The sequence below is a fragment of the Yinghuangia aomiensis genome, assembly GCF_039542225.1.
Classification (GTDB): Bacteria; Actinomycetota; Actinomycetes; order Streptomycetales; family Streptomycetaceae; genus Yinghuangia; species Yinghuangia aomiensis.
The window spans coordinates 1-226577 of record NZ_BAABHS010000010.1 but is presented as its reverse complement, the minus strand read 5'-3'; the positions used below and the strand labels follow the sequence as shown (position 1 = coordinate 226577).

Genomic DNA, 226577 nt, shown 5'->3' with positions numbered 1-226577 from the left:
ACGGCGACCCGGCTTTCCCCACGTTCCAGCGCTTCGACGACGACGTGGTCAAGTGGGGCGGCCCCAACGTCGACAACGTGTATCTGCGCGCCCGGGTCGACGGGCGGTACGCGTACGTGCTGACGGGCAACCTCGCCGGAGTCCGCAACGTCATCGTGTCGACCGTCGAAGGCGACATGCAGCTCGAGCAGTACGGGGTCTTCGCGGAGACCGACATCGACGGCCTCGCCGTCGCCCCCGACGGGTCCTTCACCCTGCAGGTCGGCGGCGAACGTCCCGCGGACGGCATGCCCTGGCTGCCGCTCGACCCGCGCGCCCGCTACCTGTCGATCCGCCAGTACGTGTGCGACCTCGACCACGACCGCACCGGCGCCTTCGTCGTCGAACGCGTCGGCTCGCGCGGCCTGGCGCCCGAACCGCTGTCCCCCGCGGTGCTGGCCGGACGGATCGACGAAGCCCGCACCTGGACGCGCGCCACCATGCAGTACTGGGGGCCGTTCATGGCCACGGTGTACGAGGCCGCGGGCGGCCCGAACCGCTTCCGCCCGCCGACCTCGGTGCCGGGCGGCGCGGACGCCATCCGCTACGGCGGCGGCATGTACGAACTCGGCCCCGACGAGGCGCTGCTCGCCGAAACCCCGGTCCCGGACGCGGACTACTGGAGCGTGCAGCTCTACAACTACCCGTGGTTCGAGTCTTTGGACCTGCACAACCGGCAGAACGCGCTCAACGGCCAGGAAGTCCATGTCGACGACGACGGTGTGTGCCGGATCGTCGTCGCGCACCGCGACCCGGGCGTGCCGAACTGGCTGGACACCGAGGGCCGCGCGAAGGGCCACGTGTCGTGGCGGTGGATCTGGGCGCGCAGCACGCCGACGCCGGTCTGCCGGGTGGTCCGGTTCGACGAACTCGACGCGGCGATACCCGCGTCCGCGCGCCGCCTGACCGGCGAAGAACGCGCCGAGGCCCTCGCCCGCCGGCGCGCGCACTTCGCGCGCCGCTTCCGCGGCTGACGCCTGAGCCGCTCCCCCTGCCGACCGCCCCTTCCCCTGTCGAGGACCCGCCATGAGATACGTGCGCCATCCCGTCGTGCTGCAAGCCGCCGCCTTGTCGGCAGCCGTCGTCCTGACCGCGGCCGCGTGCCGGGGCGGCGGCACGAACGCGTCGCCGGGGAGTGCGGGCCCGTCCGGTCCGCCGAAGTCGGGCGGCACGCTGACGATGCTGTCGGTCGGCGACTCGACCTCGCTGGACCCGTTCGGCGCGAACTACGGCGGCGCACCCGCGGACAGCGCGCGCATGGCGGCGCTCTACGACCCGCTGGTGTACCTCGATCCGGTGACGAACACGGTCAAGCCGCACCTCGCCGAGAGCCTGACCACGGCGGACGGCGGCACGACGTGGACGCTCAAGCTGCGGCCGGGCGTGACGTTCTCCGACGGGACGCCGTTCGACGCGGCGGCCGTACGGACGAACTGGGAGATGCACGCCAAGCCGGAAGTCCGGTCGCAGCACCGCGCCGCCACCACCGGGCTGACGGTGCGGGTCGTCGACCCGTCCACCGTCCAGGCGGTGCTTGCCACGCCCAACCCGAACTTCGACCGGTCGGTGGCGACCGACCTGACGTTCGTCGAGGCACCGTCGGTATTGGCGATGGGACCGGACGTGTACCGCACCCGGCCGGTCGGCGCGGGCCCGTTCACCTTGTCGCGGTGGACGCGCGGAGCCGAGCAGGTGTTCGTGAAGAACCCGGCGTACTGGCAGAAGGACAAAGGCCTGCCGTATCTCGACCAGGTCGACGTCAAGGTGATGTCCGACATCGACCAGCAGTACAACACCCTCAAGTCGGGCGGTGCCGACCTGGCCATCGGCGCCGACGCGCTGCTGGCGCGGGCGAAGGGCACGCTCAACACCCGCCCGGTGCAGTCGAATGGCGGGCAGGCGGTGCAGTTCGACGTCACGAAGGCGCCGTTCGACGATGTGCGGGCGCGGCGGGCGATCGCGCTGGCGGTCGACCCGGCGGAGATGGCGAGGACGCTGAACCAGGGCGGGGTGCCCGCGCGCGGCTACTTCGCCGCGGAGTCGCCGTACTTCGACGCGGGCGCGGCGCAGCCGGCCTTCGACAGGGCGGAGGCACAGCGCCTGTTCGACGAGCTGGCGGCCGCGGGGCACCGGCTGGACTTCACGTTCACGGTTCCGAAGGCGACGGTGAGTGTGAAGCTGGCCGAGTACCTGCAGAGCCGGCTGACGCAGTACAAGAACGTGACGATGCGGATCGACACGCTGGACGTGTCGGCGTTCGTGACCCGGGTGGTGGTCCAACGGGACTATCAGGCCACGCTGTTCCAGGACTGGGTGGTCGACCCGGAGCCGCGGGCGTGGAATGCGCTGCAGTCGGCGAGCCCGCAGAACCTGATGGGCTGGCGCAGCCCCGCGGCGGACCGGGCGCTCGCGGCGGGACGCGCGGCCACCGATCCGGCGCAGCGCAAGACCGCCTACGTGGACTTGCAGCGGGCTCTGTCCGCTGAGCTGCCGATGTGGGTGTATGCGCAGTCCGCGCAGGGGCCGGTGTTCACGAACCGGGTGGCGGGAGTGGAGTTGTTCAACGCGGGTTCGGTGCTGATGGACCGGGTCGGGTTGGCGCGCTGAGCGGCGTCCCCGGCTGCGATTCGTCGAGCGGCTTCCCGGCGTGGACTCGTCGACCTGCCTGCGTTCGGGCTGTGGACGATCCGGCCCTCACACGCTCGTATAAGCCTGTTCCCCCGGCCCCGCCCCGGCCCGGGCCCCCGGGCCGGCGACCTCGGCGATCGCGTCCGCCGCGGCTTCGGCCTCGGCGGGCGTCAGGGTGGCGATGGTGACGCGGATGGCCGGGCCGGAGGCGATGCGGTAGCGGGTGCCCGGGGCGACGACCCAGCCGCGGGCCAGCAGGCCGGCGACGGCGCCGATTTCGTCGCGGACCGGGACCCACACGTTGATGCCGGAGCGGCCGTGGGCGGGGATGCCGCGGGCGGCGAGGGCGTCGAGGAGGAGGGCGCGGCGTTCCGCGTAGGTCCGGCGGGCGTGGTCGACCTGGGCGGCCACGGTGTCGGAGGCCCAGGCGGCGGCGACGGCGTGCTGGAGGGCGTGGCTGATCCAGCCGGGGCCGAGGCGTTGGCGGCCGGCGATGCGGCCGACGGTGGTGGCGTCGCCGGAGGCGACGGCGCAGCGCAGGTCGGGGCCGTAGCCCTTGGCGCTGGAGCGTACGTACAGCCAGTGCCGCGTGGTGTCGGCGAGGGTCGCCAACGGCGGTCCGGCGATGGCGTTTCCGTGGTCGTCCTCGACGACGAGGACGTCCGGGTGGGCGGCCAGGACGCGGCGCAGCGCGGCCGCGCGGGGTGCGGAGACCGCAGCCCCGGTGGGGTTCTGCGCGCGGGCGGTGACGACGAACGCGTGGGCGCCGGCGGCGAGTGCGGCGGCGACCGCGTCGGGGTCGGGGCCGTCGTCGTCGACCGGGACGGGGACGGCGGTGAGGTTGAGGGCGGCGAGGAGGTCGAGGAAGTTGGCCCAGCCGGGGTCTTCGACGACGACGCTGTCGCCGGGGCGCAGGTGTGCGGTGAGGGCGCGTTCGATGCCGTCGAGGGCGCCGGATGTGGCGACGAGGTGGTCGGCGGGCACGCCGTCGGCGGCGAACAGGGCGCGGGCGGCGTCCCCGAGGGGTTCGTACAGCGCGGTATGGCCGTACAGGACGCGCCACGTCCGCGGGTCGGGGAAGGCGGGGTCGGGCAGCAGGGCCGGGTCCGGTTCGCCCTTGGCGAGGTTGTGGGCGCCGGGCGGTGCGGCGGGTCCGACGGCGTTGCGGTCGGTGGCGGCGGGGCGGGCGCGGACCCGGGTGCCGGCGCGGCCTTGGGTCTCGACGATGCCGCGGTCGCGGAGCAGGCGGTAGGCGGCGCCGACGGTGTTGGGGTTGACGCCGAGTTCCGCGGCGAGCGCGCGGACCGGGGGCAGGGCGGCGCCGGGTTCCAACGCGCCGTGCTGGAGGTCGCGTTCCACCGAGGCCGCGATCTCGGCGGCGGTACGCCCGGTCAGCGCCACGGGGAGTCCTCCTGAGCTTCGGGGTTGTGCGGTTGCACGGTACGCCACCGCGCGGGCGGGCCCGGTCCGGATATCGCCGTTGACACCCTCCCCCACCGTGGATTTATTGTACTGGCACCAACACAGTTTTGACCTAGTACAAAAATGAGGTCGTCATGAGCGTCGCTTCCGAGACCCCCGCCGTCTATCCGCGCACCGAGGCCACCACCCCGACCCGGCTCCGCGACCGCATGCGCTACGACGCCGACACCGTCCACGCGATCCTGGACGAGGCCTTCCTCGCGCACGTCTCCTTCACCGCCGACGGCGTCCCGCACGTCCTCCCGCTCGCCTTCGGGCGGGACGGCAGCCGCGTCTACGTGCACGTCTCCTCCGGCTCGCACCTCGCCACCGCCGTCCGGCACGCCGGCGACGACGGGCTCCCGGTCGCGTTCGCCGTCACCCACGCGGACGGTCTCGTGCTGTCCCGGTCCGCGTTCCACCACTCGATGAACTTCCGCTGCGTCATCGCCCACGGCCCGCTGCGCCGCGTGACCGACCCGGACGAACTCGCGCACGGCTGGTCGGTTCTCCTCGAGCACCTGGTCCCCGGCCGCAGCACGGACGCCCGGCCGCCGAACCGCAAGGAAGCCGCCCAGACCGGACTCTTCGCGCTCGACCTCGACCGGGTCGCGGCCAAGGTCCGCGACCACGGGCTCGCCGCGGAAGAGGACGGCGACCTCGAACTGCCGTACTGGGCGGGCGTCATCCCGCTCCGCACGGTCGCGGGCCCGGCGCAGCCGGACACCGGTGTCGGCCCGGTGCCGGACTATCTGGCACGGTGGGCGGCGGAACGGGCGTAACCGGCCGGCCGCTGCGACTCGCGGCAATCGGAGATGTGATCCGCACGTCACCCCCTTGCCACGGCATCCCATATCCGGGATAGCATCCCGGATATGGGAAGCCCCGCCGGTTCGCCGGCTCCCCCGGCCGCGTCGCTCGACGACCGGCTCGCGCTGCGCATCGCCGCAATGCGGGTCGAACGCGGCTGGTCGCTGGACGACCTCGCCCGCCGCACGGGGGTGAGCCGCTCCACGCTGTCCCGGCTGGAGCGCGCGGAGATCAGCCCGACGGCGGCCCTGCTGGGCAAGCTGTGCGCCGCCTACGGCACACCGCTGTCCCGCCTGATAGCCGAGGTCGAATCCGACGCCGCGGCGGCCGAGCTGCTGCGCGCCGACGAGCAGCCGGTGTGGCGCGACAAAACCACCGGCTTCGTCCGGCGCTCCGTGTCGCCGCCGCATCCGGGGCTGCGCGCCGACCTCATCGAAGGCGTGCTCCGGCCCGGCGCGGACATCGTCTACGACGGTCCGCCGGTCGCCGGGTTGGAGCACCACGTGTGGGTGCTGGAAGGCTCCGTGGAGATCACCCTCGACGGAAGCTCCTACACCCTGAATGCCGGGGACTGCCTGCGGTTCCGGCTCTGGGGGACGTCCGAATACCGCTGCCCGGGCCCGGATCCGGTGCGCTACCTGATTGCGGGTGTGATGCCGTGACCGGCCTGTCGATCCTCCCGGTGACCGGAGCGGACTTCACCGCCCGCGTTCCGCACCTCGCCGCGCTGCTGGTGGACGCGGTGGACGGCGGTGCCTCCCTCGGCTTCGCCGCCCCGCTCGCCCCGGCGGACGCCGAAGCGTGGTGGCACACCCGCGCCGACGACGTCGCCGCCGGCACGTTCCTGGTCTGGCTCGCCGAGTCCGACGGAGTCCCGGTGGGGACGGTGAGCCTCGTGCTGAGCCCGTGGCCCAACGGCCGGCACCGCGCGGACCTGGTCAAGCTGATGGTCCACAGCAAGGCCCGCGACCGCGGCATCGCCAGCCGCCTGCTGAGCCACGCCGAGGACCAGTCCTTGGCCCACGGCCGCACGCTCCTGATCCTCGACACGGAAACGGGCAGCCCGGCGGATGTCCTGTACCGCTCGGCGGGCTGGACGGCCTTCGGCATCGTGCCGGACTTTGCCCAGGACGCCCACGGGGCGCTGCGGGACTGCACGTTCTTCTACAAGCAGTTGGCGGGGGCCGAGGACTGACGTGGCGGCATTCTCCGCAACACCCGGGTCCGGCGACCGCCCACCGCCGGACCCGCGGCGGCTCCTCGTCCTCTGGGACGTCGACCACACCCTGCTCAGCGCGGGTCCGGTCAGCCGCGGCGCGTACGCCGACGCTTTCGTCCACGTCACCGGTCGTGAGCTGGTGCACTTGGCGGACATGGCGGGCCGTACCGACCTGCACATCACGCAGGAGACGCTGCGTCTGCACGGGATAGAGCCGACGGACGACGCCGTCCGGGGCATCATGGACGGACTGCTCCCGGCGTTCCTCCGACGGCACCACGAACTCCTGCGCGATGCACGCCCGTTGCCGGGTGCCGCGGGTGCGGTCCGGGCACTGGCGACCGCCCGGCACGTCGTGCAAAGCGTGCTGACCGGCAACCTTCATGCCACGACGCACCTCAAATTGGCCGCGGTCGGCTTGGCCGGGCCGGACATCGACTTGGCGGTAGGGGCCTACGGCGACGACCACCGGGACCGGGCCCGGCTCGTCCCGCTCGCCCGCAGTCGTGCCGCGGCCGCGTACCGCACCGACTTCGGCGGGCGCCGCACGGTGGTGATCGGCGACACCGTGCACGACGTGTCGGCCGCGCTGGCCGGTGGCGCGTCGGTGGTCGCCGTGGCAACGGGACGCGCCGACGCCACCGTACTGGCCGCCGCCGGCGCGCACGCCGTCCTGCCGGATCTCGCGGACACCGCTGCCGTACTCGCGGCGATCCGCACGGTCTCCGGCGCCGAGGCCTGACGGCTCCGCACCGGAGACCGCGGTCGACCCTCACTCCACCGGCACCTCCGGACGGTCGATGATCCGCAGCCACGTTCCGTCCCCCTGACGCTGGGCGACCTGCACCCGCCCGCCGGTTCCGTCCGCCGCACGCGTCGAGGTCAGCGCGAGGTCTCCGTGCCGCACCGTCGGCAGCGGTGGTTCGACCGCGAAGGGCAGCGGGGCGAAGGCGATCAGCTTCTCGACGACGGCGCGGATCGCGTCGCGGCCGACGGTCACCGACCCCGCCGGGTAGGCCATCACGGCGTCCGGGGCGTACAGCGCGGCGACGCCGTCCGCGTCGCGGGCGTTCACGCGTTCGACGAACAGGCGCGCGAGGTCTTCGGGGGTGGTCGCGACGGCGAGGTTCTCGGTCATGGCCGGCTCCTGGGGGATGCGATTCGGATGGTGCCGCGGCGCGGTCCCGGCCGCGTTCCGGACGATCGTCCGGGGCGCTTTTCCGGTGCTGCGCTCGCCGTGGTTCCACTCTCGCGTCCCGTCGGCCATAAGTCCAAGAGATGGTAAATCTCACTACTAGAATCAACAGTTATGGAACTCCGCCAGCTCGAGTACTTCGTCGCCGTCGCCGAGGAACGCAACTTCACCCGCGCCGCCGAGCGCGTGCACGTGGCCCAGCCCGGCGTCAGCGCGCAGATCAAACGGCTCGAACGCGAACTCGGCCAGGAACTCCTCGACCGCTCCGGACGGCAGGTGACGCTGACCGGGGTCGGCGCCGCCGTCCTCCCCTACGCGCGCGCGGCCTTGGCCGCCGTGGCCGGGGCCCGCCTCGCCGTGGACGAGCTGACCGGGCTCCTGCGCGGCCACGTCGCCGTCGGCGCGGTCACCTCGCACAAGGTCGATCTCCCGGGCATGCTCGCCGAGTTCCATCAGCGGCACCCCGCCGTGGAGATCACCCTTTCGGAGAACGACACCGACAACCTGCTGGACGCCCTGCGCAACGGCCGGCTCGACGCCGCCGTGGTCAGCATCGGCCGTGAGGTTCCCGACGGCATCGCGCTCGTGGTCGTCGACGAGCAGCCGGTGGTCGCCGCGGTCGCCCACGACCACGAACTCGCCCCGCACACCGCCATCTCCCTCGACACCCTGCGCGGCCGCCCGCTGATCAGCCTCCCGCGCGGCACCGGCATCCGGCGGCTCCTCGACGACGCGTGCGGCGCGGCGGGATTCCGCCCGCACATCGCCTTCGAGGCCGGCGACCCGGGCACGCTCGCCAACCTCGCCGCCAAGGGCCTGGGCGTGGCGATCCTGCCCGAGATCGTGGCCACGCTCCGACCGGACGAGCTGACCGCCGTCCGCATCGAACGCCCTTCCCTCAGCGGCCGCCTGGTGTTCGCGTGGCGCGCGGACGGCCCGAGCGGCCCGGCGGGACGGGCGTTCGTGACGGCCGCACGGGCGCGGCTGGAAGCGGTGCGCTCGGACAGCTAGCCACCCGAACCGCGGCCTCGGCCGGAACACCGCCCCCACGGCACACCCTCCACCCCTCCACCCCTCACCCACACGCCCGACCACCGTGCCCCCTCGCACCCGATATGTCACGCTATCTCCCATGTGTCCATGGCCAGTCCGGCCGACCCCGGGGGCTCCCGATGCGTGAGCGGCTGCGCCGCGTGCTGCTTGCCGATGGCTCCGCGCCCGCCCGCGCGGCCGCGCTCGTGTCCCTCGTCGCGGCGCTGGCGCTCGTCCTCGCCGGTTCGCTCCTGCTGGTCGCCGTGCGGACCGGACTGGCCGATCAAGCGGAGTCGGTCGCCCGCAGCCGGGCCGAAGCCGTCGCCCGCGACGTCGCCGACGGCCGCATGCCGCTCACCGGGCTGATCCCGCTCGGCGACGGCGGCCTCGTCCAGGTGACGACCGCCGACGGCCGCGTCCTCACCGCCAGCGACAACCTCGCCGGCCACGGCCCGGTCGCCGCCTACGCCCCGCCCGCGGACCGCCGCACCGTCACCGTGACCGTCAACGTCCCGTTCAGCGCTCCCGAGCCGCTGACCGGCGACATCACGCACACCGAACCCTTCCGCATCGTCGCGATCCGCACCGACTCCCCCACCGGCCCGATGATCGCCTACGCGGGCGCCTCGATGACGCCGGTGCGCACCGCCTCCCACGCCCTTCTCTGGGTCATGCTGCCCGGCCTCCCGATCCTGGTCGCCGTCATCGCGTACGCCACCCACCGCCAGACGGCCAGAGCGCTGCCGAAGCGGGCGGGCTGAGGCCGGCCCGCAGCACGAAGAACCCCGGCTACACGCCCATTCACCTTGATCCCGCGCGCCCGGTGCCCTATGCCTACGGAATCACGCCCTCACCCGGGAGAGTCTCCGTGGATCCGCGCACACCCCCCGCACCGACCGCAGCCCGACCGAACGCGGCAGGCGCCGCAACACCGCCGCCCACCCGCATCCCCGTCGACACCCTCCTCGACGCCCCGTTGGCGCAAGCCGGCGACCGGGCCCGGGAACTCGCCGACGCGGGCTTCGACGGCGTGTTCACGTTCGAAGGCCCCGGCGACGTCTTCCTCCCCCTCGTACCCGCGGCCGCCGCCGGTCTCGACATCATGACCAACGTCGCGATCGCGTTCCCCCGCAGCCCGGTCCACCTGGCGCACGCCGCGTACGACCTGCACGCCGCCTCCGGCGGGCGGTTCCGCCTCGGCCTCGGCAGCCAGATCAAGGCGCACATCGAACGCCGCTACGGCGCCACCTGGTCGCGCCCCGCCGCCCGCATGGCGGAGACGATCGAGGCGGTCCGCGCCGTCCTGACCTGCTGGCAGACCCGTGAGCCCCTCGACTTCCACGGCGACTTCTTCGACCTCACCCTCATGCCGCCGACCCTGTCGCCGCCGCCGAACCCCTACGGCATCCCGCCGCTCCTCGCCGGCGGCGTCGGCCCCCGCATGCTCGAAGCCGTCGCATGCTCCGCCGACGGCCTGCTCGTCCACCCCCTCAACACCGACGCCTACCTCACCGAACGGCTGCTCCCCGCCGTCACCGCAGGCCTCGACCGAGCGGGGCGCACCCGCGACGAGTTCGCCCTCGTCCTCGACGTCATCGTCGCCGCCGGCCGCACCGAACCCGAACTCGCCGCCGCCACCCAAGCCGCCCGCGCCATGGTCGCGTTCTACGCCTCCACCCCCGCCTACCGCCCCGTCCTGGAAGCCGAGGGCTACGGCGACCTCCAACCCGAAGTCCACGCCCTGATCCGGGCCGGCCGCTGGTCCGACATCCCGGCCGCCGTCGACGACACCCTCCTGCACCGCGTGGTCGCCGTCGGCAGCCCGAAGGAAGTAGCCGCAACCCTCACCCACCGAGCCCGCCTGGCCGGCGCCGACCGCCTCGGTTTCTACCTCCCGGGTGCCACGGACCCGACGTGCGTCATGGAGGTCCTGAACGCGTTCTAGGCCCTTCTTTCTCCGCCGGCCGGGCACCGCACGCGCGGTTCGCGCCGCACGGCGTCCCGCGCCGCGGGCCGCTCACCTTTTCCGCTCTGCTTCCGCACCGAGGCCGAACGTCTGCCGGAGACGTCGGCCGAGGCCGCGCACTGCCGACGTTTCGCTGTGCGTCTTGGACGTGCCGGACCCGGGGGCGGTACGGATGTCCTTCGCCGCGGCGTAGCCGACGGCCGCGGCGGCAGCGGTTTCCGTGGGCACGGCTTGGCCGTCCGTGTGTTGTCGCAGGCCCGGTACCTGCTTCGCGGTCTCGACGAGCCAGTCGATGTCGTCCTGCCGCCGGGCCAAGCGCTCCTCGGCGTCCGCAAGGAGCCTCTTGCCGGCCGCTGTGGCCCCCTCCGGTGCTGCGGCGGCCGCATCCCCGGCGGGAGCCGCGTCGCCGGCGGGGGCCGCGTCGTGTTCCCGGCCTTCTCCCCGGCCATATGCCCGCAGGCGTTCCACCCTGGCGTGGAACTCCGCCCGTTCTTCCGCTGTCCGTCCCTGCGCGACGCCGGAGTCGCCGCGGCCCAGCGCGGCCAGCCGCGCGACCACGTCGGTCCGCAACCGCGCGTTCCGTTGCGCACGCGCAGCCCTGCCGGCCTCGGCAAGCCGCTGCTCGGCCGCTGTCGGCGGCGGCGGGCCCAGGCCGCGTGCGCGGTCCGCCCGCCGCGGCTGCACGGGCGTCTCGGCGGCGGCCGCCTCGCGGGACCGCGCCAACGGCCCCGGGGCCAGCCCCTGCGCCGCCGCGATGTCGGCGGAACGCCTCTGGCGCTCGGTCTCCTCGGGGTCGCGCCGCGGCACTGCGCCGGACGCCACCTCACCGGACGCCACTCCGCCCGTGGGGCCGGTCCGGGGAGGCAAGTTCGCCATGGCACGCGACGGCGGATCGCCGACCCCGAGTTCTCGGGTGGGCCCGGCATCGGCGATCCGCTGGACACCGCCGATGCCCACCGCCGGAATCGGCCGCGACATGCCGTTCCACACCGGCCCAGGGCCGCGGACCTGTTCGGCCGCGGCAGACCCTTCAGCCGCCGACGCCGCCGGCCCGCCGTCACCCGATCCCGGTTCGCGAGAAGGCCGTTCGCCCCCGCCCTCGGCCGCGCTTCCCGCCGCCCCGCCCGCCATCCCGCCCTCCCGCCGGTTCCGCAGCTCGGTTCGAGGGTAGAACGCGCGCGTCCGTGCGTCCGCGGCCCTATCCGAACGGCGCTCCGTTCTCCCCCGCGCCCGGCCGCGTTTGCCGACCCGGCTTCACCGGCGTCCGGTCACCCGATCTGCACCGACCGCTTGGCCAGACCGCCCCAGAACCCGTCGATCGTCGTGCGGGCCGTGCCGAAGTCCGCTTCGCCCGCACCCAGGGTGACGAACAGCGGGGCGAAGTGCTCGGTGCGCGGGTGGGCGACGCGTGCGCCGGGGGCGGCGTGCTGGAAGTCGAGGAACGCGTCGAGGTCGTGGGCGGCCAGGGCCTCGCTCCCCCATGCATCGAACTCGCGGGACCAGCCCGGGGCTTCGTCGGGTCCAGCGCCCCACATGAGGCCGCGCAGGTTGTGGGTGAAGAAGCCGCTGCCGACGATCAGGACGCCTTCGTCGCGCAGCGGCGCCAGGCGGCGGCCGAGGGCGAAGAGTTCCTGGGGGTCGAGCGACGGCATGGACATCTGGAGCACCGGGACATCGGCGTCCGGATACATCTCCTTCAGCGGCACGTACGCCCCGTGGTCCAGCCCCCGCTCCGGAGCGTCGTGGACCGGGCGTCCGGGGGCGGCCAGCAGGCCGCGCACCCGCTCGGCCAGCTCGGGCGCGCCGGGGGCCGGGTAGGTCACCTGGTAGTACTTGGGCGGGAAGCCGCCGAAGTCGTAGACGAGCGGCACGGTGCGGGTCGCGCCGAGCGTGACCGGCGCGTCCTCCCAGTGCGCCGACACCGTCAGGACCGACGTAGGCCGCGGCAGGTCGGCGGACCACCCGGCGAGCTGACCGGGCCACAGGTCGTCGTCGGCGAGCGGCGGCGCACCGTGGCCGAGGTAGACAGCGGGCATCTTCACGGCGGGCACCTCCACGTCGGACACGTTCACGGCACGCACGCTCCCCTCAACTGGCCAATTCGATCGTGTGCCCCGTGTGCTCGACCTTGGCGCGCAGGTAGCGCAGGTTGCTGCCCGACGCGAATACCCCGGTGGCCCGGGTCTCCCGCACGTCGACGCCGTAGCCGCGCAGCTGGGCCGCCTTGTCGGGGTTGTTGCTGAGCAGGTCGACGCCGCCGAGCCCGAGCGCGCCGAGCATCTGCGCCGCCGCGGCATAGTCGCGTGCGTCCTCGGGCAGTCCCAGCGCGGTGTTGGCGGCATAAGTGTCGAGGCCGCCGTCCTGCAGCGCATACGCGTCGAGCTTGTTGTAGAGCCCGATGCCGCGCCCTTCCTGCCGCAGGTACAGCAGGACGCCGCCGGCGTCGGCGATGCGTTCGACGGCTTCGCGCAGCTGCGGCCCGCAGTCGCACCGGGCGGAGCCGAACGCGTCGCCGGTCAGGCATTCCGAGTGCAGGCGGACCAGCGGGGTGTCCCCCGGCGAGGGCGTGCCGAGCACGAGGGCGACGTGTTCGAGCCCGTCGACCAGGCCGTGGAAGGTGACCGCGTCGGCGTCGACGCGGTACCCGTCGGCGAACCGCAGCGGGATGGTGACCCGGGTGCGCACGGTTGCGGGTGCGTGCATGGCCATCTCTCCGTTCCGTGGTTCAAATTTGAACCACCCTGCGGCGACACTACCCCTCGCTCGCGCATCGTTCAAATTTGAATGACTTCGGGACCGGCCTCTACCATGGACGGCATGCGCGAACCGCGGTGGCTGAACGACGAGGAAAAGCACGCCTGGTATGCCTTCCTTACCGCGGGCGCCCTGGTCAACCGGCAGATCGAACAGCAGCTCAAGACCGACGCCGGGCTGTCCCATCCGCAGTACGAGATCCTCGTCCGCCTCGCCGACACCCCCGACGGCTCCCTGCGCATGACCGACCTGGCCAACGCCCTGCTCACCACGAAAAGCGGCCTCACCTACCAGGTCGGCCAACTGGAGAAGCTCGGCCTGGTCGCCCGCCGCGGCTGCCCGACGGACGACCGCAGCGTGTTCGCCGTCCTCACCGACGCGGGCCGCGAACGCCTCGGCGGCGCCGCCCCCGGACACGTCGCCGCCGTTCGCGACGCCCTGGTCGACGTGCTCACCCCCGCCCAGCTCGCCTGCCTGGCCGACGCCCTCGGCACCGTCGCCCGTCGCCTCCAGTCCCCCGGCCAGTCCCCCGGCACCTGACCCGTCGCCCGCCCCACCCGGTCACCCGCCCGCGCGAGCCCGAAATACCGGTCCCGCCGGACATGCGGGCGAGCCCCGGCTCGGACACCCTGGAAGGAACACCTCGGGGGGTTCGCCCACGGGCCGACAGGCCCGGGATCGACCGAGAGGCAGCCATGAAGCTGACGGATCTGACCAGCGCGACCCTTGCCGACCTGCGCAAGGTGCGCCCCTTCCCCGCCGTGTCGCTCCTCATGCCGACCCACCGCACCGAACCGGACAACGCCCAGGACCCGATCCGGCTGCGGAACATGGTGACCGAGGCGAAGCGCCGGCTGGAGTCCGATCCCGACGTACCGCGCGACGCCCGCTTCGACGTGGCCGCGCAACTCGACCAGGCCCTCGGCGAGGTCGACCTGGTGCACTCGCTCGACGGCCTGGTCATCCTGGCCTCCCCCGGCGAGCACGAAGTGTGGTCCCTGCCGCGCGAAGTCCCGGAACGCGTCGTCTTCTCCGACACCTACCTCACCCGCAACCTGGTCGCGGCCCGCGCGCAGAACGAGCCGTACTGGGTGCTGGCGCTGGCGATCGACCACGCGACGCTGTGGGGCGGCACGAACGACCACGTCGAGCAGATCTCCCTCGAAGGCTTCCCGCACAAGATCGACGACCTCGACTGGGACGTCGAACACCAGGAACGCGTCGGCAACTTCCCCAGCGTCTACACCGACGAGCGCACCCACCAGTTCATGCGCGAGATCGACACCAAGCTCAACGCCCTGCTGGGCCGCCACCCGCGCCCGTTCTACCTGGTCGGCCTGCCGCCGGTCCTCGCCGTCCTCGACGAGGTCCGCACGAACCACCACACCGAGGCCGGACGCGTGCCCAAGGGCGGCCTCACCCAGGGCCCGCCGCACGCCCTCGCCGCGGAGGTCGAACCGGCCCGCGAGGCATACCGCGCCAAGCAGATCGGCGACCTGGCGCAGCGGATCGACGCCGCGACCGGCCGCCGGGCGATGACCAGCGGCCTGGACGAGGTGTGGCGCGCGGTCCTCGAAGGCCGGGTCGACACGCTCGTCATCGAGGACGGCTACCGCGAGACCGTGCAGGTGACCGAAAACCACCTGATGCCGGTGCCGGACGGCACCCCGTCGAACGGCTTCCCGGTCGTCGACGACATCGTGGACGACATCGCCGAGCGCGCACTCGACCGCGGCGCCCAGGTGTACTTCGTCCCGGACGGCGAACTCGCGGAACGCGGGCACATCGCCGCCACGCTGCGCTTCTGACCCCGCAAGAACGCCACGCAGACGCCGCACGGACACCGCAAAGCGGTACGGAACCGCGTGAACGGCAGGCCGCCGGATCCGCTCCGGCGGCCTGCCGCGTTCCGGGGTTCGGACAGCCGCGAGGGACCCCCCTCGATTCCGGCCCCCGCGCTATACATCACCCCTCCCACCTGCAAACCTGCTGCCGTCCGCGCGGACAATGGGGTCCGCGGGGCGGGGTGTGCGAGGGGGCGTGGTGGAACGGTTCGGCGTGCGGCGGCAACGGAGCCGCCGTAGGGGTCTGCGGTCGGAGAACGGCCGCGGGGCGGTCCGGTCGGAGGCGGGGCCTACGGCCGCCCGCACGGGCCGGCGGCTGGGCGTCGCGGTGGCGCTCGCCGCGGTGCTGACCGGCTCGGGGTGTGCCGCGTCGACGGACGTCGGGCCGGTCTTGCCCGCCGCGGTGCCGCGGGTGCCGAATCCGGTCGGGTCGGTCGTGCCGTACACCGGTCCCGCGCCCGCACCCGACTGCGACGTGCGGCAGAGCCTCACTCCGAGCACACTGCCGTCGCCGGGCCGGATGCCCGCGGGCGGCACGCTGGCCGCGATCCAGTCCCGCGGGTGGCTGACCGTCGGGGTCGACCAGGCCACCCAGTACTTCGCCGCGCCGAACCCGTCCACGGGGGTGCTCGAAGGTTTCGACATCGCGATGGCGCGCGAGGTCGCGAAGGCCATATTCGGCGATCCCGAGAAGATCCGGTTCCGGGTCGTGACCCCGGCCCAGCGCATGCAGGTGCTCAAGGCCGGCCAGGTCGACCTGGTCGTGGACACGCTGTCCATCACCTGCGACCGGCGCAAGGACGCCGACTTCACCGGCCCGTACTACACGGACAGCCAGATGCTGCTGGTGCCGGTGAACTCGGACGCGAAGCGCCTGGAGGATCTGGGCGGGCAGAAAGTGTGCGCGTCGGTCGGGTCGACGCTGATCCAGCGGATACTCGAAACCGACGTGACGCCGAAGCCGATCGCGTACGGCGTCACCGACCGCGCCGACTGCCTGGTCGCGATGCAGCGCGGCGAGGTCGCGGCGGCCACCACGTACCAGGGCCTGCTGGCCGGGCTTGCCGTACAGGACCCGCAGACGAAGATCGTGGGCACCGCGAACACCGTGGAGTACCAGGGCTTCGGCGTGCCGAAGGGGCACGAGGACTTCGTCCGCTTCCTCAACGCGCACTTGGAGCGCATCAAGGGCAACGGCACGTGGCAGCAGATCTACGACACGTGGATCAAGGACCGCGTCCCCGGACAGGGGCCGCCGGCCGCGTCCTACAAGGGTTAGCGCGCTCGTCCGGGCCACCGCTGTCCGGAAGCGTCGATTCCGATCGTTGGACATACCTGGTACACCGGGTGACTCGTGTCGCCGACCATCGGAGGAAGCATGGTTTCGGGCCAGTTCGGCATGCCGGAAAACGGGGCGGCCGCGCGGCCGGTAGGCCGCCGGCTGTTCGCTGCGGGAATGGCGGGGGCGTTCGCGGCCGCCGTGCTGCCGGGGACGCGCGCCCAGGCGGCCGAGGGCAGTGGCAGCGCCGTCGCCGCGCGGCCCGGCGGGGGCGGCGTCCGGCACATCGCGCTGAGTGGCGCGGTCAACGTCCGGGACCTCGGCGGCTACCGCACCGCACACGGCCGGACGCTGCGCTGGGGCCGGGTGTTCCGCGCCGACGCGCTCAACAAGGTGACCGACGGGGACCTCGGCACGCTCCGCGGCTTGGGCATCCGCACCGTGGTCGACTTCCGCGGCGCTCCGGAGATCGCCAAGGACGGCTCCGACCGCATACCGGCCGGCGCGGCCCTCGTCCTGAACCCGGTGCTGGACGCGGCGGGCGCGACGATGGCCGAGGCCATCGGGCGGGCGCTGGCGACCGGCGACCTGGCGTACCTCGACCAACTGCTGGGCAACGGCAAGGCCGCCGCGCTGATGATGGACGGGCAGCGGTCGATGGTCACCTCGGAACCGGCCCGCGCCGGGTTCGGCGACACGCTGCGCCGCATCGCGTCGAAGGACGAGACGCCGCTGCTGTACCACTGCACGGCGGGCAAGGACCGCACCGGCTGGATGAGCGCCCTGGTGCTGACCGCGCTGGACGTACCGGACGAGACGATCGTCGCGGACTACGTGCTGTCGAACGAGTACCGCAAGGCGTCCAACGAGGCCACGTACGCCTTCCTTGCCTCGCGCGGCATCGACCCGGCGCTCGTCCGCCCGCTGATGGAGCAGAGCCCCGAGTACATCGAGGAATCGCTGGCCACGATGCGCGGCGCTTACGGCTCGGTCGAGAACTACATCCGCAAGGGGCTGGGACTGTCGCCGAGCACGGTGGGGCACTTGCGGGCGCGGTTGTTGGACTGAGTGGCAGGGATCGACCAACCGTCGGCTTACATGGGACCGTCCGTCCCCGGTGGCGTCCGGCTTCCGGCGCGGTGCAGCCGGCGGTAAGCCGACGGTGCGATCCCGTAGTGCTCCACGAACGCCTGGCGCAGCGTCTCGGTGCTGCCGAAGCCGCTGCGCCGGGCGACCGCGGACAGCGGCAAGCCCGTCGAGGTCAGCAAGTGCCCGGCGGTTTCGGTGCGTACGCTCCGCACGTACCGCGCGGGCGTCGTCCCGAGCTGCGCCGCGAACAGCCGGGTGAGATGCCGCGTGCTGACCCCCGCGATCGCCGCCAACGCGGCGGGCGCGAGGTCGGCGGCCGGATTGCCCGCGATGTACGCGGCAAGCCGGCGGACCAGCGGATGCTCGGGCGGCGGCGCGGCCAGGAACAGACTGACCTGGGCCTGGTTGCCCGGGCGTTGGAGGTACGTGACGAGCCCCCGCGCCACACTGCGGGCGAGGTCGGCGCCGTGGTCCTCCTCGACGAACGCGAGCGCGAGGTCGATCGCGCTGGTGACGCCGGCGGCCGTGTAGACGGATCCGTCGCGGATGTAGAGCGGCGCCGGATCGACCCGCACCGCCGGATAGTCGCGGGCGAGGTCGGCGGCCCACGCCCAGTGCGTGGTGACGCGCCGCCCGTCCAGCAGCCCGGCGGCCGCGAGGACGGTCGCGCCCGTGCACACCGACGACACCCGGCGGCACGCCGGCGCAAGGCGTTGCAGCTGCCGGAGCAACGGGCCGGTGGCGGCGGCCTCGTCGTGGCCGTGGCCGCCCGCGACCACCAGCGTGTCGACGCGTCCGGCGACGTCTTCGAGGGCAAGGTGCGCGGCCAGCGTGAACCCGCTCGCGCACCGGACCGGGCGGCCGCCGAGCGACGCCAGTTCGACCCGGTACGGCGGATCCGCGCCGAGCACGTTCGCCGCGTCGAACGCCTCGACCGGACAGGCGATGTCGAGCAGCGCCGCGCCGTCGTAGCCGATCAGGACGACGCGGCGCTCGCGCGGCGCGGGCGCGGGCACGGCGGGCTCGGGTGCGGGCGCGGGTGCGGCGGGGCGGCGGTCGGGCATGGGGGGACGGTAGCGGGGGTGGGCCGCCGGTGGCACGGGGGCCGGGAGACAGGGATCGCAGGATCCCGGACATCGCCGGGGCGTGCCGGAGCGGGGGTGGGCACGGTGGGGGCATGACTTCTTCTGGTTCTGATGCCGGGTCCGGTTCCGGTTCCGCCAATGCCGGTGCCGGTGCCGGTGCCGAAGCCGGCGCGCAGGTGCGGACCATCGCGTTCGTGGCGTATCCCGGGATGACGTTGCTCGACTTGGTGGGGCCGCTGCAGGTGCTGGCGGCGTTGCCGCGGCTGGGGTTGCCGTACGAGGTCGTGGTGGTGGCGGCCGAGGCCGGGCCGATGGGGACGGATGCGGCGCTGCGCGTCCATCCCGACCGGACGTTCGCCGAAGTCCCGTCCCCCGACGTGCTGGTGGTGCCCGGCGGCGAGGAGCCGACGTTGGCGGCACTGACCGACGCCGAGCTGATCGGCTACGTGCGCCGGGCGGCGGCGACGGCATCGCTCACGGCGTCGGTGTGCACGGGTGCGCTGCTGCTCGGCGAGGCCGGGCTGCTGGCGGGGCGCAAGGCCACGACGCACTGGGTGTTCCGTGACCGGCTGCCGGCGTTCGGTGCGACGCCGGTCGCGGAGCGGTGGGTGGCGGACGGTCCGGTGGTGACCGCGGCCGGGGTGTCGGCGGGCATCGACATGGCGCTGCACCTCGTCGAGCGCGAGGCCGGGGCGGCGGTCGCCCGGCAGGTGCAGTTGTTCCTCGAGTACGACCCGCAGCCGCCGCAGGGACCGGTGGACTGGGCCGCGGTGGACGTCGACGCGTACCGTCCGTTCGCCGAGGCGCAGATCCGGGCGGCGTTGGCGGGGGCTCCGGAGGTGATGGGGAAACTGCTGGGCGCCGCCTGACGGCGGTCGCGGTCGATCTCATGTGATCGCCATATTCGAGCAGCCGACGGTCGTATCCCGGCGTCCGCATCCCGGGATACGCCATCGCATGGGCGAGAATGATCGGCATGCAACTTCGCATCTTCACCGAACCCCAGCAAGGCGCGAGCTACGACACCCTCCTGACGGTCGCGAAGGCCGCCGAAGACCTCGGCTACGACGCGTTCTTCCGGTCCGACCACTACCTGCGCATGGGCGACGCGGACGGGCTTCCCGGTCCGACCGACGCGTGGATCACGCTGGCCGGGCTGGCCCGCGAGACCAAGCGGATCCGGCTCGGCACGCTGATGACCGCGGCGACGTTCCGGCTGCCGGGCGTCCTCGCGATCCAGGTCGCGCAGGTGGACGCGATGTCCGGCGGCCGGGTGGAACTGGGGCTCGGGGCGGGCTGGTACGCGGAAGAGCACAACGCGTACGGCATCCCGTTCCCGAAGGAGAAGTTCGCCCGGCTCGAAGAGCAGCTGGAGATCGTCACCGGACTTTGGGACACGCCGGTCGGCAAGACGTTCGACCACGCGGGCACTTACTACACGCTTACCGATTCCCCCGCGCTGCCCAAGCCCGTGCAGCACCCGCATCCGCCGGTGCTCGTGGGCGGCCACGGCCGGACCCGGACGCCCGCCCTCGCGGCCCGGTTCGCCGACGAGTTCAACACACCGTTCTCGACCCTCGACGAAGCCGAACGCGAATTCGGCTGGGTCCGCGAGGCCATGCGTACCGCCGGACGCGCCGAGGACAGCATGGTGTTCTCGAACGCGCTGGTCGCCTGCGTCGGCCGCACCGACGGCGAGGTCGCCCGCCGCGCCGCCGCCATCAAGCGCGAGCCCGACGAACTGCGCAGCAACGGCCTCGCGGGCAGTCCGGCCGAGGTCGTCGACAAGATCGGCCGCTTCGCGGAACTCGGGTCGACGCGGATCTACCTGCAGATCCTCGACTTGTCCGACCTGGACCACCTGGAACTGATCGCGTCGGAGGTCATGCCGCAGGTGGCGTGAGGCGTCTTCGGGTCCCGGGGGCGCACCTGTCGCCCCCGGGACGGGCCTTGCGCCGGCTGCTCGGGGTCGGAAACGGGTCTGGGGGCCGTCGACGCGTCAGGCCGCCCCGGTCAGCGTCTTCTCGAATGCCGGCAGGTGGAACCGCGCCCCGTCCGAGCCGGTCTCCACGACGTCGGGCAGGGCCGTGTAGCCCGTCGCGAGATAGAGCGCTTTCGCTTCCGGTTGGCGGGGGCCGGTGGTCAGCGTGACCTTGGTGTAGCCGCGTTCGCGTGCGGTGCGTTCGAGTTCGTCGAGGACGCGGCGGGCCAGGCCGCGGCGCCGGTGCGCGGAGTGGGTCCAGATGCGCTTGAGTTCGGCGGTGTCTGCGTCGTAGCGGCGGAAAGCGCCGCCGGCGACGGCTTCGCCGTCTTCGAACACCAGGAGGAAGGCCCCGTCCGGAGGATCGAACTCGTGAGCGGGGAAGCGCCGCATTTCCTCGCCGGCGAGCGGTCCGTAGCGCGTGCCGTACTCGTCCGCGAGTTCGCGGAGCAGCGGTTCCGCCGACGGGTGGGTGATCGCCAGGTGGCGCACCTCGAACACCGGTACGGAGGTGGGGTCGAGCGCGTCGGGCGGTATCCGGCTCAGGGTCATGCGGCGGCTCCCGGGGTGGGTGACGGCGTCAGTTGATCATCCGGTGTACCGCAACGTCCACCGGGTTCCGTTCATTTCGCGGGTCAGCCGGTGGAGTGGGAATCGTCCGAATCGCGCAGCCCCACGAAGTCCGCCATGCGTTCGACCGCTTCGGCGAAGAACGCGTCGGCGGGATCCATGCTGCCGACGAGCTGCCCGAACAGTTCGAAACTGATCATGCCGAAGAGCTGCGTCCACGCCACGACGGCCCGGGTCATCGCCGCGGGCGGCACGTCGAGCCCGGTCAGCTCGGCCACCGCCCGTGCCTGCGCGGCGAGTTCGGGAGCGAGATCGAGGTCCGGGACGGCGAGCCTCCGGTTCTCGTGCGCGTCGCGGACCACGGTCAGCAGCGCGATCGGAATACGGCTCGCTGACGCGACGGTGTCGGTCGGGGCCTGGTAGCCCGGGACGGGGGTGCCGTACACGAGCCCGAACTCGTGCGGGTGACTGCGCGCCCAGTCGCGGGCCGCGTTGGCGACGGCGCGCCAGCGACCGCGCTCGTCGGCGGCGGGGATACCGGCCACGGCGGCATCCGCGGCGTCGGCGATGCCCTCGTACGCGTCGATGATCAGCTGGGTGAGCAGGTCGTCGCGGCTCGGGAAGTAGCGGTAGAGCGCCGACGACACCATGCCCAGCTCGCGCGCGACCGCCCGCAGCGAGAGCCGTTGGGCCCCTTCGACGGCGAGCTGACGTCGTGCGGCCTCCTTGATCTCACGGGTCAATTCGGCGCGGGCCCGGTCGCGGGCGGTTCGGGAGGCGTTCATGAGGCCATCCTGACAGTTTCGAGAACGCCGGACAATTACGAGAGCGCTGCTCTTGCTTTGGCGAGGCGAATGCGTGCATGCTGTTCTCAGACGAGAGCAGCGCTCTCGGAAGGCGCGACCGGACCGGCCATAGAGGGCCGGCCGGCGCCGACGAAGAGGAGAAGGACGATGCGCGAGCAGACGGCGACGACCAAGCGGGACGCGATGAGCGAGCGGGGCGAGATGACGACGGGCGGGCGTGACGGCGGGTTGGCGGCCGGAGAGGTTGCGGAAGCCGCGGGGACGGGCGCTGCCGACACGGGTGTTGCGGCCGTGGGCGGCGTGGTTGCGGGCGGCGCGGCTGGGGGCGACACGACCGCCGGCAACGGCGCTGCGTCCACCGCCCCCGCCACCGGCTCCCCCACCCCCCGCTACCTCCGCCCCGGCCGTCCCACCCTCGTGTTCAACACGGTGATGGCGTGGCTGACCCGGCGAGGCGTGAGCGTCCGCGGCAGCCGGGTCCTCGCGGTGCGCGGCCGTACGTCGGGCGAGTGGCGGACCACGCCGGTCAACCCGCTGACGCACGGGGACGAGCTGTACCTCGTCGCACCGCGCGGCGTCACGCAGTGGGTGCGGAACCTGCGCGCGGCCGGCGGCGGCGAGCTGCGCCTGGGCAAGCGCGCGGAGGCGTTCACGTACGTGGAGCTGCCCGACGACGAGAAGCCCGACCTGCTCCGTGCCTACCTGCGCAACTGGAAAATGGAGGTCGGCGCGTTCTTCGACGGCGTCGGCCCGGACGCCTCCGACGAGGAACTGCGGCGGATCGCCCCGGGCTACCCGGTGTTCCGCGTCGTGCTCGCCGACGCGAGCTGAGCCGGAAATCGGCGGGGCACGCCACCCGCCGCCGCAGCACTGCGCCGCAGCGCGCATCCGGGACGGAGGGCGGCCCGCGGAACGTCCCGGCGCTAGAACGGCGGGCGCAGCGCGCCGTTCTCCTTCTTGATCAAGATGTTGCCTGCCGCCCTCACGAGGAGGTCCGCAAGCGAAGGGTGCGTCACGACAGCCCAACGGGGGAGATCCGTCGGATCCACAGGGCCGCCCAGGGTGAACGGGCCGTGGCCGGTCAGGGTGACGACGGTGCCGTCCTCCCGGACGCCCAGGTACAGACCCCCGCGTGAATCTCCGTCCCAGACGTCGAGCGGCCAGCCGTGCCCCACGACCGTCGTGACGGTCTTGCCGCTCCAGCGCTTCTGCCGGTAGCCCCTGATCGGCACCGGAGCCACCCCGTGATTGCGGCAGAAGCCCACGAACTCCAGGCCCTCGGGCGTCGGCGTGGCCGCGCGTGCCTGGCGCGCCTCGGCAGCCGTCGCCGCGGCGGCGTTCTTGTTCCGCTGTTCATCCGCCAACCTGCGGGCAGCGTCTTCGAGGCTCACGGCCGCACGCTACCGCATCAGCCCCAGGCCTCGGCGTGGTCGCGATGTGCGGGATTGCCCTGCGTCAAGGCCGGACGAGACACGGGTTCCATGAGCGGCGGGATGGCGCCCGGGAACCTCGTCGCGTGGCCGCCCAAGCCGGTCGACCGCTCAATCCTCGGGAAACGCCTCGACCCCCGCCGGCGCCTCCTCCGCCTGCCGGGGCGCCAGCTCCGTCTGGTAGATCACCGTGTCCAGCCACCGTCCGAACTTGAAGCCGACCTCCGTCAGCCGTCCCGCCTCCGTGAAGCCGAAGGACTTGTGGAGCCGGACCGAGGAATCGTCGTCCCCGTCGGCGATGACCGCCAGGACCCGCCGAATCCCGGCGTCGGCGCATAGCGGCAGCAGTGTGGACAGCAGCGTGCGCCCGATGCCCTTCCCCTTGTGGTCGGGCGACAGGTAGATGGTGTCCTCGACGGTGTGCCGGTAGGCCGGCTTGGGACGCCACGGTCCGGCGTAGGCGAAGCCGACCACCTGCCAGTCGTCCTCCGCGACCAGGAACGGCAGTCCGCGTGCGCCCAAGTCGTCGGCCTTTGCCGCCCACATGTCCACGCCGGGTGCCACCTCGTCGAAGGTGGCGACGCTATTGGCCACGTAGTGGGCGTAGATCGCGGTGACGGCCTCGAGGTCGTCGTAGTGGACCGGCCGGATGCGGACGGACTCGGCGGACATGACACTCCTTTGGTTCCGGCCCGCCACGTGCGCGGGCCGCGGGGAAAATCCTGCCTTGCCTACCGGGATGACTCACCGGGAGGTCATGGCCTGGTACGCGGACCGCAGCCAATCGGCCGAAATCCGTCCGCGAATGGCGCGCGGCAGCGGGGCAAAACGGGCGCACGCCGGATCGGGCACGCCCGGCGGTTCGTCGGGCGCAAGCGGTACCGGGCCCCCGCCCCAGAAGTCGGCGAGGGACAGGTCGCCCGTCTCCTCGTCACCCGGGAGTCCGCTCATGCCGCCTCCTCGTCGCGCAGCGCCACCAGTTCCCGCAGCGCCTCGGCCGACAAGCCGGTCAGCCACCCGCTCCCCGAGCCGTCCGACCCGCCGTCACCGATCACCGCATCTGCCAGTACCCGCTTGCCCGCGATCAGCGTGTCGACATGTTCCTCCACCGTCCCCGCGCATACGAACTTTCTTACCTGTACGGCCTGTTGCTGGCCGATCCGGTGTGCCCGATCGGTGGCTTGGTCCTCCACCGCCGGGTTCCACCAGCGGTCGATGTGGATGACCTGCGTCGCGGCGGTCAGGTTGAGGCCAGTGCCGCCCGCCTTGAGTGAAAGGACGAACACCCTTGGCCCGTCCGGGTCTTGGAAGCGGTCCACGAGCTGCACCCGCTGTCGGCCGCTCACTCCGCCGTGCAGGAAGAGCACTTCGGTGTCGAGTCGTTCGGCGACGTGTGCGGCGATCAGGCGTCCGAACGCCGCGTACTGGGTGAAGACGAGGGTCTTGTCGCCCTCCGCGATCGCTTCCTCCAGTGTGTCGACGAGCCGTTCGACCTTGCCGGAACGCCCGGCAATGCGCGTCAGGCCGTCCGGCTCCTTGAGGAACTGCGCCGGGTGGTTGCAGATCTGCTTGAGCTTGCCGAGCGTCGCCAGCATCAGGCCCTGGCGCTCGATCGCCGGGGTGTTCGCCATGCGGTGCAGCATGTCGCCCACGACCGCCTGGTACAGCCCGGCCTGTTCCGGCGTGAGCGTGCACCGGACGGTGATCTCCTGCTTGTCCGGCAGGTCCCGCGCGATCGCCGGGTCGGTCTTGCGCCGCCGCAGCAGGAACGGAGCGGTGACGCGGCGCAGCGCGGCGAGGGCGCGTTCGCTGCCGTTGCGTTCGATGGCGATGGCGTAGCGGGCTTTGAAGTCCTCGGCGCTGCCGAACAGCCCGGGGTTGGCGAAGTCGAGGACGGAGTGGAGTTCGGCCAGCCGGTTCTCCATCGGCGTGCCGGTGAGCGCGATCCGGTGCCGGGCGCGCAGCGAACGGATCGCCTGGGACTGGCGGGTGGCGATGTTCTTGATGTGCTGGGCCTCGTCGGCCACGATCCGGTCCCAGGCGACGGTACGCAGGGCGTCGATGTCCCGATGCGCGGTCTCGTACGTGGTGATCACGACGTCGGCCGACCGCAGCGCATGTGTGTCGTCGGCACGCGTGGCGCCGTGGTGCACGTGCACCCGCAGGCCGGGTGTGAACCGCCGGGTCTCGCGGAGCCAGTTGCCGACGAGGGACATGGGGCAGACGACGAGAGTCCGGCGTCCCCCCTCGGAAGCGGCGGCATCGCCGGCTTCGGCGGCTTCGGACGCCACCAAAGCCAACGTCTGGACGGTCTTCCCCAGCCCCATGTCGTCGGCCAGCACCGCCCCGAGCCCGAGCCGGGACAGGAACGCCAGCCACGCCACGCCGTCCCGCTGATACGGGCGCAGCTCCGCGGCGAACCCGGGCGGTTCGGCGGCGGACCCGGACGGTTCCGCCGCAATCCCCGCCGGCCTCCCCCCGCTTTCCGCACCTTGCCCGCAGAACGCCTCCGCCCCCGCCAGCAGCTCGCCCAGCCACGCGTCGGCGTCGATCCCGAAGACCGGCAGCCCGGCCACGCTCGCGCCGGGGTCCACGGCCATGCGCACGACTTCGCCGACGCCCATGGTTCCGGTGCGTTCGCGGTCGAGGAACTTCAGTGCGGCGGTGATGGCTTCCCGGTCGGCTTCCATCCACTGGCCGCGGAAGCGCACGAGCGGCTGTTTGGCGGCCGCGAGTTCGCGCAGTTCCTCGTCGGTGAGCGGCTGGTCGCCGAGGGCCGCACGCCAGCCGAAGTCGACCACCGCGTCGCGGTCGAGGATGCTGCCGCCGGTGACGACGCCGGGTGTGGTCGTCCGCGCGGACAGCATGAGCCCCAGGCGGGGCGGCCGCCGCCACCACGCGGGCAGCAGGACGCCGAACCCGGCGTCGGCCAGGGCGGGCGCGGCTTCGCGCAGGAATTCCAGGGCGCCGGCCCGGTCGAGGGGGACGGACGCGGGGCGGGCGTGCGTGCGGGTTTCGGCGAGCGCGGGCCAGATGCGGGCGGCGCGTTCGAGGTCGGTGCGGAGGGCTTCCTGCGGACGGTGCTGCTTGCGTTCGAAGGCGTCGAGGACCGGTCCGGCGGTCCACACGGTTCGGGCGTCGACGATGAGTGAGGGCTCGTCGGGTGCTTGGACGAGGATGTCCAGGCGCCAGTTGTCGTCGGTGGGGCGGCCGAGGAGGTCGGCCGGGTCGGGGCCGAGCGGTTCGACGAGGCGGAAGCAGGTGCGGAGGGGGCGTACCGTCCCGATTTCGGTGGCGTGCCAGGCCGCGACGGCGTCGGCGAGGGACGCGGCCGCGTCGGGGGCGAGCGCGAACCGTCCGGAGGGGGCGGCGAGCGCGGCCAGCCACTGCTCGCCGGGTACGGCGGCCCGCGGGACGACCCGTCGGGAGTCCGGCGAACCGAACCGGTGAATGGTGCCCTCGCCGTCGAGCACGGCGCGGACTTCCCGGTCCACCAAGGCGTCCAGCAGATCCGCGAGCATCGCCGTCGGCGTAGGCGGCCGACCGGCGTCTTCCGCCCGGCACACGGGCGGGCACGCCGCGGCGAGGTCGCGCATCAGCTCGTGCTCGTCGTCGTTCGGTGCGGGAGACCACCGCGCGTAGGCCGCGACTTCCGACCGGTGGTCGGCAGCGGCCTCCCCCACAGCCCCCCGGGAGGACGCCGCTCCGTCGGCCCGTACCCCCGGCAGCACATGCCCGCGCCCGACCATCCGCCATGCCAGGTCGTGTACGGCCGTAAGCCACCGCAGCGACGCCCCGTACGGGACATCGACGGCGCCGATGCCCTCCAGTTCGGTGCGCAGCGCCGCGTGCCGGGGTTCGAACAACGCGCCGAGGAGTTGCGCCGCCTGATCGGCGTCGAACACCAGTGCGGGAACCGTCCAGGACGCGAACGCCAGGTCGGGTCGCGGCCCGCGCACCGGCGGTCCGGGAAGTTCCGGCGACGGCTGCGGCAGCGTCCCGCCGAACGTCGGCAGCCGCAGTACCGCGGCCCCGGTATCGGCCTGGGCGACAAGCCACGCGAGGCCGGACCCGACACCGGCGAGCAGTCCGGTGAGGACCGGAACGCCGCACACGTACGGGTGCACGGCTGCCGTCCCGGACATGCCGGATGCCCCGGCGGGGTTGGTGACCGGGGCATCGGCTGCGCGGGCGGCCGCCGAGGCGGCCGGATCGAACGGGGGAACCGAGCGGGACAGCGGTGCGGTATCGGGCTCGTCCGTCGGCCGGGCGTCTTCGCCCCAGACCGCGAGTGTCCGGTCCGCGCGCCAGAGCGCGTGCAGAACGAACACGTGGAGCCCTCTCGTCGTACGTCAAACCATGCCGGTACGACAAGCAGCCTACGCATGCCTCCGGACAACGCCGGAAACCACGGGGGCGCCTTCGGACCAGTCGGCGGCCTCGGGCGTCGGCGCGGGAACCGCTGCCCCCGCGGCCTCCGCCGCGGAGGCGGCGTTCTCGTCTCCCGCCGCCGCGGCCGCCTCCCCGCGCCGCCGCGTCAACGCGATCCCGCCCAGCACGATCGCGATGCCGACGGCCATCCGCGCCCCGAACGGTTCGTCGAGCGCCAGGGCGCCGAGGAGCACCGAGACCGGCGGCATCAGGTACGTGACCGTCGACGCGACCGCGGGCCCGTCGTCGACGAGCAGCCGGTAGTTGAGCCACACCGCGACGCCCGTCCCGAGAACCCCGAGGACGGCGACGGCCGCGAAGGCATCGGCACGCGGCGTGACCGCGATGCCGCCGGAGGAGCCGAACACACCGGAGAAGGGCAGGACGACCGCCAGCATCGCCGCCGCGGCGGCGAGCTGCGCCCCGCACATCGCCACCGGGTCGAGGCCGCGGCCGGCGACGAAGCGGTCGATGTACATGTAGCTGACGGCGTAGCTGAACGCCGCCACGACGATCAGCGCCGCGCCCGTGCCGAAGGCTCCGCCGCTCTGCCAGGGCGCGAGGATCAGCAGGACGCCGCCGAAGCCGAGGAACAGGCCGAAGACCTGTGCGGCGCCGAGCCGGGTCCCGGTGCCGACGAGGACGGCGAGCAGCATGGTCCACAACGGCGTCGTCGCATTGACCACGCCGGCGACGCTGCTGTCCACGTGCTGCTCGCCGAACGCGAACAGGGCGTAGGGCAGGGCGTTTTGGAAGAACGCCGCGGCCGTGAGGTGGCCCCAGGTGCCGATTCCGCGGGGTAGCGGCACTCTGCGGGCCCGGGTGAAGGCGAGCAGGACGAGTGCCCCGAGGGTCACGCGCACCAGGGCCACTTCGATCGGTGAGAAGCCCCGCAGGGCGATCTTGATCCACAGGAAGCTGGATCCCCAGATGGCGCCGAGCAGCACGAGCCGCGAGATGCTCCCCCACCGCTTGCCGCCGCCCCGCCCTCCGGTCATCCGTCCGGTGGTCTGCCCGGTGATCTGCCCGCTCATCCGCCCGCCCCTCCGCCGTGTCGTCCCGACCCCGGGGGCGGCGCTGCTGCGCCGCCCGCTCGGGATTCAGGCTCCCGCGCGGAGACTGTTTACGTCCATCGAATGATTCCGACGCATACCCTTAAGCATTCGCTAATCATTCGCCATGCTCGGCGGAAACGTCGCCGACCGCCCGCCGACTACTCGACGACCAGCTCGACCGGGATGTTGCCGCGCGTCGCGTTCGAGTACGGGCAGACCTGGTGCGTCGCCTCGACGAGCGCGGTCCGCTGCTCCGCGGTCAGCGCGTCGGGCAGTTCGACGCGCAGCACGACCTGGAGGCCGAACCCGCCCTCGCCGTTGGCGACCAGGCCGACCTCGGCGGTGACGGACGCGTCCGCGGCGTCGACCTTCTGACGCTTGGCGACGAGCTGCATGGCGCTGGCGAAGCAGGCGGCGTAACCGGCCGCGAAGAGCTGCTCGGGGTTGGTGCCGACGCCGGTTCCGCCGAGCTCCTTCTGCATACCGAGGGTCACGTCCAGCTGGCCGTCGGAGCTGACCGCGCGGGCGTCGCGGCCGGAGGAGGTGGCGATGGCGGTGTAGATCGGAGCCATGAGGCGTCCTTCCGAAAGGTCGAAATGGGCAGGTCACATACGTGGTTCAGGAGAACGGACAGACAGGTCTGTTCGCCTCACGGGACAGCACTCTAGACAGACCTGTCTGCTAATCTCAACCCCATGAGCCCCGCAACCGCCGCCTCCTCCGCCGCGGCGGCCGAAGCCGCCGCCGACCGCCGGGCGGCCAGTCCGGCGCGCCGCCGGGTACTGGAGACCGCGAGCGCGCTGTTCTACGCCGAGGGCGTGCACGCGGTGGGCATCGACCGGATCATCGCGGAGGCCAAGGTCGCGAAGGCGACCTTCTACCACCACTTCCCGGCCAAGGACGCGCTCGTCGACGCGTACGTCGCCGAGCAGTTCCGCTTCCAGCGCGAGATCGCGGAAGCGTTCCTCGCCGAGCCCGGCGACGGCGACCCCCGCGCCGCACTGGTGCGCGTCTTCACCTACATGACGGAAGCCGGCGCGGACCCGGCGTTCCGCGGCTGCCCGTTCGTCAACGTCGCGGCGGAGTACCCGGACCCGGAGCACCCGGTACGCCGCACCATCGCCGAGCACCGCGCCTGGTTCCTCGACCTCATGCGCCGGCTGCTCGCCGCCGCGGACGACCCGGCGCCGGACCGCACCGCGGGCATCCTGCTGCTGCTCCGCGACGGCCTGACGGTGCGCTGCTACCTGGACGACGCGTCGGATCTCCGACCGGTCCTCGAAGACGCCCTGGAGCGGGTGCTGGGCGTCGCGCCGGAGAGCTGATCACGCGAGCGCCCGGCCGGGTCGCGCCGATCGCACGGACTTGGCCCGGTTCGCGAACTCTCGTGTCCCTCACCGCTGTTAGGGTCCATTCGCGACCCTGGTGACCACGGGAAGGCAGCACCCGCATGCGCGCAGATCCGACCCGGTACAACTACGCGCGCGCCGCTCGCGGCGACGACCTCAAACCGCCCGAGTCCACCGTCGAACTGCACTTGCGTTCACTGACCGGCGTATCCGCGGGGCCGATTCCCGACTCCGCGCTGGACGCTCTCGAAGGCTTCTGGCTCCACCTGTCCGGGCCCACCGACTTCGCCGGGTTGTCGCGGGTACGCAACCTCGAGTGGCTGGCGATCGCCTCGGTGGCCGAGTTCGACGTGGCCGGGCTGGCCGCCGCGCTGCGGAACGCGACACGGCTGCGGAGTCTGAACATCGAGGCCCCGATCGAGGACATCCGCGCGCTCGGCGCGCTCACCGGGTTGGACCGGCTGGACCTCAGCCGCACGCGAGTGACCGATGTACGCCCCCTCGCCCGGTTGGGCGCGTTGCGCGACCTCTCGGTCACCGACGGCCCGCTGGCGGACCTGAGCCCCTTGGCGGACCTGCGCCTCGACAGGCTGTTCGTCTACCGCACCCGCGTGGCCGACCTGGACGCGCTGGCCGGCATGCCCACACTGCAGGTGCTGGGCCTCGGCGGATGCCCGGTCCGGGACCTGTCCGTGGTCACCACGCTGCCCGCCCTCCACCACGTGAACCTGCGCGGCACCCCGATCACCGAAGCCCGCAAAGGCCGCGAAGCCCTCGGCGGACTCGCCGACCGCCACCCCTATGTGACGTTCGACGGCATACCCGACGCCGACGCAGAACCCGCACGGGCCACCCCGAGCGGCGACTCCCGCCCCACCGACGAGATCCTCGCCGAGTTCCGCACGACCGACAGCTTCACCCGCAGGCACGAGTTGATGCCGGTGCTGGTCGCCCGCCGCGACGCCGCCGTGATGGAGGAGGTGATCCGGACGCAGACCCATGTCCCCTGGTCGGTCCGCGGCATGCTGCTGGAAGGCGGCGTCGGAGACGTGCCGTTCCCCGCGAATCCGTGGGGCGTGCCGCCCGACGCGGATCTCGACCAGGCGCTGTCCCACATCTGGCACCCGGTCGCGCATCTGGCACCGCGGTACTCCGTGCTGCTCCGCCGGCACACCGTCGGGCTCGTCCTCATGGCCGACGCGGACGGAAACTCCGCACTGACGTATCTGACCGTCGTCACCGAGGACCAGTACGCGTCCTCCGAACCTTCGGCGTGGGACGTCGGCGGCCCGCGGATGCGCCTGGACGCGGTCGCCGAGCCCGCCGGCGGCCTCGTCCTCCAGTTCCCGCGGGGAACAGCACCGCGTGCCGTGGACCCGCACGAGGTGCTCCCCCTGCTCGGCGGGCCCGTACCCGCCCCGCTCCGGGCGCTCTGGGCCGTCCACCACCAGCTGGGATGCATCGGCGGAGACCTGTCCGGCGACGTCCTGGGCTTCGTCGACGACGACTGGGACGAGGGGCTGGAACGCACGGGCGGAACGCCGCCGGACCGCCTCGTCCGATCCGTCGGCGAAGGCGACTTCGTGTCGTACGTCCTCGACCTGGACATCCTGGACGCCGCCGGTCACCCGACGGTCGCGTGCTGGGCCTGGAAGGACTGGGGCCTCGACGGCCACCGGCAGTTCTGGGACTGGCTCGACTCGGTCGGCGTGACGCTGGCGTTGAAGGAGTGGTAGCCCCCGGCAACGGCCGCGCCACGCCGTCCCGGCCGACGCACAGCCGCTCGGCCCGTTCTCAGCCCCGCGGCGCCACCCCGAGCGCCTCGGCGAACGCCCGCAGTTCGCGGGGCTTGTCGGGTCCGACCGGCTGGTAGGCGAGTTCGGTGACGCCGTTCTTCTCCATGTCCGCGACGCGGGCGCGGACCTGGTCGGCGGTGCCGGTCAGGGTGAGCTGCGGGGCGAGGTCGCGGGACTGCTCCCAGATGAGCCGGTCGTGGCGGTTGAGGCCGACGAGGTGGCCGTCGTGGACGGACAGGTGCCGGGCGTCCTCGGGGGCGAGTTCGACGGACTCGCGCCAGATCTGCCCGCCCGGGAAGCCGTCGACGCCGGCCCCGGCGCGCTCGTAGACGGCGTGGTAGATGACCGCGACCGCGGCACCCGCGGCCTCGCGGACCCGCTCGGAGCCCATGTCCTCGCCCTCGTCCAGCACCGTGCCGAACTGCAGCGTCGCGCGCCACGGGAACGCGCCCGCCTTCTGCACGGAACCCACCGAGAAGACGCCGTCCGCGAGTCGTTCCGCGGCGGCGAGGCCCTTGGGGCCTTCGGCGCCGAGCAGGATCGGAACGTCCTCGACCGGCCGCGCCGCGCCGTGGCCGGGCGGCTGGAGCATGCGCAGCGCCTTGCCCTCCCACAGGATTTCCTCGCCGCGGAGCAGCGCCCGGACGGCGGCGACGTACGGTTCGACCTGCGCCCACGGCATCGGCCGCTGCCCCAGCATCATGCGGCCGGTGAAGCCCGCGCCGAGCGTCACCGCGACGCGCCCGGGCGCGAGTTCGGCGAGGTGCGCGATGGCGGCGGCGTTGACCATCGGATGCCGCAGGCTCGGCACCAGGACGGCGGGGCCGAGGCCGATCGTGCCGGTGCGCTCGGCGGCCAGGGCGAGGGTCATCCACACGTCGCCGTAGAGCACCGGGGAGTCGTAGCACCATGCGCGGGCGTAGCCGAGGCGTTCGGCTTCGGCGATGAGGGCGGGGGCTTCGGCCGACGGCGGCAGGGCGCAGGAGATTTCCATGGCGGGGACCCTAGTGATCCGCGCCAGGGAAGAGAACCCGGAAAGAGAACAGGTTCTCGTACGCGGCCGCCGACGCCGCGCCGCCCCTGCCGCCACTTGCAGCCCTCCGCCGCTCCCCTGTCCCTCCCCTGTCCCTCCCCGGCCCCGCGGCCATCCGAGCGAACCTCCGCCATCCCGCACAAGCCCGACATCCCGCCAAACAAAGGACCGTTCGCGGCTTTCCCCGATGTGACGCGGGGCACGTATTCAGGTGACGTGAAGTCACCGTCGGTATGGTCGTCGCGGCTTCTGCGGCTGGCCAACATCAGGGCTGGTCAGCCGATCAGGACACCTCATCTGCGGACGCCCCTTAGCGGAGGGAGCCCTCGTGTCCCAGCCCGTTCAGCCCCCAGTACCACCCGGTGGCACCGCGCCGGTCGAGGCCGACCTGCTGATCGTCGGCGCCGGTCCTACCGGCTTGTATGCGGCGTACTACGCCGGCTTCCGCGGCCTGAAGGTCGCGGTCCTGGATTCGCTTCCGGAGATCGGCGGGCAGATCTCCGCGATGTATCCGGAAAAGATGATCTACGACGTGGCCGGGTTCCCCGCCGTCAAGGGTCAGGACTTGGTCGACGCGCTCGGTGAACAGGCGGCCCAGTTCGATCCGTTGTACCTGCTCGGGCATCGCGCCGAGCGGCTCGACCACGGCGACGACGCGGTCACCGTCACCTGCGACACGGGACTGACCGTGCGCACCAAGGTGGTGCTGATCAGCGGCGGTATCGGGACGTTCAGTCCGCGCCCGCTGCCCGCGGCCGACGTGTTCACCGGCGAGGGCATCCGGTACTTCGTCCCGAAGCTGGCCGAACTCGAAGGCCTCGACGTGCTGATCGTCGGCGGCGGCGACTCGGCGTTCGACTGGGCGATGAGCCTGGAGCCGCTCGCGAAGTCGGTGACGCTCGTGCACCGGCGCGACAAGTTCCGGGCGCACGAGCACAGCGTGCGCAAGGTGATGGAGTCGAGCGTCGAGGTCATCACGTCCGCCGAGGTGGCCGCGCTGCACGGCAACGGGCGGGTCGAGTCGGCGGACATCGTCGCCAAGCTGGACGGCGCGGCCCGCACGATTCCCGCGCAGGCGGTCGTCGCCGCGCTCGGGTTCGTGGCCGACCTCGGGCCGATGAGCACGTGGGGGCTGGAGCAGCGCAAGCGGCACATCCTCGTGGACTCGACGATGCGCACCAACCTGCCGCGCGTGTTCGCGGCGGGCGACATCGCCGACTACGACGGCAAGGTCAAGCTGATCGCCACCGGCTTCGGCGAGGCGGCGACGGCGGTCAACAACGCGATGACGGTGATCGACCCGTCGGCGAAGGTGTTCCCGGGCCACTCGTCGGACTCGGGGTGACACGGGGGCGGGGGCGTCCCGGTGGCCCGGACTCCCCCGCCTTCACTCCCCGCCTTCACTCCCCCGCCGCCCGCCACGCGCTCCTCGCCCGTCGACTGGGCCTTCGGGCTCAGTGCCGGCGCAACGCCGACACGCGATCCACCATCCCGAGCGGGCCGCGCCGGTAGCGGCGGGGCGGCAGTGATGCCTCGGACGTCATCGCCGTTCCGACGTCCATCGCTCCTACGCCGCGCCCCGCGCTGCGGGCTTTGAGCCGCTTCGCCAGCACCCCGATCACCGCCGGAAGCAGCATTTCGGCGAGCGTGATCGACACGCGCACCGGAAGCCCGGTGCGTTTCGCGATCCGGCGGGCGGCCGGCCCGGCCGCCTTGCGGACGACCAGGGCCAGGATTCCGCCCTTGATCCCGGCCAGCGCGGTGCGGGGCTTCTTCCCCGCGGCGGGACCGGCGACCGGCATCGCCTCGTTGATCGCCCCCGCGACCCGGGTGGCTTCCGCACGGTTGCGGTCCACGTCGGAGACGAGTGCGGAGACGACCGGGACCACGGACTCGCGCGCGATCCGGCGCGCGACGGTCTCGTCGACGCCGAGCAGGGCGGCGATCCGGCGGATGCTGTCGTTGCCGAGCCGCTTGACCACGTCGTCAGCGAAGGAACGGGCGTGCATGAGACCTCTCCTTTCGCCGTTTCGCCGGCCTCTCCAGGATGCCAAACTTGGACGAAACGGTAGTTGAGTCGCTGGGCGGCCGCATGCGCGTTGCCGTGCGTCACCGGTGATGACTCGGAGGTGGCTCGGGGGCTCGGGGTGACTCGGGACAGCTTGGTGTGACTCGGGGTGACTCGGGCGGCTCGGAGCAGTTCGGGAGTACGACATGACCGACGGCACCCCCCGCGTCGGGATCTACCTCGGCACGGCCGCGATCCCCGCCGTCGACGCCTTCGCCTCATGGCTGGGCCGGGGACAACTCGACGCCACCGACTACACCGACCCCGCCGACGCCGAATCCGACCAGGCGGACGCGAACGGGGCGGCATGGACGCCGGTCATGAGCGACCGGTGGGGCGGCTGGGCCGCCGCCGCGCCCGACGCCGACAACCGGCGCTTCATCCTCGGCCTCCCCCTGACGCCCAAGCCGGACGGCTCGCTCGCCGAGGTCGCCGCCGGTCTCCACGACGGGCTGTTCGACGCCACCGCCGCCGCCCTCGTCGCGCACGGCCTGACCGACACGGTCGTCCGGCTGGGCTACGAGCCGAACAATCCGGGGATCGGGCCATGGCACGGCACCACCGACCCGGCGGTGTACCGCGCGGCGTTCCGGCGCGCGGTATTTGTGCTGCGGTCCGTCACAGGCGGCCGGTTCACCGTCGAACTCGACCAAGCCGTCGGACCGGCAGGCGCGGCGACGTCGTTCGACGTGCTCTATCCCGGCGACGACGTGGTCGACATCGTCGGCCTCAACATCTACGACGTGTGGTGGGGCACCACCGCCTCCCCCGCCGAACGCTGGACGTACATCCACGACCGCCCCATGGGCATCGCCGACTTCCTCGCGTTCGCAGGCCACCTCGGCAAGCCGCTCGCCTTCCCCGAGTGGGGCCTGTACCGCCCCGGCGACCCCTACCACGGGGGCGGCGACAACCCGGACTTCATCACGCGCATGGCCGACCTGTTCACCTCGTCGAACGCGGTCTTCCAGTCCTACTTCGCCGCGGACTGGGGCGGGGGCACCCTCGACGACTTCCCGACGGGGAAGGCCGCCTATCGCGCGGCGTTCGGCGCCGCGGGGGGTTGACGGCCACCCGTACCGAGTCAACACGTTTTGCCCCATGGGAAGTTGACGCCCTGACAGAATTGTCGCGCCGCCGCCCGCCGCGACGTTTCCCCGTCGCGGCGTGTCGTACGCGGCGGGGGATTGGGGGGCACGACGATGACGGAGCAGACCATCGGTGGCGCGGGCGGGACCCCGCCGGACCGTCCCGCAAGTGACGAGGAACTGAAGCCGGCTCTCGCCGTGGTGCTCAAGGGCCAGGCGAACGCCGCCGTACAGAAGTGGAAGGACGACGCCAACGCCCTGGTCGAGCAGCAGCTCGCGCACATCGCCGACCCGGAGCGCCGGGCGGTGTGGAAGGCCCAGATGGTCGCCCTGATCGACGACCTGGCAGTGAAGATGTTCGACGACCTGAAGGACTTCTTCGCCTCGTCGGTCCAGGAGGCCTACGACGAACTGGTCATCGTCGAGCACAGCGACATCATGTACGTCGACGTCACCCGCGCCAAGATGCCGTCCGCCACCCGGCAGCGGCTGGGCTCGTTCACTTCGTCGACCAAGCTGATGAAGGACCTGGACGCCGCCCGGCCGGGCGCCGCGACCAAGCTGGCGGCACTCGCCCAGCAGTCCACGGACGTCGAGGCGCACCGGACGCACACGCTGGCGAGCTGCGACGCCGCGCTCACCCAACTCACCGCGACGGTCACCGACGCAAATACCGCCGTGGAGTACATCGCGACGCTCCAGCTCACCGAAATCCTGGCGCCGCTCACCGCCCCGCTGCTCAAGCACCGGGCCACCGCCGAGCCGCTGCTCCAGATCAGCATCGTCCAGCTCGGCCGACAGATCGACACCCGGCTCAAGGCGTCCTTCACGTGCACCGCGGCCGAGCAGAAGCAGGCGATCACCGACATCTGCACCGCCGCGTCGACCAACCTGGTCAACGCGCAGCTGAACCTGAGCGGCGGCATCACCCTGGTGCGCCCCGAGGTCGTCGACCGGTTCGCCTGCCTGTCGGGCATGGGCAAGCCGGCCCTGTCCATGTGCAAGTCGATGGTCGCGTTCTACGGCAAGCCGTGGCTGGTGTGCATCGCCGGGCTGGAGCCGGAGGAGATCGGGCAGGTGCTCACGCACTGTCAGAACACCACGATCCTTCCCGCGCTCAAGAAGAAGGTCCCGGCGAATTCGACGGCGCTCCAGCTGTCCAAAGCCGTCGGCATCCTCGCCTGGAGCGGCGAGGACTGGACCACCGTGTGCGCCGCCATCAACAAACTCGGCTACACGGAGATCCAGCTCCCGGCGACGGTCACCGCGGTGACCTGGATCCCGATCAACGAGTCGTGGGTCCCGCGCGCATTCTGCACCGCGAGCATGGAGACCGACCTGGCCTGCCTGAAGCACATGAAGGAAGAGACCGGGACGAAGCCCTCGCCGCCCTCGCCGAACAAGCTCACCCTGTACTTCACCGAACTGTCGAACGCCTGCGTCCTGGCCTGCACGCAGTGGCGGCAGGCCGGGAAGCCGCCGACCATCCAGGTCCAAATCCAGGTGCCCCAGGGCGTGGCCACCTGGAACATCCACGTCCGCAACCTGTACGGGAAGCCCCAGGTCTTCCACGTGGACAGCGGTTACGCCAAGTCACCGTGGGTCAAGCGCCCGAACTGACCCGCCGAGGGCCGGATCCGTTTCCGGATCCGGCCCTCTCGCGCCTTTTTCGATGACGCGTGGGGCGGGGCTTATCAGCGATACCGGTGTGATTTCTGCTCGTTGCACACGGGATCCCGGCCACGTACGTTGCTTCGGACCCGGAACACGCCCGACGAAATTGGACTGGTTCATGCCCAGACGTCTGCGCCTCTCAACCATGGCCGTTGCCGCGTTCGCCGCCGCAGCGGTTTTTACATGCGCACCGCAGGCTCAGGCCGGACACAAGCCGAAGGCGGCGCCGACGCCCGCGGCCACACCCACCGCCACACCCACCGCCACACCCACCGCTACACCCACGCCCACCACCACGGCCACGGCGCAGCCGGTCGCGTTCACACCCGGACACCTCGGCGTCTATTCCGGCACCGGATCCACCGGCGGCGCGGCCGCGGTCGGCACGTTCGCTTCCTGGCTCGGATCGCCGGTGCCGGTCGCAACCGACTACATCGACCCGTTCGGCACCTACTACCCGACGCAGCTCGGCGCGTGGAAGGACACCGGCCGACGCCTCGCCCTCGGCCTGCCGCTCGTTCCCGGCGGCGGGAACTTCGCCGCGGTCGTGTCCGGCACGTACGACTCGGCGTGGAAGGGCGTCGCCGCGAAGCTCGTTGCGAACGGGCTCGCCGACACGGTGGTGCGGGTCGGCTACGAGGGCAACAACTGCGGCATCGGACCGTGGCAGGCGTGCGACGACCCGGCCGGTTACGCGGCCGCGTTCCGGCACGTCGTCGATGTGATGCGGACCGTCCCCGGCCAGCACTTCACGTTCGATTTCGACTCGGCCACCGGATTCCCGACCGGGCGGAAGCTCACCGGCTACGCCGACTACTACCCCGGCGACGCCTGGGTGGACGTCATCGGCCAGAACTTCTACGACGTCTGGTGGGGCCACCAGACGGCGACGCCGCAGGACCGCTGGTCGAACCTGGTCAACCAGCCCGGCGGACTCGCCGCGCACAAGGCCTTCGCCGCGGCGCACGGAAAGCCGGTCGCGTTCGACGAGTGGGGCCTGTACGCGCACAACGGCGACTCCTACGCCGGCGGCGGGGACAACCCGTACTTCATCGACAAGGCCGCCGCCTGGTTCAACGCGTCCGGGCCGCTCTTCCAGTCGTATTTCGACCAGGACTGGGGCGGCGCCACACTCGACGCTTTCCCGAACGGCAAAGCCGAATACCGGGTCAAGTTCGGAAGCCTGTGATTCCGAAGCCCTGAAGCCGCTTCCGGGCGGTGCCGCCGATTTGCTGCGGCACCGCCCTTGGCATTTCTCCGTCACCTATACCCGCACCAGATAGGGTGCGGGCTTTCGGATCACATGTTGATCATGTGCCCCGCCAGCCCGTGGACGGCCTCCTTGACCGCCTCGCCGAGCGTCGGGTGCGCGTGCACGTTCCGGGCGATCTCGTGCACGGTCAGGTCCCACTGCTGCGCCAGGGTCAGTTCCGGCAGGAGTTCGGTGACCTCGGGGCCGATCAGGTGGGCGCCCAGCAGTTCGCCGTACTTCGCGTCGCTGAGGATCTTGACGAAGCCGACGGCGTCGCCGAGCCCGTGGGCCTTCGCGTTGGCGGTGAACGGGAACTTGGCGACCTTGACGTCGTAGCCCTGCTCGCGGGCCTGGGCCTCGGTCAGGCCAAAGCTGGCGATCTGCGGCTGGCAGTACGTCGCGCGCGGGACCATCACGTACTCGACGGGCATGGTCTCCGCGCCGCCGATCGTCTCGGACGCCACCACGCCCATCGCCTCGGCGGTGTGCGCGAGCATGAGCTTCGCCGTCACGTCGCCGATCGCGAAGATGTGCGGCACGTTGGTGCGGCAGTACGCGTCGATGTCGATCGCGCCGCGCTCGGTGAGGGCGACGCCGGTGTTCTCCAGCCCGTAGCCCGACACCCGCGGCTGGAAGCCGATCGCCTGGAGGACCTGCTCGGCTTCGAGGACCTGCGTCCGGCCCTCCTTGTCGGCGACGGTCACCCGCACGCCGGCCCCGGTCTCCTCGATCGACTGCACGCCCGTCGACGTCATCACGGTGATGCCGAGCTTGCGGTAGCGGCGGGCGAGTTCCGCGGAGACGTCCTCGTCCTCGAGCGGCACCATGCGGTCGAGGAACTCGACGACGGTGACCGCCACGCCGAAACTGTTCATCACGTACGCGAACTCGACGCCGATCGCGCCCGCGCCCACGATGACGATGCCGGCCGGCAGCTTGTCCGCGAGGATCTGCTCCTCGTACGTCCGCACCCGGTCCGACAACTGCGTGCCCGGCAGCAGCCGGGTCGTCGCGCCGACCGCGATGATGCAGTTGTCGAACGTGACCGTCGACGACCCGCCGTCCGCCTCGGCGACCCGGAGGGTGTGGTCGTCGAGGAACGTGCCGCGGCCGTTGTACTGCGTGATCGCGTTCTTCTTCATCAGGTAGTGGACGCCCTTGACGCGGCCGTCCGCGACCCGCCGGCTGCGCGTGAACGCCTCGCCGTAGTTGAGGTTGACGGGCCCCTCGATCTCGATGCCGAAGCCCTTGGCCTCGTGCGTGACGATGTGCGCCAGTTCGGCACTGCGCAGCAGCGCCTTGGAGGGGATACAGCCGACGTTGAGGCAGACGCCTCCCCAGTACTTCTCCTCCACGATCGCGGTGCGCAGCCCGAGCTGCGTCGCGCGGATCGCGGCGACGTAGCCGCCCGGGCCCGCTCCCAGGACCACCACGTCGTAATGTCCGTCGGCCATGCCTTTCCCCTCTCGAACGCGACTGCGGTGCAGTCGTACGGTGCGGTCGTACAGCGGTGCTGCGGGCGGGCCGCGGTCGGCGACCGCGTGCTCGCCCTGGTTCGACGGTCCTATCCCAACATCACGCGCGGGTGCGTGCGACGCCGGGTCCGGGCCGGTGTGCGCTCGGCAACCGAAGACGCCCGGAAGCCGACCGGTCAGCGTGGGAGCCGCCGCCACAGCGGTCTGGGCATCATGCGCATGCCCGCGAATACCGGGCGCAGTGCCGCGGGCACCCAGACCTCGCCCTTGCCGCGCAGGAGGGCTTTGACGGTCGCGTCGGCGACCTGGTCGGGCGTGCTGGACAGAGGTGCCGGGGTCATGCCCTCGGTCATGCGGCCGACGACGAAGCCGGGACGCACCAGCAGCAAATGGACGCCGCTGCCGGCGAGGGCGTCGGCGAGTCCGCTCGCGAAGCCGTCGAGCCCGGCCTTGGCGGAGCCGTAGACGTAGTTGGCGCGGCGGACCCGGACGCCGGCGACCGACGAGAAGACCACGAGCCGCCCGTGGCCTTGCTCCCGGAGCAGGGCGGCCAGCCGGGTGAGGATGCCGACGTGCGCGACATAGTCGGTGTGCACGATCGCGAGCGCGTGGTCGGCGTCGGCTTCGGCGAGCGCCTGGTCGCCGAGGATGCCGAAGGCGGTGACGACCACGTCGAGGGGGCCGTACGCGGCGGCGATCCGGTCGAGGAAGACGGCGTGCCCGGCGGTGTCGTCGGCATCGAACTCCTCGCGCGCCACGTCGGTGGCGCCCGCGGCGCGGAGCGCGGCCTCTTCGGCGTCGAGTTCGGCGCTGCGCCGCGCGGCGAGGACGATGCGGCGGGCGCCGCGGCGGGCGAGCCGTTCGGCGACGGCGACGCCGATCTCGCTGCGGCCGCCGAGGACGAGCACCGTCCCCGGGTGCGAGCCGGGCGGAGGGGGCACAGGACGCGAAGAGGGCGAATCATGCACGGACGGTGACGGACTACCGGTGGGAGCGGAGTTCACAGGCGACAGTCTGCCGGATGCCCCCGGCGCCCCGCTGACGGGGCGTCACGCGCCGCCGCGGGGGTCTGACTGTGCGTCATCCGAACGGTCGTCGGATCGCGGCCGTGTGCCGCGCGCCTGATGGCGCGAACGGGCGGCCGAACGCAAGGTAGACGCATGATCGTCGCGCGAGGACTGACCAAGAAGTACGGCGACAAAACGGCCGTCGACCATGTCGACTTCGCCGTCCCGGCGGGTACCGTGACCGGCTTCCTGGGGCCGAACGGGGCGGGCAAGTCGACGACGATGCGGATGATCCTCGGGCTGGACCGGCCGACGTCGGGCACGGTGACCGTCAACGGGCGGCAGTACGCGGGCTTGTCGGCACCGCTGCGCGAGGTCGGTGCGCTGCTCGACGCGAAGGCGATGCACGGCGGCCGGACGGCGTACAACCACCTGCTGTGGATGGCCGCGTCGAACCGGCTGCCGCGCCGCCGGGTGGACGAGGTGATCGACATGGTCGGGCTGCGGGAGGTCGCGCGGAAGCCGGCCCGGGGCTTCTCCCTGGGCATGGGGCAGCGGCTGGGGATCGCGGCGGCGCTGCTGGGCGACCCCGGGGTGCTGATGTTCGACGAGCCGGTCAACGGGCTCGACCCCGAGGGCATCCTGTGGATCCGCACGCTGATGAAGCAGCTCGCCGCGGAAGGCCGGACGGTGTTCGTTTCCAGCCACCTGATGAGCGAGATGGCCGTGACCGCCGACCATCTGGTGGTGATCGGCCGCGGCCGCATCCTCGCGGACACCGACATGCGGTCGTTCATCGACCAGAACTCCACGAACTACGTGCGGGTGCGCTCTCCGCAGCAGGACCGGCTGGAGACCGTCCTGCGCGAGTTCGGCTGGGAGGTCGCGGCGCTGCCGGACGGGGCGCTGCGGGTCGACGGGCCGGACACCGCGCGGGTCGGCGACGCGGCCGGCCAGGCGGGTTTGTGGCTGCACGAGCTGACGCTGGTGCAGTCGTCCCTGGAGGAGGCGTTCATGCGGTTGACGGCGGAGAGCGTCGAGTACCACGCGGGGGTGCCGGGCGTCCACACTCCCGCGCATCCGCCGCACGACGGCGACGGGGAAGAAGCGGCGCCGGCCCCCGGGCAGCCGGCGCAGGTGCCGCAGGAGACGCAGGCGCCGCCGGGGTGGGGTCCGCCGCGGCGGGCGGGCGACGCCGGGCGCGGGCAGGGGGACGTGCGATGACAACCGAGGTACTGCTGCCGGAGGGTGACGCGCAGCCGGAGGGCCGGATCGGGTTCGGGGCGTTCCTGAACGCCGAGTGGATCAAGATCCGTACGGTGCGGTCGACCTTCTGGACGCTGGTCGCGCTGGCCGTGGTGAGCATCGGCCTGACCGTCTTGTTCTGCGCGCTGTCCGCGAATTCGATCGCGAACGGTTCGGAGCGGGACACCCACCCGGACGAGCTGATCTCCGTCGGCGTGGTGTTCGGGCAGGTCGCGGCGCTGGTGCTGGGTGTCTTGGTGATGTCGTCGGAGTATGCGACGGGGATGATCCGGGCGACGCTGACGGCGATGCCGCGGCGGACGACGGTGCTGATCGCCAAGGCGCTGGTGCTCGCGGCGATGCTGTTCGTGATCGGCACGATCGTTGCGTTCCTCGGCTACTTCGCGGGCAACGCGTTCCTGGACGCGAAGGACATCGGGGTCCCGCTGAGCCAGGACGGCGTCGTGCGCGCGCTGATCGGCAACGGCCTGTACCTGGCGGTGCTGGGACTGTTCGGGTTCGCGCTGGCGCTGCTGATGCGGCACACCGCGGGCGCGATCACCGTCGGCCTCGGGATGATCTTCGTGATCGGGTCGCTGGTCGGGCTGCTGCCCGGCAAGTGGGGCGACTGGGTGGCGAAGCTGATGCCGGGCAACGCGGGGTCCCAGGTGACGGTCGCGCACCAGTACCACGGCGACCAGTTGGGGCCGTGGACCGGTTTCGGGGTGTTCTGCGCGGAGATCGCGGTGCTGCTGATCCTGGGCTGGATGCGGTTCACCCGCAAGGACGCGTGAGCGACGCTGAGCCGGACGGGTGAGGGGGTGTCGCTCGTCCGGGTGCCGGCCCGGCGGCGCGCCCTCGGGCGGCGCGGCACCCGGGCAGGGTGGCGGGTGTGACCGACGCGCCAACCGCCCCGACGCCTCCGGACCCGGCCGCTTCCGGCGGCCCGCTGGTCGTGATGCAGGGCGTCAACAAGCACTTTGGGTCGCTGCACGTGCTGCGCGACATCGATCTGACCGTCGACGAGGGCGAGGTGGTGGTCCTCATCGGCCCGTCCGGCTCCGGCAAGTCGACGCTGTGCCGGACCATCAACCGACTGGAGACCATCGAGTCCGGCACCATCACGGTCGCCGGCCGGCCGCTGCCGGAGGAAGGCCGCGGGCTGGCCAAGCTGCGTGCCGAAGTGGGCATGGTGTTCCAGTCGTTCAATCTGTTCGCGCACAAGACGGTGCTCGACAACGTCACCCTCGCCCCGCTGCGGGTGCGGAAGATGCGCCGGGACGAGGCCGAGCGGCGGGCCCGGGCACTGCTGGACCGGGTGGGGCTGGCCGACCAGGCGGGCAAGTTCCCGGCGCAGCTGTCCGGCGGGCAGCAGCAGCGGGTGGCGATCGCGCGGTCGCTGGCGATGGATCCGAAGCTGATGCTGTTCGACGAGCCGACGTCCGCCCTCGACCCCGAGATGATCAACGAGGTCCTCGAGGTCATGCGGTCGCTCGCCGCGGAGGGCATGACGATGATCGTCGTCACCCACGAGATGGGGTTCGCCCGGTCCGCCGCGAACCGGGTCGTGTTCATGGCCGACGGGCAGATCGTCGAGGCGCGCGAGCCCGCCGAGTTCTTCGAGTCGCCGAACACCGCGCGGGCCCGCGACTTCCTGTCGAAGATCCTGCACCACTGAGGGAGACGTTCCGCATGCCCACGACTCCCCCGCGGCTGCGGGCGGTACGGCGCGCCGCCGCGTGCCTGCTGGCCGCGCTCGCCGTGCTGCCCGCCGCCGCGTGCGGCCGCTCCGGGACGCCGCCGCCCAAGGGGCCCAACCAGGGGCACCTGCCGACGTACACCGTCAACGAGGCCGCGAACGTGCCGGACTCGCCGACGTGGCGGGCCGCGAAAGACCGCGGCCACCTGATCGTCGGCACCAAGGCCGACCAGCCGTACGTCGCGCAGCAGGACCCCGCGACCGGCTACTACTCGGGCTTCGACATCGAGATCGCCAAGATGATCGCCGCCGACCTCGGGTTCCCCGCCGACCGCATCGAGTTCAAGACGATCACGTCGGCGAACCGCGAGACCGCCATCCAGAACGGCCAGGTCGACTACTACGCGGGCACGTACACGATCAACGACAACCGCAAGAAGGTCGTCGGGTTCGCCGGGCCGTACTACATGGCCGGACAGGGCCTGCTGGTACGCACCGACGAGAAGGACGTCAACGGTATCCAGGACCTGAAGGGCAAGAAGGTCTGCTCGGTGGCCGGGTCGACGCCGTACCAGCGGCTGCAGAAGGACTATCCGCAGGTCGAGTTGGTCGGCTACGACAGCTACTCGGTGTGCGTCGACAACCTGATCAGCTACCAGGTCGCCGCCGTCAGCACGGACGACACGATCCTCAAGGGCTACGCGGCCAAGGTCCCGGACCAGCTCAAGCTCGCCGGGCCGCTGTTCTCGGAGGAGCCGTACGGCATCGGCGTGCCGCGCGGCGACCGGGCGTTCCGGCTGGCCATCGACGACGCGATCGCGCACAACGAGCAGAACGGGAACTGGAAGGCCGCGTACGACGCCACGCTCGGCCTGTCCGGCGTCCCCGCGCCCGCTCCCCCGCCGATCGACCGCTACTAGCCGGCCGGGCGCCGAGAAACGCCGGGTCCCGCCGAGTCACGCCGAGAAAGCGGAAGCGATGAACGTTCTCACCGAAAACTGGCACACGTACTGGGAAGGCTTCGTCGGCACCGTCGAACTCACCGCGGCGGCGTCCGCGCTCGCGCTGCTGCTGGGGGTGCTCGTGGCGGCGTGCCGGGTGTCGCCGATCGCGCCGATGCGGCTGTTCGGCGCCACGTGGGTCAACATCCTGCGCAACACGCCGCTGACGCTGCTGTTCTTCGCCGTCGTGCTGGGGCTGCCGCGGTTCGGCATCGTGCTGCCGTTCTTCCTGTTCGCGGTCCTCACGCTCGGCTGCTACACGTCCGCGTTCATCTGCGAGGCGGTGCGGTCCGGCATCAACACCGTGCCGACCGGGCAGGGCGAGGCGGCACGCAGCCTGGGCCTGTCGTTCGGGCAGACGCTCGGCGTGATCGTGCTGCCGCAGGCGTTCCGGTCGGTGCTGCCGCCGCTCGGGTCGACGCTCATCGCGCTGGCGAAGAACTCGGCGATCGCCGGGTCGTTCAGCGTCGTCGAACTCCTGGGCACCTACCGCACGCTCAACGAACTGGGCTTCAACATCGTGTGGACGTTCGTCTGGATCGCCGCGGGCTACCTGATCATCACGCTCTCCATCAGCCTCGTGTTCCGGATCATGGAGAAGCACTGGGAGGTGGTCCGGTGAGCAGCGCGCTCTACGACCAGCCGGGACCGGCCGCACTGCGGCGCCACCGCCTGTACGGCGCCCTCGCGTCGCTGGTGCTCGCGGGGATCGTCGCGTGGATCGGCTACAAGCTGGTCGACACCGGGCAGTTCGCCGCCGAGAAGTGGAGCCCGTTCACCTACGTCGGCATCCAGGAGCTGCTGTGGCGGGGCCTCCGGCACACGCTGGAGGCGTTCGCGTGGGCGGCGGTGCTGTCGCTGGTGTTCGGCGCGGTGTTCGCGGCGGGCCGGCTGTCCGACCACCGGGTGATCCGGTGGGCGTCGACGGTGGTCGTCGAGTTCTTCCGGGCGATGCCGGTGCTGGTGATGATCTTCTTCATCTTCATCGCGCTCAAGGTCGAACCGCAGTGGGCACTGATCAGCGGCCTGACGCTGTACAACGGCTCGGTCCTCGCGGAGGTGTTCCGGGCGGGCGTGCACGCGGTGCCGCGCGGCCAGGCCGAGGCGGCATACGCGCTGGGCATGCGCAAGACCCAGGTGATGAGCCACGTGCTCATCCCGCAGGGCGTCCGCACGATGCTGCCGGCGATCATCAGCCAGCTCGTCGTGGCGCTGAAGGACACCTCGCTGGGGTTCCTCATCTCCTACGAGGAGTTCCTCTACGCGGGCAAGCAGATCGCCACGAACCTCGACTACAGCCTGCCGTTCATCCCCGTCGTCATGGTCATCGCGCCGATCTACATCGGCATGTGCATGCTGCTGTCCGGACTCGCGAAGTGGGTGGAGTCCCGCGGCCGTCGGAGCAAGCGGCGCGTTCGGCCGATCGGGCGGCGTCGCACGCCTGCGGTTGCCGTACCTCCCATGCCCGGACAAAGTGGCAGTGACTGATCAAGTGTCATATCAGCGTATTGGCGTTGATATGTGCTTGCTGCTGCCTATGCTTTGCGGCTGGAGTGCCCATGACCATCGCCGGCGGACTCGCCCTGATCATCCTCGGCTCGATCCTCAAATACGCCATCACCTGGGACCCGACCTGGGTGAACCTCGACGTCCTCGGCACCATCCTCATGGCGGGCGGCGCGGTCGGCCTGGTCGCCGGGATCGTGGCGACCGCGCTGCGCCGCCGCTCGCGGTCCGGGGCGGACGTGTACGAGCAGCGGTACTACCGCGATCCGCCCAGCCCCTGACAGCCCCTCAGACCGCGCCCGGCCCGCCTCGGGCAGTGGCGCGGAACACACCCCCGGACGGGATTCCCGTCCGGGGGTTCTTTGTTGTCCTGCTATGCCACACCGATGAGTTCGCGGCCTCGCCGCGGTCTGCAAGAGAGGAAGCCGGGTCACGTGCCGGATCGCCGGCCGGAGCAATTCCGGAAGGCATAGCGGAACGGACCTTTCCTAGATGACTCGTAGAGTCGTCCGGGACGGACGGCATGGCGGGCAGCCCCCCACCGCAAAGGTGGGGCTGGCCCCACGTCGGTTCGGCTGCCGGCCCCATGGGCCCGGCGGCCCTGGGTTTCTAGGTTTGGGGCATGGCGGACGACAGGGTCCGTCCGGGGACGAGGAGCCGTACGTGAAGACCAGCCGCAGCGCGATCCGCACCGCCGCCACCGGCACCGGCCCCGTCGCCTCGTTCGTCCGCTTCGTGGTCTTCGGCGGCGGCACCGGCGTCGCGGCGAGCGGCGTCCTGGTGGTGCTGACTGCCTACTTCTCCATATCGCTGGCGATCGCCAACGCCGCGGTCACGGTCGTGTCGACGATCGCCGCCAACGAACTGCACAGCCGCATGACGTTCCGCAGCGACCGCCGCGGCTGGCGCATGCACCTCCAGTCCAGCGGCACCGCCGCGGTCAGCTACCTGTTCACCACCGCCGCCATGCTCGCCCTGCACGCCACCGCCGGATCGCCCGGCGTGATGACCGAGCAGGCCGTCTACCTGTCGGCCTCGGGCCTGGCCGGCATCGGCCGCTTCGCGGCGCTGCGCGTCTACGTCTTCGCCCGCGGCATCGGCGGCGCGAAGACCGCCGCCACCGCCCGCACGCTGACCCCGGCCATCGACCGCGGCACGGTGACGGTCGCGGCCTGAGGCCGCCTCAGCCGGTGAAGCCCCCGCGGAGCATCTCCGGCGGCATCGTCGGCACCGGCGGGTCGGGCGGGTCGGGTACGTCGCCGAGTTCCGGGAACGCCCGCCGGACTTCGGCCAGGAACGCGCCGCCGTCCGCTCCGAAACTGGACGCCGCCGCGTACACCGCATCCACGGCGGCGTGGAGCGCGTCCGGCTCGGCGGCCGCGGTGAGCGCCGGCAAAGCCACCGCTTGACGGCTGATCTCGCGTGGCGCCAGGGCAGAGATGACGACCGTGCTGCGCGGCACCCCGGGGTCGCCGAGCACCCGGTCGAAGGCACGCCTGAGATCGTCGAACGGCTCGGGCAGGCGATCCCCGGCATCGAGCGCGTCGAGCGCCGGGGCGATCCAGCTGATCTGCGCCAGCCCCGCGGCCTCGAACGCACGGCGGACCGCCCACCGCGCGATGCGGCGCCGGACCGCCGGGTCGGCCGCGTCGAGAGCGTGCGCGAGATGGACGTCCAGGAGGCGCAGGCCGTGGACGTTCCCGCGGACGTTGCGCAGCCGGTCGGACGGCTCGCGGCCGCCCCAGGCGCGGATCTCGTACTGCCGGGCGGCTTCCAACCGCCGCTCCCGTTCTTCCTCCGCGGCACGGCGGGCCGCCTCGGCTCGTTCCTCGGGGGTCGGCGGGGGCGGCTGGGAGCGGGCGTGGCCGTGCCAGTAGGCGGCCTGGCGGCTGGTCTGCTTCAGCACCCGGTCGGGCCGTTCCGGTGCGGGCCAGAACTGGAGCAGGTAGCTGTCGACGTGGGGTTCGCCATCCAGGACGACGTTCATGTCGTTGCCGGCGTCCATGCCGGTGGCGCAGTAGCGGACCCGGTACGTTGTCGCGGCCAAGGCGAACTCACAGGGTGTGCCGCCGCCCCACTGGTTGAGGCACACTGTCGCGGTTTCCGGGGTGAAGGACGCCTCGACGATGTCCTCCCAGTGGTCGTCCAACGCCGGGGCGGTGTCGTGGATTTCGATGGTGAGGCGGATATGGCCGGTGTGCATGCCGGTCATCAGGTGCAGGTGCCCGGGCTCGGCGGCGCCGCAGATTCCGTTCTCCTGGCCGCCGACGGCGTTGCCGAGGGATCGGGCCCAGTCGTCCCGGGCATCGACGTACATCGACATGTAGGCGACGTCGACGTCGCCGTCGAACACGGTTCGCACGGTGTTCCCCCTTCGCGATCACGCGCGTCAGTGCCGCGGCCATGATGACGGAGGGGACCGACACACACGGTTGATCGTTCACTCGTTCGAGAGAAACCGGGCCGGATTGGCTTGGTTGCGGACTGATCGGGCGTAGCGTGCGGACCGTATGGGGGGTCCGTCTGTACGCGCAATCCGCTCGGAGGCTGCCATGCCGGAAACCATCCTCCTCGCCGTGGGCACCCGTAAGGGCCTGTGGCTCGGTCGTTCGACCGACGGCGGCGGGGCGTGGGATTTCACCGGGCCGCATCACCCGATGACGGGGGTGTACTCGGTGCTGATCGACAAGCGGGGGGCGGCGCCGCGGGTGCTGGCGGGGGTGACCAGCGAGCATTTCGGGCCCGCGGTCGCGGCGAGCGACGACTTGGGTGCGTCGTGGGGCGAACCGCGGGTGGCGGTGGTGGCGTTCCCGAAGGACGCGGACGCGTCGGTGGAGCGGGTGTGGCAGTTGCAGCCGGGCGCGGCGCACGAGCCGGACACCGTGTATGCCGGGATCGAGCCGTCCGCGCTGTTCCGCTCGGACGACGGCGGCCGGTCGTTCGCGCTGGTCCGCGGGTTGTGGGACCACCCGCATCGGCCGCACTGGACGCCGGGGTTCGGCGGGATGGCGATCCATACGGTGCTGCCGCATCCGACGGTGCCGGGCGACATGACGGTGGCGATGTCGACGGGCGGGGTGTACCGCACGTACGACGGCGGGGTCACGTGGCAGGCGTCGAACACGGGGATCCGGGCGTACTTCCTGCCGGACGAGTATCCGGAGTTCGGCCAGTGCGTGCACAAGATCGCCCGGCATCCGGCGCGCCCGGACCGGCTGTTCCTGCAGAACCACCACGGTGTGTACCGCAGCGACGACGGCGCGGCGACCTGGCGGTCGATCGCGGACGGCCTGCCGAGCGACTTCGGCTTCCCGATCGCGGTGCATCCGCACGCGCCGGACACGGTGTTCGCGTTCCCGCTGGTCGCGGACGCGATGCGGTTCCCGCCGGAAGGCCGCTGCCGGGTGTACCGCAGCGACGACGCCGGGGCGACGTGGGAGGCGCTGTCCGCCGGGCTTCCGGACGACGGGTTCTGGACGGGCGTGATGCGGGACGCGCTGACGGTCGACGACACCCCGGAGGCCAACGTGTACTTCGGGACGCGCTCGGGTGAGGTGTACGTCGGCAGGGACGGCGGCGCGCACTGGCACCGGGTTGCCGAGCATCTGCCGGACGTGCTGTGCGTGCGGGCGGCGACCGTGGGGTGACCGCAGGCTCCATCCGGTCGGGTCCGCCGCGCGGCGGACCCGACCGGACGCATTCTCAGTCGGCCACCGCCTCCGCGACCAACGCGCCGATCCGGTCGACCGCATCGGAGGGTCCGGGGAAGAACCGGTTCTTGGTCAGCGCGAAGGCGACGCCGGTCTCGGTGTCCGCATATGCCGTGCTGCCACCCATGCCGGGCATGCCGAAGACGCTCAGGGTCTGCTGCGGGTCGGCGCCCGGGCGGCCGAGGTTGTAGCCCAGCGCCCGCGGCGCCGGGAAGCCGACCATCTGGTCGACGTCGGCGGTGGCCAGTGCGGTGGCGGCGCGCAGCCGCGCGTCGGAGATCAGCCGGACGCCGTCGACCTCCCCCAGCAACGCGGCGTACATGCGGGCGACCGCGCGGGCGGACATCGTGCCGCCCGAGGGGATGTCCGCGGTCAGCACGACCGGGTTGTTGCCGTAGTCGGCGCTGGGGGTGAGCGCGGGCGGCGTGGCCTTGACCAGCGGCATGTCGGCGGGCATCGCCGCCATCATCGCGGCGGCCCCGGGGGCGTCCTCGAGCCGGGCGAGCCGGCCCATCTCGGATTCCGGTACGCCGAAGAACAGTTCGCCGCCGATGCCCAGCGGCTTCGCCACCTCTTCGGCGAGCACCTGCGCGATCGGCTTCCCGGTGGCCCGCCGGATGATTTCGCCCATGACGAAGCCCCAGGTCACCGCGTGGTAGCCGGTCTTGGTGCCGGGCTCCCACCACGGCTCGGCGGCGGCGATCAGGGCGCACATCCGGTCCCAGTCGGCCAGGTCCCACACGGTGAGGTCGGCCGGGACCGCGGGGACGCCGAGGGAATGGGTCAGCGCGTGCCGGACGGTCGCCTTGTCCTTGCCGTGCGCGCCGAACTCCGGCCAGAACTCCACGATCGGGGTGTCGTAGTCCAGCGCGCCGCGCTCGGCGAGGACGTGCACCACCGTCGCGGTCACCCCCTTGGCGGTCGAGGCGCTGAAGAACGGGGTGTCCGAGGCGACCGGCCGCCCGCTCGCGGGATCCGCGACGCCGGCCACCGCGTCCACGACCAGCTCTCCGTGCCGGTACACCGCGACCTGGATCCCCAGCTCGGCGCCGGACTCCACAAGCTCGTCCACGACCTGCTGCACCAGTGTCTGCATGCTGTTCCTGCCTTCCCGACCTTCGGCGGCGGCGTTTCGGGGACGCCGTTCACCCGTGAGTCGGAACCGCAGGCGGAATCTTGACACCCCCACGGCGGCGGATCTGCCCGGGCGTCGCGCGGAGGTGACGAACAAGGTCACGGCGCCGAGGAACGCGCCGCGGTCCGCGCGGTCGCGGAGGTCGGCGTGCCACCGCGCGGTCTGCTCGGCACTGGCGAGGCCGGTGGCGACCGCGTGTGCGAGTGCGGGGAGCAGCCACAGCGGCTCGGCCACGGGGAGGCTGGTGAAGGTGAGCGGGACGGCGTCGACGCGGATGTCGCGGAACCCGGCGGCGGCGAGGTCGGCCATGGTGCGGGTGCCGGCGTGTCCGTTGGCGAGGCTGTCGGTGAAGCCGGCGATCAGCGTGCGGGTGAGGGACGGGTCGCCGCCGGTCAGGACGACGGAGTCGAAGTCGGGGTCGGCGAGGACGATGCGCCCGCCGGGGGCCAGGACGCGCCGGGCTTCGGCGACCGCGGCCGCCGCGTCGGCCAGGTGCAAGTAGACGCGTTCGGCCCGGTACCAGGACAACGAGCCGTCGGGGAAAGGCAGTTCGAGGGCGTCGCCGGTGGCGAACGGGAGGTCGGGGTGGCGCAGCCGGGCCGTGTCCACCATCGCGGTGCTCCGGTCGACGCCGGTGCCGGAGATGCCGCGGGCGGCCAACTCGGCGAGGGCGGTGCCGGTTCCGCATCCGATGTCGGCTCCCGGGCCCGCGACTTCGGCGAACAGGTCGTAGGTGCGGTGGCGGGCCTGCGCCATCGCGGGGAGCGCGGCGACCCGCTCCAGGTAGGACACGAAGGCGTCCGGGGCGGCCGCGTCGTCGACGGCGCTGAACTGTTCTCCCAAGATCGTCACGGGTTGTAGTCAATCACATCCATATAGTTAGTATCGGCGCTCATGGAATCCTCTGTACTGTCCCCTGCCCGAGTCCGACGTGCCGGCGCGACGCTGGCGTTGCGTGAACTCACCGTGTCCGATGCCGGTGCGTTGTCCGAGATCCTGGGCGATCCGCATGTCATGCGCCGTACTTCGTCGGGTGCGTTATCGCCCGACGCCGTCGTCGAGTTGGCGCGTCAAGCCGAGGCCGAGCAGGGCGACCCGGCTCGTGTCCGTTTCTGCATGGCCATCGTCCAGCTCGCGGACGGCTACCTCGTCGGCACGGTGACCCTGGAACTCGACCGGTACTCCGCCGTCTACAGCCACACGATCATCCTGCGGCCGGGCCTGGCGAACCTCGCGGCGGGCTACGAAACCACCCAGCTCGTCCTCGGGATGGCTTTCGACGATCTTGGCGCCGAGCGGTTCTGGTGCATGGCGGCCGAGGAGAACGCCATCGCCAACCGGCTGTTCCTGGCCGCGGGCGGCTCGCTCGACGGCAAGATCCGGCATGTCTACTTCCGCGACGGCCGCTGGTGGGACGCCAACATGTACTCCGTCCTCAAGGACGAGTGGCACGCGCGGGCGAACCTGACGCTGCGCGAGGCGCTGGCCACGCTGCGCCGGGACGAGCAAAAGGACCGGATCCCCGCGCCCGCCGCGGGCTGACCGCCCGCGTCGGGCCGACCCGCGGGGGACCGCTTAGCGGGGCTTAATGTGCGTTGCGATCTTCGTCGTTGTTCGTGCGGGGCTCGAGGGCCGAGGGTGGGAGGGCAGGAAGAGCGCCTTTCCAGGGCGCGGTCCTTTCGAGAGGGTGCGATGAGCGCGAGCGCGAGTGCGGAGTCGGACGCGCACGACGATGCGAAGGTGGCGGCTTTCCGGCTGGCGGTGATCATCGGCGGCGTGCCGGCGGATCCGGAAGGGGCCGTGCTGGGTGACTGGTTCATCCGCCGGGTGGAGGCGCATCGCGATGGGGACACGGGTGTCATCGATCTCGCCGAGCTCTGCATATCCCGGGCAGTGGCGGGTGCGGCCGTGGCAAGTCCCCCGTAGGGCAAGGAGCCTTCAGTGTATCGACAGCGCATCGACCTCCCCGCCGCCGCGGCCGGGGGCTATCAGGCGCTCGCGCGCCTCGACAGCCTGATCCGGCGGGACGGTCTGGTCGACGACCGGCTGCGGGTGCTGGTCAAGTTGCGCACGTCGCAGCTCAACGGGAGTGCCCCGCATCTGGCCGAGTACGCCGCCGACGCGCAGCGGCTCGGGGAACCGCCCGAGCGGCTGCACGAGTTGGCGGGCTGGCGCGAGTCGACGCGGTTCACCGCGTCGGAGCGTGCCGCGCTGGGGCTTGCCGACGCGGTGACGCGGCTGGGACCCGACGGTGTCCCGGACGCGGTCTACGACGCGGCGGAAAACCTGTTCGGGCCCCAGCAGTTGGGCAACCTCATCCTGACGATTGCGGTGACGAATGCGTTGAACCGGATTGCGGTGACGGCGCGGCTGCAACGTCCGGAGTGAGGTCGAGGACCCGGGTCGGGGGCACGGTCGCGGCGTCCGTGCCCTCGGCCCGTGGCTCGGGGACGGCGTCGGGTCCGGGTCCGGACTCCGCCGCGGGCGGGGCGCCGGCCCGGACCCGCCGCACGTCGGGCGACAGCAAGGCGCCGACCGTCGCGGCGACGACCAGTCCGGAGAACGCCACCAGCGCGCCGCGCGCCCCGATGACGTCGGCCAGCGGCGCGGCCGCGACCAGCCCCAGCGGACCGAACATGAACGATCCGAGCGCGTCGTAGGCGCTGACCCGGGACAGCGCCTCCCGCGGGATCTCCCGCTGCATCGTGGTCTCCCACAGCACGCCGAACACGTCGAACGCGGCCCCGGTGACGAACGCCCCGGCGACCACGACCGCCAGCGGCGCCCCCAGGCCGAGCAGCAGGTACGGCAGCGGCACGAGCAGCACCGCGAGTGTCGCCACGAACAGCGTCCGCCGGGGCCGGATCCGGATCGCCAGGAACACCCCGGCGAAGGTGCCCAGCGCTTGGCCGATGAGCACCGCCGACCAGGCCGGTGCCCCGCCCAGGTCGGCCTTCGCGACGACGGGCCCGAGCACCCCCATGCACGCTTGCAGTCCGGCGATGACGAAGGTGAACTGCAGCACGATCACCCACAGCCACTGCCGGGACCGGAACTCCTGCCAGCCTTCCCGGAGTTCCCGCAGGGTCGAGTTGGCTTCACCGCGTTCCGCGGGCGGGACTCCCAGGCTCTTGAGCAGCAGTGCCGACGCCACGAAACCCGTGCCGTTGAGCACCAGGGCCCAGCCCGGCCCGATCAGCGCGACCGCGGCACCGGCCAGCGCAAGCCCGAGCATGCGTGCGGCGTTGACGCCGATCCGCAGCACGCCGTTCGCCGTCTGCAGGTGCTCCTCGGGGACGACGTCGGGGACGAGCCCGGTCAGTGCCGGATAGAACAGGGCGAGTGCCATGCCCGTCCCGGCGGCCGCGGCGGCGACCGCGACGACCGGCGCGTGCCCGGTCAGGAACATCGCCGCGATGGCGAAGAAGCAGACCGCGGACAGGGTTTCGGAGAACGCCATCAGCCGGGCCCGGGACATGCGGTCGGCGATGACGCCGCCGAACAGCATCAGGGCGACTTCCGGCACCGCTTGCGCGGCCAGCACGATCGTCAGCGTGGTGGCGTTCGCCCCGGGGAGGTCCAGCACTCCGAACGCCAGCGCCACCGGCCCGAAAGCCGCGCCCAGGACCGAGAAGCCGCGCGCGGTGAACAGGATCGCGAACCGCCGGTCCCGGAACAGCTCGCGGCCGTTCACGAAGCGTCCACGGCCAGCACGACCTTGCCGCGTCCGTGCCCGCGTTCCACGAGCCGGTGCGCGTCCGCGGCCTCCGCGAGCGGGAGGACGGCGCGGAGGTGCACGCGCAGTTCCCCCCGGCTCCACAGGTCGGCGAGGTCGACTAGCCGGCGGGCGTCGCGGCTTGGCGTCCATTCGCGCAGTCCGAGTTCGCGTGCGGTGGCGTCGTCGATCATCGTGACGATCCGATCGCGGTCCCGGGCGAGTTCCACCGAGGCCAAAAGGGCCTCGCGGCCGGCGCCGTCGAGGACGGCGTCCACGCCGTCGGGTGCCACGGCGCGGACCCGGTCGGCCAAGCCGGGGCCGTAGCGGACCGGAACGGCGCCGAGTTCGCGGAGGTAGGCGTGATTGGCTTCGCTTGCCGTACCGATCACCGTGGTTGCGCCCCACGCGCGAGCGAGCTGCAACGCGAGCGTGCCCAGGCCGCCCGCCGCGGCGTGGATCAGGACGGTGTCGCCGGGTCCGACCTTCAGCTCCCGCAGCGCCATGTGCGCGCCTTGGCCGTTGCCCGGGAGGGCGGCGGCGACCGTCCACGGCATGGCGGCGGGTTTGCGGGCGAGGTTGGCGGAAGGGACGAGCACGTATTCGGCGTAGGCACCGAGGGTCGTGAACCCGAACACCTCGTCGCCGACCGCGAATCCGCTCTGCGGCCCGGCTTCGTCGACGACGCCCGCGAACTCGTTGCCCGGCACGACCGGATGCTCCGGCAGGCCGGGGGTGAGACTTCGAGGGAACTCGCCGGCGCGTACGCCGGTATCGAACGGCATCACCCCGGCGGCGCGGACGGCGACCCGCACCGCGGTCGGGTCCGCGGCGGGGTCGACGGCCGGGACCGGCAGGTCGACCGGGCGGAGGACGTCGGGCGGGCCGAAGTCGGCGAAGGCGATGGCGTGCATGAGGGCCCCCTATCGGAGTGGATCACTCCGTTAGGCTAAGACGGAGCGATTCACTCCGCAATGGGTTTTTCCCGCGGGGGTGAAGCGCGAGGGTTATCCACAGGCCAGGCGCACCGCCGCGCCACACCGGACCGCAGACAGGCAGACTCACGACGTCGGGCAACCCACCGAGTGCGGTCGCGGGCAGGACCCGACGGCGGAGGAGGCGGGGGAGGGCCCTTCGACGCGACACCGACACCCGCAAGTGGTGGGGGGAGGGAGGGCCCGATGAGCAGCACCAGAGGAGCCTCCAGAACCCCGCCCCCACCCCGCGCGCGCCCCCTAGCCCCACCCCCCACCCCTCCGCTTTACTTCCACAACCCGCCCATGCCGGAGGTGCTGCCGTGTACTACCCGCTGACCGTTCGGGACTTCCTGGACCGCGCGGAGCGCGTGTTCCCGGACCGGATCGCCGTCGTCGACGAGCCGGACCAGCCCGCGACGCCGCTCGGCTCCCCCACCTACCGCGACGTGGGCACGCTCGCCCGCGCGCAGGCCGCCCGGCTGGACCGGCTCGGGGTGCCGGTCGGCGGCCGGGTCGCGGTGATCTCGCAGAACTCGGCGCGGCTGTTCACGTCGTTCTTCGGCGTGTCCGGCTGGGGCCGCGTCCTCGTTCCGGTGAACTTCCGGCTGACCACGCCGGAGATCGACTACATCGTGCGGCACAGCGGCGCCGAGGTCGTGTACGCGGACCCGTCGTGTGCGGGCGTCCTCGACGGCCTCGACGTCCCGCACAAGTTCGTGCTCGGCGACGACGACGCGCTCTACCTCCACGGCGTCGAGCCGCGCCCGTGGGACGCACCCGACGAGGCCGCGACCGCGACGATCAACTACACCTCGGGCACGACCGCCCGCCCGAAAGGCGTGCAGCTCACGCACCGGAACCTGTGGCTCAACGCCACGGTCTTCGCCCTGCACGCGGGCGTCGGCGACCGGGACGTGTACCTGCACACGCTGCCGATGTTCCATGCCAACGGCTGGGGCATGCCCTACGGCGTCACCGGCCTCGGCGGCCGCCACATCATGCTCCGCCAGGTGGACGGCACGGAGATCCTGCGCCGCGTCGAGGAGCACGGCGTCACCCTCATGTGCGCCGCGCCCGCCGTCGTCAACGCGGTGCTGGACGCCGTGCCGCACTGGGACGGCGAGATCCCCGGCCGCGACCGGGTACGCGTCATCTGCGCGGGCGCCCCGCCGCCGACCCGCACGATCCAGCGGATCCTCGACGATCTCGGCTGGGAGTTCATGCAGATCTACGGCCTCACCGAGACGTCCCCCGTGGTCACCGTCAACCGGATGCGCGCCGAATGGGACGGCCTCGACAGCACCGAGCGGGCCCGGCGGCTCAGCCGCGCGGGTGTCCCGGCGCTCGGCGTACGGGTCGACGTCGACGTCGACGGCGAGGTGCTGACGGCGTCGAACCACAACCTCGACGGCTACTGGGAGCAGCCGGAGGAGACCGCCAAGGCGCAGGCGGGCGGCTGGTTCCACACCGGTGACGGCGGCTACGTCGACGACGAGGGCTATGTCGTGATCTCGGACCGGAAGAAGGACGTCATCATTTCGGGCGGCGAGAACGTGTCGTCCATCGAGGTCGAAGACGCCCTGATGTCGCATCCGGCGATCCGGGAGGTGGCGGTGATCGGCACGCCGGACGAGAAGTGGGGCGAGCTGGTGACCGCCCTGGTCGTCACCGACGGTTCGGCGGTGACGGCGGAGGAGCTGATCGCGCACTGCCGCACCCGGCTCGCGGGCTACAAGTGCCCCAAGCGGGTGGACTTCGCGGAGAGTCTGCCGCGCACGGCGACGGGCAAGCTGCGGAAGTTCAAGCTGCGCGAGCCGTACTGGGCGGGGCACGACCGGCAGGTGCACTGAGCCGGACTGAGCATGCGCGGCGTCGGCGGTCCTTCCGTGGGGCCGCCGACGCGCGGGTTATGCGCCGGTCGACACGGGTATCCGCGGCGGGTTCCCACCCGGCGGAGGTCGCGTGACCGGCGTACCGCGAGCGGCGTGCCCGCTAGGCCGTCCTGTCGGCCAAGTCCGCGGGCTGCCCGGATTCTTCGGCGCGGCCCGCGGGGGTGAGTGCGGCCTCGACGTCGCGCACGACGCGCCACATCGGGGTGCTGCGGCGGGCCACGAACACCACGACGTCGTCGGGTTCGGGGGCCGCGGCGCCGGCCGGGGAGCCGTCCGGGTGCCAGGCGCTGCGGACCAGGTCGAGGGCTTCGTCGACGGCGGCCCACACGTCGCCGTCGCCGTCGGCGCGCAGCCAGGAGCGCAGGGCGTGGTTGTGCGCGGCGACCACGGAGGCGGAGATGACGTCGGCGCGCAGGGTGCTCTGCGGGGAGCCGGCGAAGCGGGCGCGCAGGTACGTGGCGAGGGCCTGCTGGTAGCGGCGGACGACGGAGAGCTCGTAGGCGCGCAGGCCGGGGACCTGGCGGGTCATGCGGTAGCGCTGGACGGAGAACGCGGGTTTGTCGGCGTAGAGGCCGAGGACCATGCGGGCGGCGTCGCAGACCTTGGCGATCGGGTCCTCGTCGTCGCGGGCCGCTTCGAGGAACTCCCGCATCTCGGTGAGCGAGTGCTCGTGGTCGGGGAAGACCACGTCTTCCTTCGTCGGGAAGTAGCGGAAGAACGAGCGCCGCCCGACGCCGGCGCGGGCCACGATGTCGTCGACCGTCGTGCCGTCGTAGCCGCGGTCCGGGAACAGCGCGAACGCCGCCTCGATCAGGGCGTCGCGCATCGGCACTTTGGTCATGGGCCCCAGCCTAGTCGAATGACACTCGATACCCTTAGAGTAGGGAACTCAGTTCCCTACGCGTGTTCCGCACGGCCGTGTTCCGTGCACCACCGCGTGTCCGCTCCCCCACAAGGGGCCGCCGGGCACACCTGGAGTGAGGAAGCTTCATGACGACCTCCCTGCGCCGGATCGGCGTGGTCGGCGGCGGCCAGATGGGCGCCGGAATCGCCGAGGTCTGCGCCCGCGCCGGCCTGGACGTGATGGTGTGCGAGACCAGCCCGGACACCGCCGAGCAGGGCCGCAAGCGCATCGCCAAATCGCTCGACCGCGCCGTGAAGGCGGGCAAGATCGACGAGCCCGAGCGGGCCAAGGCACTCGATGCCATCCGCTTCACCACGTCCCTCGCCGACTTCGCGGACCGCACGCTGGTGATCGAGGCCGCGTCCGAGAACGAGGACGTCAAGCTCGGCATCTTCACCGAACTCGACCGCGTCGTCACCGACCCGGAAGCGGTCCTCGCATCGAACACCTCGTCGATCCCGATCATGAAGCTCGGCACCGCGACCCGGCGCCCCGAGCACGTCGTCGGCATGCACTTCTTCAACCCGGTCCCCGTACAGCGCCTCGTCGAGGTCATCCCCTCGCTCGTCACCTCCGACGAAACCACGCGGCGCGTCGAGGAGTTCGCCACCGCGCTGCTCGGCAAGACGGTGATCCGCTCGCAGGACCGGGCCGGCTTCGTCGTCAACGCGCTGCTCGTCCCCTACCTGCTGTCCGCGGTGCGGATGCTGGAGTCCGGGTTCGCGTCCGCCGAGGACATCGACAACGGCATGGTGCTCGGCTGCGCCCACCCGCTCGGCCCGCTGCGCCTCGCCGACCTCATCGGCCTGGACACGCTCAACGCGATCGCCGAGTCGATGTACGCGGAATTCAAGGAGCCCCTGTACGCGCCGCCGCCGCTGCTCCTCCGCATGGTCGAAGCCGGGCTCATCGGCCGCAAGAGCGGCCGCGGGTTCCACGCCTACTGAGGCACGCCTCCCCCCCTTTTCCATCCTTTTGTGCACGTCGTTGGAAGGCAGAACCTGATCATGGCCGGTCGTAGTGATTTCGATCTGTTCCGGGTCTCGGAGGAGCACGCGATGCTCAGGGACACGGTGCGCGGGTTGGCGGAGGCGAAGATCGCGCCGTTCGCGGCCGACGTGGACGAAGCCGGCCGGTTCCCGCAGGAAGCCCTCGACGCGCTGCGCGCCGCGGACCTGACCGCGGTGCACATCCCCGAGGAGTACGGCGGCGCCGGTGCAGACGCCCTCGCCACGGTGATCGTGATCGAGGAAGTCGCCCGGGTGTGCGCGTCGTCGTCGCTCCTCCCGGCGGTGAACAAGCTCGGCACGATGCCGCTCATCCTGTCCGGCTCGGAGGAGCTGAAGCAGCGCTACCTCACCCCGGTCGCCGCGGGCGAGGCGATGTTCTCGTACTGCCTGTCCGAGCCCGAGGCGGGCTCCGACGCGGCGTCGATGCGCACCCGCGCGGTCCGCGACGGCGACTTCTGGGTGCTCGACGGCGTGAAGCGGTGGATCACCAACGCCGGGGTGTCCGAGTACTACACGGTCATGGCCGTCACCGACCCGGACAAGCGCTCCAAGGGCATCTCCGCGTTCGTGGTGGAGAAGTCCGACGAAGGCGTGTCGTTCGGGGCGCCCGAGAAGAAGCTCGGCATCAAGGGCTCCCCCACCCGCGAGGTCTACCTCGACCGGGTGCGGATCCCGGCCGACCGCATGATCGGCGCCGAGGGCACCGGCTTCGCGACCGCGATGGCGACGCTCGACCACACCCGCGTCACCATCGCCGCCCAGGCGCTGGGCATCGCCCAGGGCGCGCTCGACTACGCCAAGCAGTACGTCCAGGAGCGCAAGCAGTTCGGCAAGGCGATCGCCGAGTTCCAGGGCATCCAGTTCATGCTCGCGGACATGGCCATGAAGCTGGAGGCCGCCCGCGCGCTGACCTACCAAGCCGCGGCCAAGTCCGAGCGCGGCGACGACGACCTCACCTTCTTCGGCGCCGCCGCCAAGTGCTACGCGTCCGACGTCGCCATGGAGATCACCGTCGACGCCATCCAACTCCTCGGCGGCTACGGCTACACGCGGGACTACCCGGTCGAGCGCATGATGCGCGACGCGAAGATCACGCAGATCTACGAGGGCACCAACCAGGTGCAGCGGATCGTGATGGCACGGAACCTGCCCAAGTAGGCCCTGCGGCTTCTTGCCTCGTCGCCCCCCGCACAGCACGTCCGTGCGGGGGCTTCGGCGTCGTGCGGCTTCACGGCCGCGGCGGTTCCGTCGGCCTGCCGCGCAGCGCCGCGTGGTGCTGGAGGCGGGCGATGTCGTCGTGGGTGACCATGCCGACGAGGCGGCCGTCGTCCAAGACCAGGGCAGCGTGGCTGCCCGAGGTGAGGGCGGTGAGGACCTGGTCGGCGGGCTCGTCCGGGGCCAGGAGCCGGTGGACCGGGCGGGCGAGCGCCTCGACACGGGTGTCGGCGCGCAGGCGGGCCGGGACGGTGGCGAGCATGCGGAGGGTGACGACGCCGACCGGCTGCCCGTCGAAGCCGACGACCGGGAAGACCGACTGCCGGGAGCCGGTGACCAGGCGTTCGGCGCAGTCGGCGACGGTGGTCCACGAGCCGACGGTGTCGGGGGCGGACGTCATGACGTCGCGCACCAGCAGCCCTTCGAGCCCGCGGCCGAGCGTGCTGCGGGCTTCCTCACCGGCCGCCGCGCCGACCACGAACCAGCCGATCAGCATGAACCACAGGCCGTCCGCGGTCACCCCGGTCAGCACCAGGAACGCGCCGCCGCCGATGAACACGGCGCCGAGGATCCGTCCGGCGCGGGCGGCCGCGCGCGCGGCGCGGTCGCGTTCGCCGGTGCGCCGCCACATGACGGCGCGCAGCACCCGGCCGCCGTCGAGCGGGGCGCCGGGCAGCAGGTTGAAGACGGCGAGGAGCAGGTTGGTGCCGCCGGTCCAGAGCAGGGCCAGCGCGAGGACGTCGGGCAGGTCGGCGGCCGCGGCGGCATAAGCGAGTCCGACGCCGGCCGCGCCGGCCGCGAAGCTGGTCGCGGGGCCGGCCAGGGCGACGCGCAAGTCGGTACGCCAGTCCGGGGGTTCCTCTTCGAGTTCGGCGACGCCGCCGAGCAGCCACAGGGTCACGGACTTGACGCGCATGCCGTGCCGGCGGGCGACCACGGCGTGGGCGGCTTCGTGGGCGAGCAGCGAGGCCAGGAACAGTGCGCCGGTGGGGATGGCGACGGCCCACGCGACGACGGGCGACGGGTTGCCGGCGGCGGCGGGCAGGATGCGGGTGGCGAGGAGTGCCACGATCAGCCCGAAGATGGCCACCGTGGACCAGTGGGCGCCGACGGGTACGCCTCTGATGCTGCCGAGCCTGACGCTTTGCCTCATCGCCCGCTCCCGGATTTCCCCGCATCTCGCGGCGAGGCCCCGGACCCCGAGGCCCCTTACTCCAAGACTGCGTCGCCGGGACGCGGAACGGGGGCTCCGGCGGGGGCGAATTCCGCGGAACACGGCGATATGCGCGCCGTTGCCGGGTTCCGCGGGGCGCCGAAGTTAGCGTGGACGGGTGATCAACGGCACGCACGTCATCATCTACAGCCGCGATGCCGACGCCGATCGGGCGTTCCTCAAGGACGTCCTCGGTTTCGCGCACGTCGACGCGGGCCGCGGCTGGCTGATCTTCCGGCTGCCGCCCGCGGAGGCGGCGGTGTATCCGGCCGAGGGGTTCGCGCACGAGGTGTTCCTGATGTGCGACGACGTGCGCGCGACCATGGCCGAACTGGCGGCCAAAGGAGCGGAGTTCACCGAACCTGTGACGGACGCCGGGTGGGGGCTCAAGACGTCCCTGCGGCTGCCCGGGGGCGGCGAGCTGGGGCTGTACGAGCCGCGCCACCCGGTCGCGCACGACTAGCCACCCGCCCGTGGCCCGGCGCCGGGTGCGCTCTACGCTCCCGCCATGCCGTCCTTCGAGCTGGTCACCCGCATCGCCGCTCCCCCCGAGCGCGTGTTCGACGCCTCGCTGGACGTGGACGTGCACACGGCGTCGATGGCCGACTCCGGCGAGCGCGTCGTCGGCGGCGTGTCCGCGGGCGGCATGCGGCTGGGCGACACGGTGACGTGGCGGGCCCGGCATTTCGGGGTGTGGTGGCGGATGACCTCGGCGATCACCGCGTACGACCGGCCGGGCTTCTTCGTCGACGAGCAGCGGCGCGGCCCGTTCCGGCGGTGGCGGCATGAGCACCACTTCGCCGCCGACGACGCCACCCGGGACGGGAGCGGGAGCGGGACGGTGATGCGCGACGTCGTCGAGTTCACGTCCCCGCTCGGCGTCCTGGGGCGCGCCGTGGACGCTCTCGTCCTGCGGCGCTACATGCTCAAGCTGATCGCCGAGCGCAACGCGCACATCAAAGCACTCGTGGAAGCCGAAGCCCGGCGCTGACCCGCGGGCCGGTGCCGGCGGCACCGCCCGCTACCGGAACGCCGGGATCACCTCGCGTCCGAACAGCTTCACCATGGCGGCGATCTCGTCGAACGTGCCGAGGGACGCGCGGGCGTGGTTGCCGGGCAGGCCGGCGCCGAAGGCGGCGTGGACGTGGGTGCAGCCGGTCGCGTCGGCGTAGCGGCGCACCTGCCCGATCACGTCGTCGGGGCTGCCCCACAGGAGGCGGTCGGCGGCGATCTCCTCGGCGGAGATCTTCTCGCCGGCGTCGAGGCGGGCGAACAGGGCCTTTTCGGTGTCGTCCTCGGCGGACTCGCGCCAGTGGTCCATGAGGCCGTCGACGTAGTGCGGGAGGACGTCGGCGGCGACCTGGTCGTGGTCGGTGCCGAGCCACGCGTAGCGGCGCAGGATCCAGTCGGGGCGGGTGCCGTGCGCGGCGCAGGAGGCGCGGTAGACGTCGAGGCAGGACTGGGCTTTGCCGAGGGATTGGACCGGGCCGCACAGCCAGGCGTCGCCGAGGCGGGCGGCGCGGTCGACGGCGACGTCGGCGACGCCCGCGACCCACAGCGGCGGGTGCGGGTCCTGGACCGGGCGGGGGTGCACGGTGAGGTCGGGGAAGGACCAGAATTCGCCCTCCCAGCCGGTGTTCTCGGTGGTCCAGACGTGGCGGAGGATCTTCAGGGCTTCTTCCATGCGGGCGCCGCGGCGGCGGAATTCCGAGCCGTGGACCTCGTACTCCAGCGGCCACCAGCCCATGCCGACGCCGAGGGAGATGCGGCCACCGGATATCTGGTCGATGAGGGCGACCTGTTCGGCGACCCGGATCGGGTTGTGCACGGGCAACTGGAAGATGCCGGTGCCGACCCGGAGCGTGTCGGTGCGGGCGGCGACGGCGGCGAGGAAGGTGAGGGGGTCGCCGAGGTTGCCGGGCATGAAGTGGTGGTGGCCGATGGTGACCGTGTGGAAGCCGCTCGCTTCGGCGATCCGGGCGAGTTCGAAGGTCTCGCGGTAGGGGTCGCGGCCTCCGGGCTCGACCAGCAACGGCAGCGACATGGAGAAATCCACGGTCATCTCCTCTCGGCCCGCGCCGCGGCGCGGAGGTGACGGGTCATCAGACCCTGCCCCAGATCCGGTGAGTGATCAACAGCGATCGGGGTCCGCGGCGTTTGGCCAGGGGGCGCCACGAAAATCCACCCGAACGGGTCAGCGGAAACCCCTCTTCCGGGTGGCGCTTGATCCTTAGGAGTGAACTGCCGCAACCAAATTGCGAGTTGCGAGTTTGTTCAGGGTGCGTAGGCAGTGCGTGAGCAACGCCTGGGCAGCAAACGCAACACCCGCTCGATCACCCTCCTCCTGAGAAGGATTACCGATGGCCCACGTGCTCAAGAAGGTCGCCGCCTCCTCCGCCGTTGTCGCGGCAGCGGTCGGCGTCGTGGCGACGGCCGCTCCCGCCGCGATGGCGGGCGGCAACGACGGCCAGCACACCAACTTCGTCGGCAACTCGGCCAAGCAGAACATCGGCAACACCTCGAGCGACGGCTACTTCAGCCCGAACTTCGCTCTGGTGAACGGCGGCGTGCTCGACTGCTTCGACGTCCAGAAGGTCACCGCCCAGGTCCCGGTCGGCGCTCTCATCGGCGCGGGCATCGGCGTCCAGGACATCCTGAACGACCAGACCAACCAGACCTGCACCAACAACTCGGTGCAGCAGAACGGCGACGACCCGCTGTCGCACGTCCTGTCGGACATCCTCTCCGACAACGGCTGACGCACCGGCCGATCACGGATCGGACGGCCGGGTCCCGGAACGCCGGGTCCCGGCCGTCCGGCCGCGCAACACCGCACCACACCCCTCCTGCGTAATCGCGAAAAGGAATACCGATGTCCCAGACCCTCAAGAAGGTCGCCGCGTCCGCCTCCGTCATCGCCGCGGCGGTCGGCGTGGTCGCCGCTGCCGCCCCCGCCGCGATGGCGGGCGGCAACGACGGCCAGCACACCAACTTCATCGGCAACTCGGCCAAGCAGAACATCGGCAACACCAGCACCAACGGTCTGGGCAGCCCGAACTTCGGTGTGGTCAACGGTGGCGCCCTGGACTGCTTCGACATCCAGAAGGTCGACGCCCAGGTGCCGATCGGCGCGCTCGCGGGTCTGGGCGTCGGCGTCCAGGACCTGCTGAACGACTCGCAGAACCAGACCTGCACCAACAACTCGGTGCAGCAGAACGGCGACGATGTGCTCGCGAACGTGCTGTCGGACATCCTCTCCGACAACGGCTGACACTCCGCCGTCGCCCGCCCGCCCCGCAGCGCGGGGCAGGCCGGGTAGGACCGCAGGCCGCCGGGTGGCTTCCGTCCCCGGCGGCTTCGCCGTGTCCGGGGGCGGGCAGCCGGTCGGGGGTCGTCACCCGGTCGGGGGCGGTCGGTCGGATGCGGCGCGGCGGCTCTTGGGTGCCGCCCGGACGTGCATGCGCTCGCCCTGGCGGCCGAAGAGGCTGAGGATCTCCACCGGGCGCGCGTCGGCCGGGCCGAAGCAATGCGGCAGCCGGGTGTCGAACTCGGCGGCCTCGCCCGTGCCGAGGACGAGCGTGCGGTCGCCGACGACCAGGCGCAGGAGGCCGGCCAGGACGTACAGCCACTCGTAGCCTTCGTGGGTGACCGGCGTGCAGTCCGTCGGGCCGCCCGGCATCACCGTCTTCCAGGCCTGCAGCGGCCCCGGCTGGCGGGTCAGCGGAATGACCGTGCGGTCCGGGAGCTTGTGCGGCGTCAGGCGGACCCGCGGGTCGCCGACCGCCGGGGCGCCCACGAGTTCGTCGAGCGGGACCTGGTACGCCTGCGCGATCGGCAGCAGCAGTTCCAGGCTGGGGCGCCGCCCGCCGGACTCCAGGCGGGACAGCGTGCTCTTGGAGATCCCGGTCGTCTCCGCGAGCGCGGTCAGGGTCACGCCGTGGTCGGTACGGAGCCGGCGCAGGCGCGGGCCGACGCCGGACAGGGCTTCGGCGATCGGGTCGGGGCTCGGGCCGGGGCTCGGGCCGGGGCTCGGGCCGGGGCCGGTGCTGGTGCCGGTGCTGGGATCGTCGGTGGGTTCCACGGTTCGATTGCACCCCGGGTGTTCCGGTTCCGGCAAACGCTGTTGCCGAAACCGAAACGGCGCCGAACCCGGAACTGCGCCGAACCGGGACAGGGCCGGGTCGCGCCGGGGTCGGCTACAGCTCGTGCAACCGCCCCGCCTCGGGCCGGTACGTCCAGTGCCAGGCCTCCTGCGCCCACTGCTTCTTGAGCGCGGTGCGGTGTTTCCCGAACGCGGCCAGTCCGGTCTCGACCGCGGTCCCGAGGCCGCCGGCGAGGTCGTCGGCCGGGACGGGGACGCGGGCGAGCAGGTGCTGCTTGTCCTGCGCGAGGACGAGGTCGCCGTCGGGCGAGCAGCCGAGCAGGCTGAAGTTCTTCAGCAGGCTGAACGGCTTGATGCCGGTGGAGACCTTGGCGAGGAGTTCGCCGTCGGCGTCCCAGGCGTAGAGGCCGTAGCGGTTCAGGTGGTAGACGCGGCCGCGCGCCGGGTCGGTGGCGACCTGGTAGCACCCGCCGGTGTACGGGCTGTCCTGGTAGGCGTGCATGCCGCGGAGCTTTCCGAGGACGGCGCCCTTGTCGTCGACGAGCGCGAACGTGAACGCGTTCCCGCGGTTGCCGCTGCGGAAGAGTTCGGCGAACACGGGGATGACGAACCGGTCGTCGGCGAGCGGCCGCGGGGTGCCGAGCCACTTGCGGCGCCGCTGGTAGAGCCCCGCCCATTCCTCCGCGACGAGGTCGCCGAGGGCGGGTTCCGGACGGTGTTCCAGGCCGACGGGGCGGCCCTCGTGCATCACGTAGGAGCTGACGTCGAGTTCCGGCAACTGGTGCTTGGGCCGCGCGTCGAGGGAGGCGAATGCGTGGATGGCCGGGCGCTCGCCGGCGGTCGGCGCGGTGTCGGCGATGCCGATCAGGTTCGCGGAGAAGTTGCCGTATTGGTTGGTGCCGTATTCGGCGGTGACGCACAGCAGGCGTCCGCCGGGTGTCACCGCGATGCGGGAGGCGAACGGCGTGCCGGGCTCGTAGTCCTCGTACGCGCGCCGGTGCGAGTTCTGCGTGTACGCGCCGATCTCGCGGGTCAGCTCCGCATCGAACAGGTAGGTGTTGTCATGCCGCCCGCACAGCGCCACCGTGCCGTCGGGGAGGACGGCAAGGCGGAAGTCCCACGCGTCGCCGAACTTCGACCACCGGGTGCGGCGGCGCACGACCGCCATCGAGGCCGGTTCCCCGCCGCCGTCCGCCGCGTAGCGGGCGAGCAGGCTGAGGGCCACCGTCCGGTCGTGCGGGTTCTCCGCTGCCTCCCCGCCGGGCTTGTAGCGGCCGAGGCCGGAGAGGACGTACAGGTCGCCGCCGGGGCCGTAGGCGGCGTCGAGGTGCTGGTAGCCCCAGCCTGCGGTGTACGGGGCGGCCAAGTCGATGGCGTACGTGTCGACGACTTCGGCGGGCAGGGGCAGCGGCAGGGTGGGAAGCATGGCGCCAGTTTGCCGGGTGGGACCGACAGCGTTCGCGCCGGCGGGGCGGCCTCCGATCGGCCGCCCCGCCCGCCCCCGCCTCAGATCAGCGGCCGCAGTTCCGCCAGGATCCGCTCCGCGAACTCGACCCGGCAGATCACCAGATCGGGGAGCTTCGGGTCCTCGCGGTTGTAGGCGAGGGGTGACCCGTCGATGCGGCTCGTGTGCAGTCCGGCGGCCCGGGCGACGGCGACCGGGGCCGCCGAGTCCCACTCGTACTGTCCGCCCGCGTGCACGTAGGCGTCGCTCTCGCCCAGCACTACGGACATGGCCTTCACGCCCGCCGAGCCCATCGGCACCGTGCGGGCGCCGAGGGCCTCGGTCAGGTCGCCGACGAGGGCGGGCGGGCGGCTGCGGCTGACCGCGAGGCGGATCGGCTCCCCGTCGGGCCGGGCCGGGAGCGGCGGGTGGCCGTCGGCGCCGCTGGTGAGGACGGCGTCCCGCGCGGGCAGCGCGACCGCGCCCGCGGTCAGGGTGCCCCGGGACCAGAGGGCGACGTGCACGGCCCAGTCGGTCCGGCCGGGTTCGCCGTACTCGCGGGTGCCGTCGAGCGGGTCGACGATCCACACCCGGTCCGCGCCGAGCCGCACCGGGTCGTCGGCGCCTTCCTCGGACAGCACGGCGTCGTCCGGGCGCAGCCGGGCCAGTGCGGCGACGAGGAACTCGTGCGCGCCGCGGTCGCCGCGCTTGCCCGCTTCCTTGCCGCCCTCGCCGCGGAGCCCGAGCAGGATTTGCCCGGCCTCGCGGGCGAGCCACCCCGCGCATGCGACGTCGTCCGCGTCCGGCGCGGGCCACACCAAGGCGTCCATGTCCAGCGAAACCCGGTCTTCACCCGCAGTGACCACTGTCTCCTCGGTCATCCCCAACCCTTCCCCGATACCTTCTTGATAAGTAACTTCATTAGAAGATACTTTGCAGGAACTGACAAGCCGTCAGGTTCGCGGCGCGGCAGCCTAACGACTGCGGGTCGTGCGACGAGAATCGGAGCCCCAGTGACCTACCGGCTCACTCACTTGAAGGCCTTGGAGGCCGAGGCCATCCACATCATCCGCGAGGTCGCGGCCGAGTTCGAGAACCCCGTGCTGCTGTTCTCCGGCGGCAAGGACTCGGTGGTCATGCTGCACCTCGCGCTGAAGGCGTTCGCGCCGTGTGCGCTGCCGTTCCCCGTCATGCACGTGGACACCGGGCACAACTTCCCCGAGGTGATCGAGTTCCGCGACCGGCGGGCCGAGGAGACCGGGGTGCAGCTGGTGGTGGCTTCCGTGCAGGAGTCCATCGACAGCGGCCGGGTCGTCGAGGAGAAGGGGCCGCGCGCGTCGCGCAACCGGCTGCAGACCACCACGCTGCTCGACGCGATCGAGAAGTACCGGTTCGACGCGGTGTTCGGCGGCGCCCGGCGCGACGAGGAGAAGGCCCGCGCCAAGGAACGCGTGTTCAGCTTCCGCGACGAATTCGGCCAGTGGGACCCGAAGAACCAGCGCCCCGAGCTGTGGAACCTCTACAACGGGCGGCACCGGCACGGCGAGCACATCCGGGTCTTCCCGCTGTCCAACTGGACCGAGCTGGACATCTGGCAGTACATCGCCGAGGAGGACATCGTCCTGCCGCCGCTGTACTACGCGCACCGCCGCACCGTGTTCGAGCGGGACGGCATGCTGCTGGGCGTCACCGAGTTCCTCACGCTGCTGGACGGCGAGGAGCCGTTCGAGGAGACCGTCCGGTTCCGCACCATCGGCGACGCGACCGGCACCGGCGCGGTCCGCTCGACCGCGGCGGACGCCCGCGAAGTCGCCGCGGAGATCGCCGCGACCCGCATCACCGAGCGCGGCGCGACCCGCGCCGACGACCGGATATCCGAGGCCGGCATGGAAGACCGCAAGCGCGAAGGGTACTTCTAGACATGACCGACACCCTGTCCCCCGCCGCCGCCCCGGACACCGGCGAACGCCCCGTCGACATGCTCCGCATCGCCACCGCGGGCTCCGTCGACGACGGCAAGTCCACGCTCATCGGCCGCCTGCTCTACGACTCCAAGGGCATCTTCGACGACCAGCTCGCCTCCGTCGAGGACACCTCGCGGCGCCGCGGACACGCGCAGACCGACCTGTCGCTGCTCACCGACGGGCTGCGCGCCGAGCGCGAGCAAGGCATCACGATCGACGTCGCGTACCGCTATTTCGCCACCCCGCGGCGGAAGTTCATCATCGCGGACACCCCCGGGCACATCCAGTACACGCGCAACATGGTGACCGGCGCGTCCACCGCCGACCTCGCGATGGTGCTCGTGGACGCGCGCAAGGGCCTGCTGGAGCAGTCCCGGCGGCACGCCTTCCTCGCGTCGCTGCTGCGCATCCCGCATTTGGTGTTGTGCGTCAACAAAATGGATCTCGTCGACTACGACCAGGCCGTGTTCGAGGGCATCCGCGACGACTTCACCGCGTTCGCCGAGCGGCTCGACATCGCCGACATCACGTTCGTCCCGATGTCCGCGCTCAACGGCGACAACGTCGTCACCCGCAGCGAGAACATGCCGTGGTACGAAGGCAGTTCGCTGCTGCACCACCTGGAGACCGTGCACATCGCGTCGGACCGCAACCTCATCGACGCCCGCTTCCCGGTGCAGTACGTGCTCCGCCCCCGCGACAACGACTACCGCGGCTACGCCGGCACCATGACCGGCGGCGTCCTGCGCCCCGGCGACGACGTCGTGGTCCTCCCGTCCGGCCTGACCAGCCGCGTCGCGGGCATCGACGGACCCGACGGGCCGGTCGAGGAGGCGTTCGCGCCGATGGCCGTCGCGATCCGGCTGGAAGACGAACTCGACGTGTCGCGGGGCGACATGATCTGCCGCCCGCTCAACCGGCCGCGCACCGGCCAGGACCTGCACGCGATGGTGTGCTGGCTCAGCGAGCAGGGCGACCTGCGGCCGGGCGCCACCTACGCGCTCAAGCACACCACGCGCACGGTCCGCGCCAAGATCGGCGAACTGCGCTACCGGCTGGACGTCAACACCGGCCACCGCGACCGCGACGCCGCCGCGCTCGACCTCAACGAGATCGGCCGGATCACCCTCCGCGCCACCACGCCGGTCATGTACGACGCCTACCGCCGCAACCGCGCCACCGGCGGCTTCATCCTCATCGACGAAGCCACCGACAACACCGTGGCCGCCGGCATCCTGCTCGACGACGAAGGAGCCTCGTGATGACCGGCCAGGACTGGACGCCGGCCGAACCCGACACGTGGGTGCGCGACGTCAACGCCGGACGCGTGCCCCTCCTCGCGGAGGAGTACGGCCGCCCCCTCGACGTCGCCGACCTGCTCGGCGAAGCCCGCGCGACGACCGGCCTCGACGACTTCGGCGACTTCGACTTCGGTGCCCCCGGCGGCTTCGAGGAACCGCTCCGCATCCTCGTCGACTCGCTGGAGGCCGAAGGCCGCCTCAACGTCCTCGGACGCTACGAGATCCGGCAGCAGATCCTGCGGCTCCTCCAGGTGCGCCTGCACATCGCGCGCTACCTGCGCGACGACCCGGGCGTCCTCGACGAGCCCGTCGACGCGCCGCTGTTCGTCACCGGCGCGCCGCGCACCGGCACGTCGATCCTGCACGCCCTCCTCGCCCAGGACCCGGCCAACCGGGTCCCGGAAAGCTGGGAGTTCCTGCGCCCCGTGCCGCCGCCGCGGCCCGGCGGTGTCGACGAGGACGGCGCCGACGACCCGCGGATCCCGCTGGTCAACCGCGAACTGCGGCTCACCGCGATGATCGCGCCGGGGTTCGACGCGATGCACGAGCGCGGCGCGCGCATGCCCAAGGAGTGCATTTCGGCGCAGGCGATCGCGTTCCTGTCCGAGGACTTCCCGGGCAAGTTCCGGGTGCCGGCGTATGCCGCGTGGCTGGCGTCGTGCGACATGCGCCCGGCGTACCGGGCGCACAAGGTCGTGCTGCAGATCCTGCAGCGCCGCTACCCGGCGGGCCGCCGCTGGGTGCTCAAGGCGCCGCCGCACCTGGGCACGCTCGACGCGCTGCTCGACACGTACCCGGACGCCCGGGTGGCGGTCACGCACCGCGACCCGCTGAAGGTCCTCGGGTCGCTGGCGAGCCTGCTGGCGACCATCCACGCGACGCACAGCGACGCCGTCGACGCGCCGGAACTCGCGCGGACGCAGGTGGACTTCTATGCGGGCGTGCTCAGCCGGTACACCGCGCTGCGGCGTTCGGACCGGGTGCCGGCGGAGACGTTCCACGACTCGCACTACGCGGACTTCCTGACCGACCCGATCGGCACCGTGGGCGCGCTGTACGAGCGGTTCGGGCGGGAGCTGACGGACGAGGCGAAGGACGCGATGAGCGCGTACCTGGCCGGGCGGCCGCGCGGCAAGCACGGCGCGCACACGTACCAGCTGTCCGACTTCCGGCTGGACGCGGCCGAGCTGCGCAAGGAGTTCGCGGACTATAGCGCGTACTTCGCGGTCCCCGAGGAAGGCGGTGCGGCGTGAGCGGCGAACAGTCGAGTGGCGCGAGCGGGGAGCGGACGCCCGGCGCGGACGTGCTGTCCGGTGCCGCGTGGCGGGAGTTCTGTACGCGGATGGCCGACGTCGGCGACCGGATCCTGGGCCCGGAGTTCCCCGGGTCGGACCGGGACCGGGCCGAGGGCTTCCGGCATCTGGCGAACCAGGTGGCGTGCTGGCTGACATACCAGCTGGCGGCGACGGATCCGCGGCATCCGGCGCTGTTCACGCACAACAACCTCGTCTACCGGTGGGGCGGGCCGAACGTCGACCAGAACGCGCGCCGGGCGCCGGTGGCGGGGGACGGCACGTACCGGCTGAGCGTGGCGATGAACGCGTGCGAGAAGTTCATCGTGCAGATCAAGGCCGGGAACATGCACATGGGCGTGAAGGGGATCTCCGCCGAGGTCGACTCGGCCGCGCTCGGCATCGGCCCCGGCGACACCGCCGAGATCCTGGTGTGCGCGGAGCGGCCGGACGGCTACGACGGTCCGTGGATCCCGCTCGCCCCGGAAGCGGCCGTACTGCACGTGCGCGACTTCTACTACGACTGGAAGCCCGCGCAGCCCGCGATGTTCGCCCTCGAACGGCTGGACAACCAGGGCGAACCGCAGCCGCCGCTGACCCCGGAGCGGGTCGCCGAGATGCTCGACGGCGCGGCGGCGATGGTGGAGAACTCGGTCTCGTACTGGAACACGTGGGTCGAGGAGACCGCGACCGCGCAGCCGCCGAACACGTTCTCGTCGCCGGACGTGGTCGAAGGCGGCGTGCAGGACGTCGTGTACGCGTTCGCGGACGTGCGGGTCGGCCCCGGCGAGGCCCTGGTCGTCGAGGTGGTGCCGGACGAGTCCGCGCAGTGGAACGCGCAACTGCAGTCGATCGGCTGGTTCGAGTCGCTGGACTTCCCGCACCGGACGACGTGCGTGAACCACCGGGAGGCCTACCGCGGCCCCGACGGGCACGCGTTCCTGGTGATCGCCGCGTCGGATCCGGGCGTGCCGAACTGGCTGGACACCGAAGGCCGCGACCGGGTGTTCTGCACGCACCGCTGGGTGGGCGCGCGGTCCCGGCCGACGGTGCGCGCTGCGCTGGTGCCTTTGGCGCAGCTCCGGGAGCACCTGCCCGCGGACACGCCGACGGTGTCGGCGGAGGAACGCGCGGCGCAGATCCGGGCCCGGGCCGCGCACGTGGCCTGGCGGTTCCGCGCCTGACGGCGCACCGACTCGGTTCACGGCTCATGCCGACGCCGTGAACCGGACCGGCGCCCGGTCCGTTCCGCTCCGAGCCGCGGAGCGGGCCGGGCGCCCCTTCGTGCCGGGCTCCGCGCTGCCGCCCGGTCCCGCCTCCCCCGGGGACAGGCAGTGCGGAGCCCGTTTCCTTCCTGCGTCCGGGTTTCCTGCTTCCGGGGTCCCTGCTTCCGGGGTCCCTGCCGCTAGGCGAGCCGCGGGGCGAGTTCGGTGCAGAGCACCCGGACGTGTTCGCGGACCAGGTCCTCCGGCATGCCGCCGAGGGTGGCGAAGAACCAGATGGTGTCGACGGGAGCGTCGCCGAGGTAGGCGCGGATATCGGTCGCGGCCTGCTCGGGCGTGGCGTGCAGGAAGTGCGCGGGCTTGGCGCTCGCGCCGCGGGCGCGCCAGCGTTCCGGCTTGATCGGCGGCGGCACGGGCATGTCGGTGCCTTCGACCGAGTAGCGGTGGTACTGGTTCCACTGCCGGGCGAGCGCCTCGGAGACGACGGGCCAGTCGCGTTCCGGGTCGTGGGTGATCCAGCCGTTGAGCAGCCCGGCCATGCGCGCGGTGGCGGGGTCGTGGCCGCCTTCCGCGAGGCCGTTGCGGTAGGCCACGGCCAGCTCCGGGTTCGCGGACAGCAGGCTCTCGCCGAGCAGCCCGGCGCGGCGTGCGCCTTGCGGGCCTTGGTAGCCGAGCCAGATGCGGGGGCGGTCCTGGACGGGCGGCGGGGTGATGGCGCCGGTGTCCCAGAGGCGGCGGATGTCGCGGGCGCGGGCGTCGGTGGCGCCGTAGCGGGCGCGGCCTTCGTCCTGCGCGTCGAAGAGCGCGTACTCGGGGACGCGGTAGCCGGTGCCGAGGCCGAGTTCGAGGCGGCCGCCGGACACCAGGTCGACGATCGCGGCTTCCTCGGCGATGTGCGCGGCGTGGCGCAGCGGGGCGATGGTGACGCCGGTGCCGATCCGGGCGTTCCGGGTCCGGGCGGCGACGGCGGCGGCCATGGTGAGGGGCTGCGGGAGGTAGCCGTCCTCGAACTGGTGGTGCTCGGTGAGCCAGATCGAGTGGACGCCGAGGCGGTCGGCCTCTTCGCACAGCTCCAGCGTGAAGGCGTAGAGACCGGCCCAGTCTTGGCGTATCGGGCCGGGGTTGCGCAGGTCGAAGTAGATGCCGACGTTGACCACGGGTGTTCCTTTTCGGTCGGGCGTGCCGAGGTGCTGCTGTGCTGATGTGCTGATGTCCTGCCGTGCCGATGTCCTGCTGTGTTGATGTCCTGCTGTGCCGACGTCCGGTGCTCAGCCGTTCTTCGGGGTGCGGAGGTCGTTGCCGAAGCGGGACATCGTGGCGGCGAGGGTTTCCAGGTCGCCGTCGGTCCAGGTGTCGAGGGAGCGGGCGAGCCAGTCGGACCAGACGCCGCGCAGGCCTTGGGACAGCGCGACCCCCTCGTCGGTCGCGTGCAGGAGCTGGGCGCGCCCGTCGTCGGGGTCGGCTTCCCGCCGCACCAGCCCGCCCTTGACCAGGGTGTCGACCTGCCGGCTCGCGATCGACCGGTCCTGCCCGGTCAACTCCGCCAGCGCGGAGAGGCGCAGCGGCCCGAACGCGACAATGTGCCCGAGCGCGAACGCCTCGGTGCGCGTGAGGTTGCCGCCGGCCCGGGCGGCCAGCTCGCGGTGCAGGCGGGTGCTGCGGGTGGCGGCGAGCAGGGCTTCGAGCGCACGGTGCACGTTCTCCAACGAGACGTCACGCGGTGCGGGGGGTGGAGCGCTCATAATAGTTGATATACATCACGCAACTATCCGGGGGAAGATCCACTCCGGGGACGGGGCGGGTGAGAACGGACACGTGGGCGCTGCTTCGCCTTCTTGGGCCTGGCACGCCTCGCGCACGGATGCGGCAGGTCACGGCGATGTCCCCACTCGGCAACAACTCCCTCTGCCGCGCATCGTTCCACCCCCGCAGCGCTTCTTACCTTCTATAGGCGCACCGCCACCGCGGCACACTCACACCCAGGGGGACCCATGCCGGCCAAGCCCACCACACCGACCGCACCCCGCCGCCACCACGACGCGGCCGCAGTCCGGGCCCCCGGCACGCAGCCCACCCGCAGCAAACTCCGCCGCCGCCTGTCCCAGATCAGCCCCCTCCTCCAGATCGGCGCCCTGATAGCCCTCGCCCTGCTCGCGGCGAACCATCCCGACACCACCCGCGATTGGGTCGACAAGACGTGGCTGGTCATCGACCGGCTGCAGTAGGGCTTTCGCTCTGCCCCAGCACCCCCACGACCGGGGCAGCCTGCCTGTCAAACCTTCGTCAAGACTGCTTGACGTCAAGGCAGCTTGACGGCACGCTCGTGTCATGACTACTCCTGACGAGCTTGAGCGGGCTTTCACGCTGATGACGGCTGCCGCGCGCTACGACGCTCTGCGGACACGGGACTCTCTCGCGTTCGGGGACGACCAAGACGCGGCGCTGAGCCGAGCGGAAGTCCTGGAGATGCTGGCGTTGAGCGAAGTCGTCGCACGCAAGGCCGGTTACGGGCGCCAGCTGGCGGTCCGGTCGGCGCGGCAGGCGGGGGCCTCGTGGGCACAGATCGGGGCCGCGCTCGGGACGAGCAAGCAGGCGGCCTGGGAAGCCCACAACCGGTGGATCGACGACCAGGCCCAGCAGCACGACAACCCGGGCCACCTGGGCTGGGACGCCGACGACATCGCCGCAGCCCACGCCTTGGCCGACGCCCCGGACGAGGAAAGCGAGGCCGGGGGCGGAAAGCAGGACACGGGCAAGGGCGCGGCTACGGACGGGGCGACGCCGGATCGCGCGTGAGCCGCGATGCCGCGCCGGGGTGAGGGCCGCCGCGCCGCGGGGACGGGCCCGGCCGGCGCCGGGCGACTTGGTCGCACAGTTGTCCGACGGCCGCCGCGCCGCGGGCCGGACTCGGCATCACCGCGACATCAGCCCCTTGCGTGCCGACGGTCGCCGCCTGAGCCGCGCCCGGAGCCGACCCGCCACCGCAGCCGACCCCGCGCGCACGCCTGGCACTGCGCCCCGCCTCACCTCACCACCGCACGCCGCGTCCACGCCGAGGCCTGCCACCGCATGTCCCGGACCCACTCCCCTCCCCGCCACCGCGTGCCCCACCACGCGCGGCCGGCAACGCCACCGTGCGCCCGGCGTCCCCTTCCCCCGCCCACCGCCCGCACGCGGCACCAGCCGTCCCCTCCCGCCCCTGTCGTACCCTGGCCCGCATGCAGAAAGCCGCAGGTGGGCAGTCGGGTGAGGTGTGGTCGGCGATGGTGTCGCCGCCTACCGATCGGGTGATTGCGGTGACCGAGTTTCTTGCCTCGCGGCCCGGGGAGCCGGCGACGGTGGCGGAGCTGGTGCGGCATCTGGGGTTGACGCGGGCTACGTGTCACGCGGTGTTGGCGGCCCTCGTGCGGGCCGGGTGGGTGATTCGGGACCCGGTCGACCGGACGTTCACGCCGGGTCCGGCGTTGATCGCATTGGGGCGCTCGGCCGAGACCGGCGTGCCCGCGGCGCGCGCCGCCGATCGGGAACTGGCGGCACTGGCCGACGAGTTGGGCATGTCGGCGTCGGTGGCATATCCGAGCGGCGAGCACATCGTCGTGGGCGGCTACCGGGCAGCGGCCAACGCGGAGGAACCGGAAGGGGTGCGCGTCGGGCAGCGGATTCCCTTTGCTCCGCCGTTCGGGCCCGGGCTGGTGGCGTGGGGCACCGAGGACGACGTCGCGGAGTGGCTGGCCCGCGCCCCGCAGCCGGATGCCGGGCGCGCCGATTTGTTCGCCCGGGTGCTGGCCTCGGTGCGGGCGCGCGGCTACACGATCGAGAGCCACACGCCCGCATCCGTCCGACTGCGGTCCCTGCTGGTCGAGTTGGACTCGCTGTCGCCGCGGCAGCGGCCCGCCGTCGCCGAACTGCTGTACGAGATCGGCGCGATCGACTACCTCGCCGACGACCTCAAGGAAGGCCGCACCTACCCCACCGGGGTCATGTCCGCCCCCGCCTTCACCGCCGACGGCCGCGCCGCGCTCAACATCAGCGTGTACGTGTGGGCGGACCTCGACCCGGCGGCCATCCGCGCCGTCGGCGACCGTCTGCTGCTCGCCGCGCGCACGGTCACCAGGGAATTGCGCGGAACCCCGCCCGCCGGGTTCCCGGCCGTCAGCCGCTGATCGGGTAGTCCACGTAGCCTTCGGCGCCGCCTATGTAGAACGTCGCGGGGTCGCCGGCCGCCGGTGCGCGGTCCAGCGCGAAGCGCGTCACCAAGTCGGGGTTGGCGATGAAGCCGGCGCCGTAGGCGACCGCGTCCGCGATGCCCTCCTCGACGGCCGCGTTGCCGGACGCCCGGTCGAAGCCGTTGTTGACGAGCACCGGCCCGCGGAACAGCTCCCGGTAGCGCCGGAAGGCCGCGAAGTCCGGCCGCCCGGGCGCCTCCGGGTCCGGGCCGCGCAGGTGCAGGTACGCGACGGGCCGGTCGTTCAGCGCCGCCACCGCCGCGTCGTAGTCGGCCAGCAGCGCCGCGTCCGGGCGGAACCGCTTGGCCGTCCAGTACGGCGACAGCCGCACCCCCACCCGCCGCTCCCCCGGCCACGCCTCCGCGGCCGCGTCGACGATGCGCAGGAGCAGCTGCCGACGGCCCTCCGCGTCGCCGCCGTACGCGTCGGTGCGCCGGTTCAGCTGCGGGTTCAGGAACTGCGGGATCAAGTACGACCCGACCGCGTGGATCTCCACCCCGTCGAACCCGGCCCGGCGGGCGTTCCGCGCCGCCGAGGCGAAGTCCTCGACGGCGGTGTCGATGTCGGCTCCGGTCATGGCACGCGGCGTCCCGGTGGGCTGGAACCCGTCCGCGGTGTAGGCCATTTCCTCGGGGTCGATCGCCGAGGGCCCGGCGGGCCGCGCGCCGCCCAGCAGGTCCGGGTGCGACGCGCCGCCGATGTGGCACAGCTGCGCGACGATCCGGCCGCCCAGTGCGTGCACCACCCCGGTGACCCGGCGCCACCCCTCGACCTGTTCCTCGGTGAACAGCCCGGGCACGTGCACGAAGCCGATCGCCCGCTCGCTCACCGACACCCCTTCGGTGACGATGAGCCCGGCCCCGGCCCGCTGCCCGTAGTAGAGGGCATGCAGGTCGGTCGGCACGAGCCCGTCGTTCTGCGCCCGGGCCCGGGTGAGCGGCGCCATGACGACCCGGTTGGGGAGGGTGAGGGAACCGAGGGTGAGGGGACGGAGGAGGGGCTGGTCGGTCCAAGCGGGGTCGGTCCAAGCGGGGTCGGGGCCGGGGAGGGGGCCTGGGGCGGCCGGGCTGCCCGACGCGGCGGGCCGACCCGCACGGGCCGAAGCCGGTGCGGCCGCGACCGACGCCGCCGCCCCGAACTCGACCGTCGCGTCAACCGCCGCACTTGCGGACGCGTCGGCCGACGTGTCCGCGGTCACGACTGCCCGACCGCCGGTCTCTCCGCCCGTCCACGCCCCGTCCCCACCCCCTCCCGGACGGCTCGCGGGCTCGGCGGACGCGGCTGCGTCGTCGGCGTGTCGGCGGGCGTGGGTGTCGGCAGGCATGGTGATTCCTCCGTGGTGGTCATCGGCGCCGGAGTCGCCTCCGGGCGCCCCGATCCGCTGTCCCGATCACCCTCCGCCCTCGCCCGCCCACGCACGAGAGCCCGCCTGAAGCGGGTACTCGCAGGGCGACCCTCCGGCCACCGCGACCGGTCAGAATGAACCGCATGGACGACGAACTGGGCACCTGCCTCCGCGCCTGGCGCGACCGGCTCGCCCCCGCCGAGGCCGGGGTGACGGTCGGCCCGCGCCGCCGGGCGCCGGGGCTGCGCCGTCAGGAGCTGGCCACGCTCGCGGGGTTGTCCGTCGAATACCTGGCCCGGCTGGAGCAGGGCCGCGCCGGGCGGCCGTCGGCCGAAGTCCTGGCGCCGCTGGCCCGGGCGCTCCGCCTCAGCGGCGACGAACGCGACCACCTGTTCCGGCTCGCCGGGCACGCCCCGCCCGCGGCCGGCGCGCCCGGCACCCACATCACTCCCGGGCTGCACCGCATCATCGACCGGCTCGGCGACGCCGCGGTGATGGTGATGGACCGCGCCTGGACGGTCGTCCTCGCGAACCCGCCCGCCGTCGCCCTCCTGGGCCCGGAAGCCACCGGCGACGACGGCGAACGCAACGTACTGCGGCGGCACTTCCACGGGCTGCCGTCCCGGGTGACCCGGAATCCGGCCGAAGTCGCCGCGTTCCGCGCCTACGCGGTCGCCGACCTGCGCTCCGGCCTCGGCCGCTTCCCCGGCGACCGGGGACTGCGTGCCCTCGTCGAGGAACTGCGCTCCGATTTTCCCGAGTTCGCCGAGCTGTGGGCCGCGGGCGCGGTCAGCCCGAGCGCGTACCAGCCGAAGACGGTCGACCATCCCGAGGTCGGGCGCCTGATCCTGGACTGCGACGTCCTGGAAGCCACCGGCACGTCGCTCCGCCTGGTCGTCTACACGGCCCCGCCGGGATCGGCCGACCACGCGTCGCTCGCGCTGGTGTCGGCACTCGGCACCCAGCACTTCGGCGGACGGGGAGCGCCCGCCTAGGCGGCGCCGAGGCCCGCGACGGCGGCGACCTCCGCGGCGACGTCGGGCCACAGCGCGGCGGGCAGATCGTGGCCGACTCCGGGGAACGTCACCAAGCGCGCACCGCGGATCGCTTTGGCGGTGGCATGCGCCGCGCGGACCTTGAGGATCGGGTCCTGCTCGCCGTGCAGCACCAGGGTCGGGTGGTGCAGTTCCGACAGCTTGGCGCCGTGCCACTGGGCGCCGATCTGGCGGCTCTGCGCCTTCGTGTCGCGGGGCCCGCTGTCGACTTCGGCCTCGACCCACGCCCGGGCGGCCTCCTCGTCGAAGGGGTAGCCCGGGGACGCGATTCCACGCCATACCGCGAGCGAGGCCTCGATGTCGCCCTCGCGGCCTTCGGGGAACTTGGTGCGGGCCAGCTTCGCCAGCAGCCCGAAGCGCAGATAGCGCAGCACGCCGAGCCCGGCCACGTCGCTGGGGAGCGCGGCGGACGACGTGACGCTGAGGACGCGGTCGGGATGCCGCAGCGCCACCCGCTGGGCGATGAGCCCGCCCATCGAGTGCCCGAAGATGTGCGCTTGCTCCCAGCCGAGTTCGTCCATCACGGCGATGGCGTCGTCGACCATGTCCTCCGAGGTGTACGCCTCGCCGCGCTTGCCGAAGAGCGCCTTGAACGGGTTGCCGGTCTTCGTCTCCGGCATCCGGGTGGACTCGCCGGCATCGCGCTGGTCGTAGCGGACGACCTCGAATCCGGCGTCCGCGAACGCGTCGACCAGGCCGTCGGGCCACCAGAAGCGGGCGGTGGCGAGGCCCATCACCAGGAGCAGCGGCGCTCCCGACGAGCCTTCGAGGCGGTCGTACGCGATGGCGACATCGCCGTTGCGGGCAAACCGCGTCGCCGTCCAGGAGCGGGCCGCCGGCCGCTTCGGCACGGCTTCCCCGCCCCCGTCCGCGCGCGCAGGCCTGCCGGTCTCGGCGAATCCTCCGGTCGTGGCGGTCATGGCGCACTCCTCTCCAGGCAATCTCCGACGATCCCCGGTAACTGCGATCCTTGTTCGCAGTTACCGGGCACTACTCTACTGCATACATCGTTCGCAGAAAGAAGGAGGCGCGTGCCGTGGCCGCCGCCGACAGCATCTGGCTCCGCCCGGAACGCGCCTCGCGGGGCCCGGCGCCCGGCTACGACCGCGACGCGCTGGCCGCGGCGGGCGTCGCCCTCGCCGACGCCCAGGGCCTCTCCGCCGTCACCATGCGGGCCGTCGCAGACGCCTTGGGCGCGGGTCCCGCCTCGCTCTACCGGTACATCACCACGCGCGAGGAACTGGTCGAACTCATGATCGACCGCGCCCACGCCGAGATCCGGCACCCGGAGCGCACCGGCGCGTGGCTCGACGACCTGCTCGCCCTGGCCCGGGAATCCCGCCGCGTCACCCTCGCCCACCCCTGGCTGCTCGACGCGACCGCCACCCGCACACCGATGGGCCCGAGCACCGTCGGCTACCTCGAACACGCCCTGGGCACCCTCGCCGACCTGGACGTGCCGACCCGCGACAAACTCGAAGCCATCGCCGTGCTGAGCGCCGTGGTGTCGGCACTGGCCCGCACCGAGGTGGCCCAGTCCCGGAACGGCCGCACGATCCCGGACTGGCAGCAGGCCCAAGCCGCCTACCTCGCCCACATCGCCGCCGAAGGCCGCCACCCCCACCTGGCCGCCGCATTCACCCACCAGACCCAAACCCCCGAGCCCGTGGACGACCTGTTCACCCGCATCGTCACCGGTGTCCTCACGGGCCTGCTGAGGTAGCGGGACCGCCACGAGGAGGCCGCACCGACACCGTCCACACGATGCGGAACAAACCTTTCCTATTTCGCGCCTACCGTCGTTCTCGAAGCCGGAAGACGACTCGTTGGGGAGCGATCATGATCCTGATCACCGGTGCTACCGCGCACTTCGGACGTGAAACGGCCGAAGTGCTGGCCGCCGCGGGCGAGCGGGTGCGGGCGCTGAGCCGTACGCCGGAGAAGGCCGGGCTGCCCGAGGGAGTCGAGGTCGTGCGCGGGGATCTGACGGACGGGGCGAGCCTGCGGCCGGCACTTGCGGGAGTCGAGGCGGTCTTCCTGGTCCTCCCGTACGGTCTCGACCCGTCGGTGCTGCTCAAGGAGGCTGCCGATGCCGGCGTTCGGCGTGTCGTGTTCCTGTCCTCAGGCGCGATCGTCGACGGGGCCACCGAGCAGTCCGACGTCATCGCGGCCTACCACGCGCGCGTCGAACAGGCCGTCGTGGACGCGGGTTTCCGGTGGACGTTCCTGCGGCTGATGTTCCCCGCGATCAACACCCTGTCGTTCGCCATGCAGCTCGGCGGCTCGGTTACCGTGCGCGCCCCCTACGCCCGTGCCGCCGCGTCGCTGGTGCACGAGCGCGACGTCGCCGACGCGGCGGTTGCGGTCCTGACCGGACCCGGCCATGCCGGACGGACGTACCGGCTGGACGGCGCGCAGTTCCTCACCCAGGCCGAGCAGGTGCGGGTGTTGGGCGACGTGCTCGGACGCGATCTGGCGTTCGAGGAACTGGACGACGTCCCGGTGCGCGAGCAGATGTCCGCGTTCATGGAACCCGCTTTCGTCAACGCCCTGTTCGACCTCATGGCCGCCACCGTCGGCAACGATGCCCCGCTCGACGACGCGATCACCCGGCTCACCGGCCACCCCGCCCGCGGCTACGCCGAGTGGGTCGGCGACCACCGGGCCGACTTCGGCTGAGGGAGCCCCGGCTCCCCCGATCCGGCTGCCGCCGATCGGGGGAGCCGGGCCCGCGGGAAGGCTGCGGCACCGGATTCCGGGGAACGCGCGGGCTTGTCCGCGATTCGGCATCCGAGCGCGCCGGCGCGGAAGTCGGCGCTCGGGAAAGGAGCAACCGGTGCACGCAACAGTCGGCGACCGCATCCACATGCACAGCAACACCGTCGGCCAGGCGGACCGCAGCGGCGAGATCGTCGAGGTCCGCGGCACGGACGGCGAACCGCCGTACGTCGTCCGCTTCGAGGACGGCCACACCAGCCTTGTCTTCCCCGGCCCGGACTCGGTCGTCGAACCGGCCTCCGCCACCCCCGCAAGGGGCGCCCGCAGCTCGTGATCGTCGCCCCGTGAACCGGGTCCGACGCGCAGGTCGGCACGGTCATGCGGCGGCGGCGATCTCCCGGGGCGGGGGCGCCGCGGCAACGCTCGCGGGGCCCGCGCCCCGCGCGCGGACACACGCGCCGCAGATCCGCACCGCCGCTGAGCGCACATCGTCTCCGCGCACAGCGGCGCCGTGCGCACCGGCAGAACTCGCCGCCAAGCCCCACCCGACGGCGAAGACCGGCACCTACACCTCGTCGTCCGGCACCGTATGCATGGCCGCTTCCTCCGCCGTAGCCGCTCCCCCGTCGATCCCGACGTCGTGTGCGACGGTACGCATGCCGCGCAGGCCGTCGTCGAAGTCGACGGAGAGGCGGCCGGTGCGGGCGTCGCCCACCTGGTCGTCGCGGGCTTCGCCGTCACCGTCGGCCAGGTCCCCGATGCCGTCGCCGTCCTCTGCCGCGATGTCGGGGCTTTCGCGGGTCAGGCGCCGGTCGAGGGACTCGCCCGCCTGCTGCTCGTTCTGCGTGGTGCCGTAGTCGAGGACGGCGAGCGGGCGCTCGGGCGGCGAGTAGCCCTCGTCGAGGGTGGCGTCGAGGTCCGCCTCGTCCAGCGCGTTCTCCATGTCCAGAGCGTCGTCGGGAGGGTTGTCGACGCCGCTGTTCACCGGCTGGTAGACATCGTCGCCCCGGGCGTCGTCTGCCATGGTCGCTCCTTCCGCGCCCCGTTCCGTTACTCGCCCGGTACCCCGTGATCGGCCGAATGACGCCCCGCGGTGTTTTCCGGCCCCGTCCCATGGCCCCGTCCCACGGCCCCGCCGCATGGCCACACCAGCCCGATCCGGAACGCCGCAGGTGGCGGGCGCCAGTGCCCCCGATCGTGGGTTCGGTCGTAACCCGGCGGCCGGTAACGCGTTGGACACGGCATGATCAAGCGCACTGTTGCGGCCGGCCTGCTGGTCGGCGGCATTTCCGCGGTTCTTCTGCCCGCCTCGGCCGCCCAGGCGGCCGACATGCCGTTCCCGCCCCCGAACGGCGACTGGACGGCGTCGGACATGCTCCAGCAGGGCACCGGCGAGGTGTTCACCGCGATGGGCGAGACCGTGGCCCCCGTCGGCGACACCCTGGCCCCTGCCACGCAGGCGATGCCGGACCTCCACGCCGCCACGCAGGCGGTGCCGGACCTCGAGACCGCCGCGCAGGCGGTCCCGCACGTCGGCGGCCTGAAGCACGCGGTGCCGCTGCAGAACCCGCTGGGCGGCCTCGGCCTGCCGCAGTGAGCCGCGGCCGGAACCGGAGGCCCGACCGGCCCCGGCATCCGGCCGCTTCGGGAAGCCCCGGCCGCGGTACGGAGAACTCCGTACCGCGGCCGGGGCCTCTCCCGTATCCGCAGGCGAACGGACTCAGAGCAGCTCGCCGAGCGGCACGTCCGGGTCGGCCAAACGGTCCGGGTCGACCGGGCGCTTGGCGGTGATGAGGTCCCGGATCGGGTCGGTGACGTCCCAGACGTTGACGTTCATGCCGGCCAGGACGCGGCCTTCCGCGGTCCAGAAGGCGATGAACTCGCCGGAGGCGGGGTCGCCGCGGAAGACGACGCGGTCGTAGCCGCCGGGGTCGACGTAGCCGCTGTACTCCATGCCCAGGTCGTACTGGTCGGTGAAGAAGTACGGCACCCGGTCGTACACGGCGTCCTTGCCGAGCATCGACTGCGCGGCGACGCGTGGCTGGTTGAGGGCGTTCGCCCAGTGCTCGACACGCAGGTGCTTGCCGAGGAGCGGGTGGAACGCGTTGGCGACGTCGCCGGCCGCGAACACGTCCGGGTCGGAAGTCCGCAGGTGGGCGTCGGTTTTGACGCCGTTGTCGACGGTGAGTCCGGCGGCTTCCGCGAGTGCGGTGTTCGGGATGATGCCGATGCCGACGATGACCGCGTCGGCGTCCACGACCGTGCCGTCGGCGAGCCGGACGCCGGTGACTTTCCCGCCGCTGCCGGTGAACTCCTCGATGCGGACGCCGAGCCGCAGGTCGACCCCGTGCGCCCGGTGCAGGTCGGCGAACACCTGCGCGACTTCCGGCCCGAGCGGCCCGAGCAGCGGCAGCTCCGCGGCCTCCAGCACGGTGATCTCCACCCCGGCGGCCCGTCCCGCGGCGGCGCATTCCAGGCCGATCCAGCCGGCGCCGACGACGGCGACCCGGTCGGCGGCCGCGAAGGTCTCCTTGATGCGGTCGCTGTCCGGGAAACGACGCAGGTAGAGGACACCGTCGAGGTCGGCGCCGGGCACCGGGATACGGCGCGGGCCGGAACCGGTGGCGAGGAGGAGTTTCGCGTACGGGACGGTGCCGCCGTCCGCGAGCGCGACCGTGTGCGCCGCGGGGTCGAAGGCAGTGGCGGCGGTGTCCAGGCGCAGGTCGATGTCGTGCTCGTCGTACCACTCCAGCGGGTGGACGTACGCCTTCTCGCGCTCGTCGGTGCCCAGCAGGTAGCCCTTGGACAGCGGCGGTCTTTCGTACGGGCGTTCGCGTTCGTCGGCGAGCAGCACGACGGGGCCGTCGAACCCTTCGTCGCGAAGTGCCTCGGCGGCCTTGGCACCGGCCAGGCCGCCCCCGACGATGACGAATGCCTGCGTTGCGCTCACTGCGTGCTCCCGATGGCGCGGGGATGGAGGAAGACGGCGGGCCGCCCATGCGCGCCCTCATGCTCCCCTCCCCGCACCGCGCGGGGGCCATGCCACGGACCAGGCAAATCAGTACGACTTGGGCAAACCCAGGCTGTGCTGCGCCACGAAGTTGAGCACCATCTCGCGGCTGACCGGTGCGATGCGCGCGGCGCGGGCCGCGCCGATCATCGCGCCGAGGCCGTATTCGGACGCCAAGCCGTTGCCGCCGTGCGTCTGCACCGCCTGGTCGACGGCGTGGTTGGCGGCTTCGGCGGCCGCGTACTTGGCCATGTTGGCGGCTTCGCCCGCGGCGAGGTCGTCGCCCGCGTCGTAGAGCGCGGCGGCTTTCTGGGTCATCAGGCGGGCGAGTTCGACTTCGACCTTGGCTTGGGCGAGGGGGTGGGCGATGCCTTGGTGGGCGCCGATCGGGACCTTCCACACCGTCCGCGTCCGCGCGTACTCGGCGGCCTTCTCCAGGGCGAGCCGCGCCATGCCGGTGTAGAACGACGCGACCATGATGCGTTCCGGGTTGAGTCCGGCGAAGAGCTGCTGGAGGGCGGCGTCTTCGGAGCCGACGAGGGCGTCGCCGGGGACCCGGACGCCGTCGAGGACGACCTCGAACTGCCGGTCGGTGGCGATCAGGTCCATCGGGATCGGCCGGTAGGTGAAGCCCGGTGTGCCGGTGGGGACGACGAAGAGGGCGGGCTTGAGGCGTCCGGTGCGGGCGTCCTCGAGGCGGCCGACGACGAGGACGGCGTCGGCCTGGTCGACGGCCGAGATGTAGACCTTGCGGCCGGTCAGCACCCAGTCGGTGCCGTCGCGGCGCGCGGTGGTGGTGATGTTGTGCGAGTTGGATCCGGCGTCGGGCTCGGTGATGGCGAAGGCCATCTTGAGGTCCGCGGTGGCGAACCGCGGGAGCAGCGCGTTCTTCTGTTCGTCGGTGCCGAAGCGGGCGATGACGGTCGCGCAGATCGCGGGCGAGACGACCATGAGGAGCAGCGGCACGCCGGCCGCGGCCAGTTCCTCGCAGACCGCGGCGAGGTCGCCGATGCCGCCGCCTCCGCCGCCGTATTCGGCCGGGACGTTGACGCTCAGGTAGCCGAGGGCACCGGCTTCCTGCCACACCTCGGTGGTGTGGCCGCCGCTGCGGGCGAGGTCGAGGTAGTAGCCGTGGCCGTATTTGCGGCCGAGGGCTTGGACGGAGGCGCGCAGTGCAAGGCGTTCGTCGGACTCGGTGAAGCGGGTCACGGTGTCCTGCCTTCCGGTGCGGTGGGAGGTGCGGCGGGAATTTCGGCGGGACTCTCGGCGGGAGGGGTCGCGGCGCCCGGTGCATCAGGCGCGTCGGGGTGCGCGTGGACGATCGCGAGGACCGCACCCATGTCGACCTGCTGCCCGGCGGCGACCGCGATCTCGGAGACGACACCGGCGTGCGGGGCGGTGATGCGGTGCTCCATCTTCATGGCCTCCAGCCACAGCAACGGCTGTCCGGCGGCCACCGGGTCGCCGGGGGCGACGGCGACCCGCAGCACGTTGCCGGGCATCGGCGCCAGCAGCGAGCCTTCGGCGACGGCCGCTTCGGGATCGCGGAACCGCGGCTGCGGCACGAGCGCGGCGCCGCCGAGCGCCGAGTCGACGCACACAAGCCCCGGGTAGCGGGCCACGTCGAAGACCCGCCGGACGCCGCGCACGGTCAGCACGACGCGGTCCGGAGCCGCCTCGGCCACGGAGACGTCGGGGAAGTCGACGGCGGAGTATCCGTCGCGCCCGCCGCGGTAGGCGACCACGTGCTCCTCGTCGCCGATCCGGTACGTCTTCCGCTGCGCCTGCGACGGCACGTTCCGCCACCCGCCGGGCAGTTGCCCGAGGACCTTGGCGTGCGCCCGGTTGTGCGCCGCGTCCGCCAGAGCCGCAGCCAGCGCGGACAGCTGCCGTGTGTCGGCGTCGGCGAGCGGCGCGGCCAGGACGTCGAGCCCGTGCCGGTCGAAGAACGCCGTGTCGGTGTCGCCGGCCAGGAACGCGGGATGGCGCAGGACGTTGACCAGCAGGTCGCGGTTGGTGGCGACGCCGTGGATGCGGGCGGCGGCCAGGGCGCCGGCGAGCGCGCGGGCGGCTTCGGCCCGGGTCGGGGCGTAGGCGACGACCTTGGCGAGCATCGGGTCGTAGTGCACGCTCACCGGGTCGCCGTCGGCGAACCCGGCGTCGAGGCGCACGCCGGGTTCGCGCAGCACGGTGAACGCGGCCGTGGCGCGGGGCACATCGAGGCGGTGCAGGGTGCCGGTCTGCGGCTGCCAGTCGCGGGCCGGGTCCTCGGCGTAGAGGCGGACTTCGAGGGCGTGGCCGTGCGCGGCGGGCTGTTCCGCGGGAAGGCGGTCGCCTTCCGCGATGCGGATCTGCAGGGCGACCAGGTCGAGGCCGGTGGTGCATTCCGTCACGGGGTGTTCGACCTGGAGGCGGGTGTTCATCTCCAGGAAGAAGAACTCCCCGTCGGCGGTGGCGAGGAACTCCACGGTGCCCGCGCCGACATAGCCGATGGCTTCGGCCGCGGTGCGGGCGGCGTCGAAGAGGGCGGCGCGCATGCGGCCGTCGACGAACGGGGACGGGGCTTCCTCGACGACCTTCTGATGCCGGCGTTGGAGTGAGCACTCGCGCTCCCCCACCGCCCAGACGGTGCCGAACCGGTCGGCGAGGATCTGGACTTCGATGTGCCGTCCGGCTTCGACGTAGCGTTCGCAGAACACCGCGGGGTCGCCGAAGGCGGAGGCGGCTTCGGCGCTCGCGCCGGCCACCGCGTCGGCCAGGTCGGCGAGGTCGCGGACGATGCGCATGCCGCGTCCGCCGCCGCCCGCCGAGGCTTTGACGAGGACGGGCAGGTCGGCGGCGGTGACCGCGGCCGGGTCGAGTTCGGGCAGCACGGGCACGCCCGCGTCGGCCATGGTCTTCTTGGCGGCGGTCTTGGAGCCCATCGCGGCGATGGCTTCGGGCGGCGGGCCGATCCAGACCAGCCCGGCGTCGAGCACCGCGCGGGCGAACTCGGCGTTCTCGGACAGGAATCCGTAGCCGGGGTGGACGGCGTCGGCGCCCGCGTCGCGGGCGGCGCGGATCAGCAGGTCGGCGCGCAGGTACGTGTCCCCCGGCGCGCTGCCGGGCAGGCGGACGGCGGCGTCGGCTTCGCGGACGTGCGGCAGGCCGGCGTCCGGGTCCGCGTACACGGCGACCGTGCCGATGCCCAGGTCGGCGCACGTGCGGAAGATCCGGCGGGCGATCTCGCCGCGGTTCGCGGCCAGGACGGCAGTGATGGCGGTGACCATGGGGCGCGGCCTCACATTCGGAAGACGCCGAAGCCTTCGGCGCCTCGGTACGGAGCGTTGTGGATCGCGGACAGGCTCAGCCCGAGCACGGTGCGGGTGTCGCGCGGGTCGACGACGCCGTCGTCGTAGAGCATCCCGGACAGGAACATCGGCATCGACTGGGCTTCGATCTGGCCTTCGACGAGGGCCCGCATGGCGGCGTCGTCGGCGTCGCTGTACGGCTGTCCGCGTCCGGCGGCGGCCTCACGGGCGACGATGGACAGCACGCCGGAGAGTTGCTGCGGGCCCATGACGGCGGATTTGGCGCTGGGCCAGGCGAACAGGAAGCGGGGTTCGTAGGCGCGGCCGCACATGCCGTAGTGGCCTGCCCCGTAGGACGCGCCGACGAGCAGCGAGATGTGCGGGACGGTGGAGTTCGCGACGGCGTTGATCATCATGGCGCCGTGTTTGATGATGCCCTGCTGCTCGTAGTCCTTGCCGACCATGTAGCCGGTCGTGTTGTGCAGGAACAGCAGCGGGGTGTCGGTCTGGTTCGCGAGTTGGATGAACTGGGCGGCTTTCTGGGACTCTTCGCTGAAGAGGACGCCGCGGGCGTTGGCGAGGATGCCGACGGGATACCCGTGGATGTCGGCCCAGCCGGTGACGAGGCTGCCGCCGTAGAGCGGTTTGAACTCGTCGAAGTCGGAGCCGTCGACGATGCGGGCGACGACGTCGCGCGGGTCGAACGGGACCTTCAGGTCGGCGGGGACGATGCCGAGCAACTCGTCCGCGCCGTAGCGCGGTTCCGCGTAGTCGGGCTTCGGTGCGGGTCCGGCTTTGCGGTGGTTGAGCCGGCGGACGATGCCGCGCCCGATGCGGATGGCGTCGGCTTCGTCGGCGGCGAGGTAGTCGGCGAGGCCGGAGCGGCGGGCGTGCATGTCGGCGCCGCCGAGGGATTCGTCATCGGACTCTTCGCCGGTGGCCATCTTGACCAGGGGCGGGCCGCCGAGGAAGACCTTGGCGGCGTACTTGACCATGACGACGTAGTCGGACATGCCGGGCAGGTAGGCGCCGCCCGCCGTCGAGTTGCCGAAGACCAGGGAGATCGTGGGGATGCGCGCGGCCGAGGAGCGGGTCAGGTCGCGGAAGACCCGGCCGCCGGGGATGAAGATCTCCTTCTGCGAGGGCAGGTCGGCGCCGCCGGACTCCACGAGGTTGATCAGCGGGAGCCGGTTCCGCAGGGCGATCTCGGCGGCCCGCAGCACCTTCTTGAGGCTCCACGGGTTCATCGCGCCGCCGCGCACGGTGGGGTCTCCGGCGACGACCATGCATTCGGTGCCTTCGACGACGCCGATGCCGGTGACGACGCTGCCGCCGACGGTGTACTCGCTGCCCCACGCGGCGAGCGGGGACAGTTCGAGGAACGGTGCGTCTTCGTCGAGGAGGAGTTCGATGCGTTCGCGGGCGAGGAGCTTGCCGCGTTTGCGGTGCCGTTCGACGTACTTCGGGCCGCCGCCCGCGAGGGCTTTGGCGTGTTCGGCGTCGATCTCGTCGAGTTTGGCGAGCATCGCGTCGCGGTTGGCGCGGTAGTCGGCGGCGGTCGTGTCGACGGCGGAGTGCAGGGTGGTCACAGCAGGTCCTCCGGGATGTCGGCGTGGCGGGCGCGCAGCCATTCGCCGAGGGCTTTCGCCTGCGGGTCGAAGCGTGCGTGTGCGGCGACGCCTTCGCCGAGCAGGCCGTCGACGACGAAGTTGAGGGCTTTGAGGTTGGCGAACACGTGCCGCTCGACCGGGAGTTCCGCGGTCTCGGGGAGCAGGCGGCGCAGTTCGTCGACGGTCAGATACGCGGCGAGCCACTCCCACGCGGCGTCGGTGCGGGCCCACACGCCCAGGTTGGCGCTGCCGCCCTTGTCGCCGCTGCGGGTGCCGAGGATGAGGCCCAGGGGGACGTGGCGGGTTTTGCCTGGTGGTGCGGGGGTGGGCTGCTTCCGGTCCGCCGTCGGGCGTGGTTCCCGGGTCTCGTGCGGCGGATCGACGGTGATGCGGCGGCCGTCGGGGAGGACGGCGGTGTGCGGGACGTCCTTGGCGTCGACGTACGCCGCGGTGAAGACGCCGTACGGGGCCGCGTCCCCCGGCGGTGCGGTGACGTGGAAGCCCGGGTAGCTCGCCAGGGCGAGTTCCACGGCGGCGCCGGTGAACGCGCGGCCGACGACCGCCGGGTCGGGATCCTTGACGGCGCAGTACAGCAGCGCGCTGGCTTCTTCCTCGGTGGCCGCGTCGGCGTGGTCGGTACGGGCGAGTGTCCAGCGTGTCTCGGCGGGCGGCCGGGCGGCGAGGGCCGCGGCCATTTGGCGTTCCACGAGGTCGGCTTTGGCGGCGATGTCGAGGCCGGTGAGGACGAAGGTGACGGCGTTGCGGTAGCCGCCGATGGTGTTGAGGCCGACTTTGAGCCGGGGAGGCGGCGGGGCGCCGCGGACGCCGCTGATGCGGACGCGGTCGGGGCCGTCGTCGGCGAGTTCGACGGTGTCGAAGCGGGTGGTGACGTCCGGGCCGAGGTAGTCGGCGCCGCCGATCTCGTACAGGAGCTGTGCGGTGACGGTGCCGAGGGTGACGGCGCCGCCGGTGCCGGGGTGCTTGGTGACGACGCTGCTGCCGTCGGCGGCGATCTCCACGAGGGGGAACGCGGGCCGGTCGGGGGCGGCGAGTCCGGTGAGTTCGGTGAGTTCGGTGAAGAAGGCGTAGTTGCCGCCGGTGGCCTGGGGACCGCATTCGATGACGTGGCCGGCCACGACGGCGCCGGCGAGGGCGTCGTAGTCGTCGCGGGCCCAGCCGAAGTGCGCGGCGGCGGGTCCGACGACGAGGGACGCGTCGGTGACCCGGCCGGTGACGACGATGTCGGCGCCGTTCCGCAGGCAGGCGGCGATGCCCCACGCGCCCAGGTAGGCGTGGGCGGCGAGCGGGTCGCCGAGGCCGAGTTCGACGGCGCGCGGGCGCAGGTCGTCGCCTTCGACGTGGGCGATCGCCGCGTCGACGCCGAGTTCGGCGGCGAGCGCGCGGAGCGCGGCGGCGAGGCCGGCCGGGTTGAGGCCGCCCGCGTTGGCGACGATGCGGACGCCGCGGTCTTTGGCGAGGGCGAGGTTGTCCCGCATCTGGCGCAGGAAGGTGGCCGCGTAGCCGCGGTCGGGGTTCTTCAGGCGGTCGCGGGCGAGGATGAGCATGGTGAGTTCGGCGAGGTAGTCGCCGGTCAGGTAGTCCAGGTCGCCGCCGGTCAGCATCTCGCGGACCGCGGACAGGCGGTCGCCGTAGAAGCCCGACGCGTTGCCGATGCGGAGCACTGGTGTCATACGCGCGTTCCTGTTCGTCACCCGGGCGGCACTCGTGGGGCGGACGGAATCTCCGCCGACCCCGATACTTGTGCCCGCCCGGGGCCGCTGCCATGACCGGGACGCGCCGGGTGCGTGACCGTCACGCGCGCGGGTGCGGCCGAACGGCTCAGTGGGTGGGCCGGTATGCGCCCGGCGGGCTCCCCGTCCAGCGCCGGAACGCCCGCCGGAACGCGCTGGCCTCCGAATAGCCCAGCCGCCGGGCGAGGTCCTCGACGGGTTCCTCCCCGCGGGCCAGGCTGGTGATCGCGGCATCGCGCAGGAGTTCCTCGCGGATGCGGCCGACCGAGGTCTTCTCCTCGCGCAGCATCCGGCGCAGGTGCTGGACGCTGACCGCCAGCCGGGCGGCGATCTCGTCCGGCGTCGGCCAGGTCCCGCGCAGGCCGCCTTCGAGGATCTTGCGGACCCGGTCGGCGGTGCTGGAGCCGTGGTCGCGGGTGGCGAAGAAGTTCCCCGGCATCAGGTCGATGTACGCGAGCAGGTCCGCCTCGGACCGCACCACCGGCGCGGCCAGCAGGACACTGTCGAACGTCAACGCGACCCGCTGGGTGCCGAAGAGCGGCATGCGGCCGAGGATCGGGTAGTAGTCGAGGGCGTATGCGGGCTCCGGATAAGGCAGTTCCACGGCCCGTAGGGCGATTCGGCGTCCGATGAGCCACCCGGAGAAGCGGTGCGCCAGGGTCGCGACGACCTCGGCGCCGAGGTGCTCGGGATCGTCCAACGCGGAGACGTCCGCGGCGAGCGTGGTCCGCGCGCCGTCCTCCGTGACGGTGATCCGCGGGACACCCGCCAGCACCGCCGACGCGTCGGCCAGCCGTCCCAGCACCGTCCGCAGGTCGGGCGCGTGGATCAACGACAGTCCGATCAACCGGAACGTCCCCCGCGGCACCCGCGGTCCGAGCCCGAACAGCTCGTCGTCGGTCAGCACCAGCAGCCGTCGCGCCGCCCGCCCGAACTGCCCCACGGTGATCCGCGCTTTGGCATGCCCCGCGACGTCTTCCGGAATCCCGGCCTCCCGCAGCAGCGGAACGACGTCGAGCCCCCGCCGCTCGGCCACCCGCAGCATGCGGTGCACGTAGTGGATGGGCACCGTCTGAGCCGACATATCCGCGGAACTTAGCACCGGTGACGGCTCCGGGAAGTGCGCCGTAAGCTCCCTGCGTGGCTGTGCTCTACGTCGTCGCCGGGGCCGCACCGCCGGTCGCTTCGCTGCGGCGCGCCGTCCCGGCTTTGGTGGATGCGGGCTGGGACGTGTGCGTGACGCTGACACCGACCGCGGCGTCGTGGCTGGCGGACGATCCGGCCGCACTGTCGGCGGTCTGCGGGCGGCCGGTGCGCACCCGGGAGCGGCGGCTCGGCGAAGACCGCCCGTTCCCGGCCGCCGATGCCTGCCTCGCGGCGCCGCTGACGTTCAACACGCTCAACAAATGGGCGTCGGGGATCAGCGACAACGTCGCGCTGGGCACGCTCCACGAGGCGCTCGGCACCGGAGTGCCGGTCGTCGCGGCGCCGTGCTTCAACGACGCGCTCGCCCGGCACCCGCAGGTCGCCCGCAGCGTCGGGACGCTGCGGGGCGCGGGAGTCCGGCTCGTCGGAGATGCCGGCCGTGCCGACGCTGCCGACGGTGTCGCGTGGTGGGACGTGGTCCTGGCCGCGTTCGACGGACGCGGCTGCTGACGTCGACGGGCAGCGGGGGCGCGCGGGCGGGCGCGCCCCCGCCGCCCGGCGGTCAGCCCGCCGCGGGGCGCGGCGGCGCGGTGAAGCCGTACAGGTCGGCCACGTTCTGCTGGGCGATGCGGGTCGCCTCGTCGGTCGGGACGTCGGTCAGCATGCCGCCGAGCATGGTGCGGCTGCGGGGGAAGGTCGACTCGGTGTGCGGGTAGTCGGAGCCGAACATCAGGGTGTCCGTGCCGATGACGTCGCGGTTGCGGATGCCGAGGGCGTCTTCCTGGAAGGACGCGAAGCAGTTGCTGTGCCAGTAGTGGGAGGGCCGGGTGTCGGGGTCGGCGAAGCGGTGCCAGGCGCCGCGCGGAGGGCGGTCGGTGTAGGTGTAGTCCATTTGGTCGAGGAAGAACGGCAGCCAGCTCAGCTCGTGTTCGACCGTGCCGACGCGGAGGCGCGGGTGGCGTTCGAAGACGCCGGACAGGATCAGGTCGCCGAGGGCGGCGCGTACCTGCTGGTCCTTGTTGACGAAGGCGGACGGCGGGACTTCCTTGACGTCGAGGAAGAACTCGCCCGTCCGCGGGTCGGCGCGGTCGGTGCCGACGTGCAGGGACAGCGGCATGCCGAGGTCGGCGGCGGCCTCCCACAGCGGCTCGAAGGCGGGGCTGCGGTAGGGGTTCCACACGGGAGTGCGCACCGGGATCATCGCGCCGGACAGGCCGAGACCGTGGGCGCGGCGCAGCTCGGCGGCGGCTTCGGCCGGGTCGTCGGTGTTGAGCATGGCGATGCCTTTGAGCCGCGCGGGGTCGTGTGCGCAGAAGGCGGCGAGCCAGTCGTTGTAGATCCGGGCCGCGCGGGTGAGGACGGCGCTGTCCGGGACCGCGTAGAGCACGAGGCCTTGGGACGGGTAGAGGACCGAGCCCCAGATGCCGTCGGTTTCGTTCTCGGCGAGGTAGCGGGCGGGGTCGTAGGCGCTGTCGCGGACGTCTTCGAACACGGCGGAGGTGCGGAGTTCGTCGGCGTGGCGTTCGAAGCGGTCGCCGGGTTGGATGCCGAGGAACGACATGGTCTTGCGGCCCGCGACGTACCACCAGTCGCCGTCGGCTTCCCGGACGACGCGCGGGAGTTCGGTGTCGTCGGGGGCGGCGGCGGTCCACAGGTCGGGCGGTTCGATGATGTGCGAGTCGGACGAGACGATCCAGACGTCGTCGGGAAGTCCGTTCGGTGCTGTCGGGCCGGCCATGAGAGTCCTCCGATCGAGTGAGAGGCAGCGGTGAGGTGAGTGACGGCCCGGGTCAGGCGGGCGCCAGCAGGCGTCCCGGCAGCGCGGTCAGTCCCGCCGTTGCGTCGGCGCCGGCGAGGCGGATCGGCGTGCCGTTGACGAGGACGTGCACGAGGCCGGGCGGCGGGTCGGCGACCAGGCGTTCGCCGCCCGCCGGGGCGTCGGCGGTGCGGCGCGGCGGCATGGCGCGCAGTGCGTCCCAGTCGAGGACGGCGATGTCCGCGGCGGCGCCGGCCGCGATCCGGCCGCGGTCGGCGAGGCCGAGCAGCGCGGCGGGTTCGCCGGTGAGCCGGTGGATGCCGGTGGCGACGTCGGTGAGGCCGCGGTCGCGGACCCAGTGGGCGAGGTAGTCGACGGGCATCTGCGCATCGCAGATCTGCCCGGTGTGCGCGCCCGCGTCGGACAGGCCGAGCACGCAGCCCTCGGCGGTGAGCAGCGTGCGCAGCGCGGCCTCGTCGTCGTTGGCGAAGGTGATGCCGAAGCGGGTGCGCAGGTCGTCGTCGAGGGCGAGGTCGATCATGACGGCGAGCGGGTCGGTGCCGCGTTCGGCGGCGAGGTCGGTGACGCGGCGGCCGATCAGGGCCGTATGGGCGGTGCTTTCGGCGATCTCGATGTCGGCCCAGCGGGGGTTCACCCAGGTGCGGCTGTCCAGGTCGCGGAACGCGCGTTCGCGCCACGCCGGGTCGCGGTAGCGGGCGAGGCGTCCGGCGGTGTCGAGCGCGGCGAGTTCGCCCCAGACCGGCACGGAGTAGAACGACGACGGGTCGGCGAGCGAGAAGCGCTGCACGATCGGGCGGCAGGTGACCTGCGGGTGGACGTCCGCGCCGGCTTCGCGTCCGGCCCGGTGCACGGCGAGCTTCTCGGACCAGGGAGCGCGCGGGCTGCCTTCCGGGTAGGTGAGCAGCGCCGACCAGGTGATGGGGCGGCCGAGGCGGGGCTGGAAGTCGTACAGCCACGCGAAGTCCTCGCCGGGCGCGACGTGGCAGATGCCGCGGCCGACCTCCGCGGTGACCGTCATGAGCGCTTCGACCTCGTCCTGCGTGGCGTTCATCGACGGCACGGGGCGGCCGCGGTCGCCGATGTGGAAGCCGCTGCGGTCGGTGGAGAAGCCGAGGGCGCCGGCGCGCAGGGCGTCGGCGACGAGGGTGCGCATGCGGTCGATCTCGTCGGGGGTGGCGGCGCGGTCGTGGGCGGCTTCGCCCATGGCGTGCAGGCGTACCGCGTTGTGGCCGACGTAGCCGCCGAAGTTGATGCCGACGGCGCGGCGGACCCGGCCGAGGTACTCGGGGTAGCTGGTGAACGTCCAGTCGACGCCCGCTTCGAGGGCGGGCAGCGGCATGTCTTCGACGTGTTCGAGGATGCGGAGCAGCGAGCCGCGCATCTCGGGCGGGCACGGCGCCATGGACAGGCCGCAGTTGCCGGCGACGACGCCGGTGACGCCCTGCCAGCTCGTGGGGGTGAGCCACGGGTCCCACAGGACTTGCGGGTCGTAGTGGGTGTGCAGGTCGAGGAAGCCGGGGCAGACGAGCGCGCCCGAGGCGTCGAGTTCGCGCGGGGCGCGGACGGTGGGACCGACGGCGGTGATGCGGCCGGCGGCGATGCCGACGTCGGCGCGGTACGGGGCACCGCCGGTGCCGTCCACGACGGTGCCGCCGCGAATCGCCAACTCGGGTGCGGCACCGGTGGATTCGTGGACGGACACGGGACACCTCCGGATCGGGGCGGGTTTTCGGGCAGCGCGGCTTGCGCGGTGTGCGCGAGTGAAGCAGGATCAGCTGCAATTTCCCATACTTGCAACTTACAAATACGAGGACGTGGGCCGATGGGGCCGACCGGGCAGGACGTGGGGACCGCGGCGCCCGAGGACGTCTGGGACGCCATCGGCACCCGGCTCGTCGACGCCGTGCTGCAGCTGCGCCGCAGCCGGCCGAGCAAGCTCCTCCAGCGCGACCTGTACCTGGTGGACGGCACGGAGCTGACCCCGGTGCAGGTCGACGCCCTGGAGTGCCTGGCGACGCGCGGCGACTGGCGCATGCACGAACTGGCCGCCCGGCTGGGTGTGGACCCGTCCACGGCGACCCGGACGGCCGACCCGCTGGTCCGCCTGGGCCTCGCCGAACGCGCCCCGGACCCGGCGAACCGCCGCTACGTCGTGGTCCGCCTCACCGCCGCGGGCCGCGGCGTGACCGCCCGGATCACCGGCGCGCGGCTCGCCCTCATGCGCGAGGTGCTGGCGCCCATGGCGCCGGACGACCGGCTCCGGCTCACCGAGCTGCTCGGCCGCTACATCGACCTGGTCGAGGCGTACGCGGAAGGCACCCGCTGACCGGCCCCGATTTGCTTGACTAAGTCTTGTATATGTGGTCCCATGCGGCATGCTCCGCGGCACCGCGGGGCGCGCACCACGGCCCCCCGGTCGAGAGGAACCACGGCACAGCATGAGCGAGCAGAACGGCGCCTTCCGCCCCAAGACGTCGACCCGCGACGCCAGCGAAGCCCGCGCGGCCTTCGCCGACTGGCTGCGCGCCCGCACCGCGGACCCCGCGGCCGAGGTCCTCGACCTGGCCAGCCCGTCCGCCAACGGCATGTCCAGCGAAACGCTGCTGGTGACCGTGCGCACCACCGCGGGCGGCGAACGGCGCCTCGTCGTGCGGCTCGCCCCGCCGGAAGGCGCGGTGCCGGTGTTCCCGACGTACGACCTCGCGGGCCAGTTCGAGACGATGCGCCTGGTCGGCGAACTCACCGACGTGCCGGTGCCACCGGTGCTGTGGCACGAGCCCGACGCGGGGCCGCTGGGCACGCCGTTCTTCGTGATGGAGCGCCGCGACGGGCGCGTGCCGCCCGACGTCATGCCGTACGTGTACGGCTCCTGGGTCACCGAACTGCCGGAATCCGACCGGGCGCGCATGCAGGACACGACCGTCGCGACGATCGCCGCCCTGCACGCCATCCCGGACGCCGCGACCCGGTTCGCGCTCCTCGACCGCGAACCGGCCGACGGCCGGTCCACGCTGCGCCGCCACGTCGACGCGACGCGGGCGTACGCCGACTGGGCGATGACGGACCACCCGTCCCCGCTCATCGAGCGCGGGTTCGCCTGGCTGGAGGCGAACTGGCCCGCGGAGGAAGGCCCGACGGTGCTGTCGTGGGGCGACTCGCGGGTCGGCAACATCATGTACGGCGAGCCGGTCCCGGAGCCGGTCGCGGTGCTGGACTGGGAGATGGCCGCGCTCGGCGTGCCGGAACTCGACCTGGCGTGGCTGGCGTACCTGCACCGCATGTTCCAACTCGGCGCCGAAGCCCGCGGCATAGCCGGGCTGCCGGACTTCCTGCGGTGGCCCGACATCGCCGACCGGTACCGCGAACTCAGCGGCTACCAGCCGCGCGACGAGGACTTCTACCGCGCGTATTCATCGCTGCGGATGGCGGTCATCACGCTGCGGACGCAGTTGCGGGCGGTGCACTTCGGGGAGATCCCGATGCCGGACGACGTGGACGATCTGATCCGCGCGCGGTCGGATCTGCCTGGGCTGATCGGCGGTTGATCCGCGGTCGATCCGCGGCTCCGCTGCCGTCGCTCCGCCATTGACTATATGAACGTGGGTGCGGGGCAAGGGGATTGACCCGCACCGTGATCGTGGTTGCTGTGTCATTGCTCACTACACGCATCCGCAACCGCACTGTCTGCGTGTCGCGTAGGTGGATCTTGTGCGGTGCTTCCGCCGTACGAGATCCACCGAACGGAGTCCCCCCAGATGCGTCCCCACGTTCTCCGCCGCCCCGTCGTCGCCCTCGCCGCGGGTGCCGCGCTCGTCCTCGGCGCGACCGCGTGTTCGTCCGACGACAAGAAGTCCGACGACAGCAAGGCGGCGGCGTCGACACCCGCCGCGCAGCCGTCCGCGCCGGCCGCCACCTCGGCGTCGGCCGCGGGTTCCGACACGCCGTCGACCGCCGCCACCGGCGGCACCGGGAAACCGGCCGGCGGCGCGACCCCGTCCGCCAAGCCGGCGCAGACCGGCACGCCGGCCGGCAGCGGCACCGAGCGGACCCTGGAAGGCGCGGTCAAGTACCTGGCGCCCGGCAAGTACACGATCGACGACCAGGAGTTCCTCCTCGCCGCCGACACCAAGGTCACCGGCGGCGGGGCGATGTGCCCGGGCCCCGGCGGCATGAGCAGCAAGGACGCCAAGGGCTACGGCAACGTGCCGTGCACCGGCGACAAGTTCGAGGCGACGGCCAAGGACGCCGTGCAGTACGCCTTCATCGTCAAGGTCACCCTCGACAAGAACGGGATCGCCAACACGATCACCGAGAAGATCGGCTGACCCGCACATACCGCCGACACCTGCCGACACCCGGCAGGCAGCCTGGGCCGTGCCCGGTGTGACGATCCACCGGACACGGCCTAAAGCGGCACGGTGAGTTGCCGCTGGATGTGCGCGCGCAGGGTGCCGGCCATGTCCGTGGCCGGGTCGTACAGCCACTGGACCTGAAGCCCGTCCATCAGCGCCAGCAGCTGCCGGGCGGCCGTGGCCGGGTCGACGCCCGCCACGAGGTGGCCTTGCTCGCGGGCGTGCTCGTAAGCCGCCGTCGTCGCGGCGATCACCTTGCGGTAGCGCTCGGCGAAGAACGTATGCGCGGGATGATCCGGCGTCGTCGCCTCCGCCGCCAAGGACGTGAACAAGTCCACGACGACGCGCCGGTCCGCGTTCAGGGCGGCGATCTCCACCAGCCGCCGCAGCCCCTCCACACCCACCGGGTCGTCCGCGGCCATGCGCGCGCTGTCGTCCTCGTCGCGCTGCTCCAGCACCGCCAGCAAGAGCGCTTCCTTGGTCGGGAAGTGGTACTTCAGACCGGGATGGGACACGCCGCAGCGTGCGGCGATCTCCCGCAGGGACGTCCCCCGGTAGCCGGACTCGCCGAACAGGGCGACGGCCTTCTCCAGGATCTCGCGCTGCCGGGCGCGCCCGTTGGCATATCCGCGGTTCGCTTCGGCGGTCATCGTCGGTCGGCTCGCTTCCTCGCCCGGGTAAGGGGACATGCGGATTCTCTCCCAGGGGTACCGGGATCTCCCGACCACCCGGCGTTCAGGATCTCCTGCCCTCCTCGCATCCGGGGCCGCCCGGGCCCTGGGCAGAATTTCTACCATGTGGTAAGTATTGCTCGACAGCCAGGCCGAGCCGGGCAGGCGGGACACCGACCGCCTGCCTTCCTTCGGCCCGCCGCCTGCCACCACGGAGGAAACGCATGACGACCACACCTGCGCGGCTGGACATCCCCAAGCTGCTTGCCGAGCTCACCCTGGAAGAGAAGGCCGCCCTCCTCGACGGCTCGGACTTCTGGCACACCGAACCGATCGAGCGGCTCGGCATCCCCGCGCTGATGGTCACCGACGGCCCGCACGGCCTGCGCAAGCAGCCGGAGGAGGGCGACCACCTCGGCCTGCTGGACAGCGTCGAGGCCACGTGCTTCCCGCCCGCCGCGGGCCTCGCCTCCTCCTGGGACACCGGGCTGCTCGCCCGGGTCGGCGAGGCGCTGGGCCGCGAGTGCCGCAGCGAGCGCGTATCGGTGCTGCTCGGCCCGGGCGTCAACATGAAGCGCTCGCCGCTGTGCGGCCGCAACTTCGAGTACTTCTCCGAAGACCCGCTGCTGGCCGGCGAGTTGGGCGCGGCGCTGGTGAACGGCCTCCAGTCGCAGGGCGTCGGCGCCTCGCTGAAGCACTACATGGCCAACAACCAGGAGACCGACCGCATGACGGTCTCCGCCGACATGGACGAGCGCACCAAGCGCGAGATCTACCTGCCGGCGTTCGAGACGGTCGTCCGCAAGGCGCAGCCGTGGACGATCATGTCCTCGTACAACCGCCTCAACGGCACCTACGTCGCGGAGAGCCGCGAACTGCTGACCGAGATCCTGCGCGACGAATGGGGCTTCGAAGGCCTCGTGGTGTCCGACTGGGGCGGCGTCAGCTCGCGCCCGGAGTGCGTGGCGGCGGGCCTGGACCTGGAGATGCCGTCGTCCGGCGGTGCGGGTACGGCGCTGATCCTCGACGCGGTACGCGACGGCCGCCTCGCCGAGGCCGACGTCGACCTCGCCGTCACCCGCGTCCTCACGCTGGTCGACCGCTCGCTGCCGGCGCTGGCCGCGGGGGCGGAGGCGTACGACGCGGACGCGCACCACGCGCTCGCCCGCGAAGCGGCCGCCGCGTCCGCGGTGCTGCTGAAGAACGAGGGCGGCATCCTCCCCCTCGACGCGGACAACGGCGGGACCGTCGCCGTCATCGGCGAGTTCGCCCGCACCCCGCGCTACCAGGGCGCCGGGTCGTCGCAGGTCAACCCGACCCGCGTGGACAGCGCCCTGGACGCGCTGCGCGCCGCGCTGGAAGGCCGCCGCGAGGTCGCCTTCGCCGCGGGCTACGCGATCGAGTCGGAAGCCGCGGACCCCGCGCTCGTCGCCGAAGCGGTCGCCGCGGCCTCGGCCGCCGACGTCGCCGTGCTGTTCCTCGGCCTGCCGCCGTCGTACGAGTCCGAGGGCTACGACCGCGCCCACATGGACCTGCCCGCCCATCAGGTCGAGCTGCTGCACGCCGTCGCCGACGCCAACGCCCGGGTCGTCGTCGTGCTGTCCAACGGCTCCGTCGTGTCCGTCGCACCCTGGCAGGACCGCGCCTCCGCCGTCCTCGAAGCCTGGCTCCTGGGCCAGGCCGGCGGCAGCGCCGTCGCGGACCTCCTGCTCGGCGCCGCCAACCCGTCCGGCCGCCTCGCCGAGACCGTCCCGGTGCGGTACGAGGACAACCCCACGATCGGCTCCTTCCCCGGCGAACTCGGCCACGTCCGCTACGCCGAGGGCCTGCTCATCGGCTACCGCTGGTACGACGCGCACCGCATGCCGGTCGCCTACCCGTTCGGCCACGGCCTCTCGTACACGGACTTCCGCTACGACGGGCTCACCGTCACCGTCGAGGACGGCGCCGACCCGCGGGCGACGGTGACCCTCACGGTCACCAACACCGGCGACCGCACCGGCACCGAGACCGTGCAGGTCTACGTGACCGACCCGGAGTCCGGCGTCTACCGCCCGGAGCAGGAACTCCGCGCCTTCACCCGCGTCACCCTCGCCCCCGGCGAGAGCGCGCCGGTGGAACTCGTCCTGGAACGCCGTGCGTTCGCCTTCTGGCACCCGACGGTGAACGCCTGGACGGTCGAGGGCGGGGCGTTCGGCATCCGCGTCGGCTCCTCGTCGCGCGACATCCGCTGCGAAACCGTCGTCGACCTCGCCGGCGACGGCCTGCGGCTGCCCCTCGCCGCGGACTCCACGGCCGAACAGTGGCTGGCCCACCCGGACGCCGGCGCCTGGCTCCGCTCCACCTTCGGCGACTCCCCGCTGGCCGCCGCCCTCGGCGACCCGGACCACGGCCAGATGCTGCGCGCCATCCCCCTGTCCCGCCTCGCCCGCTTCCCCGGATTCCCGGTGAACGACGTCACGATCGCCGAGGCGCTCGAGAAGTTCAACGGGACGCAGCGCTGATTCGCGGGGGTTCGACGCCGGGGCTGTCCCGGTGATTCACGGGGCCGCCCGGCAGCACTCGGTGCTGCCGGGCGGCCCTTTCGCGTCGTCCGAGCTGGTCGCCGTGCGGACTCAGGCCACGTTCCGCGGGCGGAACTGGACGCTGATGCGCGGGCCCGCCGCCCGGGTGGTCTTCGGGACGGCGTGCTCCCACGTGCGCTGGCAGGAGCCGCCCATGACGACCAGGTCGCCGTGCCCCAGCGGCAGGCGCAGGGGCTCGGCGTCGGCGTCCCGGCGGCAGGGGCGCAGCGCGAGGTCGCGGGGCGCGCCGAGGGACACGATGGCCACCATCGTGTCCTCGCGGGCGCCGCGGCCGATGCGGTCGCCGTGCCAGGCGACGCTGTCGCGGCCGTCGCGGTAGAGGCACAGGCCGGCACTGACGAAGGGCTCGCCGAGTTCCGGTGCGTAGTGCGCGGACAGGGCGTCCCGCATGCGCGCCAGTTCGGGGGCGGGGAGCGGCTCGTCCACCGGGTAGTAGGCGAGCAGCCGGGGGACGTCGACGACGCGGTCGTACATCTGCCGCCGTTCGGCCTGCCACGGGACCTCGTCGGCAAGACGCTCGAACAGCGCGTCGGCGCCCGTGATCCATCCACGCCGGACGTCCACCCACGCCCCGTCGACCAGCCGTGTCCGCACGGTGCCGGCGAGCGAGCCGATGCGGATCTCGTCGCCTTGGTCGAGCAGGGAGGCCTGGAGGTAAACGGACATACAGCCGATGTTAGCTCATGAAGTCGAACACACGTTCTAGGCGTGAGGTGAGTCCCGCTACCCGAGACAACGCCGCCGCCGCGCAGCAGGTCACCGCTCACGTGTTTCGGATACGCCCTTCAGAGCTTCGGCTCCAACCCGGCCTTCCGCCCCACGCGCTGCTCCCCGGTGCCGGTCGCCCGGGCAACGGGCACGGCCGAGGCCCGGTTCTCACGCGCCGCGCCGTTCTCGACCGGCGGCCCGGCGAAGCCGATCGTGGGCGGGATCTCGGTACCGGAACCGCGGGACTTGCCGGGTTCCGATGTCGTCGGCCGTGCTCCGGGCGACGCGGGCCGCTCCGTCGGCGCGGACTTCCCGGGGGCGCCCTTGTCGGCATGGAACCCGGCGGCGAACCCGCGATCGGGCCGGAACGACAGCGGTTCGCGTTCCGGAGCCGTCCGCGTGACGGCCAACGGACGGAACTGGCTCACCGGCCCGTCGTCGGCCTGGAACCCCAACGGGTGGAACAGGCCGTCGATGTCGCGCCGTCCGGCGAACGGCACGGGAGGCACGAACCCGGCCGTCAGTTCTCCGTCCTGGTCGGTCAGGGGGTTGAACGCCCCGGGGTCGTCGGGCACTCCCGCGGCAATCTGCTCGTTCGAACGGAAGCCGACCCCGCCGCGCAACCCGGCCCCCTGCTGCCCGCGCTCGGCCACGGCCCGGTCCGGCTGGACGGCAGGGCGCCGCGGCTCCTCCACGTCCGCCTGGGCGCCATCGGGCTCGGGAACTTCCTGGGGTGCGTCTTCAGGTGCGTCGCTCATGAAACGATCTTGCGCCGCCCGATGATCTTCCCGCCGGGTCAAGTCCCATCGACGCGGAATCCGCGCCGCGCCCGCGGCGGGCGGTCAGCAGTGGTCTTCGACGTGGAGCATGCGGCGATCGGGACCGGCACGGAACTCGTGCGCCAGATAGCGGCCCGACGAGTTTCCGTCCGGGCCGCGGTACCCGTCCTTGAGCCGCGGCCACAGCGCCGGGCGTTCGGACTCGGGCAGCGACCGGGGGCTGGTGCCGCCCATGTCGCCCCACACGACCGGTGTCGCCCGGTCCTTGACGAGGCGTCGGACGACGCGCAGGTCGAGGCGCTTGCGGTGCAGCGTCCACGCGACCCCGTGTTCGTCGACGAGGGCGACCGGGCCGTCGAGGGCGTCGGGGTTCGCGGGGAAGCGTTGCATGGGCGGAGTCTCGCGGCAGCCTGCCGCGGACGCGCGGGTGCGGGCCGGCGCCGTCGCGGATGACCGGGGCGGCGCCGGGCGGGGTGGGTCAGGTCAGGTGGGTGGTGGCGTAGGTCTGGATGGCGTCGCGTTGGTAGGCGGCCAGGCCCGGGGCGATCGACTCGTAGGCGGCGCGCCAGGCTTCGTTGTCCACGCAGGCGCGGCCGATGGCGCGGTATTCCTCGGCGGAGACGGCGCGCATCTCGGCCAGCATGCGGTACTGGGCGTCCATTTCGGCCTGGACGGGGGCGGCGTCGGCCGGGTGGCCCGCGACCATGAGTTCGGCGAGGCGGATCATCTGCGCGGTGCGTACGCGGTGGCCCTCGTCGGCATCGGCCTGGGTCATGGTGGCGGCTCGGCGTCCGACCTCCGCGGCGAGGTCGGGGAAGTCGCGCATGTTGGCCTCGTAGTCCGAGGGCCGCACGCCTTCGAAGAGGTTCTCCGGTCGGTTGATGGTCACGGGGTGGCCGTCCTTCCTGGACTGCTCCAGTTCGGCGATCGTGCGGGAGACGGTCCCGGCCAGGGCGTCGAGCCGATCGCGTTCCGCGAGCAGCCGACGGTGGTGGGTCCGCAGGGCGTCCACCTCGTCGACCTGCTCGCTCAGGATGCGGCCGATCTCCGGTAGGCCGACGCCCAAGGCCCGCAGCACGAGGATCTGCTGCAATCGCAGCAGCTGCTTCTCCGCGTAGTAGCGGTGCCCGTTGGCGCCGATCCGGGCCGGTGGGAGGAGGCCGGTCGCGTCGTAGTGGCGCAAGGTCCGGGCGGTGACGCCCGCCATGCGGGCCACCTCCGCGATCGGCCAGTCCATCACCGCTCCTGCCCGCTGGGTCGCCGGGCCGGTCGTTCCGGCCCTGGTCACGACGTTAGGAGCTGCCGCAGCGGCAACTTCAACCCCGCGAGCCGGTGCGCCTCACCGCTCCCGTACCTCCGTCGGCTCCCGTCCCGCCCCCGGCGGTCCGGCGAAGGCCTGGGCGACCGTCAGCCATTGCTCGGCCACCGGCCCCGTCGCCTTGATCGCCAGGTCGGACGGGTGGCGGCGTTGGGTGACCAGCAGGCAGAAGTCCTCGGCGGGGCCGGTCACGCGGTCGGCCGCGGACTCGTCGTCCCAGGTCCACGGAGTGCCGTCCGGGGCGGTCAGTTCGACGCGGACCGGGACTCCCGGGTCGGGGAGGCCGTGGGCGGCGAAGGAGAAGCCGCGGGTGCGGATGCCGATGTGGGCGATGTGGTGGAGGCGGGCGGTGGGCCGGCGGCGTTGGCCGAGCGCGTCGGCGACGTCCTGGCCGTGTGCCCAGGTCTCCATGATCCGCGCGGTGGCGAGCGATGCCGGTTTCATGGGCGGGCCGAACCACGGGACCGGGGTGTCCGGGGCGACGGCGGCGAGGGCGCCGGCGAGTTCCGCGCGCCCGGCTCGCCATGCGGCCAGCAGGGTGGCGGCGCCCTGACGTGCGCCCTCGTCGGCGCCGTCGTCGATGAAACGCGCACCGTCGCGCCGCCGGGCTTCCTCGGCCATGGCGGTGAAGTCCGCGGGTGCGGTCACGGCCCGGACCGCCCACGCGTCGGTCCACGCGAGGTGGGCGATCTGGTGGGCGATCGTCCAGCCGGCCGCCGGGGTGGGCAACGCCCAGTCCGCGGCGGGGAGGTCGGCGACGCGGGCGTCGAGGTCGGCGCCTTCCGCGGCCAGGTCGGCGAGCAGTCGGTCGAGCAGCACCAGCATCCACCTCGGTCCGGATCGCCTACGGGTCCTCCGGACGGCTCACGGGCTCACCAGGTCACAGGTTCGCCGACGCCGCCGCCGGATCCCGCTCATCCTCCGCCGCCGCGATCCCGGAGACAACAACCGGAGACGACAACCGGAGACGACAACCGGAAACGACAACCGAGACGACAACCGGCGGCACGGCCCGGCGAAACGGCCAGGGCCTCAGCCCGCGTCCTCGAGCCGGAAGCCCACCTTCAGGCCCACCTGGTAGTGCTCGACCTCGCCGTCCGAGATCTGCCCGCGGATCTGCGTCACCTCGAACCAGTCGAGGTGCCGGACGGTCTGCGACGCGCGGCTGATGGCGTTGCGGATCGCCGCGTCGAGGCCTTCGTGGGACGAGCCGACGATCTCGGTCACCCGGTAGACGTGGTTGGTCATGGTGCTCTCCCGGACTTGCGGCACGAGGACGGACCCAGCAAGGACACACCCGACGAGGACGGACCCGAAGGGCAGGCCGGCAGGCGGCCGAAGACGCCGGAACGACGCCCGGATCCGCACGCACGGCGGATCTGTCCAGTACACGCCGCACCCCCGGCCCCCGCAAAAGCACCACGCCCGCCACCGCCCGCAATTCCGTCACGAACCGCCCTTCCGGACGAACCGGCGCAGCTTGGTCAGCGGCCACGTGTTGATCACGTCGTCCTTCTCCAGCCAGCCGCGCTGCGCGCTGCCGACGCCGTAGCGGATGTACGGCAGGTGCGTGGTCGAGTGCGAGTCCGAGTCGACGGCGAACTTCACGCCGTGGCGCTTGGCGCGCAGGATGTCTTCGTCGCGCAGGTCGAGGCGCTCCGGGTGGGAGTTGATCTCCAGTGCGGTGCCGGTCCGGGCGCAGGCGTCGAAGACGGCGTCCCAGTCGGCGTCGATGCCGGGGCGTTTGCCGATCCGGCGGGTGGTGGGGTGGCCGATGATCGCGACGTGCGGGTTCTCGCAGGCGCGGATGAGCCGCTTGGTGATGTCGGCGCGGTTCTGGTTGAAGTGCGAGTGGATCGACGCGACGCAGATGTCGAAGCCGGCCAGGATGTCGTCGGGCCAGTCGAGGCCGCCGTCCGGGGCGATGTTGAGTTCGGTGCCGTGCAGGATGCGCATCTTGCCGTACTGGCCTTGGAGTTCGGCGATGCGTTCGCGTTGCGCGAGCATCTTCTCGGTGGTCATGCGCTGCATGACGAGGTCGGGCGCGTGGTCGGTGACGGCGTAGTAGGCGTAGCCGCGGGCGTGGGCGGCGGCGAGCATGTCTTCGAGGGAGGACAGGCCGTCGGTGAGGTTCGTGTGCGTGTGCAGGTCGCCGCGGATGTCGGCTTCGGTGACCAGGTCGGGGAGTTCGCCGCGTTGCGCGGCTTCGATTTCGCCGCGGTCCTCGCGGAGCGGCGGCGGGATCCAGGGGAGGCCGAGGCGGGCGTAGACGTCTTCTTCGGTGCGGGAGGCGAGTGTTTTGCCGCTTTCGGCTTCGAACAGGCCGTACTCCGAAAGCTTGAGTTTCGCGCGGACGGCGAGTTCGCGGGTCCGGATGTTGTGGGCCTTCGATCCGGTGAAGTACTGGAGTCCGGCGCCCCACGATTCCGGCGGCAGGACGCGCAGGTCGACCTGCAGGCCTTGGTCGGTGCGGATGGAGGTCTTCTTGTCGCCGTGCCCGATGACTTCGGCGGTGTGCGGGAGGTCGACGAGGGTGGCCATGAAGGGGGCGGAGGATTCGGCGGCGACGAGGATGTCGACGTCGCCGATGGTTTCGCGCATGCGGCGCAGCGATCCGGCGTAGGTGCAGCGTTCGCAGCCGTCGATCGCGGAGAGGTCGGCGACGATCTGCTCGGCGACGTCCATGGCCTTGTTGATGAGCCTGCGGCCGCTGGACCTCTTCAGGACGTCGATGCTGTGCAGGATGTTCTGCTCGGTCTTCGGGCCGAAGCCTTTGAGGCCGCGGAGGCGTTCGGCGCGGATGGCGGCGGCGAGGTCGTCGACGGAGGCGATGCCGAGTTCGTCGTACAGCAGCATCGCTTTGCGCGGGCCCAGGTTGGGGATGGCGGTGAGTTCGCGGACGCCGGGCGGGATGGCGGCGCGGGCTTCGTCGATGAGGGCGACGCGGCCGGTCGTCAGGTACTCCTCGACTTTGTCGGCGATGGACTTGCCGACGTTGGGGATCTCGCGCAGGCCTTTGGCGTCGAGGGTGGCGATGTCGGCGTGGTAGCCGCCGACGGCGCGCGCGGCTTTCTCGTAGGCGCGGGCTTTGAACGCGTCGCCGCCGGTGATGGCAAGCAGGTCGGCGTATTCCTGGAGCAGGGCGGCAGCGTCGTCGTTTGCTCGTGGCATACGTCCAGGGTGCGTCGCGGCCGCCGGGCGGGCACCCCGGAAAGCGAGGTGCCGCGCGGCGGTCGTGCGTCCTTCGCCGCGGTCAGGCGTCTTGTGCGGCGAAGCCGGTGCGCCAGCTCGGGAACTCCGGCTGCCATCGGCGCGAGCGGGCGAGGGTGTTGTCGGCGCCGCGCGCCCACGCGGGTCCGCCGCGGGTCGCGGGCGGGGCGGGGACGCCGAGGGCGGCGGCGAGGGCCGGGAGCCAGTCGCGGCCGGGTGCCGGTTCGTCGTCGGTGATGTTGACCGGGCCGCCGGGCCAGTCGAGGGCGGCGACGGCGGCGCGGGCGGCGTCGGCGATGTGCACGAACGAGGAGACCGCGTCGTCGGCGTCGAGGGCGCCGAGGAACGCGGCGGCGGGGCGTCCGGCGAGCGCGTCGGCGACGGGGCCGCCGGGCGCGTACCAGGTGCCGGGGCCGTAGAGCAGGCCGTACCGCAGGACCACGGCGGTGGGGAGTTCGGCGGCGGTGTCCTCGAGGGCGCGCACCGCGGCGACGGTGCGGGCCCGGGGTTCGTCGGCGGTGCCGTCGAGGGGGACGGATTCGGTGGCGGGGGTGTCGCCGGGCGGGTAGGCCCAGGCGATGGACTGGACGACGATCCGGTCGACGCCGGCGGCCGCGGCGGCGTCCACGAGGTTGCGGGTGCCTTCCCGGCGCAGCCGGGAGTTGGCGGCGCCGTCGGCGGCGGACAGGTCGGTCAGCTGGTGCAGGACGGCGTCGGGGCGGGCGTCGGCGACGGCACGGCGCAGCGCGGCCGCGTCGTAGACGTCGACCTCCGCTGCGTCGGCGCCCTGGGCCCGGATCGCGGCGGCGCCGTGCGCGGTACGCGACGTGCCGGTGACGTGGTGGCCGGCGGCGTGGAGCAGGGGGACGGCCAGGCGGCCGACGGCGCCGGTGGCACCGGCCAGGAAGACGCGCATAACGGTGGTCCTTCGGGGTGGTCGTGCTCGGTCAGGTCAGCACGGGCCTGGGGCCGAACGGGGGCAGGGATGCGGTGCGGGCTTCGGCCACCGCTCGGGTGACATCGGCCGTGACGAGGTCGTGGTTGAGGGCGGCGGCGATCGCCGAGCCGTGCGCGGCGGCGGTGATCACCTGGGCGCGCGGGTCGACGGCGTTGCCCGCCGCCCAGACGCCGGGGACGCTGGTGCGGCCGGACGGGTCGACGGCGACCCAGCCGTCCGGGTTGCGGACGCAGTCGACGGCGTCGAGGAGCCCGTCGTGCGGTTCGAAGGCCGGGCCGGCGAACACCGCGGTGCGCGGGACGACGCGTCCGTCGGCGAGTTCGACGCCGCGGAGCCGTCCGCCGTCCGCGACGATGCGCTTGACCTCGCCGTCCTCGATGCGGATGCCGCGGGCGGCGAGGCGTTCGCGGTCCGCGGGGGACGGGTCGGTGCCGTGGGCGAAGTAGACGGTGTCGGGCGACCACTGGCGGACGAGCAGGGCGTGCTCGACGGAGTGCGGCTGGGTGGCGAGGACGCCGAGGGGCCGGTCGCGGACTTCGTAGCCGTGGCAGTAGGGGCAGTGCAGGACGTCGATACCCCACCGGTCGCGCAGTCCGGGGAGGTCGGGGAGGTCGTCGCGCAGCCCGGTGGCGACGACGACGTGGCGGGTGGTGAGGACGGGTCCGCCGGCCAGGTAGACGGCGAACTCGGGGTCGGTGCCGGTGTCGTGGGGGTCGAGTCGGCCGCGCGGGACGATGTCGTCGACGTGGCCGGTGAGGATTTCGACCCCGTAGCGGGCGATTTCGGCGCGGCCGACGGCGAGGAAGCCGGCGGGCGGCATGCCGTCGCGGGACAGGAAGCCGTGCATCTGCGCGGCGGGGGCGTTGCGGGGTTCGCCGCCGTCGACGACGAGGACCCGGCGGCGGGCGCGGCCGAGGACGAGCGCGGTGCTCAGACCGGCGGCGCCGGCGCCGATGATCAGGGCGTCGTAGGCGGGGTGGGGGGTGTGGGCGGGGGGTTCGGTGGTTGCGGCGGTTGCCGCGGTTTCGGTGGTTTCCGCGGTTGCGGCGGTTTCGATGTCGGCATCGGGAACGTTCGTGATCCGGTCGCTCATGGCGATCACCTCCGACGCCAGAGTGCGGTGCGCCTTGCGCCTCAGACAACGTTTGTTGCCGTTTCCGGGAAACAGGGGGTGGCCGGGACGGCCGCGCCGCGGAACGAGCCGGCGACCTGGCGGGTGGCGGCGTTGATCCGGTTCCAGGCGTTGACCGAGGCGATGGCCATGACGAGGTGGGCGAGGGCGTTCTCGTCGTAGTGCGCCGAGGCTTCCGCCCAGACGTCGTCGGGGATCCCGTCGGAGGTGTCGGCCAGCCTGGTCATGGCTTCGGTGAGACGCAGGGCGGCGCGTTCCGCCGGGTCGTACCAGGGCGCGTCGCGCCAGCCGGCGACCGCCCAGATCCGCTCGGGGCTCTCCCCCGCGCCGTGCAGCCGCTCGGCGTGCATGTCGAGGCAGACGGCGCAGCCGTTGATCTGACTGGCACGGACGCGGACCAGTTCGAGGGTGGCCGCGGGAAGCACCGCGGCGACGGCGGTTTCGAGCGCTTCGAGGCCGCGGTAGGCGCCGGAGGCGAGCTTGAAGACGTGGGGCATGCGAGCCTGCATCATATTTCCTATCCTCGATAGTTGATATCCGGAATATGTGGCCGTCGAAGCGCCGCCGTCGAGCGGCGAGTTGCCTGTCCCCGCGCCGCAGGCCGTCTACTTCAGCTCGGCGAAGCGCCGCCGGTACGCTCCCGGGCTCCCCGGCGACGCCGCCTCGACCTCGTCGCGCAGCTCGGCGAGCGTGCGCGCGGCGAGTTCGCGGCGCCAGGCGAGTTCCGCGCGGCGCATGGTCTTCGAGATCGCGCAGTGCTCGCGGTAGTCGACGCCGTCGCGCCCGGTGGGGCCGTTCCGCAGGATCTCCTGGCAGCGGAACGCCTCCTGCGGCCCCTCGATCGCGGCGACCACGTCCATCACGGTGATGTCCGCCAGGTCGCGTGCGAGCCGGAACCCGCCCCGCGGCCCGGAGGACGAGGTGAGGATCCCGGCCCGGACGAGGGCTTGGAGCTGCTTGTTGAGGTACGCGGGCGGCAGGTCGAAGATCGCCGCAAGCTTCGCGGCCGACACCGCACCGTCCGCCTCGGCCCATGCCAGGTTGAGGCAGCTGTGCAGCGCCCATTCGACGCCTTCGCCCATCTGCATATCTGGATAGTACATGTCCGGGATAGCGCGGCCGCCACCCGTTTTCCGGTCACCCCTCGGCCGCCGCCCGCCGGACGAACTCCCCGAACGCGTCCGCGACCTCCCCCTCCGTCCACTGCAACGCCGGTTCCGCCACCGTTACTTCGGCGAGCGAGAGCCCCGGGGCGGTCGGCTCGTGCCAACCGGCGATCAGCCACTCCCCCCGCTCCGCGGCGAACTCCAGCGTGAGGCGCTCAAGGAGTTCGGCGGGGTACGGCAGCCGGATCTGGAACTGGTGGGTGTGCGGCTGCTCCGGGTGGACGTGGGCGCCGGGGACGGAGGCGAGCGCGGCGGCCACCGTCTTGGCGTGGGCGACGCGGGCCGGGAGCAGCGGGAGGGTGTCGTCGAGTGCCGCGAGGCCCTCGGCGGCGACCGGCCACATCTGGAAGGGGAGGCCGCCGTAGCGGTGGCGCCAGACCGCGGCCTGATCGACGAACTCCGCAGGACCGGCCAGGCACGCGCCGGAGGCGGCACCGAGGGACTTGTAGAGCGAGACGTACACCGAGTCGAACAGGTCTGCGATCTCCGCGAGTCGGCGGTCGTAGAACGGCGCCGACTCCCACAGTCGGGCGCCGTCGAGGTGGAGGACGGCGTCGCGTTCCCGGGCGGCGTCGACGAGTTCCGTCAGCTCCTGCCACGACGGCAGCGTGAAGCCGCCCTCGCGCAGCGGGAGTTCCACGAAGACCGTGCCGACCGGCTCGGCGAGGCCGCGGATGTCGGCGGCGGTCGGCTGGGCGTAGCCGCGGTGCAGGACGACGGGACGCAAGCCCGTCACGCTGGTCACCGCACCGCTTTCGTGGAGGATCGGGTGCGCCAAGTGGTGCATGGCGACCGCCGGGGAGCCGGTGCGCTCGGCCCAGCAGCGCAGCGCGACCTGCTGCGCCATCGTCCCGGTCGGGAACAGCAGCGCGGACTCGGTGCCGAGGAGTCCGGCGACCCGGTCCTGGAGGGCGTCGACCGGTCCCCCGTCGCCGTAGAAGTCCGGTGTCCCGCCGCTCTCGCCGAGCGCCGCGGCGATGCGCGCGAGCCGCTCGGCGGGGGCGACCGGGCGGATTCCGGAGAGGATGCGCGGGCAGCCGCGCATGGCGTGGAAGCGGGCGGTACGGGCGTCCATGGCGAGCGTCATCACGCCATCATGCTCGGTCGGCGGACCGGCCGCGGAGCGCGCGGCGCGAGCCCCGCCACGCCGGATCTCCGCGGGCCATGGGAATGCCGGGGGCGCGGCCCGCGCTAGGTTCGGCACGAGAACCGCGGCGTGCGGCGGCACGGGGACTCGACGCGGTTCGACCGATCGGCGGAACGCTCGGGCGGCCCGGTCGCGGGCGCGCGTACGGTCTCAGCCTCACATCGGACGGGCGAACGCGAAGGAACAACGTGCGCGAGCTGACAGGCGTCGTCGGCGCCGTGATCGTGCTGGGCATCTTCTCGTCGGTGGTGCGGACCCTGGTCATTCCGCGCCCGACGCCGTCGCGGTTCACCCGGGTGGTCGAATACGTGACGTACTGGCCCTTCCAGCTGGCCGCCGACCGCTGCGCCTCCCCCGAGGCGAAAGACCGCGTCCTCGGCCCCATCGCCCCGCTGGCGATCCTGCTTACGCTCGTCTCGTGGCTGACGGCCTTCCTGTTCGGGTACGCGCTCCTCGAAATCGCGGTCAGCAACCTGCGCATGCCCGCGGCGCTCAGCGAGGCCGGGTCCTCGCTCTTCACCCTCGGCTTCGCCAGCGGCGACCGCGGCCCGCTGACCGTGGTGGACTTCGCCGCGGCCGCCACCGGGCCGATCACCGTCGGGCTGCTGGTCGGCTACCTGCCGACGCTGTACGGCGCGTACGCCCGCCGCGAAACGGAGGTCACCCTGCTCCAGTCGCGCGCGGGCGACCCGCCGTGGGGACCGGAAATCCTGGCCCGCTACGCCCAGGTCGAACTCCTCGACAGCCTGCCCGAGTTGTTCCGCAACTGGGAGCGGTGGGCAGCCGAGGTGAGCGAAAGCCACACGACCTATCCGGTGCTGGTCCGCTTCCGCTCGCCGCGCGCGTCGCGGAACTGGCTGGTGGCGCTGCTGGCCGTCCTCGACGCGGCCGCGCTGCAGCTCGCGTTGAACCCGTCCCGGCCGCAGGCGGAGGCTCGGTTGGGACTGCGCGCCGGGTTCGTGTGCCTGCGGGAGATCGCGGACAGCCGCGGGATCCCGTACGACGCGGACCCGTCGCCGATAGCGCCGCTGGAACTGACGTACGAGGAATTCGTCGCCGGCATCGACCACATGAGGCTCCAGGGCTTCCCGATGGAACGCGGTCCGCAGGAGGCCTGGCCGCAGTTCCGCGGCTGGCGCGTCAACTACGAGAGCCTCGCCTACCGGCTGGCCCGCGACATCGACGCCGTGCCCGCGCTCTGGTCGGGCCCGCGCCGGACGAGCGCGGCCCCGGTCGCCCCGCGGACGCCGGTGGACCGGAAGCCGGTGGGGGTGGGCAACGAGAAGTAGCCGTCGGCGTCGGCGCCGGTCCGAAGCCTGTGAATCCTTTTCGGGTCCCACCCCCTCTTATCCGTGAACCGACGGACGTCGGTCGGGAAACGGAGGCTGCGGTGGTCATCGCGATCGGTGTGGGCGTGGGTTTGGTGCTGCTGTGCACGTGCATGGTGGTGGTGCGGCGGAGGCGGGGATCGCGTGGGTGACGTGACGGAGACGGCGGCTTCGCCGTCGGCGGCCTGGCCCGGGGACCGGCTGGTCGCGGCGGCGCAGGGCGGCGATGTCGACGCCCTCGCGGCTCTGGTGTCCGGCGCGCACCCGAACGTGCGGCGCTTCGCCCGGTCGCTGTGCGCGACACCGGAGGACGCCGAGGACGCGGCGCAGGAGGCGCTGATCATCCTGTACCGCAAGATCGGCATGCTGCGGGCGTCGGGCGCGCTGGCGTCGTGGATGTTCCGCATCGTCCGCAACGAGTGCCTGCGGCGGGCGAAGACCATGCTGCGGGAACGTCCGCTGGTGGCGGACCCGACGGTGGATGCCGACGGCGGCGCGGCGGTGGAATCGGCCGAGGAAGAGGCGCTGCGGCGCTTGGAGGCCGGCCTGGTCGCGGAGGCCGTCGCCGCGCTGCCGCCGGACCAGCGCCGGGTGCTGGTCATGCGCGACATCCAGGGCTACAGCGGCCGGACGGTCGCCGCGGCGCTGGGCCTCAGCACGCCGGCGATGAAGTCCCGCCTGCACCGGGCCCGCGCGACGGTCCGGCAGGCACTCGACAGGCCGGCCGATGCGGGGGCGTGAGGAGACGGTGATGGCGGGAACGAAGACGGACACGGCGCGCGAGGCCGGGGCCGAGGCGAGCGACCCGCCCGGATCCGGCGGGCCGCCGGACTTCGCGAGCGCGTCCGTACCGCGGCATCTGCTGCGCGGCGGGCTCGGGTTCGGGGCGCTGGCGGGGGCGTTCGCGCTGCTGCCGGTGCTCGGACCGGTGAGCCTGCTGCTTCTGCCGGTGGGGCTCGTGGCGCTGCGCGGATGTCCGATGTGCTGGGCGATCGGGCTGGCACAGACGGTGTCGCGGGGGAGGTTGCGGAAGTCGTGCGAGAACGGGCGGTGTTCGCTGTCGCGGGCGGGGTGACGGGCCTCTGACGGACTCTGACGGGCCGCCTCGGGGGGCTCGCGAGCGTGAGGGTGCGGCGGCGGGCGCGAGTGCGCTCGCCGCCGCACGGTGTTTCAGGCCGCGTGCGGGATCGCGGGCGGTCGGGTGATCGGGGTCGGTTGCCGGGCGGCAGGGGCGCCAGGGGTCTGGGTGACGCGGGTGGGCGTGACGCGGGTGGGCGTGACGCGGGTGGGCTTGGCCGTTGTCGCCGTGTGGTCGCCGCCGCGCAGGGCGCCGAGGAGGTCGGCGCGGGCCCGGGACACCCGCGAGCGGACGGTGCCGACCGGGCAGGCCAGCGCGGCGGCGGCTTCCGCGTAGCCGAGCCCGAGGACCTGGGTCAGCACGAACGCGGCGCGGCGGTCCGGATCGAGCCGCCGGCACAGGTCGGCCAGCACGATGCCCTCGTCGAAGCCGGGTAGGCCGGTGTCCTGGGCGAGTTCGACGAGGCGCGGCCACTCCCCCGCGTCGACGGTACGCGGCCGGGCCGCGGCCGCCCGCAGCCGGTCGACGGCGACCCGGCGCGCGATGGACAGCAGCCAGGTACGGGCCGACGACGCGCCGGTGAAGCGCGGCAGCGCCGTCCATACGCGCAGATAGGTCTCCTGGGTCAGGTCGTCGGCCGCCTGCGGGTCGCTCAGGTAGGCGAGGAAGCGCCACACGTCGGCGCGGGTCGCACGGACGAACGACTCGGCGGACCGCGGGCATCCGGCACCCGCGGCGAGGGCGAGGGCGGTGACGTCGGGGTCGTCAGGCCGGGTGGTTGGGCGGTCGGCGGGTCGGTCGGCGGGGCGGGCTCCGGCCTGGGTCGGCCGGGAAGGGTGGTGGTGGGTGGCGGTCATGCTCCACGTCCTGGAAACGTGCGCGGTGGCGGCCGCCGGGAGGGCGGGGCGTCGCGCGGGTGGGTGGGGGCGTGGGGGCCGTCGGGGCGGGCGGGTCCGGGTCACCGGGCGGCATGGCCGCGGTGGGACTCGGGGGCGACGCGGGCAGGACGGGGCCGGGATCCGAAACCGACGCAGGCGTGCGGCGCTTCCGGACGCCGGTGCCCGACGCCGGGGCCGTGTGGCGCCCCGACTGCGGAACCCGACATGCGAGGGAGCCCGCACGGGCACTTGGCGGGCGCCAAAGGCCGGTACCGCGTCGGCGGGCGGGCGTGGTCCGGTCGCGCCCGGGCCGGAGCCGGGCTCGGGCCCGGACCCGGCCCGGACCCGGCTCGGGCTCGGACCCGGGCTCGAACCGACGAGGAACAGCCGCCGACACGAACCGGGCTCAGCACGAGGCCGCACCTACCGCACCTACCGCACCTACCGCCCGACACGCTGTCCGGCGCCGTGACGCACCGCCGAACGAGCCTGACCCGAACGCGACGTTCGCGTCGCGCCGGACCGCCGCGCGGATGCTCGGCAGTCACGGTCGCGCGTTCCTTCGCGAACGCCGCCCCGTTCGGACCGCGTCGCGGACACGGACCCGGTCCCCGCCTACGTCCCGGACACCGAGCCGGTTTCGGGCTCCGTCTCCGACAGGCTCGGCGTCCCGCCGGACCGCGTGGTCCGGCGGGGCCACCCGGCGTCGCGCAGCCCGGCCGCGCGCGGGCGGGATTCGGTCCTGCCGTCGCAGCGGGTTTCGAGCGCGTCCGGGAGTTCGCACAGCGACCAACGCCCGGCTGCGGGCGGTCTTCGGTCATCCCCGACCCGGCCCGAGCCGGCCTTCGGTCGTCTTGGACCCGGTCCGAACCGGTTCGCGGTCAGGGCTCCCGAGCTGCGGACGCCGATCGTGCGCCACGCACCAGCCGCCCGATTGCCACCAGAGCGTGGCCAGGTCGTGTCCGCGACGGCGGTGATGCCGTCGCGTACCCGGCTCGGGCCCGGTGTGCCACGTCCGTCGGCGCGTTTGACCCTGTCGGTGCAGACGCGTCCGTCGGCGGGTCCGACCCCGTCCGTGCGTACAGGTTCGTCGGTGCGTACGCGTCCGTCGGCCGGTCCGACTTCGTCAACTCCGGGGCGTCGCTTACGTCCCCAAAACGGCCAAGCCCCACGGCGGCCCGCGGCGCCGCACCGGTGTGCGGAACCACGGCGCCGCGACCGGTTCTTCCGCGGCTCGCGGTGCGCGGCGTGGGCTCGGCCACGGAGCGACCGTGGGTCGGCTCCACGCCAGGAACAGGGCGACGGCGCCGCGGAGCGGCAGCGTGATCAGGGAGGCGGCGCGGTGCAGCGCGCGTTCGCCGCGCCACAGCCACACCGCCGTGAGCAGCGCGGCCGCCGCGTGCAGGAGCAGCATGGTGTTGCCGCTGCCGTGGTTCATCGCGGCGTGGGCGGCCGGTTGCAGCCCTGCCGCGTGGCCGGGGCCGGACGCTCCGTGGCCCGGGCCGAATGCGGGCGGGTTGGCGGCGAGTGCCGGGTCGAGGCCCATCGCGGCGAGGATTTCCGCGGCCGAACCGCGGTGGGTGCCGTGCGCGGGGGCCGTACCGTCGTCGCACAGCAGCATGCGGAGCCACTGCGCTTCGATCTGATCGGAGGTCAGGGACACGCCGGCGGGGGCGCGTTGGGCCCACATGAACAGGGTGTGCAGCGCGGCTTGGGCGAGCAGCAGCCCGGTGCCGATGGCGGCGATGCCGCGTTCCCGCCCGGCGGCCGCCCAGGCGACGACGGCGAGGACCAGTCCGGCCCCGGCCGGCGCCCACCAGGCCACCGGTGTTCCGGACGCCATGACGTGTCCGGTCAACGCCAGCGTGACGCACACGGCCGCGAACAGGGCGGCGCGTGCGGTGCGGAACGGTGACCGGGCAGGCATGGTGTGCCCATGCTGCCATCCGCGTCGCCCGTTCGGACCAGCGGGGACACCGTGCCCGACCGCCGTGAACCGCGTTGGAGTAGGCGGGAACTGTTCGGTCCCGGCATCCGACTACCTGGCGACATGCGACGCGTTCCGGAAAGGCGGCAGGGCGATGGCGGCTTCGTGGGAGGGCTACCGGCGTTCGGCGGCGTTCCTCGCGCTGATGGTGTGGGTGTTCGCGACGGCGTTGGTGATCGGGCGCCTGGTCGGGCCGTCGTCGGACGACGCGGACGACCCGCTCCCCCGCCCGGGACAGCCGTCGACGTCCGTCCCGGCCGAGAAGGACGGCTCGGGGCACAACCATGCCGCCCCGGGGTCCTCCGCGGTCCGACTGCCGTTCCCGGTGTGATCCGCCCCGGTCAGTCCCGCGGTGCGGCGGGCTGGGCTTCGACGACGAAGAACAGGAAGCAGGGTGTCGTCGCGAGGCGTTCGAAGTCCTCGGGGAATCGCTCGCGGACGGCCGGGTCGGGCTGCGGTTCGCTGACGGTGGAGAGCCGGAAGCCCGCGGCGGCGAACGCGTCGATCATCCCCTGCAGCGACTTGCGCCAGAACGTCATCGGGACGGGATTCCCGTCGGGTCCCGGCCATTCGAAGGAGTAGGGCGTGGTCGCGAAGTAGTCCGGCCGCGGGTCGCCGAACGTATAGGCGACGAACGGGTGATCGACCGAGGCGATCAGCCGCCCGCCGGACTTCAGCACCCGCCGCAGCTCGGCCAGCGTCGGCCCCCAGTCCTCCAGGTAGTGCAGGACGAGCGAGGCGACCACGTCGTCGAACGCGGCGTCCGGGAACGGCAGCGGGTCGCGCAGGTCGACCACGTGCAAGTCCGCGTCGTCCCCGAGCCGCCGTCTGGCCAGCGCGAGCATCCCGGCGCTGGCGTCGATGCCGGTGACGACCGCGCCGCGGTCGCGGAGCGCGGCGGCGAGCGGACCGGCGCCGCAGCCGGCGTCGAGGACGCGCCGCCCGGCGACGTCGCCCACGAGGGCAAGGGTGGCGGGGCGCTCGTAGTGGGCGTTGACGAGACTGTCCTCGCTCGCCGCCGCGTAGGCCTCGGCGAAGGTGTCGTAGTCGTTGACCGCAACCGTGGCCGGCGGGGGCTGCTCAAGCGCGTTGCTTACACGATCCATCTCGGCAACCTACCGGTTTCCCGCGGCTGCCACGCGAGTTCGGCGGCAGCCGGTCACCCCGTACCCGCTGCTCGCCGACACCCACATCGCCCAAGCAGGACTGCCCAACTGGGCTCTCACCCTCCGCACCGGACGACATCGCCCTCGACTCCTGGACGCCGCACGTCGCGCGCGCGAGAGCGGAACACTTCATCGGCGGCTGACCGACCACGCTGCGTCAGTTCGGGTGGTACGTGCCCGCAATCGCGTTCACCCACATCACCATCACGACCAGCCCAACGGACCACACCGCAACGGCGCCGTACCGCAGCGCCCGAAGGCGGGTGAACACCGCGGCCGTCCCGCCGACGGCCAGGACCGGCCCGCCGGTCCACGGAATCTGCGAGCACAGCATCTGGCCACGAGCCGTGCAGATCAGCCCTTCGGCGGCCGAGTTGCACGGATCACTCGCCATCGCGGCCAGCGGGAGCAGCATCATGAGCACTCCCGTCGCGAACCAGAGCACCAGCAGCGTCGGAATCACCAGCGCCTTGCGGCCTTTGCCCTTCCTCCGCACACCCTGCCCGGTACCGCGGTAGGCGTGCTCCCCCGTTGTCGTCATGCCTTCAGGGTCCCGAGCGGGGACGGTGTCCGGCAGGTTACGGATACTCAACCGGGCCGACGGCGTACTCAGGTTCACGCACCGGCTCAGGCAGGGGAATCACGCGTCCGGCATCGTCCGAAGCCCCCGTCGAGCCCGACGTCACGACGGTGTGACTACTCCTACGGCTCGAACTTCGGCTGCCGGCCGCCGTCGGGGCTTCGGGGGCCCCGCCTGCCGTCGTTCGGGTCGGCGGGCGGATGCCCGCGGCCGGCCTGCTCGCGGGCCCCTCGTGAGGGGGCCTGCGGCGTACGGGGCTTGGCCGGTTCCTCGGGCCCGGATCCCGGGAGCGCCCCGCCGATCCGGGCGAATCCCACGATGGCACCATTGGCCACCTTCCACATCCGAACGTGGTTTGCGCTGTCGTCCGGGTCGTACCGCGGTGCTTCCCGAGGACGCAGGGGTGGTGCGGGGCTCGGTGGCGGCGGCGGAGCCCCCCACGCGGCGGGGCCCTCACGGGCCGGGGACGGGGCAAGCGGCAGTCTCACAGGCGGTGCCGCGGTGGGCGGGGGCGGCGGAGTGCCCCACATGGCTTGGGGGTCGCGGGCGGGGGGCGCTGCGGGTTCCCGGCGCAGGGCGGATCCGAGCCGCTGCAGGACCTGCCGGAAGCCGCCCCGGGTCTCGCTCACGTGTCCCACCGCGGTCCGTGGCCGCCGCAGGGCGCGGCGCGCCTCGGACCCGGGCCCACCGGAGTTTGATCCACGTCAGCGCGAGCAGTCACCTCTCGAGCCTACGAGCGCCCCGCCACCCCGACTAGGGCGAAACGCGCGCCGCTGTACGGCAGTCGCACCCCGCTGCCCGGCCCGCCCCCGGCCTACCCGGCCTGGCTGCCCGGCAGCGCGCGCTCCAGCAGTGGCAGCAGCCGTTCCCAGTGGCGCCGGAGGCCCTCCGGGTCGAAGGCGTCGGTGTCGGCCATCGTGAACCCGTGGATGGTCTCGTGGTAGACCTCGGAGGTGTAGTCGAGCTTCGCCGCATCCAACTCCCGGTTGAGGTCGCGCAGGGCCTCCGGGCTCAGGTCGCTTGCCGCGTGACCGAAGTGGATGGCGGCGGTGATGCGGTCGAAGGCCTCGGGGCCGTCCGCGGCCACCGGGGCATGGAAGGCGGCGAGGGCGGCCACCCGGTCGGGGTGTGCCGCGGCGGTGCGGGTGGCGAGGAGGCCGCCGAAGCAGTAGCCGGTGACGGCGATCGGGCCCGCGGCGACCTCGGGGCGGTCGGCGAGGAAGGCGAGGTACGCGTCCGCGTCGCGGAGGGTGCGTTCGGGGGTGTGCGCCTGGATCAGCGGCATCATCTGCGCCATGAGCCCGGGGCGGTCCTCGGCTCCGATGTGCGCGGGAAGGTCGAACAGCGGGGTGGGGCCGTGCCGGTAGAACATGTTGGGGACCAGGACGTAGTAGCCGTGCCCGGCCAGTTCGAGGGCCATGTCCCGCAGCACGGGCCGGATGCCGAAGCCGTCCGGGTACATCAGCACCGCGGGGTGCCGCTCGCCGTCGTCGGGGAAAGCGGCGAAGGCGTCGGCCTGGCCGTCGGCGGTGGGGATCTGGAGGTCTTCGATGGGCATGCATGCTCCTGTCGTGGTGGGTGGGTCCAGCCTGTGGTCACCACGACTGAGGCGGAGCCCGCTCGACCGGACCCGATCCTCGTACAAGCAAGGCGAACGGTGCGAATGCTGCGGCCGATCGGCCTACACCGGCACGTCCGGCGCTCAACAGAGCACCGGGTCGCCCGTCCGTGAGCGGCGCGACGCCATCCCGGTATTCATGACCGACAACGTAGACCACGGTGCGGCGCCGACGGCGACGACGGGCCGCAAACCCGACGCCTTGCCGCACCGTTCATAATTTCCCCGTCGTGGAAAACACAATCGCAAGGGGTGGGGCATGACCGCAACCAACGCCGCCGACACGTTCGGCTGGGGGATCGCAGCCACCGGTTCGATAGCCGAGACCGTCGGACGGGTGATCGCCGCGGAGCCCGGCATGCGGATCGCCGCCGTCGGGTCGCGGAACAAGGACCGGGCCGCCGAGTTCGCCGCCAAGGTGGGTGCCGGGACCGCGTACGGCTCGTACGCCGACATGATCGCCGACCCCGCCGTCGAAGCCGTCTACGTCGCCACCCCGCACGCGCAGCACCGCGAGATCGTCGCGGCGGCCCTCGCCGCCGGGAAGCCCGTGCTCTGCGAGAAGCCGCTCGGGGTGACCGTCGCCGAAGCCGAGGCGCTCGTCGCCCAGGCCCGGGCCGCGGACGTGTTCCTCATGGAAGCCATGTGGATGCGGTTCAACCCGCTGATCCAGCGGGTGCAGGCCACCGTCGAGTCCGGCGCGCTGGGCGATGTCCGGTCGGTGAGCGCGTCGTTCGGGTTCCCGATGCCGTACGACCCGGAGCACCGGCTGTGGAACCCCGCGCTCGGCGGCGGCGCGCTGCTCGACCTCGGCATCTACCCGGTCGCGCTGGCGTACTTGCTCCTCGGCGCCCCGGACTCGATGGCCGCGGTCGGCGCGCTCGGGCCGAGCGGCGTGGACGCCGAGACCTCGCTGCTCCTGGGCTGGGACGGCGGCGCCCGCGCGATGCTCGAAACGTCCCTCGTGAGCATGCTGCCCATGACCGCGACCGTCGTCGGCACGAAGGGCCGCATCGACATCGCGCCCGCCTTCCACGCGGCGACGCAGATCTCCGTGCACACCTACGGCGCGGACTTCGGTGCCGCCCCCGAGGAGTTCCGGATCGACTCCCCCGCCGAGGCCTACGCCGCCCAGGCCCGCGAAGTCCGCGACTGCGTGCGCGCCGGACGCGTGGAAAGCCGCATCATGCCCCTCGACGCGACGCTCGGCGTCCTGCGGCTCCTGGAGGACGCGCGTAGCGCACTCGGGTGACCCGGCGGGAAATCCCCCGCGTTTGCAGTCTGTCGCCGGGGACCGGCACCGCCCTAGGGTGTCGGCCCATGCGACGTATGACGAAACGACGCTGGGGCACCGCGGCGACGAGCCTTGCGTGTGCGCTGATGCTGGTCGCCGCGGTTCCGGCCTCGGCTTCGGACAATTCGGCGGGGGCCGGAGACCCCTACTTCCCGCTCGCCGGCAACCAGGGCTACGACGTCGAACACTACGATCTGGCCCTCGACTTCACTCCTTCGTCCCACTACCTGGCCGCACAGGCCACCATCTCCGCGCGCGCCGAGAAGGAGCTGGCGCGGTTCGACCTGGACTACTCCGGGCCGGCGATCGACCGGGTCACCGTGGACGGACGGCCCGCCGCGTTCGCCCGGGACGGCCAAGAGCTGACCGTCACCCCGGACCGCTCGCTGCGCCGCGGCAAGCACTTCACGGTGCGGGTCTGGTACCGGGGCAACCCGCAGCCGATCGACGACCCCACACTGGGGATCTACGGCTGGATAAACACCGACGACGGCGCCGTCGCGCTCAACGAGCCCGACGGCGCCCGCAGTTGGTACCCCGTCAACGACGATCTCAACGACAAGGCCACTTACACCTACCGGATCACCACCCCGAACGGCGTGACCGCGCTGGCGAACGGCGAGCCGCAGGGCAAGCCCGACGTGCGCGGCGACAAGACGACCGCCGTGTGGAACATGCGCAAGCCGATGGCCAGCTACCTGTCGATGGTGGCGATCGGGAAGTTCGACGTGACGTCCGGCCGGATCGGGCGGCTGCCGAACATCACCGCGGTCGACCCGGGCAGCGAGGGCGACACCGCGTCGCTGGCGCCGGACACGGCGGCGGCGGTGCGGTGGGAGCAGGACACGTTCGGAAAGTACCCGTTCGACTCGGTCGGCGGGATCGTGGACCGGCTCGGCGTCGACTACGCGCTGGAGACGCAGAGCCGTCCGGTGTACGACGGCGTGCCGGACGCGGCGACGGTCGTCCACGAGATCGCCCACCAGTGGTACGGCGACGCGGTGACGCCCAAGACGTGGGCCGACATCTGGCTCAACGAAGGCTTCGCCACGTACGCCGAGTGGCTGTGGGACGAGCAGCACGGCGGCCCGACCGTGCGGTCCGTGTTCGACGGGTGGTACGCGAAGCCGGCGGGCGACAGGTTCTGGAAGCTGAAGACCGCGGACCCGGGCCGGGACGAGATCTTCAGCTACAGCGCCATCTATCTGCGCGGCGGCATGACGCTGCAGGCGCTGCGGGTGACGATGGGCGACCGGGACTTCTTCACGCTGCTGCGGACATGGGTCGACACGTACAAGTACCGCAACGCGGACACCGGTGACCTGCGGGCCTTGGCGGAGAAGATCTCGCACAAGAACCTGAAGCCGCTGTTCGACGCTTGGCTGTACAGCGAAGAGAAGCCGGCGCGGCCGTAGCGCCCGGCGGGCGGGGCGCCTCCCGGGGAGCCCCGCCCGCTCCGGCACGGCGGCGCGGGACGTCGGCGCCGCAAGCCCCATCGGAACGTGACGCTCCGTCAGCTCATCCTTGACGCCGTCAAGAAATACTGCCTATCGTTCCCGCGGAAACACAGCGGAAACAGCCGAACAGGTGAGGGGGCGAGGGTGGCCGTCGAGACGAGTGCGACCGGTGCCGCAATCGAGGGGCACCAGGTCCACGGCCAGGACATCCCGTGGCTGCTGCGGCACTGGGCCGACAACCGCCCCGAGCACCCCGCGCTGGTGTGGGAGCCGGGCGGCGGCGCCGAAGGGCGCACCTGGACGTACGCGGACCTGCTCACCGACACCCACCGTGTGGCAGCCGGCCTGGTCGCGCGCGGCGTCGGCCGCGGCGACAAGGTGCTCGTGCACGCGGACAACTGCCCCGAGATGGTCGTCGCGTGGCTCGCCTGCGCGACCGTCGGCGCGGTGGCGGTGACCACGAACACCCGCGCGACGCCCAGCGAGATCGCCTACTTCGCGGCGCAGACCGGCTCGACGACCGCCGTCACCCAGCCGAAGTTCACCGCCGCGATCGCCGAATCCGGCGCGGAGCTGCGCTGGGTCGCGGTCATCGGCGCGGACGGAACCGACGGGGACACGTTCCCGTTCGCCGACCTGTACGGCGAGGCCGCGGACTGGACCGGCCGCCCGATCGAGCCGCTGCTGCCGTTCGGCATCATGTTCACCTCCGGCACGACGAGCCGCCCGAAGGGCGTCGTGCACACGCACGCGAACGCGGTGTGGGCGAGCCGGTCCGGCCCGCGCAGCATCGACCTGGGCGCGGACGACCGCTACCTGATCTACCTGCCGTTCTTCCACGTCAACGCGCAGAGCTGGTCGTTCTTCTCGGTGCTGGGCGTCGGCGCGACCGCGGTCCTCATGCCGAAGTGGTCGACGAGCCGGTTCTGGGACGTCGTGGTGCAGTACGGCATCACGCACATCTCGCTGATGCCGTTCGCCATGGGCACCCTCGCCTCGCCCGACCGCCCGGAGTCGAAGCTCCGGGTGGGCGTGTTCGGGCAGGTGTCGGCGGCGCTGGACAAGATGCTCGGCGTCAAGGTGTACGCCGCGTACGGCATGACCGAGACGGTCATCCACGCGATCACCGGCAAGCCGTCGGAGTACCTGCCCGCCAAGTCGATGGGGCGGCCCGCGCCGGGCTACGAGTTCACCATCGTGGACAAGGACACCGGCCTGCCGTGCGCCCCGGGCGAGCCCGGCGAGCTGTGGCTGCGCGGCGAGCGCGGCGTGCAGCTGTTCCTGGAGTACTACGGCAACGCCGAGGCGACCGAGAAGGCGTTCGACGGCGACTGGTTCAAGACCGGCGACATGGTGGTGCTCGGCGAGGGCGGCAACGTCTTCTACCGCGAGCGCGACAAGGACCTGCTCAAGGTCGGCGGCGAGAACGTGTCGGCGCGCGAGGTCGAGGACGTCGTCGCCACCGTGCCCGGCGTCGGCTCCGTCCAGGTGGTCGGCAAGTCCCACGATTTCCTCGACGAGGTCGTCGTCGCGTTCGTGATCCCCTCCCCCACCGCGCCCGACGAGGCCGAGCTGGAGAAGGCGATCCTGGAGCTGTGCCGGACGCGGCTGTCCGACTTCAAGGTGCCGCGCGCCGTCTACTTCGTGGACGGGTTCCCGCTCGGCACGCTCGACAAGGTGCTGAAGAAGAACCTGCGCGAGATGGCGGACGCGCGCCCCGCGGTCTGAGCGCGCCCCGCGGTCTGAGCGGACATCGGCGAAGGCCCTCGGCGGACAACCGCCGGGGGCCTTCGCCGTGCCCGCTGCCGTGTCCGGTCAGGCGCCCGCTGCCGCTTCCCACACCTTGCGGGTCGTCCGCAGCGTCGCCTCGGCGAAGTCCGGGAGCGGGGCGGCGCGCCAGGTGTCGTCGAGGAGTTCGACGCTGACCACGCCGTCGTAGCCCTTGTCGAGCAGCGCGCCGCAGAACGCCGGCAAGTCGAGGACGCCTTCGCCGGGCAGCGCGCGGCGGTGCATCGACTCGGTGTGGTGGTCGTCGTGGATCGGTTCCGGCGCGTCGGAGAACTGCACGAAGCCGACCAGGTCGAGCGGCAGGTCGCGGAGCGACTCCCAGGTGCTGGGGCCGCGGAAGAAGTGCCAGGCTTCGACCACGAGCTTGAGGGTGCCGTCGGGGAGCAGGTCGACGAGGCGGCGGGCTTCGTCGATGGAGTCGACGTCGCGGGTCGGCAGGAACTCCAGGTTGAGGCCGAGTCCGGCGTCGGCGAGGGCGGCGGCGCAGTGCCGGGCGTTCGCGGCGACGGCGTCGTCGACGGGGCCGGTGACGACGGTGAGGACTTCGCGGGCGCCGACGACCGGGGCGTAGCGGAGGATGCCGGCGAGGCTGCGTTCGGTGGCGTCGCGGTCGGCGCTGATGGACAGCGAGACGATCTCGTAGCAGGGCAGGTCCGCGGCCCGCAGGGCGTCGGCGAGGGCCTCGGGAGGGGTGCCGGCGCGGTCGTGGGCGCGGACGGAGAAGACGTCGAGGCCGATGTGGTCGTAGCCGGCGGCGGCCGCGGCGGCGATCTGCGCGGGCAGGCTCGGCTCGAGGCCGTAGTAGGTCGAGTGGTTGAAGGTGTTGAAGCTGTACTTCATGGGCGCCCCGGAGTCTCGTTTCTTTCATAGCTATCATAGACATGATGGCGAGGAAAGAGGCGGCGGCGGTCCGGGCCGCCGGCCCGGCGGCCGGGCCCGGCGGCCGGGCCCGGCTCGGCGGCGTCCCGGCCGGTACGCTGCCCGGGAAGGCATCCGCGCGGCGGGCCCGGGACGGCGGAGGCGGCACCGATGGTCGTGAAGATCGCGCACCGCGGCGATCCGGGGCGGATCCGGGAGAACACGCTCCCGTCGCTGGCCTCCGCGATCGACGCGGGCGGCGACTGGGTCGAAATCGACGTCAAGCTGACCCGCGACGGCGTTCCGGTGCTGCTGCACGACCACACGCTGGAGCGGCTGTGGGGTGTCGACCGGCCGATCGGCGCGGTGGCGCACGCGGAACTCGACGGCGTGGGCGGCGACGACGGGCTCCGCATCCCCACGCTGCGCGAGGCGCTCGAACTCGTGGTCTCCCGCGGGGTGAAGGTCATGGTCGACATACCCGGCGTCGCCGAAGCGCGGGCCGCGGCACGGGAAGCGCACGATCTCGGCTGCCTGGCGGACGTCGTCTTCGCGGGCAACCTGGGCGGCCTGGCCGACGTCCGGCAGCGTGTCCCCGAGGCCGTCATCGCGATGAGCTGGTCGACGCCCCGGCTGCCCAAGCCGGAGCTGCTGCACCGCATTCGGCCCGCCTACCTGAACCCGCGGCACCTGTACGCGAGCCGCCGCATGATCCGGAAGATGCGCGAGCGGGGCATCGCCCTGTCGGTGTGGACGGTCGACAACCCGCGGCGGATGGCGAAGCTGGCGGCGATGGGGGTGGACGCGATCATCACCAACGACATCCGGGCGCTGGTGGGGGTGACGGAGGGACGTCCGGCCGACCGGGGCTAGTGTCCCGGGGACCATCTGATCGTTGGATGCTGTGTGGAGGTGCGTGACGGCGGAGCCCGCCGACCGATGCGAGCGCCCCGAGATTGCGCGCCGCCGGACTGGTGAAGTCCATCGCGAGGCCGTCGACCCGCTTTCGGGGTATCGCGGACCCACGACGGAGACGGCGGGACGCCGACGCGGCCACGTCAACGACGCCCCGCGGGCCCGTCACCGTACGCCGCGCCGGCGAGAGGAGTCGGCGCCGGGTCTCACCGGGTCTGACGGTTCCAGCCGCCACGAGCCGCCGTCCACCACGTGCTGCCAGAACATGGCCGGGCTGTCGAAGGACGGCGGATCGACGTCGCGGATCTCCCCGACCAGCCGACGCAACTCGTCCCCGATCTCTTCCTCCGATTCGTCCTCGTCCGCACGGTAGAACAGGTCCACGTCGTCGAACTTCGACCGGAGCCGGCACGCGGTCTCGAGGAATCGCTCCGAGGACGTGTTGACCAGCGCGAACTTCCGGTCGCTGCTTCCCGGCTCGTACCGGTAGATGCGGCTGTCCGCCCGGGACATGCAGGCGAAACCGCCCATCCCCACAGCGATCGCGATGTCGTCCCGGACCCCGGGCGGGAACTTGTCCGGCGTCCCGGTGTCGAGGGCCTGACTGATGGTCAACGGCGGGTCGGTCCGGGCATTGCCGAGATACATCTGGCCCAGGAGTGAGCAGGGCATCCCGACCTCGGTCAGCAGCCGGCGGTCCTCAGGGTCGGCGAAATGCCGCTCGGTGACATCCTGCGGCATCGTCTCGACCCGGAACGAGCCGAACGCCGACACCATATCCGCGTGCGTGACCAGCTCCGCGCTCCTCAGTCGGCTACCGCTCCGGATCACCGCGGCAAGCACGCGCGGACCGAATCCGGTACCGGCGAGGGCGGGCACACACCCTCGGAGGTCTTCCGAGAAGGGTGTGTGCCCGAGAGCAAACGATCAGGCTGTGCCGTAGGCCCAGGCGCCGCAGGGGGTCCGGGGCGCGGTGGAACCGTTCTGCAGGCACGCGCGGATCCGGATGGGCGCGCCCTCCGGGATTTCGTAGTCGTAGTACTTGTAGCCGTTGCCGTACCCGAGGTTGCTGTAGCCCGACGCGTAGGTGTACCAGGTCCCACTCGAATTGCGGCGCTGCAACTCGAACGCGACGCCCTTCCCATCCGCCTTGTCGTCGTACAGGTCGACGTGTTCCCCATAGGTCTCGAACCAGGCAGCGGCTGTCGACTTGCCGTCGGGCCCGTACACGTACGCGTAGGCGTTCTTGCCGGAGGCCGCGTGGGCAGGGGAGGCCATGACGACGGCGGCCGCCAACGCCACACCTGCGGAGACTGCCGCCTTCGCGACCCGTGCGGTGGTCTTGCGCAAGAGAACTCCTTTGTCCGAAAGCAAATGCCGTGCTGCGGCCGATGGGTCCGTCAGGCAGACTGCGGCGGACGCGAGGACACGGCGGGGCCGCGGTCCTCAGGCCGGCCATGTCCCCTTCAACGCGACGACGATCTCCGCCCGGGGGGAGGTCTTGTCCACCGGCCACCGAATGTTGCCGGGCGCGCAACGATCTCGGCTATCCGGACGACGCACGATTCGCGGTGCCCGCGCTATCGGGACTGCGGGGCAGGGCACGTGCCCATCGCCACTTCGCTCTGCCGCGGGCTTCTTCCATCAGGGCGCGAGCAGCGACCACGTCGCCTTCGCCGATCCAGTGGGGAATCCGATTCATCCCCCGAGGCAGACCACGATCCCGTTGGGGTCACCGCTCGCCACAGAGGCCGCCATCCGTGTTCCGGCCGGGAGCGTGTGGGGTCCTCTCGCTGGTCCTGGTGGACTGGTGGACATACTGCCCCTCGCCCCCGCGACTCGACACGTCAGACCACGGCTCCGCCGGCCTCGGCCTCCGACTCGCCGGAGCGCTCCCGGGCATCCGTGGTCAGCCCTTCCGGACGCGCCCAGAACGCCAGGAGCGCATCCGGTGCGGTCAGGGTGTTCTGCCCGACGTACCAATCCACGAAATGGCGGACGCAGCGGCGTTCCTCTTCGGTCAACGCCGCGACTTTGGCGTCGAAACCGGAGGATGGGCGCTGCCCGGGGGGCCTGAGTGCCGACACCATCCAACCTCCGACGTCGTCGGACGTTCCCTCCACGACGAGGCTGTCGTACGCGAAACTGCGGAAGTAGTACCAGAACGCATCGGGTCGCAGAGTGTTGATGTCGATGCGGATCCTCTGGAGTTCCCGGGGGCCGACCTCCCACCAAGCCTTTCCTGACAAGGTGCCCGAGACATCGTGCGCGATCGGCGAGCAGACATCGGTCAAGCGGCCGACCGGGCGGACGCGCCACGAAAAAGCCGCACGGACCCTGTCCCAGATGATGGCGCGCTCGTGCAGTTCGGCCAACTCCTCGGCATCAGCAGCACTTTGGTCGTCCTCGGTCATGGCGGTGCCAGGCCTTTCCCGGTGGCCGGCTGAGCTGACGCGGTTCGGAGCGTCGCGATCGCGGCGGTGATCTCGAGGGGACGAAGGTACCGGCTGCCGCGATTCGGTCCGAACGGCATATTCGATGGCGCGACGAGCGTCGATACGCGGAGCGTCGTCGCATGCGCGATCTGGACTTGGTCCACGGCGAACTCATCCTGTCGCCGTTGAACCTGGGTGATGTCCAGGCCCATCTTTCGGGCGAGGACGACCTCTTGGTGCGCGCGCCTTCGGAATCCGCGTCGGTGCACAGCGGGTCCTCGCGGATCCGTAGCGGTGAATGCCGTGGGTCGGTGCGTGCCGCTACGGTCCCGGTCATGGATCTTCGGGGACGAACGGTCGTGTTGTTCGGGGAGTTTCACTCGATTGACACCGATGAAGCAGTACGCCGCCTTGAATCGCTCGGTGCCCACGTGAGGGACACCGTCACGGACGAGACGGATTTGATGTTCTTCGCCGACGGCGAACAGGGGCCCATTCCTCGTACCGAACACATGCTTCGTGTACCGGAGTTCGACGAAGTCGGCCTGATAGGCCTGTTGGAGCGCGAGGAAGGGGGGCAGCCGCCGGCGTCCGAGGAACCGCCGCCGTTCCTGCCCCAGGCTGCCGACACCGTCGCCCCGGATGACGATGAGGCGCTGTACGCGCTCTTGGAGGGCGCGGACTGGACCGCCTTCACGCCCGACCGCGACCTGCCGCCGCTGCGTGCCCGCCTCGCCTGCCTGGAGCGGCGCCTCGGTGTGACCGATACCCACCGGCTGGCCACACGCCGCCTGTGCGGCACCGGCAAAGCGTTGCTGCGGCACTCCTACGGACACGACGCGGAGGTCGTCGGGCACTCGATGAGCCCGGACGGCCGGTACCTCGCCACCGGCAGTTGGTATCCGGAGGCCGACTACGACCAGGGAGGCGTCCTGCAGATCTGGGAGGTCACCTCGGGGCGGTGCGTCAACACGATCTCCGGCATCGAAGGCGGCGTCGGGTGGCCGGACTACGAGCGCACGATCCAGTGGTCCTCGGACTCCTCCCGCCTCGCCGTGATCCACGCGATGAGCGTCCTGGGGTTGTGGAGTGCCAGCGGGGAGGACGCGACGCCGCTTGCGACGATCAGCGCGGCGGACGGCAACCCGCGGCCTTCGCCGTTCGCGTTCGCCCCGGACGGACGGAGCGTCTACTACCACTGCACCACCAACGGTGACGGCGGGCTTCAGGGCTGCGTGGTCCCCTTGGACCGCGGGGCATTGTTCTGGATGCCCTGTCACATGACGACCGACCACCCATACGCCATGGCCCGGGGACCTTCCGGCAGACGTGCGTGACGCGTTCCGCCGAGCCGAAGTGGCCGAAGACGTGGGCCAGTGGATCGACGACCCGGTCTGGACGCCCGACGGCAAGTTCCTCATCGGCAGCAACGCCATGTGCGTGGATGCCGAAACCCGCGCAGTCGTCTGGCACAAGCCGGCCTCGATCGCCGCGCCCAGCCCGGACGGCCGCCGCGTCGCCGCCGTGGCCGACGACGGTCTGTCCTTCCTCGACTCGGTCACCGGCCGCCCCCAAGGCGGCCCCCTCCTCCTCGACAAGCCCTGTGCCCTGCGCTGGGCCGCCGGACGCCGCGACCGGCTCGCTGTACTGACGGCCCGCTCGGACACCGCCGAGCCTGCTGTACACATCTTCGACGCCGGGGAGCACGTGGGTTCCGCGACGATCCCGCACCCCCAGTGGCAGGACGGCGAGAGGTGGAGCGGTGACCGCAACGCATGGGTCTGGGCCCCGGACGGGGAGGGCGCGGCCGTTCTGACCGACGCAGACACCGTCGAGGTGTGGTCGTTTGCGGACCCCGCCCGCGCCGAACGGCTGCGGACCTTCCCCGCCGATGGCATTTGCGCGGTGCTGTGGGGCGCAGACGACACCCTGGTCCTGGTAGGCGGCCGCCGCATCCGGTTTGTCCGAGCGGAAACCGGCGCCACCGCAGGCGACTTCAACCTCCTCCTCACCCCCGACGAACCCCGGCCCGTGGAAGGCTTCGAGGCCTACGAGTTCGAGCGGCAGGTGTTCGCCCTGGACGAGGACACCTGGGCCATGACCCTCGATCCCGACATCGTCATAGCGCCGTCCGACCGTGTGGACGAACTGGACTCGGTACTCACCTGGGCGGTGGAACGCCGGCACGCGTGGCCGGTGCGCTGGGGTGACCTGCGGGTGCTGCCCGACGTCCTCGCCGCAGCCGACGTCCTGCCTCCCGAAGTGGGCGACGTCCTCCGCGAATGCGCGCCCTGACACGCCCTGGCCCCGCGGCCGGCGTGGTGTCTCACGAGGTTGGTTCCGCGAGGTCCCCGCAGCGGCGGGAGATCCCGGCTTCCGCCGCGACGGCGCGATCGGGCGCCCGCCGTCTACGGCAACTGGACACCGGGAAAGCAGAAACGGATCCGCCGGCCTCGTCCACCTCAGCCCCGCCGCGATCGGACGCCTGATCCACCGCCTCACCCACCGGCAATCAGCCCCCATCGCGCACATACTCCACTGGTCGCACTGGCGAAGACGACGCCAACACCAAGCCCGCACCAGCCACGACAAACAACGAGGACACCCACTCCCAACCTGACAGACAAACACCGTTGCAGCACTTGTGTCCTGTCCGGTGGACTTGTTTTGCCTGCTGAAGCGGGCCCTCGCTCGCCGTTCCGCCGCTACTGCCCGCTCGGGCGGTCCAACCGGTAGACGTAGTGCAGCGGTTCGTCGATCGGGTTGTCCGGCTCCAGGTCGCCCTCCCCCACGCGGGTGAATCCGGCCTTCTCCAGCGCCCGCCAGGAACGCCGGTTCGCGGCGACGACCGGGACGACGATCGCGCTCGCGTCCACCCACTCGCGCCAGGTCTTCGCGGCCATCGCCGCGATCATGGCCGGTCCGAGGCCGCGGCCGACGGAGGCGGGGTCGCCGATCAGGTAGTCGAGCATCGCGGCACCGGCCGGGACGGCGACGATCCCGGCGAGGTCGTCGGCGTACTCGGGATAGTCGGCGACCCGGCAGCGCTGCACCAGCCCGAACGGGCGCGCGTCGCGCAGCGCGAGCCAGTCCTCGGACGGCTCCTCCCCGCGCGCCGACGGCCCGAAATCGCGCGCGACGGCCTGGGCCGACGTCTCGTGGTGCCACCACCGCGCCACGTAGTCGTGTTCCAGCCACCGCCGCAGCAGCGGAAAGTCGGCCTCGGTCGCGCGGCGCCAGACGATGTCTTCACCGGTCGTGCGGCCCTGCGCGGCGCGGTCGTCGGGGGTGGTCATGGGCCTGACGCTAGCAAGCGGTGCGGTGGCCTGCCGGGTGGATTCCGGGCTGTCGGAAAAGGAGTTGCCGTGGACGGAGGCGGTTGTTCAGGATCGTGATCATGTCGGACGTCCTGAGTCATGCCGAAGTCGAGCAGTTCGTCGCCGACGGGTTCGTGCGCGTGCCGGGGGCGTTCCCGCGCGCGCTCGCGGACGAGTGCCGGGCGTTCCTGTGGCGGGAAACCGGCTGCGATCCGGATGATCCCACGACGTGGACGCGGCCGGTGATCCGCCTGGACGGTTACGGGCAGCCGCCGTTCCAGCGGGCCGCGACGAGTCCGCGGCTGCACCGGGCGTTCGATCAACTGGTCGGGCCGGGGCGCTGGTTGCCGCGTCTGGGGATCGGCACGTTCCCGATCCGGTTCCCTCATCCGGATGATCCCGGCGACGCCGGGTGGCATGTCGACGCGAGCTATCCGGCGGACGACGGGCGGAGTTGGCGTCTCAACCTGCACTCCCGCGGGCGGGCGCTGCTGATGCTGTTCCTGTTCTCCGACGTCGGCGAGGACGACGCGCCCACGCGTATCAAGGCCGGCTCGCACCGCGACCTGCCGGAGTTCCTCGCCCCGGCCGGGGACGAGGGCCGCGACATGTTCGACCTGTGTGCGGAGATGGACGCGGCGGGGCGGCTCGACGCGCCGGAGCGGCCGACGGTGCTCGCCACCGGGGAAGCCGGGGACGTGTTCCTCTGCCACCCGTTCCTGGTGCACTCGGCGCAGCGGCACCGCGGTTCGGTGCCGAAGTTCATGGCGCAGCCGCCGCTGCTGCCGGTCGGACCGCTGCGCCTGGAGCGGCCGGACGGGGCGTATTCGCCGGTGGAGCGGGCGGTGCGGGAGGCGTTGGACTGACCGCCGTCGGCGTGCCCGCCCGGAGACCGGTGCGGGGCCGGCTCAGCGGCGGCGGGGCAGGACGCCGCGGCCGTCGCGGACTTCGAACACCAGTTGGGTTTCGGTCTGGCGGACGACCGGGTGCACGGTCACGTGTTCGAGGATCAGATCGCGGAGCTTCTCAGGGCTCTCGACGGCGACGTGCAGCAGGAAGTCGTCGTCACCCGCCATGTGCAGGACGGTGAGGGCGCCGGGCACGTCGACGAGGTTGTCGTAGAGCGCCCGGACGAGGTCGCCGGTGTGGCTGCCCAGGCGCACCTTGATGATGGCGTTGATCGGGTGGCCGAGGGCGGCGAGGTTGAGCCGGGCGTTGATGCTCTCGATGACGCCTGCCTGGCGGAGGGCGCGGACGCGGTAGGCGCAAGTGGATTCGGCGACGCCGACGCGGGCGGCGAGGGCGGCGTTGGTCATGCGTCCGTCGTCGACGAGGGCGCCGAGGATGGCCAGGTCGGTGCCGTCCAACGGGGTGGTCGGCAGCGGGGCGGGCTTGGCCGGGTGCGGGGGTGTCTGCGGTTTCTGCGGCGTCGGGGTCGGCACGGGCTCTCTTTCCGTGGATTCTTCACCGGTTTCGGGTTCTGACGTGAACATCCTCGATCGATATTGCGAAGTATTGCGGATTCCGCGCATGGTGTGGGCATGACCTCGCCGTTTCTGCAACCCGACTCCGTCGCGGTGCACGCGGGCCGCGACGACCTGGCCGCGCTGGGCGTGCACGCCCTCCCGATCGACCTGTCGTCGACGAATCCGCTGCCGGACATCGAACTCGGCGGCCTGTCCTACGAGTCCATGGCCACCGGCGGCGCACCCCATCCCGAGGGCGGTGCGGTGTACGCGCGGCTGTGGAACCCGACCGTCGCCCGCTTGGAATCCGCCCTCGCCCGGCTCGAACACACACCGGAGGCCGTCGCGTTCGCGTCCGGCATGGCGGCGCTGACCGCGGCGGTGCTGGCGATGACCGCCGAGGGACGGCGGCACGTGGTCGCGGTCCGGCCGATGTACGGCGGCACCGACCACCTCCTCGGCTCGGGCCTGCTGGGCGCCGAGGTGACGTACTGCGACCCGGACGGCATCCGCGCGGCACTCCGCCCCGGCGCGACCGCCCTGGTGGTGCTGGAGACACCGGCCAACCCGACGCTCGACCTTGTCGACATCCGGGCCGCCGTCGACGCGGCGGACGGTGTTCCGGTACTGGTCGACAACACGTTCGCGACGCCCGTCCTGCAGAACCCGGCCGATCTCGGCGCCGCGCTGGTGCTGCACAGCGCCACGAAGTACCTGGGCGGCCACGGCGACGTGGTGGCCGGCGTCATCGCATGCGGCAGCGAACACGCCGCGGCGCTGCGCCGGGTGCGGGCGGTGACCGGGGCGCTGCTGCACCCGCTGGGCGCCTACCTCGTCCACCGGGGCCTGGCGACGCTGCCGATACGCGTACGGGCCCAGCAGGAGGGCGCGGCGCGGGTGGCGGCGTGGCTGGGCGGGCACCCGGATGTGGTGGACGTGCACTACCCGGAGCTCGGCGACTTGGTCGGTCCCGGCCGCCAGATGCGGGGAACCGGCGCGATGCTCGCGGTGCGGTTGCGCGGCGGCTACGCGCAGGCGCAGCAGGTCACGTCGGCGGTACGGCTGTTCACGCACGCGGTGTCGCTCGGCGGGGTCGATTCGCTGATCCAGCACCCCGCGGCGCTCACCCACCGCCCGGTCCCGCCGGAGGCACGCCCGTCGGCGGATTTGCTGCGGTTGTCGATCGGTCTGGAAGACCCGCGGGATTTGATCGCTGATCTGGCGCGGGGGTTGGGGGCGGGGGTTTCGGGGGCGGTGACCGGGGTTCGGGAGGAAGCCGGCGCGGGGGCCGCGTAAGGGCGGGCAGCTTGAGGTTTACGGCGCTCCTGCCGCCCGGATAACGAACCGGCTTGTGTGTCCGGGGTGTTCGTCCGGCCTCCGCTTCCCGAGGCTGCTCTTCCCGTCCGACCGCCGCCCCGGGTGCGTCGGGGGCGGCCCCCGGCGCACGGCCCGGCACGCCCTGCCGGAGCGTACCGCCCCGAGATCCCACCCGTGTGGATGCCTTCCTTGCCCAGGGCTGGATGGTCCTGGTTGGTTGGCAACACGTGCTGCACGCTTGCCCCTTGGGTGCGTTTCTGCGCGGAATGCGCGGTACGTGTGAGGAGGGGCGGGGAGCTTGCGCGTGCTGTTGGTGGTGGACGACCTGGACATCGGTGGGGCACAACGCCAAGTCGTGGGCCTGGCCCGCGCGCTGGCGGAGAGGGGGAACACCGTAGTGCTGGCCTGCACGACGGGCGGCGACTCGCCGACGGCGGCGTCGCTGGCGGAGGCCGGGGTGCGGGTCGAGGTGCTCGGGCACCGGCATGTGACGAAACGCTTCAGTCCGGGCTTCGCGGCCCGCATCGCGCGGCTGGCCCGGACCGGCCGGTTCGACGTCCTGCACGGACACGTGCACGCCGCGGCGATGGCCGCCGCGGCGGCGGGACCGGCCGCCGGGGTGCCGGTGGTGGTGACGGAGCACAGCATGGCGTCGTGGCGCGGCTCGGTCGCGCGCGGCTACAGCAGACCGTTGTACCGGCGCTGCGCCGCGGTGCTGGCCGTGTCCGACGAGATAGCCCGCCGGCTGCGCACCGTCGACCGGGTGCCGCCGGGGCGGGTGGTGGTGCTGGGGACCGCGCTGTTCCCGGACTCGCGGGACGCGGTGCCGGGCTATCCGCCGGGCGCGACGTTCGGCGGGCTGCTGTCGCCGCGACAGGGCGTCCGGGTGGGCGTGGTGGCCCGGTTACAACCGGAAAAAGGCATCGACGTCTTCCTGCACGCGGTCGCCCGGGTGGCCCCCGAACACCCGGACGCGCGGTTCACGGTGGTCGGCGACGGCGATCTGCGGGCGCCGCTGACCGCGTTGGCGGCAAGGCTCGGACTCGCGGACCACGTGCGGTTCGTGGGCGCGTGCCACCACGGAGAGGCGGCGGTGGCGGCGTTCGACGTGCTGTGTGTGCCGTCGCTGACGGAGGGCGCGCCCCTGGTGGTGCTGGAGGCGCTGACGGCGGGCGTCCCGGTGGTGGCCAGCGCGGTCGGCGCGATACCGGAACAACTTGAGGACGCGGGGGTCTTGGTCCCGCCGGGCGACCCCGCGGCACTGGCCGAGGCGCTGCGGCGGTTGCTGGACGACGCGGGCGAACGGTTCCACCTGGGAACGGCGGCACTGAAGCGGGCGGCTTCACTGCCGACGGCGGCGGATGTCACGGACGCGGTGGAGGAGGTTTATCGGCGGGTGGTGGGACGGTGACGTGGGCTCCCTTACAGTCCCCCCATGACCGCCACCTGGCCCGCCACCACCCCCGGCCTCCTCGAACTCCCCTCAGGCCGCCTGATCCGCGGGCGCGGCCTCCGCCACGCCCTGCCCGACGGCGACCCGCCCACCTTCGCCCTCTACCTCCTCGGCAAAGAGCCCCCGCCCACCGCCTGGCCGAGCCGCTGGCTCCGCTGGCCCGACTTCCGCCTGCCCGCCGACCGCGCCGACGCCGCACGCGCGTTCGCAGACGCGCTCGCCCGCACCGCCACCGACCGTGTCGAGGTCGCCTGCGGCGGCGGCCGAGGGCGCACCGGCACCGCCCTCGCCTGCCTCGCCGTCCTCGACGGTGTCCCGCCCGCCGAAGCCGTCGACTTCGTGCGCCGCAACTACGACCGCCACGCCGTGGAAACCCCGTGGCAGAAGCGCTACGTGCGCGGCTTCACCGCCTGACGCCTACCAGTCCACCGCGATGTACTTGGTCTCCAGATAGTCCAGCATCCCCTCGTGGCCGCCTTCCCGGCCGATCCCGCTCTGCTTCACGCCGCCGAACGGGGCGGCCGGGTCGCTGACCAAGCCGCGGTTGAGGCCGACCATGCCGGCCTCCAGGCGCTCGGACACCCGCAGTCCGCGGGCGAGGTCGCCGGTGTAGACGTACGCCACCAGCCCGAACTCGGTGGCGTTGGCCAAACGCACGGCCTCGTCCTCGGTGCCGAAGGTGACGATCGGCGCGACCGGCCCGAAGATCTCCTCCTTCAGCACCTCCGCGTCCGGCGCGACGTCGACCAGGACCGTCGGCGGGTAGAACCACCCGTCGCCGTCCGGCCGGTGCCCGCCCGTCAGAGCGCTCGCGCCCGCGGCGACCGCGCCGCGCACCAGCGTGTCCACCTTCTCCACCCCGGCTTCGTTGACGAGCGGCCCGACCTGGACGCCCTCGCGGGTGCCGGGGCCGACGACGAGTTCGGACATGCGTCCGGCGAGGCGACGCGCGAACTCGGCGGCGATCGGGGCCTCGCAGTAGAACCGGTTGGCGGCGGTGCACGCCTCGCCCGCGTTGCGCATCTTGGCGATCATCGCGCCATCGAGGGCCGCCTCGAGGTCGGCGTCGGCGAAGACCAGGAAGGGGGCGTTGCCGCCGAGTTCCATCGACGTGTTGACGACGTTGTCCGCGGCCTCCTTCAGCAGGATCCGGCCGACCTGGGTCGAGCCGGTGAACGACAGCTTGCGGACCCGGTCGTCGTGCAGCATCGCGGACACGACCTCGCCCGAACGGGTGGCGGGCAGCACGTTCACCACCCCGGGCGGAACCCCGGCCGCTTCGAGGATGCGGGCCATCGCGAGAGCCGTCAGCGGCGTGTCACTGGCCGGCTTCAGGATCACCGTGCAGCCTGCCGCCAGCGCCGGGCCGATCTTGCGGGTCGCCATCGCGGCCGGGAAGTTCCACGGGGTGACCAGCACGCATACCCCGACCGGATGATGCGTGACCATGATCCGGTTGGTCCCGGCCGGCGCCGTCTTCAGCTCGCCCGACGCGCGGACGGCCTCCTCGGAGAACCAGCGGAAGAACTCCGCCGCGTAGGCGACCTCGCCGCGCGCGTCGGGCAGCGCCTTGCCGTTCTCCAGCGACATCAGCTGTGCCAGGTCGCCGGCGTTCGCGGACATGAGTTCGAATGCGCGGCGCAGGATCTCGCCGCGTTCCCGCGGCGCGGCGGCGGCCCAGCCGGCCCCGGCGGCGTGCGCGGCGTCGACGGCGGCGATTGCGTCCCGGACGGTGCCGTCCGCGACCTTGGCGAGGATCTCTCCGGTGGCCGGGTCGAGGACGTCGAACCGCCCGCCGTCCGACGCGGCGACCGCCGCGCCGCCGATGTACAGGTCGGTCGGCAGCGCTCCGGTGCGGAGTCCCACGAGGTCGGTGCCGGTCGGGTCGGTGCTGGACGAGTCGCTCATGCGGGGCTCCTTTCCGCTCCCGCGGAATTCAGTCCGCTTCGCCGCTTATATCCACCTCCGGACGCGCGGCCGACGACACCACGGCCACCGGCAACGCCGGGCACGCCACCAACGACCCGCCCTACTGCCGCCGCTTCCGCGTCAGCGCGAGCGCCGTCGCGTAAGCCGTCAGCACCACACCCAGCGCCGCGTAGTACCGCAACGGAAGCGTTCCCATGCCGAGCAGCGGTGCCAGCGGGGTGATCGGCACGGCCAGCCCGATGGCGGCGAGCCCTGCCGTGGCGAGCCGGATCGGCCCGGGTGTGCGCCCTTCCGCCGCGCGGCGTCCGGTGCGCAGGAGGGTGATGACCAGTGCCTGCGTGAGCAGGTTTTCGGTGAACCATCCGGCGTGGAAGGGGTCGTCTCCGTCGGTCGCCCACCACAGGACGCCGAAGGTCGCGATGTCGGCGGCGGCGTTGAGGCTGCCGTACGCGGTGACGAAGCGCAGGAAGCGGTCCGGCCGCAGCATGAGCGGGCGGCGGAGTGCGGCATCCGGCGGGTTGTCGAACGCGAGCGCGAGCTGGGCGATGTCGAACAGCAGGTTCTGCACGAGGACCTGCGCGGGGAGCATCGGCAGGAACGGCAGGATCGCGCCCGCCACCAGCATCGCGATGACGTTGCCGAGGTTGGACGAGATGGTGACGCGCAGGTACGACGCGACGTTGCCGCTGCTGCGGCGGCCTTCGGCGACCGTGCGGTCGATCGCGGTGAGGTCCTTGCTGGCGAGGACGACGTCGCAGGTCTCGCGGGCGACGTCGACCGCGCCGCGCGGGCACATGCCGACATCGGCGGCGCGCAGCGCGGGCAGGTCGTTGACGCCGTCGCCGAGGAAGCCGGTGGTGTGTCCGGCGCGGCGCAGCGCGGTGACGACGCGGGCTTTGTGCGCGGGCGTGCAGCGCGCGAAGACGGTCGTGGTGCGGGCGAGCTTGGTGAGGGCGTCGTCGTCGAGGGCGTCGATGTCGCGGCCGGTGACGGCGGCGCCCGGGTCGGGCCCGAGGCCGAGGGAGCGGCATATCCGGACGGCCGTGCCGGGGTGGTCGCCGGTGAGGACTTTCACGGTGATGCCGCGTTCGGACAGCGCGCCGAGCGCGTCCGCGGCGGTGTCCGCGACGGCGTCGTGGAAGGTGACGAAGCCGACGAAGACCAGGTCGCGCTCGTCCTCGGGCGTATAGGCGTCGCCGCCGGCCCGGCGTTCCGCGACCGCGACGGCCAGCACACGCAGCCCTTCTTCGGCGTGCGCGGCGGCCCGCGTGAGCAGGTCGGCCCGGGTGGCGGCGTCGAGCGGGACCGCGTCGGGGAACGGGAGCGACGCGCCGCACTCCTCCGGCTCGGGCACCCGCAGGCGGGTGCACCGTTCGAGGACTTCGGCGGCGGCGCCCTTGGTGACGAGAATGTGCCGCGCCCATGCCCCCGGCCGGGACACGACGGCGGTGGCGATCCGGCGCTCGGGGTCGAACGGCAGGGCGTCGACCCCGTCGAAGCCGGTGTCGTCGGCGGCCGAGTCGGTGCCGAGGAGGGCTTCGTCGAGCGGGTCGGGTTCCGGAAGCTCGGCCAGGTGGACGGTCCACCAGCTGTTGAGCGCCGCCCAGCGGAGCACCGCCGGGTCGGGACGGCCGTACGGGTCGGCGGCGCCGTCCACGATCGGCCGGTCCTGGGTGAGCGTGCCGGTCTTGTCGACGCACAGGACGTCCATCGCGCCCGCGTCGTGCAGTGCGGGCAGGCGCCGCACGATGACGTCGCTTTCCCGGGCCAGCCGGGCGGAGCCGCGGGACAGCGCGGTCGTGACGATAACCGGCAGCATCTCGGGGGTCATGCCGACGGCCACGGCGACCGCGAACGGCAGCGTTTCGAGGCCGCGCCCGCGGACCGCCGCGTTGGCCATGAGCACGAGCGGGGGCGTCAGCAGCATGAAGCGGATGAGGATCCACGAGATGCCGTCGACGGACCGGTCGAACGCGGTCGGCGCCGCCCGAGGCCGCCGCCGCCGTGGCCCGGCGGCCTGGCCGCGGGCGAACTGGGTGGCGGCGCCGGTGGCGACGACGACGGCCGTGGCGCTGCCCGACGCGACGCTGCTGCCTTGGAAGCACAGATGCGGGTGGTGGAACCCCGACAGCTCGGGGACCGGGGGCTGCCCGCCGCCCTGCCGCGGGATCACCGCCACCGGCACCTCGACGGGGTGCTTGGCGACCGGCGCGGACTCCCCCGTGAGCATGCCCTGATGCACGGTCAGGCCGGCGGCGCCGAGCAGCCGTACGTCGGCCGGGACGAGGTCGCCGGGGCCGAGGCAGACGACGTCGCCGGGGACGACCTGCTCCACGGGCACTTCGCGGGTCGCCGCGGGCCCGTCGGGGCGGCCGCGGCGGCGGACGGTGGCGGTTCCGGCGACCAGTTCGCGCAGCGCGGCGGACGCGCGTTCGGCGCGGATCTCGCCGGTGGTCCGCAGTGCGCAGCTGACCGCGACGAGGACGGTGATGACGCATGCGGTGCCCCAGGACGCGACGACCGCCGAGACCGCGCCGAGGACGAGCAGCATCATCGTGAACGGGTCGCGCAGGCTGCGGGCGACGCGGAGCAGGCCGCGGGTGGTGCGGCTTTCCGGGAGGTGGTTCTCACCGTAGCGGGCCAGGCGGCCGTCGGCTTCGGCGTCGGTGAGGCCGCGGGGTCCGGCGTCGAGGCGGCGGAGGACTTCCAGCCGGGTCAGGCCGGGGCCGGCCGCCGGAGGCGGAGCCGCGGCGGGGAGCACGGCCGCCTGGCCGTCACGCCCCCAGGCCACGGGAGCGCCTGGCGGGCGGCACGGCCTCGGCGCGGGCGGCGAGGCGGTCCATGAACCAGCGGACCATGGCGACGATGTCGGGGTCGTCGACGAGGTAGACGACGCGGCGGCCTTCACGGCGCGCGCGGACGAGGCCGGCGAGCTTGAGCTTCGCCAGGTGCTGGCTGACCGCGGGCAGCGCGCCGCCGACCCGGTCGGCGAGTCCGGTGACGTCGCTTTCGCCCTGGGTGAGCAGCCACACGATGTGCAGGCGCGCGGGCGACGCGAGGAGCGCGAACGCCGAGGCGGCTTCGGTGAGCAGCTCGGCGGAAGGGTCGTGGACTCCGCCGGGTACTGCCGCCACCGTGTCTCCTCCGCGTCGTCGACCGGGCCGGATGCCCGACGGCTCAGTCTAGAGGGCTGTGCGCCGTCGACGGCCGTACGCCGCCGCCCCCCGGGGTCTCTACACGGCGCCGCTTGGGTTGTAGAGTTGCGCAATCTGGCAAGTGTCGGCGCGCCGGGAACCCCCGCACGCACCGGCGCGACGACGACGGAAGGTGGCTACGCATGCTGCGCAACGGTCTCGAACCATGGCACCTGCTGATCGTCGCGGTCGTGGCGATCATGCTGTTCGGTTCCAAGCGGCTCCCCGACTCGGCCCGCGCGCTCGGCCGCTCGATGCGGATCCTCAAGAGCGAGACGCGCGCGATGAAGGCCGACGAACAGCATGCGACGATCGAGGGCGCCGGGCCGGTCCCGGCCCCCGAGCCGGTGCCGGCGACACCGTCGCAGAGCGTGTCCGGGCCGGGTTCCGGCGGCTCCTGAGCCGGCCGCGGGCATGCGTCGCCCGCCGCTCCGTGCACCGGTTACCCGGTGGCCGCACACCGCGGCGGCCGGAACCGATACGGTGCGGCCCGGCGGTTCGGCAACGCACCGGCCCGCACCAGCAATTCGAAATTCCGAGGCATACCGGAGGTAATTGATGGGCGTATCGCTGAGCAAGGGCGGCAACGTCTCGCTGAGCAAGGAGGCGCCGGGCCTGACCGCGGTCACCATCGGCCTCGGCTGGGACGTCCGGACCACGACCGGGGCGGACTTCGACCTCGACGCGTCCGCCCTGCTGTGCGACGCCGGCGGCCGGGTCCTGTCCGACCAGCACTTCGTGTTCTTCAACAACCTGAGCAGCCCGGACGGTTCGGTCGTCCACTCCGGCGACAACCTGACCGGCGGCGGCGACGGGGACGACGAGCAGATCCAGATCAACCTGGCGACGGTCCCGGCCGAGGCGGCGAAGATCGTGTTCCCGGTGTCGATCTACGACGCCGACTCGCGTTCGCAGAACTTCGGCCAGGTGCAGAACGCGTTCATCCGCGTGGTGAACCAGGCGAACAACGGCGAGCTGGCGCGCTACGACCTGACCGAGGACGCGTCGACGGAGACCGCGATGATCTTCGGCGAGCTGTACCGCAACGGCGCGGAGTGGAAGTTCCGCGCGGTGGGCCAGGGCTACGCGTCCGGCCTCGCGGGCATCGCGAAGGACTTCGGCGTCAACGTCTGACGCCCGCGCGGCTTTTCCCGCCCCGTCCCGGGCCCGGGCGACTTCCCCTCGCCGCGGCCCCGGGACGGCGCATTTCCGGGGTCTTCCCGGCATCTCCCGCGGGCTTCGCGGGCATCTCCGCCGACTCCCGGCAGGCACGTCTTGAACCGTTAACGCACGTGCGTTAACTTGCTCGGCATGGAGAGCCCGTCGGCCACCCGCCTGAGCCTGATGACCACCGCCGAGCGCCTGTTCGCCGAACGCGGCATCAACGCCGTGTCCGCGCGCGAGATCGCCGCCGAGGCGGGGCAGCGCAACACCAACGCGGTCAAGTACCACTTCGGGTCCGCCCAGGCGCTCGTCGACGCGGTCTTCCGGTTCCGCATGGAACCCCTCAACGCCCGCCGCATCGAACTCATCGCCCGCTCCGACGCCGACGGCCGCACCGACGACCCGTACGCGCTCGCGGAAGCGTTCGCGACCCCGCTCGCCGAACTCCTCGGCGACCTCACGTCGGGCCCCGCGGGCGGCAGCTGGTACCTCCGCTTCTGCGTCCAAGCCGCCTACACCGTGCACCCCGACGTGGCCACCCCCGGCCCCGGCGACCTCGGCCGCACCCCCTGGACCACCGGGCTCAAGGAACTCAACGACCGCGCCCTGGCCCTCGGCCGCGCCACCCTTCCCGACGCGCTCGCCTGGCGCCGCTGGACCCACTTCACCGGCTTCGCCACCCACGCCCTCGCCGACCGCGAACAGCAACTCACCGGCGCCACTCCCCCACCGGACGACGCCGCCCTCTACCTCGCCGACTTGATCGACGCCGGCGCCGCGCTGCTCACCGCACCCGCCCGGCCGTCGACCCTCGCCCTCACACCTCCGGAGGAATCCCCGTGACCACGACCAGTCCCCCCGCGCGCCCGATATTCGACAACGGCCTGTCCGCCGTCCCGGTCCGCGAACTCAGCCCGAACGGGGACTACACCCCGTCCGCGCCGTACACCCTCTTCGGACTCGCCGCCTGCTCCCCCACCATCGGCGCCGAAATCGCCGGCGTCGACCTGTCCCGCCCGCTCGCCGACGACGTGCACGCCGAACTGCACCGCGCGCTCCTCGAATGGAAGGTGCTGTTCTTCCGCGACCAGCACCTCACCGCCGAACAGCACCGCGACCTGGCGCAGCGCTGGGGCACGCCGGAAGTCCACCCCTTCCTGGCGAAGGCCGACGGCGTCCCCGAGGTCGTCCGGCTGTCCCGCGGCGCCGACTCGCCGGCGGTGGAGAACGTGTGGCACTCCGACGCGTCGTTCGAAACGACACCCCCGATGGGGTCGATCCTGCGCGCGGTCCACGTCCCCGACGTCGGCGGCGACACACTCTGGTCCGACATGGGCGCCGCCTACGACGGCCTCACCGACGACCTGCGCGCCCGCATCGACGGCCTCAGCGCCGTCCACGACTTCACCCAGACCTTCGGCCGCCAACTCCCGCCGGACGAACTCGCCCGCCAGCAGGAACGCTTCCCGGCCGTCGCCCACCCGGTCGTGCGCACGCACCCGGAGACCGGCCGCAAGCTGCTCTACGTCAACCGGATCTTCACCGCACACATCCCCGGCCTGTCCGCGGAGGAGAGCAACTCGCTGCTGGAGTTCCTGTACGACCAGGCCCGGCACCCGGAGTACCAGGTCCGGCTCCGCTGGCGCCCCGGCACGATCGCCTTCTGGGACAACCGCGCCACCCAGCACTACGCGAGCGCGGACTACTACCCGCACACCCGGATCATGGAACGCGTCACCATCCTCGGCGACCGCCCGTACTGACGCCTTCCGCTTCCCCGCACGTCGCGATACTGCACCAACGCCGCCGCCCGCCCGCGTCCAGGAACAACCAGCCGCAGTCGTCACTCGGGCACTTGCACACGGTGAACCTCCGCGCATCCGCAAGGAGTTCGGCCGCACTGCGGGCGGCGGCATACAACGGAACCCGCAACCCCGCGGACGGCGGCAGCCGCCAACGCCCAAGCCCGTCCGGCCCCCGCGTGAACACCGCCACCCGCGCGGCATCGCGGGCGACGGCGGCGACGGCGTCGAAGGCGCGGACATCCTCGGTGTCGGTGAGGCAGGCATAGAGATCCGTCCGGAATGCCCGCGCCTCGCCCAGGACCACCTCGGCCTGCTCGGGCTGCGTCCGCCCGCGTTCGACCAAGGCGGCGACGTCATGCTCGTCGACGAGATCCGCATAGCCCGCCCACACCGCCAGCGTGGAGTATCCCCGCAGCCACTCGCCCCGCGGTCGCCCCGGCTTGCTCCACCCGGCATACGTGTTGCAGAACTCCAACGCCGGATGGCCGCCGGTGTGCCACGGCAGCCACTCCCCGGCCACCCGCACGGCGTACAGTGGTGCGGGCGGCCGGTCGAGAGCCGGGTCGTCGGCAAGCACCCGCGCATGCAGATCGGCGAGCGCCGGCCCGGGGCTGAGCCCGACCCCCTCCGCAAGTTCCCGCGCCGTGTCCCGATACCGGCGAAGCGCCTCCGCCCGCCGCCCGTCCCGGTAGAGCGCGGTCATCAGCGCCGCCACAAGCCGCTCATGCGACGGCAGTTCGTCCACGACCGGGACCAGATCGGCCACCACGCGCGCATGCTGCCCCATCGCCAACCGGTCCTCGGCCCGCTGTGCCAGCGCACTCAGCCGCAGCTCGGCAAGCCGGCCACCCAGCCGACTCCGCAGCAACTCGTCCGACGCGTCGGCCAACAGCGGCCCCCGCCACAGCTCCAACGCGGCATCGTGGCAACGAACCCGCTCGCCGGGATCACCGGACGACGCAGCCGTGGCCACGAGATCGGCAAACTCCCGGACATCGATCCGATGCTCCGCAGGTTCGACGGAATAGCCCTCCGCCCGGGACTCGACCGCCACACCGTAGGGCCTGAGCGCGGCCCGCAAACGCCCGACGTACGTGTGCACAGTGCCGCGCGCCGACACCGGCGCAGCACCGTTCCACAGCAAGTCGACGAGCCTCTCGGTCTGGACAACGTGCCCCGCTTCGACCAGCAAGATCCCCAGCAGACACCGCTCTTGCCGCCGAAGCCCCAGCCCCACCGGCACACCGCCATGCCGCGCTTCGAAGGACCCCAGCAGCCGAAATTCCATAGTCGTCCCCACCGTAGGCGCGGCACCGCCACCAGTCACAGGAGAGGTATTCACACCATGCGACGGTACGTCCTCACCGGCACCCCCGGCGCCGGCAAGACCGCAATCCTGCGCGGCCTGGCCGCCCGCGGCCACGCGATCGTCGAGGAAGCGGCAACCGAGGTCATCGCCCGAGCCCAGGCCCGAGGCGAGACGGAGCCATGGACCAGAGCGTCCTTCATCGACGAGGTCATCGCCCTGCAACGACAACGACAACTCACCACCACCGACGCCGGCGTCCAGATCTACGACCGCTCCCCGATCTGCACCCACGCCCTCGCCACCTACCTGGGCCACCCGGTGCCGCGCGCTTTGACCGCCGAGCTGGATCGGATCACGTCCCAAGCCGTCTACCAGCCCCAGGTCCTCTTCATCCGCAACCTCGGCTTCTGCGAACCGACCCCCGCCCGCCGCATCACCTTCGAGGAGTCCCTCGCCTTCGAACGCCTCCACGAACAGACCTACCGCACCTTCGGCTACGACCTCGTCGACATCCCCGCCGCCGGCCTCTCCCGACGGATCGACGCGGTCGAAAGGGTGATCTCCCGCGCCCGGTTGTGAAGGACACGGCGCGTGGTCAGGTTTCGGTGAGACGCCCGTATCACCCTGGGTGGGAAACCGTCCGACCGTCCTGGGAGGTTCCGTGCGTCGTGTCATTGCCGCCGTCGGGGTTGTCGCCGCCGTGGTGGCCGTTGGGCCGCACGTTGCCCATGCCGAAACCCCGTCGGGCTGGGAGCCGGCACCCGCCACGCCGCCGTACGACTGGGCCGCCGGGACGCGCTGCGACTTTCCGACGCACAGTCAGCCACTGCGCGACGAAGTCCTCCAGCGCGTCCTCGACGCCTACCCCGACGGCAAGCCCAAGCTGGTCGCGTACAAAGGCCCGCTCGACATCCGCGTCACCAACACCGCCAACGGCAAGTCGACCGACGTCGACGCCGGCGGCAGCGCACTCGTCGGCTACCGGCCCGACGGGTCGCAAATGTGGTACGCGTACGGCCCGGTCATGACCGGCTGGCGCGACGACGGCGGCAACATGCCCCGAGGGCTCTACCGCCTCGACGGCATCTACACGCTCGACGTCGCGGCCGACGGCGCCAAGACCCTCACCCTCGTCCACGGCACCGCGGAACCCCTCTGCCCGCTGATCGAATAGAGCCGTGGCGGACATTCCGGCACGGCAAAAGCCGAAGTGCCATGTCGGCTGATCGGCAGCCGGTGATCGCCGTGGGCGTTCCGGCCAGTTCCGCCGGCTCCCGGTGCATGTTCCGGACAGGCCGCACGCGCGAAATATGAGAGACATGGTTGACGGAACCGGGTCCGAGTACCTGCTCGGCACGGTACGTGCACAGTCGGCTCATGGAAGCCTGCACGTTCTGCACCACGCTTTCAGCGCCCGATTCCGTCGCGCCGCTCCTGTGCACCTTCCACCGACTGCAGCGGGGGATGTGCGGTCGTGCTGGTCCGCCTGTTGGGGGGGAGTGACGACGGGACCGCGCCGAAGTCGGCGACCGTGCGCATGCCCTTGGTTGCGATGGTCATGTTGGGCCCGAGACGTGAGGGATCCGGTGGTTCGGCCTTCGGCGGGCCGATCTCCGGCGCCGTCCGCGAAGGTGCGGCGGTCTCCAATGGCGGCTCAGCCCTCACAAGGGCCGCCGCGGCGGCTGGTTCGGTCGGCAGCTCGATACCCATGACGTGCACGGTGGCTGCCAACATGCCCACGCTGGAGGGGGTGGGCGTCCAGAGGTGGCCCCCTACCGACCCGTGGAAGAGCACGTCACCGGCGCCGGAAAGGTCTCGGACCTTGTCCTGTAACGCGGCGACCAGGCGCATGCTGGCGGTCGGCGATACACGGTCGTCTCCCAGCGCGGCGACAAGCAGGAGGGTTCCCATCCCTGCGGCGTCTTCCGGCGCAAGGCGGGCGACGGCCAACTCGGGGTCGCGTTCGATCAGTACGAGCAGTTCGTCGGAGACCCTCGGGTCGCCGTATTCGGAGATACGGCGGTTGTATCCCCGCATATCCGGGTCCACGAAGCCGCCTGCGGGATTCACCATGACGCTGGCCGCGGCCTGTCCCGGATACCGCATGGCCATATGCAGCACGTCAGGGCCCGAGGCCGACACGCCGAACCTGACGAGCTGCGGACTCGTGGCCAAGCCCCTTGTCAACAAGTCCTGTTCGGTGGCCGCGCGGTCTTCGACAGTGTTGCCCCAGTTCTTGCGTTGTCCGGCCTCCCCCCATTTCCGTCCGCGCTCCACGCCACCCCGAGGGCCCGAATGGTGCAGGTCGAATCCGAGGTATGCGGCCATCGCCTGAAGATGGGAGTACCCCTCGAAACCGAGTCCGTCGCACAGGCCGAAGGCCCCGTACGCGAACGAGTACACCGGTACCTGACGGCCATCCGCGCGTTCCCTCCCGACGTGTGACACCAGCAGGTGAGGGATTTCGGCTGCACCGTCTGACGAAGTGCGTTCGTACATCACTCCCTCCAAGGCGGGCGGTGGCAGGTGCCGATGCAGCTCGGGAGTATGCCTGGTGACGTTCTCGACCGCGCCCGTGCGAATGTCCACCGTGTAGACGTCGCTTGGTGAGACGACGTCGGAGAACGTCATTGTGAGACGCTGCGGCTCGGCCGGATCGTGGGCCAGGCCGCCCATGTGTCCGGTGTATCCGAGGTACTGGCCCGCTTCATCATGCACAGGAACGGCGCCGGGTGCCTCGATCACCAGTGGTTCGCCAGGTCGCCGCGGATCGGTGATCCAAAGCCGGGGCACCTGCCCCCGGTCGACCATGACCGCGGCCACGCGTGGGTCCTCACCTGAGGACTCGACGAGTTCGTACGACTCCAGCAGAAGGTTCGGGTGCTCGTCGACGACCACGTCCGCCTGCTCGACGGTGTGAGCGCCGGCACTGGGGTCCATCTTCAGAATTTTGCCGTAGCCGTTGCCGTGATTCGTCCACAGCCACAAGTTGCTGTCCTGGTCGAAACGCGGCAGCCAGTGGGTCGCTCCGTCGTCTTCTTGCACGACGAAGCTTTCGCCCGTCGTGCGGTCCTGGAGGAGGATGGCGCTGCTGGCCCCCAAACCGCCGGTGGTTTCCCATACCGCCAACCAGCGGCCGTCGGGACTCAGCGTCGGGCGGCGTTCGGCATGGGGGAGTTGGTTGTCACGGACGTGGATCTCCCGGCCGGCGGAGTAGGGGGCACCTGTCTCGTGTTCCATCAGCCGGAATCGGAACTTCCGGGACCCCGCCGCTTCCCCCTCGTTGGCAATCATCTCCGACGTGATGAGGCTCGAGGCGTCCGGCGCCCACGTGACGGCTGCGAATCCGGCGTATGGGTACTCCCCGACCTTCTCGTTTGTGTCCACGTCGATGACGACCAGGGCTGCGGCCATCTCCCCGCCGCCATCGCCGGCGCTGCTGTAGGCCAGATACTGCCGCCCGGTAGCGTCGCGCGGGGACGGATACCAACCGCGCGCGTCCGATCCAGGCGAGCTGACATACAACTCGTTGATGAGGATGCGGTCCGTGCCGTCGGCCTCGCGCACCCTGAGCTGCGGAACGACCTTGCCGGGCGGTATGCGGGTGTAGAACTTTCGGTCGCCGGCGACCACCGCCGTCGAGACTTTGGGGACGGCCTTGAACAGGTCGTACAGTTCCTGCCCGCGAGCCAACGCCCGAGGGTCCAAGCGCCGACGGCGCAACTCCTCCTCGACTGCCCGCCATGCGTCACGCGCAGGCCCCGGGGACTCGAGTGCGCTATAGGGATTGGGGACGGCCGAGCCGTTCGGCAAGCCGATGACATCGCCGGACCGTTCGACTTGGGGATACACGATCAAACCCACACCTCACACAGGCCGCCTCGCCGACGCGGAAACGGCCCCCACTACACCTGTTGCGGCCACCGCGCAATCTCGGTCTTGGTGGCGAGGCGCGATGCCCCGGTCGACGGCGACTGGATCGCTTTTGGCCGTTCGCCAAAATTTCCGGATGCGCAAATTTCAGCATGAGCCCTGCGTTTGATACTCGCGCACGGCGGTGGGGGACTACGGTGGCGATCGCCCGGTCGCACTAGGGTGGCTTTTCTCACGATGTATCTCCATGCTTGATCACCGTCGGCGGCCGGTACTTCCGGATCCGGCGGCGTCGTGCGCCGACCCTTGATTGCCCACGCCTCGGCGACGCGGTGCGGGAACGCCGACGGTACTGTCCTCGACATGTCGCCGCGACGAACAGCGCGGACCCTGCGCATTCGGGACAGGTCTGTTCGCAGAGCCGACCATGCCGCACGCCGGCCCCCGAGACCACCGGTAGTTGAGTTCGGCATTTGGATCGAGCGAAGGCCGCCCCACGTCACCAGGATCCACGAAGACCGGCACGGGCAACGAACCTTGCTGCTAAAGCGGCGACCTGGGGTCAGGCTTGATTCAGAGAAGAATTCGCGGTCGCCCTGCCGGCCCTTCTCGCCGTCCTCGCCGTCGTCCACCACATCAGCGGAAGACGACTCGGCGCCGCTCCGACACACGGCCAACACCACAACGGCCCAGCCCGGACATACCGTGCGCCAGGGCACATCCAGCCGCAGCCGAACGCGAGTCTCGGCTGCGGCGGCCGGGGTGCTCACCAGGCCGTTCCCCTATATGCGTCGCACAGGGCCGCTATATGCGTCGCGCAGGGCGGCCGACCTCTCGTGCGACGGCGTGCGTTTGCGTCGTGCGGATCTCGGTGTTGACGGCCTGGCGGGCGAGGGCGTGCGTCTTGGAGTTTCCCTTGACGTCTGCGGCCCAGGTGGAGGGCGCCTCGTGCAGCCGGGCCATCGGGGCCAGGCCGGCGGTCGCGGCCGTGGTCGTGGCCGTGGCCGGAGAAAGCGGTGTGCGGTTGGGTTCGTGCGGGGTGACGGGGTGTCGTCCGGACAGGTGGATGAGCATGCCCGACATCACGGCGACCTCTTTGCCGCCGGGGAAGTGCCCGCTGCTGTCCTGCTCGATCATGAGGGTGCCGGGCCGTTTGAGTTTGTCGCCGTGGAACTCCGCCTCGGCGGCCTCGAAGGCGGCGGCCGTGCGGCGTACGTCGTGCGGCGGGATCCGCGGGTCGGACCGGCCGACGACCCACACCGTGTTCTCGGGCATCCTGTGGGGTTCGACCGGCAGCGGTCCGGAGGCCTCGTAGCCGGCGCGACGGTCCGCGGGGTCGCCCACGTCCATGTGGACATCATGGGAACTGCCTTCGAGGGAAAGCGGGTTCACGTAGGGACGGCTGATCACGGCGTTTCTGAAGCCCGCGGTGGCATGGCGAAGGGCGCCTACCGCGGTCATCCCGCCGGCCGAGGCGAACGTCAGGGTGCGTCCGGCCCGCCCTTGGACGCCGGGCAGGCCGTCGAGGTAGCGAAAGCCCGCCTTGAGGTCGAGCAGCGCCTTCGCGCGCCCGTCGGCCTTCGCGGCCGGTTGGTCGCCGCGGCCGTCCGCGCCGCCGCCGTAGGCCTGGTGGTTGACGTAGGCGATCCCGGCGTCGACGACGACGGCGACCTGCGGCCGGAAGTTCGCGGTGGGCCCGAGGTCGTAGTAGGGATAGGCCGTCTCGACGGTCGGCAGGGGCTCGTCGGGCGCGACCCCGGCCGGCCTGAGCATGTGGAGCCACGTGGTGCGCCCGTCGTCCGTGGCGACCCGATGGAGCGAGACGTCGATTTCCGGGACGCCGGCCTCGCGTAGTTGCGCGTCGGTCGGCCCCACGACGAGTTGCGGCTCGGCGTGGCGGTCCTCGGTGTTGTGGAGCCGGTAGAGCCTGAGCGGGATGGTCGGTGAGGAGTACTCGATGTCGACGCCGCCGCGTCCGTCGCCCGCGGTGGCCGTCATGGCGGTGATGGCACCGAACTTGCCTTCGACGACCACCCCTGGGGTGGCGCTGGTCATCTCCTGGCCGGGGAGGTCCACCGTCCACCGATCCCCCGCGGTCACGTGACCGCCACCGCCCGCGCTCGCGGCGGCGTCGCCGGGTGTGCGGTCGTCGCTCTTCAGGTCCACGATGTCGACGCGCACTTCGGCGCCGTTGCGGCGGACCGAGAGCGCGAGCGCCGGTGTCCGTCCGGCTCCGCGATCGATGACCTCGAACTCGCGGATGACGTCCCCGGGGCGCTCCGGGATGAGTTCGGTCAGTCGCGCGCGGCTCTCGCCGGGAGGCGGTGGGCCGACTTCGAGGATCCGCCCCGACCGCGTGCGATCGCCATCGAACTTCAGGAGGAACAGCCGGCGCGTGCCGTCGGCCTCGACGGGACCGACGCGGACGCGGCCCAGAACTCCCTCCGATTCCTCCTGGACGGCGTAGCCCCGCCCGCTGCCGGTGAGGTCCACAACGTGGATGCCGGTGGGGGTGTTGATGATGTGGCTGTAGGAGATCACCACGACACTGCCGGCGAACGGTCCCGGGACGAAGTCGTAGCGGGAGTTGCCGCCCTCGCGTTCGCCTTCGGTCAGGCGCTCGTCGTGCACGGTGCCGTCCTGGTGCAATCGGCGGACGTATGTCGTCCATCCGGCCGCCCGCACGTGTCTGCCGTCGTCTCGGCCGCCGACGTCGTAGAGCGAGTACACGAACGTATCGGGGGATATCCAACTGCCCGACGGGCGGGACGCACCGACCAGCGGGGTACCGACCTCGGCGCCGGTGTCCGTGCGGACCATGTGCAGGGACGTGTCGCCCTCGTGTATGGGGTTGGCGTCGGAGTAGACCACGTGCAGGCCGTCCGGCGACACCCAGAACCCGTTGGGGTAGATCCCCGGATACTCCATGCTCGGGATGAACGGCTCCACCAGTATCCGCTCGTCGCCTGCCGTGTCGCGGAAGACGAGTTGCGCTCCGGTGCCGTCGGCGTTGCCGCGCCCGAACACCGTCCCGGCCGCGGATGGGAAGCCTGGGCGTTCAAAGGGAAAGCCGGTCATCGCCGCGATGCGTGCGGCGAGGGCGTCCGTCAGGGGTTGCAGACGGTCCAGGAAGCGCGCGGCCTTACGGCGGTGGTGATCGATCCAGGGGTTGGATTCCCTGTCGACCGCCACCCATGGATTCGGGTACCGAAGGCCTGCGTCGAACGGGGCGGGGACCGTCGCGGTGGGGTCGAAGGTCCGTCTCAACAGCGTCAGCTTGCCGGTCCACGTCACAGGCCGGTGCTCCCGGCTGCGAAGCGCGGACTCGTGTCGTGCGGCCGGTGGTCGGCATTGTTCCGGCGCGCGCCCGGACACACGAGGCGGGGACACCGAGCACGCCTCCGGGGTGATGTCACACCATGGACCATAGTGGCCGACACACTCCCTTGACGCGTTCCGGTACCTGCGCGACCGGGTCACGGTCGTGCGCCGCGACGGCGCCGCGCTCTCCACGAACCACCCGGAGTGAAACCCGCCGCGGCCGCAACCGGAGAGTACGTGACCGCGGCTCATCCACGACGCCCCGCTGCGACCGGACGACCGCACCGCCGAGTGTGCCCGGAGTGTGCGCGCGGTGGCCGCGGGATGCGCTCGACCTCGGATCGCCGGGGACGGCGTTCGAACGCGCCCGAGGAGTTTCGCGGGACCGGTGGCAGCACCCGCTCCGTATTCACGAACCGGCACTGCCACTTGAGGTCTTCGTGCGGCGAGGGGAGTGCGAGTCTCCGTCGACGTGTCCGCACACGTTCCGCTCGCGCCGCGGCCGGGCGCCCGGGCGCACCTGACCGGCTTGCCCCGCGAAACCGTGATCGTGCGCCTGCGCCTGCACTGCCACGGATGACGCCGGCGACTGCCGACTCCAAAAAAGGGGACGGGCGCGGCCGCCCCGGCCGCGCCCGTCGCTTGCTCAGCTCAACTCCTCGGCGGCGGAACCCCCTCAGTCCGCGGCCGACTCCCGCAGTGCCCGCATCAGCGGTGTTCCGTCGATCCAGGTCAGGGCGTCCTGGCGGCGCCGGGGCGCCGCGTAGGTGCGGATCGAGGCGGCGTTGCGTTGCAGCCAGGCGGCGACGTTCGCGCAGTAGGCCGGCGGCATTTCGCGGATCAGGGTGGTGCGGCCGTCGGAGGCGACCCACACCTCGTCCTGGTCGAGCAGCCACCGCCAGACCGCCGTGCCGCCGGGGCCGCGTCGGAGGATGGCGCGGGTGCCTGCGGCGGTCGGGCGGATCGGGCGGCCGAGGCCGGGTATCGGGGTGCCGTAGCGCACGAGGCGCCGGGCGTCGAGGGTGTCGAGGGTGCGGCCGGAGATTCCGGGCGCGCCCTGGCGGCTGTCGTAGGTGCGGACGGCGCCCGTGGAGATCCGGGCGAGCGCGCGCCGCGCGGTGGTCATGCGGACCGGGCGCCCGCGCGTCGCCCGGGTCTTGCTCGCCTCGACGGCGGATCCGGTCGTGCCCGCCGCCCTGTCGCCGGGGCTTGAGGTCGTCGTCGTGATGCCGGTGGTCTCGGTCGTGTCTGTCATCGGCAATTGCCCCCATTCCATGCCGTACTGGCCGGGATGAGAACCATTGTTCCAGCTCGCACCGACATCAGCGGGGCCCGCGGAAAGCGACAAAGCCCCCGAACCGCCCTGCACCGCAGGGTGGTTCGGGGGCCGCGGCACACTCCCGGTCAGCGCATCCGGCGGCGGACCTGACGCACGATCTGGTCCTCGGCCTCGCGCTGGATGGCGCGTCCGGGATTGGTCACCATGCGAGCCAAGCGGCTCGGCAGAACGCGCTGCAGAATACGGCGCAGCATCTCTCCCCCTCCTCGTCTCCCTTTCGGGTCCCCCAGTTCGGTGATGGTGACGATGACGGGCGCCGTACGGTTGCGCAAGAGGCCGAAGCAAAACCGTCCGGTGCGGCGTCAGACCCGCAAAGCCCCCTCCGCGGACCCTTCCGCGGCCCCCGCCCCACCCTCCGGCATGCCGAACACCTCGAACGACCCCACCACGCCCCGGTTGAGCTTCGTCCGGTGCACCATCCGCCACGTACCGTCGATGCGCTGCCAGCGGTCGTGGTAATCGCCGAGGGTCGCGAACGTCAGTTCGGAGGCCGGGTCGGCGGACAGGTGCGTGTCGCTGACGTAGGCCCGACTGACCGCTTCGTCGCCGGACACATCGACGAGGATGTTGCCGAGCAGGTGCTGCGTCCGACCGCACGCGTCCAGGTACGAGCGGATGCACGCGATGAGCGCCTCGCTGCCCTCCAGCGGCCCGGTGCCGACGTCGGATGTCGCGTCGTCGACGAGGATCGTGCGGAGCACGTCCCAGTCGCGTTCGTCCATCGCGCGGGCGAAGCGGATCAGGGCGCGGGTGATCTCGCGTTCGGCGAGGAGGGTTTCCAGGTCCACGGGTTCTCCTTGAGCAAAAAGCGACGGGCCGAGGGGGCGGCTCAGCCCAGCCGTCCGACGATCTCGTCCGCGAACGTCCGCATGAACGCGGCCTGGTCCGGGACGAATTGGGCGACGATGACGTTGCGGATGCCGGCTTCCTCGATCTCGGCGAGGCGTTCGACGCAGTGGCCGATCGGTCCGGCGACGGTCGAGTGCGCGGCGAGCCAGCGGGTGAGGCCGAGTTCGTCGACGAGCGCGGCGTTGTGCGCGGCGGTTTCCGGGGACGCGTGGTGCGTCGAGTCGTAGCGCCGCTTGAGTTCCTCGACCTTGGGCACGAGCGTGTCGGGCAGGCCCTTGCCTTCGGTGGTGAACCGGAAGACGTGGTTCGCCGTGCCGGCGAGCACCGAGCGGACCACGGCGATCCCGTCGTCCTCGGTGGCGGCCGGGACGATGTTGGCCATGCACCAGATTTCGAGGTCGGCGAGGTCGCGTCCGGCTTCCGCGGCACCCGCGGCGATGTGCGCGAGGTTGCGTTCGTACGCCTCGCGGGTGAGCGAGTTCGACAGGACGACGCCGTCCGCGCTCCGCCCCGCCGCGCGCAGCGTGCGCGGCCCTTCCGCGGCCATCCACACCGGTGTCGGCCCGGGCTTCCAGCGCTGCACGAGGTCGGCGCCCTGCCACGTGGCCTTCTCGCCGCGGGTCAGCGCCCGGACCGCGGCGACGTACGACTCGGTCTCGTCGACCCGCCCCGGCCGCACCCCGATGTTGCGCAGCGCCGAGTCGCCGGACGCGATGCCGAGCACGAACCGCCCGCCGCTGAGGTGTTGCAGCGCGGACGCCGCGGACGCGGCGACCGCCGGGTGGCGGGTCATCGGGTTCGACACGGTGATGCCGAGCCGCTGCGTCGTGGTGCGCTGCGCCGCAAAAGCGAGCGACACGTACGGGTCCGCCCACAGCGACTGCGAGTCCCCCGTGGTGAGCATCGCGAACCCGCAGTCGGCGGCGACGTCGAGCCAGGCCCCGTACGCGTCGAAGTCCTTGACCGTGGTCCCGGTGGCGAACCGCATCACACGCCCTCCCCCGCAGCGGCGGCGGAAGCACCCCGCGGTGCCGGCCCCAGTCCGAGGATCGCCCGCGTGTTCCCCGCGAGGATCAGGCGCTTGTCGTCCTCGGACAGCGCCGAGTCGAGGATCTGCCCGAGGACGTGGGTGCGCCGATAACCGAGCGGCGTGGAGTACAGGTCGGTGCCGAAGACCAGCCGGGACGCGCCGTGGCGCCGCACGAACGGCTCGACGAGGTCGAACGTGTACGCGAGCGACGTGTCGAACACCAGGTTCGGGGTGATCTCGGCCACCGACAGCGCCTGGCGGCATTGCTCGAAGGACGAGAACGCGTCCAGCACCACGAACGTCGTCTCGGGGAACTCCCGGCCCAGTTCCTGGACTTTCCACAGCGCTTCGTCGGGAACGTCGCCGAGTGCGTGCACGAACGGCACGAGTCCGCGTTCCGCGCACCGCCCGACGAGGGCGCGGACGAGCGGCGAGTCGGTCGAGACGCCCTGGAAGCGGGTGTGGAAGCTGATGCCGCGCAGGCCCAGTTCGTGGGCGCAGCGGTCGACTTCGTCGAGCCCGGCGGGTCCGTAGAGCGGTTCGACGATGCCGACGGCGGCGGGGAACCGGTCGGGGGTGGCGTCGCGGTAGGCAGCGATGGCGTCGTTGATGCGGCGCGTGTCGGCCAGGCCGGACGGGCGCAGGTAGCCGTGGCCGGGGATGACGACGGCGCGGTCGACGCCGTTGCGGTCCATCGTGGCCAGGCGTACGGCCAGCTCGTCGGCGGCCGGGTCGGTGCCCGCCGGCGTCGGGCCGAGGCCCAGCGCGCCGTGCACGTCGCCGACGTGGTGGTGGCAGTCGAGGATCTCGTAGTCCGGCACAAGCCTCCTTCGAATGTTGAATATTCGACACTCTCCGTCGAGCCGCACCTTAGCCGGGTCCCCCGCAGGGTTCAACGGCCACCGATCAACCCGCCCACCACGACGGCCACCACCACGAGAGCCACCACCAAGCCGGCCGTACGCCGAGCCCGGCGGCCGTCGGACCCGGCGACCGTCAGGCCCCGTCGCCGCCCTCCGGCGCCACCCGCTCCAGCACCACCACCGGAATGACCCGGTCGGTGCGCTCCCGGTACGCCTCGTAGTTGGGCCACAGCCCCGCCATCAGCGTCCACAGCCGCTCGCGTTCCGCGCCTTCGGCCGTGCGCGCCACGGCCGCGAAGCACTCCCCTTTGATCTGGACCTCGACCAGCGGCCGGGCGACCAGGTTGCGGTACCACTGCGGATGCGTGGGCGCGCCGCCTTGGGACGCGATCACCACATACCGGCCGCCACCGTCGTCGCCGAAGATCAGCGCGGAGGTGCGCGGTTCGCCGGACACCCGGCCGATCGTGGTCAGCAGCAGTGCGGTGACGCCGTTCCAGACATAGCCGACGTCGCCGCCGGTCTCCCGGTAGCGGCGCACGTGTTCCCCGCCGACGAGCGCCAAGTCCGGTGCACGGTAAGCCGCCTCGTCGCGACCGCCGTCAGTCGTACCCATGGTTGCCCTCCCCATCGATTCGCGATCAATCCCGATCCCCTGGCATCGAACAATTGAGTAAATACCATCACCGTGATGCAATACCATCACCCTGCCGGGAGGAGAGCACATGCCGCGCCCCGCCCCGCCGCCCACTCCCCGGGCCGCCGCGTACTGGCGGTCCGGCGCCGACGGCGTCCTCCGCATCGCCCGCTGCGGGCCGTGCGGCACGTACATCCATCCGCCGCGACCGCTGTGCCCGCAATGCCACTCCGCCGACGTGGCCTTCGCACCCGTCAGCGGCAAAGGCACGGTGTACTCCTTCACCGTCAACCGCTACCAGTGGACACCGGCGCTCGAACCCCCGTACGTCCTCGCCGAAGTCGACCTCGCCGAACAGCCCGGCCTGCGCCTCCTGACCGCAGTCGTCGGCTGCCCCGTCGACGCGGTCCGCATCGGCATGCCCGTCACGGTCGCCTTCGAACGTGCGGACGACGTCGAACACTCGGGCGACACCGAACCCGCGGGCGGCTCCGAACGCGCGGGCGAAGAGCCCGGCACCGTGTGGATCCCGGTGTTCCGCCCATGACCGGCACGGACCCGCGGAAGCCCGAATCCGCCGCCGTCATCACCGGCATCGGCACCTCCGCCATCGGCCGCCGCCTCGGCGTCGACCCGTGGCGCCTGACCGCGGACGCCGCGCTGGCCGCGATCGCCGACGCCGGGCTGACCCCCGCGGACATCGACGGCGTGTCGACGTACCCGGGCGAAATCGGCTCCACGCCCGGGATCACCGGCGCGGGCGCCGACGACGTCCGGGTCCTGCTGGGCCTGCGGCCCCGCTGGTACACCGGAGCCCGCGAACTCCCCGGCCAGCTCGGCGCGGTCGTCAACGCCGTACTCGCCGTCGCGGGCGGCCTCGCGGACCACGTGCTGTGCTTCCGCACCGTCTGGGAATCCACCGCCCAGACGCAGCTCGGCGGCCGTTCGGAAACCGTCGCCGCCAGCCTCGCCCACGAACGCACCCAATGGACGGCCCCCTACGGCGCCGGCTACGCCACCTACGGCGGCCTCCAAGCCCAGCGCTACCTCCACGACACCGGCTCCACCCGCGCCCACCTCGGCCAGGTCGCCGTCACCGCCCGCGCCCACGCGGCCCGCAACCCGCAGGCCGTGTACCGGACTCCGATGACCCTCGACGACTACCTCGGCGCCCGGATGATCTCCGACCCGCTGTGCATCTACGACTGCGACGTCCCGGTCGACGGCGCCATCGCCTTCGTCATCTCCCGCGCCGGCGGCCTCGCCGACATCCCCGGCCGCTCGGTCGCCCTCGAGGCGATCGGCTCCGCACCCGGCTTCGACGCGGCCGCGGACATGCTGTGGTCACGCACCGGCCTCAAGCCTTCCGACGTCGGCATCGCCCAGCTGTACGACGGCTTCTCGGTCCTCGCCCTGCGCTGGCTCGAAGCGCTGCGCCTGTGCCCGCGCGGCGACGGCGGCCGGTTCGTCGAAGGCGGCCACCGCATCGCCCTCGACGGCGAACTGCCGCTCAACACCAACGGCGGCCAACTGTCCGCCGGACGCCTGCACGGCTTCGGCGGCCTGCACGAGGCCTGCCTGCAACTCCGCGGCGCCGCCGACGGCCGCCAAGTGACCCCCCACCCGCACGTCGCGGTGGTCAGCAGCGGAGCGGAGGCTTTCACGTCGGCCTTGCTGCTCACCTTGTGACCCATCGCCCCTCGACTTGCCCACTTACGTGGAAGGACCCGTCCTGTGCTTCCCGACGGCACCAAGCTCATCTCCGCGGACGACCACATGATCGAGCCGCCGCACCTGTGGGTGGACCGGGTGCCCGCCGCGTATCGCGACCGGGCACCGCGGGTCGTCAAGTCCCCGGGCGGGCGCGACGCGTGGCTCTACGACGGGCAGCTCACCCATATCCCCATGGGGAGTTGCCGCCCGCTGCCCGGTCATCCGGAGGCCGGGTATCCGCCCGCACCCGGCACCGCGAACTTCGACGAGATCCGGCCGGGCTGCTACGACCCGGTGCAGCGCGTCGCCGACATGGACGTCGACCAGGTGTGGGGGCAGCTGACGTTCCCGAACTTCGCGCGGTTCGCCGGGCACCGCTTCTTCCTCGGTGTCGACGACCTCGACGCGGGAGTGGTGTTCCTGCGCACCTACAACGACTACCTCCTCGACGAGTGGTGCGCGGTCGCCCCGGACCGGCTCTACGGCGCCGCGATCCTGCCGCTCTTCGACATCGACCTCGCGGTCGCCGAAGCCAAGCGCGTGGCGGCGAAGGGCGCCAAAGCCATCGCCTTCTCGGAGAACCCGACGGTTCTGGGCTTGCCTTCCCTGCATACCCCGCACTGGGATCCGCTGTGGGCGTTCCTGAGCGAGGCGCGGTTGCCGGTGTGCCAGCACATCGGGAGTTCGTCGCGGCTGGTGACCACATCCGACGACGCGCCGCCGGGCGTGCTGGTGACCCTCAACGGGGTCAACTCGATGATGGCGGCCGCGGATTGGCTGATGTCGGACGTCCTGGAACGGTTCCCGGGGCTGCGGGTGATCCTGTCCGAGGGCGGCGCGGGCTGGATCCCCTACTTGCTGGAACGTGCCGAGAAGGCGTTCCACGACGCGCGGCTGTTCCGCGACCTGTCCATCGGCCAGGCCGGAATGGGACAGCGGGCGCCGCGCGAGTTGTTCGCCGAGCACATGTTCGTGTGCCTGGTCGACGAGCAGTTCGCGCTGCGCTCGCTCGGCGACGTCCCGGTCGACAACCTCCTGTGGGAAGGCGATTTCCCGCACGGGGACGGGTGTTGGCCGGAGAACCGGGTCCGATTGGCGGCGGCGCTGGCCGAGGTCGACGATGCGGACGCGGTCAAGATCGCGGAGACGAACTTGCGGAAGTTGCTGGGCGTATGACGTACGACGTACTCGCGGGAGTGAAGGTCGTCGAGGTGGCGATGTACGCGTTCGCGCCGTCCGCGGGCGCCGTGCTCGCCGACTGGGGTGCGGACGTCGTCAAGGTCGTACCGCCGCACACCGCCGATCCGATGAACGGTAATCCGGTGGCCGCGCTGCCGGACAAGGACGTCGGCGTGAAGTTCATGTGGGAGATCCTCAACCGCGGCAAACGCTGCATCGGCCTCGACGTGTCGACGGAGGACGGCGGCGCGCTGCTGCGCGATCTCGTCCGCGAGGCCGACGTGTTCATCACCAACCTGCTTCCGGGGGCACGGCAGCGGTTCGGCCTGGACGTCGCCGATCTGCAGGCCGTGAACCCGCGGCTGGTCTACGCCCGGGCGACCGGCCACGGCGACCGCGGCCCGGAACGCGACCGCGGCGGCTACGACATCACCGATTTCTGGAGCCGCGCGGGCGTCGGCCATGCGGCAAGCCAGGTCTCCGACGAGTTCGTGCCGCTCGCATCGCCCGCCTTCGGGGATCTCGCCTCCGGCGGCTTCCTCGCGGGCGCGATCGCGGCCGCGCTCTTCCGCCGCGAACGCACCGGCGAGGGAGCGGTCGTCGACGTGTCCTTGCTGTCGTCGGCGATGTGGGTGATGTCCCCGAACGCGGTCGCCGCCCGCCTCTACGGCGTCGATGCCATCCCCCGCTTCCGCCACGCCGACGCCCCGAACCCCCTGGTGAACGCCTACCGCACGGCAGATGGCCGGTACCTGTATCTGTCCGGAGTGATGACCCAAGGCGCCTTCACGGCCCTATGCTCGGCGATCGGGCGCGAAGACCTCGCGGCCGACCCGCGGTTCGCCGATGCCGAGGGCGTACTGGCCAACGCACGCGCCTGCATCACCGAACTCGACGCGGTCTTCGCCGCCCGACCGCTGACCTTCTGGACCGAAGCCCTGGCCGACCTCCCGATCCCGTGGACGGTCGTGCGCTCGGCCGGCGAAGCCGGATCCGACCCGCAGGTGCTGGCCAACGACTACCTGGTCTCCGTCGAAGGCCCTGCGGGCGCCTACCCGTTGGTACCGAGCCCGGCCCAGTTCGACGGCATCCGCCCCCACCTGAGCCGCGCCCCGGAACACGGCGAACACGGCGACGCCATAGCGGGCGAACTCGGCCGCGACTGGGAGGAGGTCGTGCGGTTGAAGGTGGAGGGGGATCTCCTGTGATGCCGCCCCCGCAGTGCGCTACTTGAGCAGTGCGGCCTGCGCCGTCCGTGGGTCGCCTTGCTCACGACACCCCCGACGATGTCCCGATGGCCGGGACGGTCGCTGTCGGGGATCCCCAACCGCGACACAACCACGCCGAAGCCGAAAAACCCCGGGCCGCTCGTCGACGCAGCGCGGACACGGGATTTCGCTCCGTCGGCGCAGCCTGGCGTCAGGCGTGTGCGGCGCCCGCGTGCTCGACCGAGAACAGGCGCTGTTCGGCGTGGTCAACAGCGACGCGGAGGGCGCCGAGGGCGATGGCGTCGGTGCCGAGGGCGGAGAGTTCGACGCGGGGCAGGCGCAGGCAGAACTTGGCGAGTTCGGTGCGGAGCGGTTCGATGACGTCGTCGATGCCGGTCGCCCAGCCGCCGACGACCACGATTTCCGGGTCGAGGGTGAGCACGAGTGCGGTGATGTCGTGCACGAGGCGCTGGAAGAACCGGTCGACGGCTTCGCGGGCGACCGGGTCGCCGGCGCGGGCGAGGCGGAAGACGTCGGCGACGGCGTCCTCGTCGAGCGGGACGAGGGGCGTCCCGGTGGTGGACAGCAGGCTTTCCGGCGGGGCTTGGCGGCCGAGCAGGTGCAGGGCGCCGATTTCGCCTGCGGCGCCGCCGAAGCCGCGGTGGACGCGGCCGTCGATCAGGGATCCGGCGCCGGGGCTGAGGCCGGCCAGGATGAGGACGACGTCGTCGGAGCCGACGGCCACGCCTTGCCAGCGTTCGCCGATGACGGCGAGGTTGGCGTCGTTCTCGACGAAGACCGGGCAGGGCAGCGAGCGGGTGAGGCGGCCGCCGAGGTCCATGCCGGTCCAGCCGGGCACCGCGGCGCTGTAGGTGACGACGCCTTGCCGGTCGACGATGCCGGGCGTGCCGACGCCGGCCGCCCACAGGTGCTCGCGCGGGATCTTGGCGCGGCGCAGCAGGTCGTTGACGGTGCCGCGGGCGCGGTCGAGGCGTTCTTCGGCGCCGAGGCCGCCGGGAACCGCACGGGTGTGGCGGGCGACGACGGTGCCGGTGAGGTCGGCGAGGACGCAGCGGACTTCGTGCATGCCGATGTCGAGGCCGAGGACGTGCCCGGCTTCGGCGTGGAAGCGAAAACGCCGGGCGGGGCGGCCGCGGCGGCGTCCGGCGGTGTCCGCGTCCGCCTCGGCTTCCACGACGAGGCCGTCGTGCAGGAGGCCGTCGACGACGCCTTCCACCGTGGGGCGGGACAGGCCGGTGGCGTCCATGAGTTCGGTGACCGTCAGGTGGGCGCCGCCGCGCAGCGCGCGGAGGGTGACGGCGGAGTTGATGCGCCGCAGCAGGGACGTGTCCCCGCCCGCGGCGCCGCTCGGCGGACCGGCCACGGTGTTCGGCTCCTTCCCGTGCCGGGATCCCGCAGTGCTGTCTGGTGCTGGTGTCGGCGCTGCCCTGGTGTCGGCGGATGCTACCGGTTCAGGACGCGGAGCGGGCGACCGATACGGGTTCGTCACCGAACGCGAGACGGCAGGTGTCGGCACGGTACGTGGCGACGACGAGGGCGGCCGTGCGGCCCTGTGCCGCGTACGCGGTGGTGACCACGAGGACGGCGCTGCCCGGAGGCCGCTCCAGCAGGCGGGCTTCCTCGGCCTCGGCGACGCCCAGTTCGACGGACCGGGACATGCCCTCCAGCGCGTGATGCCGCAGGTGGCGCAGCACGAGGCCGGCGCGCCGGTTGTCGCCGAGGAGTTCCGGGACGCGCGGGACGACCGCGCGCGGCACGTACAGGCACTCGATGCCGACCGTTTGCCGCATCGACAGCTGCCGGCGGCGCACCCGGTGCACCATGGCGCGGGGACGCAGGCCCATCTGCGCCGCGATGCGGGCGGGGACGGGGGCGGTGGTGCCGTCGACGAGCTGGCGGTCGCCGAGGTCGACGCCGGGCCAGCCTTCGTTGTGGGTGCTCATCGCGATTTCCAGGCGCGGACCGGCCACGACCGTGCCCGCGCCGCGCTTGCGGTGCAGGCGCCCTTCGAGTTCGAGCTGCTCCAGGGCCTGCCGCAGCGTGGCCCGGGCCACGCCGAAGCGGGCCGACAGCTCGCGCTCGTTGGGCAGCGTCTGGCCGGCCGCGAACTCCGAGTCGATGGCCTGGAGCAGCACGGTGCGCAGGTGCCAGTACTTCGGCTCGGCTGTCATTTCGACGGTCGCCGTCGTCGCCATGCCGCCCCCCTGACGGGATTTATGCTTCCCGCTTTACTAAAGGTCCTTGGTGTTATCACCGGCGACAGTACGCAGGTCCAGACCAATGGTCAAGAAGCCGGGGGGCGGCGGGACCTTCCCTACAGCTCCTTCACGAACAGCACCCGGGGCAGGCCCTCCCCGTCGTAGTCCGGCGTCGCCGGGATCCCGTCGAAGTCGAGCGCACCCGGTTCGACGCGGAAGCCCAGCCGCCGGTGGTAGGCGACCGAGGCCCGGTTCGCCGGGCCTGTCAGGCACCGGACCCGGGTCCGGCCCGCCGTCCGGACCGCCGCGAAGAACCGCTCGTACATCGCCCGCCCCACCCCGGAGCCCTGCCACTCCGGGTCGACCCCCACGAAGTGGATGTACGCCTCGTCGGCGCGGTCCTGCGACAGGAAGCCGACCAGGAACGCGACCAGCCGCCCCTCTCCGTCCTCCACTACCTGGCTCGTCAGGCAGAAGTGCTGCAGGAACAAACGCGGCACCAGCAATCGCCGCTGCTGCGCCCCCGCATCCCCGCCGAGTCCGCCCCACCAGTGCGTCAGCCCGTACTGCACGCGCGGGAAGTCGTCCTCGGTCGGCAGCCGGAACGTGAGCTGCGAAATGTCCGTCGTCATAGGTCCCCATCTCCTCGTGTGTCGTCGACACATGACGTGCCCGCCGCGATATGTGTGACCGTGTCGCTCCGGTCCGGTAGGCAGGAACCATGATCGCCGCAGCCGAGTCCGAGACGCCCGATCCCGTCGCCATCCAGGTCGCCGAGGAGATCGACACCGCCCTGATCGCCCTGTCCGACCCGGACCGTGCCAAAGGCACCCGGGCGTACCTGCACAGCGACCTCAACCACTACGGCGTGCCCGTCCCGGAAGTCCGCCGTGTCGTCCGCGCCGCCGGCAAAGCGCGCCCCGCGCTCACCCACGCCGACCTCGTCGCCGTCACCCGGACCCTGTGGACGCCGACCGTCCACGACACCCGCCTGGCCGCCTGCCTGTGGCTGGAAGCCCACACCGACCGCCTCACCCTCGACGACACCGCGCTCCTCGCCGAACTCGTCGGCGAGTCCGGCACCTGGGCGCTCGTCGACGTCCTGTCCGGCTCGGTCGCGGCCCGGCTCCTCCTGCGCGAGCCTCGTACCGAGGCGGTCTACCGGGCCTGGGCGGCGCAGGACGAGATGTGGCTGCGCCGCTCCGGCATCCTGGCGTTCATGCTCGGCGTCCGCTCGGCCGACACGTTCCCCCGCTGGTTCCCCGTGCTCGGCGAGATCGCCGAGCCGCTGCTCGACGACACCCGCTTCTTCGTCCGCAAAGCCCTCGGATGGGTCCTGCGGGAGGCGTCCAAGAAGCACCCCGACGCGGTCCTCGCCTGGACGGCCGCGCACGTCGACCGCATCAGCGGCCTGACGCTGCGCGAGGCCCTCAAACGCGTCCCGGAAGAACGCAAGGCCCCGGTCCTGCACGCCTACCGCGAGCGCGCCTAGGACGTGTCCGGCGGTACGACGCCGGTGCGGGGGCCGGAATTAAACCGGTTGTGCGGCCGTTGAGCACCGTCGTACGGTCGAGCGCAGCCGTCGAGGGTCACCCCTCCGACTGGCGCTGGCCCCCGCACTTCCGTCGTATTGGAGAAGGCCGTTGCTCCGTTGAGGTAGGAGACCCGCAGCCCACGCGTCAAGCGTGCGGTCTGACGCGCGATCTCGACCTCGGCAGGAGCCGTTCCTTCGACGACGCTCTCCGGTCACTCTTGCGCGCGCCTGCGGGTCTCCCTATGCCGCCCCTTTCCACGCGAGCACCCGGAGACCGTTTATGTCCAGTGCTTCCCCCACCTCCACCCTTTCCTCCATCGTCGTCACCGACCTCGACTTCGCGTGGCCGGACGGCGGATCGGTGTTCACCGGCTTCCAGGCCGCGTTCGGCACCGGCCGCACCGGCTTGGTGGGCCTCAACGGCGCGGGCAAGTCCACGCTCCTGCGGCTGATCGCCGGTGACCTCGCCCCGACCCGCGGCTCGGTCCGTGTCACGGGCGAACTCGGCTATCTCCCGCAGAACTTGACTCTCGACACGACCGCCCGGGTGGATGCCGTCCTCGGCATCGCCGCGCAGCGCACCGCCTTGCACGCGATCGAAGCGGGCGATGTCGACGAGGCGCACTTCGCCGCCGTCGGCGACGACTGGGACGTCGAGGAACGCGCCCTCGCCACCCTCGACCGGCTCGGTCTGGGCCACCTCGGCCTCGACCGCACCACCGGGCAACTGTCCGGCGGCGAATCGGTGATGCTGGCGTTGGCGGGCCAGTTGCTGCGCCACCCCGACGTCCTCATCCTCGACGAACCGACCAACAACCTGGACATCGAAGCCCGCGAACGCCTCTACGATGCAGTGGCGGCCTGGCAGGGCGTCCTCCTGGTCGTCAGCCACGACCGCGAACTGCTGGACGAGATGGACCAGATCGCCGACCTGCGGGACGGCGACGTGCGCTGGTTCGGCGGCACGTTCAGCGAGTACGAGGCCGCGTTGGAGGTGGAGCAGGATGCCGCCGAGCGCATGGTGCGCGCGGCGGAGTCGGACGTCCGCCGCCAAAAGCGCGAACTCGTCGACGCCCAGGTCAAATTGGCGCGACGCAAGCGCTACGCGCAGAAGATGTGGGACAACAAGCGCGAGCCCAAGATCGTCATGGGCATGCGCAAGCGCTCCGCCGAGGTGTCCGCCGGCAAGCACAAGGCCATGCACACCGAGCGCCTCGCGGGCGCCCGGGAACGGCTGTCCGAGGCCGAGAAGGCGGTACGCGACGACGACCTGATCCGCGTCGACCTGCCGCTGACCGAGGTCCCGGAAGGCCGCAACGTGCTGTCGCTGCCGGGCGTCCGCCCGCAGTACGGCACCCGGCTCAAGCTGGAGGTCCGCGGCCCCGAACGCATCGCCCTGGTCGGCCGCAACGGTGCCGGCAAGACCACGCTCCTGCGCACCATCGCCGGGCTTCTGGAGCCGGACGCGGGTGAAGTCCACGCGTTCGTGCCGATGCGGTACCTGCCGCAGCGGCTGGACCTCCTGCGGGACGAGCTGACGGTCGCGGAGAACGTCGCCCGGTTCGCGCCCGCCGCGACCGACAACGACATCCGGGCCCGGCTCGCCCGGTTCCTGTTCAAGGGCCGGCGCGCGGACCAGCGCGCCGACACGCTCTCCGGCGGGGAACGGTTCCGCGCCTCGCTGGCCTCGCTGCTGCTCGCCGACCCGGCACCGCAGCTGCTGATGCTGGACGAGCCGACGAACAACCTCGACCTGGCGAGCGTCCGGCAGCTGACCACCGCACTGGAGTCGTACCAGGGCGCGCTGATCGTGGCGAGCCACGACCTGCCGTTCCTGCGCGGCCTCGGCATCACCCGGTGGCTGCGCCTCGACGAGGAGGGCCTGACCCGGGTGGACCGGATGTAGGGCGCACCCTCGGCCCGAAGGCGGGCACTCGCATGTTGCGGCACCGGAATCCCGTGGCGGCGTTCGGGATTCCGGTGCCGGGGGACGGCGGCGTCGGGCGGGCGCCGCCGCCCGGTCAGCCGCCGAGCACCGGCAGCACGACGGCGCAGGTGCGCTTGGCGTGTGCGGGGTCGAGGGCGTTGAGGACTTCGCGCAGGGCGACCTGGTCGTAGATGAGCGCGAGGTGGTCGGCGAAGTCGGACCGGCACTTGTCCTGCACGATGATGTTCGTCGTGTCGGGCCCGTGCAGGAACGTGCTCTCCAACGGGGTGACCGCCCAGTCGTAGCGCGTGCTTATCACCGTGTAATGCACGCCCGGCACGGTGTCGCCGTCGGCGTTGAGCGCGTTCATGAAGTCCGAACCGGCGGTCTGCTGCACGCACGCCACACACGACGAGGTCAGGAACTGGCTGCCGCCCGGATAGGCCTGGAGCAGGTTGAGCAGGCCCCACAGGGTGGTGCCGTGGTTCGACGGGGCGAGGCCCACGAGTTCGTGCACCTTGGGGGCGCCGCCGAGGTTCCGGATGAAGTAGCGCGGCATCATGCCGCCTTGCGAGTGGCCGACGATGTCGACCTTGGGCGCGCCGGTCGCGGCGAGCACCCGGTCGACGAACGCGGCGAGCTGCCCGGCACTCGCCGGAATGTCGCCGTAGCCCTGGAACAGGTTGCCCGGCGAGCCGCCGTAGTCGAGCGCGAAGACGCAGTAGCCGTTGTTGGCGAGCAGCGGCGACAGGCTCTGCCAGCTGTCCGTCATGTTGCCGAACGTGCCGTGCACGAGCACGACGGGGTACGGGTGTTCCGTGGACGGCCGGCACCCGAAGTCGTTGGCACCGACCGGCGCCGAGCCCGGGTGCAGTAGCTGCGCGGCGATCCCGGCGCCGAACGAGTACGGCACCGGATAGTTCGTCGCGGCCCCCGCGGTACCGGGCACCGCGCCCAGCAGACACAACGACGCGACAGCCGCGACGACGGTGCGGCGGAGCTTGGCGCGGAGGCGCGAGGTCCGGGTGCGCGACGTGCGGGCGAACAACGTGCGGGTGAGCGAGGTGCGGGTGAGCGAGGTGCGCGACCGGTGCGAGTCGGACATGGCATACCTCCCCATCGGCAAATCCGGCCCAGGCGGCCGGGCCACCCCTCCAGGGGTTACCGGAGGTTACAGTCGGCGCTCGCCGACTTCAATGCGCACTACGCACCGGTTCATATCGACACGTGTCACATGCCGCCGGCTGCCCCGCGGCCGGCGGCCGAACGGGCCGGTCCGGCGGCGCGGGCGCCGCGGGCGCGGGCACACCGAGCACGGCAACGGCCGCGACACTGACGGAAAACAGCCCGGCGGCAAGCCCCATCCGGCGAATCGGCACAGCAGCAATTCCTCTCGAATCGAACGCGGAATCACACCCGGAATCGAACCCGGAACCACCCCCGGTCCCGGCCCTCAGAACGCAAAGATCTCGGCGTGCACGCGTTCCCCCGGCACCCCTGCCCGCCGCAAAGCCCGCTGGGTGGCCTTCGCCATCCCCGGAGAGCCGCACAAGTACACGTCGTGCTCGGCGATGTCCGGCACCAGCCGCCGCAAGTTCGCCGGCGTCAGCGGATTCCCGACACCACGCGACCCACCCACCAAGTAGTGCACAGTCCCCGCCCGTTCCCCCGCGATCCGATCCAACTCGTCGCGCAGCACCAGGTCGTCCGCACTCCGCGCCCGGTACACGAGCGTCAGGTCACCCGGCCCGCCCGGCAGCGTCTCGAACAGCGCCCGCATCGGCGTGATCCCCACCCCGCCCGCGATCAGCAGCACCTTCCGCCGCGTCCGCCGATGCGCCGTCATCGCCCCGAACGGCCCGGTGGCGACCACCCGGACACCCGGCCGCAGCCGCCGGATGCGGCGCGTGTGGTCGCCGACGACGCGCACGGTGATCCGCAACGTGTCGTCCCGCACCGGTGCCGACAACGAGAACGGCAACGCGGTCCGCCACAACCTCTCGGTGACGAACCGCCATCGGAAGAACTGCCCGGACTCGGCCTTTAACGCGTCGAGTTCCCGCCCCCGCATGGTGACCGAAACAACGCCCGGGCCCTCGTCCACCACACTCGTCACCCGAATCCCGTGCCGCAGCGCGGAACGCGCAGGCACCACCACGCGGTACCACAGCACCAGCACCGCCACTTGCACATGCGCCAGCGTCCACACCCACGCCGTTACCGGAGCCCCGGCCAGATCAGGCCCCGCGGGCTGGTGCACGAAACCCGCCGCCGCCCCCGCATACGTCATCAAATGCAGCCCACGCCACGTCTCATGCCGCACCCGAGGACGCACCACCCGAGCCGACACGAGCCCCACCACCACAAGCATCCCGGTCCCGACGATCGCCGCCGCCAACGCCGGATACCCGAGCAACTCCCCCACAGAGCCGATAGGTTCGGTCCCGGTATTCCGCATGTACGCACACCAGGCGAACCCCGCATGCGCCAGCACCAGCCCGATGACGATCCGCCCGCCCCGCGCATGCCACCGCGCCAGCACATCCGCCCCGACCCCGTGTTCCAGCGCCGGAACCCGCGCCGTCAACAGAATCAGCACGAGCATCCCGAACCCGGCCGCCAACCCCGCCAGATGCGCACACGACGCCAACAACGCATCCAGCCGCCCCACATCCGCCAGCTGCGCCGCCCACACCCCGACCACGGCCCCGCCCCCGAACACCACGCCGACCAGCAACTGCGAAGGCGTGACCCGGGGGCGATGCGCACCGCGCTGAGGGGCGGTACTCGGGGACGGTCTCAGGGCTTCGCCCTCGCGGGCGTGCCCCTGCGCGCTTCCGGACTCGGGTGAGGGGTCCGCGTCGGCGATCGCCGCCCTGGGAGGCGTGGCCCGGTCCTCCGAGGTCATCGACGAGGTCAGGCCCGAGAGCGGGGGCGGGGGCGGATCCGGGGCCGGAGTCGGAGGCGGAGGCGGAGGCGCCGGCGACGTCGGCGGCGGGGTCGCCGGCAGGGGCGTCGGCGAGGTTGCGGGAGGGGTCGCGGGCGAGGTCATCGCCCAACTCGTCGACGACTGCGTGGAAACCGCCGAAGTCCGCGAAGCCGCAGTCGAATGTGCCGTTGCTCCGGCCACGTCCGGGCGGTCGACATGCTCCCCGGACACCACCGCCGCGTGCCGCCCCTGCGGCCTCTCCGCGACCCCGGCGCCCTCTCCTCGCGGCCGCCCCGTCGGCGCGACCACCGGTCCCGCCGTCGGCCCCACCATCGGTCCGACCACCGGCCCCACCCCCACGGGCCCCACCGCCGGCACGATCGGAATCGGCGGCCCGTCACCACCCCTCCCCACGCCCGGCACGGCGCTCACCGAAGCCACGGGCATGGCCACACCAGCGCCGCCACCCGGCTTGCTGTGCCGCCCACCGCCGCCCGGACTCCGAGGGGCCACCGACTGAGGTGCCGCGGCAGCACGGTGGCGCCCCGGCGCGACCGCACCGCCACCACCGGACGCACCGGGCACACCGGAGGAGCCGCGCGTTTCACGCGGCCGAATGGCTGACTCGGACATGCCGCGAGCCTAACCACCAAACCGCCCCCCACCTGCGAAAACTCCTCCCGCAGACGGCACTTAACCGGCTCTTAACCACCCCCTGACGACCCGTTAAGTGCGGGGGGGTGGGCCCGTCTCGCGTCGACCCGCCCGCGCCGTGGAGGCCCGGCTCTGGTCGCCCGGCCCGTGGTTGCCCGGCCCCTACGCTTGGGCGCGCATCCGGACGCCCGCGTTCGCCCGCATCTCGTCGTCCTGCTTCCAGATGTGGGTGAGTGCGGTGCTGCCGGCCGCGACGAGGCCGAAGACCAGGGCGGCCGGCCAGTGGCCCATGGCGGCGAGGCCGGCGGTGGCGGACCCGAACACGGCGATCTCGATCGCCAAGCGGCCGGGGCGGGGCAGGAACTGCGGGGCGCGCGGAGCGACGAAGTTGCCCCACGTCACCGCGGCCAGGGCCGGGAAGCCGATGCCCATCACCAGGCTGCCGACCCAGCTCGATCCGAGGTCCACGCCCCACCACGCGAGCGCGGCGAGCGCACCCAGTTCCAGCAGGAATCGGACGGCCAAATTGAGTCCCCGAAGCGTCATGCCGCCATGGTGGCAGGAGGGCGGATCGTCGGGACAGCCCCAGGGCCTCGGCGTGAGGGGACCCCCAAGCCGACCGCTCGACGCCCTTGGCCGTCTTGTCCACACCACCGGGAAACGTGATCGCGCCACACTCCTCGACCTGGGAGGATGCCCGGCAATGTCAGACATCCCCTCCTCCCCCGCTCCCGCGGTTCCTGCCCATGCCGACGATCGCGCCACCCGCCTTACCCGCGCCTCCCGTTCCCTCCTCGGACTGCGGGTCGGCGATGCGCTGGGCGCGCAGTTCTTCGTCCCCGAGAACCTCCCCGCCCTGCGGCGCCGCGACCTGCCCCAAGGCCCGTGGCCGTGGACCGACGACACCGCGATGGCGTGTGCGGTGCATGCCGAACTCGCCGCCCACGGCACCGTCGACCAGGACCGGCTGGCCGCATCGTTCGCCCGCCACCACGACTTCGACCGCGGCTACGGGCCGACGGTGAACCGCATGCTGCGCCTGGTCCGCGAAGGCGCCGCGTGGCGGCCGCTCGCCGCCGAGCCGTTCGAGGGCCAAGGGTCGTGGGGCAACGGCGCGGCGATGCGCGTCGCACCGCTGGGCGCGTGGTTCGCCGACGATCTCGACCGGGCGGCACGCGAAGCTGCCGCGTCCGCCGAGGTCACCCACACGCACCCCGAGGGCGTCGCGGGCGCGGTCGCCGTAGCTGCCGCGACCGCACTCGTCTGCCGAACCCCCCTCTCCGCCCGCGACTTCATCGCCGCGGTACGCGACCACACCCCGCCCGGCCTGGTCCGCGACCGCCTCCGCGCCGCGCTGGCACTCGCCGGCCGCACCGACTCCCGCGCGGTGGGCCGCAGCCTCGGCAGCGGTCGGCGGGTGAGTGCCCCGGACACGGTCCCGTTCACGATCTGGATCGCCGCGCACTACCCCGACGATTTCGCCGAAGCCCTGTGGGCGACCGCAGCGGCAGGCGGCGACGTCGACACCACGTGCGCCATCGTCGGCGGAATCCTCGGCCCCCACACGGCACCGCCGCCGTCCTGGGCGGACAACACCGAACCGCTACCGGGTTGGGCGGCGACGGGCCTTCCGCCCGGCCCCGCAACCTGACCCGAGCCGCCGCCGTGAGGGCCTCACAACGCCCACCAGCGTCGGCGCGTCCGCCACCGCCAAGGCATCCCGCAGTGTGTCGGTGACGGTGACGACCGAGGCCTCACAGGACGTGTCCGACTCGTCGACGCCCAAGGGCCGGCAGTACCGCGCGTCACCGGCAACGGCGTCGTCCGGCCGTCCAGCCGTCCGGTCACCAGCGTTTCCAGCGTCCCGACCTCGCCAAGTCGAGGCAACCGCGGGAAAACCGGATGAAACGGGGTTCACCGCGCATCCCGTGTGATGTCTTTCGCGCCGCCTCACCGCCTGCCCGCGGCCCCCCACAGCCACCGCCAGCGCGGCATCTCCGTCACGATCGTCATCAGGGCGACCACCGTCGTCGGGATCGCCGGCCACACCGGCCAGGCCGACCACGAGCCGTACAGCGCCGCGAGAATGTGCGCGGCGACCAGCGCGATCGTCACCTTGCCGGAGACCGGCACCAGGACCTGCCGCTTGTCGCCCGGCGTCGCGAACACCGTCGGCACGGCCACCATCACCAAACCGACGAACACCCCGAGCACGATCGACGTGTCGGCTATCGCCCACGGCAGCGCCACCCACGCCGCGATCTCCGTCAGGAACCGGAACACCGACGGCAGCCGGTCGTCCGGCCGGGCTGCGAGCCACACAGGATCCGGCGCCGCGACGGACGCCGAACCGGATATCGGGGATTCGGTCACGGCCGGAAGAGTGCCACACCCACCACCGAGTCGTCACCACCCGAAACCCGGCGCGTCCACCCGGCTACCAAGCCGCCCGCCCTACTCCGGCACGACAACCGTGATCGTGCTCTCCACATGCGCGAACCCGATCCGCTCATACGTCCGCCGCGCCGGATTCCCGTCCGTCACCGCCAGCCCGAGCGCGGGCAGCCCCCCATCAGCCGCCAACGCCAGCGACGCCCGCAGCGCGACCGCGCCGAGGCCCACGTACTCCGGGTCCGCGTGCCGGAAGACCTCGGTGATCCACGGCCCGCCGAGCGGCGGTTCGCCGTCGCGGCCGCTGACCAGGGACGCCGCGACCGGCTGTGTCCCGTCGACGATCACCGTGCTGCACGCGAGCAGCGGCCCCAGTACCTGGCCGTCGAACAGCAGCGCGAGCTGGGTGCGCGCGGAGTCGAACGTCTCCCCGTCCGGGTTGTCCGGGTGTCCCGGCGGATAGGCGGACATCCACAGCGACGTCAGGTCCGCCGCCTCGTGGCTCAGCGCCGACTCCAGCCGCAGCCCCGGCCGCAACTCCGGCACCGCCCACGACGGGTCCACCCGGCGCGCCGCGAAGTCCCACGAAAAGCAGTGCGCGTGCCGGTGCTTGCGTGCCCCGCCGGCGAGCAGCGCCGCCCCGATCTCCTCCGGCGCACCCACCAGCCATCCGGGCAGCGCGGCCAGCACCGCGTCGGCGGTTTCGCGCGGCGACACACCGTCCTTCGGCCGCAGATCGTCGGCCCACGGATGCCCCGCCCGCGTCCCCGGCACATAGTCGGCCACCGGACGCCCGGACGCGTCGTGAACGGTTCTCCGCAGCGTGATCATCCGGCCATTGTCCGTCGCCCGCCGCCACCCGACAACGCAATTCCCCGCGCCTGTGGACGGCACGGACCAAGCACCGATCAAGCCCCGGTCAGGCACCGGCACAGGCACGTCTCAGGCACGGCGCAAGCGCCGAACACGCCCACACGAATGCAGCACGCGCAGCCTCCGGCCGCGCCCTCTTGACCTGAACCGCACTTCACCTTCCAGGCTGGCCGCATGACCTCCGCATCGCCGTTCACCCCGGCAGAACTCGAGTACCTCCGCACCCAGCGCCTCGGCCGCCTCGCCACCGCCGCCCCCGACGGCACACTCCAGAACAACCCGGTCGGCTTCACCATCGACACCGCACTCGGCACGATCGACATCGCCGGCTACGCCATGGGCGCGAGCCGCAAGTTCCGCAACGTCGAACAGACCCACGAAGTCGCCTTCGTCGTCGACGACATCGCCTCCGTCACCCCGTGGAAGGTGCGCGGCATCGAAATCCGCGGCACCGCCGAAGCCGTCCGCGACGCCGCCCCGCGCCGCCCGGGCCTGAGCGCGGAGATCATCCGCGTCCACCCGCGGCGCATCCTGTCCTGGGGCCTCGACCCGGACGCGGACGGCATGCAACGCCGCTCGGTCCCCACCACAGCCACCTGAACACACCCCGCACCCCGCACCCGAGCAAGCCAGGACAGGACAGGCGGAAGGCCCGCGGACCCCCGAACGGCCGGCCTTGCCTACGCGGTTCGCGTCCTCGCCCAGTCCTATGCCGAACACCCCGCCTACCGCCGGGAATGGCGCCCGTAACCTGCGTCCATGGCATGCGTCCATGGTCTGCTTCCATAGCCTGCGCCTGGAGCCGTGCGGGGCGCCCCTCCTCGATCCGCCGTCGCGCAGATGCGCCGCACCGCCGTTGCCCGGCAGTGCGGCGCATCTCGCGCAGGTCGGTCCTCCGAGCCCGGCAGCGGCGCGTACCTGCGAAACGCCGCCGCTAGGGGTCCGCCCCCTCGGCGCGTCAGGCGCCCGGTGCCGCGTCGAGCAGGGCCCGCGCGTTGACTTCGAGGTGCCGCTGCGCCTGGCGCACGGTCACCGGCGCCGGCGCGCCGGGGACCTCGCGGCCTCCGAGCGACGTCGGCAGGATCTCGCCCGCGCCGAGGATCGTGCTGCCGGCCGCCTGCGCGGCGAGTACCGAGCGCAGCCGCGGCTCCAGGACGTCCCAGTCCGGGTAGTCGGCGAGCGCGGCCTTGGCCGGGTCGTGGAAGTCCGGTGCGGCGAGGCGCAGTCCGCCGCGACGTCCGACGTCCGTCACGATGTCGCCGAACTCGGCGCAGGTCAGGGCCGCCTGCCCGGACGTCGCCCAGTAACGCGACGGCAGTCGCCGCGGGTCGCGTACGGCCAGCGACACGAGGGCGGCGACCGCGCGCGCCACGATGTCGCGCGGCACCATGTCGACGCGCTGGTGGGGCCCGCACATCGACGTGGCGACGCCGGACAGCAGCATCTTGATGTGCTCGTGGACGAAGCCGAGTTCGGGCGTGTGCCCGGTGTCACTGTCGCCCATCACGAGGGAGGGGCGAACGACGCACGTGAGCGCGTCCGACGCGGCTACCGCGCGTTCCGCGGCGACCTTCGACTCGAGGTAGGTCAGCGGTGTGACCGGGCAGCTCTCCGGGATCGCGGCGGCCGCGTCGCGCGCTTGGCCGACCCGGTCCACGAACGCGCTCGACAGGTGGATCAGCGGCGCCCCCGCGGCCGCCGCCAGTTCGGCCATGCGGCGCGACCCGGACACGTTGACGCACTGGAACTCGTCGGAATGGCCGTCGTAGCGGGCCCGCCCGGCGGCGTGCACGACGACGTCGGCACGGGCGACGAGCGCGTCCCAAGCACGGGAGTCGAGGCCGAGCCGCGGGTGGGCGAGGTCCACGGGCAGGTCTTCGTGGACGTACGCACCGGCGCGCCGCCCGCGCAGCGCCACGACATGGAAATCACGGCGCAGGGCGTAGGCGACGGCCTCGCCGACTATGCCGCTGGACCCGCTGAGCAGCACGACCGGCCGATCACCGGTCCGCGGCGCGCCCCCGCCGTCGTCCTCGTCGGCGGCCGGCTCCGGCAGCGGCGCGTCGCCGGCCGGAGCGGGACCGGGCAGCGCCGCCGCCCCGGAAGAACGGCCTCGCGGGGCGGGCGCGGCCGCCCACGAGGGCTCCGGCACACGGACCGGGCAGAGGGGTTCGGATACGCGGGACAAGGTGTTCACCTCGTTTCACCGGCCTCCGCGGGATCGCGGGGCATCCACCGGGAAACGTAGGCCAGCCAGGTGACGGATGCCACTCGAACGATTACGGAAAGCGATCGCCACAGGTGAGCGGAAGGGTGGCAGGCGGGCGGAAGAATGCGGCGGCGAGGTGCGGTGACCTGCCGCGGACCGCCGGCGCGAGCGGTCGGGGCGAGGGCGGCCTTGGCGCCGGCGGTCCCGTACACCTGTCCGGGTGAATCCCGGCTCGGCGCGCCCCCGGCCGAGCCCGTGACGGGGTGCGGGGACGCAAGGTGGGGCCAACCACGCGATCACGGTGGGATCGACGGGAGGCGGGGGCTCCGCGCGGACCACGCCCGCACGAAGCCACACCCCCCCCGGGCCAGGGCAGACGGGAGTGCGGCCGTGGGTGACGATGCCGTGCAGCGTACGAGCGACTGGATGGCGGTCGTCCGGGACGACGAGCACCGGCGGGCGGATGCGTACCTGCGCGATCCGTACGCGCAGTTGCTGCGCACCGGCGCGGCCGAGGAGCAGGTGGCCTACCAGATCGGGCTCGGCGCGCCGGTGGGTGTGGTCGTGGGGCGGGGGCGGTTCGGGGACGCGGCCGTCGAGCGCGGCGTGGCGGCGGGCGTGCGTCAACTGGTGCTGCTCGGGGCCGGGTCGGATACGCGGTGCTGGCGTTTGGCGCTGCCGTCCGACCTGACCGCGTACGAAGTGGACTTGCCCGGGCAACTCGCAGTCAAGGAAAGCGCGTTCAAGGCAGCGGGGCTGGGGCCGTCGGCACCGCGCCGACGGGTCGACGCGGATCTGCGGGGCGACTGGGCGGCGGCGTTGGCGGCGGCCGGGCACGATGCCGGGAGTCCGACGGTCTGGATCGCCGAAGGTTTGTTCTACTACCTGGATCGCGGCGACTCGATCGAACTGTTGAGCGAGATCGGCCGGTTGAGTGCGGCGGGCAGCCGGGTCGTGTTCGACGTCCCGCATCCGGCTTTCGCGCGAGACCCGGCCAAGAGCGCGTTCCTGGCGTACATGACCGAGAGCGGGTGCCCGTGGCTGGGGTTCGCGGAGCATCCGGATGTCCTGCTGCCGCTGGGCGCGTGGCGGCTCGACGCGTATCTGCCGCCCGACCTCGTGGCGGGCCGCTGCCCGTGGCTCCCGCCGCTGCCGCAGCGGCTCGCGGACAGCCATCGGTGGGTCTGGTACGCACACGCCCGGCGGTGAGGCGCACGATTCGGGCACGCGGAAGCGTTCGCCGAACGGTCACGGTGACCGTTCGGCGAACGCAACTCCTCGGGGAGGCAGGTGTTCAGCGTCGTCCGAGGACTTCCGCGATCCGGGAGAAGCCGTCGCCGCCGTGGCCGAGGGCGACCGTGCGCCGGGCCAGCGCCTCGGCGGCGCGCATGACGCTCGCGTCGATGCCGTGCCTCTCCGAGGTGTGCACGATGTGCTCGATCGAGGAGAGCGCCGAGGTCAGCGGGTTGATCGCACCGGAGTACGTGCCGCTGTCCACGTCCTTGGCGAACTCGGCGAACAGCGGCGGCAGGATCGCGCCGATGCCCTGCGCGAAGGGTGCGAGTTCGCCCGCGCTGACGCCTTCGGCCTTGGCCACTGCCAGGGCGTGCGCGTAGCCGGTCATCGAAGTCCAGAAGATGTCCAGCAAGGCGACGTCGTACGCGGCTGCCCGCCCCGGGTCCTCGCCCAGGTGCGCATGCGTTCCGCCCAGCAGGCCGAGCAGCGGGGCGTGTTCGGCGTAGAGGTCCGCCGGGCCGCTGTGGATGAACACCGCGTCAGGAGTACCGATCGACGGTGCGGGCGTCATGACGGCGCCGTCCAGGTAGCGGATGCCGTGGTCGGCCGCCCACGCAGCGGTGTCGCGGGCGCGGGCGGGGGTGTCGGCGGTGAGGCTGACGAGGGTGCGGCCCTTGAGGGCGGCCGCCACGTCGTCGGCGCGCAGGACAGCGTCGGACGCGTCGTAGTTCACGACACACACCACGGTCAGCGGGCTCGCCGCCGCCGCCTCGGCGGCCGAGTCGGCGATCTCGGCGCCGCGTTCGGCGAGTTCGCCGGCCCTGCCGGGTGTCCGGTTCCACACGGTCGTGCGCGCCCCGGCTGCCAGGAAGGCCCCGGCCAGCGCGCGGCCCATCGGGCCGAGCCCGATGACCGTGACGGCAGACTGTGAAGAGTGCGAGGGAAGCGACGACATGGCAGGTCTCCCGTACATATGACAAAGAACATCAACGAATAGGACAGTGATGACGCGCAGCCGTGCTCACGACCCGAACGTCTGCGGAGTGACGGCCGCGATCGCGGTTGTCGACGGCAAGTGGAAGACGGCGCTGCTGTGGCTCCTCGAATCGGGGCCGCAGCGTCCCGGCGCCATGCGCCGGGCCGTCCCGGGGCTGTCCGAGAAGGTGCTGACTCAGGCGCTGCGCGAAATGGCGGACGACGGTCTGGTGCACCGCGAGGTGTACGACACGCTCCCGTTGAAGACCGAGTACTCGCTGACCCCGTTCGGCCGCGACCTCGCCGAGGCTCTGGCCCCGCTCTCCGACTGGGGCCACCGCCGCATCGATCGCCTGACCGCGGCGGCCAAGGACGCCTCCTGACGCACCGTCCACCTCCCTTCCCCGCCGAGCCGCCGACGGCTCCGAGCCGCCTGCGAACAGCCTCTCGGCCACCCGGGGGAGCGGCAAGTACCCACAAAAAAGTGGCTATGACGCCGGAGCTCCGGCCGCCGGAACCGGCTCGTCCCGGTGGTCGCCGGGATGGCCGGGCCGGGTGGCCGCGATCAGCGATCGGCCCTATCGCGTCGGTCTCGGGCCTCCGTGGGGGGTGCGTTCGCGGGACGGTCACCCCGCGGCTGTTCGGCGAACGCTTCCGGTTTGCCCACCAGCGCTGCGGCAGCACCCCGACCCGCGGTTGCGGGGACGAGGGACAGCCACCGTGTGGCCGTGCGGCCGCTCATCTAGGGTCGGGCAGATGACTTGTCGTGACCGTCGTATCCGGTTCCGTTTTTCCGCCGCTGTGGGCGGTGTCGTGGTGGCGTTGGCCGCGGCGGCGTGTACGTCGGACTCGGGCGGGTCCGGGGGGCGAATATCGGTCGAGGAGTTCGAGGGCAAGGCGAAGTCGGTGACGGCGGGCGCGCCGTGCCCGTTCGCGTTCGACGTCGCGGGGGCGTTGAAGGCCGCAGGGGCGAACCGCCCGGTGGCGCCGGACGGCCCGGCCGCGGAGGGCGACTCGTCGCCGGCCGAACCGGCGCAGCCGGCCAGGCCGTCCGGCCCGACCAGCCCGGCGATGCCCGCCATTCCGGCCGTCCCCGCCAGATCGTCGATCAACTGCTCCTACCTCGTCGGAGACGCCGACCTGTCGCTGACCGTCATCGCCTCGCCGGCCGCGAAGACCGCACAGAACTTCGCCCTGCCGCTGCTCATGCACGACGGTGCGATGGCCATGGACCAGGCCACGACGTTCGTGTCGACCCTCGTATCGCCGGGCTCGGCCCGCGTGACGCCCGGGGCGGGGACGGCGGCGTTCTACCGGGTGCCGGTCTCCGGGGACGGCGACATCGGCCTCGTCGTCTCGGTGGAAGGCCACGACGACGCGGACGCGCCGCTGCCGGACCTGACGGGGGCGCATTTGGAGACGCTGGCGGTGGAGCTGGGGAAGGCGGTCAAGGGGTGAGGGAGTGGGGCGGCGGGCCGGGGTGGCGCGAGGCCTGACCGGCCGCCCGGCTCCACGGCTCCACGGCCGCACGGCTCCCCGGCTGTCTCTCCGGCTGCTCTGCTTGACCGCTCCTCCCGGTTGCCCCACGCGACCGCCCCATCCGGCTGCCCGACTGCCCCTCCGACCGACTGTCCGGCTGTCCGGCTGTCCGGCTGCCCGACGCGACCGCCTCATCCGGCAGCCCGGCTGCCCCTCCGACCGGCACCGGGGACTGCCCACCCGGCGCTCCCGTTCGAAGGCTGTTCGAACGGCGCGTCGCTCGGACGAGAACGCCGTGTGACGTTTTCGGCGCTCAATCGTTGGCGGAACAAAAGGAGCCACGCAACGCCGCACGGGACCGGTTTGTGGGGTGACGCGTGACCGGCCGGGCCTCGGGCCTGTCTGGTGGATACTCGCCCCCCACGTCGCCTGCTGCCGTGCATCGCAAGGCGCAGGCCCACAGCTCGCACTTTCCCCTCCTCGCAAGGGCCCACAACGCCGGCCCCGGGAGGGCCGCCAAGCCCGGATGCCGCGCAAGGCGGTGTGACGGGTGTAAAGATCCACCAGATCCACCAGACACGCCCTAAGCCGAGCGGGGACGGGGCCAGGCCCAGCGCCCGTCCACCGGCCGCGCCTCTGGCCCCTCGCCAACCGCGCCGGGTAACCTCGCAGCGAGGGCTACCCGCGAGTAGCCCGTTCCTCTGGGCGTGGGTTCGGCAAGGAGGCGCGGCGGTGGAGTTCGACGAGTACCGCAAGCACGACGCGGTGGGCCTGGCCGGGCTGGTGGCCGCGGGCGAAGTCAAGGCCACGGAGCTGCTGGAGCTGGCGATCGAGCGGGCCGAGGCGGTGAACCCGCGGATCAACGCCGTCGTCCGGCCGATGCACGCCTTGGCGCGCGAGCGGGCCAAAACCTCGCTGTCCGGGCCCTTCGCCGGCGTGCCGTTCCTGATCAAGGACCTGTCGCAGGACTACGCCGGCCTCCCCACCGGCAGCGGCTCGCGCTCGCTCGCCGACTTCCCGATGCCGGACCACGCCGAGGTGGTGCGCCGCTGGCTGGACGCGGGCCTGGTGGTGTTCGGCAAGACGAACACGCCCGAGTTCGGCGCGAAGGGCATCACCGAGCCGGAGGTCAACGGCCCGACCCGCAACCCGTGGGACACCGGACACACCCCCGGCGGTTCGTCCGGCGGCTCGGCGGCCGCCGTGGCCGCGGGCGTCGTGCCGGTCGCGGGCGGCAACGACGGCGGCGGGTCGATCCGCATTCCGGCCGCCTGCTGCGGCCTGTTCGGGTTGAAGCCCGGCCGCGGCCTCGTACCGAGCGGCCCCGTCTACGCCGAAATGCTGCACGGCGCGGCCGGCCACGGCGTGCTGTCCCGCAGCGTCCGCGACACCGCCGCGATGCTCGACGTCATCGCCGGCCCGGACCCGTCCGGCCCGTACCTGCCCGCGCTGCCCGACGCCCCGTTCGCCGAACTCGCCCGCCGCGACCCTGGCCGCCTGCGCATCGGCTACGCCACCGCCTCTCCGATCGGCACCGACGTCTCCCCCGACGCGATCGCCGCCGTCGAAGACGCCGTCGAACTCCTGCGCTCCCTCGGCCACGACGTCGAGGAAGCCAAGACCGGCGTCGACGAACGCCAGCTCGCCCGCGACTTCCTCAACATGTGGTTCGCGTCCGTCGCCGCCGAGGTCGACTTCGTGCGCCGCCTCACCGGCTGCGGCGAGGACAAGTTCGAGCTCGACACCCGGATCATGGCCGCCGTCGGCCGCGCCACCAGCGCCCCGTCCTACGTCGGCGCGCACAACCGCTGGAACCAGCACGCCCACCGTCTCGCCCAGTTCCACGAGACCTACGACCTGCTCCTCACTCCGACCCTCGCGCACCCGCCCGCGCGCATCGGCCAGTTGGCGACTCCGGTCTGGATGGAGACGGCCAGCCGCCTGCTCCTCGCGGTCCGCGGCGCCGGACTGCTCGCGAAGACCGACCTGGTCGACCGGATCGCGGACGAGAACCTGCGCTGGACGCCGTACACCCAGCTCGCGAACATCACCGGCCGCCCCGCGATGTCCGTGCCGACGTACTGGACGCCGAGCGGGCTGCCGCTCGGCGTCCAGTTCGTGGCCGGTCTCGGCGGCGAAGGCCTGCTGCTCGCCCTCGCCACCCAACTCGAGTCCGCACGCCCGTGGTTCGACCGCGCCCCGGACCTCTGACCGGCCCGCGGCATCCGCCACCCGCCTACCGTTCCGGCTCCGCCAGGAACCATCCCAGCGCCGGCGCCGCAATCGGCACGAAGCACAGGATCACGAACACGCTCTGCGGTCCCCCCGCGTCCGCCGCCACGCCGAAAACCGGTGAGATCAGCCCGCCGATGCTCACCGCGAGCCCCAGCGTGACCCCGGCCGCCGTGCCCGGCCGGGTCGGCAGATAGTCCTGCCCGAGCTTGACCAGCACCGCGAACGGAATGTTCAGCGCCAGGCCCGTCAGCACCGCGAACAGCAGCGGAGCGTACGGTCCCGGTGTCAGCCGCAGCCCCACCAGCATGGGAATCACCAGCACCCCGCCGAGTTGGACGGTACGCACCAGCCCGATCCGGTCCGCGATCCGCCCGCCCAGCAGCGTGCCGAGCACACCGCCGCCCAGGAACAGCGCCAGCGCGGTCCCGCCCAGCGCATGCGACGCATGCAGATGCTTGATCCAGTACAGCTCGATGAACGTACTGACTCCGAAGAACGTCACCGACCGGACGACTTCGATCGCCGTCAGCACCAGAAACGGCGGCCACCGGTCAACCCCGGTCCGCGTGGCCGAAGCCTTCGCCGCGAGCACCTGCTGCCGATGCCGATTGCGGTAGAGGACGTACGCCACCAGCACCGCCGGCGGAATGAACAGCGCCGTCGAGCCGACCCCCCACGCCACCAGCGCCGGAGTCGCCAGCACCGGCGCGAGGAAGAACCCGACACTGCCGCCCGCCGCGAACACGCTCATCGCCGCGGTGCTCTCCCCCGCCGCCTCCCGCGCCGACTTGCCCGCCGCCGGATGGAACATCGCCACCCCGAGCCCGGACAGCAGAACCAGCAGCCACACCCCGAAGTACGGCTGCACCAAACCCGACAGCCCGATCCCCAGCCCGGCCAACCCGACCCCGGCCGCCGCCATCCAGCCCACCCGCAGCCGGTCCACGAGAACGCCCAGGAACGGCTGCGGCACCGAACTGCCCAGCGTCGCCGCGAGCGTCAGACCCGACGCCGCCACATAGCTGTAGCCCCGGTCCAGCACGAAGTACGGCACACTCGCCGGCACCAAGCCCTGGTACAGGTCGTCGACCGCATGCGCGATCCCCCACAGCCGCATCCGCCGCCACACCGACTCGGCGGCGGCACCGTCCGGGTCCCGCGCCGCGGACGCTCCCGGCCCTGCCCGCTCACCGTCCACACCGTCGAGCACCTCGCCCGGGCGGTTGTCGACATCCGTCATCACAGCTCCGTTCCTTCGCCACCGGTCACGCCGGAGCACCCCTCGCGCACCCCGGCCCAGACCAGCCTTCCGAAACCACCCCCCTGCGGACTGTCGGTAGTCTGACCACTTATGTCGATAACCCGCCTCCCGCTGCCCGGCCCCACCCGGGAGACGCTCGCGCACCGCCAGCGCATCGACTGGCACGACCACGAGGTCAACCAGCTCATCAGCCCCGGCATCGGCGTCCTCGTCGTCTCGACACCCACCGGAACCTGGGTCGTCCCCCCGCACCGCGCCGTCTGGGTGCCCGCCGGCGTCGCCCACGCACACGAGGCCCACGGCCCCAGCGAAATGCGCACCCTCTGCTTCGCCGCCGACGTCAACCCGCTGCGCCTCGACAGGCCGACCGTCCTCGCCGTCAGCCCGCTGCTCCGCGAGATCGTCGCCGTCCTGACGGGCGCCGCGCACTCCCCCGACGGCACGTCCCCCGACCTTCCGCCGGAGATTCCCCAGGAACAGCGCCGCAACCTGGAACGCGTCGCCCTCGACCAGCTCCAACGCGTCGAAGCACTGCCGCTCGGCCTCCCCGCACCGCGCGACGCCCGGCTCCGCGACGTCGCGGCGCTGCTGACCGCCGACCCGGGCGACGGCCGGACGCTCACCGAACTCGGCGCCGCCGTCGGCGCGTCGGAACGCACCCTGAGCCGCCTCTTCCGCGCCGAAACCGGCATGAGCTTCCCCCAATGGCGCGCGCAACTGCGCCTGCATCACTCGCTGCGGCTTCTCGCCGGGGGCGCCTCGGTCACGTCGGTCGCGGCGGCCTGCGGTTACGCGACACCGAGCGCGTTCATCGAGTCCTTCCGCCGCGCCTTCGGCACGACCCCGGGGGCGTACCGCGGCGGCGGCGCGCACACCTGAGCGCCGCCGCCGGGTCAGCCGACCACGGGTCAGGCCCGCACGGTCTCGGCGAACTCCGGCACCCGCGCATTCACATACACCGGCTTCTCCGCCGGCCCGTGCCTGCTGGTGACAATCTGAGCGGGACGACGACGCACGGCGTCCGGCATCGAGCGGCCGGCGTCGAGCGGCCGGCATCGAGCGGCCGGCGTCGACGGGGCGTGTGGCGGGTATCGGCGCCGGTATGGCGAGTGGCACCCGAGAAGACGACGCCGACGGCACCCTTCGGCTGTTCGTCGCCGTCGATCCGCCGTCCGAGGCGAAGGCCGAACTGCGGCGTGCCTTGCGGCCGGTGGTGGCGCAGCGGCCGCGGTTGCGGTGGACGGACGACGGGGCGTGGCATGTGACGCTGGTGTTCCTCGGCGACGTCCCGGCCGCCACCGTGCCCGCGCTGCGTGAGGCGCTGGGTGCGGCGGCGGCGCGGCACGCGGAGTTCCATCTGATGCTGGCCGGGACCGACCGGTTCGGCGACCGCATCTTGTGGGCGGGTGTCGACGGCGACGTGCACCGGCTCCGGCTCCTCGCGGACGATGTGCGCGACGCGGTGGCGGGGTGCGGGCTGCCGGTCGAGGAGCGGCCGTTCCGGGCGCATGTCACGCTCGCCCGGTCGAGCAACGGCGACCGGCACGGGGTGGTGCCGGCCGCCGCGGCGCTCGGCGGCTTCGCGGGCGAGGCGTGGCCGGTGGACCGGTTGCGGCTGGTGGGCAGTACGTACGGCCGTGAGGCGGGCCCGGTGCGCTACTCCGACGTCGCGTCGTGGCCGTTGACCGGGACCCCGCACGTGCCAGGCCGATGATCACACCGGGTTGGGGGGTTCCCCGAAACACCACGCTTCCGTACCCGCCCCGCCCCGGACAAGCCGGTCATCCACAGCCCCATGGTCGTCCACAGCCGCCTTGCCCTCACACCGGTGCCGTGGCCGGCACCAGCCGCCGTGTCCCCCCGTCCACCGCGTAAGACTTCAGGTGCGTGACCGGGCTGTCGGCCTTCGTCCGGTCGGCGACCTTGTACCAGTCGAATTGGACCCGGGCCCGGGTCACGTCGAGGATGCCGCAGCCGTTGGACTCGGCTTCGCCCCACCGCAGGTGGGGGTTCATGGCGAGGATGCCGGCCACGATCCGCGCGCCCATGCCGCCCGGGTAGATGGTCGCGAACGGCGTCGACGTGACGGCGCCGACCACGAACTGGGAGGCGACCGGCGCCCCTCCGCCGGGAGACGGGACCTCCCCCGCCCACGACGAGTGCAGGTCGCCGGTCAGGAACACCGTGTTGCGCAGATCGTGGTCGCGCAGATGGGTGAAGAGCGCGGCCTGGTCGGCGCGGTAGCCGTCCCACTGGTCGGCGTTGAGGGTGGTCGGCGGGTCGGCCTGCCCGGTGGGCAGGATCCACGGCGCGGCCATGACCGAGCTGCCGATGAGGTGCCAGGCGGCGGGGCTGCGGGTGAGGCCGTCCTTCAGCCAGGCCATCTGGGAGGCGCCGGTGATGGTGCGGGCCGGGTCGTCGAGGGCCGCGGTGTCCGTCGGCAGCGCCTGCTGCGAGCGGAAGCTGCGCAGGTCGAGCATGGTCAGGTCGGCGAGGGTGCCGAACGCGAGCCGCCGCTGGGTGGAGCCGGGGACGGCTTGGCGGACCGGGAGCCACTCGAAGTAGGCCTGCCGGGCGGCGGCGACCCGGGCGGCCCACGGGCCTTCGGTGGCCGGGTCGTGGTCGCGGGCGCCCCCGGACCAGGTGTCGCCGCAGGTCTCGTGGTCGTCCCAGGTCGCGATGATCGGCGCGGACGCGTGCAGGGCCTGCAGGTCCGGGTCGGTGCGGTACTCGCCGTGCCGGGCGCGGTAGTCCGCGAGGGTGCGGCACTCGGTCACCGGGTCCATCGGCCGCACGTCGGTGCTTCCGGGGTGCCCGGCCCCGCTGCCGAACTCGTAGATGTAGTCGCCGAGGTGGATGACCGCGTCGAGGTCGGTACGCTCCGCCAGGTGGCGGTACGCGGCGAAGTACCCGTTGCTGTAGCTCACGCACGACGCGATGCCGAAGCGCAGCCCGTCGACCTTGGCGTGCGCGGCGGGCGCGGTCCGCGTCCGGCCGACCGGCGAGACCGTGCGGCCGACCCGGAACCGGTAGAAGTACGCGGTGCCGGGCCGCAGCCCCCGCACGTCGACGTTGACGGTGTGGTCGCGGTCCGGTCCGGTGCGGGCCGTGCCGGAGCGCACCGTGTGGCGGAACCCGCGGTCGGTCGCGATCTCCCACCCGACGTGCGCGGCGGGCCCGCGGCCGCGGCCGGGCCGGCAGTCGGGTTCGGGGGTGACGCGCGTCCAGATGACGACGGCGTCGGGCAGCGGGTCGCCGGACGCGACGCCGTGGCGGAACGCTTCGGAACCGGATTGCGCGGCTGCGGCGGCGTCCGGTCCTTCGGCCGCGTGCGCGGCGGGTGCGGCGGCGGTGCCGACCGCGGCGGCACCCGACGCGGCGGCGGTGAGCCGGATGAAGTCCCGGCGTTGCAAGGGGAGTCTGGTCATGGCGCGGAAACGTAACAGCGGCGGATCGCGGTCCGGAATGCCCGGCGGCTGGTATTCCGATTCGCTCTGGCCAGTCGGCGTCCCGGTGCCGGGCGGTGCCGGCCGGTGTGGGTGCTCGCCGCGTGTCGGTGCGGGGCGGTAGAACGTGGGGATGCCGACCGAGCACGACGTACGCGCGATGTTGCTGGACCTCCCGGAGGCCGAGGAGGTGGTCGTCGAGAACTGGGGCGACCAGCCGACCTATCGGGTGCGGAAGAAGATGTTCGCGCTGCTCGGCTACGGCGCGGACACCGTGTGCCTGAAGGCGACGCGGGAGACGCAGGCCGCGCTGGTCGAGGAGGAACCCGACGTGTTCCTGCTGCCGCCGTTCTTCGCCCGGCACGGCTGGATCGACGTCGTGTACGCGAAGGTCACCGGCGAGGAACTGGGCGAGCTGATCGAGGACGCGTGGCGGCTGACGGCCCCGAAGCGGGTGGTGAAGGCGTACGACGCGGAGCGGGAGGCCGCGGAAGACGCGTGAGCCGCATCGCGCGGAACACACAACGGCGCCCGGGTGCCGGCCTCGTGAGGGAGGCCGGCACCCGGGCGTCGTTCACGTCGTGCCGCGTAGTGCGTGGTGCGTGACGCGGCGGTCCTGTGCCGCGTTTTGTGTACCGCGTCAGAGAATTGCGCCCGGACGGTACTTCGCCGCCTCCGGGTACCGGTCGGCGACGGTGTCGACGCGGCGGACGACCTCGTCGACCTGCGCGGCCGCGGCGCCGGTGAAGGCGAGGCGGTCGGCGAGGATCGCGTCGAGGTCGGTGCGGCTGAGCGGGAGGCGCGCGTCCGCGGCGAGGCGGTCGAGGAGGTCGTTGCGCTCGGCGCCTTCCTCGCGCATCGCGAGGGCGGCGGCGACCGCGTTCTCCTTGATGACCTCGTGCGCGGTCTCGCGGCCGACGTCGGCGCGGACCGCGGCCATGAGGACCTTGGTGGTGCCGAGGAACGGCAGGTAGCGGTCGAGTTCGCGGGCGATGACGGCCGGGAACGCGCCGAACTCCTCGAGGACCGTCAGGAACGTCTCGACGAGGCCGTCGAAGGCGAAGAACGCGTCGGGCAGGGCGATGCGGCGCACCACCGAGCAGGACACGTCGCCTTCGTTCCACTGGTCGCCGGCGAGTTCCGCGGTCATCGACATGTAGCCGCGCAGGATGACGGTGAAGCCGTTGACGCGCTCGCACGAACGGGTGTTCATCTTGTGCGGCATCGCCGACGAGCCGACCTGGCCGGGCTGGAAGCCTTCGGTGACGAGTTCGTGGCCGGCCATCAGGCGGATCGTCTTGGCGAGCGACGACGGTCCGGCGGCGAGCTGGACGAGCGTCGACACGACGTCGAAGTCGAGCGAGCGCGGGTAGACCTGGCCGACGCTGACGAGCGTCGCGTCGAACCCGAGGTGCGTCGCGACGCGGTTCTCCAGGTCGGCGAGCTTGTCGCGGTCGCCGCCGAGGAGGTCGAGCATGTCCTGGGCGGTGCCGACGGGGCCCTTGATGCCGCGCAGCGGGTAGCGGGCGATGAGGTCCTCGAGGCGGGCGTACGCGACGAGGAGCTCGTCGGCGATGCTCGCGAACCGCTTGCCGAGGGTGGTGGCCTGCGCGGCGACGTTGTGCGAGCGGCCCGCCATGACCAGTTCGGCGTTGTCGGCGGCCAGCTCGGCGAGGCGTACGAGGACGGCGACGACACGGTCCCGGACGAGGTGCAGCGACTGGCGGATCTGGAGCTGCTCGACGTTCTCGGTCAGGTCGCGGGACGTCATGCCCTTGTGCACGTGCTCGTGGCCGGCGAGGTCGTTGAACTCCTCGATGCGGGCCTTCACGTCGTGCCGGGTGACGCGCTCGCGCTCGGCGATCGAGGCGAGGTCGACGTTCTCGACGACGGCTTCGTAGTCGGCGATCGCGGACTCGGGCACGTCGATGCCGAGGTCGGCCTGCGCGCGCAGGACGGCCAGCCACAGACGGCGCTCCAGGACGACCTTGTGCTCGGGCGACCACAAGGTCGCCAGGTCGGCGGAGGCGTAGCGGTTGGCCAGGACGTTCGGGATGCGGGGCTTGCTCGCAGGCTGGGGCGTCACGTTCGGCAAGCTTAACGGCCGGGGGCGGGCGGGTCGGCGGCGGCTCGCTGGGTGGGACGGGGGCTGGGGATGGCGCGACGGTATTGGGGTGCCGATTGCCGAGGCTGTGGACAACGGTTTTGCCCGGCACCCGCGCCCTGCGGAAACGTTGTTCCGGGGGACCCCCCAGCCCGGTGTGATCATCAGCCCGGATGTGGGGGATCCCCGCAGCTCACCCCCGGCTCACCCGAGCAGCGGGCCCGCCAACCGCCGCCACTCGTCCCGCGGCAACCCGGTCGCGCCCTCGCGCGACGGCAGCACGTGCAGCATCACCTCGTCCGCGCCCGCCGCCAGGTGCGCGCGCACCCGCTCCGCGACGGTCTCCTCGTCGCCCCACGCCACGATGGCGTCGACCAGCCGGTCGCTGCCGCCGTCCGCGATGTCGGCGTCGGTGAAGCCGAGCCGCTTCAGGCTCGCGGTGTAGTTGGCCAGCCGCAGGTACATGCCCATCGCGTCGCGGGCGATCGCGCGCGCCTTGTCCGCGTCCGGCTCCAGCAACACCTTCTGCTCCGGCGCCAGGAACGCGTCGGCGCCGAGCGCGGCCCGGGCCGACGCGGTGTGCTCCGGCGTCGTGAAGTACGGGTGCGCGCCCACGCTCCGCTCCCCCGCCAGCTCCAGCATCTTCGGGCCGAGCGCCGCCAGCACCCGCCGGTCCTTCCCGATCCCCGCGGCGTCCAGCGCGTCGAGGAACGCCCGCATCGCCGCCAGCGGCGGCAGGAACTCCACGCCTTCCCGGCGCATGAACTCGGCGTGGCTCACCCCGAGTCCGAGCAGGAACCGGCCCGGGTGCGCCTTCTCCAGCTCCTCGACGCCCGCGATGGCGTCGGCGGCCGTGAACGCACGGATGTTGAGGATCCCGGACGCGACGCGCAGCCGTTCGGTGGCGTCCAGAATCGTACGCGCGTTCTCGAACAGGTGTCCGGGGAAGGCCCCGCCGATCCACACGGTCGCATACCCGAGCGACTCCGCTTCCGCGGCCGCCGCACCGACGTCCGGATCCGACGAGAACCGGTCGACCCGCTCCCACAGCCCGATCCGCCCGCGCACCGCAGCCCCGCCGAACCCGTTCTCGGCCATGTTCTCGGCCATGTTCTCGGCCATACTGCCTCCCGATCGTGTGCCTTTCCGGGTGGCAACCCGGCAAGAGCGCGGCGCATTCCACGGAACCCGCGTCACCGAAGCGCACCGCCGCCCGGACCACCCGCAAGCACCGCACGCGCCGGGAACGCCACCGCCACCGCCGCGGCCACGAGAGCTCCGCTCGCCCACAGCGGCCCAAGGTCACCGACCGAACCACCCAGGCCGGCAGCCGCGATGAGCGGCCCGCCGGCGGCACCGACGTTGAGTGCCGCGGTCGCGTAAGAACCGCCCATCGCCGGGGCATCCGCCGCCTCGTACAAAACCCGCGTGATCAGCGTGCCGCCCAACGCGAACGACAACGCCCCCTGGACGAACACGAGCGTCAGCAAAGCCACGGGCCGCTCCGCAAGCACCGCCAGCGCGAGCCACCCGACGACCAGCAGCGGCCCGCAGACCGCGACGACCGGACCGGGGTGCCGGTCGGCCAGACGTCCGGCCGCGGTCACTCCGACGAACGACCCGCCGCCGAACAGCACCAAAGCAACGGAGATCCACAGCTCGCCCAGCCCCGCCGTGTCGGTCACGACCGGAGCGAGGAAGGTGAAGCTCGCGAACGTCGCCGCGTTCACCAACGCGGCGAGCAGCATGACCAGCAGCAGCCGCGGAGTCTTCAGCACACCCAGCTCCGCGCGCAGCGGCGACCCGTCCGTCGGCTTCTCCGGGCCGCGCCGCACCGGAATCCCCGCCACAATCCCCACGGCCGCGGGCACGCACAGCGCGGCCACCGCCCAGAAAACCGCCCGCCACCCGAGCAGCGTCCCCAGCACGGCTCCCCCGGGAACCCCGGCAATGGTGGCCACTGTCGTCCCGGACAGGAGCACGCCAAGCGCACGCCCCTTCTTGTGGGCGGGGACCAGCGACGTGGCGGTCGTCAGCGCGACCGCGAGAAACCCGGCATTGGCGAGCGCGGCAACGACCCGCGTCGCGCACAGGACCGCAAAGCTCGACGTGACGGCACCCACGGCATGCGCCGCCGCGAACACGAGGACGAACCCGAGCAGGCTCGACCGCGCGGGCCACCGCCGGGCGAGCGCGGCCATGAGCGGCGCTCCGACGACCATGCCGATCGCGAAGGCCGAGGTGAGCGCGCTCGCCGTCCCGACGGTGACGCCGAGGTCCGAGGCGAGGTCCGGCAGCAGGCCGGCGAGCATGAACTCCGAGGTGCCCATGGCGCACACGGCCAGGGCAAGCAAATACAAGGGAAGAGGCATCGAGTGGCTCCGAGACGAGGAGAACGACGGAAGGTCATCTCGTCATCGCGGTCAGCACCCCGTGGCCGCACGCGCCCGGCCGCGGCACGCGGCAGGACGGCAACCAGGGAATTTCAGCGGGGGTTCAGGGGGCTGACGGCGTGACCGCAAGCCCCCGACCTGTCCGACTCGGGACTCGACACGCCCCGCACGGTACCGCCCTGACCCCACGGAGGCACCCCTATTTCACGGGGCGCCGCGGAGGCGGGCCGACCGCTCGTCGGCCGACCTCCAGGGTGAAACCCGGGCACCGCCGGGTCCGAGCATCACACCGGACCGGGCAGCGTCGTGAGGATCTTGTGACCGTCGGATCGCGCAGGCCCGCAGCAGCCGGGGTTCCACGAACGCGGACCTGTTGGAGGTGCGGGCGTGGTCCGTGCTTGTGTTCGCGGCCGGCTGTCCAGGGGGTTTCCCGCCGCAGCGCGAGCGGGGTAGCGCCGTGGCGGAGGCGGCGTCCGCGATGTGGTCCACTGCGACGCCCTCGTGGTGGTCGATGTTCCCTGCCACAATCCGATAGGGTGATCACACCGACGCGGGGTGGAGCAGCTCGGTAGCTCGCTGGGCTCATAACCCAGAGGTCGCAGGTTCAAATCCTGTCCCCGCTACCACCGTTGGGGTCCGGCAAACCGCCGGACCCCAACCACTCACCCCACGGACCCGCCACCGTTCCGGCGCGCCGTCGGCTGTCACCGGCCGAGCTGCGGCAAGCGCGCTTCCTGCTCCGGAGGCGCCGGCGGTCGGCGGCCGCTTCGGGCGACGCGTCAAGCCGGTCAGGTGGCGGTGAAGATGCGGAACTGCTGGTTGTAGAGCTGGTGGCAGGTCCACTGCCAGATGTTCGCGCCGTCCTCGACCGAGTAGTCGCTGACGTCCACGCACTTGCCGCTGTTCTGGCTCACCAGAGTGAAGTAGGTTCCGCCGCCGTCGCCGGGCTCCACGATGCGCCACCGCTGGTTCGCGGTGCCGTTGCACTGCCACTGCCAGACGTTCCCGCCGTCATCCGTGGAGAACTCGGCCACGTCGAGGCACTTGCCACTGTGCTCGTTGACGATGTACCACAGGCGGTCCGCCCCCTGGCCGGAGGCCACGGCGAACCGCCAGCGCTGGTTGGAGTTGTTGTCCAGCCGACACGACCACTGGTGCACGTTCGCGCCGTTGTCGTATCCGAACCCCTCGACGTCGATGCATTTACTCGACCGCCGGTTGACCAACTGCACGTAGCTGCTCGGAGGTTCGATCACCTTGGGGATGCCGGACGAGGTATCCGAGGCCGACGCGGCCGGGGCCGCGACCGTACCCGAGCACGCCAAGGCAAGCGCCGCCGCAGCAGCCGCCAAAAGATCCCGCATGGCCCGCCTGCCTGTCGGTCCACCGCATCGGGCGGACGTGGAAGATCCACGGGCCCTGTAGCCGCAAACCACGCGAGCAAACTGTGGCAAACGGGTGGCATTCGACACCGCCGGGTATCGGCCGCGAAACCCCGCCGGCACGCCAAGAAGCGACACGTGGCGCACGCCATGCCATTCGGCCCCCTTGAACGGTGCCGAGCCGTCCCCCACTCACGGCAGACCAGCTCGACCTGCTCGCCTGCCTCCGACGGCGGATCCTCCCCGTCCATCCAAACCCATGCACGCCGGACAACTCGGCTCCGACAGTACGGCCGCCGGGGCGGCGGAGGTGTCGGTGATCGTCGATAGCTTTTCCTCGTTCCGCCGTACCGGTGCGGAAATCCCCCTCGCCGCAAAGGAGATCGTGTGCTGTCGGATTGGGAGGCGTCGAGCGCGGCACGGGTGCTGCCACCCGCGCGGCCGCGCAAACTCGCCAAGGTCCCGTTCGTCGAGCTGGCCGACGGGCGCCTGCAAGGCGTCGTGTCCAGCGGTTCGGACGTCAGCCGGGTGTATGTCTCGTCGGTCGCCGCCGGGGACTTCGCGTTCGCCTGCAGCACCAACAACAACCGGCCGTGCGGCGGCGCCCGCGGGTCGTTCTGCAACCACATCCGGGCGCTGATCGGCGAAGCGGTGCTGCAGTACGGCGGCGGGCGGGTCGCGCGGTACCTCCGCGCGGACACGGGTTCCCTGGGCGAGCCCGAGGCGGGCGCCGTCATCTCCGCGATGACCGTCACCCGTCCGCCACAGGGCGACACCAAGGCCGCGGCGCCCGTCTTCAGCCGCTTCCTCCGTCATCTGGCCTATCTGGAACTCGTCGCGTCCACCGAGCCGTTGCCCGAGATGCAGTGGTTCCCGCCGACCCGGGCGGCGGTGTGATGCGCGCCGATCTCCTCACCGAGCCCGTCCCGGGACTCGACGACGTCCTGGCCGCCGTCGACGCATTCGACCGCGCCCTCGTGCCGGGGCTGCTGCGCCCGCAGCCCGCCGCCGCGGCCGCCTTGGCCGAGCTCGCCTCCGCCGTGTCCGGAACCCCGCTGGCCGGCCGCGTCGCCGAAGCCGCCGAGAAGACCGCCGCCGGCGCCGCCGGCGAGGACCACTTCGCGGTCCTCGCGGCGGCCCGCACGGCGCTGCTCGGCGCCGCCCATGACGCGCTCGCCGACCGCGCCGACGAGGCCGCAGGCCGCACCCGCCTCGCCACGGCCGGCCCCGGAAACGGGGCCGGTGCGGCACCGAACCTCCTTGCCGCGGCCCGTTCGTGGCTGTGCGACCTGGCGCGGGCGGGCTGGGAGGGCATCGACCACGACCTCGTGTCCGGCGCCGCCCCGGTCGTGTCCGCCCTGCTGCCCGAACCCGCGCTGCGCCGCCTCGCCGCGCTCCTCGACGGCTTCGCCGCCGAACTGGCCGCGTCCTGTCCGGGCACCGCTCTCGACCGGGTCCCGGTCCGGCGCTGGGCGGACCTGTGGGCGCGCGGGATGATCCTCACGCAGCCCGGCGCGACCGGCGCCCCCGCGACCGGTACGGCGACCGGCCGCCTCCTGCCACTCGGCGTCGACCTCCATGAACACGCGACCGCGGTCCAGGCCCAGGTCCACGCCGTGTTCGAGCCCTCCGACGGCACCCCGCCGCGCCTGGTCCGGGCGAGTGTGTCGGCGCCGAAGCCGGACACCGTCGTCGGCGCGGGCGGATGGCAGCTGCTCCGCCCGCATATGGCGCTGCTGGCCGCCGTCGGCGAAGGGCTGTCCATGGACCTGGCGGACATGCCGGTCACCGCCGAAGGCGACCTCATATGGGACGACGACCACGCCCGGCCGGGTGCGCCCGCGGACCCGTTCGCCACCGCCCGCGTGGCCCTCGCCGATGTCGTGTACGCGCCCGCCGCGCCTCTCGACCGGCATCCGGCCCGCATCGCCGCACCCGTGCTCGTCACCGGCTACACCGTCGAGCAGCGGGACGGCGCGACGGCCTTCCTGCTCGCCGGCCACCGCCTTCCCGTCGACACCGACCGCATCCCTGCGGCGAGTCCGCTCACCCCCGCGTCCGTCGCGGCATCCGGCGCCTGCATCGGCCTGCTGCGCTGGGACGCGGGCGCATTCCACCTCCAGCCGCTCGCGGTCGAGACGACCGTCAAGAAGAAAGCCGTCGCGCTCCACGCCGGGGCGTGGGCGGGCGGCACGACCGACAAGGCCGGGGCCAAGGCCGAGAAGGCCGCGACCGACGCGGTGGCCGTGCTGCGCGAACGGGCCGGAAAGCTGCTGCGCCGGTGAGCGCCGAGACACCCCCGGCGGGGACGCCGGAATCCGTCCTGCCCGACGCCGACGAGAACCGCCGCCAAGTCCTCTACTGGCGGCTCCTCGCCCGACTGTTCGACACCGACGAGCAGGCCGCCCTGGAGACGGCGAGCCTCGCCGTCGTCGAGGACACCGGCCTGCCGCCCGCGCTGCTCGACCCGCAGGTCTCCGTCGACTCGATCGTGCAGCGCCACCCGGAGCTCGCCGCCGAGTTCGACGGCCTGATGGCCTGCGAACCCGATCCGGACGGCACCCGGGACCGCGCCGCCGAGGTCCGCCGCGCCGCCCTGGTGTCCAAAGTCCTGCTCAACGTCTTCGCCACCGGCTCCGGCACCGTTTCCGCCGGGCAGCTCGCCGGCTGGCAGTCCGACGCGGGGTGGCTGGAACGCGCCCTCGGCTGCCGGCCGGGCGACCTGCGCGGCGGCCGCGGCGGCGCCGCGGGTCCCGGTGTCTCGCCGACCGGCACCGGACGCCACCCCGGCACCCCGGACTTGAGCACCCTGATCCCGGCCATCGGCCCCGACCTGGCGGCCCTGGAAGCCGACCTGGTCAAACGCATGCACCTGCGCGAAGTGCTCGGCGACCCGGCCCTCGCGGCGCGGCTCACGCCGAGCATGTCGCTGATCGAACAGCTCCTGCTGGACAAGGACAACCTGTCCGGCGTCGCACTGGCCAACGCCAAGGCCCTCATCCGGCGCTTCGTCGACGAGGTCGCCGAGGTCCTGCGCACCCAGGTCGAGAAGGCCACCGTCGGGCCCGTGGACCGGTCGATCCCGCCCAAACGCGTCTTCCGCAACCTCGACCTCGACCGCACGATCTGGAAGAACCTCACCAACTGGAGCCCGGAGGAGGAGCGGCTCTACGTCGACCGCCTCTACTACCGCCACACCGTCCGCAAGACGAGCCCGTCCCGGATGATCGTGGTCGTCGACCAGTCCGGCTCGATGGTCGACTCGATGGTGAACTGCACGATCCTGGCATCGATCTTCGCGGGCCTGCCCAAGGTGGACGTCCACCTGATCGCCTACGACACCAAGGCCATCGACCTCACGCCGTGGGTGCACGACCCGTTCGAGACGCTGCTGCGCACCAACCTCGGCGGCGGCACCGACGGCACGGTCGCCATGGCACTCGCCCAGCCGAAGATCGCCGAACCCCGCAACACGGTCGTCGTGTGGATCTCCGACTTCTACGAATGGCGGACGGAGACCCTGTTCGCGAGCATGAGCGCCATCCACCGCTCCGGAGCCAAGTTCATCCCGGTCGGATCGGTCACCAGCTCCGGCCGGGCGAGCGTCAACCCGTGGTTCCGCGAACGCTTCAAGGACCAGGGCACGCCCGTGCTCTCCGGCCACATCCGCAAACTCGTGCACGAACTCAAGACGTTCCTCGGCTGATCCCGGCCGGGCCCGCCCGACCCCGGGCCCAGGTGCGGTCCCGCGGCCGGTGCGCCGCGCCCGCCCTTCCCGACGCCCCGCTTCCCCGCATGCCCAGAAAGGCTTTGCCATGTCCGACCTGCTGCGCGCCCCCGCCGAGATCAAGTACGCCGAGGAGCTCGACTGGCTGGAGTCCGTCGACGACGGGCCCAAGCCGTTCACCTGGCGGCTGTCGCCCAAGATGATCCGGCTGTTCGTCCTCGGCTCTCAGCGGTCCGACGGCCTCGACCGGGAGATCGCCCAGAAATGGTTCGGCGACCGCAGCCTGGTCGAACGCGCCATCGTGACCCTCGCGTCCGACCGCGGCCTCCTGCTCATCGGCGACCCCGGGACCGGCAAGAGCTGGCTCGCGGAACTCCTCGCCGCCGCCGTGTGCCGCAACTCCACGCTCGTCGTGCAGGGCACCGCGGGCACCACCGAAGACCACATCAAGTACTCGTGGAACGTGTCCATGGTCATCGCCCAGGGCCAGTCCCGGGAGTCGATGATCCCCTCGCCGATCATGACCGCGATGGAGGGCGGCGCCATCGGACGCTTCGAGGAGCTGACCCGGTCCACCAGCGACGTCCAGGACGCGCTGATCTCGATCCTGTCCGAGAAGTACATCTCGGTCCCCGAACTGGACAGCGACGGCATCGTCTTCGCCAAACCCGGTTTCTCGGTCATCGCCACCGCCAACAGCCGCGACCGCGGCGTCAACGACCTGTCCTCCGCGCTCAAGCGACGCTTCAACTTCGTGCGCATCCCCGTGGTGACGAACAAGAAGAGCGAGACCGAGATCGTCCGCTTCCGCACCGAGGAACTCCTGCGGCGGCACGAGATCGACCTCGACGTCCCGCCGAACCTGCTCGACGTCCTGCTGCAGAGCTTCGCCGACCTGCGCGCCGCGGCGGCGTCCGCGGGCAGCGACGACGAGAAACTGGAGTCCGCCCTCTCCACCGCCGAGCAGATCGGCGTCCTCGAAGACGCCATCCTGCACAGCAACTTCTTCGGCGAACGCGCGCTGACCGCGCACACCCTGGCCGGCTCGCTGGTCGGCTCCCTCGCGCGGCGCGAACCGGAGGACCTGGCCATCATCAACAAGTACCTGCACGGTGTCGTCGAGCCCCGCAGCAAGGACCAGGGCGGCGTGTGGCCGGAGTTCCTGGCGGGCGGCCGCGACGCGATCGCCGCGATGTCATGAGCGCCCCGGCCGAAGGCACCTTCGCCGCACTCCGACAGGAACTCCAGGACGCCGCGACCGCGTTCGCCGACGGGCCGGACGCGCTGGAAGGCATCCTGCTCGGCATCGTCGACGACGTCGACCGCGCCGTGCGCGAGCCCCTGGAGATCTTCCCGGTGTGCCACCACTCGCCGGCGTCCGCGATCGCCATGGCCCGGCGGCTGCGCGAGAAGCAGCCCAAGGTGGTGTACCTCGAACTGTGCGAGGACATGGCGCCGCTCCTCACCGAACTACGCAACTGCACCCTCCCGGTCGCGGTCCAGTCCTTCGCTTCCGAGATCGACGGCTTCCCGGCCGAGTGGGCGCCGCTGTCGGTGGTCGCGCCCGTCACCGAGGCGTCCGCCGAGTACCAGGCGATCGCCTACGCGCTGGACACGCCCGGCGTGGAACTCGTCCTCGTCGACCGCTCGTCCGACCACGTCTTCCAGTGGGAGCCGCCCGCCGGGGGCCCGGCCGAGCCTGCCGACCCCGACGCGCCCGCCGCCGACGGCGACACCGCCCTGCACGGCGAGGCGGTCGGTGTGGACATCGGCGACCTCCGTCCCCGCTTCGCCGAACTGGAAGAACACCTGCTCCGGCACGGCCGCGTCCGGCACTGGTCCGAATGGTGGCACCAGTACGTCGAACTCCCGCTCGGCGATGCCGACCACGACACCTACCGCCAGGTGATGCTGCTCATCGGCAGCCTGTTCCGGCGGCTCGCGCCGGGAGACCCGCGCCGGGTCCGGGTCGACGAGGACCGTGAGCGGTACATGTGGACGCGCATGCGCGAACACCTGGCCTCGACCGGCACCGACCCGGAGGACTGCCTGTACGTCTGCGGCGCCTTCCACGCGGCCAGCCGGGTGGCGGAGTTCGGCGTGGACGGCGCGGACGGGTTCGTCATCGCGCCGCCCAGCGGGACGACCTGGCAGCACGGCCTGATCCCGTCCAGCCACGCCGCGATCGAGGCGCAGTTCGGCCTCGCCGGCGGTTCGGTCTCGATCGCGGCGACCGTGTGGGCGAAGAACCTCAAGCGGACCGGGGTGGCGCCGTTCCGGCTGGCGGGCCAGGGCGGCGCGGCGAAGTCCGCGGGGCGGACGGCCCGCAAGGCGGTCGCCGCGGCCGCGGCTCGGACCGCCGCTCCGGCTTCCGCCGCGGACACCGCGGGGGACGCGGCCGCCGCGGACAAGCTGTCCGGGTTCCTACGCCGGCCGCCCGTCCTCGACCGGCTCGACGAGGCCGAGCTCCTCGGCTGGTCGGTCGACGTCGTGCACGCGGCACGGCGCAACGGCTACCTTGCCTCGACCGCGGACGCCATCGCCGTGTTCGAGACGTCGATCCTGCTGGCCGGTCTGCGGGACCGCGCCAAGCCGACGCCGTACGACTTCCAGGACGCGGCCGTCACCTGCATCGAGAAGGACACCGTGCCCGGGCGGCGGGACGTCCGGCGCATCGTCGAGATCATGATGGGCGGGGACCGGATCGGGCGGGTCGGCTACGACGCGCTGCCGCCCCTGGCCCGCGACGTCCACGACCGCCTCGCCCCTCTCGGCCTTCCGCTGGAACGCCGCGGCGTGCAAAGGGCGTTGCTGGACATCGCGGGCCGGCCGGAGCTCGGTCCGTGCTCCGACGTGCTGTGGATGCTGCGCCACCTGATGCCGCACGGCGCCGCCCGCCCCATCATGGGCGAACGCCGGCTCGGGGAGCGGTCCCTCCAGGAATCCTGGGACCTCGCCCTGGGTACCCACCAGCGCGCGCTGATCGAACTCGGCTACGAGGGCGTCAGCATCGAACAAGTCCTCGAACAGCGCCTGCGGCGCAAGGCCTACGGGCCTCAGGCCACCGCCGCGACGGTCCTGGAAGCCGTCGAGGAGGCCGAGCTGTACCTCGGCAGCCGTCGGCTCGCCGACGAGCTGGGCATCCGGGCCTTGGAGGTGCTGTCGGCCGAGCGGTCCGTCGACGGCGCCCCGGAGGTGCTGCGCCGGGTGCGGCGGCTGCTGGCGTACTACCGGACGAGCATGCCGGTGCTGCCGGGCTGGGTGGAGTCGTTCGTCGCCACGGCGTACGCGCACTACTGCACGCTGCTGCCGGTGGCTTTCGCCGACGAGGACGCGGGCGTGCGCCACGTCGCCGCCATGCTCGGCTTCCTGTTCGGCATGGAGGGCCTGGCGCTGTCGCTCGGCTGCGACCGCACCCAGCTGGAACTCGCGGTCGCCCAGTCCCACCCCGAGGACCCCGGCAAGACGGCCCTGTTGTGGGCGGCCCACGTCCAGCTCGGCACCCTGACCAGGGCCGACCTGCGCGAGCGCTGCGACGGACTGCTGGGGAACCCGCTCGTGCTGCCCGCGTACCCGCGCTACCTCAGCGGGTTCGTGCACGCCCTGGAACCGGTCCCGGGGCTCGCCGACTTCGTCGTCGAGGCGGTGTCCAACGCCTTCGGGCGGCTCCCGGACCCGGTCCTGCTCCCGTGGCTGCCCAGCCTGATCGGCACCCTGCGGGCGGGCGGCGCGGACCTCGCGCCGCTGATCATCCGCGAAGCGGGACGGACGTTCCCCGGCCGACTCGCCGACCTGGACACGTGGGTGCCGCCGTGGCGCCGCCCCGGCGCGGACGAACCCCTGGTGTTCGGCCGGCCCGTAGCGGGCCCGGGGACCGGTGGGCTCGCGCTCCTGGCGGACCATCCCGCGACCTGCGACGCGGTGGCCGGACTCCTCGGCTGCGACGGCGCATGGCAGGCCGCGGGCCCCCCGGCCCACCCGGCCGACGTACTCCTCACCCGGCACCCCGACACGGCCGCCGAGCTTGCGGTGCTCTTCGCGGCGGTCTGACCCGTGCCGGCACCGAAGGCGAGCCGGACCGGTCGTGCGTCGACGTCGACTCGACACCGGTGAGGGCGTATCCGGATGCCGCGCGGGCGCAACGCGCCCGCGCGGCCACGCGCACCGTCAACCGACTGACGCCGATTAGGGACTGTTCGGGGTTTAGATCTTCATGCTGCGGATTCGGAGAATCGCCCCGGGCGACCTCCAGCGCAGATAGTCAGTGACTATATGTGCACGTATAGTCACTTTGTGTTGGTGTCATCTGAAGGAGACATGTCATGCGATCCGCCCAGGTCACCCTGCTCAAAGCGACGGCCGCCACTGTCGCTGCCACATCTGTACTCGCCCTCGCAGCGACGCCCGTGCACGCGTCCCCGGCCCGTGTGGATACCGCGATGGCCCGCTACAGCGTGCCGCTCTACGCCGAGAGAAGCCTCAGCAGCGGCGTAGTCGGCAACATCGTCATCGGAGTCGAGTACCAGGTAACCCTTGGCTGGGAGAGGGGGGAGGCCTTCCCCGACGGCTACTGCGGAACGTCCGGAACGGTGAACGACCATTGGCGCCGGGTCATCCTCGTCGAAGGGGAGAGGGCTGGCTGGACCTCGACCACGTGCATCTACTAGGGCCTGTTCTGAGTTCGGATCACGATCGGGTCATTCCGGCCTCGGCGGCCGGGGGAATGGGGTAGACCGGACGGCATGACCCGGGGTGATCTGTCGGATGGCGAATGGGAGTTGGTCGAGCCGCACCTGCCGTTGGGGGTGTCCGGGCCGATTCCTGACCTGCGGAGCTACTTCAACGCGGTGATGTGGCGGTTCCGGACCAGCAGCCCGTGGCGGGACGTCCCGGATCGCTACGGTTCCTGGTCGACGGTCTAACCTACGCGGCGCCATCCTCTGGCTCCGCAGCCTCCCCACACAGCCATGATCCGAACCCAGAACAGGCCCTAGTCGCAGTTGAGGTCGCCCGGGAGTTTCCCCTCCAGCAGGTATCCGTCGACCGCGTGGTCGACACACGAGCTTTCGCGGTAGAACGCCACATGGCCGTCGCCGTCATACGTGATCAGCGACGAACCCGGCAGCTGCTCCTTGTAGCGTGCGGCCGCGACGTGCGGGGTGGCCGGGTCGCGTGTCGTACTGATCAGAAGCAGGCCGGGCAGCTTGGCGGCGTCCAGCCGCGCGGGCCGGTCGGCTCCGGGCGCCGCGCAGTCCGCGGCCCAGCTCCACACCACGGACGGGCCGATGACCGGCGCGGTCGCGGAGACGTCCCGTCCGAGGGCGGCGGCTTCGGCGGCGCTCAGGAAGCGGCCGTCCGCACAGTTGATCTCGAAGTAGCCCGGGAGCGAGGACTCTTTGTAGGTGCCGTCCTTGGCGCGGTCGCTATATGCGTCGAAGGCGTTGAGCATGTACTGGGCGTCGCCCGCGTACAGCGACTTCAGGATCACCCGCAGGCTGGGCCACGCCTGAGGGCTGTACAGGTAGGCGCATATGACCGTGCTGGCCATGCCCTCGTCGACGGCCCTCTTGCCGACCTTGGCAGGACTCGCGCTCAGCTTGTCCAGCTTGGCGCGCATGCTCGCGGTGGCGTTGTCGACGCTGCCCTTGAACGGGCAGTCGGCCTTGCCGATGCAGTCCTTGGCGAAGGCGCGGAAGGCCAGTTCGAAGCCTTCGGCCTGCTCGCGCGCCAAGGTCATGCGGTCGGAAGCCGGGTCGAGCAGGCCGTCCAGCACCAAGCGGCCGACCCTGCCCGGGTGTCGCTGGGCGTAGCGGGCGCCGAGGTAAGTGCCGTACGACGTGCCCACGTAGTTGAGCTTCTCGTCGCCGACAACGCCGCGCAGGACGTCCATGTCGTCAACTGCCTCGGTCGTGCCGATGCGCGGGAGCAGGTCGCCCATGCGGGCGGCGCAGCCCTGTCCGAACTCCTTCAGCACGGCGGCGGCGGACTCCACCTGGGCGGCGTCGGGCGTCGGGTCGATCGACTGGAGGCGGTCCATCAGCGGGCCGTCCGCGCAGTCGACCTGGCCGCTGCCGCCGGTGCCGCGCGGGTCGAAGCCGATGATGTCGTACCGCTCGGCCAGGCCGGGGCGGGACGCCGCGAGCTTGGTGACGGTGTAGCGCACCCCGCTGCCGGGACCGCCCGGGTTGGTGGCCAGTGACCCCAGGCGGCTGCCCGCGCCGCCCTGCGCGGGCAGCCGGTACACCGCGACCTCGATCGACTTCGTGCCGGGCGCGCCGTAGTCGAGCGGGACGCGCATCTTGGCGCACTGGAGCTTGCGGTCGACGGCCGCTACGGCGGAGTCGGCCTTCCGTGCGTCGGGGTCGGCCTTGCAGGGCGCCCAGTCGAGCTTCTGTGCGTAGAAGTCCTTGAGCGCGGGGTTGTCGGCGCCTACTGGCGGCGGGGCCTGCGGGGACGGGGTGGCTGCGCCCGGGGCCGGGGACTGGGCCGCGGGGGTGGTGGCGTTCTTGGCCGCGGTTTCGGCCTTGTCGGAGGACGAACTGCAGCCTGCGACAAGGGCGGCTGCGACCAGCGCGGCGGGCAGAGCGCGGCGCAGGAAGGGGGACGAGGGGACGTGATTCACAGGCAGAGAGGTATCACCCGGCCGAAAGCCCTGTTCAGGCACCCCTTGGTTGGGGCACGAAGGAGGCGCGACGGCCTAGGGGTCCGTGGGCGCAACGTTTCCGCATTCGAGCCGTGGACGGTACGAAGGTCGTCCACAGATGCCCGATCGTCCACCGGCGTGACGGCTGATGTCCGCCCCCGTGCCGTAGCGTTCCGCCATGTCCGTTGCTCGTTCGCTCGCTCTGTTCGTCCTTGCCGCGCTCGCCGAGATCGGGGGTGCGTGGCTGGTGTGGCAGTCCGTGCGCGAGCACAAGCCGTGGTGGTTGGCGGGGCTCGGGGTTGTCGCGTTGGGGGCGTACGGGTTCGTGGCGACGCTGCAGCCGGACGCGCATTTCGGGCGGATCCTGGCCGCGTACGGCGGGGTGTTCGTGGCGGGTTCGCTGGTGTGGGGCGTGGCGTTCGACGGGTTCCGCCCCGACCGGTGGGACGTCACCGGCGCGGCCGTCTGCCTCGCCGGCGTCACCCTGATCATGTACATGTCGCGCCGCTGATCCGGAGCAGCCGGACCCGCTCGCGGTGTCACGGCTGCGGTCTCACGGTTGCAGTGGTACTCCCCCGGTCGTTTCCGCCGGTGTCGCCCGGTCCAACGGCGGTTCCGACGTCTGTGTGACGGTCACCCCGGCGCTCGCCGCGACGACCAGGGCGATGCCGCCGATCTGGATCCACGCAAGGCTCTGGTCGAGCACGACGAACCCGGCCGCCGCGGCGACCGCGGGTTCCAGGCTTGCCAGCAGTCCGAACGTGCCTGCCGACAGCCGCTTCATCGCGAGCATTTCGCACGAGTACGGCACCACCGACGACATCAGGGCGACCACCAGCCCGAACCCGAGCGTGCCCGGCTGCACGAGGTCCGTTCCGGCGCCCGCGATACCGAACGGCATGACGAGCACTGCCGCGACCGCCATCGCCAGCGCGAGGCCGTCGACGCCGGTGAAGCGGCGCGCGGTGCGCGTCGCGACCATGATGTACGCGGCCCAGAGCGCCGCCGCGGCGAGGACGAACGCGACACCCGCGCCGTCGAGCCCGGAGAACCCGCCCTTGCCGAGCAGCAGGACGCCGACCGCGGCCAGCACCACCCAGAACATGTCGCGCAGCCGCCGGGACAGGACGACCGCGAGTCCGAGCGGTCCGAGGAACTCCAACGTCACCGCGGGACCGAGCGGCAGCCGCGCGATCGCCTCGTAGAAGCACAGGTTCATTCCGCCGAGCGACACGCCGAGTCCGACGACGGTCAGCAGGTCGGCCCGCGAGCGTCCGCGGATCTTGGGACGCACCACCGCGAGCATCACGATCGCCGCGATCACCAGGCGCAGCGTGACCGCGCCTTCCGGTCCGACCCGTGGGAACAGCTTCGCCGCGAACGCGGCGCCGAACTGGATCGACCCGGCGCCGATCAGCACCAGCAGCACGGCTTGCCCGTTGGTCCGCGGTCCCAGTCGGCCCCATCCGTGCGCGGCCGACTCGGGCGACGCCGGGCCGGTCGGGTCCGGCGCGGCCGTCGGGGTGGCCGGCGGGGTGGCCGGCGGCGCCGGGGTTGCGCCGGGTGCGGCGGCAGGGGTGGGCGCGCCGTGCGGAGGTGTCATGCGTACGACGGTACGGAACGTGCCCCGTGCGGCGGAAACCGGGCCGGTCACACGTATGACGTCCCCGCGTCCCCCGCCTCCCCGGGTCTCCCGCGGCGTCCCGGTCTGCGATCCGCCCTGGCCCGGCTCAGCCGCGCCGCAGCCCTGCCAGCACCCGGTCCACGACCTGTCCGGCTTCGCGCCGTGCCGTGTCGGGGTCGTCCGCGCGCGCCGTGTAGAGGCTGGCTTCGGAGAGCAGCGCGGCGAGGAGTGCGGCGAGCGGCGCGACCGGCAGCTCGTCGATCTCGCCGTTGGACATCGCCCGGCGCAGCCACTCGGCGAGCAGGCCGTGCCCGTACTCCTCGACGAGTGCGTCCCACGCGCCGGGGCCGAGGACCGCGGGCCCGTCGATCAGGACAATCCGTTGGAAATCGCCTGTCGTGCAGACGTCGAGGAAGGATTGGAAGCCGTGCCGGAGTTGATCCCAGGGTTCGTCGGGTTGTTCCTGGGCATGACGCAGCTCGTGGGTGACCAGGGCTTCGGCGGCTTCGCCGGCGACGGACGCCATGACCGCCCGGAAGAGGTCCTTTTTGTCGCGGAAGTGATGGTAGAGCGCGCCGCGGGTAACCCTGGCGCGGGAAACGATCTCTTCGGTGCCGGTGGCCGCGAACCCGCGCTCCGCGAACAGCTCGCGGGCGGCCGCGACCAAGGCGTCGCGGGTGTCGGCGACGTGTTCTGCCCGACGCGTGACCCCCATACAACCCTCCCGTGACATACAGACTGTATGTTAGATCTTGACAGTATCCGGGGGTCCCGGGCAAACACGCATGTCCGGCCGACGGGGAGAGAGGGGCGAGGCCGCAATGGGTCTGCCGCTGAACCTGGCCGCGAAGATCGGCACGCATCTCGTCAAGCAGAAGATCAAGCGGAACGACAAGTTCACGATGATCGTCGAGATCGAGCCGCTGTTCGCGTGCAACCTCAAGTGCGGCGGCTGCGGAAAGATCCAGCAGCCGCACGACGTGCTCAAGAAGCGCATGCCCGTCGAGCAGGTGGTCGCCGCCGTCGAGGAATGCGGCGCACCGATGGTGTCCCTCGCGGGCGGCGAGCCGCTCATGCACAAGGACATCGACAAGATCGTCGAGGCGCTGCTGCGCCGCAAGAAGTTCGTCGTGCTGTGCACGAACGCCGTGTTGCTGCCGAAGCACCTCCACAAGTTCAAGCCGAACCGGAACTTCGCGTGGATGGTGCACCTCGACGGCCTCGAGGAGCGGCACGACGAGGCGGTCGCGAAGGAAGGCGTGTTCAAGGAGGCGGTCGCGGCCATCAAGATGGCCAAGGACGCGGGCTTCCAGGTGTTCACGAACAGCACGTTCTTCAACACCGACTCGCCGGAGTCGGTGCGCGAGGTGCTGGACTACCTGAACGACGACCTCAAGGTCGACCGGATGCAGATCTCGCCCGGGTACGCGTACGAGAAGGCGCCGATCCAGAACCGGTTCCTCGGCGTCGAGCAGACCCGCAAGATGTTCCGCGAGGCGTTCGGCGAGGGCCGCCGCAAGAAGTGGCGGCTGAACCACTCGGCGCTGTTCCTGGACTTCCTGGAGGGCAAGCGCGAGTTCGAGTGCACGCCGTGGGCGATCCCGTCGTACTCGCTGCTCGGCTGGCAGCAGCCGTGCTACCTGATGGCGGACGGCTACGTGCCGACGTACAAGGAACTCATCGAGACGACCGACTGGGACGCGTTCGGCCGCGGCAAGGACCCGCGCTGCGACAACTGCATGGCGCACTGCGGCTACGAGCCGACGGCGGTCCTCGCGACCATGGGTTCGCTGAAGGAAAGCCTGCGCGCCGTCGTGGCCGGCTGACCGGGACGCCCGGCTCGCCCGCGCACGCCTGCGCATGAACGAGGGGCGGATCACGGACTCGGGTCCGTGATCCGCCCCTCGTTCATGCGCCGTGTCGCGTCACGCGGCTCGGCGGCTTGATTCCTCGGCCGAGTGCCGGGCGCTCGCGGCCGACCCGGCAGCGGCCCGATAGTGCAGGACGCGTGCAACTCCCTCGTTGCCGTTGGCTCTTGCCCCCTCCCCACCGCCTCCGTCGTCGTCGTTTCGGCCGCGGCCGGTGTCAGCGGGGGTGTGCGGGTGCCAGTCGCGTCCGTCGCGGGAGTCGGCGGTGTGTCCGGTGGCGGCGAGGACGCCGAGGAGGAACGGCGCGGCCAGGCTTGCGAGGGCGAGGATTGTCGTCGTCATGTGTCCAGAGTGCCGCCGCGCCGCCCCGGACACGAGTGGCAGGACTGCCATCCTCAGACAAGATGCTGCCAACGGCGGTGCGCTTCTGGCACAGTGTCGAGCATGCTGAAAAACGTGGTCGCGGTGGCACTGCCCGGCATTCACCCGTTCGAACTCGGGGTCGCCTGCGAAGTGTTCGGCATGGACCGCAGCGAACACGGACTGCCTGCGTACGATTTCGCGGTCGCCACACCGAAACCCGGCCGAGTCCCCACCAACGGTGTCTTCGGGTTGGACGTGCCCGACGGGCTCGACCGGCTTGCCGACGCCGACTTGGTCATCGTCCCGGCGGCCAGCAACCACGCACGCAACGGGCCGCTGCCGGCGGAGCTGCTCCAGGCCCTGCGCGACACCGTGGCACGCGGGGCGCTCGTGCTCAGCGTGTGCTCGGGGGCGTTCGTGCTGGGCGAGGCGGGGCTGCTGGACGGGCGGCGGTGCACGACGCACTGGATGTACGCGGAACGCCTCGCGCACCGCTATCCCGACGCGATCGTCGAGCCGGACATGCTGTACGTCGAGGACTCCGGCGTGGTGACCGGCGCCGGGACCGCCGCCGGGATCGACGCGTGCCTGCACATCGTGCGCCGGGAGAACGGCAGCCGCGTCGCCAACACGATCGCGCGCCGCATGGTCGTCCCGCCGCACCGGGACGGCGGCCAGGCGCAGTACATCGCCCGCCCGCTGGCGCACACCGAGACACACCCGATGCAGGGCACGCTGGACTGGCTGCGTGCGAACCTGCACGACGATGTGACGATCGATCAGATGGCGGCGCACGCGCACATGTCGCCGCGGACGTTCGCGCGGCGCTTCCAGCAGCACACCGGGACCACGCCGTACGAGTGGCTCATCGGGCAACGCGTGCTCGCTGCACAGGAGTTGCTTGAGGAGACCGCGCTGACGATGGAGGCCATCGCGGCACGTACGGGCTTCGGAAGTGCGGCGACGCTGCGGCACCACTTCGTGCGGCGGCGGGGCGCAACGCCGCACGCCTACCGGAGGTTGTTCCGCGACGCGGCGTAACCCGGCGCCGCGCCGCGGGGTTTGGTGCCCGGCACCGCACGCGTCCGGGCGCGCACGGTGCCGGGGGTTCCGGTCAGGGCAACAGCACGTCCAGGTACGGGTTGGAGAACACCCGGGCCGGGTCGTACCGGTTGAGGGTGGCGCGCGCGGCGTCGAAGTTGTCGCCGGCGGCTTGCCCGGTGCGGAACGCGTCGGAGATGCGGCCGGTCACCGCACCCATGTCCGTCCACGGGCCGGAGGTGCTGTAGGCCCAGCCCTTCGACCATTCGGGGCGGACGCACGCGTAATTGCCGGTGTAGTTGGACCAGATCCACGCGTCGATCTGCGGATAGAAGTCGTTGGCCGCGGGCGTGCCGGGCAGCGTGGCGACGTCCAGCCAGACGACGGTGTCCCATTCCGGGTGGTCGGGGCGCGGCCGGGCGGCCGACAGTTGCGGCACGACCGCGCCGGCCACGGCGACTTCGTCGGGCCGGTCGACGCCGGTGACGCGGATCTCGATGGGCGAGTTGCACGGGTACTGGCCGTTGCCCTGGAACGCGCCGATCAGCTGCGTGTACTTCGTGTAGAACTCGCTGACCACGCGCTGGACGTCGGTACGGCGGCACAGCACCGCCCAGCCGCCTTCGTGGATGCGCAGCGTGGTGGGTTCGACGAAGAGCTGGGTGTTCTTCGACCAGCCCCAGATGTCCCACGTCCAGGTCGCGATGAGGCCCGAACCGGCCACCGCCATCTCACCGTTGGTGAAGGTGGGGGTGCCGGACACGTTGCCGGTGACGATCTGGGAGACGAAGTTGGCCTGGTCCTCGGTGACGAAGTTGGCGAACGTGTAGTTGTACGGGCCGTTGACCGTGGTGGACACCCACGGCTTGGACGGCGCGACCGACCACACCTTGAGCCACGGCACGGTGGTGAACGGGAACCAGATGAGTTCGATGCGGCCGGTGTCCCGGATGTAGTCGGCGAGCTTCTTGCCGCTGCTTCCGGGCGGGCCCATGAGGGTCCCGATCTGGTCGTGGTAGAAGCTCTGGCAGCGCAGCCGCTGGTTGGCGTTGGTCTGCAGGGTGACCTCGGTGACGAACGCGCGGCCGAGGTGGACGAGGAACGCGCCGATGTCCGGGTCGGTGCGCGCGAACGTCTTGAGGACGTACGCGCCGGCGCCCGCGTCCCACACCACGGCGGTGAGCGACAGCACGAGGTTGCTGAGCGTGCCGTAGGTGCCGCCGACCGGCCGGGTCTCCCCCGATGTCGGGATGCCGCTGCCGTGCGCGCCGATCGCGAGGATGCCGCCGATGCTCAGCGCGCCGGGCGCGGTGGTGGCGATCAGACCGCGGCCGGCCGCTTCGAGCGTGTTGAGGAGCTTGTCGACGGTGGCCCCGGCCTGGGCGGTGACGGTGGCCGGGTTCCCCGCGTTGACGGTGACCGCGGTCAGGTTCTTGGTGGCGTCGACGAACACGACCTTGGCGACGCTGCTGCCCTTGGGCTGGAGGACCGGCGACCAGTTGTGGCTCATGCCGCGGGCGCGCACCCGGTAGCCGTTGGCACGCGCCCAGTTGGCGATCGTGACGACGTCCTGCGGGGTGGCGGGCACGGCGGTCCAGACGTCGTCGATGACGATCTCGCCGGACCAGTTCTTGTACTGCTGAAGGCCGAGCGGGATGCCCGCCGGGAACCCGGGCGGGGCCGGGGTCGCGGCCTGGGCGGCGGACACCAGCCCGAGCGGCGTCCACGCGGCGGCCGCGGCAAGCGCGGCGGCGCCCGCGAGCACCCCGCGGCGGCTGGGCCCTTCGGTGGGAGTGGAACCTTCGGCACTGCGCGCGGACCCCGGGTCCGGCGCGGTGGGTGCGGACATGCGAAACCTCCGGGGGCAGGTCGACTGCGGTGGAAGAGCCGCGGAAAGCGGCGGCGTGGAACGGAGGATCGTGGCTGCTGAGCCTGACGCGCACGGTCGCGGACGGTTTCCCGAGTTCGGCGCCGATCAGCCGATTTGTCGGGTCGCGCCCACGCTCACGCGCCGAGGCTGGTGGGTCCGGACAACGAAGTCAACACAATCGGAACGCAGATGCGCAGGTCACACGTGTCACCAGCGAAATCGTCACGTGTCACCGGACGGAACGATCACCCGGCGCGGTCAATTCGGTTGGCGGGTACGGGGGTTCGGGCTGACGTGAGGGTGGGTGGCGCACGGGGGTTCGGGCTGACGTGAGGGTGGGTGGCGCACGGGGGTGGCGGGCGCGGGCGCGGCGGGCGCCCGTTCCGCGGTACAGCGGCCCGGCGGTCGACCGCCGGGGGGCCGGGTCAGGCGCCGAGGCCGCCCGCGATGGCCAGTTCCCGGCCGGTGAACTCCCCTGTCAGCAGCGGCAGGGCGACCGCGATCGCTTCCTTCGCCTCGGGCAACCGCAGGGATGCGTCGTGGCGTTCCTTCGACTCCCAGATCTCGGTGACCACGATCATGTCCGGGTCGCCGACGTCCAGTCCTACGACATAGCTGTGGCAGCCGTGGTCCCGCAGCCCCTCGGCCGCGGCCAACAGGATCGCGACGACCTCGTCGCGCTTGCCGGGCTTGGTCTTCATCGAGCCGATGTAGCCGTGTGCCATGCCTGTGCCGTCTCCTTCGCCGTGGCCGCGGCGACCACCGTCCGGGGGTTTCGCCGATTCGGCTGTGGCTGATCGAGTTCACCTTCGGGATCACCCTGTCACGGGGCGGGGTTGGGGCCCGGCTGCCAAGGTTCGGGGGTGTGGGGCTTGCGGTAGCGCCCCAGGGTGAGCAGAACGCTCATGGCGACGATCCACAATCCGGCCAGCCACAGGGCGATCCACCACGCGTAGGGCACGAACAGCGCGATGCCGATGACGATCGCCACCCAGCCGAGCCACTGCGGCACCGGGGTCGTGCCGGGCTCGGCGCGGACCAGCGCGAGGCCGGAGCCGAGGGCGAGCAGGCCGAGACCGGCGACGGGGATGACGAAGTTGTCGTGGGCCAGGGCGTTGAGGGCCTGCAAGGCGGCAGGCTGCGTGCGCGGCTTGTCCGCGGCGTCGATCAGCGCGAACGCGATCCCGCCGTACAGCCACAGGCCGATGGCGGTGACGAGGCCGCCGGCGAAGGCGATGCCCGGGAGCCAGGCGGTGCGTCGGCGGTCGCCGCGTACCGCGTAGGCGAGCTGGGCGGCGAAGAACACCAGGAAACCGGCGGCGAGGGTGAGGAGCCAGACGGCCCACACCTGGCGGGTCTCGTGCGCTTCGTAGAACTGGCCGACCTGGTTCCCACTGGCGCCCACGCCGGGCACCTCGCCGCTGACCGCGAAAGCGATCACCAGAAGGACGATCGCCACGACCCCGGCGAGCGGCCCCAGACGGGTGATGTCTGAGGTTCCGGGGCGGGTGGTGCCCGTGGGGTGCGGGGGTGGCGTGGGCTGGGCGGGTGGTGTGTGGGGTCCGGGGTCCATGGGGCGCTCCAATCCGGACAAAGCGCGCGATACTCACCATGCTTCCACCACACCCCGGTGACCGATGAGTTTTGCCGGCGGCGGCGGTCTACCCCGGTGGGCCATCGATCCGGCTACGAACCGACTGGGAGCCGACTCCGAGCCGACTCCGAGCCGACTGGGAGCCGGGACTCCGAACCGGCTTCGAAGCGCCTTGGAACAGGCTTCGGAACCGGCTCGGACCAGCTTCGAACCGGCCTTGCTCCGACTTCACCCGACCCGGGAAAGGACCATCCCAGCCATGCGCCTCACCCTCACCACGTTCCTGACTCTCGACGGCGTCTACCAGGCGCCTGGCGGCCCCGGGGAGGACCCCAGCGGCGGGTTCACCCACGGCGGGTGGTCGGCCCCGTACGGCGACGAGGACTTCGGGCGCTTCATGGCCGAGGTGTTCGAGAACGCCGACGCGTTCCTGCTCGGGCGGAGGACGTACGAGATCTTCCGGTCCTACTGGCCGCAGCACGACGACCCGGCCGACCCGATCGCGTCGCGCCTGAACCACCTGCCGAAGTACGTGGTGACCGAGACGCTCCCCACCGTCGACTGGACCGGCAGCCGCATCCTGTCCGGCGACCCGGTCAAGGCGGTCGCCGCGCTGAAGGACCGGCCCGGACGCGAACTCCAGATCCACGGCAGCGGCGCCCTCGCCGGGACGCTGCTGGCCGCCGGCCTGGTGGACACGCTCAACCTGCTGTCGTTCCCGGTCGTGCTGGGCACGGGCAAGCGCCTGTTCCGCGAGGGGGCCATGCCCGGCGCCTACGAGCTGGCGGGCTGGCGGACCACACCGAAGGGGGTGGTGATCAACACGTATGAGCGGGGCGGGGAGGTCGTGTACGGGGATTACTCGGATGAGGGGTGAGGGGGCGGCGCTTCTCCGGACGGGCCACGGGGGCGGGTCGGCCTCGCGCCGGGCTGCGTCTCGGACACCCTCGCGTTGGCCGTCTTGGGCGGTCGTGCGGGGTGGCGATCCGCGGCGTGTCGCGCCGGGTGGCGTTGCGGTGCCGGGCGACGTGCGGGTGGCGATCCGCGGCGTGTCGCGGCGGGGCGGCGGGGCGGCGGGGCGGCGGGGCGGCGTTGCGGTGCCGGGCGACGGGTCCGCTTGATGCTGTTCGGGCGGCGCGTCGCCGTCCCGTTTGCGTTCGCGGGTGGCCCACGCCGTTCCCATGTCGGCGGTGGGCTCCCCGTGCCGCGGAAGACGGCCTTCCGCTTGGTCCGTCGCCTTGGGACGTCGGCCGGGTGGCCTATCCGACCGGGGTCGGGGCCATGTGGCTGGTGAACCAGTCTTGCGCCAGGTCGGCCACTTGTTCGAGGGCTCCGGTTTCTTCGAACAGGTGTGTGGCGCCGGGGACGAGGATGACGCGGCTTTCGCCGTGCAGCCACGTGTTGGCCTGCTCGTTGAGCTGGACGACCAGGTCGTCGGCGCCGCCGACGATGAGCAGGGTCGGCGCGGTGACCGCGGCCAGGCGCGGCCCGGCGAGGTCGGGGCGGCCGCCGCGGGACACGATCGCGGCGATGCCGGCGTCGGGTTCGGCGGCCGCCCAGAGCGCGGCGGCGGCGCCGGTGCTGGCGCCGAAGTAGCCGATCGGCAGACCGGCCGCGGCGGGGTGGCCGCGCAGCCAGCGGGTCGCGGCGGTGAGGCGGCGGGCGAGGAGTTCGGTGTCGAAGACGTTGCTGCGGTCGGCGGCTTCGTCGGCGGTGAGCAGGTCGAACAGCAGGGTGCCGAGGCCGGCGTCGTTGAGGACGCGGGCGACGTAGCGGTTGCGGGGGCTGTGCCGGCTGCTGCCGCTGCCGTGCGCGAAGACGACGACGCCGACGGCCTCGTCGGGCACGTCGAGCCGGGCGCCGAGGCGCAGTCCGGCGACCGGGATGTCCAGGTCGCCGGTGCCGGGCGGGGCGGTCGGAATGCCGAGGGCTTCGAGGACTTCTTCGTCGGTCGTCTGTGTGAAGTTGGCGTAGAACTGGCCGATCGCGAAGAACTCGATGGGCGCGGCCACGCACACGAGTTCGTCGGCCGCGCGGCCGAGCCGGTCGGCCCAGTCGTACGGGGCGACGGGCACCGCCAGCACGACGTGTGCCGCGCCGCGGGTGCGGGCGATCCGGCAGGCGGCGAGGGCGGTGGCGCCGGTGGCGATGCCGTCGTCGACGATCAGGACGGTCTTGCCGCGCAGGTCGGCCGGGCGCCGGTCGCCTCGGTAGCGGCGGGCGCGGCGTTCCAGTTCTTCCGTCTCGGCGAGTTCGACCGCGGCCAACTCGCCCGGGGATATTCGCACTTGCGCGATGACGTCGTCGTTGAGCACGCGGGCGCCGCCCTCGCCGATGGCGCCCATCGCCAGCTCGGGCGCGTAGGGCACGCCGAGTTTGCGGACGATGGCGACGTCGAGCGGGGCGTCGAGTTCCCGGGCGACTTCGGCGGCGACGACCACGCCGCCGCGCGGCATGCCGAGCACGACGACGTCGGGCCCGGCGAACGATCCGAGTTCGGCGGCGAGCCGCCGACCCGCGTCCCGGCGGTCCTGGAACAACACGGCGCGGCCTCCTTCGGGGCCCGGCGTTCACGACCCCCTCGCACTCGACGCGGCCTGCGGTGCCTCCTGCCCGCCCCGACACCTTCGCCGCCGCGGTGCGCGCACCTGGCTGCTGCCTTGCATTCCACCCTACGCCGCGGGGGGAGGGTCGGGCTGCCGGGCGACGGGGCCGGGTCGGGGACCGGCGCGGTGTCCGGTGGCACCGGGGCCGGGTCGAGCCGGGTCCGGCGCGGCGTCCGGTGACACGGGGCCGGGCCGAGCCGGGTCCGGCGCGGCGTCCGGCGGCAGGGGCCGGGCCGGGCCCGGTGGACGCGGGCCGAGTCCAGCGCCGGAGCAGCACCGATGGCATCGGGCTGTGGGCCGGACTTGAGCAGACCCGGGCCCGGGCGGCGTTGCGTGGCTCCTTTGTTCCGCCAACGACTGAGCGGCGGAAACGTCACACAGCGTTCTCGACCGAGTGAGCCGTGCTCACACGAGCGTTCGAATCGACCGTCTCGCCAGGCGGTTCCGCAATTCCGCCGCCCATCTCCCGCGAATCCGCGCAACCGCCTGCCCAGCCATCCGCATGCCGGTCTTCCCCCCGTCCCAGCCCCGTCCGCCTACCCCCGCCCCAACACCACCATCGCCGCGTTGTGCCCCGGAATCCCGCTCACCCCTCCCCCACGCCGGGCCCCCGCACCGCACAACAGAAGACGGCTGTGCCGGGTCTCCACACCCCACGTCCCCACGTCCGCGTCGTCCTCGGCGTACGGCCATGCCAGATCCCGATGGAAGATATGTCCCGCCGGCAACCCGAGTTCGCCTTCCAGGTCCAGCGGTGTCCGGGCCTCGACACACAACCGCCCCTCGGTGTCGCGCATCAAACAGTCCTCGATCGGCTCCGCGAGCACACTGTCCAACGACGCGAACGTGGCCCGCAGCACCGCATCCCGCGCCCCGTCGTTGTCGGCGGCAAAGAGCCGCGCGGGCGTGTGAAGGCCGAACCACGTGAGCGTCTGCGCCCCCGAAGCCCGCAACTCGGGCCCGAGGATCGTGGGATCGGTCAGCGTATGGCAGTACATCTCCCCCGGCGCCGGCGACGGCACCCGCCCGGCCTCCGCCTCGGCGAACGCCGCGTCCAGTTCCGCATACCCCTCGTGCACGTGGAACGTCCCGGCGAAAGCCTCCCGCGGATCGACCCACGAATCACGCAGCCGAGGCAACCGCGACAGCACCATATTCACCTTGAACTGCGCGCCTTCCGGATGTGCCTGGACCTGCGCACCCTCCGGCCCGCCGCCCCCACGCCCGACGTCGGCAGGCAGCGGCTCCCCGCGCTCCCCCAGCAACCCCTCCAACACCCGCGGCGCCACCGCCGCCAACACCCACGCCCCCGTCACCCGATACTCGGTGTCGCCGCTGCGGTACCGGACTTCCCCGTCGGGGGTCACCGCGGTGACTTCGGCCCCCGTCCGCAGATCCGCTCCCGCGCCCCGCGCCGCCTCGGCCAGCGCCGCCGTGACCGCGCCCATCCCCCCGACCGGCACGTCCCAGTGCCCCGTCCCGCCCCCGATGACGTGGTACAGAAAGCACCGGTTCTGACGCAAGGACTCATCACTCGCACGAGCGAACGTCCCGATCAGCGCATCCGTCAGGACGGTCCCCCGGACCGCGTCGTCGTCGAACTCCTCCTCGATCAGCCCGCCCAGCGGCCGCGTGAACACCCCGCCCCAAAGCCGCTCGTCGCCCACCACCGCCCGGAAGTCGTCACGGCCGCGCAAGGGTTCGGTCAGCGTCGGGAAGACGCGGGCGGCCATCGCTCCCAGTGCTATCCCCAGCCGCTCCCACGCGTCGGCGTCGTGGGCGCCCGCGAAGCGGGTCAGTTCGGCGCGGGTCCGGGCGGCGTCGGACGAGTCGGACAGGAATCCGCGGTCGCCGGACGGGGTGTACGCGCCGATGCGCCGCCTGCGCAGCTCCATCCGCAGCCCGAGATCGTCGGCGATCTTCCGCGGGAACAGGCTGACCAGATACGAGTACCGCGACAACCGCACGTCCACTCCCGCGAACGGCCGGATCGACACGGCCGCGCCGCCGACCTCGCCGCGGCGTTCCAGGACCACGACCGACCGTCCCGCGGCGGCCAGATACGCGGCCGCCACCAGTCCGTTGTGGCCGCCGCCGACGACCACGGCGTCGACCTGCCCGGCATCCCGTACGGTCACGCCTGCCTCCTCGTGTGCTCCCCGGCCCGCTCCGGGATTTCCGGCGAAACCCCTGGTCGGAGGCGGGTCCTCGCTGCCATGATCTCGCTACGTGACTCCCTTCCGCAGCTTCGCCGAGCAGGCTCGGCGGAATCGATTCGCCGCGCTCGCGCGCACCGTGCCGGTCGCGGCCGGCATGGTGGCCGTCGCGGCGGGCGCGCCGGTCTTCGGCGGCACCTTCCTGCAGCGCCTTCTGGCCGCCGTTGTCGCCTCGCACCTGGTGCGGAACGGGCTGCACCGGCTGTGGTGGCTGGCGTCGGCCCCGGTGTTCGGTATGCGCGTCGTCGCCGACAAACGCGGCAGCGGACGTCCTCTCGAGGCCCGCATCGCCGGCGACCGGCTGCGGGTACGCGGCGCGGTGGGCTGGGGAGCGTCGGTGGATCTCGCCCCGCGCACCGAGGCGACGAGCCGGCTGCGGGTGTGGCTCGGATGCGCGGCCGAGGTCGTCGCGTTCGCGGCGATGGCAACGGCGGCCGGGCTGCTGCTGCCCGAGCCTTACGGCTGGGCGGGAGCGGCGGGCATCGCGTTGGGCACGGTCACGGTGGTCGCGCCGTACTCGGTGTCGTCGACGCCGGGCTGGTTCCTGTTCGCGATGCCGTTCGAGGACCGTGCGGCGTTCGACCGGGTGAAGCGGTCGACGGCGGAGGTCAAGGTCGCGCATCTGTTGGCGGTGGGGGATGCGGCCGCCGCAGCGGAGGCACTCGGGCAACTCGACCGGAAGTCCTGGTCGGCTCAGACCTATAACGCGGAACTCGCCGTGCTCACGCTCGACTTGGATCGAATATGGCCGGACACCGGGTTCGCGTGGTTCGCGATCGCGCCATCCGGTCCCGATCGCGCCCGCACGGCACAACATCGGGCGCGCCTGTTGGCGTACGCACGCGAAGCCAAGCTCGGATGGGACTCGCCCCGTCCCCCGTCCTTCCCGGTCTACTTGAACGAGTTGCACTGGCTGGCGGCCGTGGGCTCGACCCTGGCACCGCCTGCTCCCACCACCGACGCAACCGCGATCTTCCTCCTGACCGGCGGTTCCCCGGGCCCGGCCGCGCTCGCAGCCGACCGGGCGGCGTACCACTCGCGCTCCCCGATCACCGCCGCCGACGCCCTGTGCACGGCCGCGATCGCGTACAGCATCGCCCAAAAGCCGGAACCCGCGGCGCGGGCGTTGCGGCAGGCCAAGGAGCTGATGCCGGGGCTGCGGCGCATCGCCATCGCCGAGCCGTGGGTGGACATGGCCTCGGGGAAACGCCCCGCCGTCCGCTCCGATGGGCAGGCCGAGCCGGACCCCGACCGCGACGCCGCGCTGTCCCCCGACGCCTACCGCGCCCGGTACGCCACGGACGAGGAGGCCTGGACGTGGTGACGCCGCCGGAGTCCACCGGGCCCGACGAGCCTACGGTTCCCGCCGAGCCCGCGGGTCCAGCCGAGCCCACGGGTCCAGCCGATCCTGCGGTTCCGACCGATCCTGCGGTTCCGACCGACCCTGCGGACCCGGCTGAGGCAGCGGTTCAAGCCGGGGCCGCCGACACGGCCGAAGCCCTGGATTCCCCTCGCAGACGCTTTTCCCGGCGCCAAGTCCTCTTCGGCGGCGCCGTGGCTGCGGCCGCGATCGTCGGCACCACGGCCGCCCTGCGCCAGGGAGCGAAGCCGCGTGGGGCCGCCCCGTCGCATCCCCGCGGGCCGGGCAAGGGCGGGCAGGGGCAAGCTCCGGGTCCGGGCCAAGGGCCGGACGACGTTCCCGGTCCCCCTCTCCCGCCCGGCCCTCGGGGCGCGCTCCGCTGGCAGTTCGAGTCGTTCGGGGACGGTGCGCTCGCGCCGACGTACGACGCCGGTGTCCTGTACGCGGGCGGTGCCGCCGGCTACGCGCTCCAAGCGTCGACCGGAAGGGCGCTGTGGACGTTCGATGCCGAAGACCCCGTCTCGATCCCCGTCTCCGCCCCCGCCTGCGCAGCCGGCACCGTCTTCTTCTCGGCCACGTCCCTCTACGCGTTGGACACGGCCACCGGCAACACGCGGTGGCGGCAAGCAGCCCCGGCGGCCGGGCGTCCCGCGTTCGGTGATCCGGTCCACGCCGACGGCCGGGTGTTCGCCGGTTTCGGCGAGTCCCTGCTGCGGGCGTTCGATGCGGCGACCGGCGACGAGCGGTGGCGGTCGGCGATCGGCGGTTTCGTCCTCACGTCGCCGACTGTGGCGGACGGTCGGCTCTTCGTCTCCACGTCCGACGCGAAGGTCCAGGCGTTCGACACGGCAACCGGCCGCCGGCTGTGGACGCATGGTCTCGGACGCCCGTTCGACGTGCCGGTGGCGGTCGCCGACGGCACCGTCTACGTCGGCGCGGCCGACTTCGCTCCTCCCCGCGGCCAGGGATCCGCCCTCGTGCACGGAATTCGCGCTCTGGACGCGGCAACCGGCGCTCCCCGTTGGGAGTACCGCACCGTGCAGTACCCGAGCAACGTGGCTGTCGCCCGCGGCGTGGCCTACTTCGGCACGGCGAGCGGCACCGTCATCGCCCTGGACGCGGCCACGGGTCGGCCGGTCTGGCGGCGCGACGAACTGTCCGAAGCCGGGAGCGGCGTCTCCCTGGTCGACGCGACGCTGTACGTCTCGGGCGACCGGAGCTTCTCCGCCCTCGACGCGGCTTCCGGTGCCGTCCGCTGGTCGGGCGTGTCCCCGGAGTTCTTCGGCCTCTCCCCCGTCGTGATCGCGAGCGACGGCCTGGCCGTCGTCTGCGACGATTCGGGACGCCTCACCGCGTTCGCCCCGCCGTCCGACGGCGCCCCGGTGTGAGGCTGCGGGGTCCGTGGTTGCGGGTACGGGCGGCCGGTGTCCGGTCGCGGGTGTGAGGTCGCAGGCCGGGCGGTCGCGGGTGTGCCCCGGGCCGGGCGGGTGCGGCTGCCGGCTCAGACCTCGTGTTCCAGGACGTCCTTGAGCTTCTGCTCGTTGCGTGGCAGTTCCTTCTTGACGTGCGGTCGGACGACGAGCGGCAGCATGACCTTGCCCAGGCCGTGGCCCTCGAAGTCGAGCGCCATGGTGACGCGCGACCGGGTCCCGTCGCCGATCGGTTCGACGGTGCCGCGTACGTGTCCGCGGACGGGTCCGTCGATGCCGTCGACGCGCCAGCTCCGCGGCGGGTCCAGCTCGGTGTACTCCATCGTCATCGGCATTTCGCGGTGCCCCATGCGGCGGGTCACGACGATCCGCGAGCCCACCGCGGTCGGTTCGGTGCCGACCGGGCGCACCGCGACCGCGCTTTCCTGCCATTCGGGCAGGTGGGACCAGTCGGCGAGGTACGCGAACACGTCCTCCGGGCTCCGCGCGATGTCGATGCTCTCCTTGATCGCAGACATTTCGCCCCCTCGGGCGTTTTGTGGTGCGTTACGTCTCCATCCTCGCACCGCCCCGGGTCGGCGCACCCGTCCCGGTCTCCGGCGGCCGACGCCTACCGGTCGACGCCGCCCAGCACCGGATCCGTGCTGGCCAACGAGGCAATGACGTCGGCGACGAGCCCGCCCTCGACCATCAGCGGGACGGCCTGGAGGTTGGTGAACGACGGGTCGCGCAGATGCACGCGGTACGGCCGGGTGCCGCCGTCGCTGACCAGGTGGCAGCCGAGCTCGCCGCGCGGCGATTCGACGGCGGTGTACACCTGGCCGACGGGTACCCGGAAGCCTTCCGTGACCAGCTTGAAGTGGTGGATGAGGGCTTCCATCGACTCCCCCATGATCGTCTTGATGTAGTCCGACGAGTTGCCGAGCCCGTCCGCACCGAGCGCAAGCTGCGCGGGCCACGCGATCCGCTTGTCGGCGACCATGACGGGGCCGGGTTCGAGCCGGTCCAGGCACTGCGCGACGATCCGCAGCGACTCCTTCATCTCGGCGACGCGGACGCGGTACCGGCCGTACGCGTCACATGTGTCGGTGGTGGGGACGGCGAACTCGTAGGTCTCGTACCCGCAGCACGGCTGTGTCTTGCGAAGGTCGTGCGGCAGCCCGGCGGCCCGGAGGATCGGCCCGGTGACGCCGAGCGCGAGGCAGCCGGTGACGTCGAGGTAGCCGACGCCTTGCGTACGCCGTTTGAACACGGTGTTCTCGTCGAGCAGTTGCTCGTAGTCGCGCAGCCGTTCGGTGAGTGTGGCGATGAGTTCGCGCACGTGCGTCTCGGCATCGTCGGGCAGGTCTTGGGCGACTCCGCCAGGCCGGACGAAGCCGTGGTTCATGCGCAGCCCGGTGATGCGTTCGAGTACGTCGAGGATCAGTTCGCGTTCACGGAACCCGAACGTCATCACGGTCAGGGCGCCGATCTCCATGCCCCCGGTGGCGATGGCGACCAGGTGCGACGAGATGCGGTTCAACTCGGCGAGCAGGACCCGGATGACGTTGGCCCGGGGCGGAATGTCGTCGGTGATGCCGAGCAGCCGTTCGACACCGAGGCAGTAGACGAGTTCGTTGAAGACCGGCATGAGGTAGTCGGCGCGGGTCACGAACGTGACGCCTTGCGTCCAGGTCCGGTACTCGCAGTTCTTCTCGATCCCGGTGTGCAGATAGCCCACGCCCAGCCTGCATTCGACGACGGTCTCGGCATCGAGTTCCAGGATCAGCCGGAGTACGCCGTGGGTGGAGGGGTGCTGGGGGCCGAGGTTGACGACGATCCGTTCGTCCGGGGAGTAGTCGGCGTCTTCGGGCCAGTCGGTCAGGGGGGTGTGGGGGTGGGGGTGGGAGTGGGGGTCTTGCGGCTCGGTGGGCTTGTGGGGGTCTTTGGGGGCGCTGGGGTCGCTGGGGTCTTTGGGGTTGGTGGCGTTGTCAGCTCCCTTGGGGCTTGTCGGATCGCCGCGGTTGCCTGCGCCCGAGGCAGTGGGGTTGCCGGGGCCGGAAGCGCCGGTGCCGGCGGCATGGCGGTTGGCGGCGTCGGACGCGGTGGAGTCGCCGATGTCGGACGCGGGAGTCCTGCCGGGGTCGACGGGGTCGCGTGGAGAGGCCATAGATCCAGTCTCTGCGCGATCTGGGCGGGGCGCCGCCGCGGGGGAAGGGCTGGGCGGGGGCGACCAGGTCGGGGGTGCGGGCGGACGGCGTGGCGCGGTACGAGGACGGGGTTACGGCGGTTTGGGGCAGGTGGGCCTCGGGTCGCGCTCGGTGCGGCGACGGTCCGGGAGGCCGTCGTACAGCGCGTCCCGGGCGCCCGCGGGTTCGGGCTGCGGATGGTGCCGGTGCCGCGTTTCCCGATGTTGCTCCCCATCACCGTCAACCCGGGCCTTGCCCTGACCGCGTCGATCACCAGGTCACAGCCCGCGTGGCTGTCCTCGCGCGGTGGCTGGTGGTGGCGAACGTGGCGGGGGGCAGGCGGGGGTCGGGCGCGGCGTCGGCGTCGGCGTCGGCGTCGGCGTCGGCGTCGGCGTCGGCCGGAAGGGCTGGTCCGCGTTCGCTGTTCCCGGCCGCGCGAGTCTGTGGTGAGGGGCGGGCATCGCCGGGGATTCGGCCGCGCACTCAGGCGATCTGACCTCCGTGGGCGATGAGGAGGATGACGGCCAGCGCTGCGATGGCGATCGCGATGCGGAAAGGGAGTCGATCACGGCGGGCGGTGGGGGTTGTTTCGGTGCGCATTGCGGAGTCGGTGTCTTGCGGCCGCTCCGGAGACCGGAAGTTCCGCGCCGCCGCGCCGAGGTGCGGTGCCTCGGCGGTCGTCGGCGGCGTCGGTGCGTCGGAGTCGGCCGGTGTCATCGGGGTGGCAGGACCCGTCGCCGGGTTCGCCGCCGCGCCCCCGGCCACAGGCTCGGCTGAGGCTCCGCCTTGTCCGTCGGCGGCGTTACCCCGAGGGGCCGCGGATTCCCGCGGCGCGTCGCTCGCTGTTCCCGGTGGCGATGCGGGCGGGGCCGCGACGATGGCTTGGGGCGTGGACGGGCGGGGCGTCGTCGAGGGTGACGGGCTCGGCGTGATCACGCCGAGGGGCTGTGCGTGGGTCGACGCCGGAGCCGTGGCCGTGGCTGCGGCCGTGGCTGTGGCGACGGCTTGTGGCGCTACGTCCGCCGGTTGCGGGGTCGTCGCGGTGCGGGTTTGGGGCGTGGCCACGGTGGAGCCTGTCGGTGTGGCCGTGGTGTCGGTCCCGGGCATCGCCAGGCCGGGCCGGCTCAAGGTTGCCGGGGTGCGGATCTGCGGCAGTGCAGACGCCGTCGCGGTGTCGTCAGTTCGAATGCCCGCGCGTGTTCGAACAGATCGGTCACTCGCCCGAGAAGACGGTGTGACGTTTTCGCCGCTCGATCGTTGGCGGAACAAAAGGAGCCACGCAACGCCGCCCACCGCGACGCCTCCGGCCACCCCCATGACCACGAGTACGGGCGTGCCCGGGCTCAACTCCCGAGATCCCGGCGGCCCGAACGCAATGACGGCGAGGGCCGTGGCCAGCACGACCGCGGCGCAGCGGCGTGACCACGTCGCGCCGATCCGGTGCGGGAGTCCGGCGATGCCGGTGGCCTGGTCGTCGGCGAGGTCGGGCAGCACGTTGACCAGGTGCGCGCCGACCCCGAGCAACGCGGCCCCGAGCACGGCCCACCACGTCGGCCACGGGTGCCCGGGCAGGCCGAGCGCGACGAACGCGGGAAGCGACGCGAACCCGATCGCGTAGGGCAGCGGGGACCACCACGTGGCTTTGAATCCGAGGTTGTAGGCCCAGCCGCCGACGATCACGCCCGCGAGGTGCGCGGCTGCGGCGCGCGTACCGCTCAGCAGCGACAGCGGTACGCACAGCACGAGCGCGGTCGCGGCTGCCACGGCGACGACGCGCGGCGCGAGAGCGCCGCCGGCCGCCGGTTTGTCGACCCGGCCGACGGCGGCGTCGCGCCGTGCGTCGAGCGCGTCGTTGGCCCATCCGACGGACAACTGCCCCGCGAGGACCGCGAGCGCGACCGCCGCAGTGCCGGACGCGCCCCGTCCCGCAGCCGCGGCAACGGCGGTGACCAGGGCGGTCACCGCGACCGTGGGCAGCGGATGGCAGGCGCCGGCCAGGGCCCGTGACGCGCGGGCCGTGCGCCGGGCTGTCGCGCGAATAGCCGGGAGTCGGACGGCGGGAGGCGGGTACCCGTTCACGAAGCCGAATCTAGAGGAAAACCCGAGGAATCCCGATGAATCGGACACCCGGCGGCGCAAACCGGCCCACGCTCACCCCCGCACCGCAGGCCACCGGCGCGGCCGACGTCGGAGCGACCGTCGGCGAGGGCGCCGCCTGTGGGGCGGCGGGTGAACCACTCGCAGCCGATGCGCCGGCCCCAAGCGGAAGCCGCCCCGCGGCCCGCCGTCGAACCCCGCAGCCGACCGCTCAGGCAACGACCGCCGCAGACCCACGCGATCACGGGAGCCGGGCCGCGACCGTCGACCCGCCGCTCGCCGCCCACCAACTCGAACCGGCCGCCGCCGCAGCACCGTTCACAGCGGAAGACGCGCCGCCAACCGCGCACCCGTCCGCAGCTGCCCCCGGCCCCACAGCCGACACAACCAACGTCACCCCCAGCCTCAACCCCCTCCCCCCAATCCCCGCCCCCACCCCCGCGGCCGACCCCACCCC

At 72.3% G+C, this 226577-nt stretch carries 211 protein-coding genes, 1 tRNA gene and 1 pseudogene (1 of these 213 running past the window's edge); 108 read left to right on the top strand and 105 right to left on the bottom strand.

The window, feature by feature from the left end:
• Together ABEA93_RS16215 and ABEA93_RS16210 are read left to right on the top strand one after the other, a co-directional pair.
• A protein-coding gene (locus ABEA93_RS16215) for a DUF1214 domain-containing protein (protein WP_345676249.1) crosses the window boundary here: on the top strand, positions 1-1013 show its 3' portion. The gene continues 178 nt to the left of window position 1, outside the view; 1013 of the gene's 1191 nt are visible here — the last part of the coding sequence; the start codon falls outside the window, past its left edge; its stop codon occupies positions 1011-1013.
• Between the two features lie 52 nt (positions 1014-1065).
• Positions 1066-2646 (top strand): ABC transporter substrate-binding protein, encoded by a 1581-nt coding sequence (locus ABEA93_RS16210; protein WP_345676248.1) that lies wholly within the window; start codon positions 1066-1068, stop codon positions 2644-2646.
• Positions 2647-2733: 87 nt separating this feature from the next.
• On the opposite strand, the gene ABEA93_RS16205 is transcribed toward ABEA93_RS16210, so the two are convergent.
• Entirely contained in the window at positions 2734-4068 is a 1335-nt protein-coding gene (locus ABEA93_RS16205; RefSeq protein ID WP_345676247.1) for an aminotransferase class I/II-fold pyridoxal phosphate-dependent enzyme, read from the bottom strand.
• 155 nt (positions 4069-4223) lie between these two features.
• Between ABEA93_RS16205 and ABEA93_RS16200 the strand changes: the two genes are divergently transcribed.
• From ABEA93_RS16200 to ABEA93_RS16185, 4 genes are all read left to right on the top strand, one after another.
• Positions 4224-4910 carry a pyridoxamine 5'-phosphate oxidase family protein gene (locus tag ABEA93_RS16200; protein ID WP_345676246.1) on the top strand — a complete coding sequence of 229 codons (687 nt, stop codon included), beginning with the start codon at positions 4224-4226 and terminating at the stop codon, positions 4908-4910.
• Positions 4911-5003: 93 nt separating this feature from the next.
• The gene (locus tag ABEA93_RS16195) at positions 5004-5600 is read left to right on the top strand and encodes a helix-turn-helix domain-containing protein (RefSeq protein WP_345676245.1); all 597 of its coding nucleotides are present in this window, start codon (positions 5004-5006) and stop codon (positions 5598-5600) included.
• Positions 5597-6133, top strand: coding sequence for a GNAT family N-acetyltransferase (locus ABEA93_RS16190; protein WP_345676244.1), 537 nt, complete (start codon positions 5597-5599; stop codon positions 6131-6133). The genes ABEA93_RS16195 and ABEA93_RS16190 overlap by 4 nt, the downstream gene beginning before the upstream one ends.
• A gap of 1 nt (position 6134) precedes the next feature.
• Positions 6135-6899: an HAD family hydrolase gene (locus tag ABEA93_RS16185; protein ID WP_345676243.1), complete on the top strand. Its 765-nt coding sequence runs from the start codon at positions 6135-6137 to the stop codon at positions 6897-6899.
• A gap of 30 nt (positions 6900-6929) precedes the next feature.
• Here ABEA93_RS16185 and ABEA93_RS16180 read toward each other — a convergent pair whose 3' ends face one another.
• The gene (locus ABEA93_RS16180) at positions 6930-7295 is read right to left on the bottom strand and encodes a YybH family protein (protein ID WP_345676242.1); all 366 of its coding nucleotides are present in this window, start codon (positions 7293-7295) and stop codon (positions 6930-6932) included.
• 171 nt (positions 7296-7466) lie between these two features.
• Between ABEA93_RS16180 and ABEA93_RS16175 the strand changes: the two genes are divergently transcribed.
• The 3 genes from ABEA93_RS16175 (at position 7467) to ABEA93_RS16165 (ending at position 10329) form a co-directional block, all read left to right on the top strand.
• Positions 7467-8363: a LysR family transcriptional regulator gene (locus ABEA93_RS16175; protein ID WP_345676241.1), complete on the top strand. Its 897-nt coding sequence runs from the start codon at positions 7467-7469 to the stop codon at positions 8361-8363.
• Between the two features lie 161 nt (positions 8364-8524).
• The gene (locus ABEA93_RS16170) at positions 8525-9145 is read left to right on the top strand and encodes a hypothetical protein (protein ID WP_345676240.1); all 621 of its coding nucleotides are present in this window, start codon (positions 8525-8527) and stop codon (positions 9143-9145) included.
• 107 nt (positions 9146-9252) lie between these two features.
• Positions 9253-10329, top strand: coding sequence for a TIGR03617 family F420-dependent LLM class oxidoreductase (locus ABEA93_RS16165; RefSeq protein ID WP_345676239.1), 1077 nt, complete (start codon positions 9253-9255; stop codon positions 10327-10329).
• Positions 10330-10401: 72 nt separating this feature from the next.
• On the opposite strand, the gene ABEA93_RS16160 is transcribed toward ABEA93_RS16165, so the two are convergent.
• The 3 genes from ABEA93_RS16160 to ABEA93_RS16150 all read right to left on the bottom strand — a co-directional run bounded on the left by ABEA93_RS16160 (position 10402) and on the right by ABEA93_RS16150 (position 13059).
• Entirely contained in the window at positions 10402-11328 is a 927-nt protein-coding gene (locus ABEA93_RS16160) for a hypothetical protein (protein WP_345676238.1), read from the bottom strand.
• Positions 11329-11618: 290 nt separating this feature from the next.
• Positions 11619-12386 carry a dioxygenase family protein gene (locus ABEA93_RS16155; RefSeq protein WP_345676326.1) on the bottom strand — a complete coding sequence of 256 codons (768 nt, stop codon included), beginning with the start codon at positions 12384-12386 and terminating at the stop codon, positions 11619-11621.
• 52 nt (positions 12387-12438) lie between these two features.
• On the bottom strand, positions 12439-13059 hold the full coding sequence (locus ABEA93_RS16150; RefSeq protein WP_345676237.1) for a GTP cyclohydrolase II: 621 nt from the start codon (positions 13057-13059) through the stop codon (positions 12439-12441).
• A gap of 108 nt (positions 13060-13167) precedes the next feature.
• On the opposite strand from ABEA93_RS16150, the gene ABEA93_RS16145 reads away from it, so the two are divergent.
• From ABEA93_RS16145 to ABEA93_RS16130, 4 genes are all read left to right on the top strand, one after another.
• Positions 13168-13644: a MarR family winged helix-turn-helix transcriptional regulator gene (locus ABEA93_RS16145; protein ID WP_345676236.1), complete on the top strand. Its 477-nt coding sequence runs from the start codon at positions 13168-13170 to the stop codon at positions 13642-13644.
• Positions 13645-13799: 155 nt separating this feature from the next.
• A complete protein-coding gene (locus tag ABEA93_RS16140; protein WP_345676235.1) occupies positions 13800-14912 on the top strand; it encodes a baeRF3 domain-containing protein in 1113 nt (370 codons plus the stop codon).
• 235 nt (positions 14913-15147) lie between these two features.
• The gene (locus ABEA93_RS16135) at positions 15148-16227 is read left to right on the top strand and encodes a glutamate ABC transporter substrate-binding protein (RefSeq protein WP_345676234.1); all 1080 of its coding nucleotides are present in this window, start codon (positions 15148-15150) and stop codon (positions 16225-16227) included.
• Positions 16228-16326: 99 nt separating this feature from the next.
• A complete protein-coding gene (locus ABEA93_RS16130) occupies positions 16327-17295 on the top strand; it encodes a tyrosine-protein phosphatase (RefSeq protein ID WP_345676233.1) in 969 nt (322 codons plus the stop codon).
• Positions 17296-17321: 26 nt separating this feature from the next.
• Here ABEA93_RS16130 and ABEA93_RS16125 read toward each other — a convergent pair whose 3' ends face one another.
• Positions 17322-18380 (bottom strand): GlxA family transcriptional regulator, encoded by a 1059-nt coding sequence (locus ABEA93_RS16125; RefSeq protein WP_345676232.1) that lies wholly within the window; start codon positions 18378-18380, stop codon positions 17322-17324.
• 113 nt (positions 18381-18493) lie between these two features.
• On the opposite strand from ABEA93_RS16125, the gene ABEA93_RS16120 reads away from it, so the two are divergent.
• The gene (locus ABEA93_RS16120; protein WP_345676231.1) at positions 18494-19270 is read left to right on the top strand and encodes a DJ-1/PfpI family protein; all 777 of its coding nucleotides are present in this window, start codon (positions 18494-18496) and stop codon (positions 19268-19270) included.
• 107 nt (positions 19271-19377) lie between these two features.
• Positions 19378-20304 carry an LLM class F420-dependent oxidoreductase gene (locus ABEA93_RS16115; protein WP_345676230.1) on the top strand — a complete coding sequence of 309 codons (927 nt, stop codon included), beginning with the start codon at positions 19378-19380 and terminating at the stop codon, positions 20302-20304.
• A 96-nt stretch (positions 20305-20400) separates the two neighbouring features.
• Here the strand turns inward: ABEA93_RS16115 and ABEA93_RS16110 are convergent, their stop codons facing one another.
• Positions 20401-20934: a GNAT family N-acetyltransferase gene (locus ABEA93_RS16110; protein WP_345676229.1), complete on the bottom strand. Its 534-nt coding sequence runs from the start codon at positions 20932-20934 to the stop codon at positions 20401-20403.
• Positions 20935-21017: 83 nt separating this feature from the next.
• Positions 21018-21737, bottom strand: coding sequence for a TetR/AcrR family transcriptional regulator (locus ABEA93_RS16105; RefSeq protein WP_345676228.1), 720 nt, complete (start codon positions 21735-21737; stop codon positions 21018-21020).
• A gap of 453 nt (positions 21738-22190) precedes the next feature.
• Here ABEA93_RS16105 and ABEA93_RS16100 point away from each other — a divergent pair, with 453 nt between their 5' ends.
• The gene (locus ABEA93_RS16100) at positions 22191-22589 is read left to right on the top strand and encodes a nitroreductase family deazaflavin-dependent oxidoreductase (RefSeq protein WP_345676325.1); all 399 of its coding nucleotides are present in this window, start codon (positions 22191-22193) and stop codon (positions 22587-22589) included.
• 92 nt (positions 22590-22681) lie between these two features.
• Here ABEA93_RS16100 and ABEA93_RS16095 read toward each other — a convergent pair whose 3' ends face one another.
• The 6 genes from ABEA93_RS16095 to ABEA93_RS16070 all read right to left on the bottom strand — a co-directional run bounded on the left by ABEA93_RS16095 (position 22682) and on the right by ABEA93_RS16070 (position 29246).
• Positions 22682-23149 carry a hypothetical protein gene (locus ABEA93_RS16095; RefSeq protein WP_345676227.1) on the bottom strand — a complete coding sequence of 156 codons (468 nt, stop codon included), beginning with the start codon at positions 23147-23149 and terminating at the stop codon, positions 22682-22684.
• 150 nt (positions 23150-23299) lie between these two features.
• Positions 23300-23860 (bottom strand): GNAT family N-acetyltransferase, encoded by a 561-nt coding sequence (locus ABEA93_RS16090; RefSeq protein ID WP_345676226.1) that lies wholly within the window; start codon positions 23858-23860, stop codon positions 23300-23302.
• Between the two features lie 72 nt (positions 23861-23932).
• A complete protein-coding gene (locus ABEA93_RS16085) occupies positions 23933-24139 on the bottom strand; it encodes a hypothetical protein (RefSeq protein ID WP_345676225.1) in 207 nt (68 codons plus the stop codon).
• Entirely contained in the window at positions 24136-27519 is a 3384-nt protein-coding gene (locus ABEA93_RS16080; RefSeq protein WP_345676224.1) for a DEAD/DEAH box helicase, read from the bottom strand. Before ABEA93_RS16080 ends, ABEA93_RS16085 begins: the two co-directional genes overlap by 4 nt.
• 48 nt (positions 27520-27567) lie before the next feature.
• Positions 27568-28653: a DMT family transporter gene (locus ABEA93_RS16075; protein ID WP_345676223.1), complete on the bottom strand. Its 1086-nt coding sequence runs from the start codon at positions 28651-28653 to the stop codon at positions 27568-27570.
• A 179-nt stretch (positions 28654-28832) separates the two neighbouring features.
• A complete protein-coding gene (locus tag ABEA93_RS16070; protein ID WP_345676222.1) occupies positions 28833-29246 on the bottom strand; it encodes an organic hydroperoxide resistance protein in 414 nt (137 codons plus the stop codon).
• Positions 29247-29369: 123 nt separating this feature from the next.
• Here ABEA93_RS16070 and ABEA93_RS16065 point away from each other — a divergent pair, with 123 nt between their 5' ends.
• A complete protein-coding gene (locus tag ABEA93_RS16065; RefSeq protein ID WP_345676221.1) occupies positions 29370-29999 on the top strand; it encodes a TetR/AcrR family transcriptional regulator in 630 nt (209 codons plus the stop codon).
• 125 nt (positions 30000-30124) lie between these two features.
• Positions 30125-31759, top strand: coding sequence for a leucine-rich repeat domain-containing protein (locus tag ABEA93_RS16060; protein WP_345676220.1), 1635 nt, complete (start codon positions 30125-30127; stop codon positions 31757-31759).
• Positions 31760-31817: 58 nt separating this feature from the next.
• On the opposite strand, the gene ABEA93_RS16055 is transcribed toward ABEA93_RS16060, so the two are convergent.
• Entirely contained in the window at positions 31818-32813 is a 996-nt protein-coding gene (locus ABEA93_RS16055) for an LLM class flavin-dependent oxidoreductase (protein ID WP_345676219.1), read from the bottom strand.
• A gap of 367 nt (positions 32814-33180) precedes the next feature.
• Here ABEA93_RS16055 and ABEA93_RS16050 point away from each other — a divergent pair, with 367 nt between their 5' ends.
• The gene (locus ABEA93_RS16050) at positions 33181-34197 is read left to right on the top strand and encodes an NAD(P)/FAD-dependent oxidoreductase (protein WP_345676218.1); all 1017 of its coding nucleotides are present in this window, start codon (positions 33181-33183) and stop codon (positions 34195-34197) included.
• Positions 34198-34306: 109 nt separating this feature from the next.
• Here ABEA93_RS16050 and ABEA93_RS16045 read toward each other — a convergent pair whose 3' ends face one another.
• Positions 34307-34861, bottom strand: a complete 555-nt coding sequence (locus tag ABEA93_RS16045; RefSeq protein WP_345676217.1) for a hypothetical protein — start codon at positions 34859-34861, stop codon at positions 34307-34309.
• Between the two features lie 205 nt (positions 34862-35066).
• On the opposite strand from ABEA93_RS16045, the gene ABEA93_RS16040 reads away from it, so the two are divergent.
• The 3 genes from ABEA93_RS16040 to ABEA93_RS16030 all read left to right on the top strand — a co-directional run bounded on the left by ABEA93_RS16040 (position 35067) and on the right by ABEA93_RS16030 (position 38871).
• Positions 35067-35987 carry a glycoside hydrolase family 26 protein gene (locus ABEA93_RS16040; RefSeq protein WP_345676216.1) on the top strand — a complete coding sequence of 307 codons (921 nt, stop codon included), beginning with the start codon at positions 35067-35069 and terminating at the stop codon, positions 35985-35987.
• A gap of 135 nt (positions 35988-36122) precedes the next feature.
• Positions 36123-37628: a hypothetical protein gene (locus ABEA93_RS16035; RefSeq protein ID WP_345676215.1), complete on the top strand. Its 1506-nt coding sequence runs from the start codon at positions 36123-36125 to the stop codon at positions 37626-37628.
• A 199-nt stretch (positions 37629-37827) separates the two neighbouring features.
• Positions 37828-38871: a glycoside hydrolase family 26 protein gene (locus ABEA93_RS16030; RefSeq protein WP_345676214.1), complete on the top strand. Its 1044-nt coding sequence runs from the start codon at positions 37828-37830 to the stop codon at positions 38869-38871.
• Between the two features lie 110 nt (positions 38872-38981).
• On the opposite strand, the gene lpdA is transcribed toward ABEA93_RS16030, so the two are convergent.
• Together lpdA and dprE2 are read right to left on the bottom strand one after the other, a co-directional pair.
• Positions 38982-40388, bottom strand: coding sequence for a dihydrolipoyl dehydrogenase (lpdA, locus tag ABEA93_RS16025; RefSeq protein WP_345676213.1), 1407 nt, complete (start codon positions 40386-40388; stop codon positions 38982-38984).
• 197 nt (positions 40389-40585) lie between these two features.
• Positions 40586-41350, bottom strand: a complete 765-nt coding sequence (gene dprE2, locus ABEA93_RS16020; RefSeq protein WP_345676212.1) for a decaprenylphospho-beta-D-erythro-pentofuranosid-2-ulose 2-reductase — start codon at positions 41348-41350, stop codon at positions 40586-40588.
• Positions 41351-41569: 219 nt separating this feature from the next.
• Between dprE2 and ABEA93_RS16015 the strand changes: the two genes are divergently transcribed.
• From ABEA93_RS16015 to ABEA93_RS15980, 8 genes are all read left to right on the top strand, one after another.
• A complete protein-coding gene (locus ABEA93_RS16015) occupies positions 41570-42640 on the top strand; it encodes an ABC transporter ATP-binding protein (protein ID WP_345676211.1) in 1071 nt (356 codons plus the stop codon).
• Positions 42637-43455 (top strand): ABC transporter permease subunit, encoded by an 819-nt coding sequence (locus tag ABEA93_RS16010; RefSeq protein WP_345676210.1) that lies wholly within the window; start codon positions 42637-42639, stop codon positions 43453-43455. The genes ABEA93_RS16015 and ABEA93_RS16010 overlap by 4 nt, the downstream gene beginning before the upstream one ends.
• Before the next feature lie 164 nt (positions 43456-43619).
• A complete protein-coding gene (locus ABEA93_RS16005) occupies positions 43620-44339 on the top strand; it encodes an amino acid ABC transporter ATP-binding protein (RefSeq protein WP_345676324.1) in 720 nt (239 codons plus the stop codon).
• A gap of 14 nt (positions 44340-44353) precedes the next feature.
• Positions 44354-45280 carry a glutamate ABC transporter substrate-binding protein gene (locus ABEA93_RS16000; protein ID WP_345676209.1) on the top strand — a complete coding sequence of 309 codons (927 nt, stop codon included), beginning with the start codon at positions 44354-44356 and terminating at the stop codon, positions 45278-45280.
• A 58-nt stretch (positions 45281-45338) separates the two neighbouring features.
• Positions 45339-45983: an amino acid ABC transporter permease gene (locus ABEA93_RS15995; protein ID WP_345676208.1), complete on the top strand. Its 645-nt coding sequence runs from the start codon at positions 45339-45341 to the stop codon at positions 45981-45983.
• Positions 45980-46849, top strand: coding sequence for an amino acid ABC transporter permease (locus tag ABEA93_RS15990; RefSeq protein WP_345676207.1), 870 nt, complete (start codon positions 45980-45982; stop codon positions 46847-46849). Before ABEA93_RS15995 ends, ABEA93_RS15990 begins: the two co-directional genes overlap by 4 nt.
• A gap of 71 nt (positions 46850-46920) precedes the next feature.
• Entirely contained in the window at positions 46921-47148 is a 228-nt protein-coding gene (locus ABEA93_RS15985) for a hypothetical protein (protein WP_345676206.1), read from the top strand.
• 382 nt (positions 47149-47530) lie between these two features.
• Positions 47531-48043: a GtrA family protein gene (locus tag ABEA93_RS15980; protein ID WP_345676205.1), complete on the top strand. Its 513-nt coding sequence runs from the start codon at positions 47531-47533 to the stop codon at positions 48041-48043.
• A gap of 7 nt (positions 48044-48050) precedes the next feature.
• On the opposite strand, the gene ABEA93_RS15975 is transcribed toward ABEA93_RS15980, so the two are convergent.
• Positions 48051-49229: a hypothetical protein gene (locus ABEA93_RS15975; RefSeq protein ID WP_345676204.1), complete on the bottom strand. Its 1179-nt coding sequence runs from the start codon at positions 49227-49229 to the stop codon at positions 48051-48053.
• A gap of 190 nt (positions 49230-49419) precedes the next feature.
• On the opposite strand from ABEA93_RS15975, the gene ABEA93_RS15970 reads away from it, so the two are divergent.
• Complete coding sequence (locus ABEA93_RS15970; protein WP_345676203.1) at positions 49420-50514, top strand: WD40/YVTN/BNR-like repeat-containing protein; 1095 nt, start codon at positions 49420-49422, stop codon at positions 50512-50514.
• Positions 50515-50569: 55 nt separating this feature from the next.
• Here the strand turns inward: ABEA93_RS15970 and ABEA93_RS15965 are convergent, their stop codons facing one another.
• Positions 50570-52564, bottom strand: coding sequence for a serine hydrolase (locus ABEA93_RS15965; RefSeq protein ID WP_345676202.1), 1995 nt, complete (start codon positions 52562-52564; stop codon positions 50570-50572).
• Between the two features lie 42 nt (positions 52565-52606).
• Here ABEA93_RS15965 and ABEA93_RS15960 point away from each other — a divergent pair, with 42 nt between their 5' ends.
• The 3 genes from ABEA93_RS15960 (at position 52607) to ABEA93_RS15950 (ending at position 54100) form a co-directional block, all read left to right on the top strand.
• Positions 52607-53254, top strand: coding sequence for a GNAT family N-acetyltransferase (locus ABEA93_RS15960; RefSeq protein WP_345676201.1), 648 nt, complete (start codon positions 52607-52609; stop codon positions 53252-53254).
• A gap of 150 nt (positions 53255-53404) precedes the next feature.
• The gene (locus ABEA93_RS15955) at positions 53405-53638 is read left to right on the top strand and encodes a hypothetical protein (RefSeq protein WP_345676200.1); all 234 of its coding nucleotides are present in this window, start codon (positions 53405-53407) and stop codon (positions 53636-53638) included.
• A gap of 15 nt (positions 53639-53653) precedes the next feature.
• Positions 53654-54100 carry a carboxymuconolactone decarboxylase family protein gene (locus ABEA93_RS15950; RefSeq protein ID WP_345676199.1) on the top strand — a complete coding sequence of 149 codons (447 nt, stop codon included), beginning with the start codon at positions 53654-53656 and terminating at the stop codon, positions 54098-54100.
• On the opposite strand, the gene ABEA93_RS15945 is transcribed toward ABEA93_RS15950, so the two are convergent.
• Positions 54027-55406, bottom strand: a complete 1380-nt coding sequence (locus ABEA93_RS15945) for an MFS transporter (RefSeq protein WP_345676198.1) — start codon at positions 55404-55406, stop codon at positions 54027-54029. The genes ABEA93_RS15950 and ABEA93_RS15945 overlap by 74 nt on opposite strands.
• Complete coding sequence (locus ABEA93_RS15940) at positions 55403-56341, bottom strand: NADP-dependent oxidoreductase (RefSeq protein ID WP_345676197.1); 939 nt, start codon at positions 56339-56341, stop codon at positions 55403-55405. Before ABEA93_RS15940 ends, ABEA93_RS15945 begins: the two co-directional genes overlap by 4 nt.
• A 383-nt stretch (positions 56342-56724) precedes the next feature.
• On the opposite strand from ABEA93_RS15940, the gene ABEA93_RS15935 reads away from it, so the two are divergent.
• A complete protein-coding gene (locus ABEA93_RS15935; RefSeq protein ID WP_345676196.1) occupies positions 56725-58254 on the top strand; it encodes an AMP-binding protein in 1530 nt (509 codons plus the stop codon).
• Positions 58255-58396: 142 nt separating this feature from the next.
• Here the strand turns inward: ABEA93_RS15935 and ABEA93_RS15930 are convergent, their stop codons facing one another.
• Positions 58397-59137, bottom strand: coding sequence for a TetR family transcriptional regulator (locus tag ABEA93_RS15930; protein WP_345676195.1), 741 nt, complete (start codon positions 59135-59137; stop codon positions 58397-58399).
• Positions 59138-59286: 149 nt separating this feature from the next.
• On the opposite strand from ABEA93_RS15930, the gene ABEA93_RS15925 reads away from it, so the two are divergent.
• The gene (locus ABEA93_RS15925) at positions 59287-60147 is read left to right on the top strand and encodes a 3-hydroxybutyryl-CoA dehydrogenase (RefSeq protein ID WP_345676194.1); all 861 of its coding nucleotides are present in this window, start codon (positions 59287-59289) and stop codon (positions 60145-60147) included.
• 60 nt (positions 60148-60207) lie between these two features.
• Positions 60208-61368 carry an acyl-CoA dehydrogenase family protein gene (locus tag ABEA93_RS15920; RefSeq protein WP_345676193.1) on the top strand — a complete coding sequence of 387 codons (1161 nt, stop codon included), beginning with the start codon at positions 60208-60210 and terminating at the stop codon, positions 61366-61368.
• A gap of 70 nt (positions 61369-61438) precedes the next feature.
• Here the strand turns inward: ABEA93_RS15920 and ABEA93_RS15915 are convergent, their stop codons facing one another.
• Positions 61439-62578: a site-2 protease family protein gene (locus ABEA93_RS15915; RefSeq protein ID WP_345676192.1), complete on the bottom strand. Its 1140-nt coding sequence runs from the start codon at positions 62576-62578 to the stop codon at positions 61439-61441.
• Between the two features lie 178 nt (positions 62579-62756).
• On the opposite strand from ABEA93_RS15915, the gene ABEA93_RS15910 reads away from it, so the two are divergent.
• Positions 62757-63101 carry a VOC family protein gene (locus tag ABEA93_RS15910; RefSeq protein WP_345676191.1) on the top strand — a complete coding sequence of 115 codons (345 nt, stop codon included), beginning with the start codon at positions 62757-62759 and terminating at the stop codon, positions 63099-63101.
• A gap of 45 nt (positions 63102-63146) precedes the next feature.
• Positions 63147-63629: an SRPBCC family protein gene (locus ABEA93_RS15905; RefSeq protein ID WP_345676190.1), complete on the top strand. Its 483-nt coding sequence runs from the start codon at positions 63147-63149 to the stop codon at positions 63627-63629.
• Between the two features lie 30 nt (positions 63630-63659).
• Here ABEA93_RS15905 and ABEA93_RS15900 read toward each other — a convergent pair whose 3' ends face one another.
• Entirely contained in the window at positions 63660-64694 is a 1035-nt protein-coding gene (locus tag ABEA93_RS15900) for an LLM class flavin-dependent oxidoreductase (RefSeq protein ID WP_345676189.1), read from the bottom strand.
• A gap of 304 nt (positions 64695-64998) precedes the next feature.
• Here ABEA93_RS15900 and ABEA93_RS15895 point away from each other — a divergent pair, with 304 nt between their 5' ends.
• Together ABEA93_RS15895 and ABEA93_RS15890 are read left to right on the top strand one after the other, a co-directional pair.
• Positions 64999-65397: a rodlin gene (locus tag ABEA93_RS15895; RefSeq protein ID WP_345676188.1), complete on the top strand. Its 399-nt coding sequence runs from the start codon at positions 64999-65001 to the stop codon at positions 65395-65397.
• A gap of 113 nt (positions 65398-65510) precedes the next feature.
• A complete protein-coding gene (locus tag ABEA93_RS15890) occupies positions 65511-65909 on the top strand; it encodes a rodlin (RefSeq protein ID WP_345676187.1) in 399 nt (132 codons plus the stop codon).
• A gap of 123 nt (positions 65910-66032) precedes the next feature.
• Here ABEA93_RS15890 and ABEA93_RS15885 read toward each other — a convergent pair whose 3' ends face one another.
• The 3 genes from ABEA93_RS15885 to ABEA93_RS15875 form a co-directional block, all read right to left on the bottom strand.
• Entirely contained in the window at positions 66033-66632 is a 600-nt protein-coding gene (locus ABEA93_RS15885) for a helix-turn-helix domain-containing protein (RefSeq protein ID WP_345676323.1), read from the bottom strand.
• A gap of 202 nt (positions 66633-66834) precedes the next feature.
• Positions 66835-68166: a hypothetical protein gene (locus ABEA93_RS15880; RefSeq protein WP_345676186.1), complete on the bottom strand. Its 1332-nt coding sequence runs from the start codon at positions 68164-68166 to the stop codon at positions 66835-66837.
• Between the two features lie 80 nt (positions 68167-68246).
• Entirely contained in the window at positions 68247-69065 is an 819-nt protein-coding gene (locus ABEA93_RS15875) for a 3'(2'),5'-bisphosphate nucleotidase CysQ (protein WP_345676185.1), read from the bottom strand.
• A 132-nt stretch (positions 69066-69197) separates the two neighbouring features.
• Between ABEA93_RS15875 and cysD the strand changes: the two genes are divergently transcribed.
• From cysD to ABEA93_RS15855, 4 genes are read left to right on the top strand one after another with little or no spacing between them, the layout of a single operon-like run.
• Positions 69198-70103: a sulfate adenylyltransferase subunit CysD gene (gene cysD / locus ABEA93_RS15870; protein WP_345676184.1), complete on the top strand. Its 906-nt coding sequence runs from the start codon at positions 69198-69200 to the stop codon at positions 70101-70103.
• Between the two features lie 2 nt (positions 70104-70105).
• A complete protein-coding gene (locus ABEA93_RS15865; protein ID WP_345676183.1) occupies positions 70106-71410 on the top strand; it encodes a sulfate adenylyltransferase subunit 1 in 1305 nt (434 codons plus the stop codon).
• Positions 71410-72702 (top strand): sulfotransferase family protein, encoded by a 1293-nt coding sequence (locus tag ABEA93_RS15860; protein WP_345676182.1) that lies wholly within the window; start codon positions 71410-71412, stop codon positions 72700-72702. Before ABEA93_RS15865 ends, ABEA93_RS15860 begins: the two co-directional genes overlap by 1 nt.
• Positions 72699-73925: a hypothetical protein gene (locus ABEA93_RS15855; protein WP_345676181.1), complete on the top strand. Its 1227-nt coding sequence runs from the start codon at positions 72699-72701 to the stop codon at positions 73923-73925. The genes ABEA93_RS15860 and ABEA93_RS15855 overlap by 4 nt, the downstream gene beginning before the upstream one ends.
• Positions 73926-74146: 221 nt before the next feature.
• On the opposite strand, the gene ABEA93_RS15850 is transcribed toward ABEA93_RS15855, so the two are convergent.
• Together ABEA93_RS15850 and ABEA93_RS15845 are read right to left on the bottom strand one after the other, a co-directional pair.
• Positions 74147-75121, bottom strand: coding sequence for an LLM class flavin-dependent oxidoreductase (locus tag ABEA93_RS15850; protein WP_345676180.1), 975 nt, complete (start codon positions 75119-75121; stop codon positions 74147-74149).
• A gap of 111 nt (positions 75122-75232) precedes the next feature.
• Complete coding sequence (locus ABEA93_RS15845; RefSeq protein ID WP_345676179.1) at positions 75233-75706, bottom strand: MarR family winged helix-turn-helix transcriptional regulator; 474 nt, start codon at positions 75704-75706, stop codon at positions 75233-75235.
• Between the two features lie 249 nt (positions 75707-75955).
• Here ABEA93_RS15845 and ABEA93_RS15840 point away from each other — a divergent pair, with 249 nt between their 5' ends.
• The 3 genes from ABEA93_RS15840 to ABEA93_RS15830 all read left to right on the top strand — a co-directional run bounded on the left by ABEA93_RS15840 (position 75956) and on the right by ABEA93_RS15830 (position 78127).
• The gene (locus ABEA93_RS15840) at positions 75956-76189 is read left to right on the top strand and encodes a hypothetical protein (protein WP_345676178.1); all 234 of its coding nucleotides are present in this window, start codon (positions 75956-75958) and stop codon (positions 76187-76189) included.
• A gap of 103 nt (positions 76190-76292) precedes the next feature.
• Complete coding sequence (locus ABEA93_RS15835; protein ID WP_345676177.1) at positions 76293-76760, top strand: hypothetical protein; 468 nt, start codon at positions 76293-76295, stop codon at positions 76758-76760.
• 422 nt (positions 76761-77182) lie between these two features.
• Positions 77183-78127 (top strand): IclR family transcriptional regulator, encoded by a 945-nt coding sequence (locus ABEA93_RS15830; RefSeq protein ID WP_345676176.1) that lies wholly within the window; start codon positions 77183-77185, stop codon positions 78125-78127.
• Here the strand turns inward: ABEA93_RS15830 and ABEA93_RS15825 are convergent.
• Entirely contained in the window at positions 78117-79514 is a 1398-nt protein-coding gene (locus tag ABEA93_RS15825; protein ID WP_345676175.1) for an alkene reductase, read from the bottom strand. The genes ABEA93_RS15830 and ABEA93_RS15825 overlap by 11 nt on opposite strands.
• 164 nt (positions 79515-79678) lie before the next feature.
• On the opposite strand from ABEA93_RS15825, the gene ABEA93_RS15820 reads away from it, so the two are divergent.
• Positions 79679-80530: a helix-turn-helix transcriptional regulator gene (locus ABEA93_RS15820; protein WP_345676174.1), complete on the top strand. Its 852-nt coding sequence runs from the start codon at positions 79679-79681 to the stop codon at positions 80528-80530.
• Here ABEA93_RS15820 and ABEA93_RS15815 read toward each other — a convergent pair.
• A complete protein-coding gene (locus ABEA93_RS15815) occupies positions 80527-81510 on the bottom strand; it encodes an alpha/beta fold hydrolase (protein WP_345676173.1) in 984 nt (327 codons plus the stop codon). The two genes, ABEA93_RS15820 and ABEA93_RS15815, sit on opposite strands and share 4 nt — an antisense overlap.
• A 116-nt stretch (positions 81511-81626) precedes the next feature.
• On the opposite strand from ABEA93_RS15815, the gene ABEA93_RS15810 reads away from it, so the two are divergent.
• The 3 genes from ABEA93_RS15810 to ABEA93_RS15800 all read left to right on the top strand — a co-directional run bounded on the left by ABEA93_RS15810 (position 81627) and on the right by ABEA93_RS15800 (position 83642).
• Complete coding sequence (locus ABEA93_RS15810; RefSeq protein WP_345676172.1) at positions 81627-82313, top strand: TetR/AcrR family transcriptional regulator; 687 nt, start codon at positions 81627-81629, stop codon at positions 82311-82313.
• 116 nt (positions 82314-82429) lie between these two features.
• Positions 82430-83269, top strand: a complete 840-nt coding sequence (locus ABEA93_RS15805; protein ID WP_345676171.1) for an SDR family oxidoreductase — start codon at positions 82430-82432, stop codon at positions 83267-83269.
• A 157-nt stretch (positions 83270-83426) separates the two neighbouring features.
• Positions 83427-83642 (top strand): DUF1918 domain-containing protein, encoded by a 216-nt coding sequence (locus tag ABEA93_RS15800; protein WP_345676170.1) that lies wholly within the window; start codon positions 83427-83429, stop codon positions 83640-83642.
• A gap of 231 nt (positions 83643-83873) precedes the next feature.
• Here the strand turns inward: ABEA93_RS15800 and ABEA93_RS15795 are convergent, their stop codons facing one another.
• The gene (locus tag ABEA93_RS15795) at positions 83874-84332 is read right to left on the bottom strand and encodes a DUF5709 domain-containing protein (protein WP_345676169.1); all 459 of its coding nucleotides are present in this window, start codon (positions 84330-84332) and stop codon (positions 83874-83876) included.
• Between the two features lie 219 nt (positions 84333-84551).
• On the opposite strand from ABEA93_RS15795, the gene ABEA93_RS15790 reads away from it, so the two are divergent.
• Positions 84552-84905 carry a hypothetical protein gene (locus tag ABEA93_RS15790; protein WP_345676168.1) on the top strand — a complete coding sequence of 118 codons (354 nt, stop codon included), beginning with the start codon at positions 84552-84554 and terminating at the stop codon, positions 84903-84905.
• A gap of 123 nt (positions 84906-85028) precedes the next feature.
• On the opposite strand, the gene ABEA93_RS15785 is transcribed toward ABEA93_RS15790, so the two are convergent.
• The 6 genes from ABEA93_RS15785 to ABEA93_RS15760 form a co-directional block, all read right to left on the bottom strand.
• Positions 85029-86258, bottom strand: coding sequence for an NAD(P)/FAD-dependent oxidoreductase (locus ABEA93_RS15785; protein WP_345676167.1), 1230 nt, complete (start codon positions 86256-86258; stop codon positions 85029-85031).
• Positions 86259-86366: 108 nt separating this feature from the next.
• On the bottom strand, positions 86367-87527 hold the full coding sequence (locus ABEA93_RS15780; protein ID WP_345676166.1) for an acyl-CoA dehydrogenase family protein: 1161 nt from the start codon (positions 87525-87527) through the stop codon (positions 86367-86369).
• The gene (locus ABEA93_RS15775; protein ID WP_345676165.1) at positions 87524-89587 is read right to left on the bottom strand and encodes an acetyl/propionyl/methylcrotonyl-CoA carboxylase subunit alpha; all 2064 of its coding nucleotides are present in this window, start codon (positions 89585-89587) and stop codon (positions 87524-87526) included. The genes ABEA93_RS15780 and ABEA93_RS15775 overlap by 4 nt, the downstream gene beginning before the upstream one ends.
• Positions 89588-89598: 11 nt before the next feature.
• On the bottom strand, positions 89599-91197 hold the full coding sequence (locus ABEA93_RS15770) for an acyl-CoA carboxylase subunit beta (protein ID WP_345676164.1): 1599 nt from the start codon (positions 91195-91197) through the stop codon (positions 89599-89601).
• The gene (locus ABEA93_RS15765) at positions 91194-92909 is read right to left on the bottom strand and encodes an acyclic terpene utilization AtuA family protein (protein WP_345676163.1); all 1716 of its coding nucleotides are present in this window, start codon (positions 92907-92909) and stop codon (positions 91194-91196) included. The genes ABEA93_RS15770 and ABEA93_RS15765 overlap by 4 nt, the downstream gene beginning before the upstream one ends.
• Positions 92910-93057: 148 nt before the next feature.
• Positions 93058-94053, bottom strand: coding sequence for an AraC family transcriptional regulator (locus tag ABEA93_RS15760; RefSeq protein WP_345676162.1), 996 nt, complete (start codon positions 94051-94053; stop codon positions 93058-93060).
• A 56-nt stretch (positions 94054-94109) separates the two neighbouring features.
• Here ABEA93_RS15760 and ABEA93_RS15755 point away from each other — a divergent pair, with 56 nt between their 5' ends.
• The gene (locus ABEA93_RS15755) at positions 94110-94625 is read left to right on the top strand and encodes a flavoprotein (RefSeq protein WP_345676161.1); all 516 of its coding nucleotides are present in this window, start codon (positions 94110-94112) and stop codon (positions 94623-94625) included.
• Between the two features lie 52 nt (positions 94626-94677).
• On the opposite strand, the gene ABEA93_RS15750 is transcribed toward ABEA93_RS15755, so the two are convergent.
• Positions 94678-95853, bottom strand: coding sequence for an amidohydrolase family protein (locus ABEA93_RS15750; RefSeq protein ID WP_345676160.1), 1176 nt, complete (start codon positions 95851-95853; stop codon positions 94678-94680).
• Between the two features lie 52 nt (positions 95854-95905).
• Positions 95906-97594, bottom strand: a complete 1689-nt coding sequence (locus ABEA93_RS15745) for an N-acyl-D-amino-acid deacylase family protein (protein WP_345676159.1) — start codon at positions 97592-97594, stop codon at positions 95906-95908.
• A 120-nt stretch (positions 97595-97714) separates the two neighbouring features.
• Here ABEA93_RS15745 and ABEA93_RS15740 point away from each other — a divergent pair, with 120 nt between their 5' ends.
• The 3 genes from ABEA93_RS15740 to ABEA93_RS15730 all read left to right on the top strand — a co-directional run bounded on the left by ABEA93_RS15740 (position 97715) and on the right by ABEA93_RS15730 (position 100217).
• Complete coding sequence (locus ABEA93_RS15740) at positions 97715-98218, top strand: MarR family winged helix-turn-helix transcriptional regulator (protein WP_345676158.1); 504 nt, start codon at positions 97715-97717, stop codon at positions 98216-98218.
• A 112-nt stretch (positions 98219-98330) separates the two neighbouring features.
• Complete coding sequence (locus ABEA93_RS15735; RefSeq protein ID WP_345676157.1) at positions 98331-99437, top strand: phosphotransferase family protein; 1107 nt, start codon at positions 98331-98333, stop codon at positions 99435-99437.
• A gap of 210 nt (positions 99438-99647) precedes the next feature.
• Positions 99648-100217 carry a hypothetical protein gene (locus ABEA93_RS15730; RefSeq protein ID WP_345676156.1) on the top strand — a complete coding sequence of 190 codons (570 nt, stop codon included), beginning with the start codon at positions 99648-99650 and terminating at the stop codon, positions 100215-100217.
• 80 nt (positions 100218-100297) lie between these two features.
• On the opposite strand, the gene ABEA93_RS15725 is transcribed toward ABEA93_RS15730, so the two are convergent.
• A complete protein-coding gene (locus ABEA93_RS15725) occupies positions 100298-100894 on the bottom strand; it encodes a TetR/AcrR family transcriptional regulator (RefSeq protein ID WP_345676322.1) in 597 nt (198 codons plus the stop codon).
• Between the two features lie 245 nt (positions 100895-101139).
• Here ABEA93_RS15725 and ABEA93_RS15720 point away from each other — a divergent pair, with 245 nt between their 5' ends.
• Entirely contained in the window at positions 101140-103419 is a 2280-nt protein-coding gene (locus ABEA93_RS15720; RefSeq protein ID WP_345676155.1) for a glycoside hydrolase family 3 C-terminal domain-containing protein, read from the top strand.
• Between the two features lie 111 nt (positions 103420-103530).
• Here the strand turns inward: ABEA93_RS15720 and ABEA93_RS15715 are convergent, their stop codons facing one another.
• The 12 genes from ABEA93_RS15715 to ABEA93_RS15660 form a co-directional block, all read right to left on the bottom strand.
• On the bottom strand, positions 103531-104166 hold the full coding sequence (locus ABEA93_RS15715; RefSeq protein ID WP_345676154.1) for an alpha-ketoglutarate-dependent dioxygenase AlkB: 636 nt from the start codon (positions 104164-104166) through the stop codon (positions 103531-103533).
• Between the two features lie 119 nt (positions 104167-104285).
• Positions 104286-104966 carry a hypothetical protein gene (locus tag ABEA93_RS15710; RefSeq protein WP_345676153.1) on the bottom strand — a complete coding sequence of 227 codons (681 nt, stop codon included), beginning with the start codon at positions 104964-104966 and terminating at the stop codon, positions 104286-104288.
• An 84-nt stretch (positions 104967-105050) separates the two neighbouring features.
• Positions 105051-105377 (bottom strand): hypothetical protein, encoded by a 327-nt coding sequence (locus tag ABEA93_RS15705; protein ID WP_345676152.1) that lies wholly within the window; start codon positions 105375-105377, stop codon positions 105051-105053.
• 88 nt (positions 105378-105465) lie between these two features.
• Complete coding sequence (locus ABEA93_RS15700) at positions 105466-106224, bottom strand: MerR family transcriptional regulator (protein ID WP_345676151.1); 759 nt, start codon at positions 106222-106224, stop codon at positions 105466-105468.
• Between the two features lie 102 nt (positions 106225-106326).
• Entirely contained in the window at positions 106327-107124 is a 798-nt protein-coding gene (locus ABEA93_RS15695) for a TIGR03084 family metal-binding protein (RefSeq protein WP_425584962.1), read from the bottom strand.
• A gap of 213 nt (positions 107125-107337) precedes the next feature.
• Positions 107338-107553 carry a dodecin gene (locus tag ABEA93_RS15690; RefSeq protein ID WP_345676149.1) on the bottom strand — a complete coding sequence of 72 codons (216 nt, stop codon included), beginning with the start codon at positions 107551-107553 and terminating at the stop codon, positions 107338-107340.
• A 198-nt stretch (positions 107554-107751) separates the two neighbouring features.
• Entirely contained in the window at positions 107752-109476 is a 1725-nt protein-coding gene (gene polX, locus ABEA93_RS15685; protein ID WP_345676148.1) for a DNA polymerase/3'-5' exonuclease PolX, read from the bottom strand.
• 82 nt (positions 109477-109558) lie between these two features.
• A complete protein-coding gene (locus tag ABEA93_RS15680; RefSeq protein ID WP_345676147.1) occupies positions 109559-110431 on the bottom strand; it encodes an NAD-dependent epimerase/dehydratase family protein in 873 nt (290 codons plus the stop codon).
• A gap of 31 nt (positions 110432-110462) precedes the next feature.
• A complete protein-coding gene (locus ABEA93_RS15675; protein WP_345676146.1) occupies positions 110463-111566 on the bottom strand; it encodes an NAD(P)/FAD-dependent oxidoreductase in 1104 nt (367 codons plus the stop codon).
• 41 nt (positions 111567-111607) lie between these two features.
• Positions 111608-112102 carry a carboxymuconolactone decarboxylase family protein gene (locus ABEA93_RS15670; protein WP_345676145.1) on the bottom strand — a complete coding sequence of 165 codons (495 nt, stop codon included), beginning with the start codon at positions 112100-112102 and terminating at the stop codon, positions 111608-111610.
• 108 nt (positions 112103-112210) lie between these two features.
• Positions 112211-112693 carry an RrF2 family transcriptional regulator gene (locus ABEA93_RS15665; RefSeq protein ID WP_486394363.1) on the bottom strand — a complete coding sequence of 161 codons (483 nt, stop codon included), beginning with the start codon at positions 112691-112693 and terminating at the stop codon, positions 112211-112213.
• Positions 112694-112742: 49 nt separating this feature from the next.
• The gene (locus ABEA93_RS15660; protein ID WP_345676144.1) at positions 112743-113858 is read right to left on the bottom strand and encodes a threonine aldolase family protein; all 1116 of its coding nucleotides are present in this window, start codon (positions 113856-113858) and stop codon (positions 112743-112745) included.
• 248 nt (positions 113859-114106) lie between these two features.
• Between ABEA93_RS15660 and ABEA93_RS15655 the strand changes: the two genes are divergently transcribed.
• The 3 genes from ABEA93_RS15655 to ABEA93_RS15645 all read left to right on the top strand — a co-directional run bounded on the left by ABEA93_RS15655 (position 114107) and on the right by ABEA93_RS15645 (position 116321).
• On the top strand, positions 114107-115207 hold the full coding sequence (locus ABEA93_RS15655) for a hypothetical protein (protein ID WP_345676143.1): 1101 nt from the start codon (positions 114107-114109) through the stop codon (positions 115205-115207).
• A gap of 192 nt (positions 115208-115399) precedes the next feature.
• Positions 115400-115987, top strand: a complete 588-nt coding sequence (locus ABEA93_RS15650) for an RNA polymerase sigma factor (RefSeq protein WP_345676320.1) — start codon at positions 115400-115402, stop codon at positions 115985-115987.
• Positions 115988-115997: 10 nt separating this feature from the next.
• Positions 115998-116321 (top strand): hypothetical protein, encoded by a 324-nt coding sequence (locus ABEA93_RS15645; protein ID WP_345676142.1) that lies wholly within the window; start codon positions 115998-116000, stop codon positions 116319-116321.
• Positions 116322-116416: 95 nt separating this feature from the next.
• On the opposite strand, the gene ABEA93_RS15640 is transcribed toward ABEA93_RS15645, so the two are convergent.
• Together ABEA93_RS15640 and ABEA93_RS15635 are read right to left on the bottom strand one after the other, a co-directional pair.
• On the bottom strand, positions 116417-117181 hold the full coding sequence (locus ABEA93_RS15640) for a sigma-70 family RNA polymerase sigma factor (protein WP_345676141.1): 765 nt from the start codon (positions 117179-117181) through the stop codon (positions 116417-116419).
• A 1165-nt stretch (positions 117182-118346) separates the two neighbouring features.
• Positions 118347-119129, bottom strand: coding sequence for a hypothetical protein (locus ABEA93_RS15635; RefSeq protein WP_345676140.1), 783 nt, complete (start codon positions 119127-119129; stop codon positions 118347-118349).
• 154 nt (positions 119130-119283) lie between these two features.
• On the opposite strand from ABEA93_RS15635, the gene ABEA93_RS15630 reads away from it, so the two are divergent.
• Positions 119284-119520 (top strand): hypothetical protein, encoded by a 237-nt coding sequence (locus ABEA93_RS15630; RefSeq protein ID WP_345676139.1) that lies wholly within the window; start codon positions 119284-119286, stop codon positions 119518-119520.
• Between the two features lie 10 nt (positions 119521-119530).
• On the opposite strand, the gene ABEA93_RS15625 is transcribed toward ABEA93_RS15630, so the two are convergent.
• The 3 genes from ABEA93_RS15625 to ABEA93_RS15615 all read right to left on the bottom strand — a co-directional run bounded on the left by ABEA93_RS15625 (position 119531) and on the right by ABEA93_RS15615 (position 122493).
• Entirely contained in the window at positions 119531-120295 is a 765-nt protein-coding gene (locus ABEA93_RS15625) for a class I SAM-dependent DNA methyltransferase (protein ID WP_345676138.1), read from the bottom strand.
• 217 nt (positions 120296-120512) lie between these two features.
• The gene (locus ABEA93_RS15620; protein WP_345676137.1) at positions 120513-120896 is read right to left on the bottom strand and encodes a hypothetical protein; all 384 of its coding nucleotides are present in this window, start codon (positions 120894-120896) and stop codon (positions 120513-120515) included.
• Positions 120897-121749: 853 nt separating this feature from the next.
• The gene (locus tag ABEA93_RS15615) at positions 121750-122493 is read right to left on the bottom strand and encodes a dienelactone hydrolase family protein (RefSeq protein WP_345676136.1); all 744 of its coding nucleotides are present in this window, start codon (positions 122491-122493) and stop codon (positions 121750-121752) included.
• 319 nt (positions 122494-122812) lie between these two features.
• On the opposite strand from ABEA93_RS15615, the gene ABEA93_RS15610 reads away from it, so the two are divergent.
• From ABEA93_RS15610 to ABEA93_RS15600, 3 genes are all read left to right on the top strand, one after another.
• Positions 122813-123805 (top strand): Gfo/Idh/MocA family protein, encoded by a 993-nt coding sequence (locus tag ABEA93_RS15610; protein ID WP_345676135.1) that lies wholly within the window; start codon positions 122813-122815, stop codon positions 123803-123805.
• A 77-nt stretch (positions 123806-123882) separates the two neighbouring features.
• Positions 123883-125262 (top strand): M1 family metallopeptidase, encoded by a 1380-nt coding sequence (locus ABEA93_RS15605; protein ID WP_345676134.1) that lies wholly within the window; start codon positions 123883-123885, stop codon positions 125260-125262.
• Positions 125263-125448: 186 nt separating this feature from the next.
• The gene (locus ABEA93_RS15600) at positions 125449-127032 is read left to right on the top strand and encodes a class I adenylate-forming enzyme family protein (protein ID WP_345676133.1); all 1584 of its coding nucleotides are present in this window, start codon (positions 125449-125451) and stop codon (positions 127030-127032) included.
• An 87-nt stretch (positions 127033-127119) separates the two neighbouring features.
• On the opposite strand, the gene ABEA93_RS15595 is transcribed toward ABEA93_RS15600, so the two are convergent.
• Positions 127120-127932, bottom strand: coding sequence for a sugar phosphate isomerase/epimerase family protein (locus ABEA93_RS15595; RefSeq protein WP_345676132.1), 813 nt, complete (start codon positions 127930-127932; stop codon positions 127120-127122).
• A gap of 189 nt (positions 127933-128121) precedes the next feature.
• On the opposite strand from ABEA93_RS15595, the gene ABEA93_RS15590 reads away from it, so the two are divergent.
• Positions 128122-128823 carry a glycerophosphodiester phosphodiesterase gene (locus tag ABEA93_RS15590; RefSeq protein WP_345676131.1) on the top strand — a complete coding sequence of 234 codons (702 nt, stop codon included), beginning with the start codon at positions 128122-128124 and terminating at the stop codon, positions 128821-128823.
• Between the two features lie 207 nt (positions 128824-129030).
• On the opposite strand, the gene ABEA93_RS15585 is transcribed toward ABEA93_RS15590, so the two are convergent.
• The 3 genes from ABEA93_RS15585 to ABEA93_RS15575 all read right to left on the bottom strand — a co-directional run bounded on the left by ABEA93_RS15585 (position 129031) and on the right by ABEA93_RS15575 (position 131279).
• Positions 129031-129696, bottom strand: a complete 666-nt coding sequence (locus ABEA93_RS15585) for an SUKH-4 family immunity protein (RefSeq protein WP_345676319.1) — start codon at positions 129694-129696, stop codon at positions 129031-129033.
• 96 nt (positions 129697-129792) lie between these two features.
• On the bottom strand, positions 129793-130215 hold the full coding sequence (locus tag ABEA93_RS15580; RefSeq protein WP_345676130.1) for a hypothetical protein: 423 nt from the start codon (positions 130213-130215) through the stop codon (positions 129793-129795).
• A 497-nt stretch (positions 130216-130712) separates the two neighbouring features.
• A complete protein-coding gene (locus ABEA93_RS15575) occupies positions 130713-131279 on the bottom strand; it encodes a DUF6714 family protein (protein ID WP_345676129.1) in 567 nt (188 codons plus the stop codon).
• A gap of 452 nt (positions 131280-131731) precedes the next feature.
• Here ABEA93_RS15575 and ABEA93_RS15570 point away from each other — a divergent pair, with 452 nt between their 5' ends.
• Positions 131732-132637 (top strand): WD40 repeat domain-containing protein, encoded by a 906-nt coding sequence (locus ABEA93_RS15570; RefSeq protein ID WP_345676128.1) that lies wholly within the window; start codon positions 131732-131734, stop codon positions 132635-132637.
• Positions 132630-133595, top strand: coding sequence for a hypothetical protein (locus tag ABEA93_RS15565; RefSeq protein ID WP_345676127.1), 966 nt, complete (start codon positions 132630-132632; stop codon positions 133593-133595). Before ABEA93_RS15570 ends, ABEA93_RS15565 begins: the two co-directional genes overlap by 8 nt.
• Before the next feature lie 410 nt (positions 133596-134005).
• Here the strand turns inward: ABEA93_RS15565 and ABEA93_RS15560 are convergent, their stop codons facing one another.
• Positions 134006-134596 (bottom strand): GNAT family N-acetyltransferase, encoded by a 591-nt coding sequence (locus ABEA93_RS15560; RefSeq protein WP_345676126.1) that lies wholly within the window; start codon positions 134594-134596, stop codon positions 134006-134008.
• 101 nt (positions 134597-134697) lie between these two features.
• Between ABEA93_RS15560 and ABEA93_RS15555 the strand changes: the two genes are divergently transcribed.
• The gene (locus tag ABEA93_RS15555; protein WP_345676125.1) at positions 134698-135483 is read left to right on the top strand and encodes a phytanoyl-CoA dioxygenase family protein; all 786 of its coding nucleotides are present in this window, start codon (positions 134698-134700) and stop codon (positions 135481-135483) included.
• Positions 135484-135525: 42 nt separating this feature from the next.
• Here ABEA93_RS15555 and ABEA93_RS15550 read toward each other — a convergent pair whose 3' ends face one another.
• Positions 135526-136059, bottom strand: a complete 534-nt coding sequence (locus ABEA93_RS15550; RefSeq protein WP_345676124.1) for an Lrp/AsnC family transcriptional regulator — start codon at positions 136057-136059, stop codon at positions 135526-135528.
• Between the two features lie 99 nt (positions 136060-136158).
• Here ABEA93_RS15550 and ABEA93_RS15545 point away from each other — a divergent pair, with 99 nt between their 5' ends.
• The 3 genes from ABEA93_RS15545 (at position 136159) to ABEA93_RS15535 (ending at position 139267) form a co-directional block, all read left to right on the top strand.
• Positions 136159-137379, top strand: a complete 1221-nt coding sequence (locus tag ABEA93_RS15545) for a trans-sulfuration enzyme family protein (protein WP_345676123.1) — start codon at positions 136159-136161, stop codon at positions 137377-137379.
• Between the two features lie 325 nt (positions 137380-137704).
• Positions 137705-138811 (top strand): glycosyltransferase family 4 protein, encoded by a 1107-nt coding sequence (locus ABEA93_RS15540; protein WP_345676122.1) that lies wholly within the window; start codon positions 137705-137707, stop codon positions 138809-138811.
• Between the two features lie 24 nt (positions 138812-138835).
• Positions 138836-139267, top strand: coding sequence for a phosphatase domain-containing protein (locus ABEA93_RS15535; protein WP_345676121.1), 432 nt, complete (start codon positions 138836-138838; stop codon positions 139265-139267).
• Between the two features lie 3 nt (positions 139268-139270).
• Here ABEA93_RS15535 and ABEA93_RS15530 read toward each other — a convergent pair whose 3' ends face one another.
• From ABEA93_RS15530 to ABEA93_RS15520, 3 genes are all read right to left on the bottom strand, one after another.
• Positions 139271-140761: an NAD-dependent succinate-semialdehyde dehydrogenase gene (locus ABEA93_RS15530; protein WP_345676120.1), complete on the bottom strand. Its 1491-nt coding sequence runs from the start codon at positions 140759-140761 to the stop codon at positions 139271-139273.
• 121 nt (positions 140762-140882) lie between these two features.
• Positions 140883-143573 carry a magnesium-translocating P-type ATPase gene (gene mgtA / locus ABEA93_RS15525; RefSeq protein WP_425584961.1) on the bottom strand — a complete coding sequence of 897 codons (2691 nt, stop codon included), beginning with the start codon at positions 143571-143573 and terminating at the stop codon, positions 140883-140885.
• Positions 143557-143916: an ArsR/SmtB family transcription factor gene (locus ABEA93_RS15520; RefSeq protein WP_345676119.1), complete on the bottom strand. Its 360-nt coding sequence runs from the start codon at positions 143914-143916 to the stop codon at positions 143557-143559. The genes mgtA and ABEA93_RS15520 overlap by 17 nt, the downstream gene beginning before the upstream one ends.
• A 203-nt stretch (positions 143917-144119) precedes the next feature.
• Here ABEA93_RS15520 and tatA point away from each other — a divergent pair, with 203 nt between their 5' ends.
• The 4 genes from tatA to ABEA93_RS15500 all read left to right on the top strand — a co-directional run bounded on the left by tatA (position 144120) and on the right by ABEA93_RS15500 (position 146903).
• On the top strand, positions 144120-144377 hold the full coding sequence (tatA, locus tag ABEA93_RS15515; protein ID WP_345676118.1) for a Sec-independent protein translocase subunit TatA: 258 nt from the start codon (positions 144120-144122) through the stop codon (positions 144375-144377).
• 157 nt (positions 144378-144534) lie between these two features.
• Positions 144535-145110, top strand: a complete 576-nt coding sequence (locus ABEA93_RS15510) for a TerD family protein (protein ID WP_345676117.1) — start codon at positions 144535-144537, stop codon at positions 145108-145110.
• 177 nt (positions 145111-145287) lie between these two features.
• Positions 145288-145983 (top strand): TetR family transcriptional regulator, encoded by a 696-nt coding sequence (locus ABEA93_RS15505; RefSeq protein ID WP_345676116.1) that lies wholly within the window; start codon positions 145288-145290, stop codon positions 145981-145983.
• On the top strand, positions 145980-146903 hold the full coding sequence (locus ABEA93_RS15500; protein ID WP_345676115.1) for a TauD/TfdA dioxygenase family protein: 924 nt from the start codon (positions 145980-145982) through the stop codon (positions 146901-146903). The genes ABEA93_RS15505 and ABEA93_RS15500 overlap by 4 nt, the downstream gene beginning before the upstream one ends.
• Here the strand turns inward: ABEA93_RS15500 and ABEA93_RS15495 are convergent.
• A complete protein-coding gene (locus ABEA93_RS15495) occupies positions 146875-148233 on the bottom strand; it encodes a BTAD domain-containing putative transcriptional regulator (protein WP_345676114.1) in 1359 nt (452 codons plus the stop codon). The two genes, ABEA93_RS15500 and ABEA93_RS15495, sit on opposite strands and share 29 nt — an antisense overlap.
• Positions 148234-148290: 57 nt before the next feature.
• On the opposite strand from ABEA93_RS15495, the gene ABEA93_RS15490 reads away from it, so the two are divergent.
• On the top strand, positions 148291-148833 hold the full coding sequence (locus tag ABEA93_RS15490; protein ID WP_345676113.1) for an ATP/GTP-binding protein: 543 nt from the start codon (positions 148291-148293) through the stop codon (positions 148831-148833).
• 82 nt (positions 148834-148915) lie between these two features.
• The gene (locus tag ABEA93_RS15485) at positions 148916-149428 is read left to right on the top strand and encodes a hypothetical protein (protein ID WP_345676112.1); all 513 of its coding nucleotides are present in this window, start codon (positions 148916-148918) and stop codon (positions 149426-149428) included.
• Between the two features lie 233 nt (positions 149429-149661).
• On the opposite strand, the gene ABEA93_RS15480 is transcribed toward ABEA93_RS15485, so the two are convergent.
• From ABEA93_RS15480 to ABEA93_RS15445, 8 genes are all read right to left on the bottom strand, one after another.
• Positions 149662-152106, bottom strand: coding sequence for a prolyl oligopeptidase family serine peptidase (locus tag ABEA93_RS15480; protein ID WP_345676317.1), 2445 nt, complete (start codon positions 152104-152106; stop codon positions 149662-149664).
• An 825-nt stretch (positions 152107-152931) separates the two neighbouring features.
• The gene (locus tag ABEA93_RS15475) at positions 152932-155319 is read right to left on the bottom strand and encodes a S9 family peptidase (protein ID WP_345676111.1); all 2388 of its coding nucleotides are present in this window, start codon (positions 155317-155319) and stop codon (positions 152932-152934) included.
• Between the two features lie 805 nt (positions 155320-156124).
• On the bottom strand, positions 156125-156703 hold the full coding sequence (locus ABEA93_RS15470) for a hypothetical protein (RefSeq protein ID WP_345676110.1): 579 nt from the start codon (positions 156701-156703) through the stop codon (positions 156125-156127).
• A gap of 149 nt (positions 156704-156852) precedes the next feature.
• Positions 156853-156981, bottom strand: a complete 129-nt coding sequence (locus tag ABEA93_RS15465; protein ID WP_345676109.1) for a hypothetical protein — start codon at positions 156979-156981, stop codon at positions 156853-156855.
• Between the two features lie 108 nt (positions 156982-157089).
• Entirely contained in the window at positions 157090-157575 is a 486-nt protein-coding gene (locus tag ABEA93_RS15460) for a nuclear transport factor 2 family protein (RefSeq protein ID WP_345676108.1), read from the bottom strand.
• Positions 157576-157616: 41 nt separating this feature from the next.
• Entirely contained in the window at positions 157617-158624 is a 1008-nt protein-coding gene (locus ABEA93_RS15455) for an LLM class flavin-dependent oxidoreductase (RefSeq protein WP_345676107.1), read from the bottom strand.
• On the bottom strand, positions 158624-159487 hold the full coding sequence (locus tag ABEA93_RS15450; protein WP_345676106.1) for an amidohydrolase family protein: 864 nt from the start codon (positions 159485-159487) through the stop codon (positions 158624-158626). Before ABEA93_RS15450 ends, ABEA93_RS15455 begins: the two co-directional genes overlap by 1 nt.
• Before the next feature lie 175 nt (positions 159488-159662).
• Entirely contained in the window at positions 159663-160145 is a 483-nt protein-coding gene (locus ABEA93_RS15445; protein ID WP_345676105.1) for a nitroreductase family deazaflavin-dependent oxidoreductase, read from the bottom strand.
• A 109-nt stretch (positions 160146-160254) separates the two neighbouring features.
• On the opposite strand from ABEA93_RS15445, the gene ABEA93_RS15440 reads away from it, so the two are divergent.
• From ABEA93_RS15440 to ABEA93_RS15425, 4 genes are read left to right on the top strand one after another with little or no spacing between them, the layout of a single operon-like run.
• On the top strand, positions 160255-160713 hold the full coding sequence (locus ABEA93_RS15440; RefSeq protein WP_345676104.1) for a Zn-ribbon domain-containing OB-fold protein: 459 nt from the start codon (positions 160255-160257) through the stop codon (positions 160711-160713).
• Positions 160710-161855 (top strand): thiolase family protein, encoded by a 1146-nt coding sequence (locus tag ABEA93_RS15435; RefSeq protein WP_345676103.1) that lies wholly within the window; start codon positions 160710-160712, stop codon positions 161853-161855. The genes ABEA93_RS15440 and ABEA93_RS15435 overlap by 4 nt, the downstream gene beginning before the upstream one ends.
• Before the next feature lie 45 nt (positions 161856-161900).
• Entirely contained in the window at positions 161901-163055 is a 1155-nt protein-coding gene (locus tag ABEA93_RS15430) for an amidohydrolase family protein (RefSeq protein ID WP_345676102.1), read from the top strand.
• Positions 163052-164266 carry a CaiB/BaiF CoA transferase family protein gene (locus ABEA93_RS15425; protein WP_345676101.1) on the top strand — a complete coding sequence of 405 codons (1215 nt, stop codon included), beginning with the start codon at positions 163052-163054 and terminating at the stop codon, positions 164264-164266. The genes ABEA93_RS15430 and ABEA93_RS15425 overlap by 4 nt, the downstream gene beginning before the upstream one ends.
• 211 nt (positions 164267-164477) lie before the next feature.
• Here the strand turns inward: ABEA93_RS15425 and ABEA93_RS15420 are convergent, their stop codons facing one another.
• From ABEA93_RS15420 to ABEA93_RS15410, 3 genes are all read right to left on the bottom strand, one after another.
• Positions 164478-165650, bottom strand: coding sequence for an ROK family transcriptional regulator (locus tag ABEA93_RS15420; protein WP_345676100.1), 1173 nt, complete (start codon positions 165648-165650; stop codon positions 164478-164480).
• 88 nt (positions 165651-165738) lie between these two features.
• Positions 165739-166482 (bottom strand): GntR family transcriptional regulator, encoded by a 744-nt coding sequence (locus tag ABEA93_RS15415; protein ID WP_345676099.1) that lies wholly within the window; start codon positions 166480-166482, stop codon positions 165739-165741.
• A gap of 119 nt (positions 166483-166601) precedes the next feature.
• Positions 166602-167117, bottom strand: coding sequence for a GNAT family N-acetyltransferase (locus tag ABEA93_RS15410; protein WP_345676098.1), 516 nt, complete (start codon positions 167115-167117; stop codon positions 166602-166604).
• Between the two features lie 89 nt (positions 167118-167206).
• Between ABEA93_RS15410 and ABEA93_RS15405 the strand changes: the two genes are divergently transcribed.
• Positions 167207-167977: a DNA alkylation repair protein gene (locus ABEA93_RS15405; RefSeq protein WP_345676097.1), complete on the top strand. Its 771-nt coding sequence runs from the start codon at positions 167207-167209 to the stop codon at positions 167975-167977.
• A 322-nt stretch (positions 167978-168299) separates the two neighbouring features.
• Positions 168300-169925 (top strand): ABC-F family ATP-binding cassette domain-containing protein, encoded by a 1626-nt coding sequence (locus ABEA93_RS15400; RefSeq protein WP_345676096.1) that lies wholly within the window; start codon positions 168300-168302, stop codon positions 169923-169925.
• Positions 169926-170040: 115 nt separating this feature from the next.
• Here the strand turns inward: ABEA93_RS15400 and ABEA93_RS15395 are convergent, their stop codons facing one another.
• From ABEA93_RS15395 to ABEA93_RS15385, 3 genes are all read right to left on the bottom strand, one after another.
• Positions 170041-171051, bottom strand: a complete 1011-nt coding sequence (locus ABEA93_RS15395; protein ID WP_345676095.1) for an esterase/lipase family protein — start codon at positions 171049-171051, stop codon at positions 170041-170043.
• A 348-nt stretch (positions 171052-171399) separates the two neighbouring features.
• Positions 171400-172854 carry a ferredoxin reductase family protein gene (locus ABEA93_RS15390; RefSeq protein WP_345676094.1) on the bottom strand — a complete coding sequence of 485 codons (1455 nt, stop codon included), beginning with the start codon at positions 172852-172854 and terminating at the stop codon, positions 171400-171402.
• Positions 172855-173691: 837 nt separating this feature from the next.
• Positions 173692-174075, bottom strand: a complete 384-nt coding sequence (locus tag ABEA93_RS15385; RefSeq protein WP_345676093.1) for a YrdB family protein — start codon at positions 174073-174075, stop codon at positions 173692-173694.
• A gap of 157 nt (positions 174076-174232) precedes the next feature.
• Between ABEA93_RS15385 and ABEA93_RS15380 the strand changes: the two genes are divergently transcribed.
• Positions 174233-175180: an ADP-ribosylglycohydrolase family protein gene (locus ABEA93_RS15380; protein ID WP_345676092.1), complete on the top strand. Its 948-nt coding sequence runs from the start codon at positions 174233-174235 to the stop codon at positions 175178-175180.
• Between the two features lie 299 nt (positions 175181-175479).
• Here the strand turns inward: ABEA93_RS15380 and ABEA93_RS15375 are convergent, their stop codons facing one another.
• Entirely contained in the window at positions 175480-175902 is a 423-nt protein-coding gene (locus ABEA93_RS15375) for a hypothetical protein (protein WP_345676091.1), read from the bottom strand.
• Positions 175903-175983: 81 nt separating this feature from the next.
• A complete protein-coding gene (locus ABEA93_RS15370; RefSeq protein ID WP_345676090.1) occupies positions 175984-176751 on the bottom strand; it encodes a GNAT family N-acetyltransferase in 768 nt (255 codons plus the stop codon).
• Between the two features lie 216 nt (positions 176752-176967).
• Here ABEA93_RS15370 and ABEA93_RS15365 point away from each other — a divergent pair, with 216 nt between their 5' ends.
• Together ABEA93_RS15365 and ABEA93_RS15360 are read left to right on the top strand one after the other, a co-directional pair.
• Positions 176968-177393: a PPOX class F420-dependent oxidoreductase gene (locus tag ABEA93_RS15365; protein ID WP_345676089.1), complete on the top strand. Its 426-nt coding sequence runs from the start codon at positions 176968-176970 to the stop codon at positions 177391-177393.
• 33 nt (positions 177394-177426) lie between these two features.
• A pseudogene (locus ABEA93_RS15360) lies at positions 177427-177543 on the top strand (DUF6221 family protein); the annotation flags it as partial.
• Positions 177544-177751: 208 nt separating this feature from the next.
• Here the strand turns inward: ABEA93_RS15360 and ABEA93_RS15355 are convergent.
• The gene (locus ABEA93_RS15355; RefSeq protein WP_345676088.1) at positions 177752-178981 is read right to left on the bottom strand and encodes an SDR family oxidoreductase; all 1230 of its coding nucleotides are present in this window, start codon (positions 178979-178981) and stop codon (positions 177752-177754) included.
• Positions 178982-179392: 411 nt separating this feature from the next.
• On the opposite strand from ABEA93_RS15355, the gene ABEA93_RS15350 reads away from it, so the two are divergent.
• On the top strand, positions 179393-180211 hold the full coding sequence (locus tag ABEA93_RS15350) for a class I SAM-dependent methyltransferase (RefSeq protein WP_345676087.1): 819 nt from the start codon (positions 179393-179395) through the stop codon (positions 180209-180211).
• Positions 180212-180296: 85 nt separating this feature from the next.
• Here ABEA93_RS15350 and ABEA93_RS15345 read toward each other — a convergent pair whose 3' ends face one another.
• Positions 180297-181193, bottom strand: a complete 897-nt coding sequence (locus ABEA93_RS15345; protein WP_345676086.1) for an NAD(P)-dependent oxidoreductase — start codon at positions 181191-181193, stop codon at positions 180297-180299.
• A 49-nt stretch (positions 181194-181242) separates the two neighbouring features.
• On the opposite strand from ABEA93_RS15345, the gene ABEA93_RS15340 reads away from it, so the two are divergent.
• The 3 genes from ABEA93_RS15340 to ABEA93_RS15330 all read left to right on the top strand — a co-directional run bounded on the left by ABEA93_RS15340 (position 181243) and on the right by ABEA93_RS15330 (position 184903).
• Entirely contained in the window at positions 181243-181596 is a 354-nt protein-coding gene (locus ABEA93_RS15340) for a winged helix-turn-helix transcriptional regulator (RefSeq protein ID WP_345676085.1), read from the top strand.
• Positions 181597-181969: 373 nt separating this feature from the next.
• On the top strand, positions 181970-182671 hold the full coding sequence (locus ABEA93_RS15335) for a hypothetical protein (RefSeq protein WP_345676084.1): 702 nt from the start codon (positions 181970-181972) through the stop codon (positions 182669-182671).
• 753 nt (positions 182672-183424) lie between these two features.
• A complete protein-coding gene (locus ABEA93_RS15330; protein ID WP_345676083.1) occupies positions 183425-184903 on the top strand; it encodes an amidase in 1479 nt (492 codons plus the stop codon).
• Positions 184904-184928: 25 nt separating this feature from the next.
• Here the strand turns inward: ABEA93_RS15330 and ABEA93_RS15325 are convergent, their stop codons facing one another.
• Positions 184929-186167 (bottom strand): MFS transporter, encoded by a 1239-nt coding sequence (locus ABEA93_RS15325; protein ID WP_345676082.1) that lies wholly within the window; start codon positions 186165-186167, stop codon positions 184929-184931.
• A gap of 111 nt (positions 186168-186278) precedes the next feature.
• Between ABEA93_RS15325 and ABEA93_RS15320 the strand changes: the two genes are divergently transcribed.
• On the top strand, positions 186279-187067 hold the full coding sequence (locus ABEA93_RS15320) for an AraC family transcriptional regulator (protein WP_345676081.1): 789 nt from the start codon (positions 186279-186281) through the stop codon (positions 187065-187067).
• Between the two features lie 223 nt (positions 187068-187290).
• Positions 187291-187902: an RNA 2',3'-cyclic phosphodiesterase gene (gene thpR, locus ABEA93_RS15315; RefSeq protein WP_345676080.1), complete on the top strand. Its 612-nt coding sequence runs from the start codon at positions 187291-187293 to the stop codon at positions 187900-187902.
• 106 nt (positions 187903-188008) lie between these two features.
• Here the strand turns inward: thpR and ABEA93_RS15310 are convergent, their stop codons facing one another.
• Positions 188009-189616: an alkaline phosphatase D family protein gene (locus ABEA93_RS15310; protein ID WP_345676079.1), complete on the bottom strand. Its 1608-nt coding sequence runs from the start codon at positions 189614-189616 to the stop codon at positions 188009-188011.
• A 151-nt stretch (positions 189617-189767) separates the two neighbouring features.
• Here ABEA93_RS15310 and ABEA93_RS15305 point away from each other — a divergent pair, with 151 nt between their 5' ends.
• Positions 189768-190136: an MmcQ/YjbR family DNA-binding protein gene (locus ABEA93_RS15305; RefSeq protein ID WP_345676078.1), complete on the top strand. Its 369-nt coding sequence runs from the start codon at positions 189768-189770 to the stop codon at positions 190134-190136.
• Between the two features lie 138 nt (positions 190137-190274).
• Here ABEA93_RS15305 and purB read toward each other — a convergent pair whose 3' ends face one another.
• From purB to ABEA93_RS15290, 3 genes are all read right to left on the bottom strand, one after another.
• Positions 190275-191720 carry an adenylosuccinate lyase gene (gene purB, locus ABEA93_RS15300; RefSeq protein WP_345676077.1) on the bottom strand — a complete coding sequence of 482 codons (1446 nt, stop codon included), beginning with the start codon at positions 191718-191720 and terminating at the stop codon, positions 190275-190277.
• Positions 191721-191942: 222 nt separating this feature from the next.
• Positions 191943-192860 carry an LLM class F420-dependent oxidoreductase gene (locus tag ABEA93_RS15295; protein WP_345676076.1) on the bottom strand — a complete coding sequence of 306 codons (918 nt, stop codon included), beginning with the start codon at positions 192858-192860 and terminating at the stop codon, positions 191943-191945.
• 71 nt (positions 192861-192931) lie between these two features.
• A complete protein-coding gene (locus tag ABEA93_RS15290; protein WP_345676075.1) occupies positions 192932-194110 on the bottom strand; it encodes a Cmx/CmrA family chloramphenicol efflux MFS transporter in 1179 nt (392 codons plus the stop codon).
• A 570-nt stretch (positions 194111-194680) separates the two neighbouring features.
• Here ABEA93_RS15290 and ABEA93_RS15285 point away from each other — a divergent pair.
• Positions 194681-194757 (top strand) — tRNA-Met (locus ABEA93_RS15285).
• A 162-nt stretch (positions 194758-194919) separates the two neighbouring features.
• Here the strand turns inward: ABEA93_RS15285 and ABEA93_RS15280 are convergent.
• Complete coding sequence (locus tag ABEA93_RS15280; protein WP_345676074.1) at positions 194920-195495, bottom strand: RICIN domain-containing protein; 576 nt, start codon at positions 195493-195495, stop codon at positions 194920-194922.
• 408 nt (positions 195496-195903) lie between these two features.
• Here ABEA93_RS15280 and ABEA93_RS15275 point away from each other — a divergent pair, with 408 nt between their 5' ends.
• From ABEA93_RS15275 to ABEA93_RS15245, 7 genes are all read left to right on the top strand, one after another.
• Positions 195904-196410 carry a hypothetical protein gene (locus tag ABEA93_RS15275; protein ID WP_345676316.1) on the top strand — a complete coding sequence of 169 codons (507 nt, stop codon included), beginning with the start codon at positions 195904-195906 and terminating at the stop codon, positions 196408-196410.
• Positions 196380-197798: a hypothetical protein gene (locus ABEA93_RS15270; protein ID WP_345676073.1), complete on the top strand. Its 1419-nt coding sequence runs from the start codon at positions 196380-196382 to the stop codon at positions 197796-197798. Before ABEA93_RS15275 ends, ABEA93_RS15270 begins: the two co-directional genes overlap by 31 nt.
• Positions 197795-199219 carry a vWA domain-containing protein gene (locus ABEA93_RS15265; RefSeq protein ID WP_345676072.1) on the top strand — a complete coding sequence of 475 codons (1425 nt, stop codon included), beginning with the start codon at positions 197795-197797 and terminating at the stop codon, positions 199217-199219. Before ABEA93_RS15270 ends, ABEA93_RS15265 begins: the two co-directional genes overlap by 4 nt.
• 109 nt (positions 199220-199328) lie before the next feature.
• Positions 199329-200441, top strand: a complete 1113-nt coding sequence (locus ABEA93_RS15260) for an ATP-binding protein (protein ID WP_345676071.1) — start codon at positions 199329-199331, stop codon at positions 200439-200441.
• Positions 200438-203290 carry a DUF5682 family protein gene (locus ABEA93_RS15255; protein WP_345676070.1) on the top strand — a complete coding sequence of 951 codons (2853 nt, stop codon included), beginning with the start codon at positions 200438-200440 and terminating at the stop codon, positions 203288-203290. The genes ABEA93_RS15260 and ABEA93_RS15255 overlap by 4 nt, the downstream gene beginning before the upstream one ends.
• Before the next feature lie 272 nt (positions 203291-203562).
• The gene (locus ABEA93_RS15250; RefSeq protein ID WP_345676069.1) at positions 203563-203907 is read left to right on the top strand and encodes a hypothetical protein; all 345 of its coding nucleotides are present in this window, start codon (positions 203563-203565) and stop codon (positions 203905-203907) included.
• A gap of 75 nt (positions 203908-203982) precedes the next feature.
• Positions 203983-204162: a transposase gene (locus ABEA93_RS15245; RefSeq protein ID WP_345676068.1), complete on the top strand. Its 180-nt coding sequence runs from the start codon at positions 203983-203985 to the stop codon at positions 204160-204162.
• Between the two features lie 68 nt (positions 204163-204230).
• Here the strand turns inward: ABEA93_RS15245 and ABEA93_RS15240 are convergent, their stop codons facing one another.
• A complete protein-coding gene (locus tag ABEA93_RS15240) occupies positions 204231-205862 on the bottom strand; it encodes an alpha/beta hydrolase (RefSeq protein WP_345676067.1) in 1632 nt (543 codons plus the stop codon).
• A gap of 199 nt (positions 205863-206061) precedes the next feature.
• Here ABEA93_RS15240 and ABEA93_RS15235 point away from each other — a divergent pair, with 199 nt between their 5' ends.
• Positions 206062-206394, top strand: coding sequence for a YnfA family protein (locus tag ABEA93_RS15235; RefSeq protein WP_345676066.1), 333 nt, complete (start codon positions 206062-206064; stop codon positions 206392-206394).
• A 42-nt stretch (positions 206395-206436) separates the two neighbouring features.
• Here the strand turns inward: ABEA93_RS15235 and ABEA93_RS15230 are convergent, their stop codons facing one another.
• Together ABEA93_RS15230 and ABEA93_RS15225 are read right to left on the bottom strand one after the other, a co-directional pair.
• Positions 206437-207486, bottom strand: coding sequence for an EamA family transporter (locus ABEA93_RS15230; protein WP_345676065.1), 1050 nt, complete (start codon positions 207484-207486; stop codon positions 206437-206439).
• Between the two features lie 127 nt (positions 207487-207613).
• Positions 207614-208222, bottom strand: a complete 609-nt coding sequence (locus ABEA93_RS15225) for a TetR/AcrR family transcriptional regulator (protein ID WP_345676064.1) — start codon at positions 208220-208222, stop codon at positions 207614-207616.
• Positions 208223-208328: 106 nt separating this feature from the next.
• On the opposite strand from ABEA93_RS15225, the gene hpnH reads away from it, so the two are divergent.
• Complete coding sequence (hpnH, locus tag ABEA93_RS15220; RefSeq protein WP_345676063.1) at positions 208329-209333, top strand: adenosyl-hopene transferase HpnH; 1005 nt, start codon at positions 208329-208331, stop codon at positions 209331-209333.
• Between the two features lie 99 nt (positions 209334-209432).
• On the opposite strand, the gene ABEA93_RS15215 is transcribed toward hpnH, so the two are convergent.
• A complete protein-coding gene (locus ABEA93_RS15215) occupies positions 209433-209717 on the bottom strand; it encodes a hypothetical protein (RefSeq protein WP_345676062.1) in 285 nt (94 codons plus the stop codon).
• A gap of 102 nt (positions 209718-209819) precedes the next feature.
• Between ABEA93_RS15215 and ABEA93_RS15210 the strand changes: the two genes are divergently transcribed.
• Positions 209820-210779, top strand: a complete 960-nt coding sequence (locus ABEA93_RS15210; RefSeq protein ID WP_345676061.1) for a helix-turn-helix domain-containing protein — start codon at positions 209820-209822, stop codon at positions 210777-210779.
• Positions 210780-210852: 73 nt separating this feature from the next.
• On the opposite strand, the gene ABEA93_RS15205 is transcribed toward ABEA93_RS15210, so the two are convergent.
• The 3 genes from ABEA93_RS15205 to ABEA93_RS15195 form a co-directional block, all read right to left on the bottom strand.
• A complete protein-coding gene (locus ABEA93_RS15205; RefSeq protein ID WP_345676060.1) occupies positions 210853-212628 on the bottom strand; it encodes a cholesterol oxidase substrate-binding domain-containing protein in 1776 nt (591 codons plus the stop codon).
• A 446-nt stretch (positions 212629-213074) separates the two neighbouring features.
• Positions 213075-213374, bottom strand: a complete 300-nt coding sequence (locus ABEA93_RS15200; RefSeq protein ID WP_345676059.1) for a putative quinol monooxygenase — start codon at positions 213372-213374, stop codon at positions 213075-213077.
• 98 nt (positions 213375-213472) lie between these two features.
• Positions 213473-214222: a hypothetical protein gene (locus tag ABEA93_RS15195; protein ID WP_345676058.1), complete on the bottom strand. Its 750-nt coding sequence runs from the start codon at positions 214220-214222 to the stop codon at positions 213473-213475.
• Between the two features lie 280 nt (positions 214223-214502).
• On the opposite strand from ABEA93_RS15195, the gene ABEA93_RS15190 reads away from it, so the two are divergent.
• Positions 214503-215120, top strand: a complete 618-nt coding sequence (locus ABEA93_RS15190) for a dihydrofolate reductase family protein (RefSeq protein WP_345676057.1) — start codon at positions 214503-214505, stop codon at positions 215118-215120.
• 382 nt (positions 215121-215502) lie between these two features.
• Here the strand turns inward: ABEA93_RS15190 and ABEA93_RS15185 are convergent, their stop codons facing one another.
• Both ABEA93_RS15185 and ABEA93_RS15180 read right to left on the bottom strand, forming a co-directional pair.
• Positions 215503-216786: a phosphoribosyltransferase family protein gene (locus ABEA93_RS15185; RefSeq protein ID WP_345676056.1), complete on the bottom strand. Its 1284-nt coding sequence runs from the start codon at positions 216784-216786 to the stop codon at positions 215503-215505.
• A gap of 599 nt (positions 216787-217385) precedes the next feature.
• Complete coding sequence (locus ABEA93_RS15180) at positions 217386-218987, bottom strand: phytoene desaturase family protein (RefSeq protein ID WP_345676055.1); 1602 nt, start codon at positions 218985-218987, stop codon at positions 217386-217388.
• 91 nt (positions 218988-219078) lie between these two features.
• Here ABEA93_RS15180 and ABEA93_RS15175 point away from each other — a divergent pair, with 91 nt between their 5' ends.
• Both ABEA93_RS15175 and ABEA93_RS15170 read left to right on the top strand, forming a co-directional pair.
• Positions 219079-220389, top strand: a complete 1311-nt coding sequence (locus ABEA93_RS15175) for a hypothetical protein (RefSeq protein WP_345676054.1) — start codon at positions 219079-219081, stop codon at positions 220387-220389.
• 230 nt (positions 220390-220619) lie between these two features.
• Positions 220620-221813 carry an outer membrane protein assembly factor BamB family protein gene (locus tag ABEA93_RS15170; protein ID WP_345676053.1) on the top strand — a complete coding sequence of 398 codons (1194 nt, stop codon included), beginning with the start codon at positions 220620-220622 and terminating at the stop codon, positions 221811-221813.
• Between the two features lie 113 nt (positions 221814-221926).
• Here the strand turns inward: ABEA93_RS15170 and ABEA93_RS15165 are convergent, their stop codons facing one another.
• The 3 genes from ABEA93_RS15165 to ABEA93_RS15155 all read right to left on the bottom strand — a co-directional run bounded on the left by ABEA93_RS15165 (position 221927) and on the right by ABEA93_RS15155 (position 226102).
• Positions 221927-222373 (bottom strand): SRPBCC family protein, encoded by a 447-nt coding sequence (locus ABEA93_RS15165; RefSeq protein WP_345676052.1) that lies wholly within the window; start codon positions 222371-222373, stop codon positions 221927-221929.
• 92 nt (positions 222374-222465) lie between these two features.
• Positions 222466-224004 (bottom strand): NADH-quinone oxidoreductase subunit D, encoded by a 1539-nt coding sequence (locus tag ABEA93_RS15160; RefSeq protein WP_345676051.1) that lies wholly within the window; start codon positions 224002-224004, stop codon positions 222466-222468.
• A 502-nt stretch (positions 224005-224506) separates the two neighbouring features.
• Entirely contained in the window at positions 224507-226102 is a 1596-nt protein-coding gene (locus ABEA93_RS15155) for a UbiA family prenyltransferase (RefSeq protein ID WP_345676050.1), read from the bottom strand.
• Between the last annotated feature and the right edge of the window lie 475 nt (positions 226103-226577).

Coding starts and splice junctions, on each gene's coding strand:
- ABEA93_RS16210 (WP_345676248.1), top strand. CDS start 1,066: ATGAGATACGTGCGCCATCCCGTCGTGCTGCAAGCCGCCGCCTTGTCG.
- ABEA93_RS16200 (WP_345676246.1), top strand. CDS start 4,224: ATGAGCGTCGCTTCCGAGACCCCCGCCGTCTATCCGCGCACCGAGGCC.
- ABEA93_RS16195 (WP_345676245.1), top strand. CDS start 5,004: ATGGGAAGCCCCGCCGGTTCGCCGGCTCCCCCGGCCGCGTCGCTCGAC.
- ABEA93_RS16180 (WP_345676242.1), bottom strand. CDS start 7,295: ATGACCGAGAACCTCGCCGTCGCGACCACCCCCGAAGACCTCGCGCGC.
- ABEA93_RS16175 (WP_345676241.1), top strand. CDS start 7,467: ATGGAACTCCGCCAGCTCGAGTACTTCGTCGCCGTCGCCGAGGAACGC.
- ABEA93_RS16170 (WP_345676240.1), top strand. CDS start 8,525: ATGCGTGAGCGGCTGCGCCGCGTGCTGCTTGCCGATGGCTCCGCGCCC.
- ABEA93_RS16160 (WP_345676238.1), bottom strand. CDS start 11,328: ATGTCGCGGCCGATTCCGGCGGTGGGCATCGGCGGTGTCCAGCGGATC.
- ABEA93_RS16155 (WP_345676326.1), bottom strand. CDS start 12,386: ATGCCCGCTGTCTACCTCGGCCACGGTGCGCCGCCGCTCGCCGACGAC.
- ABEA93_RS16150 (WP_345676237.1), bottom strand. CDS start 13,059: ATGGCCATGCACGCACCCGCAACCGTGCGCACCCGGGTCACCATCCCG.
- ABEA93_RS16145 (WP_345676236.1), top strand. CDS start 13,168: ATGCGCGAACCGCGGTGGCTGAACGACGAGGAAAAGCACGCCTGGTAT.
- ABEA93_RS16140 (WP_345676235.1), top strand. CDS start 13,800: ATGAAGCTGACGGATCTGACCAGCGCGACCCTTGCCGACCTGCGCAAG.
- ABEA93_RS16130 (WP_345676233.1), top strand. CDS start 16,327: ATGGTTTCGGGCCAGTTCGGCATGCCGGAAAACGGGGCGGCCGCGCGG.
- ABEA93_RS16125 (WP_345676232.1), bottom strand. CDS start 18,380: ATGCCCGACCGCCGCCCCGCCGCACCCGCGCCCGCACCCGAGCCCGCC.
- ABEA93_RS16120 (WP_345676231.1), top strand. CDS start 18,494: ATGACTTCTTCTGGTTCTGATGCCGGGTCCGGTTCCGGTTCCGCCAAT.
- ABEA93_RS16115 (WP_345676230.1), top strand. CDS start 19,378: ATGCAACTTCGCATCTTCACCGAACCCCAGCAAGGCGCGAGCTACGAC.
- ABEA93_RS16110 (WP_345676229.1), bottom strand. CDS start 20,934: ATGACCCTGAGCCGGATACCGCCCGACGCGCTCGACCCCACCTCCGTA.
- ABEA93_RS16105 (WP_345676228.1), bottom strand. CDS start 21,737: ATGAACGCCTCCCGAACCGCCCGCGACCGGGCCCGCGCCGAATTGACC.
- ABEA93_RS16100 (WP_345676325.1), top strand. CDS start 22,191: ATGGCGTGGCTGACCCGGCGAGGCGTGAGCGTCCGCGGCAGCCGGGTC.
- ABEA93_RS16090 (WP_345676226.1), bottom strand. CDS start 23,860: ATGTCCGCCGAGTCCGTCCGCATCCGGCCGGTCCACTACGACGACCTC.
- ABEA93_RS16085 (WP_345676225.1), bottom strand. CDS start 24,139: ATGAGCGGACTCCCGGGTGACGAGGAGACGGGCGACCTGTCCCTCGCC.
- ABEA93_RS16075 (WP_345676223.1), bottom strand. CDS start 28,653: ATGAGCGGGCAGATCACCGGGCAGACCACCGGACGGATGACCGGAGGG.
- ABEA93_RS16070 (WP_345676222.1), bottom strand. CDS start 29,246: ATGGCTCCGATCTACACCGCCATCGCCACCTCCTCCGGCCGCGACGCC.
- ABEA93_RS16065 (WP_345676221.1), top strand. CDS start 29,370: ATGAGCCCCGCAACCGCCGCCTCCTCCGCCGCGGCGGCCGAAGCCGCC.
- ABEA93_RS16060 (WP_345676220.1), top strand. CDS start 30,125: ATGCGCGCAGATCCGACCCGGTACAACTACGCGCGCGCCGCTCGCGGC.
- ABEA93_RS16055 (WP_345676219.1), bottom strand. CDS start 32,813: ATGGAAATCTCCTGCGCCCTGCCGCCGTCGGCCGAAGCCCCCGCCCTC.
- ABEA93_RS16045 (WP_345676217.1), bottom strand. CDS start 34,861: ATGCACGCCCGTTCCTTCGCTGACGACGTGGTCAAGCGGCTCGGCAAC.
- ABEA93_RS16040 (WP_345676216.1), top strand. CDS start 35,067: ATGACCGACGGCACCCCCCGCGTCGGGATCTACCTCGGCACGGCCGCG.
- ABEA93_RS16035 (WP_345676215.1), top strand. CDS start 36,123: ATGACGGAGCAGACCATCGGTGGCGCGGGCGGGACCCCGCCGGACCGT.
- ABEA93_RS16030 (WP_345676214.1), top strand. CDS start 37,828: ATGGCCGTTGCCGCGTTCGCCGCCGCAGCGGTTTTTACATGCGCACCG.
- lpdA (WP_345676213.1), bottom strand. CDS start 40,388: ATGGCCGACGGACATTACGACGTGGTGGTCCTGGGAGCGGGCCCGGGC.
- ABEA93_RS16015 (WP_345676211.1), top strand. CDS start 41,570: ATGATCGTCGCGCGAGGACTGACCAAGAAGTACGGCGACAAAACGGCC.
- ABEA93_RS16010 (WP_345676210.1), top strand. CDS start 42,637: ATGACAACCGAGGTACTGCTGCCGGAGGGTGACGCGCAGCCGGAGGGC.
- ABEA93_RS16005 (WP_345676324.1), top strand. CDS start 43,620: ATGCAGGGCGTCAACAAGCACTTTGGGTCGCTGCACGTGCTGCGCGAC.
- ABEA93_RS16000 (WP_345676209.1), top strand. CDS start 44,354: ATGCCCACGACTCCCCCGCGGCTGCGGGCGGTACGGCGCGCCGCCGCG.
- ABEA93_RS15995 (WP_345676208.1), top strand. CDS start 45,339: ATGAACGTTCTCACCGAAAACTGGCACACGTACTGGGAAGGCTTCGTC.
- ABEA93_RS15985 (WP_345676206.1), top strand. CDS start 46,921: ATGACCATCGCCGGCGGACTCGCCCTGATCATCCTCGGCTCGATCCTC.
- ABEA93_RS15970 (WP_345676203.1), top strand. CDS start 49,420: ATGCCGGAAACCATCCTCCTCGCCGTGGGCACCCGTAAGGGCCTGTGG.
- ABEA93_RS15960 (WP_345676201.1), top strand. CDS start 52,607: ATGGAATCCTCTGTACTGTCCCCTGCCCGAGTCCGACGTGCCGGCGCG.
- ABEA93_RS15955 (WP_345676200.1), top strand. CDS start 53,405: ATGAGCGCGAGCGCGAGTGCGGAGTCGGACGCGCACGACGATGCGAAG.
- ABEA93_RS15940 (WP_345676197.1), bottom strand. CDS start 56,341: ATGCACGCCATCGCCTTCGCCGACTTCGGCCCGCCCGACGTCCTCCGC.
- ABEA93_RS15930 (WP_345676195.1), bottom strand. CDS start 59,137: ATGACCAAAGTGCCGATGCGCGACGCCCTGATCGAGGCGGCGTTCGCG.
- ABEA93_RS15925 (WP_345676194.1), top strand. CDS start 59,287: ATGACGACCTCCCTGCGCCGGATCGGCGTGGTCGGCGGCGGCCAGATG.
- ABEA93_RS15920 (WP_345676193.1), top strand. CDS start 60,208: ATGGCCGGTCGTAGTGATTTCGATCTGTTCCGGGTCTCGGAGGAGCAC.
- ABEA93_RS15915 (WP_345676192.1), bottom strand. CDS start 62,578: ATGAGGCAAAGCGTCAGGCTCGGCAGCATCAGAGGCGTACCCGTCGGC.
- ABEA93_RS15905 (WP_345676190.1), top strand. CDS start 63,147: ATGCCGTCCTTCGAGCTGGTCACCCGCATCGCCGCTCCCCCCGAGCGC.
- ABEA93_RS15895 (WP_345676188.1), top strand. CDS start 64,999: ATGGCCCACGTGCTCAAGAAGGTCGCCGCCTCCTCCGCCGTTGTCGCG.
- ABEA93_RS15890 (WP_345676187.1), top strand. CDS start 65,511: ATGTCCCAGACCCTCAAGAAGGTCGCCGCGTCCGCCTCCGTCATCGCC.
- ABEA93_RS15880 (WP_345676186.1), bottom strand. CDS start 68,166: ATGCTTCCCACCCTGCCGCTGCCCCTGCCCGCCGAAGTCGTCGACACG.
- ABEA93_RS15875 (WP_345676185.1), bottom strand. CDS start 69,065: ATGACCGAGGAGACAGTGGTCACTGCGGGTGAAGACCGGGTTTCGCTG.
- ABEA93_RS15865 (WP_345676183.1), top strand. CDS start 70,106: ATGACCGACACCCTGTCCCCCGCCGCCGCCCCGGACACCGGCGAACGC.
- ABEA93_RS15860 (WP_345676182.1), top strand. CDS start 71,410: ATGACCGGCCAGGACTGGACGCCGGCCGAACCCGACACGTGGGTGCGC.
- ABEA93_RS15845 (WP_345676179.1), bottom strand. CDS start 75,706: ATGAGCGCTCCACCCCCCGCACCGCGTGACGTCTCGTTGGAGAACGTG.
- ABEA93_RS15840 (WP_345676178.1), top strand. CDS start 75,956: ATGCCGGCCAAGCCCACCACACCGACCGCACCCCGCCGCCACCACGAC.
- ABEA93_RS15835 (WP_345676177.1), top strand. CDS start 76,293: ATGACTACTCCTGACGAGCTTGAGCGGGCTTTCACGCTGATGACGGCT.
- ABEA93_RS15830 (WP_345676176.1), top strand. CDS start 77,183: ATGCAGAAAGCCGCAGGTGGGCAGTCGGGTGAGGTGTGGTCGGCGATG.
- ABEA93_RS15825 (WP_345676175.1), bottom strand. CDS start 79,514: ATGCCTGCCGACACCCACGCCCGCCGACACGCCGACGACGCAGCCGCG.
- ABEA93_RS15820 (WP_345676174.1), top strand. CDS start 79,679: ATGGACGACGAACTGGGCACCTGCCTCCGCGCCTGGCGCGACCGGCTC.
- ABEA93_RS15815 (WP_345676173.1), bottom strand. CDS start 81,510: ATGACCGCCACGACCGGAGGATTCGCCGAGACCGGCAGGCCTGCGCGC.
- ABEA93_RS15805 (WP_345676171.1), top strand. CDS start 82,430: ATGATCCTGATCACCGGTGCTACCGCGCACTTCGGACGTGAAACGGCC.
- ABEA93_RS15795 (WP_345676169.1), bottom strand. CDS start 84,332: ATGGCAGACGACGCCCGGGGCGACGATGTCTACCAGCCGGTGAACAGC.
- ABEA93_RS15790 (WP_345676168.1), top strand. CDS start 84,552: ATGATCAAGCGCACTGTTGCGGCCGGCCTGCTGGTCGGCGGCATTTCC.
- ABEA93_RS15775 (WP_345676165.1), bottom strand. CDS start 89,587: ATGGTCACCGCCATCACTGCCGTCCTGGCCGCGAACCGCGGCGAGATC.
- ABEA93_RS15765 (WP_345676163.1), bottom strand. CDS start 92,909: ATGACACCAGTGCTCCGCATCGGCAACGCGTCGGGCTTCTACGGCGAC.
- ABEA93_RS15760 (WP_345676162.1), bottom strand. CDS start 94,053: ATGTCGGCTCAGACGGTGCCCATCCACTACGTGCACCGCATGCTGCGG.
- ABEA93_RS15750 (WP_345676160.1), bottom strand. CDS start 95,853: ATGGCCGGCCCGACAGCACCGAACGGACTTCCCGACGACGTCTGGATC.
- ABEA93_RS15740 (WP_345676158.1), top strand. CDS start 97,715: ATGGGGCCGACCGGGCAGGACGTGGGGACCGCGGCGCCCGAGGACGTC.
- ABEA93_RS15735 (WP_345676157.1), top strand. CDS start 98,331: ATGAGCGAGCAGAACGGCGCCTTCCGCCCCAAGACGTCGACCCGCGAC.
- ABEA93_RS15730 (WP_345676156.1), top strand. CDS start 99,648: ATGCGTCCCCACGTTCTCCGCCGCCCCGTCGTCGCCCTCGCCGCGGGT.
- ABEA93_RS15725 (WP_345676322.1), bottom strand. CDS start 100,894: ATGACCGCCGAAGCGAACCGCGGATATGCCAACGGGCGCGCCCGGCAG.
- ABEA93_RS15720 (WP_345676155.1), top strand. CDS start 101,140: ATGACGACCACACCTGCGCGGCTGGACATCCCCAAGCTGCTTGCCGAG.
- ABEA93_RS15715 (WP_345676154.1), bottom strand. CDS start 104,166: ATGTCCGTTTACCTCCAGGCCTCCCTGCTCGACCAAGGCGACGAGATC.
- ABEA93_RS15710 (WP_345676153.1), bottom strand. CDS start 104,966: ATGAGCGACGCACCTGAAGACGCACCCCAGGAAGTTCCCGAGCCCGAT.
- ABEA93_RS15705 (WP_345676152.1), bottom strand. CDS start 105,377: ATGCAACGCTTCCCCGCGAACCCCGACGCCCTCGACGGCCCGGTCGCC.
- ABEA93_RS15700 (WP_345676151.1), bottom strand. CDS start 106,224: ATGGACTGGCCGATCGCGGAGGTGGCCCGCATGGCGGGCGTCACCGCC.
- ABEA93_RS15690 (WP_345676149.1), bottom strand. CDS start 107,553: ATGACCAACCACGTCTACCGGGTGACCGAGATCGTCGGCTCGTCCCAC.
- polX (WP_345676148.1), bottom strand. CDS start 109,476: ATGCCACGAGCAAACGACGACGCTGCCGCCCTGCTCCAGGAATACGCC.
- ABEA93_RS15680 (WP_345676147.1), bottom strand. CDS start 110,431: ATGCGCGTCTTCCTGGCCGGTGCCACCGGCGCCGTCGGCCGCCTGGCC.
- ABEA93_RS15675 (WP_345676146.1), bottom strand. CDS start 111,566: ATGAGCGACCGGATCACGAACGTTCCCGATGCCGACATCGAAACCGCC.
- ABEA93_RS15670 (WP_345676145.1), bottom strand. CDS start 112,102: ATGCCCCACGTCTTCAAGCTCGCCTCCGGCGCCTACCGCGGCCTCGAA.
- ABEA93_RS15665 (WP_486394363.1), bottom strand. CDS start 112,693: ATGCAGATGGGCGAAGGCGTCGAATGGGCGCTGCACAGCTGCCTCAAC.
- ABEA93_RS15660 (WP_345676144.1), bottom strand. CDS start 113,858: ATGACGCTCGCCATGGACGCCCGTACCGCCCGCTTCCACGCCATGCGC.
- ABEA93_RS15645 (WP_345676142.1), top strand. CDS start 115,998: ATGGCGGGAACGAAGACGGACACGGCGCGCGAGGCCGGGGCCGAGGCG.
- ABEA93_RS15640 (WP_345676141.1), bottom strand. CDS start 117,181: ATGACCGCCACCCACCACCACCCTTCCCGGCCGACCCAGGCCGGAGCC.
- ABEA93_RS15635 (WP_345676140.1), bottom strand. CDS start 119,129: ATGCCTGCCCGGTCACCGTTCCGCACCGCACGCGCCGCCCTGTTCGCG.
- ABEA93_RS15630 (WP_345676139.1), top strand. CDS start 119,284: ATGGCGGCTTCGTGGGAGGGCTACCGGCGTTCGGCGGCGTTCCTCGCG.
- ABEA93_RS15625 (WP_345676138.1), bottom strand. CDS start 120,295: ATGGATCGTGTAAGCAACGCGCTTGAGCAGCCCCCGCCGGCCACGGTT.
- ABEA93_RS15620 (WP_345676137.1), bottom strand. CDS start 120,896: ATGACGACAACGGGGGAGCACGCCTACCGCGGTACCGGGCAGGGTGTG.
- ABEA93_RS15615 (WP_345676136.1), bottom strand. CDS start 122,493: ATGCCCATCGAAGACCTCCAGATCCCCACCGCCGACGGCCAGGCCGAC.
- ABEA93_RS15610 (WP_345676135.1), top strand. CDS start 122,813: ATGACCGCAACCAACGCCGCCGACACGTTCGGCTGGGGGATCGCAGCC.
- ABEA93_RS15605 (WP_345676134.1), top strand. CDS start 123,883: ATGACGAAACGACGCTGGGGCACCGCGGCGACGAGCCTTGCGTGTGCG.
- ABEA93_RS15595 (WP_345676132.1), bottom strand. CDS start 127,932: ATGAAGTACAGCTTCAACACCTTCAACCACTCGACCTACTACGGCCTC.
- ABEA93_RS15590 (WP_345676131.1), top strand. CDS start 128,122: ATGGTCGTGAAGATCGCGCACCGCGGCGATCCGGGGCGGATCCGGGAG.
- ABEA93_RS15575 (WP_345676129.1), bottom strand. CDS start 131,279: ATGACCGAGGACGACCAAAGTGCTGCTGATGCCGAGGAGTTGGCCGAA.
- ABEA93_RS15560 (WP_345676126.1), bottom strand. CDS start 134,596: ATGACCACCCCCGACGACCGCGCCGCGCAGGGCCGCACGACCGGTGAA.
- ABEA93_RS15555 (WP_345676125.1), top strand. CDS start 134,698: ATGTCGGACGTCCTGAGTCATGCCGAAGTCGAGCAGTTCGTCGCCGAC.
- ABEA93_RS15545 (WP_345676123.1), top strand. CDS start 136,159: ATGACCTCGCCGTTTCTGCAACCCGACTCCGTCGCGGTGCACGCGGGC.
- ABEA93_RS15535 (WP_345676121.1), top strand. CDS start 138,836: ATGACCGCCACCTGGCCCGCCACCACCCCCGGCCTCCTCGAACTCCCC.
- ABEA93_RS15530 (WP_345676120.1), bottom strand. CDS start 140,761: ATGAGCGACTCGTCCAGCACCGACCCGACCGGCACCGACCTCGTGGGA.
- tatA (WP_345676118.1), top strand. CDS start 144,120: ATGCTGCGCAACGGTCTCGAACCATGGCACCTGCTGATCGTCGCGGTC.
- ABEA93_RS15510 (WP_345676117.1), top strand. CDS start 144,535: ATGGGCGTATCGCTGAGCAAGGGCGGCAACGTCTCGCTGAGCAAGGAG.
- ABEA93_RS15505 (WP_345676116.1), top strand. CDS start 145,288: ATGGAGAGCCCGTCGGCCACCCGCCTGAGCCTGATGACCACCGCCGAG.
- ABEA93_RS15495 (WP_345676114.1), bottom strand. CDS start 148,233: ATGGAATTTCGGCTGCTGGGGTCCTTCGAAGCGCGGCATGGCGGTGTG.
- ABEA93_RS15490 (WP_345676113.1), top strand. CDS start 148,291: ATGCGACGGTACGTCCTCACCGGCACCCCCGGCGCCGGCAAGACCGCA.
- ABEA93_RS15470 (WP_345676110.1), bottom strand. CDS start 156,703: ATGACAGACACGACCGAGACCACCGGCATCACGACGACGACCTCAAGC.
- ABEA93_RS15465 (WP_345676109.1), bottom strand. CDS start 156,981: ATGCTGCGCCGTATTCTGCAGCGCGTTCTGCCGAGCCGCTTGGCTCGC.
- ABEA93_RS15455 (WP_345676107.1), bottom strand. CDS start 158,624: ATGCGGTTCGCCACCGGGACCACGGTCAAGGACTTCGACGCGTACGGG.
- ABEA93_RS15445 (WP_345676105.1), bottom strand. CDS start 160,145: ATGGGTACGACTGACGGCGGTCGCGACGAGGCGGCTTACCGTGCACCG.
- ABEA93_RS15440 (WP_345676104.1), top strand. CDS start 160,255: ATGCCGCGCCCCGCCCCGCCGCCCACTCCCCGGGCCGCCGCGTACTGG.
- ABEA93_RS15435 (WP_345676103.1), top strand. CDS start 160,710: ATGACCGGCACGGACCCGCGGAAGCCCGAATCCGCCGCCGTCATCACC.
- ABEA93_RS15425 (WP_345676101.1), top strand. CDS start 163,052: ATGACGTACGACGTACTCGCGGGAGTGAAGGTCGTCGAGGTGGCGATG.
- ABEA93_RS15415 (WP_345676099.1), bottom strand. CDS start 166,482: ATGGCGACGACGGCGACCGTCGAAATGACAGCCGAGCCGAAGTACTGG.
- ABEA93_RS15410 (WP_345676098.1), bottom strand. CDS start 167,117: ATGACGACGGACATTTCGCAGCTCACGTTCCGGCTGCCGACCGAGGAC.
- ABEA93_RS15405 (WP_345676097.1), top strand. CDS start 167,207: ATGATCGCCGCAGCCGAGTCCGAGACGCCCGATCCCGTCGCCATCCAG.
- ABEA93_RS15400 (WP_345676096.1), top strand. CDS start 168,300: ATGTCCAGTGCTTCCCCCACCTCCACCCTTTCCTCCATCGTCGTCACC.
- ABEA93_RS15395 (WP_345676095.1), bottom strand. CDS start 171,051: ATGTCCGACTCGCACCGGTCGCGCACCTCGCTCACCCGCACCTCGCTC.
- ABEA93_RS15390 (WP_345676094.1), bottom strand. CDS start 172,854: ATGACCTCGGAGGACCGGGCCACGCCTCCCAGGGCGGCGATCGCCGAC.
- ABEA93_RS15385 (WP_345676093.1), bottom strand. CDS start 174,075: ATGACGCTTCGGGGACTCAATTTGGCCGTCCGATTCCTGCTGGAACTG.
- ABEA93_RS15380 (WP_345676092.1), top strand. CDS start 174,233: ATGTCAGACATCCCCTCCTCCCCCGCTCCCGCGGTTCCTGCCCATGCC.
- ABEA93_RS15370 (WP_345676090.1), bottom strand. CDS start 176,751: ATGATCACGCTGCGGAGAACCGTTCACGACGCGTCCGGGCGTCCGGTG.
- ABEA93_RS15365 (WP_345676089.1), top strand. CDS start 176,968: ATGACCTCCGCATCGCCGTTCACCCCGGCAGAACTCGAGTACCTCCGC.
- ABEA93_RS15345 (WP_345676086.1), bottom strand. CDS start 181,193: ATGTCGTCGCTTCCCTCGCACTCTTCACAGTCTGCCGTCACGGTCATC.
- ABEA93_RS15340 (WP_345676085.1), top strand. CDS start 181,243: ATGACGCGCAGCCGTGCTCACGACCCGAACGTCTGCGGAGTGACGGCC.
- ABEA93_RS15335 (WP_345676084.1), top strand. CDS start 181,970: ATGACTTGTCGTGACCGTCGTATCCGGTTCCGTTTTTCCGCCGCTGTG.
- ABEA93_RS15325 (WP_345676082.1), bottom strand. CDS start 186,167: ATGACGGATGTCGACAACCGCCCGGGCGAGGTGCTCGACGGTGTGGAC.
- ABEA93_RS15320 (WP_345676081.1), top strand. CDS start 186,279: ATGTCGATAACCCGCCTCCCGCTGCCCGGCCCCACCCGGGAGACGCTC.
- thpR (WP_345676080.1), top strand. CDS start 187,291: ATGGCGAGTGGCACCCGAGAAGACGACGCCGACGGCACCCTTCGGCTG.
- ABEA93_RS15310 (WP_345676079.1), bottom strand. CDS start 189,616: ATGACCAGACTCCCCTTGCAACGCCGGGACTTCATCCGGCTCACCGCC.
- ABEA93_RS15305 (WP_345676078.1), top strand. CDS start 189,768: ATGCCGACCGAGCACGACGTACGCGCGATGTTGCTGGACCTCCCGGAG.
- ABEA93_RS15295 (WP_345676076.1), bottom strand. CDS start 192,860: ATGGCCGAGAACATGGCCGAGAACATGGCCGAGAACGGGTTCGGCGGG.
- ABEA93_RS15290 (WP_345676075.1), bottom strand. CDS start 194,110: ATGCCTCTTCCCTTGTATTTGCTTGCCCTGGCCGTGTGCGCCATGGGC.
- ABEA93_RS15280 (WP_345676074.1), bottom strand. CDS start 195,495: ATGCGGGATCTTTTGGCGGCTGCTGCGGCGGCGCTTGCCTTGGCGTGC.
- ABEA93_RS15260 (WP_345676071.1), top strand. CDS start 199,329: ATGTCCGACCTGCTGCGCGCCCCCGCCGAGATCAAGTACGCCGAGGAG.
- ABEA93_RS15255 (WP_345676070.1), top strand. CDS start 200,438: ATGAGCGCCCCGGCCGAAGGCACCTTCGCCGCACTCCGACAGGAACTC.
- ABEA93_RS15250 (WP_345676069.1), top strand. CDS start 203,563: ATGCGATCCGCCCAGGTCACCCTGCTCAAAGCGACGGCCGCCACTGTC.
- ABEA93_RS15245 (WP_345676068.1), top strand. CDS start 203,983: ATGACCCGGGGTGATCTGTCGGATGGCGAATGGGAGTTGGTCGAGCCG.
- ABEA93_RS15235 (WP_345676066.1), top strand. CDS start 206,062: ATGTCCGTTGCTCGTTCGCTCGCTCTGTTCGTCCTTGCCGCGCTCGCC.
- ABEA93_RS15230 (WP_345676065.1), bottom strand. CDS start 207,486: ATGACACCTCCGCACGGCGCGCCCACCCCTGCCGCCGCACCCGGCGCA.
- ABEA93_RS15225 (WP_345676064.1), bottom strand. CDS start 208,222: ATGGGGGTCACGCGTCGGGCAGAACACGTCGCCGACACCCGCGACGCC.
- hpnH (WP_345676063.1), top strand. CDS start 208,329: ATGGGTCTGCCGCTGAACCTGGCCGCGAAGATCGGCACGCATCTCGTC.
- ABEA93_RS15215 (WP_345676062.1), bottom strand. CDS start 209,717: ATGACGACGACAATCCTCGCCCTCGCAAGCCTGGCCGCGCCGTTCCTC.
- ABEA93_RS15210 (WP_345676061.1), top strand. CDS start 209,820: ATGCTGAAAAACGTGGTCGCGGTGGCACTGCCCGGCATTCACCCGTTC.
- ABEA93_RS15205 (WP_345676060.1), bottom strand. CDS start 212,628: ATGTCCGCACCCACCGCGCCGGACCCGGGGTCCGCGCGCAGTGCCGAA.
- ABEA93_RS15200 (WP_345676059.1), bottom strand. CDS start 213,374: ATGGCACACGGCTACATCGGCTCGATGAAGACCAAGCCCGGCAAGCGC.
- ABEA93_RS15195 (WP_345676058.1), bottom strand. CDS start 214,222: ATGGACCCCGGACCCCACACACCACCCGCCCAGCCCACGCCACCCCCG.
- ABEA93_RS15190 (WP_345676057.1), top strand. CDS start 214,503: ATGCGCCTCACCCTCACCACGTTCCTGACTCTCGACGGCGTCTACCAG.
- ABEA93_RS15165 (WP_345676052.1), bottom strand. CDS start 222,373: ATGTCTGCGATCAAGGAGAGCATCGACATCGCGCGGAGCCCGGAGGAC.
- ABEA93_RS15160 (WP_345676051.1), bottom strand. CDS start 224,004: ATGGCCTCTCCACGCGACCCCGTCGACCCCGGCAGGACTCCCGCGTCC.